This is a genomic window from Rhodovulum sulfidophilum DSM 1374 (assembly GCF_001633165.1).
Lineage (GTDB): Bacteria > Pseudomonadota > Alphaproteobacteria > Rhodobacterales > Rhodobacteraceae > Rhodovulum > Rhodovulum sulfidophilum.
This window is the reverse complement of sequence record NZ_CP015418.1, coordinates 3,801,016-4,031,701: the sequence shown is the minus strand read 5'-3', so window position 1 is coordinate 4,031,701 and position 230,686 is coordinate 3,801,016. Positions and strand designations below refer to the sequence as shown.

Annotated in this window: 187 protein-coding genes, 3 tRNA genes, 13 pseudogenes and 1 riboswitch (2 of these 204 running past the window's edge); of the genes and pseudogenes, 107 read left to right on the top strand and 96 right to left on the bottom strand. The window is 64.4% G+C overall.

From position 1 onward, the window contains the following. Positions 1–120, top strand: the 3' end of a protein-coding gene (locus tag A6W98_RS18640) for an ATP-dependent DNA helicase (RefSeq protein ID WP_042464197.1). Its footprint begins 1,413 nt before the window's first position; 120 of the gene's 1,533 nt are visible here — the last part of the coding sequence; its start codon lies off the left edge, out of view; the stop codon is at positions 118–120. Then, on the top strand, positions 117–851 hold the full coding sequence (locus tag A6W98_RS18635; protein ID WP_042464195.1) for an SDR family oxidoreductase: 735 nt from the start codon (positions 117–119) through the stop codon (positions 849–851). Before A6W98_RS18640 ends, A6W98_RS18635 begins: the two co-directional genes overlap by 4 nt. Here A6W98_RS18635 and A6W98_RS18630 read toward each other — a convergent pair whose 3' ends face one another. The 13 genes from A6W98_RS18630 to trpS all read right to left on the bottom strand — a co-directional run bounded on the left by A6W98_RS18630 (position 852) and on the right by trpS (position 12,507). Beyond that, positions 852–1,619, bottom strand: coding sequence for a TIGR02186 family protein (locus A6W98_RS18630; protein ID WP_042464194.1), 768 nt, complete (start codon positions 1,617–1,619; stop codon positions 852–854). Beyond that, a complete protein-coding gene (locus A6W98_RS18625; RefSeq protein ID WP_042464192.1) occupies positions 1,619–2,530 on the bottom strand; it encodes a sulfite exporter TauE/SafE family protein in 912 nt (303 codons plus the stop codon). Before A6W98_RS18625 ends, A6W98_RS18630 begins: the two co-directional genes overlap by 1 nt. A gap of 56 nt (positions 2,531–2,586) precedes the next feature. Then, positions 2,587–3,558, bottom strand: a complete 972-nt coding sequence (locus tag A6W98_RS18620) for an ABC transporter permease (protein ID WP_042464190.1) — start codon at positions 3,556–3,558, stop codon at positions 2,587–2,589. Next, positions 3,558–4,652, bottom strand: coding sequence for an ABC transporter permease (locus A6W98_RS18615; protein WP_042464188.1), 1,095 nt, complete (start codon positions 4,650–4,652; stop codon positions 3,558–3,560). Before A6W98_RS18615 ends, A6W98_RS18620 begins: the two co-directional genes overlap by 1 nt. Before the next feature lies 1 nt (position 4,653). Continuing rightward, positions 4,654–6,216 (bottom strand): ABC transporter ATP-binding protein, encoded by a 1,563-nt coding sequence (locus tag A6W98_RS18610; RefSeq protein ID WP_042464186.1) that lies wholly within the window; start codon positions 6,214–6,216, stop codon positions 4,654–4,656. 5 nt (positions 6,217–6,221) lie between these two features. Beyond that, a complete protein-coding gene (locus A6W98_RS18605) occupies positions 6,222–7,211 on the bottom strand; it encodes a BMP family lipoprotein (protein WP_042464184.1) in 990 nt (329 codons plus the stop codon). Positions 7,212–7,329: 118 nt separating this feature from the next. Beyond that, entirely contained in the window at positions 7,330–7,752 is a 423-nt protein-coding gene (locus A6W98_RS18600; RefSeq protein WP_042464182.1) for a GNAT family N-acetyltransferase, read from the bottom strand. Further along, a complete protein-coding gene (tsaB, locus tag A6W98_RS18595) occupies positions 7,749–8,432 on the bottom strand; it encodes a tRNA (adenosine(37)-N6)-threonylcarbamoyltransferase complex dimerization subunit type 1 TsaB (RefSeq protein ID WP_042464180.1) in 684 nt (227 codons plus the stop codon). The genes A6W98_RS18600 and tsaB overlap by 4 nt, the downstream gene beginning before the upstream one ends. Further along, the gene (locus tag A6W98_RS18590; RefSeq protein WP_042464178.1) at positions 8,432–8,998 is read right to left on the bottom strand and encodes a NifU family protein; all 567 of its coding nucleotides are present in this window, start codon (positions 8,996–8,998) and stop codon (positions 8,432–8,434) included. Before A6W98_RS18590 ends, tsaB begins: the two co-directional genes overlap by 1 nt. A gap of 102 nt (positions 8,999–9,100) precedes the next feature. Then, the gene (locus tag A6W98_RS18585; RefSeq protein WP_042464176.1) at positions 9,101–9,556 is read right to left on the bottom strand and encodes a universal stress protein; all 456 of its coding nucleotides are present in this window, start codon (positions 9,554–9,556) and stop codon (positions 9,101–9,103) included. Positions 9,557–9,725: 169 nt separating this feature from the next. Next, positions 9,726–10,589, bottom strand: a complete 864-nt coding sequence (locus A6W98_RS18580; protein ID WP_042464174.1) for a branched-chain amino acid aminotransferase — start codon at positions 10,587–10,589, stop codon at positions 9,726–9,728. Between the two features lie 283 nt (positions 10,590–10,872). After that, the gene (locus A6W98_RS18575; RefSeq protein ID WP_042464172.1) at positions 10,873–11,394 is read right to left on the bottom strand and encodes a VOC family protein; all 522 of its coding nucleotides are present in this window, start codon (positions 11,392–11,394) and stop codon (positions 10,873–10,875) included. Positions 11,395–11,484: 90 nt separating this feature from the next. Further along, positions 11,485–12,507, bottom strand: a complete 1,023-nt coding sequence (gene trpS, locus A6W98_RS18570; protein WP_042464170.1) for a tryptophan--tRNA ligase — start codon at positions 12,505–12,507, stop codon at positions 11,485–11,487. 79 nt (positions 12,508–12,586) lie between these two features. Here trpS and A6W98_RS18565 point away from each other — a divergent pair, with 79 nt between their 5' ends. Beyond that, the gene (locus A6W98_RS18565; protein ID WP_042464169.1) at positions 12,587–13,273 is read left to right on the top strand and encodes a rhomboid family intramembrane serine protease; all 687 of its coding nucleotides are present in this window, start codon (positions 12,587–12,589) and stop codon (positions 13,271–13,273) included. Here the strand turns inward: A6W98_RS18565 and murJ are convergent. From murJ to A6W98_RS18550, 3 genes are read right to left on the bottom strand one after another with little or no spacing between them, the layout of a single operon-like run. Continuing rightward, the gene (gene murJ / locus A6W98_RS18560; RefSeq protein ID WP_042464167.1) at positions 13,264–14,808 is read right to left on the bottom strand and encodes a murein biosynthesis integral membrane protein MurJ; all 1,545 of its coding nucleotides are present in this window, start codon (positions 14,806–14,808) and stop codon (positions 13,264–13,266) included. The genes A6W98_RS18565 and murJ overlap by 10 nt on opposite strands. After that, complete coding sequence (locus tag A6W98_RS18555) at positions 14,808–17,624, bottom strand: [protein-PII] uridylyltransferase (protein WP_042464165.1); 2,817 nt, start codon at positions 17,622–17,624, stop codon at positions 14,808–14,810. The genes murJ and A6W98_RS18555 overlap by 1 nt, the downstream gene beginning before the upstream one ends. After that, on the bottom strand, positions 17,584–18,780 hold the full coding sequence (locus A6W98_RS18550; RefSeq protein WP_042464163.1) for a penicillin-binding protein activator: 1,197 nt from the start codon (positions 18,778–18,780) through the stop codon (positions 17,584–17,586). The genes A6W98_RS18555 and A6W98_RS18550 overlap by 41 nt, the downstream gene beginning before the upstream one ends. A gap of 85 nt (positions 18,781–18,865) precedes the next feature. On the opposite strand from A6W98_RS18550, the gene rsmI reads away from it, so the two are divergent. The 3 genes from rsmI to gshB all read left to right on the top strand — a co-directional run bounded on the left by rsmI (position 18,866) and on the right by gshB (position 21,140). Further along, positions 18,866–19,747, top strand: a complete 882-nt coding sequence (gene rsmI / locus A6W98_RS18545) for a 16S rRNA (cytidine(1402)-2'-O)-methyltransferase (protein ID WP_042464162.1) — start codon at positions 18,866–18,868, stop codon at positions 19,745–19,747. Further along, positions 19,744–20,097 (top strand): YraN family protein, encoded by a 354-nt coding sequence (locus tag A6W98_RS18540; protein WP_042464160.1) that lies wholly within the window; start codon positions 19,744–19,746, stop codon positions 20,095–20,097. Before rsmI ends, A6W98_RS18540 begins: the two co-directional genes overlap by 4 nt. Positions 20,098–20,195: 98 nt before the next feature. Then, complete coding sequence (gene gshB, locus A6W98_RS18535) at positions 20,196–21,140, top strand: glutathione synthase (protein WP_042464158.1); 945 nt, start codon at positions 20,196–20,198, stop codon at positions 21,138–21,140. A 467-nt stretch (positions 21,141–21,607) separates the two neighbouring features. On the opposite strand, the pseudogene A6W98_RS18530 reads toward gshB, so the two are convergent. Further along, positions 21,608–23,033: pseudogene (locus tag A6W98_RS18530) on the bottom strand (IS1182 family transposase). Between the two features lie 784 nt (positions 23,034–23,817). On the opposite strand from A6W98_RS18530, the gene A6W98_RS18525 reads away from it, so the two are divergent. Beyond that, positions 23,818–24,477 carry a TetR/AcrR family transcriptional regulator gene (locus A6W98_RS18525; RefSeq protein ID WP_155734857.1) on the top strand — a complete coding sequence of 220 codons (660 nt, stop codon included), beginning with the start codon at positions 23,818–23,820 and terminating at the stop codon, positions 24,475–24,477. Then, on the top strand, positions 24,474–24,956 hold the full coding sequence (locus A6W98_RS18520) for a DUF8051 family protein (protein ID WP_042464156.1): 483 nt from the start codon (positions 24,474–24,476) through the stop codon (positions 24,954–24,956). The genes A6W98_RS18525 and A6W98_RS18520 overlap by 4 nt, the downstream gene beginning before the upstream one ends. Positions 24,957–25,096: 140 nt before the next feature. On the opposite strand, the gene A6W98_RS18515 is transcribed toward A6W98_RS18520, so the two are convergent. Further along, positions 25,097–26,608 (bottom strand): YifB family Mg chelatase-like AAA ATPase, encoded by a 1,512-nt coding sequence (locus A6W98_RS18515; protein WP_042464155.1) that lies wholly within the window; start codon positions 26,606–26,608, stop codon positions 25,097–25,099. Between the two features lie 31 nt (positions 26,609–26,639). Next, on the bottom strand, positions 26,640–27,527 hold the full coding sequence (locus A6W98_RS18510; protein ID WP_042464153.1) for a glutathione S-transferase: 888 nt from the start codon (positions 27,525–27,527) through the stop codon (positions 26,640–26,642). A 200-nt stretch (positions 27,528–27,727) separates the two neighbouring features. On the opposite strand from A6W98_RS18510, the gene A6W98_RS18505 reads away from it, so the two are divergent. The 5 genes from A6W98_RS18505 to A6W98_RS18485 all read left to right on the top strand — a co-directional run bounded on the left by A6W98_RS18505 (position 27,728) and on the right by A6W98_RS18485 (position 32,209). Beyond that, positions 27,728–28,606, top strand: a complete 879-nt coding sequence (locus A6W98_RS18505) for an RNA polymerase factor sigma-32 (RefSeq protein WP_042464151.1) — start codon at positions 27,728–27,730, stop codon at positions 28,604–28,606. After that, on the top strand, positions 28,603–29,421 hold the full coding sequence (locus tag A6W98_RS18500) for a ChaN family lipoprotein (RefSeq protein ID WP_231098309.1): 819 nt from the start codon (positions 28,603–28,605) through the stop codon (positions 29,419–29,421). Before A6W98_RS18505 ends, A6W98_RS18500 begins: the two co-directional genes overlap by 4 nt. A 90-nt stretch (positions 29,422–29,511) precedes the next feature. Next, positions 29,512–30,708, top strand: a complete 1,197-nt coding sequence (coaBC, locus tag A6W98_RS18495; RefSeq protein ID WP_042464149.1) for a bifunctional phosphopantothenoylcysteine decarboxylase/phosphopantothenate--cysteine ligase CoaBC — start codon at positions 29,512–29,514, stop codon at positions 30,706–30,708. Next, entirely contained in the window at positions 30,705–31,172 is a 468-nt protein-coding gene (dut, locus tag A6W98_RS18490) for a dUTP diphosphatase (RefSeq protein WP_042464147.1), read from the top strand. The genes coaBC and dut overlap by 4 nt, the downstream gene beginning before the upstream one ends. Continuing rightward, entirely contained in the window at positions 31,172–32,209 is a 1,038-nt protein-coding gene (locus A6W98_RS18485) for a HesA/MoeB/ThiF family protein (protein WP_042464144.1), read from the top strand. The genes dut and A6W98_RS18485 overlap by 1 nt, the downstream gene beginning before the upstream one ends. An 8-nt stretch (positions 32,210–32,217) precedes the next feature. Here the strand turns inward: A6W98_RS18485 and A6W98_RS18480 are convergent, their stop codons facing one another. Continuing rightward, a complete protein-coding gene (locus tag A6W98_RS18480; protein ID WP_042464142.1) occupies positions 32,218–33,090 on the bottom strand; it encodes a cation diffusion facilitator family transporter in 873 nt (290 codons plus the stop codon). 61 nt (positions 33,091–33,151) lie between these two features. Beyond that, entirely contained in the window at positions 33,152–33,673 is a 522-nt protein-coding gene (locus A6W98_RS18475; protein WP_052678117.1) for an SH3 domain-containing protein, read from the bottom strand. A 96-nt stretch (positions 33,674–33,769) separates the two neighbouring features. On the opposite strand from A6W98_RS18475, the gene A6W98_RS18470 reads away from it, so the two are divergent. The 4 genes from A6W98_RS18470 to A6W98_RS18455 all read left to right on the top strand — a co-directional run bounded on the left by A6W98_RS18470 (position 33,770) and on the right by A6W98_RS18455 (position 40,287). Continuing rightward, positions 33,770–34,756 carry a 2-hydroxyacid dehydrogenase gene (locus A6W98_RS18470; RefSeq protein WP_042464141.1) on the top strand — a complete coding sequence of 329 codons (987 nt, stop codon included), beginning with the start codon at positions 33,770–33,772 and terminating at the stop codon, positions 34,754–34,756. Positions 34,757–34,766: 10 nt separating this feature from the next. Next, positions 34,767–36,221 carry a glycosyltransferase family 39 protein gene (locus tag A6W98_RS18465; protein WP_168161842.1) on the top strand — a complete coding sequence of 485 codons (1,455 nt, stop codon included), beginning with the start codon at positions 34,767–34,769 and terminating at the stop codon, positions 36,219–36,221. Beyond that, positions 36,218–37,684, top strand: a complete 1,467-nt coding sequence (locus A6W98_RS18460; protein WP_042464137.1) for an ArnT family glycosyltransferase — start codon at positions 36,218–36,220, stop codon at positions 37,682–37,684. Before A6W98_RS18465 ends, A6W98_RS18460 begins: the two co-directional genes overlap by 4 nt. A gap of 113 nt (positions 37,685–37,797) precedes the next feature. After that, complete coding sequence (locus A6W98_RS18455) at positions 37,798–40,287, top strand: GcvT family protein (protein WP_042464135.1); 2,490 nt, start codon at positions 37,798–37,800, stop codon at positions 40,285–40,287. Positions 40,288–40,315: 28 nt separating this feature from the next. Here the strand turns inward: A6W98_RS18455 and A6W98_RS18450 are convergent, their stop codons facing one another. From A6W98_RS18450 to xdhA, 11 genes are all read right to left on the bottom strand, one after another. After that, entirely contained in the window at positions 40,316–40,759 is a 444-nt protein-coding gene (locus A6W98_RS18450) for an EF-hand domain-containing protein (RefSeq protein WP_042464133.1), read from the bottom strand. Between the two features lie 103 nt (positions 40,760–40,862). Beyond that, a complete protein-coding gene (locus A6W98_RS18445; protein ID WP_042464132.1) occupies positions 40,863–41,219 on the bottom strand; it encodes a carboxymuconolactone decarboxylase family protein in 357 nt (118 codons plus the stop codon). A gap of 54 nt (positions 41,220–41,273) precedes the next feature. Then, positions 41,274–41,954, bottom strand: coding sequence for a DUF938 domain-containing protein (locus A6W98_RS18440; protein ID WP_042464130.1), 681 nt, complete (start codon positions 41,952–41,954; stop codon positions 41,274–41,276). Further along, the gene (locus tag A6W98_RS18435) at positions 41,954–43,033 is read right to left on the bottom strand and encodes an NAD(P)/FAD-dependent oxidoreductase (RefSeq protein ID WP_042464128.1); all 1,080 of its coding nucleotides are present in this window, start codon (positions 43,031–43,033) and stop codon (positions 41,954–41,956) included. The genes A6W98_RS18440 and A6W98_RS18435 overlap by 1 nt, the downstream gene beginning before the upstream one ends. A gap of 463 nt (positions 43,034–43,496) precedes the next feature. Next, on the bottom strand, positions 43,497–44,570 hold the full coding sequence (locus tag A6W98_RS18430) for a BMP family ABC transporter substrate-binding protein (protein WP_042464126.1): 1,074 nt from the start codon (positions 44,568–44,570) through the stop codon (positions 43,497–43,499). 61 nt (positions 44,571–44,631) lie between these two features. Further along, entirely contained in the window at positions 44,632–45,564 is a 933-nt protein-coding gene (locus A6W98_RS18425; protein WP_042464124.1) for an ABC transporter permease, read from the bottom strand. Then, positions 45,564–46,649: an ABC transporter permease gene (locus A6W98_RS18420; RefSeq protein ID WP_042464122.1), complete on the bottom strand. Its 1,086-nt coding sequence runs from the start codon at positions 46,647–46,649 to the stop codon at positions 45,564–45,566. Before A6W98_RS18420 ends, A6W98_RS18425 begins: the two co-directional genes overlap by 1 nt. 12 nt (positions 46,650–46,661) lie before the next feature. After that, positions 46,662–48,182 carry an ABC transporter ATP-binding protein gene (locus tag A6W98_RS18415; RefSeq protein WP_042464120.1) on the bottom strand — a complete coding sequence of 507 codons (1,521 nt, stop codon included), beginning with the start codon at positions 48,180–48,182 and terminating at the stop codon, positions 46,662–46,664. After that, on the bottom strand, positions 48,179–49,123 hold the full coding sequence (xdhC, locus tag A6W98_RS18410) for a xanthine dehydrogenase accessory protein XdhC (RefSeq protein ID WP_042464118.1): 945 nt from the start codon (positions 49,121–49,123) through the stop codon (positions 48,179–48,181). Before xdhC ends, A6W98_RS18415 begins: the two co-directional genes overlap by 4 nt. Then, positions 49,120–51,462: a xanthine dehydrogenase molybdopterin binding subunit gene (xdhB, locus tag A6W98_RS18405; protein WP_042464116.1), complete on the bottom strand. Its 2,343-nt coding sequence runs from the start codon at positions 51,460–51,462 to the stop codon at positions 49,120–49,122. The genes xdhC and xdhB overlap by 4 nt, the downstream gene beginning before the upstream one ends. Then, positions 51,459–52,871, bottom strand: a complete 1,413-nt coding sequence (gene xdhA / locus A6W98_RS18400) for a xanthine dehydrogenase small subunit (protein ID WP_042464114.1) — start codon at positions 52,869–52,871, stop codon at positions 51,459–51,461. Before xdhA ends, xdhB begins: the two co-directional genes overlap by 4 nt. 278 nt (positions 52,872–53,149) lie before the next feature. Between xdhA and A6W98_RS18395 the strand changes: the two genes are divergently transcribed. Together A6W98_RS18395 and dnaE are read left to right on the top strand one after the other, a co-directional pair. Then, on the top strand, positions 53,150–53,512 hold the full coding sequence (locus A6W98_RS18395) for a VOC family protein (RefSeq protein WP_042464112.1): 363 nt from the start codon (positions 53,150–53,152) through the stop codon (positions 53,510–53,512). A 38-nt stretch (positions 53,513–53,550) separates the two neighbouring features. Further along, complete coding sequence (gene dnaE, locus A6W98_RS18390) at positions 53,551–57,051, top strand: DNA polymerase III subunit alpha (RefSeq protein WP_042464110.1); 3,501 nt, start codon at positions 53,551–53,553, stop codon at positions 57,049–57,051. A gap of 254 nt (positions 57,052–57,305) precedes the next feature. Here dnaE and A6W98_RS18385 read toward each other — a convergent pair whose 3' ends face one another. Then, the gene (locus A6W98_RS18385; protein ID WP_155734856.1) at positions 57,306–57,476 is read right to left on the bottom strand and encodes a hypothetical protein; all 171 of its coding nucleotides are present in this window, start codon (positions 57,474–57,476) and stop codon (positions 57,306–57,308) included. Between the two features lie 97 nt (positions 57,477–57,573). Between A6W98_RS18385 and hisS the strand changes: the two genes are divergently transcribed. Genes hisS through hisG form a run of 3 tightly spaced genes read left to right on the top strand, consistent with a single transcriptional unit; the run spans position 57,574 to position 60,875 of the window. Further along, positions 57,574–59,070, top strand: a complete 1,497-nt coding sequence (hisS, locus tag A6W98_RS18380) for a histidine--tRNA ligase (protein ID WP_042464107.1) — start codon at positions 57,574–57,576, stop codon at positions 59,068–59,070. A gap of 3 nt (positions 59,071–59,073) precedes the next feature. Beyond that, a complete protein-coding gene (locus tag A6W98_RS18375) occupies positions 59,074–60,180 on the top strand; it encodes an ATP phosphoribosyltransferase regulatory subunit (RefSeq protein ID WP_042464104.1) in 1,107 nt (368 codons plus the stop codon). Next, a complete protein-coding gene (gene hisG, locus A6W98_RS18370; RefSeq protein ID WP_042464102.1) occupies positions 60,177–60,875 on the top strand; it encodes an ATP phosphoribosyltransferase in 699 nt (232 codons plus the stop codon). Before A6W98_RS18375 ends, hisG begins: the two co-directional genes overlap by 4 nt. Before the next feature lie 179 nt (positions 60,876–61,054). On the opposite strand, the gene A6W98_RS18365 is transcribed toward hisG, so the two are convergent. Beyond that, a complete protein-coding gene (locus A6W98_RS18365; protein WP_042464100.1) occupies positions 61,055–61,489 on the bottom strand; it encodes a DUF1489 family protein in 435 nt (144 codons plus the stop codon). A gap of 137 nt (positions 61,490–61,626) precedes the next feature. Here A6W98_RS18365 and A6W98_RS18360 point away from each other — a divergent pair, with 137 nt between their 5' ends. From A6W98_RS18360 to A6W98_RS18350, 3 genes are all read left to right on the top strand, one after another. Then, positions 61,627–63,897 (top strand): adenosylcobalamin-dependent ribonucleoside-diphosphate reductase, encoded by a 2,271-nt coding sequence (locus A6W98_RS18360; RefSeq protein WP_042464097.1) that lies wholly within the window; start codon positions 61,627–61,629, stop codon positions 63,895–63,897. Between the two features lie 1,150 nt (positions 63,898–65,047). Then, positions 65,048–67,099, top strand: a complete 2,052-nt coding sequence (locus tag A6W98_RS18355; protein ID WP_155734855.1) for an NACHT domain-containing protein — start codon at positions 65,048–65,050, stop codon at positions 67,097–67,099. A gap of 15 nt (positions 67,100–67,114) precedes the next feature. After that, a complete protein-coding gene (locus A6W98_RS18350; RefSeq protein ID WP_042464094.1) occupies positions 67,115–70,024 on the top strand; it encodes a hypothetical protein in 2,910 nt (969 codons plus the stop codon). Positions 70,025–70,122: 98 nt separating this feature from the next. On the opposite strand, the gene A6W98_RS21330 is transcribed toward A6W98_RS18350, so the two are convergent. Next, a complete protein-coding gene (locus tag A6W98_RS21330; protein WP_155734854.1) occupies positions 70,123–70,263 on the bottom strand; it encodes a hypothetical protein in 141 nt (46 codons plus the stop codon). 917 nt (positions 70,264–71,180) lie between these two features. Next, positions 71,181–71,687, bottom strand: a complete 507-nt coding sequence (locus A6W98_RS18345) for a ClbS/DfsB family four-helix bundle protein (protein ID WP_042464091.1) — start codon at positions 71,685–71,687, stop codon at positions 71,181–71,183. A gap of 881 nt (positions 71,688–72,568) precedes the next feature. Here A6W98_RS18345 and A6W98_RS21325 point away from each other — a divergent pair. Both A6W98_RS21325 and A6W98_RS21320 read left to right on the top strand, forming a co-directional pair. Further along, positions 72,569–72,799 (top strand): hypothetical protein, encoded by a 231-nt coding sequence (locus tag A6W98_RS21325; RefSeq protein WP_155734853.1) that lies wholly within the window; start codon positions 72,569–72,571, stop codon positions 72,797–72,799. Positions 72,800–72,830: 31 nt separating this feature from the next. Further along, positions 72,831–73,502 carry a hypothetical protein gene (locus tag A6W98_RS21320; RefSeq protein ID WP_155734852.1) on the top strand — a complete coding sequence of 224 codons (672 nt, stop codon included), beginning with the start codon at positions 72,831–72,833 and terminating at the stop codon, positions 73,500–73,502. A 40-nt stretch (positions 73,503–73,542) separates the two neighbouring features. Here A6W98_RS21320 and A6W98_RS18340 read toward each other — a convergent pair. Further along, a protein-coding gene (locus A6W98_RS18340; RefSeq protein WP_155734773.1) for an IS3 family transposase occupies positions 73,543–74,696 on the bottom strand; the annotation gives its coding sequence in 2 pieces (ribosomal slippage) (positions 73,543–74,438 and positions 74,438–74,696; 1,155 coding nt in all). A 159-nt stretch (positions 74,697–74,855) separates the two neighbouring features. On the opposite strand from A6W98_RS18340, the gene A6W98_RS18330 reads away from it, so the two are divergent. From A6W98_RS18330 to A6W98_RS21310, 5 genes are all read left to right on the top strand, one after another. After that, positions 74,856–75,512 (top strand): hypothetical protein, encoded by a 657-nt coding sequence (locus A6W98_RS18330; RefSeq protein ID WP_155734851.1) that lies wholly within the window; start codon positions 74,856–74,858, stop codon positions 75,510–75,512. A gap of 197 nt (positions 75,513–75,709) precedes the next feature. Next, positions 75,710–76,210: an SH3 domain-containing protein gene (locus A6W98_RS22435; RefSeq protein WP_207759080.1), complete on the top strand. Its 501-nt coding sequence runs from the start codon at positions 75,710–75,712 to the stop codon at positions 76,208–76,210. Between the two features lie 328 nt (positions 76,211–76,538). After that, positions 76,539–77,009 carry a DUF6998 domain-containing protein gene (locus A6W98_RS18325; protein WP_052678115.1) on the top strand — a complete coding sequence of 157 codons (471 nt, stop codon included), beginning with the start codon at positions 76,539–76,541 and terminating at the stop codon, positions 77,007–77,009. A 422-nt stretch (positions 77,010–77,431) separates the two neighbouring features. Next, complete coding sequence (locus A6W98_RS18320) at positions 77,432–79,456, top strand: STM2767 family DEAD/DEAH box helicase (protein ID WP_042464082.1); 2,025 nt, start codon at positions 77,432–77,434, stop codon at positions 79,454–79,456. Next, on the top strand, positions 79,453–80,082 hold the full coding sequence (locus A6W98_RS21310) for an STM2766 family helicase-associated protein (protein ID WP_155734850.1): 630 nt from the start codon (positions 79,453–79,455) through the stop codon (positions 80,080–80,082). Before A6W98_RS18320 ends, A6W98_RS21310 begins: the two co-directional genes overlap by 4 nt. A gap of 187 nt (positions 80,083–80,269) precedes the next feature. On the opposite strand, the pseudogene A6W98_RS20610 reads toward A6W98_RS21310, so the two are convergent. Continuing rightward, positions 80,270–80,476, bottom strand: a pseudogene (locus tag A6W98_RS20610) (topoisomerase DNA-binding C4 zinc finger domain-containing protein); the annotation flags it as partial. Positions 80,477–80,550: 74 nt separating this feature from the next. On the opposite strand from A6W98_RS20610, the gene A6W98_RS18315 reads away from it, so the two are divergent. From A6W98_RS18315 to A6W98_RS18305, 3 genes and pseudogenes are all read left to right on the top strand, one after another. Then, entirely contained in the window at positions 80,551–81,240 is a 690-nt protein-coding gene (locus A6W98_RS18315) for a Mu transposase C-terminal domain-containing protein (RefSeq protein ID WP_168161841.1), read from the top strand. Beyond that, positions 81,237–82,226, top strand: a complete 990-nt coding sequence (locus tag A6W98_RS18310) for an ATP-binding protein (protein WP_042464076.1) — start codon at positions 81,237–81,239, stop codon at positions 82,224–82,226. Before A6W98_RS18315 ends, A6W98_RS18310 begins: the two co-directional genes overlap by 4 nt. Before the next feature lie 531 nt (positions 82,227–82,757). Then, positions 82,758–83,246: pseudogene (locus tag A6W98_RS18305) on the top strand (transposase); the annotation flags it as partial. 305 nt (positions 83,247–83,551) lie between these two features. On the opposite strand, the gene A6W98_RS18300 reads toward A6W98_RS18305, so the two are convergent. Then, positions 83,552–83,983 (bottom strand): transposase, encoded by a 432-nt coding sequence (locus tag A6W98_RS18300; RefSeq protein ID WP_345769726.1) that lies wholly within the window; start codon positions 83,981–83,983, stop codon positions 83,552–83,554. A 262-nt stretch (positions 83,984–84,245) separates the two neighbouring features. After that, positions 84,246–84,914 (bottom strand): hypothetical protein, encoded by a 669-nt coding sequence (locus A6W98_RS18295; protein ID WP_155734849.1) that lies wholly within the window; start codon positions 84,912–84,914, stop codon positions 84,246–84,248. 569 nt (positions 84,915–85,483) lie between these two features. On the opposite strand from A6W98_RS18295, the gene A6W98_RS21305 reads away from it, so the two are divergent. From A6W98_RS21305 to A6W98_RS18285, 3 genes are read left to right on the top strand one after another with little or no spacing between them, the layout of a single operon-like run. Next, positions 85,484–85,942, top strand: a complete 459-nt coding sequence (locus tag A6W98_RS21305) for a hypothetical protein (RefSeq protein ID WP_155734848.1) — start codon at positions 85,484–85,486, stop codon at positions 85,940–85,942. Positions 85,943–85,952: 10 nt separating this feature from the next. Next, positions 85,953–86,945 carry a hypothetical protein gene (locus A6W98_RS18290; protein WP_042464067.1) on the top strand — a complete coding sequence of 331 codons (993 nt, stop codon included), beginning with the start codon at positions 85,953–85,955 and terminating at the stop codon, positions 86,943–86,945. A gap of 50 nt (positions 86,946–86,995) precedes the next feature. Then, positions 86,996–87,484 (top strand): hypothetical protein, encoded by a 489-nt coding sequence (locus A6W98_RS18285; protein WP_042464064.1) that lies wholly within the window; start codon positions 86,996–86,998, stop codon positions 87,482–87,484. Positions 87,485–87,528: 44 nt separating this feature from the next. Here the strand turns inward: A6W98_RS18285 and A6W98_RS18280 are convergent, their stop codons facing one another. From A6W98_RS18280 to A6W98_RS21730, 3 genes are all read right to left on the bottom strand, one after another. Continuing rightward, a complete protein-coding gene (locus A6W98_RS18280; RefSeq protein WP_042464060.1) occupies positions 87,529–87,909 on the bottom strand; it encodes a hypothetical protein in 381 nt (126 codons plus the stop codon). Positions 87,910–88,401: 492 nt separating this feature from the next. Further along, complete coding sequence (locus tag A6W98_RS18275) at positions 88,402–89,421, bottom strand: IS110 family RNA-guided transposase (RefSeq protein ID WP_042456306.1); 1,020 nt, start codon at positions 89,419–89,421, stop codon at positions 88,402–88,404. A 183-nt stretch (positions 89,422–89,604) separates the two neighbouring features. Next, complete coding sequence (locus A6W98_RS21730; protein WP_196760221.1) at positions 89,605–90,291, bottom strand: hypothetical protein; 687 nt, start codon at positions 90,289–90,291, stop codon at positions 89,605–89,607. Positions 90,292–90,828: 537 nt separating this feature from the next. Between A6W98_RS21730 and A6W98_RS20605 the strand changes: the two genes are divergently transcribed. Then, positions 90,829–91,716 carry a DUF4238 domain-containing protein gene (locus A6W98_RS20605; protein ID WP_072071726.1) on the top strand — a complete coding sequence of 296 codons (888 nt, stop codon included), beginning with the start codon at positions 90,829–90,831 and terminating at the stop codon, positions 91,714–91,716. 251 nt (positions 91,717–91,967) lie between these two features. Here the strand turns inward: A6W98_RS20605 and A6W98_RS21300 are convergent, their stop codons facing one another. Continuing rightward, positions 91,968–92,783, bottom strand: a complete 816-nt coding sequence (locus A6W98_RS21300; RefSeq protein ID WP_155734683.1) for a hypothetical protein — start codon at positions 92,781–92,783, stop codon at positions 91,968–91,970. Between the two features lie 234 nt (positions 92,784–93,017). Beyond that, positions 93,018–93,791: an IS110 family RNA-guided transposase gene (locus A6W98_RS18265; RefSeq protein WP_231098307.1), complete on the bottom strand. Its 774-nt coding sequence runs from the start codon at positions 93,789–93,791 to the stop codon at positions 93,018–93,020. Between the two features lie 429 nt (positions 93,792–94,220). Between A6W98_RS18265 and A6W98_RS18260 the strand changes: the two genes are divergently transcribed. The 21 genes and pseudogenes from A6W98_RS18260 to A6W98_RS20580 form a co-directional block, all read left to right on the top strand. Then, a complete protein-coding gene (locus tag A6W98_RS18260; RefSeq protein WP_042456306.1) occupies positions 94,221–95,240 on the top strand; it encodes an IS110 family RNA-guided transposase in 1,020 nt (339 codons plus the stop codon). 371 nt (positions 95,241–95,611) lie between these two features. After that, a pseudogene (locus A6W98_RS22430) lies at positions 95,612–96,313 on the top strand (IS110 family RNA-guided transposase); the annotation flags it as partial. Continuing rightward, positions 96,312–96,443 (top strand): annotated as a pseudogene (locus A6W98_RS22425) (transposase); the annotation flags it as partial. The pseudogenes A6W98_RS22430 and A6W98_RS22425, both read left to right, overlap by 2 nt. A 14-nt stretch (positions 96,444–96,457) precedes the next feature. After that, a riboswitch (cobalamin riboswitch) is annotated at positions 96,458–96,639 on the top strand. A gap of 102 nt (positions 96,640–96,741) precedes the next feature. Beyond that, complete coding sequence (locus A6W98_RS18250) at positions 96,742–97,044, top strand: hypothetical protein (RefSeq protein WP_042458151.1); 303 nt, start codon at positions 96,742–96,744, stop codon at positions 97,042–97,044. 449 nt (positions 97,045–97,493) lie between these two features. Beyond that, the gene (locus A6W98_RS18245) at positions 97,494–98,978 is read left to right on the top strand and encodes a TolC family protein (RefSeq protein ID WP_042464057.1); all 1,485 of its coding nucleotides are present in this window, start codon (positions 97,494–97,496) and stop codon (positions 98,976–98,978) included. Further along, on the top strand, positions 98,978–99,901 hold the full coding sequence (locus A6W98_RS18240; RefSeq protein ID WP_042464054.1) for an efflux RND transporter periplasmic adaptor subunit: 924 nt from the start codon (positions 98,978–98,980) through the stop codon (positions 99,899–99,901). The genes A6W98_RS18245 and A6W98_RS18240 overlap by 1 nt, the downstream gene beginning before the upstream one ends. Then, a complete protein-coding gene (locus tag A6W98_RS18235; RefSeq protein ID WP_168161840.1) occupies positions 99,891–100,982 on the top strand; it encodes a BamA/TamA family outer membrane protein in 1,092 nt (363 codons plus the stop codon). Before A6W98_RS18240 ends, A6W98_RS18235 begins: the two co-directional genes overlap by 11 nt. A gap of 63 nt (positions 100,983–101,045) precedes the next feature. Continuing rightward, complete coding sequence (locus A6W98_RS18230) at positions 101,046–113,999, top strand: beta strand repeat-containing protein (protein WP_042464050.1); 12,954 nt, start codon at positions 101,046–101,048, stop codon at positions 113,997–113,999. Positions 114,000–114,016: 17 nt separating this feature from the next. Continuing rightward, the gene (locus A6W98_RS18225) at positions 114,017–114,316 is read left to right on the top strand and encodes a DUF3467 domain-containing protein (RefSeq protein WP_042464047.1); all 300 of its coding nucleotides are present in this window, start codon (positions 114,017–114,019) and stop codon (positions 114,314–114,316) included. A gap of 7 nt (positions 114,317–114,323) precedes the next feature. Then, positions 114,324–115,949, top strand: a complete 1,626-nt coding sequence (locus A6W98_RS18220; protein WP_042464045.1) for an efflux RND transporter periplasmic adaptor subunit — start codon at positions 114,324–114,326, stop codon at positions 115,947–115,949. Further along, the gene (locus A6W98_RS18215) at positions 115,922–117,889 is read left to right on the top strand and encodes a site-2 protease family protein (protein WP_155734847.1); all 1,968 of its coding nucleotides are present in this window, start codon (positions 115,922–115,924) and stop codon (positions 117,887–117,889) included. The genes A6W98_RS18220 and A6W98_RS18215 overlap by 28 nt, the downstream gene beginning before the upstream one ends. A gap of 764 nt (positions 117,890–118,653) precedes the next feature. Then, on the top strand, positions 118,654–120,957 hold the full coding sequence (locus tag A6W98_RS18210; RefSeq protein ID WP_052678114.1) for a type VI secretion system Vgr family protein: 2,304 nt from the start codon (positions 118,654–118,656) through the stop codon (positions 120,955–120,957). Between the two features lie 21 nt (positions 120,958–120,978). Next, the gene (locus A6W98_RS21725) at positions 120,979–121,695 is read left to right on the top strand and encodes a hypothetical protein (RefSeq protein ID WP_196760220.1); all 717 of its coding nucleotides are present in this window, start codon (positions 120,979–120,981) and stop codon (positions 121,693–121,695) included. Positions 121,696–121,708: 13 nt separating this feature from the next. Next, complete coding sequence (locus tag A6W98_RS18200) at positions 121,709–122,500, top strand: hypothetical protein (RefSeq protein ID WP_042464040.1); 792 nt, start codon at positions 121,709–121,711, stop codon at positions 122,498–122,500. Further along, positions 122,497–122,907 (top strand): hypothetical protein, encoded by a 411-nt coding sequence (locus A6W98_RS21565; RefSeq protein WP_042464039.1) that lies wholly within the window; start codon positions 122,497–122,499, stop codon positions 122,905–122,907. The genes A6W98_RS18200 and A6W98_RS21565 overlap by 4 nt, the downstream gene beginning before the upstream one ends. Beyond that, complete coding sequence (locus tag A6W98_RS21560; protein ID WP_042464038.1) at positions 122,904–123,572, top strand: DUF4123 domain-containing protein; 669 nt, start codon at positions 122,904–122,906, stop codon at positions 123,570–123,572. The genes A6W98_RS21565 and A6W98_RS21560 overlap by 4 nt, the downstream gene beginning before the upstream one ends. Before the next feature lie 25 nt (positions 123,573–123,597). Next, positions 123,598–124,032, top strand: coding sequence for a hypothetical protein (locus A6W98_RS18185; protein WP_155735157.1), 435 nt, complete (start codon positions 123,598–123,600; stop codon positions 124,030–124,032). Further along, entirely contained in the window at positions 124,025–124,963 is a 939-nt protein-coding gene (locus tag A6W98_RS18180) for an HNH endonuclease (RefSeq protein WP_042464035.1), read from the top strand. Before A6W98_RS18185 ends, A6W98_RS18180 begins: the two co-directional genes overlap by 8 nt. A gap of 23 nt (positions 124,964–124,986) precedes the next feature. Further along, a complete protein-coding gene (locus A6W98_RS18175; RefSeq protein ID WP_042464032.1) occupies positions 124,987–125,535 on the top strand; it encodes a hypothetical protein in 549 nt (182 codons plus the stop codon). Next, positions 125,532–126,359 (top strand): cell division cycle protein 123 family protein, encoded by an 828-nt coding sequence (locus A6W98_RS18170; RefSeq protein ID WP_042464029.1) that lies wholly within the window; start codon positions 125,532–125,534, stop codon positions 126,357–126,359. The genes A6W98_RS18175 and A6W98_RS18170 overlap by 4 nt, the downstream gene beginning before the upstream one ends. A 160-nt stretch (positions 126,360–126,519) precedes the next feature. Further along, positions 126,520–127,301, top strand: a pseudogene (locus A6W98_RS20580) (IS3 family transposase); the annotation flags it as partial. Positions 127,302–127,303: 2 nt separating this feature from the next. On the opposite strand, the pseudogene A6W98_RS18155 reads toward A6W98_RS20580, so the two are convergent. The 15 genes and pseudogenes from A6W98_RS18155 to A6W98_RS18095 form a co-directional block, all read right to left on the bottom strand. Beyond that, positions 127,304–127,797, bottom strand: a pseudogene (locus A6W98_RS18155) (IS5 family transposase); the annotation flags it as partial. Then, a pseudogene (locus A6W98_RS18150) lies at positions 127,792–128,098 on the bottom strand (transposase); the annotation flags it as partial. The pseudogenes A6W98_RS18150 and A6W98_RS18155, both read right to left, overlap by 6 nt. Positions 128,099–128,178: 80 nt before the next feature. Beyond that, a pseudogene (locus A6W98_RS21295) lies at positions 128,179–128,451 on the bottom strand (transposase); the annotation flags it as partial. Between the two features lie 102 nt (positions 128,452–128,553). After that, positions 128,554–132,210, bottom strand: coding sequence for a PAS domain S-box protein (locus A6W98_RS18145; protein ID WP_052678111.1), 3,657 nt, complete (start codon positions 132,208–132,210; stop codon positions 128,554–128,556). Positions 132,211–132,322: 112 nt separating this feature from the next. Next, positions 132,323–132,718, bottom strand: coding sequence for an ATP-binding protein (locus A6W98_RS18140; RefSeq protein WP_162107041.1), 396 nt, complete (start codon positions 132,716–132,718; stop codon positions 132,323–132,325). A gap of 12 nt (positions 132,719–132,730) precedes the next feature. Further along, positions 132,731–133,066 (bottom strand): STAS domain-containing protein, encoded by a 336-nt coding sequence (locus A6W98_RS18135; protein WP_042464017.1) that lies wholly within the window; start codon positions 133,064–133,066, stop codon positions 132,731–132,733. Continuing rightward, positions 133,063–134,265, bottom strand: a complete 1,203-nt coding sequence (locus tag A6W98_RS18130) for a PP2C family protein-serine/threonine phosphatase (RefSeq protein ID WP_042464015.1) — start codon at positions 134,263–134,265, stop codon at positions 133,063–133,065. Before A6W98_RS18130 ends, A6W98_RS18135 begins: the two co-directional genes overlap by 4 nt. 12 nt (positions 134,266–134,277) lie before the next feature. After that, positions 134,278–137,292 (bottom strand): hypothetical protein, encoded by a 3,015-nt coding sequence (locus A6W98_RS18125; RefSeq protein WP_155734845.1) that lies wholly within the window; start codon positions 137,290–137,292, stop codon positions 134,278–134,280. Between the two features lie 444 nt (positions 137,293–137,736). Continuing rightward, positions 137,737–139,062 carry an HlyD family type I secretion periplasmic adaptor subunit gene (locus A6W98_RS18120; protein ID WP_042464008.1) on the bottom strand — a complete coding sequence of 442 codons (1,326 nt, stop codon included), beginning with the start codon at positions 139,060–139,062 and terminating at the stop codon, positions 137,737–137,739. Further along, entirely contained in the window at positions 139,062–141,227 is a 2,166-nt protein-coding gene (locus A6W98_RS18115) for a peptidase domain-containing ABC transporter (protein ID WP_081257630.1), read from the bottom strand. The genes A6W98_RS18120 and A6W98_RS18115 overlap by 1 nt, the downstream gene beginning before the upstream one ends. Continuing rightward, positions 141,227–142,858 carry a peptidase domain-containing ABC transporter gene (locus A6W98_RS18110; protein ID WP_168161839.1) on the bottom strand — a complete coding sequence of 544 codons (1,632 nt, stop codon included), beginning with the start codon at positions 142,856–142,858 and terminating at the stop codon, positions 141,227–141,229. The genes A6W98_RS18115 and A6W98_RS18110 overlap by 1 nt, the downstream gene beginning before the upstream one ends. 543 nt (positions 142,859–143,401) lie before the next feature. Further along, positions 143,402–143,806, bottom strand: a complete 405-nt coding sequence (locus A6W98_RS22420; RefSeq protein ID WP_406679193.1) for a hypothetical protein — start codon at positions 143,804–143,806, stop codon at positions 143,402–143,404. A gap of 7 nt (positions 143,807–143,813) precedes the next feature. Next, positions 143,814–144,524: a class I SAM-dependent methyltransferase gene (locus A6W98_RS18105; protein WP_042464003.1), complete on the bottom strand. Its 711-nt coding sequence runs from the start codon at positions 144,522–144,524 to the stop codon at positions 143,814–143,816. A 37-nt stretch (positions 144,525–144,561) separates the two neighbouring features. After that, positions 144,562–146,484, bottom strand: coding sequence for a TonB-dependent receptor domain-containing protein (locus A6W98_RS18100; RefSeq protein ID WP_042464001.1), 1,923 nt, complete (start codon positions 146,482–146,484; stop codon positions 144,562–144,564). Positions 146,485–146,671: 187 nt separating this feature from the next. Next, a complete protein-coding gene (locus A6W98_RS18095) occupies positions 146,672–147,526 on the bottom strand; it encodes a helix-turn-helix domain-containing protein (RefSeq protein WP_081257628.1) in 855 nt (284 codons plus the stop codon). Between the two features lie 131 nt (positions 147,527–147,657). Here A6W98_RS18095 and A6W98_RS18090 point away from each other — a divergent pair, with 131 nt between their 5' ends. From A6W98_RS18090 to A6W98_RS20565, 5 genes and pseudogenes are all read left to right on the top strand, one after another. After that, positions 147,658–149,178 (top strand): ABC transporter substrate-binding protein, encoded by a 1,521-nt coding sequence (locus tag A6W98_RS18090; protein WP_155734844.1) that lies wholly within the window; start codon positions 147,658–147,660, stop codon positions 149,176–149,178. Next, on the top strand, positions 149,175–150,176 hold the full coding sequence (locus A6W98_RS18085) for an ABC transporter permease (protein ID WP_042463997.1): 1,002 nt from the start codon (positions 149,175–149,177) through the stop codon (positions 150,174–150,176). The genes A6W98_RS18090 and A6W98_RS18085 overlap by 4 nt, the downstream gene beginning before the upstream one ends. Before the next feature lie 3 nt (positions 150,177–150,179). After that, complete coding sequence (locus tag A6W98_RS18080) at positions 150,180–150,989, top strand: ABC transporter permease (RefSeq protein WP_052678109.1); 810 nt, start codon at positions 150,180–150,182, stop codon at positions 150,987–150,989. Continuing rightward, entirely contained in the window at positions 150,983–152,536 is a 1,554-nt protein-coding gene (locus tag A6W98_RS18075; RefSeq protein WP_042465375.1) for an ABC transporter ATP-binding protein, read from the top strand. The genes A6W98_RS18080 and A6W98_RS18075 overlap by 7 nt, the downstream gene beginning before the upstream one ends. A 31-nt stretch (positions 152,537–152,567) precedes the next feature. Beyond that, positions 152,568–152,877, top strand: a pseudogene (locus A6W98_RS20565) (transposase); the annotation flags it as partial. A gap of 62 nt (positions 152,878–152,939) precedes the next feature. Here A6W98_RS20565 and A6W98_RS22415 read toward each other — a convergent pair. Next, positions 152,940–153,191, bottom strand: a pseudogene (locus tag A6W98_RS22415) (DUF2938 family protein); the annotation flags it as partial. A 421-nt stretch (positions 153,192–153,612) separates the two neighbouring features. Between A6W98_RS22415 and A6W98_RS18070 the strand changes: the two are divergent. From A6W98_RS18070 to A6W98_RS18060, 3 genes are read left to right on the top strand one after another with little or no spacing between them, the layout of a single operon-like run. Continuing rightward, positions 153,613–154,017, top strand: a complete 405-nt coding sequence (locus tag A6W98_RS18070) for a transposase (protein ID WP_042463994.1) — start codon at positions 153,613–153,615, stop codon at positions 154,015–154,017. Next, entirely contained in the window at positions 154,014–154,388 is a 375-nt protein-coding gene (gene tnpB / locus A6W98_RS18065; RefSeq protein WP_042463992.1) for an IS66 family insertion sequence element accessory protein TnpB, read from the top strand. The genes A6W98_RS18070 and tnpB overlap by 4 nt, the downstream gene beginning before the upstream one ends. A gap of 1 nt (position 154,389) precedes the next feature. Beyond that, positions 154,390–155,478 carry an AAA family ATPase gene (locus tag A6W98_RS18060; RefSeq protein ID WP_042463990.1) on the top strand — a complete coding sequence of 363 codons (1,089 nt, stop codon included), beginning with the start codon at positions 154,390–154,392 and terminating at the stop codon, positions 155,476–155,478. Between the two features lie 81 nt (positions 155,479–155,559). On the opposite strand, the gene A6W98_RS18055 is transcribed toward A6W98_RS18060, so the two are convergent. The 5 genes from A6W98_RS18055 to A6W98_RS18030 form a co-directional block, all read right to left on the bottom strand. Continuing rightward, positions 155,560–156,719 (bottom strand): IS3 family transposase gene (locus A6W98_RS18055; RefSeq protein ID WP_155734843.1). Its coding sequence is split into 2 segments (ribosomal slippage): positions 155,560–156,470 and positions 156,470–156,719, totalling 1,161 coding nucleotides; the frame shifts between segments, so codons are not numbered across the junction. A 259-nt stretch (positions 156,720–156,978) separates the two neighbouring features. Continuing rightward, positions 156,979–157,719, bottom strand: a complete 741-nt coding sequence (locus A6W98_RS18045) for a M48 family metallopeptidase (protein ID WP_063490947.1) — start codon at positions 157,717–157,719, stop codon at positions 156,979–156,981. Beyond that, positions 157,706–160,774, bottom strand: coding sequence for a type I restriction endonuclease subunit R (locus tag A6W98_RS18040; protein WP_063491331.1), 3,069 nt, complete (start codon positions 160,772–160,774; stop codon positions 157,706–157,708). Before A6W98_RS18040 ends, A6W98_RS18045 begins: the two co-directional genes overlap by 14 nt. Before the next feature lie 44 nt (positions 160,775–160,818). Further along, a complete protein-coding gene (locus A6W98_RS18035; RefSeq protein ID WP_063491330.1) occupies positions 160,819–162,057 on the bottom strand; it encodes a restriction endonuclease subunit S in 1,239 nt (412 codons plus the stop codon). Then, on the bottom strand, positions 162,051–164,501 hold the full coding sequence (locus tag A6W98_RS18030; RefSeq protein WP_063491328.1) for a type I restriction-modification system subunit M: 2,451 nt from the start codon (positions 164,499–164,501) through the stop codon (positions 162,051–162,053). The genes A6W98_RS18035 and A6W98_RS18030 overlap by 7 nt, the downstream gene beginning before the upstream one ends. A gap of 445 nt (positions 164,502–164,946) precedes the next feature. Here A6W98_RS18030 and A6W98_RS20555 point away from each other — a divergent pair, with 445 nt between their 5' ends. From A6W98_RS20555 to A6W98_RS18020, 4 genes are all read left to right on the top strand, one after another. Continuing rightward, on the top strand, positions 164,947–165,201 hold the full coding sequence (locus tag A6W98_RS20555; protein WP_231098305.1) for a helix-turn-helix domain-containing protein: 255 nt from the start codon (positions 164,947–164,949) through the stop codon (positions 165,199–165,201). Between the two features lie 192 nt (positions 165,202–165,393). Then, a complete protein-coding gene (gene tnpC / locus A6W98_RS20550; protein WP_155734842.1) occupies positions 165,394–167,076 on the top strand; it encodes an IS66 family transposase in 1,683 nt (560 codons plus the stop codon). 102 nt (positions 167,077–167,178) lie between these two features. Further along, on the top strand, positions 167,179–169,260 hold the full coding sequence (locus tag A6W98_RS18025) for an ATP-binding protein (RefSeq protein ID WP_211138698.1): 2,082 nt from the start codon (positions 167,179–167,181) through the stop codon (positions 169,258–169,260). A 358-nt stretch (positions 169,261–169,618) separates the two neighbouring features. Then, on the top strand, positions 169,619–171,088 hold the full coding sequence (locus A6W98_RS18020; RefSeq protein WP_042463981.1) for a Fic family protein: 1,470 nt from the start codon (positions 169,619–169,621) through the stop codon (positions 171,086–171,088). 435 nt (positions 171,089–171,523) lie between these two features. Here A6W98_RS18020 and A6W98_RS18015 read toward each other — a convergent pair whose 3' ends face one another. Genes A6W98_RS18015 through A6W98_RS18005 form a run of 3 tightly spaced genes read right to left on the bottom strand, consistent with a single transcriptional unit; the run spans position 171,524 to position 174,232 of the window. Further along, positions 171,524–172,078: a hypothetical protein gene (locus A6W98_RS18015; protein ID WP_155734841.1), complete on the bottom strand. Its 555-nt coding sequence runs from the start codon at positions 172,076–172,078 to the stop codon at positions 171,524–171,526. A gap of 49 nt (positions 172,079–172,127) precedes the next feature. Then, positions 172,128–172,610, bottom strand: coding sequence for a hypothetical protein (locus A6W98_RS18010; RefSeq protein ID WP_042463977.1), 483 nt, complete (start codon positions 172,608–172,610; stop codon positions 172,128–172,130). A 29-nt stretch (positions 172,611–172,639) separates the two neighbouring features. Next, a complete protein-coding gene (locus tag A6W98_RS18005; protein ID WP_072071721.1) occupies positions 172,640–174,232 on the bottom strand; it encodes a type VI secretion system Vgr family protein in 1,593 nt (530 codons plus the stop codon). On the opposite strand from A6W98_RS18005, the gene A6W98_RS22410 reads away from it, so the two are divergent. Together A6W98_RS22410 and A6W98_RS21555 are read left to right on the top strand one after the other, a co-directional pair. Next, a complete protein-coding gene (locus tag A6W98_RS22410; protein ID WP_343056065.1) occupies positions 174,191–174,283 on the top strand; it encodes an integrase core domain-containing protein in 93 nt (30 codons plus the stop codon). The genes A6W98_RS18005 and A6W98_RS22410 overlap by 42 nt on opposite strands. Before the next feature lie 89 nt (positions 174,284–174,372). Beyond that, positions 174,373–174,720 (top strand): hypothetical protein, encoded by a 348-nt coding sequence (locus A6W98_RS21555; protein WP_042463975.1) that lies wholly within the window; start codon positions 174,373–174,375, stop codon positions 174,718–174,720. Here A6W98_RS21555 and A6W98_RS21290 read toward each other — a convergent pair. From A6W98_RS21290 to A6W98_RS17985, 4 genes and pseudogenes are all read right to left on the bottom strand, one after another. Continuing rightward, positions 174,689–174,979, bottom strand: a pseudogene (locus tag A6W98_RS21290) (helix-turn-helix domain-containing protein); the annotation flags it as partial. The gene A6W98_RS21555 and the pseudogene A6W98_RS21290 sit on opposite strands and share 32 nt — an antisense overlap. 150 nt (positions 174,980–175,129) lie before the next feature. Further along, the gene (locus A6W98_RS17995; protein ID WP_042463972.1) at positions 175,130–175,669 is read right to left on the bottom strand and encodes an AAA family ATPase; all 540 of its coding nucleotides are present in this window, start codon (positions 175,667–175,669) and stop codon (positions 175,130–175,132) included. Between the two features lie 172 nt (positions 175,670–175,841). Continuing rightward, positions 175,842–175,917, bottom strand: a tRNA-Ala gene (locus tag A6W98_RS17990). A 315-nt stretch (positions 175,918–176,232) separates the two neighbouring features. Next, positions 176,233–176,571: a TIGR02300 family protein gene (locus A6W98_RS17985; protein WP_042463971.1), complete on the bottom strand. Its 339-nt coding sequence runs from the start codon at positions 176,569–176,571 to the stop codon at positions 176,233–176,235. Between the two features lie 113 nt (positions 176,572–176,684). Between A6W98_RS17985 and A6W98_RS17980 the strand changes: the two genes are divergently transcribed. Both A6W98_RS17980 and A6W98_RS17975 read left to right on the top strand, forming a co-directional pair. Further along, on the top strand, positions 176,685–177,377 hold the full coding sequence (locus tag A6W98_RS17980) for a M48 family metallopeptidase (protein WP_042463969.1): 693 nt from the start codon (positions 176,685–176,687) through the stop codon (positions 177,375–177,377). Positions 177,378–177,410: 33 nt separating this feature from the next. Continuing rightward, positions 177,411–178,061, top strand: a complete 651-nt coding sequence (locus A6W98_RS17975) for a GntR family transcriptional regulator (RefSeq protein WP_042463967.1) — start codon at positions 177,411–177,413, stop codon at positions 178,059–178,061. A gap of 109 nt (positions 178,062–178,170) precedes the next feature. On the opposite strand, the gene A6W98_RS17970 is transcribed toward A6W98_RS17975, so the two are convergent. The 10 genes from A6W98_RS17970 to sucC form a co-directional block, all read right to left on the bottom strand. Beyond that, complete coding sequence (locus A6W98_RS17970) at positions 178,171–178,533, bottom strand: hypothetical protein (RefSeq protein ID WP_042463965.1); 363 nt, start codon at positions 178,531–178,533, stop codon at positions 178,171–178,173. 1 nt (position 178,534) lies between these two features. Then, positions 178,535–179,317: a hypothetical protein gene (locus A6W98_RS17965; RefSeq protein WP_042463963.1), complete on the bottom strand. Its 783-nt coding sequence runs from the start codon at positions 179,315–179,317 to the stop codon at positions 178,535–178,537. 522 nt (positions 179,318–179,839) lie between these two features. Continuing rightward, positions 179,840–181,228 (bottom strand): dihydrolipoyl dehydrogenase, encoded by a 1,389-nt coding sequence (gene lpdA / locus A6W98_RS17960; protein WP_042463961.1) that lies wholly within the window; start codon positions 181,226–181,228, stop codon positions 179,840–179,842. 112 nt (positions 181,229–181,340) lie between these two features. Further along, positions 181,341–181,736 carry an MAPEG family protein gene (locus A6W98_RS17955; protein WP_042463959.1) on the bottom strand — a complete coding sequence of 132 codons (396 nt, stop codon included), beginning with the start codon at positions 181,734–181,736 and terminating at the stop codon, positions 181,341–181,343. A 7-nt stretch (positions 181,737–181,743) separates the two neighbouring features. Then, on the bottom strand, positions 181,744–182,136 hold the full coding sequence (locus A6W98_RS17950) for an MAPEG family protein (protein WP_042463957.1): 393 nt from the start codon (positions 182,134–182,136) through the stop codon (positions 181,744–181,746). A gap of 67 nt (positions 182,137–182,203) precedes the next feature. Then, positions 182,204–183,730, bottom strand: a complete 1,527-nt coding sequence (gene odhB / locus A6W98_RS17945; RefSeq protein ID WP_042463955.1) for a 2-oxoglutarate dehydrogenase complex dihydrolipoyllysine-residue succinyltransferase — start codon at positions 183,728–183,730, stop codon at positions 182,204–182,206. A 5-nt stretch (positions 183,731–183,735) separates the two neighbouring features. Further along, the gene (locus tag A6W98_RS17940) at positions 183,736–186,708 is read right to left on the bottom strand and encodes a 2-oxoglutarate dehydrogenase E1 component (protein WP_042463953.1); all 2,973 of its coding nucleotides are present in this window, start codon (positions 186,706–186,708) and stop codon (positions 183,736–183,738) included. Then, the gene (locus tag A6W98_RS17935) at positions 186,705–187,232 is read right to left on the bottom strand and encodes a DUF805 domain-containing protein (RefSeq protein ID WP_042463952.1); all 528 of its coding nucleotides are present in this window, start codon (positions 187,230–187,232) and stop codon (positions 186,705–186,707) included. Before A6W98_RS17935 ends, A6W98_RS17940 begins: the two co-directional genes overlap by 4 nt. Positions 187,233–187,254: 22 nt before the next feature. After that, positions 187,255–188,136, bottom strand: coding sequence for a succinate--CoA ligase subunit alpha (sucD, locus tag A6W98_RS17930; RefSeq protein ID WP_042463950.1), 882 nt, complete (start codon positions 188,134–188,136; stop codon positions 187,255–187,257). Positions 188,137–188,141: 5 nt separating this feature from the next. Then, positions 188,142–189,335 (bottom strand): ADP-forming succinate--CoA ligase subunit beta, encoded by a 1,194-nt coding sequence (sucC, locus tag A6W98_RS17925; protein ID WP_042463948.1) that lies wholly within the window; start codon positions 189,333–189,335, stop codon positions 188,142–188,144. Positions 189,336–189,639: 304 nt separating this feature from the next. Here sucC and A6W98_RS17920 point away from each other — a divergent pair, with 304 nt between their 5' ends. Beyond that, positions 189,640–191,667, top strand: a complete 2,028-nt coding sequence (locus A6W98_RS17920; RefSeq protein WP_042463946.1) for a M3 family metallopeptidase — start codon at positions 189,640–189,642, stop codon at positions 191,665–191,667. A 101-nt stretch (positions 191,668–191,768) separates the two neighbouring features. Here A6W98_RS17920 and A6W98_RS17915 read toward each other — a convergent pair whose 3' ends face one another. The 3 genes from A6W98_RS17915 to A6W98_RS17905 all read right to left on the bottom strand — a co-directional run bounded on the left by A6W98_RS17915 (position 191,769) and on the right by A6W98_RS17905 (position 194,872). Next, positions 191,769–193,019: a DEAD/DEAH box helicase gene (locus A6W98_RS17915; protein ID WP_042463944.1), complete on the bottom strand. Its 1,251-nt coding sequence runs from the start codon at positions 193,017–193,019 to the stop codon at positions 191,769–191,771. 266 nt (positions 193,020–193,285) lie between these two features. Beyond that, complete coding sequence (locus A6W98_RS17910) at positions 193,286–193,555, bottom strand: DksA/TraR family C4-type zinc finger protein (RefSeq protein WP_042463942.1); 270 nt, start codon at positions 193,553–193,555, stop codon at positions 193,286–193,288. A 60-nt stretch (positions 193,556–193,615) separates the two neighbouring features. After that, positions 193,616–194,872, bottom strand: a complete 1,257-nt coding sequence (locus A6W98_RS17905; protein WP_042463940.1) for an MFS transporter — start codon at positions 194,870–194,872, stop codon at positions 193,616–193,618. A 596-nt stretch (positions 194,873–195,468) separates the two neighbouring features. Between A6W98_RS17905 and A6W98_RS17900 the strand changes: the two genes are divergently transcribed. Then, positions 195,469–196,071, top strand: coding sequence for a nitroreductase family protein (locus A6W98_RS17900; RefSeq protein WP_042463939.1), 603 nt, complete (start codon positions 195,469–195,471; stop codon positions 196,069–196,071). Positions 196,072–196,207: 136 nt separating this feature from the next. Here the strand turns inward: A6W98_RS17900 and A6W98_RS17895 are convergent, their stop codons facing one another. The 5 genes from A6W98_RS17895 to A6W98_RS17875 all read right to left on the bottom strand — a co-directional run bounded on the left by A6W98_RS17895 (position 196,208) and on the right by A6W98_RS17875 (position 201,800). Then, on the bottom strand, positions 196,208–197,839 hold the full coding sequence (locus A6W98_RS17895) for an alpha-D-glucose phosphate-specific phosphoglucomutase (protein ID WP_042465366.1): 1,632 nt from the start codon (positions 197,837–197,839) through the stop codon (positions 196,208–196,210). A 336-nt stretch (positions 197,840–198,175) separates the two neighbouring features. Further along, positions 198,176–198,895, bottom strand: coding sequence for a sulfate/molybdate ABC transporter ATP-binding protein (locus A6W98_RS17890; RefSeq protein WP_042465363.1), 720 nt, complete (start codon positions 198,893–198,895; stop codon positions 198,176–198,178). Between the two features lie 12 nt (positions 198,896–198,907). Continuing rightward, complete coding sequence (gene cysW / locus A6W98_RS17885; protein ID WP_042463933.1) at positions 198,908–199,771, bottom strand: sulfate ABC transporter permease subunit CysW; 864 nt, start codon at positions 199,769–199,771, stop codon at positions 198,908–198,910. Beyond that, positions 199,764–200,603, bottom strand: a complete 840-nt coding sequence (gene cysT, locus A6W98_RS17880) for a sulfate ABC transporter permease subunit CysT (RefSeq protein WP_042463931.1) — start codon at positions 200,601–200,603, stop codon at positions 199,764–199,766. The genes cysW and cysT overlap by 8 nt, the downstream gene beginning before the upstream one ends. Positions 200,604–200,606: 3 nt before the next feature. Further along, positions 200,607–201,800: a sulfate ABC transporter substrate-binding protein gene (locus A6W98_RS17875; protein ID WP_063490955.1), complete on the bottom strand. Its 1,194-nt coding sequence runs from the start codon at positions 201,798–201,800 to the stop codon at positions 200,607–200,609. Positions 201,801–201,928: 128 nt separating this feature from the next. Here A6W98_RS17875 and A6W98_RS21720 point away from each other — a divergent pair, with 128 nt between their 5' ends. Together A6W98_RS21720 and A6W98_RS17870 are read left to right on the top strand one after the other, a co-directional pair. Further along, positions 201,929–202,210 carry a hypothetical protein gene (locus A6W98_RS21720; protein WP_196760205.1) on the top strand — a complete coding sequence of 94 codons (282 nt, stop codon included), beginning with the start codon at positions 201,929–201,931 and terminating at the stop codon, positions 202,208–202,210. Then, complete coding sequence (locus tag A6W98_RS17870; protein ID WP_042463929.1) at positions 202,207–202,677, top strand: Lrp/AsnC family transcriptional regulator; 471 nt, start codon at positions 202,207–202,209, stop codon at positions 202,675–202,677. Before A6W98_RS21720 ends, A6W98_RS17870 begins: the two co-directional genes overlap by 4 nt. Before the next feature lie 320 nt (positions 202,678–202,997). Here the strand turns inward: A6W98_RS17870 and A6W98_RS17865 are convergent, their stop codons facing one another. Further along, positions 202,998–204,317: an ATP-binding protein gene (locus A6W98_RS17865; protein WP_042463927.1), complete on the bottom strand. Its 1,320-nt coding sequence runs from the start codon at positions 204,315–204,317 to the stop codon at positions 202,998–203,000. A gap of 43 nt (positions 204,318–204,360) precedes the next feature. Between A6W98_RS17865 and A6W98_RS17860 the strand changes: the two genes are divergently transcribed. Continuing rightward, complete coding sequence (locus A6W98_RS17860) at positions 204,361–205,281, top strand: MBL fold metallo-hydrolase (protein WP_042463925.1); 921 nt, start codon at positions 204,361–204,363, stop codon at positions 205,279–205,281. 70 nt (positions 205,282–205,351) lie between these two features. Continuing rightward, positions 205,352–205,426, top strand: a tRNA-Asn gene (locus A6W98_RS17855). Positions 205,427–205,523: 97 nt separating this feature from the next. On the opposite strand, the gene A6W98_RS17850 is transcribed toward A6W98_RS17855, so the two are convergent. Together A6W98_RS17850 and A6W98_RS17845 are read right to left on the bottom strand one after the other, a co-directional pair. Continuing rightward, complete coding sequence (locus tag A6W98_RS17850; RefSeq protein ID WP_042463923.1) at positions 205,524–205,742, bottom strand: hypothetical protein; 219 nt, start codon at positions 205,740–205,742, stop codon at positions 205,524–205,526. Then, a complete protein-coding gene (locus A6W98_RS17845; protein ID WP_042463922.1) occupies positions 205,739–205,969 on the bottom strand; it encodes a hypothetical protein in 231 nt (76 codons plus the stop codon). Before A6W98_RS17845 ends, A6W98_RS17850 begins: the two co-directional genes overlap by 4 nt. Positions 205,970–206,327: 358 nt before the next feature. Here A6W98_RS17845 and A6W98_RS17840 point away from each other — a divergent pair, with 358 nt between their 5' ends. Then, the gene (locus tag A6W98_RS17840) at positions 206,328–206,543 is read left to right on the top strand and encodes a DUF1127 domain-containing protein (protein WP_042463921.1); all 216 of its coding nucleotides are present in this window, start codon (positions 206,328–206,330) and stop codon (positions 206,541–206,543) included. 153 nt (positions 206,544–206,696) lie between these two features. Then, positions 206,697–206,770, top strand: a tRNA-Gly gene (locus tag A6W98_RS17835). A gap of 467 nt (positions 206,771–207,237) precedes the next feature. On the opposite strand, the gene A6W98_RS22405 is transcribed toward A6W98_RS17835, so the two are convergent. Together A6W98_RS22405 and A6W98_RS21550 are read right to left on the bottom strand one after the other, a co-directional pair. Continuing rightward, positions 207,238–207,570 carry an AAA family ATPase gene (locus A6W98_RS22405; RefSeq protein WP_042463920.1) on the bottom strand — a complete coding sequence of 111 codons (333 nt, stop codon included), beginning with the start codon at positions 207,568–207,570 and terminating at the stop codon, positions 207,238–207,240. 100 nt (positions 207,571–207,670) lie between these two features. Next, a complete protein-coding gene (locus A6W98_RS21550) occupies positions 207,671–207,847 on the bottom strand; it encodes a hypothetical protein (RefSeq protein WP_155735156.1) in 177 nt (58 codons plus the stop codon). Between A6W98_RS21550 and A6W98_RS17825 the strand changes: the two are divergent. The 23 genes and pseudogenes from A6W98_RS17825 to A6W98_RS17715 all read left to right on the top strand — a co-directional run. Next, positions 207,787–208,610: pseudogene (locus A6W98_RS17825) on the top strand (IS3 family transposase); the annotation flags it as partial. The gene A6W98_RS21550 and the pseudogene A6W98_RS17825 sit on opposite strands and share 61 nt — an antisense overlap. 423 nt (positions 208,611–209,033) lie before the next feature. Next, a complete protein-coding gene (locus A6W98_RS17820) occupies positions 209,034–210,062 on the top strand; it encodes a BMP family protein (protein WP_042463917.1) in 1,029 nt (342 codons plus the stop codon). Beyond that, positions 210,062–211,591 (top strand): ABC transporter ATP-binding protein, encoded by a 1,530-nt coding sequence (locus tag A6W98_RS17815; protein WP_042463915.1) that lies wholly within the window; start codon positions 210,062–210,064, stop codon positions 211,589–211,591. Before A6W98_RS17820 ends, A6W98_RS17815 begins: the two co-directional genes overlap by 1 nt. Further along, positions 211,581–212,627: an ABC transporter permease gene (locus A6W98_RS17810; protein ID WP_042463913.1), complete on the top strand. Its 1,047-nt coding sequence runs from the start codon at positions 211,581–211,583 to the stop codon at positions 212,625–212,627. The genes A6W98_RS17815 and A6W98_RS17810 overlap by 11 nt, the downstream gene beginning before the upstream one ends. Then, a complete protein-coding gene (locus tag A6W98_RS17805; protein WP_042463911.1) occupies positions 212,627–213,571 on the top strand; it encodes an ABC transporter permease in 945 nt (314 codons plus the stop codon). Before A6W98_RS17810 ends, A6W98_RS17805 begins: the two co-directional genes overlap by 1 nt. A gap of 1 nt (position 213,572) precedes the next feature. Then, positions 213,573–214,856 (top strand): amidohydrolase family protein, encoded by a 1,284-nt coding sequence (locus A6W98_RS17800; RefSeq protein ID WP_042463910.1) that lies wholly within the window; start codon positions 213,573–213,575, stop codon positions 214,854–214,856. A gap of 47 nt (positions 214,857–214,903) precedes the next feature. Next, positions 214,904–216,229: a sensor histidine kinase gene (locus tag A6W98_RS17795; protein WP_042463908.1), complete on the top strand. Its 1,326-nt coding sequence runs from the start codon at positions 214,904–214,906 to the stop codon at positions 216,227–216,229. Beyond that, the gene (locus A6W98_RS17790) at positions 216,226–217,218 is read left to right on the top strand and encodes an NADH-quinone oxidoreductase subunit B family protein (RefSeq protein WP_042463906.1); all 993 of its coding nucleotides are present in this window, start codon (positions 216,226–216,228) and stop codon (positions 217,216–217,218) included. Before A6W98_RS17795 ends, A6W98_RS17790 begins: the two co-directional genes overlap by 4 nt. Next, positions 217,215–218,639, top strand: coding sequence for a nickel-dependent hydrogenase large subunit (locus A6W98_RS17785; RefSeq protein ID WP_042463904.1), 1,425 nt, complete (start codon positions 217,215–217,217; stop codon positions 218,637–218,639). The genes A6W98_RS17790 and A6W98_RS17785 overlap by 4 nt, the downstream gene beginning before the upstream one ends. Next, positions 218,593–220,875, top strand: coding sequence for a carbamoyltransferase HypF (gene hypF / locus A6W98_RS17780; protein WP_406678830.1), 2,283 nt, complete (start codon positions 218,593–218,595; stop codon positions 220,873–220,875). The genes A6W98_RS17785 and hypF overlap by 47 nt, the downstream gene beginning before the upstream one ends. Positions 220,876–221,089: 214 nt before the next feature. Beyond that, positions 221,090–222,184, top strand: coding sequence for a hydrogenase small subunit (locus A6W98_RS17775; RefSeq protein WP_042463902.1), 1,095 nt, complete (start codon positions 221,090–221,092; stop codon positions 222,182–222,184). Positions 222,185–222,187: 3 nt separating this feature from the next. Continuing rightward, positions 222,188–223,978, top strand: a complete 1,791-nt coding sequence (locus A6W98_RS17770; protein WP_042463900.1) for a nickel-dependent hydrogenase large subunit — start codon at positions 222,188–222,190, stop codon at positions 223,976–223,978. Between the two features lie 14 nt (positions 223,979–223,992). Next, positions 223,993–224,574 carry a HupE/UreJ family protein gene (locus tag A6W98_RS17765; RefSeq protein WP_042463898.1) on the top strand — a complete coding sequence of 194 codons (582 nt, stop codon included), beginning with the start codon at positions 223,993–223,995 and terminating at the stop codon, positions 224,572–224,574. Positions 224,575–224,583: 9 nt separating this feature from the next. Beyond that, on the top strand, positions 224,584–225,378 hold the full coding sequence (gene cybH / locus A6W98_RS17760) for a Ni/Fe-hydrogenase, b-type cytochrome subunit (protein ID WP_042463896.1): 795 nt from the start codon (positions 224,584–224,586) through the stop codon (positions 225,376–225,378). A 210-nt stretch (positions 225,379–225,588) separates the two neighbouring features. Next, complete coding sequence (locus A6W98_RS17755) at positions 225,589–226,227, top strand: HyaD/HybD family hydrogenase maturation endopeptidase (protein WP_042463894.1); 639 nt, start codon at positions 225,589–225,591, stop codon at positions 226,225–226,227. Beyond that, entirely contained in the window at positions 226,227–226,538 is a 312-nt protein-coding gene (locus tag A6W98_RS17750; protein WP_042463892.1) for a HypC/HybG/HupF family hydrogenase formation chaperone, read from the top strand. Before A6W98_RS17755 ends, A6W98_RS17750 begins: the two co-directional genes overlap by 1 nt. A gap of 5 nt (positions 226,539–226,543) precedes the next feature. Beyond that, positions 226,544–226,921 carry a thioredoxin domain-containing protein gene (locus A6W98_RS17745; protein WP_042465356.1) on the top strand — a complete coding sequence of 126 codons (378 nt, stop codon included), beginning with the start codon at positions 226,544–226,546 and terminating at the stop codon, positions 226,919–226,921. 10 nt (positions 226,922–226,931) lie between these two features. After that, positions 226,932–227,759 (top strand): hydrogenase expression/formation protein, encoded by an 828-nt coding sequence (locus A6W98_RS17740; protein ID WP_042463890.1) that lies wholly within the window; start codon positions 226,932–226,934, stop codon positions 227,757–227,759. Then, positions 227,756–228,589, top strand: a complete 834-nt coding sequence (gene hybE, locus A6W98_RS17735; RefSeq protein WP_042463888.1) for a [NiFe]-hydrogenase assembly chaperone HybE — start codon at positions 227,756–227,758, stop codon at positions 228,587–228,589. Before A6W98_RS17740 ends, hybE begins: the two co-directional genes overlap by 4 nt. Next, a complete protein-coding gene (locus tag A6W98_RS17730) occupies positions 228,586–229,473 on the top strand; it encodes a hypothetical protein (protein WP_042463886.1) in 888 nt (295 codons plus the stop codon). The genes hybE and A6W98_RS17730 overlap by 4 nt, the downstream gene beginning before the upstream one ends. Further along, positions 229,466–229,807, top strand: coding sequence for a hydrogenase maturation nickel metallochaperone HypA (hypA, locus tag A6W98_RS17725; RefSeq protein WP_042463884.1), 342 nt, complete (start codon positions 229,466–229,468; stop codon positions 229,805–229,807). Before A6W98_RS17730 ends, hypA begins: the two co-directional genes overlap by 8 nt. Then, positions 229,807–230,685 (top strand): hydrogenase nickel incorporation protein HypB, encoded by an 879-nt coding sequence (hypB, locus tag A6W98_RS17720; protein WP_042463882.1) that lies wholly within the window; start codon positions 229,807–229,809, stop codon positions 230,683–230,685. Before hypA ends, hypB begins: the two co-directional genes overlap by 1 nt. Then, on the top strand, positions 230,685–230,686 hold a 2-nt sliver of the coding sequence (locus A6W98_RS17715) for a sigma-54-dependent transcriptional regulator (protein WP_042463880.1). The gene runs 1,483 nt beyond the window's last position; a 2-nt sliver of its 1,485-nt coding sequence is all that appears in the window; only part of the start codon is in view: it crosses the right edge, with 2 bases visible at positions 230,685–230,686; its stop codon lies off the right edge, out of view. Before hypB ends, A6W98_RS17715 begins: the two co-directional genes overlap by 1 nt.

The following is a 230,686-nucleotide window of genomic DNA, read 5'->3' as shown; positions in this document are numbered from 1 at the left end:
GAGCGGCTGCTTTGGGTCACGCGCTACCGGCTGGCGCGTCCGGCCGGGGCGCTGAGTGCCGATGACCTGACCGCCGCGCCCGCGCCTCTGACCCTGACCGCCGAGGAGGCGCGCCCATGACCGGCAGGACGATCCTCATCACCGGGGCCAGCAGCGGCATCGGCCGCGCCACGGCAGAGCTGTTTCTGGACCATGGCTGGCGGGTCGGGCTGCTGGCGCGCCGGGCCGATCTGCTGGACGAGATCGCGGCGGGGCGCGAGGCCGCGCTGGCGCTGCCTGCCGACGTGACCGATGCGGCGGCGGTCGAGGCCGCTTTCGACACCTTCATGGGATGGGCCGGGCGGCTTGACGTGCTGTTCAACAATGCCGGCACCTTCGGCCCGTCGGGTCCCATAGACGAGATCGACCCGGCCGACTGGGCGCAGGTGCTGGGGGTCAATGTCGGCGGCATGTTCCTTGCCGCCCGCGCGGCCTTCGCGCGGATGCGGGGGCAGGACCCGCAGGGCGGGCGGATCGTCAATAACGGCTCGCTCTCGGCCCATGTCCCGCGCGAGGGCTCGGTCTGCTATACCACGACCAAACATGCGGTGACCGGGCTGACCAAGACGCTCAGCCTCGACGGGCGGCCTTTCGGCATTGCCTGCGGCCAGATCGATATCGGCAATGCCCGCACCGCGCTGGTCGAGGATCTGACCGAGCGGGCGCGGGTCGGGGGGCGACCGGTGCAGCCCACCATGGATGTCGTCCATGCCGCGCGCTCGGTCCTGCACATGGCCGAGTTGCCGCCCGAGGCCAATGTGCAGTTCATGACGGTGATGGCGACGACGATGCCCTATATCGGGCGCGGCTGATCAGCTTTTCATGATCCTGAAGGCGGCCGAGGCGCCCCAGCCCGCGGCGATGGCGATGGCGAGCGACAGGATCGCATAGGCCAGCGGATGTTCATGGGCCAGCAGATAGGTCCAGCGTTCCAGCCCGACCTTGTGCACGCCGATCGTGGTCTCGTAGGCATCGACCACCTCACCGCCCCGGGTCAGGAAGATCCGCGTCGCATATTCGCCCTCCGTCAGGTTCGAGGGCAGCGCGATCGAGGTTCGGAAAAGGGTCTGTTCGTCCAGTTCGACGGCGCCGGGCAGTTCCTGGTAAAGTCCTGTCTCGGACCGGATCCGGATGAGCGCGTCGATGAAGCTCTGGGCCTCGGGGGTTTCCTGGGTGACGCCCACCGCCCGGATCGCGCGCGGGATCGATACCTGGTGGCGCAGATCCTCGGTCTGCGACAGAGCGCGTTCCAGCGGGCCGGTGGCGGCCACGGCATAGAAGCTGGGCGCCGCCGAGATCCGGACCGACTCGGTATTGATCCAGATCCCGCCCCGACGGTCCTTCTTGCGCACGGTCGCGGGCGTCGAGGGGCCGGCGACGGTCACCACCACCTCGAGAGGCGGCGCCTCGGGGGCAGGGGCGTCGCGCTTGACCGCGCCGAAGATCAGGATTTCGGAGCCCGCGAAATTGGTGGTGATCGAGACCCGGGTCTGGCTGAGGCCCGCGACCACGCTTTCGGCCCGGGCGGGCAGGGCGGCCAGCAGCAGAAGCGGCAGCAGAAGGGCGAGCCGGCGCGCCATCAGCGCACCCGGTCCGCGATGGAGTAAAGCTCGGCGGGCTCGATCAGCAGGTCGAGCGCCAGCTTGGCGCAGACCGCCAGCACCAGCGCCGCCAGCAGGATGCGAAGCTGTTCGGCCTTCATCTTCAGCCCGATGCCGGTGCCGATCTGGGCGCCGACGACGCCCCCGATCAGCAGCAGCAGCGCAAGCCCCAGATCGACGGTATGGTTGGTGGTGGCGTGCAGGATGGTGGTGAAGCCGCTGACGAAGATGATCTGGAACAGCGAGGTGCCGATCACCACCTTGGTCGGCATGCCCAGGAGGTAGATCATCGCGGGCACCATGATGAAGCCGCCGCCGACCCCCATGATCGCCGACAGCACGCCGACGAAGGCGCCGACGATGAGCGGCGGGATCGCCGAGAGATACAGCCCCGAGGTGCGGAACTTCATCTTGAAGGGCAGGGCGGCGAACCAGGTCCGCTGCTTGCGTTTGCGCACGACGCCCTTGCGGGTGCGGTTGAGCGCGGCGAGGCTCTCGACGAACATGAGCGCGCCGATGATGCCCAGAAAGACCACGTAGCAAAGCTTGACCAGCAGATCGACCTGGCCGATGCCGCGCATCAGGTTGAAGATCCAGACCCCCAGCAGCGCGCCCGCCATGCCGCCTGCCAGCAGCACCGAGCCCATGCGCAGATCGACCGTCTTGCGTCGGAAATGCGCCAGCACGCCCGAGATCGACGAGGCGACGATCTGGGCGGCCTGGGTCGCGACGGCGACGGCCGGCGGGATGCCGATGAAGAACAGCAGGGGCGTCAGCAGGAAGCCTCCGCCCACGCCGAACATGCCCGACAGGATGCCGACCAGCCCGCCAAGCCCAAGCAGCAGGAAGGCGTTCACGGAAACTTCGGCGATGGGTAGGTAGATCTGCATGACCGGTCCCTAAAGCGCCTCCCCCGGTCCTGGCAAGGATGCGCGGCCCGGCGGGGTCAGATTTTACGCTCCTTGACATAGGGCTCGCCGCCCGCACGGGGAGGGATCGCGCGTCCGACGAAGCCTGCAAGGATCACCACGGTCAGGATATAGGGCAGCGCATCCATCACCTGCGCCGGAAAGGCGACCCCGGCAAGCTCGATATTCTGGTAGCGCAGCGCCATCGCCTGCAAAAGCCCGAACAGGAAGGTCGCCGCCAGCGCCTGCCAGGGCCGCCATTTCGCGAAGATCAGCGCGGCCAGCGCAATATAGCCCCGCCCGGCGGTCATGTCCCTGGAAAACCCCGCCTGCAAAGAGGTCGCCAGATAGGCGCCCGCCAGCCCGCAGAGGGCGCCGCAGATCGCGACCGCGGCATAGCGCGTGGCCGGAACCGAGACGCCCGCGGTATCGACCGCTTCGGGGTTCTCGCCCACGGCCCGCAGCCTCAGCCCGAAGCGGGTGCGATACAGAACCCACCAGCTGACCGGCACCAGCGCTAGGGCGACATAGACCAGCAGCGTATGGCCCGAGATCAGCTCGGCATAGACCGGGCCCAGCCCCGGCACCGGGCGCAGCGTCTCGGCGAAGGGCAGGGTGATGGCCTCGAACCGCGCGCCCGCCGGCAGCGTGGGCGTGCGCCCGCCCTGATGGAACCAGTCCTGGGCCAGCACCACGGTCAGCCCGGCCGCCAGGAAGTTGATCGCGACGCCCGAGATCAGCTGGTTGCCCCGGAAGGTGATGGCCGAGAGCCCGTGGAGCCCGGCCAGGGCCATCGAGCTGCCGATCCCGGCCAGAAGCCCCAGCCAGATCGAGCCGGTCACCGCCGCGGTTGCGGCCGAGCCGAAGGCCGCGGCCAGCATCTTGCCCTCGAGCCCGATGTCGTAGATGCCCGAGCGTTCCGAAAACAGCCCAGCGAGGCAGGCCAGCAACAGCGGCGTGGCCAGCCGGACGGTGGAATCGAGCACCTGCAGCAGGGTCGGAAAATCCATCACGCGGATCCTTTCCGAAGCGCGACAAACAGCCGTTCCAGCGGCATCCGCACCATGTTGTCGAGCGCGCCGGTAAACAGGATCACCAGCGCCTGGATCACCACGATCAGCTCGCGCGGGATGTCGGTCCAGAGCGCCAGCTCGGCCCCGCCCTGATAGAGGAAGCCGAACAGGATCGCGGCGAGAAGGACGCCCAGGGGATGGTTCCGGCCCATCAGCGCGACCGCGATGCCGATGAAGCCCGCGCCCTCGACCGAGTTCATGACCAGCCGCTCGGCCTCGCCCATCACCGTGTTGACGGCCATCAGCCCGGCCAGCGCGCCCGAGATCAGCATCGCCCACATCACCGTGCGCAGCGGGTGGATGCCGGCATAGATCGCGGCCGGTTCGGAATGGCCGAGTGCCCGGATTTCATAGCCGAGGCGGGTGCGCCAGATCAGCAGCCACACCGCGAGGCAGGCCGCCAGCGCCAGCAGGAAGCTGATATTGGCGGGTGCGGCCTTCGAGAAGGCGATGCTGAAGGGCGCCAGAAGCTCATGCAAAGTCGGCAGATGCGTGCCATCGCCGAAGCGCGCGCTCGACGGGTCCATCGCGCCCGCCGGGCGCAGGACGTTCACCAGCAGGTAATTCAGCAGCGAGGCCGCGATGAAGTTGAACATGATCGTGGTGATGACGATATGGCTGCCGCGCCGGGCCTGCAGCCAGGCCGGTATCGCGGCCCAGGCGGCCCCGAACAGCGCGGCTCCCAGCGCGGCCGCGGGCAGGGCCAGCGCCCAATGCGGCCAGGGCAGCGCCAGGCAGACCAGCGCCACGCCAAGCCCGCCCAGCGTCGCCTGCCCCTCGCCGCCGATATTGAACAGCCCGGCATGGAAGGCGATGGCGACCGCAAGCCCGGTGAAGATGAAGTTGGTCGCGTAATAAAGCGTGTAGCCCCAGCCATAGGTCGAGCCGAGCGCGCCCGAGATCATCATTTTCACCGCGGCCACCGGGTCCTCTCCGATGCCGAGGATCACCAGCGCCGAGAGCAGCCCCGCGATCGCGAGGCTGATCAGCGGGATCAGGACCAGATCGGCCCATTTCGGCATCGCGCTCATCTCAGGCCGCCCGTCCGCCGAGCCCGGCCATCATCATGCCCAGCTCGGTCTCGTCGGTTTCGTCGGCCCGGCGCTCGCCCATGATCCGCCCGCCGCAGATGACCGCGATCCGGTCGGAAAGGTTCAGGATCTCGTCCAGCTCGACACTGACCAGCAGCACCGCCTTGCCCGCGTCGCGCAGCTCGAGAATGCGCCGGTGGATCAGTTCGATGGCACCGATATCGACGCCGCGGGTCGGCTGGCCGATCAGAAGCAGGTCGGGATTGCGGTCGATCTCGCGCGCCAGGACCAGCTTCTGCTGATTGCCGCCGGAAAAGCTCTGCGCGGCAAGGTCGGGGTCGGGCGGGCGTATGTCGAACCGCGCCATCTGCGCCCCGGCGCGGTCGCGGATGCGGGAATTGTCCATCAGGCGCAGGCGGGTCCGGAGCGTGGGATCGGTGTGATAGCCGAAGACCGAATCTTCCCAGGCGTGGAAGGGCATGATCAGCCCCTCGCGCTGCCGGTCCTCGGGGACATGGGCGATGCCGGCCGCACGGCGGGCGCGCGCGTCGCCGCGCGGCCCGGAAAGGTCGATCTCTTTCCCGTCGATCCGGATATGGCCGGTCGCGGGCCGGATGCCCCCCAGCACCTCCAGCAGATGCGACTGGCCATTTCCGGCGATCCCGGCAATCCCGAGGATCTCGCCAGCGCGAAGCTGTAGCGAAACGTCCGAAAGGCGGCGCACGCCTTCGGCATCGGTCACGCAAAGCCGCTCGATCTCAAGCACGATGCTGCCCGGCCGTGCCGGAGACTTGTCCGTTCGCAACAAGACCTGTCGTCCGACCATCCGCTCGGCCAGCTCGGCCGGGCTGGTCTGGGATGTAGCAAGGGTGGCGATCATCTCCCCGCGACGCATGACGGAAACCGTGTCGGTCGCGGCCATGATCTCGCGCAGCTTGTGGGTGATGAGGATGATCGTCTTGCCCTGGGACTTGAGGTTTTCCAATATCCGGAAAAGATGGTCGGCCTCGGCCGGCGTCAGCACTCCGGTCGGTTCGTCGAGGATCAGGATGTCGGCCTGCCGATAAAGCGCCTTCAGGATCTCGACCCGCTGGCGCATGCCGACGCCCAGATCCTCGATCCGCGCATCGGGATCGACCTCCAGCCCGTAATCGGCGGCAAGCTTGCGCAGGGCGCGCCGGGCCTTGCCTAGCGACCGCGACAGAAGCGGCCCCTCTTCGCTGCCGAGGATGATGTTCTCCAGCACGGTGAAGGGCTCGACCAGCTTGAAATGCTGGAACACCATGCCGATGCCGGCGCGGATCGCATCCTGGCTGTCGGCGATCCGGACCGGCCGACCGCCGATCAGGATCTCGCCCGCATCGGCGCGGTAAAAGCCGTAAAGGATCGACATCAGCGTCGACTTGCCGGCGCCGTTCTCGCCGATGATGCCGTGGATCGTGCCGCGCCGGACCCGGAGCGAGATGTCCCGGTTCGCCTGCACCGGCCCGAACGCCTTTGAAATGCCCCGCAATTCGAGCGCCGGGACGGCGGCATCGGCGCCGGACAGTGACGTCTCCGCCATGCCGGTCAGTTCACCGGGCAGGTATTGTCGGACATGTAGTCATGCACCGCGATCTCGCCCGAAATGATCTTTGCCTTGGCGGCCTCGACCGCCGCGATCATCTCGGGCGTCACCAGCTCCCTGTTGTTGTCGTCCATGGCATAGCCCACGGCATCGTCGGCCAGACCCAGGCGGAAGCTGCCCGTCTTCATCTCGGTTCCGGCGCTGAAGGCCTCGTAGACGACCAGATCGACGCGCTTGACCATCGAGGTCAGCACCTGGCCCGGATGCAGGTGGTTCTGGTTGCTGTCGACCCCGATCGAGAGGATCCCCTCATCGGCCGCCGCCTGCAACACGCCCAGCCCGGTGGTGCCGGCCGCGGCAAAGATCACGTCGGCGCCCTGACCGATCTGGGCGCGGGCAAGCTCGCTGCCCTTGACCGGATCGGCCCAGGCATCGGCGGTGGTGCCGGTCATGTTCTGCAACACGGTCACATCGGCGCCGACCGCCTTTGCGCCCTGGGCGTAACCGCAGGCGAATTTGCGGATCAAGGGGATGTCCATCCCGCCGACGAAGCCCACGGTGTTCGTTTCCGACGCCATCGCGGCCATCATCCCGACCAGATAGCTGCCCTCATGTTCGGAAAAGACAATCGAGCGGACATTGGGGGCCTCGACGGTCTCGTCGATGATCTCGAATTTCGTGTCGGGATAGTCGGGCGCGACCTCTTCCAGCACCGCCTTGAAGGCAAAGCCGGTCATCGCGATCGGATTCAGCCCGGCCTCGGCGAAACGGCGCAGGGCCTGCTCGCGCTGGGCTTCGGATTGAAGCTCGATCTCGCGATAGCTGCCGCCGGTCTCGGCCTTCCAGCGCTCGGCCCCGGTGAAGGCGGCCTCGTTGAAGGACTTGTCGTATTTGCCGCCGACGTCGTAAATCAGGGCCGGATCGGCCAGCGCATTTCCGGCGGTCAATGCCAGAGCGGTGGCGGCCGCCATGGCCTTCTGCATCTTCGTCATCTCTTGCTGTCTCCCGGTTGCTGTGTCGGCCAGAGGGCAATGCGGGGGCTGCACGGGGGCGATGGCCATTGGCCCAGCCCGATTAAGGCCGCGCAGCGGGGCAAGCGTCAACCGGATTTCACCCCTGCGACGACAAGGCCTTGCGCATGACGAGGGCGTCGATGCATCGACCGTCGGGGGCGGTGTAATAGCGGGGCCGGCACCCGGCCAGCTCGAAGCCCGCCGCCCGGTACAGCGCGCAGGCAGCAGCATTGTCGGTGGCGACCTCGAGGAAAGCCTCCTCTGCCGCGCGGGCGCGCGCCCCAGCCTCGAATGCGGCCAGCCTTGCCCGACCCAGCCCGGTCCTTTGGCATTCGGGTGCGACGGCGATGGTCAGCAATTCGGCCTCCCCTGCAGCGACCCGGCCAAGGGCCATGGCCTGCGCATCGCCGCAGAGAAAGGTCCCGGGGGTGGCCAGCAAGGCCTCGAATTCGGCTGCGCTCCAAGGTCGGGGCGTGGTGAAACAGCGGGCATGCAGCGCAGCCAGTACGGCGGGCGTCACGGCAGGATCGCCGGTGGCGGGTCGGCGGGTGGCGCCGCATCGGCAGGGCGGACGTAAAGCGGGGCGGGGCGGGGCTGGACTTCGCCTCCGCCCAGAAGCGCGGCCGCCTCCCGGGCGATCGCAGGGGCGATCTCGGCTGGCACCGCCTCGCGCCATCCGGTGCCGAATGCCGTGCCGAGCCGTCGGGCGGCAAAGCCCGTGACATGGGCGATGCCCTCGGCCCCGATCTCGGCCAGCGGCGGGGGGGCCTCGGGGTCGATCATTCGCGCGGCGCCAAGCTTGTCTGCCCGCAGCGGCTGGACATAGGCCAGACCGCGCGGCGCCTCGAGGCTCAGAAGATCGGTTTCGGGACCGGGGGCGCTGCGGCGCAGAACCTGGAACATCGACACCCCGATGGCGGGCAGACCCGCCGCCAGCGCAAGCCCGCGCGCGGCGGCGACCGAAATCCTTATGCCGGTAAAATTGCCGGGACCCACGCCGACACCAAGCCCGCCCAGATCGGACCAGTCGAGGCCGGCCTCGTCGAGAACCTCGCCCAGAAGCGGCATCAGAGCCTCGGCCTGGCCACGCGCCATCTCGAGGTGTCTGCTCAGGACGATCTCGCCGTCCCGAAGCAGGGCCGCGCTGCAATGAGGACCGGAGGTGTCGAAGGCAAGGATCGGAGCGATACCGCGTCCCATCACATCGCGTCGGCGACCGGACGGACCTCGGTGACCTCGGGGATGTAATGCCGCAGCAGGTTCTCGATGCCCATCTTCAAGGTCAGCGTCGAGGACGGACAGCCCGCGCAGGCGCCCTGCATGTGCAGATAGACCACCCCCCGGTCGAAGCCGTGGAAGGTGATGTCGCCGCCATCCTGGGCCACGGCCGGACGCACGCGCGTATCGAGCAACTGCTTGATCTGACGCACGATATCTTCGTCGGGACCGTCATGTTCGGCATGGCCCGCATCCGCATTCTCACCGGTCATCACCGGCTGGCCGGACTGGAAATGCTCCATGATCGCGCCGAGGATCGCGGGCTTGATATGGTCCCATTCGACCGCGTCGGCCTTGGTCACGGTCACGAAATCGGTGCCGAAGAAGACCCCGCGCACGCCCTCCACGCCGAAGATCCGCGTCGCGAGCGGCGATGTCGCCGAGCTGTCGGCGGTGGGAAAGTCGGCCGTGCCCGCTTCCAGAACCGCCTGTCCGGGCAGGAATTTCAGGGTGGCAGGGTTCGGTGTGGATTCGGTCTGGATAAACATGTGCCTATTCCTTAGCTTTGCGCTCGGATATGCGCTCGGCCGGGTAAATTGTCAACTTTAGAGCTATTCTAACAGCCTTGGCGCCGCCCGGCCAGCGTTCGCCTAGCACACCGCTTCAAGACGTTCCTTCGAGAGCCCGCCGGGAACGATCGTCACCGGAATCGGCAGGCTGCCAGAGCTGCGCGCGAGCTGGGTCACCAGCGGCCCCGGCCCCTTGCTGTCGGTGCCCGCGCCCAGAACCAGCACGCCGATCTCGGGATCTTCGCGGATCTGGTCGAGGATCTCGGGCACCGCCTCGCCTTCGCGGATCACCAGTTCGGGGTCGATCCCCTGCCGGTCGCGCATCCATTTCGCGAAAACCTCGTAATGCGCCTCGATCCGTTCGCGCGCCTCTTCGCGCATCAGGTCGCCGACCCCGATCCAGTGGTTGAACTCCTCGGGCGCGATCACCGACAGGATCTGCACCCCGCCGCCGGTCTTTGCGGCCCGGAGCGCGGCAAAGCGCATCGCGTTCAGACATTCGCGACTGTCGTCCAGCACCACCAGAAATTTGCGCATCGGGTCCTCCTCCGGGAACCGCGCCTCAGCATGACCGACCGGCCCGGCGCTGGCAACTCCCTCCTGTCGCGGGCCGACCGGTTGTCGGCGGGCCCGCGCCTCGGTCTTCTTCTTGGCTCAAATACCCATGGCGCAACGGCTCCGTTTGACGCTTTCGCCGGGGCCGGGCTCAGGCGGCCGAATGCGCCCAGTCCCAGTAGATCTCGCGGACCTTCGCGGTCAGCGGGCCGGCCTGGTACTGCACGTCGTCGAAGGCCTTGACCGGGGTCACCTTCATCATGTTGCCCGACAGGAACACCTCGTCGGCCTGGCGCACATCCTCGAAGCTCAGCACCGCCTCATGTACCTTGTAGCCCGCCGCGGTCAGGTTCGAGATATGCCGCTTGCGGGTCAGCCCGGCCAGGAAGGTGCCGTTGGCGATCGGGGTGAAGAACTCGCCGTCCTTCACGATGAATACATTCGCCGTCGCGGTCTCGGCGACATTGCCCAGCGCATCCGCGACCAGCGCATTGCCGAAGCCCTTGGCCCGTGCCTCGGCCAGCATCCGCGCATTGTTGGGATAAAGGCAGCCCGCCTTGGCATTGACCACGGCGCAGTCCAGCGTCGGGCGGCGGAAGCGGGTCGTCGTCATCGTCGTTGCACTGCCGGGTGCGGCCATCGGGATCTCTTCGAGGCAGATCGCAAAGCCGGTGGCGCCGGGTTTCGGCGCGACCCCCAGCGAGTCGCCCTCGAGCGCCCAGTACATCGGCCGGATATAGACGGCGGCATCGGCGGGGTAGGTCTTCAGCCCCTCCCGGACGATCTCGGCCATGTCGGCACCGTCGGTGGTGGGGGTGATCATCAGCGCCTCGGCCGAGCGGTTGATCCGGTCGCAATGGGCCTGAAGGTCGGGGGCGATGCCTTCGAAATAGCGGGCGCCGTCGAAGACCGTGGTGCCCAGCCAGGCGCCGTGATCGGCCGCGCACATGACCGGAATGTCGCCCCGGTGCCAGGTTCCGTTGTAATAGGTTCGGATATTCGTGCCTGTGGCCATGACGATGCCTCGTTCCGGAAAATTTTGGCGCACCCTAGACCCGGCTCGCAGGGCCGTCCAGATAGGAGCACGTCGCAGGGTCGAAGCGGGGATCACCCGTTCCCTTGCGCATGGAAACACGCCCCCGGCGGGACGGCCGGGGGCGCTTCGGGTGCCGTCGCCGCAGGCGCGGGAGCAACGGGCGGATGCGCCGACTTGGGGATTGCGGGGCGCCGCCCCCGGCCGACCGAGCCTTGCGGAACCCGACATCCCGACCCTCGGCGGCAAGCGATTCCGTTTTGTGTCAGGCCTGCGTCGGTTGCGTGAATTCGGTATCGGCCTGGGGCCCGGCCTCTGCCAGCAGGGCGTCGAGATCGAGCGGATGGTTCACCATCCGAAGTCGGCCTTCGGCATCGCGCGGCCAGTCCGCCTCGGGGCGGTCGCGGTAAAGCTCGACCCCGTTGCCGTCGGGATCGTTCAGATAGACGGCCTCGCTCACGCCGTGATCTGCCGCGCCGGTCAGGGAAATGCCGGCCGCCAGCACCCGGGCCAGCGCCGCGCCCAGGCTGGCGCGGTCGGGAAACAGGATCGCGGTGTGGTAAAGTCCGGTATGGCCGGGCGGCGGCGGCGTCGCGCCGAGGCTCTCCCAGGTGTTCAGCCCGATATGGTGGTGATACCCGCCCGCTGACAGGAAGGCCGCGCCCGGCCCGTAGCGCTGGGTCAGCTCGAAGCCCAGAATGCCGGAATAGAAGGCGATGGCGCGGTCGAGATCGGCGACTTTCAGGTGGATATGGCCGATACGGGTCTCGGCGGGAACTGGGGTCATGGGGGGCTCCTTTTGCAATGAAGGATAGCACCCCGCAGACGCCGCACATATCACCGGAAATGTCAGGCGATATGTGCGTTGATGCAGAGGTCAGGCGCCAACCATCCCGACGATGTCGCGGGCGCGCCGCACGATCGGGGCCGCGATGGCGTTGGCCTGTTCGGCGCCATGGGCGAGGATGCGGTCGATCTCGGCCGGGTCCTGCATCAGGCGGCTCATCTCCGAAGAGATCGGTGACAGCCGCTCGACCGCCAGATCGGCAAGCGCGGGCTTGAAGGTGCCGAATTGCTGACCGGCATATTCGGCCACGACCTCGGCCGCGGCCTTTCCGGAAAGCGCGGCATAGATGTTGACGAGGTTGCGCGCCTCGGGCCGCCCTTCCAGCCCGTCGAGGGTCTCGGGCAGCGGTTCGGGGTCGGTCTTGGCCTTCCTGATCTTCTTGGCGATGGTGTCGGCATCGTCGGTCAGGTTGATCCGGCTCATGTCCGAGGGGTCCGATTTCGACATCTTCTTGGTGCCGTCGCGCAGGCTCATCACCCGGGTCGCGGCGCCCTCGATCACCGGCTCGGGCACCGGGAAGAAATCGGTGCCGTAATCGTTGTTGAACTTGATCGCGATGTCGCGGGTCAGCTCGACATGCTGCTTCTGGTCCTCGCCGACCGGCACATGGGTGGCGTGATACACGAGGATGTCGGCCGCCATCAGCGCCGGATAGGCGAACAGCCCCAGCGAGACGTTCTCGGAATTCTTGCCGGCCTTGTCCTTGAACTGGGTCATGCGCTGCATCCAGCCGAGGCGTGCCACGCAGTTGAAGATCCAGCCCAACTGGGCGTGGCCGGGCACCGCCGACTGGTTGAACAGGATCGATTTCGTCGGGTCGATGCCGCTGGCGATGAAGCCCGCGGTCAGCGCGCGCGTGGCGTGGCGCAGCTTCTCGGGGTCTTGCCAGACGGTGATCGCATGCATGTCGACGATGCAGTAGATCGTGGGCATCTCGCCCTGGTCCTGAGTCTCTCCGAAGCGCTTGAGCGCGCCCAGGTAGTTGCCCAGCGTCAGCCCGCCCGAGGGCTGGATGCCGGAAAAGACTCGCGGTGTGTGGACCACCTCGGCCATCGGTTCATCTCCGTCTGGAATTTCACGCTTCGTTCGCTTACCGATGCGGGGGAACAGCGTCAACCGAGGCCCGTGTCGCATGCAGTCCGATCCGAACGCTCCGCCGATCAATCCGTTGCCCGCCGTGGTCTGGCTGCTGGTGTTGCCGGTCATCGCGATGGAGGTGGTCCTGAGCCTGGGGGCGCGGGGGCTTGTGGGCGGACCGGGGGCGGTCGGCTGGCGGTTGCAGGCGATCCGCGATTACGGCTTTTCGGGGCAGGTTTTCGACTGGATGCTGCAGAGCGGCCAGTTTCCCGCCGACCAGATGATCCGTTTCGTCACCTATCCCTTCGTCCATGCCAGCCTGACCCATGCGGTTTTCGTCGTGGTCTTCATCCTGGCGCTGGGCAAGATGGTGGGCGAGGTGTTCCGGGCCTGGGCGGTGCTTCTGGTGTTTTTCGGTGCGGCCATCGTCGGTGCGCTGGCCTATGGGCTGCTGCTCGACACGCCGACGCCGCTGATCGGCGGCTATCCGGCGGTCTACGGGCTGATCGGCGCCTTCACCTTCCTGATGTGGGTGCGGCTCGCGGGGACCGGCCCGACCCAGTACCGGGCCTTCACCCTGATCGGGGTGCTCCTGGGCATCCAGCTTCTGTTCGGCCTGCTGTTCGGTGGCGGCTTTGATTGGGTCGCCGATCTGGCCGGGTTCTGCACCGGCTTCGTGCTGTCCTTCGTAGTCAGCCCCGGCGGCTGGGCCCGGGTGCGGGCGAAGATCCGTCAGCGCTGACGGCGCATCGCCCGGCGGAATTCCGACAGCCGGAATGCGCCGAGGAGATGGCCCAGCCCGAAATAGGATACGATCCCCAGCGCCACCAGCCCGGCCAGCGCCGGATAGCGCAGGCCCTCTGCGGCCAGCCAGGGCTGCGCACCCCGGGCCGCGAGCCACAGGATCGCCCCCATCAGCGCCGAGGCCAGCGCGATTCTTCCTGTCCGGCGCAGGAAGCGCGCATCGGTTTCGGCCGCGCTGCCGAAGCGCCGCGATCCGCGCCAGAGCAGCGCCACCATGGCCCAGCCCGCCAGCGTCGTGCCCCAGGCGGCGGCGATATAGCCGCAAAGCGGGGCCAGCCCGATGGCGATGCCCGCATTCACCGCGAGCGCCCCGAGCGCGTAATGGAACGGGCGCCGGGTATCCTCGCGGGCAAAGAACAATGGCTGCAGGACCTTCTGCATCACGAAGGCCGGAAGCCCCGCGCCATAGACCGCGACGGCCAGCGCCGTGGCCGCCACATCGGCCTGGTCGAAGGCACCGCGCTGGAACAGGACCGCCACGATGGGGCCCGGGATCGTGGCGAGGGCGACCGCGGCGGGCAGGGTCAGAGCGAGGGCGAATTCGCCGGCGCGGTTAAAGGCGTCGCGCCCGCCCGCGGTGTCGCCTGCGCCGAGACGACGCGAGAGATCGGGCAGCAGCACCACGCCGATGGCGATGCCGACCACGCCGAGCGGCAGCTGATAAAGCCGGTCGGCATAGGACAGCCAGGCCACCGCGCCCTCGAAGAAGCTGGCGACCTGACGCCCGATCAGCAGGTTGACCTGCACCACGCCGCCGGCCAGCGCCGCGGGGGCCGCGATGATGGCCAGCCGCCTGAGCTCGGGCGTGAGCCGCGGGCGGCGGAAGGTCAGCCGGAAGCCCGCCTTCGCGGCAGCCGTCCAGACCAGCGCCATCTGCGCGATACCCGCCAGCGGCACCGTCCAGACCAGCGCATCGCCCACCGGCCAGCCCATCGCGGCTGCCATCAGCATCGCGCCGACCAGGAGGATGTTCAGCAGCACCGGGGCCGCGGCGGCGGCGACGAAGCGGCCGGTGGCGTTCAGCACGCCCGACAGGAGCGCCGCGAGCGAGATGAAAAGGATATAGGGAAAGGCGATCCGGCCGTAGACGACCGCGATGTCGAAGCGCTGGTCGGCGGCGAAGCCGCCCGCCATGGCCAGCACCAAGGCGGGCATCGCGATCTGGGCCAGAAGGGTAAAGCCGATCAGGATTGTCGCCAGCCCGGTGAAAGCGTCGCGCGCGAAGTCGAGCGCGCCCTCGTCCCGTTCGAGCTTCTTTGAAAAGAGCGGGATGAAGGCCATGTTGAACGCGCCTTCGGCAAAGAAGCGGCGGAACATGTTGGGCAGCGAGAAGGCCACCAGAAACGCCTCGGCCACCGGGCCGGTGCCCAGATAGGCGGCAATCAGGATATCGCGGGCAAAGCCGAGGATGCGGCTGGCAAGGGTCCAGACGCCGACGGTCAGAAAGCCCGACACCAGCCGGATCGGACGCATTACTTGTTCGCCCTTTCGGTACCCTTCACGATCGCCTCGCGCAGCTTGCGTTCAAGCGATTCCTGCCGCGATCTCGCATAGAGCTTCAGCCCGAAACTGTCCTTCACATAGAAGCTGTCGACCACCTGCGCGCCATAGGTCGCGATCATTGCCGAGGCGATATAGATGTTGCTGGTCGCAAAGACCCGGGTCAGGTCGTAAAGCAGCCCCGGCCGGTCGCGGGTATCGACCTCGATGATGGTGTAGATCTCCGAGCCGTCATTGTCGAAGGTGATCGAGGTCGGGAAGCGGAAGCTGCGCTCGCGCTTCTTGAGCTTGTCGCGGTCGGCAAGCTTCTCGCGCGGGCGGACCTCGCCCATCAGGGTCTTCTCGATCATCTGGCTGAGCCGGCTCAGCCGCGAGGCGTCATAGGGCGAACCATCGCCATCCTGGATCCAGAAGGCGGCGGTGGCGTAACCGTCCTTGGTGGTATAGGTGCGCGCGTCGACCACGTTGGCGCCCACCAGAGCCAGCGCGCCCGCCAGCCGCGCGAAGATGCCGGGATGGTCCGAAAGGGCAAAGCAAACCCGGGTGGCGTCGCGGTCGGCATCCTCGGCCAGGTCGATCCGGATCTCGTCATCGCTGATGCCGCGCAGCAGCCTGGCCATCACCACATGCGTGCCGGTCGGCAAGCCCTGCCAGTAGGGGCCGTAATGGCGGCCGATTTCGGCCCGCAGCTCCTTGGCGTCCCAGCCCGAGAGCGCCTCGCGCAGCGCGCGCTTGGACTCGGCCTCGCGACGGTCGCGGTTGACATCCTCCAGCCCGCCTTCCAGCGCGCGCACGGTCTCGCGATAGAGGCTGCGGATCAGCTGGGCCTTCCAGTTGTTCCACGTGCCGGGGCCCACCCCGATGATGTCGCAGACGGTCAGCACCGTCAGCAGGTCGAGCCGCTTGCGGGTTTTCACCGCCTTTGCGAAGTCGCGCACCGTGCGCGGGTCGGAAAGGTCGCGCTTCTGCGCCATGTCCGACATCAGCAGGTGATAGCGCACCAGCCATTCGACGGTTTCGCATTCCTCGGGCCGGAGCCCCAGCCGCGGCGCCACCTTGCGCGCGATCTGCGCACCCAGCACCGAATGGTCCTCGGGGCGGCCCTTGCCGATATCGTGCAGCAGAAGCGCGACATACAGCACCCGCCGGTTCACCCCGTCCTTGAGGATGCGGCTGGCGATGGGCAGTTCCTCGATCAGCTCGCCGCGCTCGATCTGGGCGAGCGTCGACACGCACTGGATCGTGTGCTCGTCCACCGTGTAGCTGTGATAGACGTTGAACTGCATCATCGCCACGATGGGCTCGAATTCCGGGATCAGCGCCGAGAGCACGCCGAGTTCGTTCATCCGCCGCAGCGACCGTTCGGGATTGCCGTGCTTGAGCAGCAGGTCGAGGAAGATCCGCTGCGCTTCGGGGGCGTTGCGGACATCGTCGTCGATCAGCCGCAGATTGGCCTGGATCAGCCGCATCGCGTCGGGATGCAGCAGCGTGCCGGTCCGGAGCGCTTCCTCGAAGATCTTCAGCAGGTTCAGCTTGTCGGCCAGGAACGCCTTGGGGTCCGAGACATTCATGCGGTTCTGGACGATCTCGTAGCCTTTCGGCACCTTGCGGCGGCGGCGGAACAGCCCGATCAGCGCCGGCTCCTTCTTGACATGGGCGGCCTCGAGCTTGGTCAGGAAGATCCGGGTCAGGTCGCCCACGGTGGTGGCGTGGCGGAAATAGTCCTGCATGAAATGCTCGACCGCGCGGCGCCCGCCATGGTCGGTATAGCCCATCCGCGCGGCGACCTCGACCTGCATGTCGAAGGTAAGCTGGTCGATGGCGCGGTTCGCGATCAGGTGCAGGTGACAGCGCACGGCCCAGAGGAACCGCTCGGCCTCGACGAAACCGGTGAATTCGTCGCGGGTGAAGAAGCCCAGCTTGACGAGTTGCGAGGCGCGGTCGACGCGATAGACGTATTTCGCGATCCAGTAGAGCGATTGCAGGTCCCGCAGCCCGCCCTTGCCCTCCTTCACGTTGGGTTCCAGCACGTAGCGCTGGCCGCCCTGCTTGCGGTGGCGTTCCGAGCGCTCGGCCAGTTTGGCCTCGATGAATTCGGCCGCGGTGCCCTTGAAGAGATCGTCCCAGAGCGCGCTGTCCAGGGTCTTGGCCAGTGGCATGTACCCGCCGAGGAGGCGGTTCTCCAGCAATGCGGTGCGGATCGTGTAATCCTCGCGACCGAGCCGCAGACAGTCCTTCACCGTGCGCGAGGAATGCCCCACTTTCAGCCTGAGGTCCCAGAGCATGTAGAGCATGGATTCGATCACGCTTTCAGCCCAGGGGGTCAGCTTGTAGGGGATCAGGAACAGCAGATCGACATCGGAATGCGGGGCCATCTCGCTTCGGCCGTAACCGCCGACCGAGAACACGGCGAGGCGTTCGCCCTCGGTCGGGTTGGGGCGCGGATGCAGGACTTCGCAGGACACTTTCAGGGTCGCGCGGACCAGGCAATCGGTGAGCCAGGTATAGGCGCGCACGGTCGGGCCGGCGTCGAAGGGCCTGTCGGAGAAGGCCGCGGCAATCGCGCTGCGACCTTTCTGCCGCGCGTCGGAGAGGTATTGCACCACGGCATCGCGTAGCGCCTTGGAACCGATGTCCTGATCCATCAAACGGGTCAGTTCGGCCTCGAAGGCGGTCTGGTCGAAAATGTCCGACGCCGGACAGATCAGGCTGTCCGGCGTCAGGTTTGTCGGGCGGGATCTGGACGGGCTAGAAGCCTGCGCCGCCGAAATTTCTTGGAGCGGGGTCAATCACGGTCACCTGGTTGTCGCGGATCTCGGCCACTGCCAAGGCCCGCTCGTTCGTTCCATCTGTGCGAAGGCGGAATACGCCGTTGACGCCGACGAAGCCCGAAGGCTGGGTCAGCCCGGAAACCGACAATGCGTCGCTGCGGCCCTGGCTGGCAAGGGCGCCGATCGCGGCGATGCCGTCATAGGCAAGACCCGCTGCGGGATGGGCCGGTTCGCCATAGGCGGCGGTGTAGCGCCGTTCGAACCGGTCCGATACCCCGGGGTCGGGGAGGGCGAACCAGCCGCCCTGCAGCCCGGGAAGCGCCAGCGTGGAGGGCGGGATGTCCCAACGGGTCAGCCCGATGAACTGCACCTTGGCCGGATCGACGCTGTTTTCCGGAAGCAACTGCGCCAGCAGCGGCAGGGCGCCCGCGGTGCTGGCCGTGAAGAAGATTGCCGAGGCGCCCGAGCCGCGCGCCTTGCGCGCGAGGTCCGGTATGGCCTGTACCACGCCGTTCTGCGACAGCTCGTAGCTGCCGGTCGCGGCGACCGATCCGCCGCTGCGTGCCACTGCCGAGGCGATTGCCGCGCGCCCGGCCTGGCCCGCCACATCGGGATCGTGCACGATCATGACATTGGTCCGGCCCTGTGTCGCGGCATAGCGCACAAGGCGATCGGCGGTGTTCTCGAAGGTCGGTCCCAGCACGAAGACATTGCCGCCGGCGATCTGGGGGTTGTTCGAAAAGCTGAGCACGTTGACGCCGCGTCGGGCGACGGCCAGGCCGGCCGCGTTCGCGGATTGTGCATAAAGCGGGCCGAGAATTATCTTGGCGCCGTCGGAGACAGCCTCGGCCGCGACTTTGGCGGCGATGTCGGGATTGCCCGCGGTCTGGTAGACGCGAAGATCGACCTTGACGCCCTTCAGATCCGAAATCGCCAGCCGCGCGGCATTCTCGAGGCTGCGCGCCAGAACCTGATCTCCCGCATTTGCCGAGCCGCCGGGCACCAGCAGCGCCACCGGAACCGGTTTCGATCCGTCGATCGACGGGCCGCCGCCGATACCTCCGGGCTGGCAGGCCGCGACCAGAGCGAGTGCGCCGAGCCCCAGAACCGATGCCAGAACCCTTGGTCGAACCGAGGGTAACCGCTTGCGGCAGGCGCGAAAAACGGCGAACATGAACGTCTCCTTCGCTGGGGCGGTTTCGTCGGCGACCCTATGCGGATCGACAGGGCAAGTAAACGACAGACAGGTAAAAGAATCCTTGGAGATCCTCCGAAATCCGCTGGCCCCCGGGCTTTATTTCGTCGCCACGCCGATCGGTGCCGCGCGCGACATCACGCTGAAAGCGCTGGATGTTCTGGCCTCGGCCGATGTTATCGCGGCAGAGGATACGCGGACGGCCCGCCATCTGATGCAGATCCATGGCATTGCGCTCGGCGAGCGTTCGTTGATCGCCTATCACGACCATTCCGCGGCCTCGGTGCGCGATGCGCTGGTCGAGATGGCGGCTGCGGGCAAGTCCGTCGCCTGTGTCAGCGAGGCGGGCACGCCGATGGTGTCCGATCCGGGCTTTCCGCTGGCGCGGGCCGCGATCGCGGCCGGGGTCGCGGTGCATGCCGCGCCGGGGCCTTCGGCGATGCTGGCCGCGCTGGTGGTGGCGGGCCTGCCAAGCGATCGGGTGCTGTTCGCTGGGTTCCCGCCCGCCCAGTCGGGGGCCCGGTCCCGGATGCTGGAGGAGCTTTCGAACGTACCCGCGACATTGGTTTTTTACGAATCTCCCAAACGCATTAGCCGGTTGTTAGCGGAAATGGCGGTATCCCTCGGTGGAGATCGCGACGCAGCGGTCTGCCGGGAACTGACCAAGCGATTCGAAGAGGTCTCGCGCGGCAGTCTCGCCGAACTGGCAGAGGCCTTTCGTGGTCGCGAGGTTCGCGGCGAGATCGTGCTTCTGGTCGGACGGGCGCCTGTCAGAGCTGTCGAGCAGAACGATCTTGAGGCCACTCTGGACGAGGCGCTTGCGCGTCTTTCTGTCAAGGACGCGGTGGCCGAGGTTGCGGCGGCGCTGGATCTGCCCCGGCGCCGGGTTTATCAGGCGGCGTTGCTGCGGGAGAAGCGCGATGCCGGGCCGGAGGAAGCGGAATGAGCGGAACGGTCTCCTATCACGCTGGTCGGTCGGCCGAGGACTGCGTCGCCCGGGGGTATGAGGGGCGCGGCATGGCGATCGCGGCCCGCCGCTGGCGCGGGGTGGGAGGCGAAATCGACCTCGTTGCCCGGGATGGCGATGCTCTGGTTTTCGTCGAGGTCAAGCAAAGCCGAAGTTTCTCCAGCGCGGCCGAACGGGTCACGCGGCGCCAGATGAATCGTGTGATGATGGCGGCGCAGGAATATCTTGCGGGCGAGCCCGGTGGGCAGTTGACCGATATCCGTTTTGACGTCGCGCTTGTGAACGGTTTCGGCGAGGTAGACATTCTCGAGAACGCATTCTGCGCCTGAGCGCGGTTGCAAATTTCCGGCGCCTCGGCCATCCAGAGCCGACGCCGCATCGCCCGGGGATGGGCGGCGGCTGGGAAGGCCGGGCGAGGGAGAACGCAATGCCGCTCAAGGTAGCCATTCAGATGGACCCGGTCGGGGCCATAAACATTGATGCGGACAGTACGTTCCGGATTGCCGAGGAGGCGCAGGCGCGCGGGCACAGCCTGTTCTACTACACGCCTGACCGGCTGTTCTGGAATGACGGGCGGGTGATGGCGCGGGGCTGGCCGCTTGAGGTGCGTCGGGTCAGGGGCGACCATTTCACCCTTGGCGAGGAGCAGGAGGTCGATCTCGGCGACTTCGATGTCGTCTGGTTGCGGCAGGATCCGCCCTTCGACATGGGCTATATCACGACGACGCATCTGCTCGAGATGGTGATGCCCGGCACGCTGGTCGTCAACGACCCGTTCTGGGTCCGCAACTTTCCCGAGAAGCTGCTGGTCCTGCGTTTTCCCGATCTGATTCCGCCGACCGTGATCGCTCGCGATCTGGCGACGCTGAGCGCCTTCAAGGATCTGCATGGCGACATCATCCTCAAGCCGCTCTACGGCAATGGCGGCGCCGGTATCTTTCGGCTGGGCCCGGATGACCGCAACCTCGCCTCCTTGCACGAGGTCTTTGCCAGCATGAATCGTGAGCCGCTGATTGCGCAGAAATTTCTTCCGGCTGTCCGCAGCGGGGACAAGCGGGTGATACTGGTTGACGGTGCCCCTGTCGGAGCGATCAACCGGGTGCCCGCCGACGGCGAGACCCGTTCCAACATGCATGTCGGCGGCCGCGCCGAACGGGCCGATCTGACGCCGCGCGACCTCGAGATATGTGCCGCCATCGGTCCGACGCTGAAGGAAGCGGGGCAGGTCTTTGTCGGTATCGACGTCATCGGCGAGCATCTGACCGAAATCAATGTCACCTCGCCGACCGGCATCCAGGAACTCGAGCGTTTCGACAAGACCAATATAGCCGCCCGGATCTGGGTGGCGATCGAAGCCCGGCGCGCCGGCTGACGGGTATGCGCGCCGACGCACTTTTGCATGGCGTCAACTCGTTGTCCCGCATTTGCCCGTTTCCGGATCGGACTCTTCCGCGCCAAGTGTCCGGTTCGATGGCGTGATGGTCTGCTGTTCTGTGACCACCCGTCAGGGTGCCAGGTGGAAAGGTTTTTCATTTCGGCGCATACACTGAGGCCTTTCATACGACGCGAGCGCTTCGGACGCGGCGCTACCCGGAGGCGCGGTAAGGGCTCTGCATCGCGATCCGCGCCTGGCCTTGGCACAAGGCCGGGACGTTCGGTCCCCACCAGTCGCGCCTGGCCAACTGGGCTGAACTCTCTATAAATCCAACCGCCTGGCGGCGGCGGAGGCCGAAAAGCCCGGGGCGCTCCGTCTTTTCAGGGGCTATTCCGTTGAAAAACTCGGCTTTGCGGCCGCACTGAGCTCCGCTCTGAATTTGCGGCGTCCGTGCCGACCCTTCCTCAGCAGGCGACCGGTGGGATCGGAAGGAGCTTTGCGAGCTTCCGAAGGTTCTGGGCGGTGGCTGCGAGGTGGAATTCATCGCGTGCGCCGTTCGGTCCTCGTAATCGGAGACGGCTGAGGCCCAAGATGCGCTTCAGGTGCGCGAACAGCATCTCGACCTTCTTTCGCAGTTTGCAGGAGATCGCGTATTCGGGGGGGGGGGCTGGGCAATCGCACGCGCCCGATGCCGGGATGGTTCGAAGGTCGACCGGAGGACCTTGCGCGAGGGCTCCTTGGGACAGCAGCGGACTTTCAACTCGCAGGCATCGCAATCGGCCTTGCTGGCCCGGTAGCGGAGCATGCTGTCCTCATCGGGCTTCTTCTCACGAGGGGTGTGAAGGGCCGTCGGCTTTGCTTCAGCTCCTTGCCGCCCGGGCAGGTGTAGAGGCCGCTCTCCGCATCATAGGTGAAGTCGGCGCGCTCGAACGTTCCGTCCTTGCGCCCCGACTTGTCGAATACCGGGATATGTGGCGCGATCCCTCGCTGCCGGTCCAGCCAGTCCAGCATGACGCCGGTGCCGTATGCCGTGTCGGCGATCAGCCGCTCCGGTACGATGCCAAAGGTATCCTCCCCCGGTTGATCATGGTCTGAACCGATCCAACCTCGGCTTGGCGGATCGCCCGGGTGGCCTCCACGTCGAGGATCACGCCGTTGTCGGTGTCGATCAGGTAGTTGGTGGAATAGGCAAAATAGGCCGGCCCTCCACGGGCCCCGGTCCATTGTGAGGCTGGATCGGAATGCGAGGTGAACTTCGGCTCGACCGGGCTTGCTGCGCCGAAGGCAGCATCGTCGAGCGTTTCTAGGTACTCCCTGACAGCCCGTGGCGCGTCTTCAGGATCGATCCTGTCGGGATGCCAGTCCGATTTCGGCGTCGAGTTCTGCCGGTTCGCGTCAGCCTGGATGACGCTGGCATCCGCAGCAAGGCGTTGGCCACTGGCCAAGCCTTCCGCGATGCATCGCGCCACAACTGTCTCGAACAGGTGCCGCGGCAAGTCACTGTCGCGGAAACGGCCGTGACGGTTCTTGGAGAAGGTCGAATGATCCGGTACCGGGACGGTCAGATCCAGGCGGCAGAACCAGCGGTAGGCGAGGTTGAGATGCACCTCTTCGCAGAGGCGGCGTTCGGACCGGAGGCCGTCCGGCATGGGCCTCGGACCAATGGCGGCACCATGCTGAACTGTAACCGACCAGGAGCATGCGGATCATCAGTTCCGGATCAACCGACGGCCGCCCCGTGGAGCTGTAGAACGGGGCCAGGTGCTGGCGGATGCCAGTCAGATCGACGAACCGATCCACAGATCGGAGCAGATGGTCTGGCGGCACATGCGCTTCGATCGAGAACTCGTAGAACAGAGCGCCTTGCGCTTCCTGCCGGGACCCCATCATCGCCGCTCACCTCTGACGGTTACAGCGATATTGAATCAGCGGTCAGCCATTCAGGCAAGCCGAGCTTTTCAACGGAATAGGCTGAAAGCTGTCCATCGGACACTGTCCCGTACGGGTTTGACCCTTCGGCGTGAGGCGGGTTTGGATCGTCGCAGCCGAGAAGGCCTTGGATGTTCTCTACTGCCGGACTTCTCAGCATGCCGGAACCATATCGGGGGCGAACCAAGCAGAGAGCGGGCTTCGCTTGCGCAGATGGATCAAATCCCGGGCCTGAACACCGCCGGGAGGGCCGGCAGTGATGGTCTTCGTGCGATCCGGCTTTATGGGCGCAGGATCTGGAAGGCCTGACCGGGCGATCATCTTCGACGTTGGGTCAAGGCGAAGAGGCGCGGCCTGAAGCCTTCCGATAGAGGGTTGCATCACGAGATCCCGACTTCCAGACCGCCGAAATCCCTATCCGCATCGCGCTCATGACCCGCTGCAACGTCCTCGGTCGGGCCGAGAACGGGCGTGTCGGCCAAGGCCTCAGGGGAAAGCTCGCCTCGACGACGAGTTCTGCAACAATGCCCAGCGGGGGACACGGTCAAGCGCCACGTGAGGGAGTGGCGAGGGGACGATGTGATCCTCGGGGGGCGGCGCAGGTGGCTCGCTTCTCCGGAAAGCGGGGCCCGACTCATGACCTCATCCACCTTTGAGCCGATAGCGCGCCCAGCTGGTTTGACACATTTAGACCAGTGGTCTAAGTGGGCCGTATCTTCGTTCCACACAGCCTTCGTGATCCCGATTGTCCGTTTCCGCTCCAACCAGTCGCACCAGGTTCGCCGCGCTTAGCGATCAGGCGCGTGCATGCTGGCTCGATCCGGCGGAAATGGAGTTCTGCGCGCATGGGTTCGAAAATGCCTCTCTCAACCGCATCATCGCCGAAGCGGGAGAAAGCAAGGGACGCACCTATCACTACTTCGCCGACAAGGGCGACCTGTTTCGCGCCACGCTCGAACGCCGTCTCGCTCGCCTCGGGACGCTTGAAGGGACTACCGAAGCGATTGCCGGGGTCGAACGACAGGCATACTGGACCCGGATCGCAGAGCTGTGCCGCCGGTTGGCCGGGGCGCTTCAAGGGGATGAGCGCTTGGCCTCGCTGCTGCGGACCCTGCATCAGGAGGCCGCCGCGCAACGCGCCTTCGCCGAGCCGCTTGCGCAGTTGAGAGCTCAGATCGAGCGCGTGCTTGCGTCGGGGCAATCGGTCGGAGCGGTCCGGGACGACCTACCTCTCGGGCTGCTCGCGGATGTCGCCCTGAACCTCCTCGTCACCGTGGACCGCTGGTTTGCGATCAACGCCTCCGACCTGGCGGAGGGAGGGGAGGCCCGCTTTGCCGAGCGCGCCTTTTCCCTTCTGATGACGCCCCTTCTTCCTCCTGATTATTCCAGAAAGACAGATACATGACCAAGACACGCGGTCTCGCTGCCCTACTCGTGCTGAGCACGTTCAACCTGACTCTGATGGTGCCGGGCGGATTTGTCGAAACCCGCAACTTTCCGGGATACGGCGTCACCGTCCTTGCCGCATTCAATGTCTTCCTGACGCTGCTCGGTCTCGGGAGCCTGATCCTGGCCTATCGCGTTCTGAAATCCGGACGGGTGGGGATTTTTCCGGCGCTCGCGGGGGCCGCATTCATGGCGGTCTACCTTCTCGATCTGGCGACCATCTTTCCTGTCGCGGCCGCCCCAATGTCGACGACACTGGCGACGATGGAGTGGATCGGGGCCTTTCTGGGTCTTGCACTCCTTGCCACCGGTGGATGGCTGGCCGTCTCGCAGGATAAACGACCGGCCGGGTCCTCGCGCCTGCCGCTGGGATTGCTGGTCGCGATGGGCGTGGTGACGGTGGCGATCGTCACCTTCGCCACTTTGTCTGCAATGTAGTGTGAGCCCCCGAGCGCTTTGCTATCAGGCGCCGGGGGCGCGTCGCCGCCCGGGACATGCCCGAATGGCCCGAATCCGGCGCCCGCAGGCCCCAGCGCTCGAAGATAACCGTTTGAATTCATATCTGTTTCCGCGATCCTCTAGAGGTTTCCAATGGCGAGGCGGAAGTTGACTGCCTCGGCCACATGCGGGCGGGCAACCCGGTCGGCGCCGTCGAGATCGGCGATGGTCCGGGCCACGCGCAGCACGCGGTGATAGCCCCGGGCGGTCAGCCGGAAGCGTTCGGCCGCGCGCAGCAAAAGCGCGCGTCCCTCGGCATCGGGGGCGGCGACGTCTTCCAGCAGGGCGCCTTCGGCCTCTGCATTGACCCGCACGCGGGGGGCATGCTGGAACCGTGCGTTCTGAAGCGCGCGCGCGGCCGCGACCCGTTTTGCGACCTGGGCCGAGCTTTCGCCGGAGGCGGGCAGATCGAGATCCCGGAACGCCACCGGCGGCACTTCGATGCGCAGATCGAACCTGTCCATGAGCGGGCCCGAGATCCGGCCGAGATAGGCCTCGCCGCAATGCGGGACCCGGGCGCAGGCGCGGGCGGGATCTGCGAGATAGCCGCATTTGCAGGGATTGGCGGCGGCCACCAGCAGAAACCGGCAGGGATAGCGGCCATGGGCATTGGCGCGCGACACGGTGATTTCGCCGGTTTCGATCGGCTGACGCAGCGTGTCCAGCACCTTGCTTGGAAATTCGGGAAACTCGTCCATGAAGAGCACGCCGTTATGGGCAAGGCTGATTTCCCCAGGCCAGGCGTCGCGGCCGCCGCCGACGATGGCCGTGGCCGATGCGGTGTGATGCAGATAGCGGAACGGCCGTTGACGCGAGATGCCGCCCTCGTCGAGCAGGCCCGCCAGCGAATGGATCATCGAGGTTTCCAGCGCCTCGGCGGGCGAAAGCGGCGGCAGGATGCCCGGGATCCGGGCCGCGAGCATCGACTTGCCGGAGCCGGGCTCGCCCACCAGAAGCAGATGGTGACGCCCGGCGGCCGCGATCTCGAGCGCCCGCTTGGCCCGCTCCTGGCCCTTGACGTCGGACAGGTCGAGAGGGTCTGCCGCGGGGGCGATCTCGCCCGGTTCGGCCGGGGCGAGCGGGGCCTGCCCGGTGAAATGGCGCACGACCGAAGCGAGGTCGGGCGCGGCCAGAACCTGCGTCGCCCCGACCCATGCGGCCTCGGCGCCGCAGGCCTTGGGGCACAGAAGCGCGCGCCCGGCCTCGGCCGCGGCCATTGCCGCGGGCAATGCACCGATCACCGGGACCAGGCGCCCGTCGAGCGACAGCTCGCCCAGGGCCACCATCCCTTCGGCCATGTCGCGCGGGATGACGTCGAGCGCCGCCAGCAGGGCCACTGCGATCGGCAGGTCGAAATGCGAGCCCTCCTTGGGCAGGTCGGCAGGCGAGAGGTTGACGGTGATTCGTTTCGACGGCAGCGCCACGCCCATGGCAACCAGCGCCGCGCGCAGCCGGTCGCGGGCCTCGCTGACCGCCTTGTCGGGCAGGCCAACGACCGAAAAGGCGGGCAAGCCCGCCGCCACGGCGCATTGCACTTCGACGATCCGGGCCTCGATGCCGTCGAAGGCCACGGTATAGGCACGGGCCACCATTTCGCTCTCTCCGGTCCGAACCGGGAAACGGCTACGCCTGCTTGGTTACTGAATGGTAAATGGCAGCGACCTCGGGAAAGGCCTCGGGATCGTTCGCGACCATGTCGCGGGCGCTGAGAGTGGCAAAGCCGATGATGGCGCCGTTGATTTCGAGGAAATGTGTCGGGGGGCGGCCGGTGACCGGGCAGGCGGCATTGATCGCGGGGCCATGTGCGACGGCACGGGCCGGTACCGGCTCGGGGCCTGGCCAGGGCAGGTGCGGCAGATCCATCGCATGGGGCTCGGGGGCGTAGCGGAATGTCAGCCCCTCGGCGCGCCAGCGGCGGAAGGCCGGGTCGGCCAGATGCTGGGCGACATAGGCGGCGGCCGCATCGCCGACCGGCAGGCCATAGGCCGCGATCCGGGCCGCGACCGGGGCGAAGAAGACGTCGGCGAGGCAATAGCGCCCGAAAAGCCAGGGCCCGCCTGCGCCGAAGCGGGTCTGCGCCTCGGTCCAGAGCGCCTGCAGCCGGTCGAGCTCGGCCAGCAGCTCGGGCGGTGGCCGGAAGCCGTCATAGGACCGTATCAGCGCCATCGGACAGTGCGATCGCAGCGCGGCAAAGCCCGAATGCATCTCGGCCACCAGCCAGCGCGCCCGCATCCGAGCCGCCGGATCGTCGGGCCAGAGCCCGGCCTCGGGATGGCGCTCGGCCAGGGTTTCGGCCATGGCCAGGGTGTCGCCAAGCGGTTCGCCCCCGGGCATCATGAGCGCAGGCACGAATCGCGCGGGCGCGACCGGCGTCAGATCGGCGGCGAGCGTTCCGGTATAAAGCCCGACCTCCTCGACCCGGAAGGGCAGGCCGAATTTCTCCAGCATCAGCCAGCCGCGAAGGGACCAGCTGGAAAAGGTCCGGTCGCCGATGAAAAGCACATAGGTCATGGGCCGAGCCTATCCTGCCCGCGGCGGCGTCCAAAGCGCGATTTCGTGATGATGCCGATCACTTCCTTTCTGTTCTGTGCGGATGTGCACACAATCGACGCGTGATTGTTTCGAAAAGTTCAAGCTCTTGTGTGGTCCGGAACCAGATCGCGCGCGTATAGTTTAGAGAATGATAAAACTCTGTCTGACGGGAACATGGCATGGCATTTGACGGATTCGATGCGAACTCGCTGTCGCGTCAGGCGATGAAGGCGGAGCTTCTGGACGCCGAGACCGAGCTCAGGCTGGCCTATGCCTGGCGCGACGAACGCGACGAAGCCGCACTGCATCGTCTGATCACGGCCTATATGCGGCTGGCGATCTCGATGGCGGCAAAGTTCAAGCGCTACGGTGCGCCGATGAACGACCTGATCCAGGAGGCGAGCCTCGGGCTGATGAAGGCCGCCGACAAGTTCGACCCCGACCGGGGCGTGCGCTTCTCGACCTATGCGGTCTGGTGGATCAAGGCCTCGATCCAGGACTATGTGATGCGGAACTGGTCGATGGTCCGCACCGGGTCGACCTCGAGCCAGAAATCGCTGTTCTTCAACATGCGCCGGGTTCAGGCCCGGCTCGAGCGCGAGGCGGCGGGCCGGGGCGAGACGCTCGATCGTCACCAGCTGCGCCAGATGATCGCCTCCGAGGTCGGCGTGCCGCTGCATGATGTCGAGATGATGGAAGGCCGGCTTTCGGGCTCCGATTTCTCTCTGAACGCCACGCAATCGACCGATGACGAGGGCCGCGAATGGATCGAGACCATCGAGGATGACAGCGCGCAGGCGGCCGATCTGGTCGAGGATGGGCGCGACCGGGCGCAGCTGCGCGGCTGGCTGGTCCATGCCATGGGTCAGCTGAACGACCGCGAGCGCTTCATCGTCAAGGAGCGCAAGCTGCGCGATGACCCGCGCACGCTGGAAAGTCTCGGCAACGAGCTGGGGCTGTCGAAGGAGCGCGTGCGCCAGCTCGAGGCCGCGGCTTTCGGCAAGATGCGCAAGAGCCTTGAAGCCCAGTCGCCCGAGGTGTTTCACTTCCTCGCGTGAGACATGTTGCAAGAATCGCCGCGCTGGCCGCGGCCCTGACCGCCACCACCGCCGGAGCCGAGGAGATCGGCCCGGCGGATCTGTCCTCGCTTCCCGCCGCCGATGTGGTGGTGCTGGGCGAGACCCATGACAACCCCGAACAGCACGCCAATCAGGCCGCCGCCGTCAGGGCGCTGGCCCCGAAGGCACTGGTCTTCGAGATGCTGACGCAGGGGCAGGCGGCAAAGGTCACGCCGGGGCTCAGGCTGGATGGCGTCGCGCTTGGCCAGGCACTGGGCTGGGCCGAGTCGGGCTGGCCCGATTTCGCGATGTATTTCCCGATCTTCTCGGCCGCGCCCGAGGCGCAGATCTACGGCGCGGCGCTGCCCCGCGACGAGGTACGGCGGTCGGTGACGGAAGGTGCGGCCGCGGTCTTCGGGGATGCGGCGGGGCTCTATGGGCTCGATACCCCCTTGCCTGCGGCCGAGCTGGACCAGCGGATCGACGACCAGCGCGAGGCCCATTGCAACGCGCTGCCCGAGCATCTTCTGTCCGGTATGGTCGAGGCCCAGAGGCTGCGCGACGCGTCGCTCGCGCGTGCCGCGCGTCAGGCGCTGGACGAGACCGGCGGGCCAGTCGCGGTGATCGCGGGCAACGGGCATGCCCGCACCGACTGGGGGCTGCCGGCGGCCTTTGCCCGCGTCGCACAGGACGCGCGGCTGATTTCGGTCGGGCAGATCGAGGGCGCCGCGACGGGCGCGCCGCCTTATGACTACTGGCTGGTCACCGGGGTGGCCGAGCGCGACGATCCCTGCGCCGAGCTGACCGGCGGCTAGCGACGCGGCGGCGGTGCTTGTCTCGGGCCTGTCCGGGGCCTAAGACATTCTTTCCAAGGGTTTGGTGCAAGAGGCTGACGGGCGGGCGGCATGGTTTCCGGCAAACGCATTCTTCTGATCATCGCGGGCGGGATTGCCGCCTACAAGACGCTCGATCTGATCCGCCGCCTGCGCGAGCGGGGGGCGGCGGTCACGCCGGTGATGACGGCTGCGGCCGAAGGCTTCGTGACCCCGCTTTCGGTCTCGGCTCTGGCTGGCGAGGCGGTGCATCGCGACCTCTTCGATCTGACCCGCGAGGCCGAGATGGGGCATATTCAGCTCTCGCGCGCGGCTGATCTTGTGGTGGTGGCGCCTGCGACGGCGAACCTGATGGCGAAAATGGCGGGCGGACTGGCCGACGATCTGGCCTCGACCCTGCTGCTGGCGACCGACAAGGCCGTCCTGCTGGCGCCCGCGATGAATGTAAGGATGTGGACCCATCCCGCGACCCGGCGCAATCTGGCGATGCTGCAATCGGACGGTATCCGTTTTGTCGGGCCGACCGAGGGCGACATGGCCTGCGGCGAATACGGGCCGGGGCGGATGGCCGAGGTGCCCGAGATCCTCGCCGCGATCGAGACGGCTCTGGGCGCCGGGCCGCTTGCCGGACGCCGCATCGTCGTGACCTCGGGCCCGACCCATGAACCCATCGATCCGGTCCGCTACATCGCCAACCGGTCCTCGGGGGCGCAGGGCACGGCGCTGGCCCGGGCGCTGGTCGCGCTGGGCGCAAAGGTCGTCTTCGTCACCGGACCGGCCTCGGTTCCGCCGCCCGCGGGGGTCGATCTCGTGCGGGTCGAGACAGCGCGCGAGATGCTGGCCGCGGTCGAGGCTGCGCTTCCAGCCGATGCGGCCGTCTTTGCTGCCGCCGTTGCCGACTGGCATGTCGCCAATGCCGCCGATCGCAAGATGAAGAAGGACGGCTCTGGCCGGGCGCCAGCTCTGGATTTTGCCGAAAACCCCGACATCCTGGCCCGCATCGCCGGGCGGGCCGAGGGGCGGCCGCGCCTCGTTGTGGGCTTTGCCGCCGAAACCCATGACGTCGAGGCCCATGCCGAGGCCAAGCGCGCGCGAAAGGGCTGCGACTGGATCCTGGCCAATGACGTCTCGCCCGCGACCGGCATCATGGGCGGGGCCGAGAACGAGGTCTCGCTGATCACCGCGGCCGGCGTCGAGACCTGGCCGCGCCTGCCCAAGGACGAGGTGGCCGCCCGGCTTGCGCGCCGGATCGCGGAGGCCCTGACATGAGCCCGCGTCTCGAGATCGTGTGGGAAGACTGGGCCGATCGAGATCTGCCGCTGCCCGCCTACCAGACCCCCGGCTCGGCCGGGGCCGATATCCGCGCGAACCTGCCGCCCGAGATCCGGGACGAGGGGCTGACCCTCGCGCCGATGGAGCGGCGGATCGTGCCCACCGGGTTCCGGATGGCCTTTCCGGTCGGGTTCGAGGTGCAGATCCGTCCGCGCTCGGGGCTGGCGCTGAAGCACGGGATCACGCTGCCCAACACGCCCGGCACTATCGACAGCGACTATCGCGGGCCACTGGGCGTGCTGCTGGTGAATTTCGGCGGCGAGCCCTTCACCATCCGCCATGGCGACCGGATCGCGCAGATGATCGTGGCGCCGGTGGTGCAGGCCGCCTTCGAGGTGGTCGAGGACCTTGACGAGACCCTGCGCGGCGCGGGCGGCTTCGGGTCGACGGGGCGCGGCTGATGGGGCTGGTTCTCGGAATCGCGCTGGTCTTGTGGTCGGTGGGAATGCTCCTGCGGCTGTCGCGTCAGCTGCGCTGGGGCATGATCGCGGGGCTATATCTGGCCGTCCTGATCGTGCAGATCGTCATGCCCGAGGGCCATGCGCTGCGCCATGCCATCGGTGGCACGCCCGAGGGCTGGGCGGCGCTCGGCGTCGTCGGGCTGCTGGTCGTGGCCTATCGCGGCGTTCTCGGCGCGCTCAAGCGGCGGGTTGCGCGCGAGGTGGTGCCGATGGCGCCCAAGGGGCCTCTGAAGCCGGTCGAGCTTGACCGCTATGCCCGCCATATCATGCTGCGCGAGATCGGCGGGCCCGGCCAGCGCAAGCTCAAGGATGCGCGGGTCCTGGTGATCGGGGCAGGTGGGCTCGGATCGCCCGCGCTGCTCTATCTGGGGGCGGCCGGGGTCGGAACCATCGGCATCGTCGATGACGATTATGTGGATCTTTCGAACCTGCAGCGTCAGGTGATCCATACCGATACCCGGCTCGGGATGCCCAAGGTGTTTTCCGCGCAAAAGGCCATTCTGGCACAGAATCCCTTCGTCACCGTGCGCCCCTACAGGCGCCGGCTCGACGAGGCCACGGCCGAGGCGCTCTTTCCCGATTACGATCTGATCCTCGACGGCACCGACAATCTCGAGACCCGCTATCTGGTCAACCGGATGGCCGCGCGCCTGGGCAAGCCGCTGATCGCCGGCGCCATCACCCAATGGGAGGGCCAGATCAGCCTGTACGATCCGGCCCATGGCACGCCCTGCTACCGCTGCATCTTTCCAGAGGCTCCGGCACCCGGACTGGCGCCGACCTGCGCCGAGGCGGGGGTCATCGGCGCACTTCCGGGCGTCATCGGCGCGATGATGGCGGTCGAGGCGATCAAGACCGTCACCGGCGCGGGCGAGGGGCTTGGCGGACGGATGCTGATCTATGACGCGCTCTATGGCGAAAGCCGGATGATCACGCTTCATCCCCGATCCGGCTGTCCGGATTGCGGCGCCACCTGAGGCCTGGTTCAGCGCACCGGGTCGAAATGGATGATCACATCGGCGCCGGGAAACTCGTCGAGGATCGCATGTTTCAGCCGCGCGCCGATGTCATGGGCGTCGTTCAGGCTCTGCGCGCCGTCCAGCTCGATATGCAGGTTCACGAAGAGCCGCTGGCCCGAGCGCCGGGTCTTGAGGTCGTGAAAACCGCGCACGCCGGTGCAGCCCTTCGTCAGCGCCTCGATCCGCGCGATGGTCTCGGGCGGCGCGGCGCGGTCCATCAGCGCGTCCCAGGCGCCCTTGCCGATACCCAGCGCGCCGACCGCCAGCATGCCTGCCGCGGCCAGCGCGACCACGGCGTCGATCCGCATCAGACCCAGATTGGCGGACGCCCAGAGCGCGAAGATCGCGCCGATATTGGGCAGCAGATCGCCCAGATAATGCAGCGAGTCGGCGGCCACCACGCGGTTGCCGGTCTTGCGCGCGACCCAGCGCTGGTAAAGCACCAGAAGCGCCGTCAGCGTGATCGAGAGCGCCATTGCGACGATCCCGGGGCCTTCCTGCGACAGCGGTTCCGGATCGGCGGACAGAAGCCTTGTCATCGCCGCGAAGGCGATGATGCTGGCCGAGGCCAGGATGAACACGGCCTGTCCCAGCGCGGCAAGATCCTCGGCCGCGCTATGGCCGAAGGCATGGTCGTCGTCGGGCGGACGCGCGGCATAGAAGATCGCGGCCAGAGCCCCCAGCGACACCATCAAATCGAGCGCGCTGTCGGCCAGGGAGGCGGCGATCGACAGCGCCCCGGTCTGGCCCAGCGCCCAGAGCTTCAGCGCGACAAGCAGGATCGCGGTCGCGACAGAGGCAAGCCCGGCAGAGAGGTTCAGGCGCGAGGTTTCGGGCATGGCAGCAGGCTCGGTAAGCTGAGGGCTTCGGCTTATCAGCACTCTGCCCGCCGGGGCAAGCTCACTCGCGGATCTCGTCGGGATCGACGCCCCAGATCGCGGTCTTGGGTACCCAGCCGGACCCGCCATCGGCCTCGATCCGGCACCAGTCCGGCGTGCATTCGCCCAGCCGCGCGATCACCCCGATTTCGGCCTTGGCCAGCACTTCGGAATCGGTGCGGGGGGCACGGAGCAGCGGCAGCATGTCCTGATCGACAAGCACGGTGCGCACGCCCGACAGCAACGAGTAATGCATCCAGCCCCCGGCGCCGTCGCGGTCTCGGACTTGCCGCCAATGGCCGAATTCCGCCGTGATCTGCAGCGGGACGCCACGCCGGGTATAGACCCAGTCGATCCGGTGGCTGAGGCTCGGTCCCCGCCGCACATTGCCCAGGGTAGCCTTCAGCGAGACATAGCGCGGCAGCGGCAAATTGGTCACCCGCCCGCGCTCGGTCGCCTGGACGGGGCCCGCCCAGGGAAAGGAGCCGATTATAAACAGAAGGAAAATCGCCAATGTTGCGCATCTGCGCAGTACTGCCCGCATAACGTCCTGCCAGCTGGTTTCGGGGTCTTGTGCCGCGCCCCGATCTCGGACAGTTTGCCACTGACACAACGGGTTGAAAAGCAGGGAGGCCCAGCGATGCCGGCACAACGCCTCAGTGTGGTCGTGACGCGACGGTTGCCCGCGCCGGTCGAGACCCGGATGAAGGAGCTTTTCGATGTCGAGTTGAACGAGGCCGATGTCAAGATGAGCCGCGAGGCGCTGGTCGATGCGATGCGCCGGGCCGATGTGCTTGTACCCTGCGTGACCGACCTGATCGACCAGGCGATGCTGGCCCAGGCCGGTGACCGGCTCAAGCTGATCGCCAATTTCGGTGCCGGGGTCGACCATCTGGATGTCCAGACCGCGCGGCAGCGGGGCATTCTGGTCTCGAACACGCCCGGTGTGGTGACCGAAGACACCGCGGACATGACGATGGCGCTGATGCTGGCGGTGACGCGCCGCATCCCCGAGGGGCTGCATGTGATGCAGGCGGGCGAATGGCGCGGCTGGGCGCCGACGGCCTTCATGGGCGGGCGTATCGGCGGCCGGCGGCTCGGGATCCTCGGCATGGGCCGGATCGGTCAGGCCGTGGCACGGCGTGCCCGCGCTTTCGGCATGCAGATCCATTATCATAACCGCAAGCGGCTTCGCCCCGAGATCGAGGAGGAATTCGAGGCGACCTACTGGGAAAGTCTCGACCAGATGGTCAGCCGGATGGACGTGATCAGCGTGAATTGTCCGCATACGCCTTCGACCTTCCATCTGATGAATGCACGACGGCTCAAGCTGATGAAGCCGGATGCGGTCATCGTCAACACGTCGCGGGGCGAGGTGATCGACGAGAATGCGCTGACGAGGATGTTGCGCGCGGGAGAGATCGCGGGCGCCGGGCTTGATGTCTTCGAACACGGTCACGAAATCAACCCGCGGCTCCGCGAATTGTCCAATGTCGTGCTCCTGCCGCATATGGGGTCGGCCACGATCGAGGGGCGCGGCGAGATGGGCGAAAAGGTGATCATCAATATCAAGACCTTCGCCGATGGGCACCGACCGCCGGATCTGGTCGTGCCGAGCATGCTCTAGGCGCATGGCCATGGACGAAGCGGCCGATCGGCGGGCAACCGCGATTTTCCTTCTTGCAATCTCGGTCTATTTCGCCGCGCAGGTCGGTCTGCGGCTGGTGCTGGGCGGCGCCTATGAGACGGATGAGGCCGAGATGCTGGTGATGACGCCCGGGCTGCGGCTGGGCTACGGTCCGCAACTGCCGCTTTACAACTGGCTTCAGCTTGGCTTTTTCGAACTTTTCGGGCGTGGGCTCTTGGCGCTGAGCCTGTTGAAGAACCTGCTGTTGTGGCTGACCGCGCTTCTGGCCTTCCTGGGGCTGAGGATCTGGCTGCCCGCGAGCGGGGCCGCGCTTGCGGCGCTGTCTCTCTTTCTTCTGCCCGATTACGCTTGGGAGGCGCAGCGGGCCACGACCCATTCCAACATGCTGCTTGTGACCTCGGCCGCGACCCTTGCCGCCTTTCTTTGGGCGGTGAAGGGGGGGCGCCTGATCGCCTGGGCCCTGCTGGGCATCGCCATCGGGCTTGGCGGCCTGGCCAAGTACAATTTCTACCTCGTGCCGCTGGGGCTGGTCCTGGCCGGGCTGACGCTGACGCCGCTTCGGGCCCAGATCCTGCGCCGCCGGGCCCTGATCGCGCCCGCGATTGCCGCTGCCATCGTTGCCTTGCCCTATCGCTGGATGATCGCGAACCGCGACCTGGCCTTCTCTTCTGTCGGCAAGCTGCAGCTCGAGGCCGAGCCGGTCCGGCAGATGTTGCCCGCGGGCCTGCTGCGTCTGCCCGAGGGGCTGCTGGCGCTGCTGGGGCTGGCGCTGATCGTGGCGGCCGGGCTCTGGCTGTTCGGACGGAGCCGGGGCAAGCCGGTCGGTCCGGGGCCGGTCGCGGCGCTTCTGCTGCGGGCCGCGATCGTCGCGACCCTGCTGACGGCTGTCGGTGTCTGGCTGGCCCAGGCCGGGACGCTCACCGCGCGCTGGCTGCTGCCGCTGGCCTTCCTGTCGGTCCTCGGGGTTTTCGCCGGTCTGGCGCCGCGGCTCGGGCGCGGCGGACGGGTCGGGCTGGTGGCCTTCCTGGGGCTCGTCGCGCTGCTGGTCCTTACCGGGCTGACCTATGACCGCTTCAAGGAAGGCGCCCGGCGCGATGTCGACTTTTCCCTTCTGCCCGAGCGGCTTGCCGCCATCGAGGGCAGCGAGGGCCTGCCCGTCATCGCCGAATTCTACACCGCCGGGAACCTTGCGGCGCGCGAGCCCCAGCGCCCTGTCGCGCCCTATCTGCCCTTCGCCGCGCGACGCTTCGAGGGCGAGACGGTTCTGTTCCTGCTGCGCGAGACCGTGCCGCCCAGCTTCGAGGTCGGGCTGGTGCGCGCGGGGTGGCCGGCTTCCGCGCGGTTCGACATTCTCTCCGAGGGGGATTTCACACTGCCATATATGCATTCCGACGAGGACATGCCGTTCCGCTACGTCCTCGCGAGACCCGTCGCGCAGCCATGACCGAGGCAACCGCGTCGCGCCCGGCTTTCCTGTTCCTGCTGACGCTTGCCGCCTATTTCGCGGCCCAGGTTGGTTTGCGCGTCGCGCTGGGCGGCAGCTTCGAGGGGGACGAGGCCGAGATGGTCGTCCTTGCCCGGGACTGGCATTTCACCTCCGGATCGCAGCCGCCGCTTTACAACTGGTACCAGACGGTCTTCTTCGATCTGTTCGGGGTGAACACGCTGGGGCTGGTGCTGGCCAAGAACCTGATGCTGTTCGCGACCTATGCGACGATGTTCCTCGCCCTTCGCAAGCTTGCCGGGGATCGTCCGGCCATGGTGGGCGCGCTTGCCCTCGGCCTGATCCCGAACCTTGCCTGGTGGGCGCAGCGGACCGGCTCGCACAGCATCGCGCTGGCGGCCATGACGGCGCTGACGGTGGCGGCCTTCCTTGCGCTTGTCAGGCGGCCGGGGCTTTCGCGCTATCTGCTTCTCGGGCTGGCGGTCGGGCTCGGGGGGCTTGCCAAGCCAAATTACTGGATGGTGCCGCCCGCGCTGATCCTGGCGGCGCTGTCCACCGCGACCTACCGCGCGGCGATCCTCGACCGGCGGATCTGGCTGTCTGCGGCGCTGGCGCTGGGGGTCGTGGCCGTCCCCTATGCCGCCATGCTGGCCGAGCCGCTGGCGACCTTTTCAGATACCTGGGAATTCCGAAGCGGCAGCGGGGCAGAGCAGGTGGTCGCGATGTGGCCCGACGGGCTGCGCCACGTGGCCAAGGCGACCCTGGCCGAGCTGATCCCGGCGCTTCTGGCCGTGGGGCTGGCGCTGGGCTTCGGCGGCAAGGCCATGCGTCGGATCCCCGTTCCGCATCCCGAAGCGGCGCTTCTGATGCGCGCCGCGCTGATCGGGCTTGGCCTCGTGGCGCTGGGGGTGGTGGCAACGGATGTCGGGTTCTTCCGTAGCCGCTGGCTGTTGCCTCTGTTCGTTCTCGGCCTGCCGCCGCTGATGATGACGCTGTTCCAGCAGGCATCCGCCCGGGCATGGCGCAACTTTCTGCGCGGCATGGCCTGCCTGGCCCTGGTGATCCTTGCCGCGATCGCCGACACGCGCCTGCGCGGCGCGGGCAGCGATTCCCTTCGGGTCGATCTGCTGGCAGAGGCCATCGAGGAGGCCGTGCCCGATGTGCCGCCGCTGCTGGGGCCGCATTACTTCACCGGAAACCTGTTGCTGAACCGTCCCGACTGGACCGCGTTCCCGCCTTTCCCGACCAGTCGGCTGGAACATCCCACGGGCCGGGTTCTGGTTATCGAGGAGAAACGCCGCGAGGGCGAGATCATCGGCGCGATGCGCGAACAGGGCTACAGGGGCGAGGCGCCGCCCGCGCCGGTTCTGAGCCTTGATGTCCTTGTTCCCTATCGCTTCGACGAGGGCGAACCGCGGCTGATCGGCTTGTCGCTTTACGACTTCGGTCCCGGCTCCGACTGATTTGCCGCAGCTCCCGCGTCGGTTTCGTGCCATTTCCGGTCGGAAGGCCTCCGCCTTCCGGCCGATTTCCGGCCTAACTGGAGAAAAGAGCGGCAAGCAGGGAGACTCGGCCGATGAAGAACCATGTCAAGGCCCTGGTGGTGGGCGGCGGCGCCGTCGGCACCTCGATCGCGTATCATCTCGCCCGGGCGGGCTGGGACACGATGCTGCTGGAACGCGACGAACTCACCTCGGGCTCGACCTGGCATGCGGCGGGGCTCTTGCCCTATTTCAACATGTCCTTCGCGACGACCCATATCCATGACTACTCGATCCGGTTCTACAAGACGCTCGAGGCGGAAACCGGCCTCAATCCGGGGTTCAGCGTGGTGGGCAACCTGCGCATGGCCCAGAGCCAGGCCCGGATGGACGAATACAGGCTTTATGCCAGCACGGCCGAGACCTGCGGCGTGCCCTATGAATGGCTCACGCCCGCCCAGATGAAGGAGCGCTGGCCGCTGATGCGGACCGAGGATCTGGTGGGGGCGATCTTCCATCCCACCGACGGCTACATCAACCCCGCCGACGTGACCCAGGCCATGGCCAAGGGCGCCCGCCAGTTCGGCGCCACGATCGAGCGCAAATGGCAGGTCGACGGCTATCAATGGACCGGGTCGGAATGGCGTGTGACCCTCACGAAGATGGCGGAGAAGGGCGGTAACCTCGTGCCGACCGAGGAACAGACCGTCGTCACCGCCGAACATGTCGTCACCGCCACCGGCAACCATGCCCAACGGACGGCGCGGCTTCTGGGGCTGAAGATCCCGGCGATCCCGGTCGAGCACCAGTATATCGTCACCGAACCCGACCCGGCACTGGTCGAATGGCGCAAGGCCGGCAACCCGGAACATCCGGTCCTGCGCGATGCCGATGCCAAATGGTATGTGCGCGAGGAACGCGGCGGCTGGATCCTCGGTCCCTATGAGCGGAACGCGCCCGCGCGCTTTGCCTATGGCTGCCCCGACAGCTTCCGTGCCGATCTGTTCCCGCTCGATCTGGACCGGATCGAGGAGGAATACATGTCGATGATCCACCGTCTGCCCAGTTCGGAAACGGTGGGGCTGAAGGACGATTACAACGGCCCGATCTGCTATACGCCCGATGGCAACCCGCTTTTGGGGCCGGCGCCGGGGCTTCGGAACATGTGGCTGGCCGAGGGCTTTTCCTTCGGGATCACCGCCGCGGGGGGCAGCGGGTATTACCTCGCTCAGCTCATGACCGAGGGCGAGGCCGAGATCGACATGGGCGCGCTCGACCCACGGCGCTACGGGTCGTGGATGACGACCGATTATGCCGTGGCCAAGAACGAAGAGGCCTATGAGCATGTCTATATCCTGCACCATCCCGACGAGGAACGCCCCGCCGCGCGGCCGCTGAGGACGGCGCCCTGCTATGACCGGATGAAGGCGCTGGGCGCGCAATTCGGGCAGGTGAATGGCTGGGAGCGGCCGAACTATTTCGCCCCGGAAGGGTTCGACGACCATGCCGCGCGCAGTTTCCGGCGCGGCGGCTGGTGGGAGTATACGCTTGCCGAGGCCAAGGCCATCCGCGAGACGGCCGGGCTGATCGATGCCACGGCCTTTGCCAAGCATGTCGTTCGCGGTCCCGGCGCGACGGCCTTCCTCGACTGGTTCACCTGCAACAAGCTGCCGAAGGTGGGACGGGTCAACCTGACCTATGCCCTTACCTGCGCGGGCACCGTCCGGACCGAATACACCATCGTGCGCCAGGCCGAGGATGTCTATTATCTGGTCTCGGCCGGGGGCTGGCACGCCTATGACGAGGATTTCCTGCTGAAGGCGGTCGAGGACAAGGCGGCCGAGTTCGGCCCGGTGATCGTCGAGGATGTCACCACGCGCCATGGCGTCTTCGCGCTGGCGGGGCCCAATGCCCGGGCGATCCTGGCCGGGCTGATCCGCGATGCGGATCCCGCGACGGCGCTGTCGAACAAGCGCTTCCCCTGGCTATCGGCCCGGCAGATCGAGCTGGGCATGGTCCCGGTCAACGCGCTTCGCGTGGCCTATACCGGCGAACTGGGATGGGAGCTGCATCACCCGATAGAGATGCAGAACCACCTTTTCGACCGGCTGATGGAGGCAGGCGCCGCGCATGGGCTGAAACCTGTGGGCGCGCGGGCGCAGAACTGGCTGCGGCAGGAGAAAAGCTATCGCGCCTTCGGCACCGAACTCGGGCGCGATGCGACGCCGCTCGAGGCCGGGCTCGACCGTTTCGTCGATCTGTCGAAGGAGTTCCACGGCAAGGCGGCGATGGAGGGCAAGGGCATCCGCTCGAAATGCGTCACGCTGCTGATCGACGGGCCGGAGGATGCCGATCCCTGGGGCCGCGAGGCGCTTTATGACGGCGAAACCCGGGTCGGGCGGCTGACCTCGGGCGGCTATTCGGTCGCCTTCGGCAAGTCCATCGGCATGGGCTATGTGCGGCCCGACCTGGCGGTGCCGGGCACGCGGCTGAGCGTCAGGATGTTCGATGCGCTCTGGACCACCGAGGTGGTCGGGGACAGCCCCCACGATCCCTCGAATGCGCGGATCCGGGCGGACGGCTGAGCCGACCGCCCCATTTCACCGCTGCCGGTCAGCGGGCGGAGACGTCCCAGAGGGTGAGCCGCCCGTCGCCGTCGCGGTCATGCATCGCGAACCACTCATAGGCGGCCAGCCGGAATTCGGCGAGCTCGATCAGGTCGTTGCCGTCGAGGTCGTTGCGCATCAGCTTCTGGCCCTTGACCACGACCTTGCGCTCCTCGGCCTCCTGGCCGCGGAAATAGGCCAGCGGGCCGCGGGCCCGGTCGAACCCGGCGGCTTCGGCGGCGTCGAGATGGCGGTCGCCATTGGTGTCGAACTCGGCGAAGATCCGGGGGGCCTGGGACTGCAATTCGAAGCGGCTGATCGTGCCGCTGCGGTCGGCATCCCATTTCTCGTAGAGAATGGGCGCGCGCTGGGTGTCCGCGCTCGCGGCCCCTGCGGCGAGGGCAAGAGCGAAGCCCGACAGGGCAAGGACGGAAAGGGTGGGGCGGCGCATCGGAGGACTCCTTGGTTCGCGGTGTCCAAGAGGTAGTCGCATCCGGGGCCTGCGGCAACTGCAACAGGGGCAGGGCACCCGGAGGCGCCCCGCCCGCGCGGGCCTATTCGGCGGCCTGCGCCTTTTCCTCGATCAGATGGTCGTAGCATTCCATCGCCTCGGCCGCATACATCATGGCCGGGCCGCCGCCCATCTGGATCGCCATGGCCAGCACGTCGCCGACCTCTTCGCGGGTGGCGCCGACACGCACCAGGGCCTCCATGTGCAGCACGATGCAGGCCTGGCAGCGCTGGGTGATCGCGATGCCGAGGGCGATGAATTCCTTGGTCTTGAAGTCAAGCTCGCCGCCTTCCTTCACGGCCTTGCCGAGCGCGCCGAACGCCCTGGTCTGGTCGGGAAGGGCCTTGTTCAGGCGACGCAGCTGATCCTTGGTTCCATCGCGTTTTGCGGTCCAGTCCATGTCTGTCTCCTCTGCTCCGAAGATGAGTCGGAAATGCGATTTACATTGACCTAATTAATGATTTCGTTGCGCGATCACAGAGGGCTGACGGAAAATTATTGTCAGGTTATTCGCAGGCATGGAAATCTGTGCCTCAAGCCGCAGCCCGGCCGCCTTGCCCCGGTCCGCGACCCAGGCCACCGGCTTGTAGCCGATCCCGGGGTTCTGGGCGATCAGGCTGGCATGGAAGGCCGCATCGCCCGGGCTGGCAAAGCCCTCGTCGCGCAGGAAGGGGCCGTAGATCGCCAGCATGCCGCCGGGGGCAAGCGCCCGGGCGGCCTCGGCGATCAGGGTCTCGGCCTGCGCATCGGGCACGAGGTGCAGGATGTTGCTGGCAAAGATCAGGTCCTGCCCGGCATGAGAGGCCGCCCAGCCCGGCTGACAGGCGTCCAGAGCCAGCGCAGGGCGCAGGTTCGGCAGGGCCGCTTCGGCCGCCCAGGCGTCGATCGAGGCGCGACGCTGCGGGTCGATCTCGGTCGGCTGCCAGGCCAGCCCGGGCAGTCGCGCGGCCAGGCGGACCGCATGCTCGCCGGTGCCGGAAGCCAGTTCCAAGGCGCGGCCACGGGCGGGCGCCACGGTTTCCAGCGCCGCGCAGATCGCCTCGGCATTGCGCAGGGCCGAGGGCGCGCTGAGCCGCCCGCCTGCCTCCGGCGTCGCGAGCGAGGCGCTGTCGGGCAGGGTCAGCCGCTTCGGCATCAGCCGAACCGGGCCGGGCTGAAAGCGGGCGCGAGGCTGCGCCGAAGCTCTGAGGCGCGGTCGCCGAGGATATCGGCGGCAAGCTCGCTGGCGGCGGGCGAGGTCTGGATGCCGAAACCGCCCTGTCCCGCATGCCAGAAGAAGTCCTGATCGCGCGGATCGGGCCCGATGACCAGCAACCGGTCGGGCGCGAAGGTGCGCAGGCCGGCCCAGTTGGCCTCGACCCGGGTCACCGGTTCGGTCACCATTTCCTGATAGCGATCCAGCCCCTCGGCCAGCACCATGTCATCGGCATAGGCATCATGCGGCGGCATCGGGTCCTCTTCGGCGGGCGAGACCAGAAGCTTGCCCGCTTCGGGCTTGCAATACCAGCGTTCGCCGGCGCCGATCACCATCGGCCAGGTGCGGATGTCATGCCCCGCGGGGGCCGGAAGCTGTGCCATCGAGCGACGCATCGGGGTGAGGCCCAGCGGTGTCAGCCCGGCCAGCCGGGCAATCTCGTCGGCCCAGGCGCCGGCGGCATTCACCAGGATCCGGCCCTCGGCGATGTCGTCTCCGGTCCGGACCTGCCAGCCGGTTGCGACCCGGGCGATGGCGGTGACCCGACGGCCGGTCTCGATGCGGCTGCCCTGGGCGCGGATCTCGCGGGCGAAGTTCTGCAGCAGCCGGTCGGTATCGATATCCCAGGCGCGGTCGGTGAGCCCGGCAAAGGCGAGCGGCCCCGGCGCCAGGATCGGCACCCGCGCCCGGGCCTCGGCGGGGGATATCTGCGCAAGCGCCATGTGACGGCAATCCCGCTCGAAGGCGGCGCGGTCTTCGGCGCGGGCGATCACCATCAGGTCCCGGGGCGTCAGCACGCCGCCATTGGCTGTCTCGTGATAGGCACGCCCGGCGCGGTTCAGCGTCACGATTTCGGGCGCGCCCAGGCATTCGTCGAACAGCGCGGCCGAGCGGCCCGAGGCGTGGCAGCCCAGGGCCTTCTCGGCTTCGAAAAGCGTAACCCGGCCCAGATGCGACAGCCGCGCTCCGACCGAGACCCCGGCGATGCCGCCGCCGATGACGATGAAATCCGTTTCCATGATGTGAGATAAGCACAAGCGCAGGGCAGAGGGAATCCCCTGCCGCAGGCCGCTCTGACGACGGCGTGTGCATCTGACCGGACCCCGTTCGGTCTTTGACCGGGTGCCGTCCGTTCGCTGGCGCCCTCACCGAATAGCCAAGCCGGGCTGTTCGGGGCGGATATTTCGAAGACCGGCGCCGCAGGAGGCCTGACCACCTCAGAAACCGGTCGCCTCAAGGGATCCGAGCCAATGGTCGTAGCGCCCCAGAACCGGCCCAGCAGCACATGCCGGAGGACTTTTCCCGCGCTGGATAACGTTACGTAACATAGCAGATTCGTCCATGCCATGAAAACACCCTGCCTCGCCGTCGGCGGGCGAAGTGGGCCTTTTGCGGATTTCCGCGTGGCCGCAGGCCCTGGTCGAAACGACACAGGGCCCGCATAAGCGGGCCCTGTCCTGGCGGTTACGTCGGCTTTCGGGGTTATTGCGGGATCTCGCCCGTCAGGCCCTCGACGAAGAAATTCATGCCGAGCAGGGTGGCGTCATCGGCAACCTCGCCTTCGGCCAGCCAGGGCGATCCGTCCTGCTTGTTCAACGGCCCGGTGAAGGGGTGATAGTCGCCGCTGGCCAGCGCGGCCTTGAGGGCCAGCGCCTCGGCCTTGACGTCCTCGGGCACCGCGCTCGAGATCTCGCCGATCTTGACCATGCCCGGGCCGATGCCGTCCCAAGTGTCGTCGCTTTCCCAGGTGCCGTCCAGCACGGCCTGGATGCGCTCGATGTAATAGGGGGCCCAGTTGTCGATGATCGAGGAAACCCGCGGCGAGGGCGCATATTCGGACATGTCCGAGGCCTGGCCGAAGGTGATGACATTGCCCGCCTTCTCGGCGGCGGCCTGCGGCGCGGTCGAGTCGGTATGCTGCAGGATCACATCGGCCCCCTGTTCGATCAGGGCGGTTGCGGCATCGGCCTCCTTGGCCGGATCGAACCAAGTATAGGCCCAGATCACCTTGAACTGGACGTCGGGATTGACCTTCTTGGCATGCAGATAGGCCGCGTTGATGCCGCGCACGACCTCGGGGATCGGATAGGAGGCGATATAGCCGACGATGTTCGATTCGGTCATGCGGCCGGCGATCAGCCCCTGCACGGCACGGCCTTCGTAGAAGCGGGCCGAATAGGTGCCGACATTCTCGGCGCGCTTGTAGCCGGTGGCATGTTCGAACTTCACCTCCGGGAATTTCCGGGCGACGTTGATGGTCGGGTCCATATAGCCGAAGGAGGTGGTGAAGATCAGCTTGGCGCCCGACAGCGCCATCTGGGTCAGCACGCGCTCGGCATCTGCGCCTTCGGGCACGCTTTCCTGATAGACGGTCTCGATCTTGTCGCCGAACTCGCGCTCGACCGCCAGGCGGCCCTGGTTATGCTCGTAGGTCCAGCCGCCATCGCCGATCGGACCGACGAAGACGAAGCCGATCTTGGTCTTGTCCTCGGCCTGGGCCGCACCGGCCAGCCCGAGGGCAAGCGCGGCGCCGGCCAGGATCGCGTTGAGTTTCATGGATGGATACTCCCGATGTTGTTGTTGCGGGCCTCGGTCGGCCCCCGGTGGTTGGGCGGCCTCAGGTCGAGGCGTGGAAGACCCGGCCGAGCGACGCCGGAGCGTTCAGGGCCGCGCGGCCGCGATCGGCCGACATGATGACCAGAACCAGAATCGTTACCAGATAGGGCGAAGCGGACAAGAGCTCGACCGGCACGGCCACGCCCGCCGCCTGCAGGTTCAGCTGCAGTACGGCGACGCCGCCGAAGAGATAGGCCCCGAGTAGCACCCGGGTCGGCCGCCAGGAGGCGAAGACCACGATCGCCAGCGCGATCCAGCCCGCGCCTGCGGTCATCCCCTCGGTCCATTGCGGCACCCGCACGAGGCTGAGATAGGCGCCGCCGAGCCCGGCGCAGGCGCCGCCGAAGGCAATGGCGGCCAGCCGGATGCGCACGACCTTGTAGCCGAGCGCATGGGCCGCGTCATGGTTTTCGCCGACCGCGCGCAGGATCAGCCCGGCCCGGGTGAAGCGCAGAAAGGCCCAGACGGCGGCCACCAGGGCAAGGCTCAGATAGACCACGGCATCATGCGAGAAGAGGATGCGGCCCAGCACCGGAATATCGGAGAGCGGGCCGAGATCGAGCCGCGCGGTCGCGGGCGGCTTGAGGCCGACATAGCGCTGCCCGATCAGCGCCGAGAGGCCGAGCCCGAACAGCGTCAGGGCCAGCCCGGTCGCGACCTGGTTCGACATCAGCACCTGGGTCAGAAGCCCGAAGACCAGCGACAGCAGCGCCGCGCCCAGCATCGCGGCGAGAAAGCCCAAAGCGGGGCTTCCGGTTTCGACCGCGGCGGCAAAGCCGCAGATCGCCCCGGTGATCATCATGCCCTCGACCCCGAGATTCAGCACGCCCGCCTTCTCGACCACCAGCTCGCCGATGGCCGCCAGCAGGATCGGCGTTGCCGCCACCATCAGCGAGGCGATCAGCACGACCGGATTGATTGCCGAGAGATCCATCACGCGACTCCCCGCCGGCCGAGCCGGATGCGGTAATTGGACAAGACATCGACCCCCAGCAGGAAGAAAAGCAGCATGCCCTGAAAGGCCTGGATCGCCGCAGCCGGGACGCCAAGCGTGAATTGTGCAAGTTCGCCGCCGATATAGGTCAGCGCCATCAGCAGCCCGGCCAGCAGGATGCCGACCGGATGCAGCCGCCCCAGAAAGGCGACGATGATGGCGGTAAAGCCATAGCCCTGGTTGAAGTCGATACTGACCTGCCCGGCGGGCCCCGAGACCTCGAACAGCCCGGCAAGCCCGGCCAGCGCGCCCGAGGCGCCAAGGCAGATCACCACCAGCCGGTTCGGGTTGACCCCGGCAAAGCGGGCCGCGCGCGGCGACTGGCCGGTCAGCCGGATCTGGAAGCCCAGCATGTGCCGGTTCAACAGCACATAGGCCGCGATCACCGCGATGAAGGCCGTAACCACGCCCCAATGCATGCCGGTGCCGGCGATCAGCTCGGTATTCGCGGCGGCGGGATATTGCTGCAGGTTGCGGCTGCCGGGAAAGCCGCCGCCCTCGGGATTGCGCATCAGCCCGAGCGCCATCGCCGCCAGGATCTGTTCGGCGACATAGACCAGGAGCAGCGAGACCAGGATCTCATTGGTTCGGAACCGGGTCTTCAGCAGTGCCGGGATCATCGCCCAGGCCCAGCCGCCCAGCCCGCCGGCCAGCACCATCAGGGGAAAGACGATAAAGGAGTCAAGGGGATAGAGCGCCAGCGCCACGCCCGCGCCACAGAGCGCGCCGATGATGTACTGGCCCTCGGCGCCGATATTCCAGATGCCCGCGCGAAAGCCGAGGCTGAGCCCGGTCGCGATCAGGATCAGCGGTCCGGCCTTGACCAGAAGCTGCGGCCGCGAATAGCTGGCGAATTGCGCGTTGAAGAGCGGATCCCAGAAAATGGTGCGGATCGCCGCGACCGGGTCCTTGCCCAGCATGGCGAACAGGATGCCGCCCGCGACCATGGTCAGCGCCACCGCCAGAACCGGGGTCGCGACCGTCCAGACGCGCGACGGCGAAGGCCGTTTTTCCAGCCTGATCAAGGGGCTGTCTCCTCACTCGGCCACATGGGCCACCTCCATGCCATGGGCGCCGCCCATCATCAGGCCGATCTCTTCGAGGCTGAGGCCCCGCGCCGGGCGCGGTGCCGACATCCGGCCCTCGTTCAGCGCGGTGAAGCGGTCTGATATTTCCATCAGCTCGTCGAGATCCTGACTGATCACGATCACCGCGGTTCCCGAAGCGGCCAGATCCAGCAGCGACTGCCGGATCGCGGCGGCGGCCGAGGCGTCGACGCCCCAGGTCGGCTGGTTCACGACCAGCACCTCGGGGCGCTGCAGCACCTCGCGGCCGATGACGAATTTCTGCAGGTTGCCGCCCGAAAGCGAGCGTGCGGCGTTTTGCGGCCCGGGGGTGCGAACGTCGAAGGTCTCGATCACCCGCTCCGCGAAGGCGCGGGCGGCCGGCCATTTCAGAAAGCCCCGGCTGGCCAGGCCCTGCCGGATCGCGGCGGTCAGCATCGCATTCTCGGTCAGGCTCATGTCGGGCGCCGCGGCATGCCCCAGACGCTCTTCGGGGGCGGCCAGAACCGCGATCCGGCGCCTCAGGCTCGGCCCCAGCGCGCCGATCGGCTGGCCATGCAGCAGGACGGTGTCGGGCCCGACCGGGGCCTCGCCCGACAGCGCGTCGAGCAACTCGTCCTGGCCGTTGCCCGCGACGCCACCGATGCCGAGGATCTCTCCCGCCCGGACGGTGAAGGAGATATCGCGCAGGCTGGTCGCGAACGGGCTCGGCGAGGGCAGGCTGAGCGCCCTTACCTCCAGCACCGCCGCCCCCGGCGTGCCGCCAGCGCGGGCCGGGGTGGCAAGCTTGGCGCCCACCATCATCTCGGCCAGCTCGGCGGCGCTTTTCTCGCGCGGGTTGCAGCTTTCGACCACCCGGCCCAGCCGCAGGATCGTCGCCCGGTCGCAGAGCGAGCGGATCTCTTCCAGCTTGTGCGAGATGTAGAGAATCGAGGTGCCCTCGGCGGCCAGCTTCCGCAGCGTGGCGAACAGGATCTCGACCTCCTGCGGCGTCAGCACGCTGGTCGGCTCATCCATGATCAGGAGCCGCGGGTCCTGCAGCAGACAGCGGATGATCTCGACCCGCTGCCGTTCTCCGGCCGAAAGGTCGCCCACCAGCCGGTCGGGTTTCAGCGGCAGGCCATAGGTTTCGCTGACCTCGCGGATCTGGTCTGCCAGCCGGCGCATCGGCGGCGGCGTCTCCATCCCCAGCGTGATGTTCTCGGCCACGCTCAGCGCGTCGAACAGCGAGAAATGCTGGAACACCATGGCCACGCCGGCGCGGCGGGCGGCGCTGGGCTCGGAGGGCGCATAGGGCGCGCCACGCAGGGTCATCCGCCCGGAATCGGGCTGCACCAGCCCGTAGATCATCTTGACCAGTGTGGATTTTCCGGCACCGTTCTCGCCGAGAAGCGCATGCACCTCGCCCTCGTCGATGGCAAAGCCGACCTGGTCATTGGCGACCACGCCGGGATAGGCCTTGCTCAGGCCCTCGACTGTCAATAGCGCTGTCACCCGGCGATGTCCCTCGCTGCGATCCCTTCGACGCCCTCGCTTAGTAACGCGGCCGCGACGCCAATCGCAATGGCTTGAGGATGTTTCCCCAGGGACTTCTGCCCAATCGGGCAGCAGATGCGCGCGATTCCGGCAGGGCTGTGTCCGAGTTGTCCCAGCCGGGTCCGGAACCGCGCCCATTTGCTGTCCGATCCGATCAGGCCCGCCGAGGCGAAACCATGGCCAAGCAGCGCATGGCAGAGCGCGAAATCGAGCGCATGCGAATGGGTCAGTACAAGATGATGCGCGTTGGCGGGGGCCTGCGGCACCAGGGCGGCGGGGTCGGGGGCGATCCGCGGCAGCACGCCCTCGGGCAGGTCGGAGGGAAAGCGCTGGGCGGCGGTGTCGATCCAGGTGATCCCGATCCCGGGCAGCGGGGCAAGTACCGTCGTCAGGGCCCGGCCGATATGGCCCGCGCCCCAGATCCAGAGCGGGCGGGCAGGTGGCGCGACGGGTTCGAGAAACCAGCCCTCTCGCAGCAGGACCGGCGGCGGGCCGAGGCCGCTCCGCGTCTCGGTCAGCGCGCGGCGGATCGAGAGGGGCATCGCGGCATGGCCCTCGACCCGCCGGGCATGGGCATCCCCGGGCAGCCCGGCCAGATCTCCGGGAACGAAGGTCTCCGTCACCAGCAGGACCGCGCCGCCGCAGCATTGCCCGAGGCCCGGGCCGAGCGCGATCCGCGCAACCCGCGTGCCGCCGCTGGCCAGCAGCCGCCGGGCATCGGCCGAAGCCTCGTATTCCAGCGTGCCGCCGCCGATGGTCCCCTGCTGGCCGTCGGCCCAGACCAGCATCGATGCTCCGGCCTCGCGGGGCGTCGAGCCGCGGGTCTCGGCCACGGCCACCCGCGCGACGCGGCCCCGGGCGCGGACCGCCTGCGCAAGGGCGTTCCTGTCGAGGCTCATGCCCGGACCCGGTCGATGGCCCTCAGCAGGCGCTCGGGCGTCGCGGGCGCGTCGAGCGCCGGATAGCCCGGCCCGCAGGCCGCGACTGCATCCGAAAGCGCCATCAGCACCGAGATGCCCAGCATGAAGGGCGGCTCGCCCACTGCCTTCGAACGGTGGATCGTCTCTTCCCGGTTCGCGCCGTCCCAGAGCGCCACATTGAAGACCTGCGGCCGGTCGCCCACAGCCGGGATCTTGTAGGTCGAGGGCGCATGGGTCGACAGCCGCCCCTTGGCGTCCCAGACCAGTTCCTCCATGGTCAGCCATCCGGCGCCCTGCACGAAACCGCCCTCGATCTGGCCGATGTCGAGCGCGGGGTTCAGGCTGGTTCCGGCATCGTGCAGGATATCGGTCCTGAGGATCCGGTTCTCGCCGGTCAGGGTGTCTAGCACGACCTCGCTCACCGCGGCGCCATAGGCGAAATAGAGAAACGGCCGCCCCCGTCCCGCGATCCGGTCCCAGCTCAGCTTCGGCGTGCGGTAGAAGCCGGTCGCACTCAGACTCACCCTGGCCTGATAGGCGTGCTGCGCGGCCTCGGCAAAGCTCATCTCGTCGCCGCCCGCAAACACCCTGCCGCCCACGAACCGGACCTGCGCCGGATCGGTCTGGCGGGTGGCCGCCAGATGCGCGGCGATCCGGCCGCGGATCTCGTCGCAGGCAGCCTTGACGGCCATCCCGTTCAGATCGCTGCCCGAGGAGGCGGCGGTGGCCGAGGTGTTGGGCACCTTGCCGGTATCGGTCGCGGTGATCTTCACCGCCGCCATCGGCAGCCCGAAAGCATGGGCCGCGACCTGCGCCACCTTCTGATACAGCCCCTGGCCCATCTCGGTGCCGCCATGGTTCACCTGCACCGACCCGTCCTGATAGACATGCACCAGCGCTCCGGCCTGGTTCAGATGGGTCAGCGTGAAGGAAATCCCGAATTTCACGGGCGTGAGCGCAATCCCCTTCTTCAGCATTGCATGCCGCGCGTTCCACTCGGCCACCGCGTTCCGGCGCGCGGCATAATCGGCGTTTCGGACCAGCGTTTCGGTCATCTCGTGCAGGATGAAATCCTCGACCTCCATCCCGAACGGCGTCTTCTTCTTGGCCGAAATACCCTCGGGGGGAGCCGATCCAGAGGATCGGCGGGGGGCGGACAGCCCCCCCGCTTCGGCGGCGCTGTCATAATAGTTGAGCCGGCGGATCTCCAGCGGATCCCGGCCAAGCGCATGGGCGATATGGTCCATCACCCGCTCGATGCCGACCATCCCCTGCGGCCCGCCGAAGCCGCGAAAGGCGGTCGCGGACTGGGTATGGGTCTTCAGCCGGTGGCTTTCGATCCGAACCGCCGGCAGGAAATAGGCATTGTCGGCATGCAGCATCGCCCGGTCGGCGACCGGCAGGCTCAGGTCCCGGGCCCAGCCGCAGCGGGCATATTGCACGAACTCGACCCCGGTCAGGCGGCCCTCGCCATCGGCTCCGGCCCGGTAGCGGATGCGGAAATCATGGCGCTTGCCGGTGATGACCATGTCGTCGTCGCGATCATAGCGCATCCGGCAGGGGCGCCCCGTCGCGCGCGCGGCCAGCGCACAGGCGATGGCCAGCGCATTGCCCTGGCTCTCCTTGCCGCCGAAGGCGCCGCCCATCCGCCGCACCTCGACCCGGACCGCATGCATCGGCAGGCCCAGCGCGTCGGCGACCTTGTGCTGGATCTCTGAGGGGTGCTGGGTCGAGGCATGCAGGACCATGTCGCCGCCTTCCTGCGGCAGGGCCAGCGCGGCCTGGCCTTCAAGGTAGAAATGCTCCTGCCCGCCGATCTCGATCGCGCCCTCGACCCGGTGGGCAGCACCCGCGATGGCCGTGGCCGCGTCGCCCCGTTTCCAGATCTGCGGCCCGTCCTCGAAACGGCTGTTCGCGGCCAGCGCCTGATCGATGGTCAGGATCGCGGGCCATTCCTCATGGCGGATCTCGGCCAGCCGCGCGGCCTTGCGGGCCGCGAGGTGGCTTTCGGCGATCACCAGGAAAAGCGGCTGGCCGCAATAGCTGATCTCTCCGGGGGCCAGCAGCGGCTCGTCATGGGCCGAGGGCGAGCAGTCGGGCATCGGGTCGAGATCGTCCGGACCCAGCACCGCCACCACGCCGGGGGCGGCGCGGACCGCAGAGAGATCCATCGCGAGGATCCGGCCATGGGCGATCCGCGACAGGCCGAAGGCGAGGTGCAGGGTGTTCGCCGGGGCCGGGATGTCGTCGAGATAGCGCGCGGCGCCGGTCACATGCAGGCGCGCGGCGTCATGGGGCAGGGGACGGGTCACGCTCATGGGGCAAGCTCATCGATATCGGTGGGGTCGTTCCGGCTTTCGTGCCAGAGCCGCCACAGCATGTTTTCCGCGGCGCGCAGGCGGTACCCGGCCGAGGCGCGCATGTCGGACATCGGCTGGAAATCGGACGCGAAGGCGGGCAGGGCGGCCTCGATCGTTGCTTGCGCGAAGGGCTGCCCGGTCAGGGCGGCCTCGACCGCGCGGGCGCGCTTGGGGATGCCGGCCATGCCGCCGAAGGCGATGCGCGCGGTCTCGACCCGGCCCGCGCGGACGGTCAGGTTGAAACAGCCCAGCACGGCAGAGATGTCCTGATCGCGGCGTTTCGACAGCTTGTAGCAGCGCAGGTTGTCGGGCTGGCGCGGGATGGTCACGGCCTCGACGAATTCGCCGGGCGCGCGGTCCTGCTTGCGATAGTCGAGGAAGAAATCCTCGAGCGGGAGGCTGCGGCGGCGCGCGCCCTGGCGCAGATGCAGGGTGGCGCCCAGCGCGATCAGCGCGGGCGGGCTGTCGCCGATGGGCGAGCCGTTGGCGATATTGCCGCCCAGCGTCGCGGCGGCGCGCACCTGGGCCGAGCCGAACCGGGTCAGCATCCGCGCGAAATGCGGATGCTGCGCGCGCATCATCTCGCGCAGCCGGGCGATGGTGACACCCGCCCCGAGGCGGATTTCGGTTTCGGTGACCTCGATCCGGGTCAGATCCTCGCAGCCGGACAGGAAGGCCACTTGGCCCAGGTCCTGCAGGCCCTTGGTGACCCAGAGGCCGATATCGGTCGCGCCGGCGATCAGCGTGGCGTCCGGATGGGTTTCATACCAGGCGGCGAGCGAGTCGGCTGTGGTCGGGCGGAAGGCGGGGGGGCTGTCCGCCCCCCGCCGATCCTGTGGATCGGCCCCCCCCGAGGGTAATTCGGCCAAGAAGAAGTTGGCATCTTCCCCGATCCAGTCGGGAACGGGGGCGTCTCGGGCGGCCTCGGCCGCGCGCAGGATCGGGGCATAGCCGGTGCAACGGCAGAGATTGCCCGCGAGCGCGGCTTCGAGATCGGTGTCGCCGGTCTGCTGGGCGGTGGCCATCGAGACCGCGAAACCGGGGGTGCAGAAGCCGCATTGGCTGGCGTGATGGTCGATCAGCGCCTGCTGAACCGGATGCAGCCGGCCATCGGGTGCTGCCAGACCCTCGACGGTGCGGATCGCCTTGCCGTGGATCTGCGGCAGGAAGAGGATGCAGGCATTGAGCGCGCGGCTGCCCTCGGCATCGGTGACCATCACCGTGCAGGCGCCGCAATCGCCCTCGCGGCAGGCCTCCTTGGTGCCGGTGAGACCGCGGGTCTCGCGCAGCCAGTCGAGCAGCGTCGCGGTCGGCGTAACACCCGTCAGAGCCACGCTTTCTCCGTTGAGAAGAAAGGCGATATCCATGCCATGATTCCGCCGCCATACTGGGTTCTTGCCGTTATCCCCGGGCCAGGCCCCCTCGATGCGGCGTAGAAGGGGCGGCCCTTTGCGGGACCGTCGGTCAGGAGAGCGGGCGGCGCGGCTCTTGGCAAGAAAAACCGCGCGAAGATGGGGCAGCAGAGCGGGATCTGCCCGGAAAATGTGCAGGCGGTGCAGGTCTTCGCGGCGTTGCGGCTTGGCAGGGGCCGGGCCGCGACCCTATGCTGGGGGGTGTCGGGAGCAGAGAGGGACCGGGGGGCGACATGTATCCGCACGCGCTGCATCACGTTCAGCTGGCGATGCCCGAAGGCGGCGAAGACGAGGCGCGGGCCTTTTACGGCGGGCTGCTCGGGCTTGAGGAGGAGGAAAAGCCCGAAGCGCTGGCGGCCCGCGGCGGGGTCTGGTTCCGGCGCGGCGAGCTGCGGCTGCATCTGGGGGTGGAAACGCCCTTTGCCGCAGCGCGCAAGGCGCATCCCGCGCTGGAGGTGCGCGGTCTCGGCGCGCTGGCCGACCGGCTGGAGCGTGCCGGGCTGGCGCCGCGATGGGACGGGGCTTTGCCGGGCATGCGGCGGTTCTATGTCGACGATCCCTTCGGCAACCGGATCGAGTTTCTGGAGCAGGTCTGAGGCTTTCGCCCGGCGCGGCAGAGCGCTAGGGTCCGGCCATGTCCGCGCCCCGATTCATCCATCTTCGTCTGCATACCGAATACTCGCTGCTTGAAGGCGCGGTTCGGGTCAAGAAACTGCCGGGTCTCTGTGCGGCTGCGGGAATGCCTGCGGTTGCCGTCACCGACACCAACAACATGTTCTGCGCGCTGGAATTTTCCAGCTATGCCACGGGGGCGGGGATCCAGCCGATCCTGGGCTGTCAGGTCGATCTGACCTACGATCCGGCGGCCCCCGGCGAGCGCCCGCGCGCGCCTGCGCCTGTGGTCCTGCTGGCGCAGAACGAGGCCGGTTACGGCAATCTGATGAAGCTTAATTCCTGCCTCTATCTGGGCGAGACGGGCGAGTTGCCGCAAGTCTCCCCGGACGAACTGATCGCGCATGCCGATGGGCTGATCTGCCTGACCGGGGGGCCGGACGGCCCTGTCGGACGACTGATCCGCGACGGCCAGCGCGCGAAGGCCGAGGCGCTGGTGACCCGGCTGGCGGCGGCCTTTCCGACCCGGCTTTATGTCGAGTTGCAGCGCCATCCGGGCGAGGGCGGCCAGCCGACCGAGGCCGAGCGCGAGACCGAGCGCGCTCATGTCGAGATGGCCTATGCCATGGACCTGCCGCTGGTCGCGACCAATGACGTCTATTTCCCCAAATCCGACATGTACGAGGCCCATGACGCGCTTCTGTGCATCGCCGACGGGGCCTATGTGGACCAGGCCGAGCCGCGCCGCCGCCTGACGCCGCAGCATTATTTCAAGACCCCCGAAGAGATGGCGGCGCTGTTCGCCGATCTGCCCGAGGCGCTGGAGAACACCGTCGAGATCGCCCGCCGCTGCGCGGTGAAATCGGAAAAGCGCAAGCCGATCCTGCCGCGTTTCGCCGATGACGAGGTCGAGGAACTGCGCCGCCAGGCCTGGGAGGGGCTCGAGGCCCGGCTGGCGGTCATTCCCCATGCCGCGCCGGTCGAGGATTACGAGAAACGGCTGAAATTCGAGCTCGGGATCATCGAGGGGATGGGCTTCCCGGGCTATTTCCTGATCGTGGCCGACTTCATCAAATGGGGCAAGGAGCACGGCATTCCGGTGGGGCCGGGGCGGGGCTCGGGCGCGGGCTCTCTGGTGGCCTATGCGCTGACCATCACCGACCTCGACCCCCTGCGCTATTCGCTGCTGTTCGAACGCTTCCTGAACCCCGAACGGGTCTCGATGCCCGACTTCGACATCGACTTCTGCATGGATCGCCGCGAGGAGGTCATCCATTACGTGCAGAAGAAATACGGCCGCGAGAAGGTGGCCCAGATCATCACCTTCGGTGCGCTTCTGTCCAAGGCCGCGGTCCGCGACGTGGGCCGGGTGCTGCAGATGCCCTATGGCCAGGTCGACAAGCTGTCGAAGCTGATCCCGGTCGAGGGTGTCAAGCCGGTCTCGATCTCGCAGGCCCTGACCGACGAGCCGCGGCTGCGCGAGGCGGCGAAGAACGAAGAAGTCGTGGACCGGCTGCTGACCTATGGCCAGCAGGTCGAGGGCCTTTTACGCAACGCCTCGACCCACGCGGCGGGGGTGGTGATCGGCGACCGGCCGCTCGACGATCTGGTGCCGCTCTATCAGGACCCGCGCTCGGACATGCCCGCGACCCAGTTCAACATGAAATGGGTGGAGCAGGCCGGTCTGGTGAAGTTCGACTTCCTCGGGCTGAAGACGCTGACCGTGGTCCGGAACGCCATCGACCTGATCCTGAAAAGCGGCCGGCCGCTGCATCAGGCGGCCGATGGCACGGTCCTTTACGAACCGGCGGCCGGGGCCGAGAACGATATCGGGCATATTCCGCTGGATGACCCGAAGACCTACGAGCTTTACTCGACGGCCCATACGGTCGCGGTGTTCCAGGTGGAAAGCTCGGGCATGATGGATGCGCTCAGGCGCATGAAGCCGACCTGCATCGAGGATATCGTGGCGCTGGTGGCGCTGTACCGTCCCGGCCCGATGGAGAACATTCCCACCTATTGCGAGGTGAAGCAGGGGCTCAAGCCGCTTGAATCGATCCACCCCACCATCGACCATATCCTGGCCGAGACCCAGGGCATCATCGTCTATCAGGAACAGGTGATGCAGATCGCCCAGGTGATGGCAGGCTACAGCCTGGGCGGCGCCGACCTTCTGCGCCGCGCCATGGGCAAGAAGATCAAGGAGGCAATGGATGCCGAGCGGCCGAAATTCGTCGAGGGGGCCAAGAAGAACGGCGTCGATGCCAAGAAGGCGGCCGAGGTCTTCGACCTCCTGGAAAAATTCGCCAATTACGGCTTCAACAAGTCCCACGCCGCAGCCTATGCGGTGGTCAGCTACCAGACCGCCTGGCTGAAGGCCAACCACCCGGTCGAGTTCATGGCGGGCGTCATGAACTGCGATATCCACCTGACCGACAAGCTTGCGGTCTATGCCGAGGAGGTGCGCCGCGGGCTCGATCTCGAGATCGTCGCGCCATGCGTGAACCGCTCTTTCCCCACATTCGACGTGCAGGAAGGCTGCCTCGTCTATGCGCTGGGCGCGCTCAAGAATGTGGGGATCGAGGCGATGAAGCTGATCGTCGCGGCGCGCGGCGACCGGCCCTTCGACTCGCTCTTCGATTTCGCCCGCCGGGTCGACATGAAGCATGTCGGCAAGCGCCCGCTGGAAATGCTGGCCCGCGCCGGGGCGTTCGACGCGCTCGACGGCAACCGCCGCCGGGTCTTCGAAAGCCTCGACGCGCTGGTGGGCTATTCCGCCGCGATCCACGACCAGCGTGCCTCGGCGCAGGTTTCGCTGTTCGGAGAGGCGGGCGAGGACCTGCCCGAGCCGCGCCCGGCGCAGGTCCCGGACTGGCTTCCGAACGAACGTCTGGCCGAAGAGCAGAAGGCCATCGGCTTCTACCTGTCGGGGCATCCGCTCGACGATTACATGCCCGCGCTCAGGCGCAAGAAGGTGATGACCAAGGCCGAGGTCGAGGAAAAGACCAAGGCGGGGCCGGCCGTGCTTCGCATGGCGGGCGCGGTCGCCGCGCGGCAGGAACGCAAGTCGGCCAAGGGCAACCGCTTCGCCTTCGTGCAGATGTCGGACCCGACCGGGCTGTTCGAGGTCACGCTGTTCTCGGATGTGCTCGAGGTGGCGCGCGATCAGCTCGAGCCGGGCATGAATGTGGTGGTCCAGGTCGAGGCCAATCTGGAAAACGACCAGCTGAAACTCCTGGGCCGTTCGGTGCAGCCGGTCGATACGGTCGTGGCCGATGCCGGGGCGATCGGGCTCAAGGTGGTGGTCGAGACCGAGGCCGCGGTCGAGGCGGTTGCAACCCTGCTCGACCGGGCGCGGGGCGAAAGCGGGGCGCGCGGTCGCGGCCCGATCGAATTCAGCCTGGTGGCCCCCGACCTTCCCGGCGAGGTCCGGATGACACTGAACGACCGCTACCCGGTCAATCCCCAGATCAAGGGCGCGCTGCGCAGCCTGCCCGGCGTTGCCATGGTCGAAGAGGTCTGAGCCGGGCGCGCAAGAGCGCAGCTCTGATGCCCCAGCGTTCTGCCCAAGCCCGCCCGGCCTTGTTCCTTCGCGCGGGTCGCGGCGCGGTCGCAAGAGACACCCCGCTTTCGGCGCGGCGCTCATCGCTGCGGCGCGACGTTACGCTTGTTTCCCCGCCGTGGCTCAGACGCGCCAGCTACGCAGCACCGCTTTCGCCTTCTTCTTGGCAGAAATACCCATATCCTGACGTCTGCCACCCGTCGCCGCGGCCCTGATCAGGAGGCGACCTCCGCCGCTTCGGTGCGGTCGCGTTCGGCGGCGCGCGCGAGTGTCGCGGCCACCTGACGCCGGAACCGGTCGATCTCCTTGCCCTGCCGCGCGATGTCGCGGCTCAGCCCGTCAAGCTCGCCGCTCAGCCGGGCAATCCGGTTGTCCAATATGGTCAATTCCCGATCCATGTGTCCTCCGGACCTTGCGCGACCTTGCCCCCCGGCCCCCCTTCCGCTAGACCCCGCGCGACGCGTAGGCAGTGGCGAGAGACCGATGGCCAAGGACAAGAAACCCCGCCGCCCCAGGGCCGAGACGCCCAAGGGGTTCCGCGACTATTTCGGCGTCGATGTCACCGAACGAAAGGCGATGCTCGACCGTATCGCCGAGGTCTACCACCGCTATGGTTACGATCCTCTTGAGACCTCCGCCGTCGAGACGGTCGAGGCGCTGGGCAAGTTCCTGCCCGATGTCGACCGCCCGAATGAAGGCGTCTTCGCCTGGCAGGAGGAGGACAGCGACTGGGTCGCGCTCCGCTATGACCTGACCGCGCCGCTGGCCCGGGTCGCGGCGCAATTCCGCAACGATCTGCCGAACCCTTACCGGCGCTATGCCATGGGGCCGGTCTGGCGCAACGAAAAGCCGGGCCCGGGGCGGTTCCGCCAGTTCTATCAATGCGATGCCGATACGGTGGGTGCTGCGAGCGTCGCCGCCGATGCCGAGATCTGCGCCATGCTCTCGGATGCGCTGGAAACGGTCGGCATCCCGCGCGGCGACTATGTCGTCCGGGTGAACAACCGCAAGGTCCTGAACGGGGTGATGGAGGTCGCGGGCGTGCTCGACCCCGTTGATCCCTCGAAATTCGAGGCCGAACGCGGCATCGTTCTGCGCGCCATCGACAAGCTCGACCGGCTGGGCGAGGCGGGCGTGCGCGCGCTTCTGGGCGAGGGCCGCAAGGACGATTCGGGCGATTTCACCGATGGCGCGAAGCTGTCCGAAGCTCAGGCCGAGGTGGTGATGGGCTTCATGGCCGCCCGCCGCGAGACCGGCGCCGAAACCTGCGCGCGGCTGCGCGAACTGGTTGCGGGCTCGGCCATGGGGGGCCAGGGCGTCGACGAGCTGGAAACCATCGCCACCCTGCTCGACGCCCAAGGCTATGGCCCCGACCGTATCATCCTCGACCCCTCCGTCGTGCGGGGGCTTGGCTATTATACCGGCCCGGTCTTCGAGGCCGAGCTGACCTTCGAGATCCTCGACGAGAAGGGGCGGCCGCGGCAGTTCGGGTCCGTCGCGGGCGGCGGGCGCTATGACGATCTGGTCAAGCGCTTCACCGGGCAGGAAGTGCCCGCGACCGGGGTCTCGATCGGGGTCGACCGGCTGCTGGCGGCGCTGCGCGCCAAGGGCCGGGCCGGGGCCGGAATGGACGGGCCGGTGATCGTGACCGTGATGGATCGCGACCGGATGGCCGAGTATCAGACCATGGTGGGCGAGCTGCGCAGTGCCGGCATCCGCGCCGAGGTCTATCTGGGCAATCCGAAGAACTTCGGCAACCAGCTCAAATACGCCGACAAACGCCAGTCGCCAGTCGCCATCATCCAGGGCAGCGACGAGGCGGCGCGCGGTGTCGTCCAGATCAAGGATCTGGTGCTGGGCGCGAAGATCGCCGAAAGCGCCAGCCTCGAGGAATGGAAGTCCCAGCCCGCCCAGTTCGAGGCGGCGCGCGCGGATCTGGTGACCGAGGTCCGGCGTCTGCTGGCCCAGGGCGAGGGCTGAACGGTGGAAGACAAGGGCCGCATCCTCGCGCAGGCCGAACGGCTGCATGTGTTCTTCCGGGGCGCGGGGGCCGAACCGGTTCAGACCGCGATCCTGCAACCGGCCGAGACCCTGCTCGACCTCTATGGCGAGGACATCCGGGCGCGGGCCTATGTGACCTCGGACGCGCTGCGGGGTGAACAGATGCTGCGCCCCGATTTCACCGTGCCGGTGGTGCAGATGCATATGGACAGCGCCGCCGACCCGGCCCGCTACACCTATTGCGGCGAGGTGTTCCGACGGCAGGAGCGCGACCCGTCCCGGCCCAACGAATATATCCAGGTCGGCTACGAGCTTTTCGGCGGCGAGAGCCCGGCCGAGGCCGATGCCGAGGTGTTCGCGCTGTTCTCCGAGGCGCTCTCGCCGCTCGACCTGCGGGCCGCGACCGGCGATATCGGGCTGATCCTTGCCGCCGTCGACGGGCTCTCGGCCTCCGACAAGCGCAAGGCGGCGCTGCGTCGGCATGTCTGGCGGCCGCGCCGGTTCCGGGCGCTGCTGGAACGGTTCGCGGGACGCATGCCGCTGCCTGAAAGCCGCAAGCGGCTGCTGGCCGAGATCAAGGCGCATGGGGTCGAGGCGGTGCTGAAGGCGGCCGCGCCGGAAATCGGGCTGCGCTCGCGCGCCGATGTGTCCTGCAGGCTGCATGCGCTGGTGCAGGACGCGGCCGAGCCGCCGGTTTCGACCGGCGAGACCGAATTGCTGGAGGATCTGTTGTCGATCCGCGAGACCTCGGTCAACGCGCTGGCGCATCTGCGCGACATCGCGGTGGACCTCAGGACCATCGGCCCGGCGGTCGACCGGATGCAGGCCCGGCTGGACGCGCTGGAGGGGCAGGGGATCGATGTCGATCTCTTGGATTTCGAGGCGAGCTACGGTCGGACCACGATGGAATATTACGACGGTTTCGTCTTCGGCTTCTATGCCGAGGGCCAGCCGGGGTTGCCGCCGGTGGCCACGGGCGGGCGCTATGACGCGCTGACCCGCATTCTGGGGCGCGGCCGCGAGGTGCCCGCGGTCGGCGGTGTGGTCCGGCCCGAACTGGTGCTGTCTCTGACGGAGGCGCTGGCATGACGCTGAAGCTCGGGGTGCCGTCCAAGGGGCGGCTGATGGAAAAGACCTTCGACTGGTTCGCCGAGCGCGGCATCTCGATCGCCCGCACCGGCTCCGACCGCGAATATTCGGGGGCGGTCGAGGGCGTCGACGGGATCGAGCTGGTGCTGCTCTCGGCGGGCGAGATCCCGCGCGAACTGGCCTCGGGGCGGATCCATCTGGGTGTGACCGGGTCGGATCTGGTGCAGGAGCGGATCGCCGACTGGGAACATCGGGTGCTGGAGCTCGAGCCGATGGGCTTCGGCTTTGCCGATCTGATCATCGCGGTGCCGCGCTGCTGGGCCGATGTCGACACGCTGGACGATCTCGACGCCGCGGCCGCGGCCTTCCGGGCCGCCCATGGTCACCGGCTGCGGATCGCGACCAAGTATCACCGGCTGGTGCGGGTGTTCCTGCGCGATGCGGGGGTGGCCGATTACCAGCTGGTCGACAGCCAGGGCGCGACCGAGGGCACGGTCAAGAACCTGACCGCCGAGGCCATTGCCGACATCACCTCGACCGGCGAGACGCTGCGGGCCAACCACCTGAAGATTCTCTCCGACGGGCTGATCCACCGCAGTCAGGCGACGCTGTTCAAGTCGCGTCTCGCCGCCTATAGCGATACCGACCGCACCAATCTGCGCGCCCTGCTTGACCGCCTGGGTCTGACCGCCTGACGGCGGCCTTGCAGGCTTGTGCGGCTCACACGGGATCGCGGGCGCAGGGCAACGACCGGCCCGCCCCCTGGTGATCGCTGTAGCGCCCCTCGCAGGCAGCCGCTGCCCTCATCGCAACTGTTCGTCCGGGGACGGGATTTCGCCAGTGCAAACTTGCCGCACCCGCAGGCAAGTCAGGTCTACCTGACCCCGATCTCGGCCAGAGCCGCCATCAATTGCGGCGGCAGGTCGTCCTCCTGGGCGCTGGCGGCAGGCAGATCGCGCGGGGCATTGCCCTCTTCGAGATAGCGCCAGCCCTGGAAGGGACGCCGCGGCACCGCCTCGGTGCGGATCACCTCGGGGTCGAGCACGATGGCGCAGCGCGTGATGCCGTCCTCGCCGGTGACCTCGTCAAGCCGCAGCACGTTTTGCCGGGCCAGGATCATGCCCTTGAACACCCAGTAGAGCGAGCCACCGTCAAGCAGCTCGGCCGCGCGCTTGGGCCACATCCGGGTGACATGGCGGGGCAGCCCGTCGGGCAGGGTGGCACGGCGCTCGGCCTGCCAGTCGATCAGGTCCTCGACCCGCTCGGCGCCAACGCAGAGCTTTACAAGATTGACATGGCCCCTCGCCATCGTGCATCCACCAGATTCTGTTGATGAGACCCCAAACTAAGCTATCTGTTGCGGAGTTCAAGGAACAGCGTCGGTGTTCTCGACCCCACCGACCTCCTTTGCCGAGTAATCTTCCGCGCGCATCCGAGGATCCCCAAATGAGCCGTTTCGCCGCCCCCATCGCCGAGCAGATCTGGGACATGAAATACCGTCTGAAAGGCTCGGACGGGACGCCTGTCGACATGACCGTCGAGGACAGCTGGCGCCGCATCGCCCGGTCCCTGGCCGAGGCCGAGCCCGAGGCGGAACGGGATGCCCGCGAGGCGGAATTCTTTGCCGCGCTTGAGGATTTCAAGTTCCTGCCCGCGGGCAGGATCACCGCGGGTGCGGGAACGGGGCGGGCGGTGACGCTGTTCAACTGCTTCGTGATGGGCACGATCCCCGACAGCATGGCCGGCATCTTCGACATGCTGAAGGAAGCCGCGCTGACCATGCAGCAGGGCGGGGGCATCGGCTACGACTTCTCGACGATCCGCCCCAAGGGCGCGGATGTGAAGGGCGTTGCGGCGGATGCCTCGGGGCCGCTCTCCTTCATGGATGTCTGGGACGCGATGTGCCGCACGATCATGTCGGCGGGCTCGCGCCGCGGCGCGATGATGGCGACGATGCGCTGCGATCACCCCGATATCGAGCAGTTCATCACCGCCAAGCAGGACCCGGCGCGGCTGCGGAATTTCAACCTGTCCGTGCTGGTGAGCGATGCCTTCATGGAGGCGGTGAAGGCTGGCGGGACCTGGGATCTGCAATTCGGCGGCAAGGTCTATCACACCCTCGAGGCGCGCGATCTGTGGAACCGGATCATGCAGGCGACCTATGACTATGCCGAGCCGGGCGTGATCTTCATCGACCGTATCAACCAGATGAACAACCTCGCCTATTGCGAGACCATCGCCGCCACCAACCCCTGCGGCGAGCAGCCCCTGCCGCCTTATGGCGCCTGCCTGCTGGGCTCGATCAACCTCGCGCGCCTTGTCGCCAATCCCTTCGAGAAGGGGGCTGCGCTGGATGAGGCGGCGCTCGAGGCGCTGGTCGCGACTGCGGTCAGGATGATGGACAACGTGGTCGACATCTCGCGCTTTGCGCTCGACGCGCAGCGTCACGAGGCCAAGGCCAAGCGCCGGATCGGTCTTGGCGTCACCGGGCTTGCCGATGCGCTGCTGATGGTGGGCCAGCGCTACGGGTCCGAGGAGGCGGCGCGTCAGACCTCGCGCTGGTTGCACCGGATCGCCCGAGCCGCCTATCTGGCTTCGGTGCAATTGGCGAAGGAGAAGGGGGCGTTTCCGCTTTTCGATGCCGAGCAATATCTCGGAAGCGGGGCCCTGGCGCAGATGGATGCCGATGTGCGCGCCGCCATCGCCGAACATGGGATCCGCAATGCGCTTTTGACCTCGATCGCGCCCACGGGGACGATCAGCCTTTATGCGGGCAATGTCTCGTCGGGGATCGAGCCGGTCTTTGCCTACAGCTACAAGCGCAAGGTGCTGCAGCGCGACGGCAGCCGGACCGAGGAGGAAGTGGTCGACTACGCGGTGCAGCTCTGGCGCGACAAGTTCGGCGATGCCGAGCTGCCCGAGTATTTCGTGAACGCCCAGACCCTGCCGCCCTCCGAGCATGTGCGGATGCAGGCGGCGGCCCAGACCTGGGTCGATTCCTCGATTTCAAAGACCATCAACTGTCCCGAGGATATCGCCTTCGACGCCTTCAAGGACGTCTACATGCAGGCCTATGAAACCGGCTGCAAGGGCTGCACGACCTACCGTCCGAACGACGTGACCGGCTCGGTTCTGAGCGTGTCTGAGAACTCGGAGAAGACGCCCGAGGCCGAGACCGGCGCCGATGTCGTCTATCTGTCCGATCCGCTCGACCGGCCGCACGAGCTGGAGGGCAATACCTACAAGCTGAAATGGCCCGACAGCGAGCATGCGATTTACATCACCATCAACGACATCGTCATCGCCGGTCGCCGTCGCCCCTTCGAGGTCTTCATCAATTCGAAGAACATGGAGCATTTCGCCTGGACGGTGGCGCTGACGCGGATGATCTCGGCGGTGTTCCGCAGGGGGGGCGACGTGAGCTTCGTGGTCGAGGAACTGAAGGCGGTCTTCGATCCGCGCGGCGGGGCCTGGATGCAGGGCAAGTATATTCCCTCGATCCTTGCGGCCATCGGCGGTGTGATCGAGCGCCATCTGGTGACCATCGGCTTCATCGAGGCCGAGGGCAAGGGGCTGAAGATCGATCCGAAATACGAAGAGATGGCAGTTGGCGATGCCCCCCGCGGCCCGTCCTGCCCGAGCTGCGGTGCCTATGAGATCCGGATGGTGGAAGGCTGCAAAACATGCATGAGTTGCGGTTATTCGAAGTGCCAATGATCATGTTCAGGGTGAAGTAGTCAGAGAAAGCAGATGAATGCGCAAACGGAAGCATAAGTCTGCACAAGGGCTGTCAAGGGCGAAACGTACCGTTTGGCATCCCAAGGCTTCTCTCTGACAAACGGTGATAGAGGCGCTGGGGCAGATGCTCCGGCGCCTTTCGCGTATGAAGGGGATGTGCGGTTCGTGGCATGAAGCGGCGGGTCCGGCGAGGGCCGTTGTTCCCTCCCTGTATGAGCCTGAGCATGGCGCATTGGGGCTGGCTTGCGATGGTGAGAACCTGGACACGAGGTCGGTTAGAAGCGGTGGGAACTCCGATGAAGACCATTTAGTCGACGCAAGCTGTCGCGACGATCCTCTGCCGATATCAGCGTCGGAGAAATTGTCAGGTGCCCGTCACAGCAACAGATGTCTACGCCGACACCATTGCTCGCGTCTGTGGAGACGACGTTCACCTCGACCCGGTCGAACGGGGCCTCATCCACCTCAAGCGCCAGAAGGTGATTTCCGGCGGAAGACTGGTCACGCTTCTTGCTCGCCATCAGCGCGAGATCAGACCTGAGTGACGCCTCCCAAGGGCTTCCTGGGGTGCTGGGCGAATGCACGAAGCGTCATCGCTCTTGGGAGCGAATGGTCTGCTTCAAGGGGTCATAGTCACCGCTCACGTCCGGCGCTGCATGATGATCTGCCCTGGCTCGAAGGGCGGATTCCAGAAGTTCGCCGCGGGCGCGACGGGCCATGCGATCTACCGGCAATTCGGACATTCGGCCCGAAGCTCAGGCCAGCAGGATTAGCATGACAAGCGGATTCCTGAGCTCCGGCGCATCAAAAACTTGCGTCGCGGACGGGGCGCAATTCAAAAGACCGTGGTTACTTCCTCTGAGAAACCAAGAAGATTCAACTTAGAAAACAATCGAAATTGTTCGATGTTTACGCTATTGCGTAGATCAACTGCAGGATTGATTAGAAGACGACCGACGCTATGAGCCCTTCCCCAGAGGAGAGCACAAGTTCCGAACACAAAGGCTCCAGTCCGGTCGGGCGAGGGGGCGCTGGCACTTATATTGAAGGCCAGCTTGGCGCCTATTACCTCCTGCAGATGCTCGCTGGCAGCGACGCGCGCGGCCTCCCCAATGCTAGGATCGAGCAGGTGCAGCTTCAGGGCGAGAATGAAGGCTATGCCCTCGATGACCTGATCGTGCATGGTGTTTCGAACAAAGGCACCGCGCTTCTCGAGATCCAGTCGAAACGCACAATCCGCTTTTCGCCCAAAGACCCTATATTTAACGGCGTCTGCGAACAGATCGTGCGCAGCAATCCCGCTCAGAAGCCGACGGACCGCCATTTACTAGCGGTTGCGACGCAGCGAACCAGCTATTCTATCTCTGGTCCCTATCAGGACTTGCTCGAGTGGGCGCGTAGAGCGGAAAGCGGCATTCAATTTTTCGCTCGATTAGCCCTCACAGGTGTTGCCAGCGAGGAGATGCGCAGTTTCGCCAAAGCGTTCCGCAGCAATCTGGTGGCTCACGGGGTGTCGGACGAGGACGAAGCCGTCTGGGCCATAATCCGCAGGTTCATGATCCTCGAGTTCGATTTCGAGTCTGCTGCACCGGAGGCGAATGCCCATGCCCTGACACTGGCCCGTCAGGTCCTCGCGCCGGACGATGCGGCACGTGCCGAGGCGCTTTGGAGCAATCTCATCGAAATCGTCATTGAGACGGGTAAGGCGGGAGGCTCGATCACGCGCCAAGCGCTCATCGAGAGATTGACTTCGCGCGGCTTCCACCTCGCGGGCGGTCAGAATTTCGCACTCTCCCGTGCCAAACTGGCGGAAATGTCGCGCCATGCGCTTTCGGAGATCGGGACCAAAGTTGGCGGCGTCAATCTTCCCCGCCTCGGTGCGCTCGCTGATCTTGAGTCAGCGCGCAACAAGCATCGCTTCATCGAGATCACCGGCAAACCAGGCGTGGGCAAATCGTCAGTCTTGAGACATCTTGCGGAGCGGATAGGCCGCGAGGGCCATGTCATCGTCCTTGATCCCGTAGGCACGCCAGACGGGGGATGGTCAGCGCTTGCGCAACGTCTCGATATGCGTGGGACCGCTAAGAGTTTCTTGTGGGACCTCGCGGCAAGTGGCGGCGGGATCTTGTTCATCGACGGCCTCGAGATGTTCACGTCCGTCGAGCGCCGCCGCACGGTGAATGACTTGCTGCGCGAGATTGCGGATGTCCCAAGCTTCTCAGTAGTCGTGTCCAGGCGGCCCGATGTCGGCGTCGAAGACACTGACTGGGTCGCCCAAGACGCGCTCGCGAAGTTGGGTACGCCTTGCCAAGTGGTCGTAGACGAGCTGAACGACGACGAGGTCGAAGCTCTGAGCACTGCCGCCCCGGAACTCCGCACACTGCTGTCACGGGATCATCCGGCTGCGAGCATTGCGCGCAATCTCTATCGGTTGGCCCAATTGCTCAAGGTCCCGAGCTCGGCCGACATTCGAACTGAAGCGGCACTCGCCGACCGTTGGTGGAAGAGTGCCGACGGCGCAAAGCTAGATGATGTCCGCCCGTCGCAACGGCTCTTGGCCGAGTTAGCAGAAGCGGCACTGGCAGGACAGGACCTGGTCGAGGCGTCGACGGACACACCGGCACGAGCTCATCTACTGCGGCGCCTAACGCTGTCCGAACCGAAGCGCGACCGTCTCAGCTTCTACCATGACGTGCTCCGCGACTGGGCGATCGGTGCGCGCCTCAACGAAGACATCACGTTGCTCGACAACGTCGACCTTTCCGTACCGCCATCGCCGCGGGTAGCACGTGGTATCGAATTTGCCGGTCGCTTCGCGCTCGAACAAGGACCGGACGGCTCGAACTGGACGGTCCTTCTTGGGGCCCTCTCGCGACCAGGCGCCCATGATGCATGGCGTCGCCAAGCGCTCATGGCGATCGTGCGATCCGAGCTGTCGGCGCGGCTTCTGAGCCGCTGCCGCGCTGCATTGCTTGCCGATGGGGGCGCCTTGCTCGTCGAGATCTGTACCGCCATCGTCGCGACCGAAACGATCTCGGCCGCATCCGCCTTCAAGGAGATCGCCGCGACGGGCGCTGAGCTTCCTGTCGAGTCACCGGGCTCTTTGCGCATCGCCACGACGCTATCGGCGCCGACGGTTCTCATGTGGTGCGCTGTGAATGCCAACGATATCCCAATCTAGGCGATCGCTGCCATCGTGAAGCTCGCTGAAGTCCAGTTCCTCACGACTATGAGCGTCCGCGAACTCGGACGGGCAACGGCGAAGATGCTCTTCGGCTGGCTTATGCAGCTCGACTTGCGTGACACCAACAACACGATCCCGGGTGCCACGGATGCGCCACGGTTAGAACGCCAGTCGCGCACGACGATGATCGAGGATCTTCGAACCATGGCGCTTCTTATGGCGTCACACGCGCCGGAAGACACGAAGGCCTATTTGACCGCGATCGCGAAAGAGAACGATCACTACAAGGTCAAGGCAATTCGGCCGTTCAGCAAGGCCTTGGCCAGCGTCGCGCCTAACGAGCTTGCGGCGCTTATCACGTCCAGTCTTATTGAACAGCCACGTCGAGGCCGATCCCGACGGGATTCCCTGAATGGCGCGTTCGGCTTTGCGGATACCGACTACATGCCGGTGTCGCCAGCACAGCCTCCTTTTCTCGACTTGCTCGATGCAGACCCCGAGATCGGACTCGGCCTAATCCAAACGCTCGTTGACGCGGCGGTCGCGCACCGCGCGGATGGGGTGAAGGCGGGAACGGACGGCTTTGCGATCGTCTTCGACGGGAAGCCGCGCTTCTTTCCATGGGTGCAGACCTTTTACTGGTCACGCTCCAGCCAAGCGCAGGAATATTCTGCGTCTTCTGGACTAATGGCACTCGAAGCTTGGTCACAAGAGCGCCTCGACAGAGGTGAGGATGTTGACGCGGTTCTTCGGGACATCCTTGGACCGGAAGGTAGCTGCGCCGCCTATCTGCTGATCGGGCTCGACGTGCTGCTATCGCATTGGCCGACGACGCGCGACGCGCTTGTCCCGTTTGTGGCTAACCCGGACCTGCTTGCCAACGATCGCACCCGTTTGACGTTGGAGAGTCTTGGAGGGGCGATGATGCTGCAAAAGGAGCCCAAAGGCCGCGTCATGCTTGCCGATCTCGCAAAGCGCCAACCGCGCTCCATCTCGCTCGAGCGACTTATCCCCTATTACATCGGCGAGGATGACTCCGGGCAGAAGGTGCGCTCCTTGTTGGCTGAGGCAGTCGAAAAAGCCGGCTCGTATAGCGACGAAGCGAATTTTGGCGACCCCGCGTTCATGGGATCCTATGCACTCAATATGCTCGACCGGGCGAACTGGGTGGAGGTCGAAGGACGCCTCGCTTACAAGTCGCCACCGGCTGAGGCCGAACATCTCGAACGCCTCGAGGCCCGGCGACAGGCGCATGAGCGTTCCAGCACGATTGAGGCGAGAATTCAGCTGGCTATCAGCGATCCAACGAAAGGTTCGCCGGATTTGGCGCGCGAGGCCGTTGAATACGCTGCCGGAGATCTGCCTGACCATAGCGATACAGATTATCTCAAGTCACGATCGACGCGGTTGATTTCGACCGCCATGCTTGTTGCACGGGACGGAGAGGACAATCTCCTTGACGAGAATGAGGACTGGGTTCGGACCGTGATTGCCACCGCCTTGGCGGAAGAGGTCGACCGCTACGGCTCGAAAGAACGGCTGGACTACAATCGCCCGGCGCAGGGCATATGCGCTCTGATACATCTTTGGCATCGGAGACGGCGGGTCGAGGACCGCGACCATCTACTGAGAACTATCGCTCGACAAGACCAGGCCGCGGTAGTTGCGATGGCGCCAGCACATGAGAGCATCAGGGATGCCGATCCGCGACTGATAAAAGCTGCTGTCCGTATAGCTTTCACCTGCTGCCGTTGGCGTTGGAACCCCCATGACGAGGATGCCTCTACTCGAGAGGCTTACGATAAGGAGAAAGCGGGGAAAGACGCTGATGCGGTTGCAGCCGAGATCACTTGGCTCGATGGCGGACCTGAGCCGTCTTGGCCAGAACTCCCGGAAGAGACACCGTCATTTTCGCGTCGGCCGCTTGCGATTGTCTCACCGAACGGTGAACAAATTGACCTCAAACGTGATGACGCATTCCCGAGGCATAGTCCCAGGGAAGCGGTCGTTCACGCCAATGACCAAGAGCTGTCACGGTGGCTGAGTCTGCTCAACTTTGAAGGTTGCGCTCGGCCGGGCTGGTACCTTGAGATTATTGAGTCTTATGCGCCGTGGTCAGCAAGAATAAATGGTCACGGCTATTCCACTGATGCTGAGCTCAGTCAGAGACCAAGCGATTGGAACAATCAGTTCTACGCTTTGGTAACAACCGCTTTGATGGACTCTCCGGAGGATCAGTTCTCATCGCTCCTTCAGCCGATAGTTGAGCTACCTGATCGGTCATTCTGCGATGTTGCTGAAGCGATCATACATGCCGCTGATGTTCACTATTTCAATGAACCGGACCGGCCGTCAGCTCGGGCGTTGGCTTTGCGGCAGAAGATGGTCGCGCGTGCGATTGAGCTGAATCGATGGTCTTGGGATCGTCGACGGGGAGAACTCGGAATCGACATAGAAACCGGTCCAATGATCGGCATGTTGCTGATGAACCTCCACAACCCATTTTCTGGAGCGAAGACTTATCTCGTTCCGGCTGTATTCGACAAAGTTGATCCGCTTCTTGAATTGCTACGCCCGATGATGTCAGGCGGTCCTACCGCCTTCGTCGCGCTCTGCACGATGAACACCCTAAACGTTGCTCCGACTACACGACATCTCGATTTCCTGTTGAACGCGGTCGAAACTTGGCTCGAAGTAGGGAACGGCGACCGTTTGATGTGGCATGAGCTTGGTATCGGTCGCAAAGTCGCGGAATGGTTGAATAGGGCGGCGGTCGATGATCCGTCTTTATATGGCCGTTCTCACCCATCACGCAGTCGCATCGATGCCATCCTGGGGCGTCTTGTCAGCTTGGGTGTATCAGAAGCCCACGAGCTGGAAGTTAGGATCCAAGCGGAAGCGAACGGTCAAACAGCACGTTGATAAACGTTCAGACTGGACACTACTATGGTGCTGGACCAGCCCCACGAGGGATGGGCTATTGACCTGCCCCTATCCGCCACCCAAGTTCGTTCTCTCCGTCACGGTATTTCGACGACGAAGCCTTCGGGTGGTTTGTAGAGCAGTGAGCGCTTGATGCGTGCTTCGTCGATGCTGGTTCGCGCGACGATCTCGTCCTTGAACTTGCTGAATTTCTTGTAAGACATACGCGGGTCGATCATAAACTGGTCAAACGCGGCATGCGGGTCGAGTGCGTATTTGTAGACGCCGCCGTCGTGCTTTTTGTTTTGTCCTTCGAAATAGATCAGCCGGACTTCGGCCTCGTGTTCGAAGGCATCCCGTTTTTTAAGCAGGGACCTGGCAACGGCTTCGGCGGTCAGACCGTCCTTGAAGACCGTACGCGCGAATTTCTTAAGCTTGAAATCAGGCGGATATTACTGCGACCATTCCGCCATTGTCCGGAATTTCGATAATGCTGGGGGCGGCCAACATAGCCTCCGATGAATTCGAGCGAGCTTTGACCCACAGGGAAGGCAGGCCGCGACGCGACTGATCGGGAGGAGTTGGAATGCTCGCCTCGCTCAGCCGAGGGCAAAGTGCCCTTCGGCGGCCTGGATTGCAAGTAGTTGGTAATAAAGGGTTTTCTCAAGACATCAGGAAGCCCCAAGCCCCTGGATTCGCTGGACTTAAGGCGTCGACAGGTTTCTTTTTCGCAAACGACTTTCATTTGGCGCGTCGCGCCCGCCTGGTTGCGACCTTGGTTTTGGGGCCGATCCAGCCGAGAAAGAATGCAGGCCGCCGCAACCCGGAAGTCCGTATCCGGTACATCGCCGGGGTTGCCAGTGAAGCTGCAGCAGGCCATCGGTGAACAGCGGGACCAGACGGCACTCGGCGATATCCTCGACCAGCAGGAGCTTGGATAGCCGTGGGATAGCCACGCCGCCAAGGATGCAGGGTGAGCCAGGGCGGAGCCTCCCACAGCATCATCGAGGCCAGGCAGGTGGGACGGCCCACGATCCTGCCATTCGCCGAGTCGCCTGTTGCTGCGATGCAGCTTCCTCAAGCCGGTCATCCATGACATCATGCGGCATGGTTCAGTTGGCCAAGGTCCGGAGAGCGGGACGAAGTGGTCGTTCGCCTAGCTTACAACCTTCAACCATTTCCTGATGCGCACGCGCGCATTCGCGTAGGGCGACGAGGTATTGAACTGGACCATCCGCCCCTTCGTCCACTTGCCATGCCAAGGGTGGCCATAAAGCTCGTCGTTCGTCCGGGATGAAATCGTTTCGACCAGCCTGAGATTGGTTGCCGCAAGGCCGGTCAGGAGCTCATGCCAGTCGAGATGCTGGTAATCCGCATAGAATTTCTGGGCCAGTGAGCCGAGTTGATTCCACTTGAAACCGGTTTCGGGAAGCTCCAAGGCCTCGCCACGATCATCCCGATCCAACCATTTCAAAACGAGTTCATTCCAGCCAAGCAGATAGGCCACCAGATCGGCGGGGCTCATCATCGTTCCAGCGGCATGGCCCTCCATGGAGGCCGTGCGTGCAAGCTCCGGTGGCACGCGCTCTAGGTCGTATATCAGGTTGCCGAATGTCGTTGAAATCGCATCCAGAAGTTCGGCTTTCGATACCGGCACGCCCATACTGTTCCCTTACGCATTTTGATTCGAAGTTAGGCCCGACGCGCATCATCGCCAATGATAGATACGAGCTCGGAGCGGACCTGCGGCGGCGCAGCATGGCGCCGGAGTGCCTCGGACCGCCCGCTCGGGCGCTCCCTGCCGATAGCCGCCGTTCGATGCCCCAAGGGCGCGCCGCCCGCCGATCACGGAAGCGGCCGTTCATCCCGGCTGCAGCATGCACTCAGGCCGCCAAGGTCCAGAGAGCGGGACGAAGCGGTCGTTCAGTGGAAAATCAGAAATGCGATAAGAAGGAACGTTACAGTCACCGCAAGGCTTACCAGCCAAGTCGTCACATTCCTGAGTTTTCCGTAGGATTCCCAATGATAACGCAGGATGAGCCTGCAGGCGTGGATGGCCCGTTCTACGAGCCCTCTCAGCCATGAATTATTCCCAGTCCGGTCAATCATGAGGGAAAGATATCTCGGCTTTGAGGGATCGCAATGGGCTCGGAGCGGACCTGCGGCGGTGCGGCGTGGCGCTTGACCTCCTCGGGCCACCCGCTCGGGCGCTCCCTGCCGTCATCCGCCGTTCGTCCCGGGCATGGCTGACGGCCGCAGGCAGCCCCATAGTAGTCGGTTCCGCTACGCGCAGGTGGCGCTTGGTGCCAGCCCATTTGCGGACAAGCGAGGCCACTCTGAACCGCCTAGCGCCGTTGGCGGCTCGGACACGAGCGGCCTGCTAAGGCTGTTGCAGCCCATGCCATAAATCACCCAAAACAGCCGTCGGATAGCTAATAAGGTCACTTGCTACGCTTCTTTCAGAAACTGAACCTCGAACAGAGATAGCATGATATAATTGACTTGGAAGTGCCCGAATCCTTTCAAGCTCGCGGAGGCGAGGGAATGCAGAAATCCAATAATCACAAGCCATATTTATTTCGGATTCAATATATAATAGCTGCCGCCGCGGTCGTCGCTGCTGCTTTGCTTGAAGGGGGCGCAATTATTTATGGAAGTGCAAGTTCGGTCGCGAATAAAGACAACACACCACTTGATACATTCATTCGCCAGGAGACCGTCGGAGACGATAGTCCGAACATCACCAATCAAAGTGGCACTGTTATTGTGCATTAACATATTTTCCATAGCAGCTCCTGAATGCTCTATGGCGCAACAACAAATTTCACATGGCAATTGCAGTCCAAATATCCAAAATGGAAGCGGCGCCGTAATCTTTACGTGCCCAGATCGAAAAAATGACAAGCCAATTCCATTTGAGCTTTTTGTTAGGAATTTACTGGCTAGCAAGGTCAGTCGAGTTAATCGTTCTGGAAATCAATGGGTGGACCTTCAATCCGCCATCCGATCAGATAACTTTAAGAAAGGCATGAGGGAGTGGGGCGATCTTTTATTGCTTGGCGGCAGGCAAATACAAGACCTGGACGGTTCTGGCAATATAGTATGGCACATTGATCTTAGCGGTACGCGATCTATGATTTTTGAAGCAAATTTTTCTCCGCAAACGCTACTGACCCCGGTCGTGGAAGGCGAAATTATGCAGCAGATGAAAATCGAGTTGAACAATATGGGGGCGAGTCTTACACCGGTTGCTTGCTCAATTGGATTAGGGGGGGTCTGGACGTATCTGATTGAAGTCCCTGGGTACTACCCAAGTTATTTCTCACATGAAATATCACGTGGCGCATCGTTGAAAGTTATTAGGTTCTCAATACACGGAAAGACTCGAGAAAATTGGATGCCTGAGCAAAAATGGTCTGAGGGCGGGGACGATGCACCAGAAACTGCAGGCTGTGGTGGGTTCGTATTCTCGCAATAAAAGCCCAACGGGAGTGACCTGCCCCCCGGTCGTCCCTCGTTCATAACGAGAGCCCTTGGGGTTGATAGTGGTAGGTTTCAGGTGTGGCAAGCGCGCCGGGCGCGGAGCCCTCAGATTGCTCAAGCGCCCGGCGAGCTTCTGCGGGGGTCTTGTTGCCCAGCGAGGAATGCGGCCTGACGTGGTTATAATCGTATCGCCAGATTGCCAGTTTGCGCCGGGCATCGGCCAGTCTGTCGAAGATCTCCTCGTTCAGGCATTCGTCGCGCAGGCTGCCGTTGAAGCTTTCGATGTAGCCATTCTGCTGGGGCTTGCCCGGATCGATGTAGTGCCATTCAACACCGTTCTCGTTGGCCCATTTCAGGATGGCCTTGCTGGTGAACTCGGTGCCATTGTCACTGACGATGCAGGCCGGTTTTCCGTAGACCCTGACCAGCGCATCAAGCTCCCGCGCCACCCTGGCTCCCGAGATGCTGGTGTCAGCGATCAGCGCCAGGTTCTCGCGGCAGCAATCGTCGTTCACGGCCAAGATGCGGTACTTCCGGCAGGCCCCGAATGTGTCCGATAGGAAGTCCAGCGACCAACGCTGATTTGGCTGCAGGGGCACTGGCATCGGGGTTCGGCTGCCGCGCGCCCGTTTGCGGCCACGGCGGCGGCGCACCGACAGGCCCTCTTCCCGGTAGATGCGGTAGAGCTTCTTCTCGTTCATGATCATGCCCTTGCGCTCCAGCAGGATACCCACGCGCCGATAGCCGAAGCGACGGCGCTCCTCGGCGATCTTGTGCATTTCCTCACGGATTTCCGGGTTGTCGGGCGGCCGTTCACGCCGCACCGTCTTCGGATCGACACCGATCAGGACGCAGGCCCGGCGTTGAGAGATCGGATGGTCCTTCATCGCCCGCAACACCGCGTCCCGCCGCGCCATCGGTGTCGTCAGGGTTTTCCCAACAGATCCTTCAGAACCACGTTGTCCAGCATCGCATCCGCCAGTAGGCGTTTCAGCTTCGCGTTCTCGTCCTCGAGCTGCTTCAGCCGCTTGGCGTCCGACAGATCCATCCCGCCATACTTGGCTTTGAGCTTGTAGAACGTCGCGGGGCTCAGCCCGTGCTTCCGGCAAAGCTCGGAGCTCGGCAAACCAGCCTCCTGCTCCTTGAGCATCCCAATAATCTGCGCCTCGGTGAAACGGCTTTTTCTCATATCGTCTGCTCCTTCTCAGGTTGGGCAGACTCTACATCACAGCGAGGGAACTTCCGGGGGGCAGGTCAGGAGCAATGCTCGCGCGCACCATCGCAGGCGCGGATTGCGTGAGGTCAAATAAGCGGCTAACCTTTTGAAAAATGAGACAAGGCGCCGCGAATGGCTTCGAATAAGCACTATGAAATTGACCTAAAAGCACTCGAAGCCGTCGAAGTTGAGCCCCCACCATTCGAGGAACTTCTTCGCCTAGCCGATCTACCGAACTCCCCAAATCCATTTGGGAACACGCTTAAACGTGGAAAGTTCGTGAATGACGAGGGCAAGAAATGGATTCTCGATGAACAGATTTCGGACTTCAACTATCAGACCAGCGGGTATGGAAACGAAGTCTCACAGTTCAGGTTGCAGCTTTCGTTCGACACACCTCTTGAACTCCGCGAGCTTGATGCCGAACGCTTTCTGTATTCGATCTCTCGCCACATCGCTCAAAGCAGTTGGCGAGAGGGGCGGCGAGGCGTTGGAGCATATTTTCAACTAGGGCACCTCGAAGAAGGCTCAATTCGAGGTGAGATATATGCCGGGGTGGTGGCGGTTGGAGCCTTCGTTGCGAACTATCCGGCTTTGAAGGACGGCTTTCAGGAGATTCTCACCGACGCCCAATTCGTCACAGAGCAAGTTACAACGGCCATTCGCGCCGCCAAGTTACCCGCACCGATCGGCGGTGAACACGAGCACGAGGCGCCGGAAATGTATGTCATCGAGGAAGCCTGGCGCAGGCATCCCCATGACAGACAGCGCCTCCTTCGTGACGATTAGTCGCCCCGTGTAAAAACTAACATTTCTACCACGTGAGAATTGAATATCCCGCACAACCCAGCTAAAGCCAGACGGCAAGGCGCTCAACAGCCATTGGGTTTATCTCAAAATCATCTGAAAAACTCGCTCAGGGAAATTGCCAGACTGAGGCAAGAAGGCCTATTGATCTAAGGGGCGCAGAATTTCAGAGATGAACGATGGCATCTTGGAAAGTGATCGTCGCCCTCGCCTCCGTCGGCCTGCTCCTATACGTAGCAAGTGAAGCGAATAGCCCTCGTTTTGATAGTGAGGGGTCAGCTCGTACAATGCTCTATGTTACAGGAGACATGGTGAACGTGCGAACTGGACCCAGCATTGAGAATCCTCGCTTCGGATCGCTGACTGCGGGAACTCGGGTCATCGGGCTTTCAGAGCAATCGGGCTGGCGCGAAATCTCCTTCAACGGTCGAACTGGCTGGATGTCTTCCAGATATCTCTCCAGGCGGAAGCCGATAGTAGCCTCCCCAGCGCCCTCGATCCCGAGGACAGAACGTCGATGCCATCCCAGCTATAGTGGCGCTTGCGTCCCCATTGCCAGCGATGTGGACTGCGCGGGTGGTTCCGGGAATGGCCCCGCCTATGTGCGAGGCCCTTTCCGAGTGGTAGGGCCGGATGTCTATCGGTTAGATAGGGACCGAGACGGCATTGCTTGCGAGTAGCTGCTACCCCTCTCTTGGCTGACTGTCCGCCCCCCGATCCTGGCTGCCCACATTGCCTGTAGATCGCCGCTCGCGTACGCGCGCTGCCCTAAGTCTAGCCCGTCGGGATCGCCTAGGGCGCTCCGCCGCTGTTCGTCCAAGGCACAACCAGCAGCGACTCATCTGTCAAAGCGGCCAAGCCACTCGCTGCCGATAGCGGACCTTCGTGCTCGGCGCGACTAATTACCACAGAAGATCGAAGCTGTCGTTCGTGCAACCGCCTCTGCACTTGCAAAGTCCATAAACCTCCTGCACGCAGAACCAGATCCGAGATTTGAAGGCAATGAGGATGCCAAACGAGATAGACTGGGAACGGGTTCGCGTCCTCCTAGACCAACTCTACGAAGCGACTGAAAACTTGGAAGACTTGTTCCCGGGACGAAAGTTCACTCTGGACGGCCACCTTGTCGGGAGCGTCGGTGAAGTCGTGGCATCCTACATGTTCGGACTAAATTTGAACCCGGCTTCGACAAAGGGGCACGACGCGGTGAGCTCCAGCGGAAGGCCCGTCGAGATCAAGTTGACGCAGGGCAAAAGCGTCGCAATTCGCCACCGGCCTGAGCACCTACTGGTACTCTGCCGCCCCAAAGGCTCAAAGATATCCGTGGTATTCAATGGCCCCGGTGCCATTGCTTGGGAAGCTGCGGGATCCATGCAGAAGAATGGCCAGCGATCTATCGGTATAAAAAAACTGGCCGAACTGGATGCACTCCTTGATGACGCGGCCAGGCTACCACTTCTCAGACAAGTCCCCTTCTAGGAGGCTCGCTGCCGATAGCGGTCGTTCGGCGCACCCTACCGTTGCCAGTTGACGAATCGCATAAGCGGACATCTGCTTGCGCGTAGATGAGTTCCAAAACCGCAACGCAGGCAGCCCTAAACGCGGCTGTCATGCCATTCGTGGCAGGGGAAGATGCGCCGCAACACGAAGGCGGATCTCGAACCTTCTCTGCGCGATCCACGCACCGCAGCAACGCGCTCCATTGGATCGACGGGCCTCTCCAAAGGATTGGACAGCGGCTGCATGCCGGTGATGGCGCGATACACCGTTTACTACCTCAGATCAAAGGCTTATGTTAAATTTCGGGTTTGCAATGGCGCAATGAAATTCTCAGCGTCAGCTATGGCGTCGAGCGGGCTAGCTAGCTCAAAACGCGCCATCCACAACGTCGCGAGGGAACTATGACGAGCAGCTTTTTCTTCCTCCAGGCCGAAAAAGACGAACGAAATCAAGCCCTCTACGACGAGCTTGAAAACTGGTCCTCAAAAAAGAGCGCACAGATTTACATTGTTAATCAGCCTCTCGGTGATGATCGGTATGACTACGATAATGAAGATTGTGCGGTGGTTATGTCACCAGGTCGAAAAATCTGCCTCATCAACTTCTCCGAAGATGAGGACGGATTCAGCGAATTTATCGAAGATTTCCTTGAGGATGTGGGTTCCATTTCGGACAAGTATGAGTACAAGGATGCGATTGGCCGACCCCGAAAGTGGCGCAAAGATCTCATCTTTACCGTCCCCGATGGCGCCGAATATGACATCGAGCGATACATTCAAGATAGCCGCATTGAAGACCCCGGAAAGCGGAGGCTGTCCGAGCTGGTCATATCTTTGGTGACCGGCAGCATTAACGACATCGAGAGAGCTACGGCAGAAGTTCCAGACAACCTTCTTGATAAAGTTAAACAGAAAATCCAACTCTTCGATGCGGACCAGACGCGTTTTATTTACAAACCCATAAACAAAAAGTCTGTGCACATTCAAGGGCTTTCTGGAACCGGGAAAACGGAGCTTTTACTTCACAAGCTCAAAGATATATACATTAGAAATCCAAGCTCCAGAATCTTGCTGACATGCCACAATCGAATTCTAGCAGACAACCTGAGAAAAAGGATCCCAGAGTTCTTTAACTTTATGAAGGTTGAGCAGCAGATTGAGTGGGACCGCCGTCTTTGGTGCATGCACGCTTGGGGGTCTCGTGGCAATCCAAACTCCGGCACATACAGGTACATTTGCCACTACTTTGACGTTCCGTTCTACACCTTCGGACAATCTTCGTTTGATGCGGCGTGCAAGGCGGCAATTGAGGCAATCAAGGCAAAAAAAGAGGGGTTGGAATATGCATTCGAATATATTCTGATCGACGAGAGTCAGGACTTCCCTCAATCGTTTCTTGATCTTTGCGAGCTCGTCGCGAAGGAGTACGTGATTATCGCTGGGGATATATTTCAGAGCATTTTCGATGCAAAAATTAAACCAAGCATCTCACCCGATTTCCTTCTGAGTAAATGTTACAGAACGGACCCTAGGGCGCTGATGTTTGCTCACTCTCTTGGGATGGGGTTATTTGAGGAAAAAAAGCTTCGGTGGCTTGACGATGATGAGTGGCAGACTTGCGGCTATATCGTCGAGGCCACTTTCGACAAGAGCTTCTACCGACTGAAGCGCGAGCCCCTTCGGCGGTTCGAAGACATATCGGCTGCAGATGTTCCATCGGTTTCAATTATTGAAGGAGAAGCCTTCGACAACAAAAAGGTGGCGGAACTTGTGCTTGAGGCCATAAGATCTATCTCGGAAGAGAATCCGACCATCACTCCGGATGACATCGGCATTATTCTGGTGGATGATGGAAATCAGATTTACGCTCTTCAGGATACCCTTGCGCAGATTATACCGCGCGAGACCGGTTGGATTGTAAATAAGGCCGTAGAAAGCAAAAGAAAACTCCACGGCAGGCTATTTATCAGCAATAGAAATAACGTGAAGGGCCTCGAGTTCCCCTTTGTTATTTGCGTAACCAGCAATCTATCGAGGGGGTTGGCCTACCGGAACTCACTTTACATGACGCTAACGCGTTCTTTCTTGAGATCATATTTGATCGTTTCCCAGAAACAGGATGAGACGATGATGGCTCGGATAAGGCAGGGCTTGAATACAATTAACGCCTCCGGATTCATCGAGGTGCAACCACCTTCTGTAGAAGAGCGCGCCGAGATCATGACAACTATTACTCAAGACAATGTTCGCACATCCTTCTACGACTTCTGCGAGGATATATTTGACGAGATTGGCATTCTCCCAATCTTCAGGCAGGAGCTTCGCAGAGTAATTAGAGCGACCTCAGGTGAGGAATTTGATCGGCACGAGATATCCGAGATTGCAGAATTCAATTATAGAAAGATGCTCAAAAAGGAGGGGCTATGAACACCCTCTCTTTTAATCTGGATGGATATCAGGTCGCAAGCCTTTTATCAGCTTTCCGTGAGAGGGCCAATATCGTATTATTTTGGATGCAGGCGGCAAAGACTATCTTATCCTTCGTTGAGCCAGATCCGGGTCAAGTTCATGGAAGAATGATCGTTTGTACAGGTAAAATGCACCGAATATTTCTGGAAAGTGATGGGAAGGTATTTTCCACGGCCTTGCCATTTCATGTGAAGACTTCTGATGGATTTTACTCTTGCACCCTGCGTTCTGGAATCGACCTCAGCAGCAAATTAACCTCTGAGATCATTGCGACCCTTTCTAGCACAGAATCTTTTCAGAATTTCGAAATTCTCGGATTTGCAGACGACATCATGGGCGTATCCGATGATCCGGATACTCTTTGGGTTGCACTTAGTGAATTGGTCAATTCGGACGATGGGTATCTGCGCTTTGATCATGACCCTGTTCGAGAGAATGGGAAGCTGCACCCACTGAATCACATTGACATATTTTTTTCTCAATCCGCAACATTCAAAATTGGTCTTGCTGAGAAGTTGGAAATTGACGCTTTCTCCGATTTGCTCGACGTTCAGACAGATTGCCATTATCTCTCTAAAGACTAGCAATCCTGCTGCGATAGCTTAATCAGCTGTTAGCAAAGGCGTGCGGCAAGACCACCCTTGGCCAAACTGCCAGAGTCCGCCGCACTGGGGGTTGCGCTTCGGTGAAGGTCCGCTTTGCGGACGCTCTGCCGTTGCTTTGGAACGGTCCCGAACGTCCGCAGTCCGCCCGTTGCGCCGCGTTTGAGCGTTATCTCCGGCCGGGCTTGCCCAAAGGGCGCTGCCGCTTTCCGGCGTCTAGTTCGCCACTTGTTCGCTTGCCTACTTGGCGTTCCTTCTTCGACTTTCCGGTGCAATCTGGGAAACGGACGCAGCCCAGGAAGGTCCCGTATCGTCCTTTGCGTTCCACGAGCCAGCCGTCGGTACATTCCGGACATGGCTCCTGGACGGCTCCGCACCCCTCGTCAGAAACGGGAAGAAGCGCTGCGGCGCTATGGGCCTATTGAGGCGCCCTCCCAGCGAAGCCGTTGTTTGCACCTTGGAGAAAAAGTCCAGGCGACCACGACATCCGAAGGTGTGAGGGCATTCAATATCCCGTTCAACTCGACGGCACTTCAAAACTTGGCGGCCGGCACCGAGAAAGAGGTCACCGTGCATCTCGATCCAGACGATCTTCGCGAGGTCTATGTCACTGCAGAGGGTGTCAAGGAGGTCGCGAAGACCCGTTTGAGCATGACGATCTTCAAGGATCAATCGCTCGAAGAAGCCATTGAGATCATGGAGAACGCCACGGCATCCAATCCCAGCCTGCGTGTTCTTCATGAGGAGAACCTGAGCGAAGCCATGCAGCGCCGCGCAACCGAATCCGGGTTCTTCCCGGATTCTCGTGATCCCCTGAGCTACCAGAAAATCGAGCAGCTCAGGCGTCGCGCTGACAAGCTTCACCAAGTGGAAGCGCGCCCCCCCGCCTACATCGGCGCCACCGCTGCTCCCGGGCAGCTCATGAGCAGGGGGCGCACGTCGGGTGTGGTGCCGGCACGCCCCGCCGGTGCGGCACCGTTCAAACCGCCGTCCCCATCGACGCCTCCCAGGGCAAGCGCACCTCCGCCACAGTCCGCCGGACCGACGGATGTGGCCCCAGAGAAGGGGTCCACTTCGGCGCCAGGCCCTGACGACATCAAGACCATGACCTTCGGCCCCATCAAGGATAGCAAACTGTGACCAACCCGTTCATCATTCCCTCGCTGGCAAATCTGAATGCGGACCTGGCGCAGCGTCATTTCCCGCTCGCCAGGGGCGAGAAACTTCAGCAGACCTTCGCGCAGCTCTTCAGTCGCCACCTGGGGCGTCTGCATTCCGGGAAGGCCTTCGAGGCACGTAGCCTCCTTCTGACCGGGCTGTCCGGCTCGGGTAAGACAGCCGAGATCTCGGACATGCTGAACCGCTTCAACGAGACCGCCGTTCTCTTGCCGGACGGCAAGGATGCGCGGTTTGCAAGCTGCGTGCTTGAGGCGAAAGGGTCCTGGAAGGATCTTGGCCGCAAGACGCTTCACGCCTTGGGCTATCCGATTACGAACAAGACGCGCCGAACCCAGTTTGAGATCTGGGATCTGGTCGTCAAGCAGGCCAAGCTCCAGGGCGTCGTCGGGATCTACTACGACGAAGCCCAGCATATCATGCGCGGAAAGTCGGATGCCGAGGTTCTGAGCGTCCTGGATGCGTTTAAGACGCTCATGAAGTCACATGACTGGCCCCTCATGTTGATCCTTTCGGGGGTTCCGGAGCTGGGAGGCTATGTGCAACGCGAGCCGCAGCTCGATCGGCTGATGACAAGGATCGAGTTCCAGGAAATTGATCTGAGCAGTGCGCCCGGGCATCCGGCACAGGATTACGAAATCCTCAACGAAATCGTCGGCAGCTACGCCATCAGCGCGGGGCTTAATGTAGATGCGAGCCTGCCAACGGGAGATTTCCTGCACCGCCTCGCGACTGCCGGCGCATTCAGGTGGGGCCTGGTCATCGACATGGTCGTCGATGCCGTGGCGCTTGCCGTTGCCAGGAGGGAAGGGGTGGTTGAGCGGTCGGATTTCGTGGCGGCCTGGTGCGAGAAAACCGGAATGAACCAGCTGGCGACACCATTCACCCATGACAGCTACGAGAGGATGTTCCGGAGGGACAAGCCGTTCCGGGCCGCCATCGGCACCTGATCTTCCAGGACAATTCAGTCTTCGAGAAACCCGCGCTTCGGCGCGGGTTTTTTCATGCCTAGATGCTAGCGCTCGGATGCCCGCGCGAGCTAAGTCGCTGATGCTGCGCAGTTTTTTGATTTCTGTGCAGGCTTATGCTTTCAATCTGGAAGGCGCGACTTGTAAGGTGCTGAAATTGTTTATGGATTCTTTGCGCCGAATCGGAAGTGATTGATTTTGCGCATTCATCTGCTTTCTCTGACTGAAGTTTGTAGGACCCACTAAATCTTGTCCATTTCCGGGGTAATTTGTCCATTCCGGCACAGAATTAATGACCATCGGCTGCACTGCAGTCGGTGGTTTCTTTTTATTTCAATGACTTGTGTGGCTGGCGGATTTGCGGCCTGTGATGCGCCGCGGCGGCGCTGCGCCCTGGTGCGCGCCGTTGACGGCCAGGCGCGCTTTCGGCATCCCTCAGGGCAAATCCGGCCGGGTTCTTTCCAACATCCCCCTCCAGCAGAGCCTCTGCCCGAGGGTATGGCGCAACGCGCCAGAAAGGGGCGCAATGACGGAACCTGGACCCGCGCCGACTTCGAGTGGGATGCAGAGAACGACAAATACATCTGCCCCGAGGGACACGAGCTGAAGCAGTTCCGCCGGAACTATTCCGACCCCACCCGTGGGCCGACCGGCAAGGGGACCGCCCGCTATCGCGCCCTGAAAGAGGTCTGCCAAGCCTGCCCATCCAAGGCCATGTGCTGCCCGAACGCGGATGCTCGCAAGATCACCCGCGAGGAACATGAAGATGCCCGGCAGGTCGCCCGCGAGATCGCCAAGACCGAGCAATACGTGATCTCGATGAAGCTGAGGAAGAAGGTCGAGATGCTCTTTGCCCACCTCAAACGGATCCTTGGCCTGAACAGGCTCCGATTACGCGGCCCATGCGGCGCAAACGACGAATTCCTGCTCGCCGCCACCGCCCAGAACCTCCGCAAACTGGCAAAGGTCCTTCCCGCAACGCAGAAACCGCGAAACGCCTGACAGGAAAGGCGCTCGCGCTCTCTTCAGCCGCCAACATTCTGCGCTCGCAAACCGGTGTTTTTCAACAGAATCGGCGGACTGCGGACGTTCGCCGCAGGTGCAGCACTCATTAGTCTGATACACCGAAGCGGTCATTCGGAGGCTGGATTCGCTTATTTGGGCGCGTAGGACGGCGGCGCTAGAGGACGGTCCCAAAGCCTCTAGCAGTGTGCTGAAAAAGGCAGCCGTGAGGAACGGTTTCCTTCTACGATGTTGCTGGGTGGGACTGGATCATGGGCGGGCAGTCCTGGCGGTGGCTTCCCTCGTCAGGCCGCAAGCAGTTTCGGCAGTCTCGCCAGATTGCAGGCCGCCATCGTCAGCGTGAAGCGAGCGCGCACGCGCTCGATGCCGCGATACAGGGTCTGTGCCATGCCGCCGACTGTCTTGGCCCAGCCGAAAGGCTCCTCGATCTTCTTCCTGCGTCGCTGGGATTTGGCATAACCGGGGCGCCTAGTCGTCCGGCCGTCGATGGCGGAATGCCGGGACTTCTGGGCGACGTGGGGCGTGCCGACCATCTGGCGCAACTCGGCGCCGAAGTCGGCGCTGTCGTAACCACGGTCCGCTGCCAAGCTCAGACGCCGTGTCGACCCAGGCGAGTTGCGATGGAGCATGTCGATGTCGGTACGGCGCTCGGCGTGACCGTTACCTTGTCCGATCCGCGCAGCGCCGTCTCCGTCCCACCCGTGCTGGCGATGAATCATGTTCCACGAAGGGCGGCGAGGCCGAAGTTTTTCAGCAGCCTGCTAAGATGATAGTCGCGCTGATTCCACAATCCGGCCTTGGCCAGGGCTTTCATGAAGGTCGACCCATCGAACGCTTCGCTCGAAATTACGTGATGATCCCGGTATGTGATCAGATGGGCGCCAACCGTTTGGGTGTTGATCACTGGTGCATTTAAAACGTAAAATTATCGCTCATACCTCACTCCAGGAAATCGGTTTCCACCAATCCACGCCCTGCTTATGTCACTGTGCATATTTTATCAGATCCCCAGCCCAACATCCTGTGGGAACGATAGAATTGCCAGAACTCCATCGAGCAGGCATATTCACTATTAAAACGGTCCTCGGTGATCCCGATCGCATAGCGCCACACATGCCGTCCCTGCACCTTATCTCCATGAAATGCGCATGGGTCATCCGGGTCCTGCGAAGGCAGCCCTCCTCCCCAATACTTTCTGTCGTCCCTTCTGCGCGACCAAGTATTGCCTCGGATGTCGCCCATGAACACTGTGCCTTCGAAATCCAGACAGTCCACGGGCGGGGGCGGCAACAGCAGCCAGTGCAGGCCATGTTCGGTTGTCCCGTTCTCCGGTTTTTCCGTCAGGATGCGAACCGGAAGAAACCGATGCCCCCCGGGTTCGTGCGTTTCCAGAAATTCCCGCAGAATCGGCGCCAGAACGAACGGCCCCGTAAACATGCCTATCACCTCGGGAACCTTGCCCTTGACCAACTTGCGGATCAGCAGAGCCTGCCCCTTAGGGAACTCCTCGAGCGTCGCTTGTCCCAAGTAAATACTTCTGAATAGTTCAAGAGGCATTTCCGGCAGCCAGGTCATTCCGACTGAACTACCGTCATTGATATTACTGGAAATCAGGTGCGCATAGTTCATCGGTCTTGATGCGGGCATGTCCGGTCCTTACAAAGTCCATGGGCGAGCCTCGTACCCGCCCTGCGAACACCTGAGCGCTGAGACTGCTCCAAAGATACAATCACGACAAAAACTATCGGAATAGAGTCTGGGAGCAACTGAAATTTGTATCAGACAGTCGAAATGTCCGGAAAGGACAGTGTCAGGAGAATGTCGTTTCCTGAAGTGGTCCAGGAAAATCGGACGGTTGGCGGAGGTGTATCAGAACCAGGTCAGCGGGTGGAAGCTCTAGCAGGCCGCTGCAAAACGTCTTGCGACGACCATTGTCGTCAAATTCATCGGCCCCCAGCACGATGAGCACCGTGCAATGCAGCGAGAGAAACCGCGAATGGGGTGTTCTGATACCAACGCCTTCGTCTCATGACTTTTTCAGCACCCTGTTAGGCGTCGGCAAATGCTGCGCGATGAACGAACGTCCGGCTTCGAGAAGCTGCGCCGCAGCGCTCGACCGCGAAGCGGACGGCAGCTAAGGGCCGCCTATGCCTTCCCAGCCTTCGAGCAGTTCATTGCGTTTTGACAATCAAGTTTAACACATCTTAATTGGCATCATGAAGATATCTGTCGCAGTTGCTTTGATGTTGTGTGCCTTTGCCGCTGCTCTGGCTGCTTTCATCTGGTCAGGTCCGTCCGAGATCAGGCACTACATCGCCGATGAATTGTCAGAACTGACGTGCGAGGAGCTTGGCGAACGCCACACGGAAGTCATCGATGCATACCACGACGCCGAGATTGCCCACTACAGCCGGACAGGTGCGTTTCATGATGACCTTGGCATCCCACCCGAAGACGTTGTGCCATATGCTGTTTTGTTGAAGCGCTTTATGCGCGATAACAACATCAGCGAGACCGATTTAGTAACGCGTTCAATACCTATGCCTCTGCTCTATTCAGATTTCTATCATGAGGTTTCGGGCGCATGTGCCGCGAACCCGTCGTGGCGGGCCGTAGAAGCAATGCGGCGGTCCGCATTGAACCGCGGTTTGATTGGCAGGAACGAAGTTGATTAGGCTGAAGGAAATGAAACAGAAATTTGGGCTGTCTCTCGGCGCTTGCTGCGTAGTTATCGGCACCATGGCGCAGGCGGACTGCCCGGCAGGACAGGAACCCTTCACATCCTGCCAGATCGATGGCCGCAACACCGAAGTCTTAGTCTGTTTCGACGAACAGGTCGTGACCTATAGCTATGGGCCTGTTAGCGGCACACCTGATCTTTTTCTGTCCGAACCTATTGTGCATATTGATTTTGAACCGTGGTCGGGCTTGGGGAAAGCAATCAGCGAAAGCGTTACCTTTTACAACGGTGACTTTGCCTATGACGTTGGTGGCGGTTTCGACCGTCCGTTTTCTGAAGAAGAAATGCTCGAGCCAATCAGGCGCTTTGGCTGGGTCGAGGTGACCGAGAGCGGTGCGATGGCCGCATACCTTGAATGCATCCCCGAAACGGTGAGTTACGGATTTGGCGGCGACATCCATGACATCAAGGTGGCGGCTAGGCAGATCTGGGACTCGGATTCATTGACATGGATATCCGACAGCATTGTGCCGCCAGTTCCACCGCTTCTGTCGGAAAGCCATCTGTATGAAACAATCCAAGATTGTCTGCCCGCATCAGAGTTCAGCCTGAATGGCGTCAGCGTGGGTGATCCGTTGGATACGCTTGGCAAACTTGGATCACCAGAAATGGTATCAGACCCCTTTGGGAGCGGCGAATTGATTGATCGGATGGTCCTTGTTGGCGCGAACATCGATATTTTTCAGGACAAGGTCTATGGAATGTCCACCTCTTCGCCAGGTTGGGGCACGCCCTCAGGGCTTAGGGTGGGTCTGACCCGTGGCGAAGTTATCCGCATTCTTGGGCGGGTGCCAAAGGGATATAATGCCATGTCAGATAGGTATTACATCCACGTTTGCTCTGACGTGCAAGATGCTGAGGACGAATGGGGTATGTTGATTGAATTTGGGCAGGACAAACGTGTGGACAGTATCAGCTTTGCAAGCCCTTTGCATTAGCACGGCCCGATCTGGAGGAGGTCCCATTGCAGCGCTGTAAGAAGATATTCATGGCGATCGTGCTGGCGCTTTCGGCCAGTCAGGCCGCTGCTGATTGTGGGCGTGGGAACATCCTGTTTACGTTTTGCGACATCGCAGGCAAAGATACGGTCTTGCGCGTGTGTCATGACGATTTCACCGTGACCTACAGTTATGGGGTAGCTGGCGAGGTTCCACAGCTTTATCTTTCGGAAGCCATTGCGACCGTGGACTATCACCCATGGGATGCACCTGATCCAACATCTGGGTCGATCACATTTCGCAACGGCGAGTACGCCTATGAAGTCACAAGTTTGTTTGTGACGCAGGCCTTTGCCGATGACATCCCATCTGCGGCGCATTTCGGATGGGTCACAGTCACACGAAATGGCGAGATCGTGGTCAAGCTGGAGTGCCGACCTGAACCATCGCGCTACGTCTACGGTGGGTCTCTCTATGAGCGGACGACAGCGATGGGGTTGGAGTGGAACGGCTATGAGCGGGGTTGGACAGAGTATTGATCTCTGCGCCGTTTCCGCCAGCATCGCGTCGTTGGTGTTGCGGTCTAGGTGAGCCGTTTGCGTCGCCTCGTGTGATGGTGTTCCCAAGCGGCCAAAGCCAAACACATCGTGATCGCACCCGCATACACGGCGAGGATCGGACGTTCGCCCTGATCAGGCAAAAGCAGAAAGGTTGGCACGGTGATGATGGTCAGGAACGTGGCCAATGCATACCGAATTGGAATGGCCCGAAAAACAAAGACCATCGCAAGCCCATAGATGCTGAGGGCGACCCAATAATAGTAGCCGAAGATTCCATAGGCGATACCTCTGGGGCGGCCCCAATAGTCAACGGCCACTTTTCCAATGGTGGCAATCACCAGTGAATAGAGCACCCCGAAGAGCAGAGCGGCCATGAATGTACGTAGGGTAAAAAGGCGTTTCATACTGTTGCAGTTTTCAATGTCTCGCACTTGGAGAGTCTCAGTCGGGGACGGTGTCCTAGGACAGGTTTTATGATCAATTTTCGCGAAGTTTATTTTTCTGGTTACCAAGCGCCCGATGGTCTGAGGGCATTTGACTATCATACTGCATTGTTCACCGATTGCAGACATGAGTGCAACCGCCGAGAGATGACGCTTTGTCCCGGGGACCGTGAGTTCGCTACGGTTCGAAATTAGCAGTCACAGCGAATGTCTTGTGTGGATGGCTCCCGCATAGCAAGTCGTAAATGATCTCGCGCACCTTTTCAGAAGCAGTCTTGTGTCCGGCCTGTTTGCGCGGTTCACACCGCTGGCCCTGATGGGATCCGCAGATCAGGTTCCTATCTGCTTTGCGGGCAATTTCGCCCGGGACATTCGGCGGAGCTTCCTGATCGTTGCGGCTGAAGGGTACACCATCACATCGTCGGTCTTGCTATCTCGCTGTTTCGGTATGTCTCAGGCTGTGTGAGGTCGGTAGGATTCGTTCCTGGTCAGCACCGCCCACATGATCCGCGCCGTCTTGTTCGCCATGGCGACGGTCGCGAGCCGGGCAGGCTTCCTCTGCAGCAGCTTCGTCAGCCAGGGATCGGCACGCTCCGGATGGTTGGAGACCTGCCGCACACGCGATGTCATGCCGACGACGATAAGCTGACGCAGATACCGATCGCCCATCTTGGTGATCTTCCCTAAGCGCTCCTTGCCACCGCTGGAGTGGTTGCGCGGTGTCAGACCAAGCCACGCCGCAAATTCCCGCCCACTCTTGAACTGGTGACCCGATCCGATCGTGGCGGCCACGGCCGAGGCGGTGACCGGCCCAACTCCGGGAATGCTCTGCAGGAGTTGCGCCTGGCGGCTGAGACGAGCCTGGATACGCATCGTGATCTCGTACCAGCGAAAGCGGTTGTGGAGCTCGACCAGCTGACGGCTGAGGACCCGCAGAACGTCCTGGGCGAGCTCGGGGAACCCGGACTGCTTGCCCTCGATGATCCCTTTCGCAAAATCGATGGCCCGCGCGACGCCCCGAGCGATGGCGATCCCGAACTCCGCGGCCAGGCTTCGGAGCATGTTGATCAACTGAGTGCGCTGTCGAACCACGAAGTCCCGTGCGCGATGCAAGGAGAGAAGCGCCTGCTGGTCCTCGGACTTGATCTCGACAAACCGCATCGTCGGCCGCGTCACGGCCTCGCAAATGGCTTCTGCATCGACCGCATCGGACTTGCCCCGTTTCACGTAGGGTTTGACGTACATCGGCGGCATCAGCCGGACAGTATGACCGAGCTTCGTAAGCTCACGGCCCCAGTGGTGGCTCGATGCGCAGGCTTCGATGCCGATGAGGCAGGGCGGCAGTCGCTCGAAGAACGCCAGCACCTGCGCCCGGCGTAAAGGCCGATTGAAGGCGACCTCTCCGGTCTCGGTAACTCCGTGGACATGAAAGATGTTCTTGGCCAGGTCGAGGCCGACAGTGGTAACTTGCATGGGGTGGCTCCTCTCAATTGCAGATTCTGACACCTGCAGTATGGCGCATCGCGACGCCGGGAGCGGGAGCCATCCACCCCATCTCCTCTGACGGGCCGCACCGCAGCATTGCTAGACATCGGCCAACGGCGGCAATGGGCCGATCTGGTATCTGTATTTTTCGTTCCGTAGTTTCGGTGCGTGCTATCCACCTTCCATATCATCGCCACGAACGACGCCAACCAACCTGCGGAACTCACCGTCATCAGATGCCTGCTTCCAGAAGTTGATGAAACGGCAGACCAACTGCAGGTTCTCCTTGGCGTAGTGCCCATTGCTGTCGATGCGGTCCAAGGAGGGCAGCATGTTGTCGTCCGTCTGTGCGCCCCGGAACTGGAACGGCAGGCCGGTGATGGCGCAGCGGTCTTCCTGGATGGTGAGAAGGTCCCGGATCAGCTTGTCCAACTCGGCGTCGGACATATGCAGCTCCTTGTTCTTGACGGTCGAAGGGATCACCTGGCCGTTGGAGTTGAAGACCGTCTTGCCCACCGAATACTTAATGTCGGCAATCGATTTTTCCCTGGCTCCGAGGTGTCGCGCGTCGGCCCTTTCACCATTGGCCAAGTCGCCCTTGGCTTCCCTCCCCAACAGGGTCGAGAATGGCCACAGCAGGGAATGGGCGTCGATAAGGCGGACGTGTTCCAGTTTGGCCTGATCTGCGATCGGCTTGCGTAGGGCGTTCAGGATCCCGTTGAAATGGCTGTAGTTCTCCCAGGTACAATTGCGCAGGGTGCGGAATTCCAGGCCGATCTCACCGAAGACACGGTCGAAGCCGGTGGGTTGGATCGGCATGAAGCGGTCCATGTCCTTGAGGAAGAACAGGTAAGCCATCAGCGGGTATTTCGAGCCGGTTGCAGCGATATTGAATCAACGGTCAGACCTTCGGACAAGTCGCGTTTTTCAACGGAATAGGCTCGTTCCCGACCTTCGCCGCGCCGCAGGGGCAAGCGCCTGATCGCCCCTCGCGCGGCGTCGCTCACGGCCCAAACCGGTCCTTCGTGCCTCGTGCAGCGGGTTGCCGGTCGCAGCCCCGAACCGGACGAGTCAGGCCTCTGAGATCTCCCCGGGCCACCCGGCAGACGCTGGTACTTTGGGCAAGAAGCTACTTTTCAAGATCCTCACCGAGCATAGGTGGAGATTTCCGAGAACTGATCTTCAACGCACCAGCGACCTGCGTCGCCAAATTCAGCCGCCTACTCGTTACCGAAGATACCAAGACTGGATGCCTAGGCCTTCATAATGTCAATAATTTCCTTAGAATAAAATGATAGTTACTTTACTTTGACATGCGGGCGTATATATTCCTCCGGAATCGTGAGCATCTCGAGTTCAGGAATTCACTCGAAAATATGCTTGGCGGCAGATTTGATGAAGAATCAACGCAGCAAAGGCCATCATTATATACCTCAAGCTCTGCAGCGCGCCTTTGCCTCCGGAAAACAGCAGCTGTGGTACGCGAAGAAGACTCGCAGCGGCGAATACGATAACCCGAGAATCCGAAATATTAGGACGTTCTTTCAGCGCCGAAACTACTATACAATTTACAACGAAGGTCGTCCTTCAGACGAGGTGGAGCGAAACCACTACGGTCCCATTGATAACTTTCTAGGAGAGCTACTCCCTGAGCTTAAGATTGCGTTTGAAAAGGGAAAACTTCCAACGCTTGAAGGGAAAATTGAGCACTCTCTGCGCGAAGTTATTGCCGAGATGTTAAAGAGAACGCCGGATTTCATTCCGGAGTTTGACCAAGCCAGCCGCACACGCCAGATGGTGCAAGATGCCGTGGAAAATTTGCCCTTGGATATATTTAATCTAACTCCTGCGGGTCGCAACTTTCTTAAGAAAATAAAAGATCCCTCCCAGCAGGAGCTACTTTCTCGTTCAGCGCGAGTTCAAGCCGCGTTACGCCCTTCGGAACAATTTTTGAAACTACTACACGAGCGATCAGTCCGATGGGTTCGGTGTGAAAGACATCATTCGTTCATCCTATCGAGCGCCGCTGTCGCGCGGCTCGGGAACGGTGGGTCCAATGGTTTGGTCAACCCCCAATCAGAACTCTGGATGCCCTTGCTACCGCAATTGGCGGTAGTTCTTGTAGGGAAGGCGGGGCGTGACTTGCTTGCTGAGACACTGTTGCCTCGGGATAGAATCCGCCGAATAAATATATACTTGATGCGAATCGGAAAAGAAATTGCATCCAGCTCACCGGAGCTATTGGAGTCCATTGCGGGGAAGCGGCGAAATAAATCTTCCTGATTGCCCGCCATTCGTGCGGCCATTCTATCACATCCTGACGGATACCAGCGGTGAATGAGTGCATTCACCATCTTCTGGGATTTATCAAAAATATACCAGCCATGTGAAACCCAACATCTACCCGCTGCAGTTAGGTGAGTGTTTCCTCAGGCTTGCACTTCTTCTGGCCATCTTTCTGCTCTCATCTGGCTCGGAAGCCGTGCTTTGGCGAAGCCAATTTTCAGAACTCAAAAAAGAAAATAATTTCCAGCCTAGTGGCGCAAAGCAGCCCTGGTGTCAGCGTCAAGAGACTGGAACGCATTTTGGCAAGGGTCTGAGCCAACGGCCCAGCCAAGCTCGGGCCCTATGGTGGCATCGTAGCTTTTCGAGCCAGTTGTAGGGTCGAAGCGTAGTGGCTCCGCTCGCCAAAAGCTCAAACTGTAGACTAACCTGGCTGGTGCGGATCGTGGAGCGTGTACCACACATACCATTGCCAAGTCAGGGGCTGGGCCGCTATAAGGTCCATTCAAGCCTATCCCATTCGCATTGAAGGGATGGCTTTTTTCTTCTCCGGTTAGATATTGCGGAACCGCAACGCCATTCGAGTGAAAGGCATCCAAAGAATAAACCCGATACCACACTAAAGACTGATGTGGCTTGCTCCAATCGCCACCAGGACCTGGGCCCAAAAATGCGCTCATTCCAATTGGAAGTGTGCGGTAATCACTAAACAGCCATATGTGGCCGACCTCCCTGCGAATGGTTTCAGGTAAGGTTTCCTTCGGAAGATTTTGCGGAATTTCTGGAGGATGCTGTTCCTGTTTCGCACGAAATTCTAAAATCTCCTGGCCAAGTGCCCGGCGCCCCTGCGTATCCATGCCACCGGTTACAAGCGATCCACGCCCTATCTGAGAGCTAGAAATCGCGCTATGTGTGTTTTGATCCGCAAATCCGTCTACAGCTCCAGGATTATAGCCCAGTTCAAGCAGGAAACTCTCATCGCTGTAAACGAGGTTGTCAGTTGCGTATGCATTCTTCGCCCAAATGGTCGCAATCGCTGCGCCGATGACGATGAACTGAAAAACCATCCCGACGACTCCGTTCTCGTTGCGGCCAAAATTGTAAACTGCCAAATGTCGCGACATAAGCCTCCAGCATGCGACAGCATCACATGGCTAAATTCTCCGTTGGTTATATTGTGATGTTCATTGCAAATGGCGAGGCAGTCAATAGCGGAGAGGAAGCGGGTATTTAATGAGCCTCTGAGCTGTCGTATGTCATGAATCATTCAACTTCCGGTTTGAGCTGGAAACGTCAAATTTCTATTGTGCGGGCCTGTTGTGGAACAGACCCAGCCAGGCCGCCAGATCGCGCCCGGTCCGGAATTGTTTCGCATCGCCGATCGTGGCGATGATGGCCGAGGCGGTAATCGGACCGATCCCGGGTATGCGCATCAGCCGCCGGGCATCTGCCGTCATCATGGCGTGCTGTTCGATCATCCTGGTGTAGCCGACGACCCGGGTGTTGAGGCCCACCAGCTGATGGCACAGCGTCCCGAGAATACCGTTGGCCAGTTCCGGCATGTCGGGATGGTCCCCGCCGAGGTGGCGTTTGGCAAAGGTGAGGATGGCGCCCACTCCGGTCGGCAGGATGTGGCCGAATTCGCGCAAGATGCTGCGGATCATGTTCACGATCTGGGTTTGCTGCCGGACCACAAGATCGCGGGTGCGGTGGATCGCCAGGATCGCCTGCTGATCTTCCGTCTTCAGTTCGACGAAGCGCATCGTGGGTCGGCGCACCGCCTCGCAAATCGCCTCGGCATCGACCGCGTCGGTCTTGCCCCGCTTCACATAGGGTTTCACATAGCCCGCAGGCATCAGCCGGACGTCGTGACCGAGCTTGCCCAATTCGCGGCCCCAGTGATGGGCGGACCCACACGCCTCCATCCCGACGACGCAGGGCGGCAGGGCCTCGAAGAATTGCAGAAGCTTGGCGCGCTTCACCGTCTTGTTGAAAATGACGCGCCCATTCGCGGAAATCCCGTGAACCTGAAAGACATCCTTGGCCAAATCCAGGCCGACCGTATTGACTGTCATTGGGTGGCTCCTCTCTCAGCAGTCGATGACAACTGCACTATGGCGCATCGCGACGCCGGGGGAGCAGGGGCCATCCACATCATCCGCTTCGGCGATCCCGGGGCGATTCCCGGAGACAACCGCGAACGTCCGGTCTCCGCCGATTGTGTTGAAAAACTCGCTTGCGGGGCCGCAGAGCACAAGCTCACGGGACATGGTTCCGCTTTTCTGCGATCCAGCCTCGTAAATGGACCTTTGCTGCCCCTGTGAAGAACGGCGTTCCAAACTCAGACGACCTCTCAACCGCGGCCGGAGTTTTTCAACACAATCCGCCCCAAGCGACCAGGGCCGCTCTCTGCCGATAGCAGATGGGGTGGATGGCTCCCGCTCCCGGCGTCGCGATGCGCCATACTGCAGGTGTCAGAATCTGCAATTGAGAGGAGCCACCCCATGCAAGTTACCACTGTCGGCCTCGACCTGGCCAAGAACATCTTTCATGTCCACGGAGTTACCGAGACCGGAGAGGTCGCCTTCAATCGGCCTTTACGCCGGGCGCAGGTGCTGGCGTTCTTCGAGCGACTGCCGCCCTGCCTCATCGGCATCGAAGCCTGCGCATCGAGCCACCACTGGGGCCGTGAGCTTACGAAGCTCGGTCATACTGTCCGGCTGATGCCGCCGATGTACGTCAAACCCTACGTGAAACGGGGCAAGTCCGATGCGGTCGATGCAGAAGCCATTTGCGAGGCCGTGACGCGGCCGACGATGCGGTTTGTCGAGATCAAGTCCGAGGACCAGCAGGCGCTTCTCTCCTTGCATCGCGCACGGGACTTCGTGGTTCGACAGCGCACTCAGTTGATCAACATGCTCCGAAGCCTGGCCGCGGAGTTCGGGATCGCCATCGCTCGGGGCGTCGCGCGGGCCATCGATTTTGCGAAAGGGATCATCGAGGGCAAGCAGTCCGGGTTCCCCGAGCTCGCCCAGGACGTTCTGCGGGTCCTCAGCCGTCAGCTGGTCGAGCTCCACAACCGCTTTCGCTGGTACGAGATCACGATGCGTATCCAGGCTCGTCTCAGCCGCCAGGCGCAACTCCTGCAGAGCATTCCCGGAGTTGGGCCGGTCACCGCCTCGGCCGTGGCCGCCACGATCGGATCGGGTCACCAGTTCAAGAGTGGGCGGGAATTTGCGGCGTGGCTTGGTCTGACACCGCGCAACCACTCCAGCGGTGGCAAGGAGCGCTTAGGGAAGATCACCAAGATGGGCGATCGGTATCTGCGTCAGCTTATCGTCGTCGGCATGACATCGCGTGTGCGGCAGGTCTCCAACCATCCGGAGCGTGCCGATCCCTGGCTGACGAAGCTGCTGCAGAGGAAGCCTGCCCGGCTCGCGACCGTCGCCATGGCGAACAAGACGGCGCGGATCATGTGGGCGGTGCTGACCAGGAACGAATCCTACCGACCTCACACAGCCTGAGACATACCGAAACAGCGAGATAGCAAGACCGACGATGTGATGGTGTACCCTTCAGCCGCAACGATCAGGAAGCTCCGCCGAATGTCCCGGGCGAAATTGCCCGCAAAGCAGATAGGAACCTGATCTGCGGATCCCATCAGGGCCAGCGGTGTGAACCGCGCAAACAGGCCGGACACAAGACTGCTTCTGAAAAGGTGCGCGAGATCATTTACGACTTGCTATGCGGGAGCCATCCACACAGGTCATTCGGCGCCTCAAGTCCGAGCCGCCCGTGGATCACGGAAGCGGATGATGTGGATGGCCCCTGCTCCCCCGGCGTCGCGATGTGCCATAGTGCAGTTGTCATCGACTGCTGAGAGAGGAGCCACCCAATGACAGTCAATACGGTCGGCCTGGATTTGGCCAAGGATGTCTTTCAGGTTCACGGGATTTCCGCGAATGGGCGCGTCATTTTCAACAAGACGGTGAAGCGCGCCAAGCTTCTGCAATTCTTCGAGGCCCTGCCGCCCTGCGTCGTCGGGATGGAGGCGTGTGGGTCCGCCCATCACTGGGGCCGCGAATTGGGCAAGCTCGGTCACGACGTCCGGCTGATGCCTGCGGGCTATGTGAAACCCTATGTGAAGCGGGGCAAGACCGACGCGGTCGATGCCGAGGCGATTTGCGAGGCGGTGCGCCGACCCACGATGCGCTTCGTCGAACTGAAGACGGAAGATCAGCAGGCGATCCTGGCGATCCACCGCACCCGCGATCTTGTGGTCCGGCAGCAAACCCAGATCGTGAACATGATCCGCAGCATCTTGCGCGAATTCGGCCACATCCTGCCGACCGGAGTGGGCGCCATCCTCACCTTTGCCAAACGCCACCTCGGCGGGGACCATCCCGACATGCCGGAACTGGCCAACGGTATTCTCGGGACGCTGTGCCATCAGCTGGTGGGCCTCAACACCCGGGTCGTCGGCTACACCAGGATGATCGAACAGCACGCCATGATGACGGCAGATGCCCGGCGGCTGATGCGCATACCCGGGATCGGTCCGATTACCGCCTCGGCCATCATCGCCACGATCGGCGATGCGAAACAATTCCGGACCGGGCGCGATCTGGCGGCCTGGCTGGGTCTGCCCCCCCCTGAACAAATCCAGCGGCGGCAAGGAGCGGCTCGGGAAGATCACCAAGAAGGGCGACCGCTACATCAGGAAGCTGCTGATCGTCGGCATGACGTCGCGCGCCTTGATGGCCAGGAAGCATCCCGAGCGTGCCGATCTCTGGACGCCGTGACTGCCCCCGCAACTGTAGGCGGCGAGCGACCCCGAAGCGACCACTGGGCAGCAAGGCCCGGGAAGGATCGGGGGAGCGGCGACCCGCGAGTCAGGAGACCTGCCATCTGTTCGATACCAACCCGGGCGGGGTGCCCCGGACGAGGAGCAGATAAGATGGACCATGCCGTCCTGAGACTATTGCTGCCGCCGGTTGACTCCGCCCCATTCGCGCGGAGGGCGCAATGCATCTTCACACCACGATCAACGGACCCATCATGGCGCCCGAAAGTCCTGAACGGGCCCGGGAACAGGGACAGTTGGGCTACATGCAATGGCTCGGTTCGATGCCCGGCAACGCGCCCTACAAGGACGAGGCGATCTACGCCTGTATCGCGGCCATGGATCTGGAGCGATCGAAACCGGCCGTCGCGGTGTTCTGCGAACTGATCCGGGCCTCCCTGCGTAAGCCGCTCCGCCGCCTTGATCTTGCCCTGCCCCGACCGCGACGGCGCGGAGGCGCAGCTGTACGACGTTCCCGCCTCTGAGACAGTCGGCGCGCGCCCCGCGCCGATCCGAGGATCAATTGCGCCGGACCGCATCGTGATCCCGCTCTCGCAGTGGGAAAGTGCGAATCATGTTCTGCATCCGAGGTCGAGGCCGACTATTTCACCAGCCTGTTAGGGGGCTTTCTGGGCGGAGCTTGACCCTTGGGCCGGAGAGGTCCCTTAGGCCTCAGCAAGATCCCGCGCATCGGGCGGCCCCCTCGTTTTCTCCGGGCAGACGCGTTCGCCCCTTACGCGTGGATTTTTCTTTCGAAAGATCGATTTTGGCGCAAATGGGTAGTTTGTGGGGTAAAGGGGGGGGCGAGGGTAGAAGGAAAAAGGTTGGAGACCTAAGACGAACTCGCGAGGATACAAGTATAATTCCAGAAAACGGGATCGTCGGAAGCGGCCCGCCTCGCGGCTAGGACAGTGGGGCAGAACGGGGCCACAGGATGACGATCAGAACCAGTTTCGCCGCGGTGATCGGCTGCAGTCTGCTTTGGGTGGCGGGATGCGGCGGCCCCGAAACCCCGGCGGATCAGCGTCTCGACGCCCTGCGCGAGGACGGTCCGTCCGAGGATCAGCGGAATGCCGCCGAGGCCGGTCTGGCGAAGACCATCGCCAAGGAACCCGGGCTGGCCGAGCTGGTCGCGCTTTACGGCGATCCCTCCGAGGCGCCCGCGGGCGGGGCGGCGCTGCCGGACCTGCTGAAGACCGCGCTGGACCGGAACTCGAAAATCGGCCGCGCCGCGCAGGAGATCAGCCTGGCCGACGCGCAGCACATGAACGCCGTCTTCGGGTATCTGCCGCAGGTCTCGTTCACATTCTCGCGTGACCACCTGAACCAGCGGGTGATCTCGTCCGACAACAAGGTCTACGAGAAGGGCCAGACATCCTATCCGGTGCGCACCACGGTCGCCAGCGTCACCCAGCCGATCTACGACATGAGCCGGATCTTCGGCATACGCTATGCGCGCAATGCCCAGTCGGTGGCCGAGGTCGACTATATCGGTGCCGTGCGCGACGTCACATACGAGGTTTTCGACAACTACATCGTCGCCAACCAGGCCCGCGACCGTGCCCGCGCTCTGGCCGCGCGCCAGCGGCTGTTCGACCGCCAGATCGGCAGCCGCGACACGCTGACCGATATCGGTCTGGACGACGACACCGAAAGCGCCTCGTTGCGCAGCGAGCGCGATTCCATCGCCGCCGAGGAGGCGCTGGAAATGGCCCGCTATGCCGCGGCGGTCAGCGCCCTGGCCGAACTGACCGGGACCGTGGTGCGCGAGATCAAGCCGCTTCGCTTCCCGAACGGGATGCTGCGCGCGGACCGGCGCACCGGCGAGGGCGACGCGGTGGCCCGCGGGCTGGAAGACAACCCGGCGATCATGTCGGCGGCGCTTGCAGTTGTGGGTGCCGGGCTCGACAGGCACCGGGCGCTGGCGGCCGAGACGATGCCGGTGGTCGACGCCTATGCCACGCTGGAAAACGAGCACCGCTCCGGCAGCCGGTTCGGCGGCGGGTCGCATAGCGACGACCTGACCGTGGGCGTCAGCCTGACCGTGCCGCTCTTCAACTCGAACGGCCGCGGCTATGTTTCGCGCGAGAAATCGGTCGAGCTGCGTGCCGCGACGATGGAATATTATGCCCGCCGCCGCGCGGTCGAGACCGAGATCCGCTCTACCCATTCCCGCATGGCCGAGCTGCGCCGCGCGATCTTCCGCTCCTCGGAATCGGCCCAGCAGGCCCGGAAGGCGCTGGACGCCGAACGCGGCCGGGTCGCCAGCGGCCAAAGCGTCGATCTGGTTGTCGCCGCACGCGAACTGCGGCTGAACAAGGCCACCGAGCGGGTGAGCTACTATCAGGCGGAATACCTCCGGTCCTGGACCCGGCTGCACTATCTGATGGGTGCCGACCTCACGAAGCTCGAGTTGTGATGGGCGGGTGCGGTCTGATTCTTGCCGTTGCGGTCGCGGTCCTGCCCGCGGCTGTTTCGGCGCAGACCAGCCCGGAAGACTTCGCCCTGCGCGCCCGCTCGGTAGCGGGCGCGATTCCGCTGCTGCGGCCGGGACAGTTCAACTGCACGATCAAGCCGCTGCGGGTGGTCGAGGTGACCTCGGCCATCACCGGCGTCGCCGCGCGCGTGCTGGTTCGTCCCGGGCAGCAGGTGGCGGCAGGCGATCCGTTGGTCGAGCTCGACGCGGCGATGGCCCGGGCCGAGCTTGCGCTGGGCGAGGCGCGCGCCTCGGACGACAGCGCCCTGAGGGCCTCGATCCTGCGCCGCGACGGTCTGGCCCGCAAAGAAGAGCGTCTGGCCCGCGGCTTGGCCCGCGGCGCCGTCAGCCCCGCCGATCACGACGACGCGGCGCTGGAGCTGGCGCTGGCCGCAGCCGATGTAGAACGCCAGAAGGCGGCGCTGGAAATGGCCGCGCTGGATCTGGCCAAGACCCGGATCGCGGTCGAGAACACTCTGATCGCGGCGCCGGTGGCGGGCATGATCGGCGAAGACCTGATCGACCCGGGCGAGGGCACCTCGGCCGGGCCGCTGGCCACGATCTATGTCAATCAGCCGCTCCGGGTCGAGGCCTTCGTGCCGTCCTCGGCGCTGCCCGATTTCGTTGCCGCCGCGCGGCACGACATCGTCGTCAACGACGATGTCGCGCATCCGCTGCCAGTCCGTTTCGACTATGCCGCCCAGCTGGCGGATCTGGCGTCGGGCACGATCTCGGTCTTCTTCACCCTCGATGCGCCCGAGGTGCTGCCGGGCAGCAAATGCCTGATCGCGGGGCTGCCCGAGGCGGGCTCCGCGCTGCCGGGCAGCGGACCCCAGAATGACGAAGGGACCCGATATGACAACTGACGCCCCGCGCCGCTTGGCGCCGCTTTCCGCGATGGCGCTGGCCGTCGGCCTGCTGCCCGGGGCCGCCGGTGCCGACCGGCTGGTCACCGGGGTCAGCTATTCCACCGTCTACGGCGCCACCGCCCAGGTCGATCTGGGCTTCACCGACATCCTGTCCAGCGGGGTTGATCTGCGGCTGGGCTACCGGGGCGGGTCGGAAGGCCACGGCACCAGCCTCGCGCTGACCCGCGACTGGGAGTTTGGCGATACCGGCCTGGGGCGCGACACGGTGCTGACCTTCGGCATCGAAGGCTATTCCCGCGACTGGGACTTCCAGTCCTACCGGCGCGAGACCTACACCGCCGCTCTATCGCTGGACGCCGGGCTGACCGAGCGGGCCCGCTACAGCGTCGGGATCTTCGCCCAGCACGACGATCTGGAGGAAAGCGACGACGACGTCTCGCCGCTGATCCTGAAAGATCTGGGCGACAGTCACGCCTCGGGCATCGATCTGGGGTTGACCTGGAGCAACCGCCAGAAGGGGGCGAGCTTGGCGCTGGGGACAGAGGCGCGGATCGACCTGCGCCGGGCCGGGTTCGGGTCGGGGCGCGACTTCAGCCAAGTCAGCGTCAATGCCGAAACGTTCCTGCCGATGGGCCGCGGCACGATCCTGAACCTCGGCTTCGACGGCGGCTTGGTTTCGTCGAACGACGGCGATTACGTGACCCTGCTCGACCGCGCGACCATGGGCGGCGGCATGCTGCGGGGCTTCACCTTCGACGGTATCGGTCCGCGCGACATGGACACCGACGACGCGCTGGGCGGCACCCGTTATTTGGCCGCCTCGGCCGAGCTGTTCGTGCCGACGCCGCGCGACAACCTGTGGCTCGGTGCCTTCTACGACATCGGAACGCTGTGGCACCTGCCCGGGCTCGACGGCGCCGATATCGACGACGACCTCTATTGGAGGCAGTCGGTCGGGCTGTCGATGACCTTCGAAACCCGGATTGGGCGCGTCAATACCTCTCTGGCCAAGCCTATTGCCGAACGCGAGGGGGACGACATCCAGTACGTCTCGGTCTCGCTGTCGACGACCTTCTGAACGGCGGCGCGGCCATCCCGGCCGCTCGCGACCTGAGTACGCGGAACGAGTGAGGGACTGACGATGGGACAGCAGAAGGCGCTCCAGCAGGCCGAAGCCCTGCCGATCGACCGGCGGGCGGTTCCTCTCGAGCCGAGGGTCATGCTCGATGCCAATCTCGACATCGATCTGTCCGGCGGCGCCGATCTGACCTCGATCCTGTCGGGGCTTGCGCAGATCGCCGACCAGCAGGCCGACAATGCCGACGCCATCCTCGACCAGTTCGACGCCTCGGCCGGGGCGGCCTTCGACGTTCTGGGCTCTGTGCTGGGCGACAGCGGCGACGACCTGACCGCGGTCAGCGAGACCGTGGACCGGATCCGCAGTGCGATTTCCGAACTGCGCGCCAGCATCACCGGCGGGATCTCGGGGCTGATCGACGGCGATTTCGCCTCGGATCTAGCCGATGCCGCGAATGACAGCCTCGGAGACGATACGTCGATCAGCTTCTCGGGCAACCTCTCGGCATCCGAGATCGCCGAGGTCTTCACCGTCGAGAACTTCACCGACGGCACGATCTTCGACGATCTCGAGGATCTGCTGGATGCCGAGGGCGTGTCGGGCGACGACATGGCCGCGGCGCTGTCCGACGTGCTGGATCAGGTCGCGGATGCGATGGGCCTGACAGACACGCTGTCCCTGTCGCTGAGCGACATCGTCGTTGACGGCGAGACGCTGGTCTCGTTCACCGACAATGCCGACGGGGCGGTCTCGGTCGAGGTGGCGCTGGACACCGACGGCCTGGCCGCAGATTTCGACAGCGCGATCGCCGATCTGCTGCCCGGGCTGGAACTGCCCTTCGACCTGTCCTCGACGGATCCCCTCGGCGGGTCGATCTCGTTCCAGATCTCGGTCGAGGCCGAGCTGTCGGGAGGCGCGCTGGACAGCCTCGAGCTGCATATCGACAATTTCAGCTTCGACCCGCTGGTTTCGGTTGGCGGCGAGATCGACACCGGCGACGACGCGACAGCCACCCTTGGTCTGGTGGGCCTGACCGTCGAGTCGTTCACCACCGCGCTCTTCTCGGTGGTCGTCACCGGGGCGGATACGCTGGATCTGGGCGGGGTCATCGATTTCGGCTCGGGCGATTTCGACTTTTTCGGCGACGAGGCCGATCTGGGCATCTCGGGGTTGATCCAGGAGGTGGGCGGCAGCGGCTTCACCGAAATCGAGGCGAACACGTCCTACGACCTGTTCCAGCTGGACTTCACCGGCACCCTCGACATGGGCGAGTCCTCGGAAAGCTACAGCGGCGTGCTGACCCTGTCCTCGGTGCTGGATACCGCTTCCGGCGAGGATCCGGCCACCGTCTTCGCCGACAATGCCTCGGTCGATCTGTCGGTCGATTTCGACGATGCGAGCCTTGGCACGGAGGCGCTGGAAACCCTGACCGCCACCCTCGAGGCGCTGTTCTCGCTGGATGCCGAGGACATCATCGACTTCCTTGGCGAGGCCGGTGCCAACATCGCGGGCCTGCTGAAAAACAGCGTGTTCGATTTCGAGATCCCGCTGAGCGATCTGCAGATCTCGGATGTGCTCGACAGCTTGGCCTCGGTCTTCACCAATATCGCCGACACCTTCAGCATCGACACCGAATCCCTTGGCTTCTCGGAGAATGTCAGCGGCCAGACCCTTGGCGCGGCCATCGCCGGCCTGACCGGCTCGGCGCTGACCGCAAGCGATCTCGACGCGCTGTCCGAGTACAGCTCGATCACTCTGACCGTCACCGATGCGGGTACCGCCGTGACCGGGATCGAGGTGAATCTGGAAGGCAGCGACGTTCTCGACACCTCGCTGAGCGTGGCCGAGCGGCTGGCGGCGCTGGCCACCCTGCTGCAGGCGGCGGTTTCCCCCTATGGGCTGTCGGTCGGCGTTACCGCCACCGGCGGGCTGAGGATTGCCTCGGACGAGCAGGAAGACGACGGCGAGACCTACCGCAACTCGCTGGCGGTGACCGGGGCGACCCGGGCCGACGACGACAGCGAGGACGACGATTTCTCGCTGATCGATCTGGGCTTCGCCTCGGGCGATCTGGGCGCGCTCGAATACAGTGCCGACGGCACGCTCTATCCCGACGACGACAGCGAGACGGTCAGCGAATACTTCCTCGGGTTCTCGACCGGCACCGACACGGTGACGCTGGACACGCTGGATATCGACGATCTGGCGGGCGTCACCTCGATGCGCTTCACCTTTACCGTCGACGGGGTCGAGCGGAAGGTGGACGTCACCTCGGACACCGGCTGGGACGATCTTGCGTCCTTCGTCGAGGATTTCAACGCGGCGCTGGATGCCGAGGGTGTCGGCGTCACCGTGGGCAGCGATGGCGGCTACGACGAGAATGGCGATCTGGTCGGCGGCACCGGGCTGAGCTTCACCCTCGACGCCGACGAGACGCGCAGCATCCAGATCACCGTGGAAGACGGCGACACCCTGCGCGCCACCACCATCGACGGGCTGCTTGACTGGGTGAATTCGGAACTGTCCCAGGCCTGGGAAGGCGCGGCGCTTGAACTGACCGAGGACGGCGCGCTGGTCTTCGTTCTGCCCGAGGCCACCTCCACGCTGGTGATCGAAGCCGATGACGGGGTGTTGTTCTCGGCCGAAGATGTGGGGCTGAGCTTCCTGGGCGACGTCACCCTTTCCGCCGATCTGGCGGGCGAACTGACCGCGGCGCTGACCTCTTCGATCGGGATCGACCTGGCGGGGCTTGGCAGCAGCCTGATCGACATCGCCTCGAACGCGCTGCAGGGCGCCTCGGACCTTGGCGAAGACCTGTTCGATGCGTTGCTGGACTATGCCTTCATCGAGGACGTGACCCTGACCGCCTCGGCCTCTGCGACGGCCACCGACATCACCGGCTCGGCGGATCTGGGAATCGCGGCCTTTACGGTCGGGACCTCGGATCCCTCGGCCAATTTCGTCGCCTTCGACGTGCAGATGCTGGTGACGCTCGTGGGGACCGACAGCGACGGTCTGGCCAGCAACCGCATCACCATGCACAACCTCTACAACGCGGTGACCGACGTCTACGACGTCGTGGACGGCGAGACCGTGGTGACCGAGGCCGAGGGCATCGACTCTCTGATCGGCCTGCTGGAGCTTTCCGGCGGGCTGCTGACCGATGGCGAAGGCCGGGCGCTGGCCTCCGACGGGTCCGAGGTCGCGGATTCGGCCGATCTGCAGACAGCCGATGCGTTCGACTACGGCGGTGACGGCACACTGGCGGAATTCGTGGCCTATCTGGGTGACATCACCCTGTCGGTGGGCGATGTCGCGGGGCTGAACGAGGGCGTGATCGACGGCATCGGCGTGACCGTCACCGACCTGTTCGATCTGGACGGAACCACCGAGATCGCGGTGGTCTCCGAGGACGAAAGCGCCGCGGCCGCGCTGGAGGCGCTGGGCAATCTCGAGGATGGTGACATCCTCGACGCGCTGACCGCCATCGCCCACATGCTGGTGGTGGTCGGCGAGGCGCTGGAGGATTATCTGCCGTACCTCGATGCCGAGATCCCGCTGCTGAACTTCTCGATCCTCGACGCGATCAGCTTCTCGGCCGATTTCCTCGAGGCGCTGCAGGACATCCGCAACGACATGGATGCGGCGCTGGATACGCTGGACAGCTATCTGGAAGACGTGTTCGGGGAGGACACGGTCGAGCTGGGTTGGGACAGCGATGCTTCGACCCTGACCTTCGCGCTGTCTTTCCAGTTCCTCGACGACTATTCCGAAAGCCTGCCGTTCCAGCTCGATCTGGCCGAGCTTCTGGGCGATGCGCTGGCCGATATCGTCGGCGAGGATCTGGCCGATACCGTGACCGGGCTGGTCGATGCGTCGGGCGAGGGGGCGCTGGTCTTCGACCCGCTGCTAAGCCTCGATTTCACCTTCGGGCTCGATCTCAGCGGGCTGCTGGCGGACCCGACCGATCTGGCCGAACTCTCCACCGCACTCGGCGCGCTCGCGACCACCGGTGCGGTCAACATGCGGCCCTCGGGCGGCAACGACCTGCGCATCACCCGGTTCGACGCGGACGGCAACTCGTCCAAGGTCGAGGTCGATCTCGACGGGCTGGAGACGCTGGAAGAGGTGATCGCGGCCATCGACGCGGCGGTCGACGCGGCCTTCGACGGCACCGTCAGCTTCACCTACGATGCCGAGACCGGCCAGATCACCCTGTCGGACAGCGGCAACAGCGAGACCGAGGACACCGGGCTGAACCTGCTGTTCGGCGCGTCCCGCGACTCGTCCGAGAACGACGACGGGCTGCAGGAAATCGCGCTGGACGACGGTTTCACCGATTATGAAAGCGCCGCAACCTTCGACGTCCAGATCGGCGACGAACGGGTGACGGTCACGATCGAGGCCGAGGCGGGCCGCGATCAGGATGGCTTCGTCGATGCCCTGAACGCCGCGCTGGCAGCCGCCAGCATCGACCGCGGTGCGATTTCCGACACCGCGATCCACGGCACTACCGTGGCGCTATCCAGCCTGATGACCGCGCGGGTGACCGCCGACGGCATCCTGGCGCTGACCGCGACCGGCTACGACACGGCGCTGAGCTACGACACTATCGAGTTCTCGGTCACCGGCGAGGATCTGTCCGAGGGGATCGGCTTTGCAATCACCGATCTGGGCGGCGCCAACATCGCCGAAGTGCTGGGCTTCGAAAGCAGCCGGGATGCCATCGTCGGCGACATTACCTCAGGGACGCTCTATGTCGCCGACGATGGCGATGCGATCCGGATCTACCTCGACACCGAGGAAAGCGGCATCAAGCTGTCCTTCAGCGCGGGCGTCGAGGAGGGGCTGAACCTGACCCTGGCGCTGGGCCCGCTTTCGGTCTCGGTCACCGACGGGCACGCCTATATCTCGGCCGCCGACGGGTCGGGCGATCCGGCCTATATCTTCCTCGGCATCAACGACATCGACGGCGACGAATACGAAGGCCAGTACGACCTGTCGCATCTTGCCACGCTGTTCTCGGATACCTCGCTGTCGGTCTCGGACCTGTTCAGCTACGAGGTGTCCATCGGCATCGACGTGTCGCTGCCGATGAGCGACAGCATCGGCCTGTTCGACCCCGACACCGACGGCCTGACCTGGCAGGCGACGCTGCTTTCCGTCAGCGACGCCACCGCGGCGACCGGTGGGCTGATCGACATCTTCAACGGTAATCTCGGCGGCCTGACCGGGCTCGACTTCACCCTGCCCGATCTCAGCGACTATCTCGAAAACCTCAACATCCTGTCGCTGCTGAACGACCCGGTCCTGCTGCTTGAGGGGCTGGACATGATCATCGAGCAGATCCAGTCGCTGTTCGACGACTTCCTGTCGGATATCAACTTGCCGATCGTGGGCGATTCCATTGGCGTCGGCGTGACCTTCTTCGAGGAATTCCGCATGCTGGTGCTGGAAGAGGCGCTGGAATACGCCTCGACCCCGCTCGCGGACGGCACCATGCCGACCACGGTCGATCTGGTCACGGGCTTCCTCAACGATGCGCTGAACGATCTGCTGGGCACCTCGGGCGAGACCTATCTGCAGGCCTACCTGAACACCGATGGCGGCACCGAGGACAGCTATGTCTATGCGGCGCTGAATTTCGGCGCGACGATCTTCTCGGAATATCTGGATATCGACTTCGATCTGGGGATCCCGGGCTTCGACCTGGAGGTCGAAGAGGGCAGCCAGATCCTGATGCAGCTTTACTATTCGGTGAATATCGGCTTCGGCTACGATTCGAACGGCTTCTTCCTGCTGAACGATACCGACACCGACGAGATCACCCTGGAATTCAGCGTCGACGCTGGCAGCTTCGAGGCCTCGATGGCGCTGTTCGAGGTGCTGGGCGTAAGCGCCACCGCGGTGACGCTGGACGACGATGGCAACATCATCTCGACTGCTTCGGACGAGGATGGCGGCACGGCGAAGCTGACCGCGACGATGGGCGCCGATCTCTATGGCGACCAAGGGCTTGCGATCATCGATCCGGACGATCAGGGCGACAGCGACGCGATCACCTCGGACGGGGTCTATCGCGACTTCTCGGGCGTCACCCCGCTGGATGGGATCGGCGAAGAGCTGACCTACGAGACCGTGGTCTATCTCAGCCAGCTCGACACCTCGAACCTGATCTCGTTCACCTTCGAGGCCGAGGTCGCCATCGTGCTGTCGATCGAGGGTAACATCCTCGACCCGACCACCGGCAAGCCGATCGAGATCAACGGCGTCACCTACCTGCCCTCGGTTGCGACCGAGCTGGAATTCGTGGCGACTTTCAGCATCGGGGACGGTCTGAATATCGAGACGCTGATGTTCCACAACGTCCGCGTCGACATCAGCGAGATTTACGACGCGCTGATCGCACCGATCCTCGATCCGCTCATGGACGTGGTCGAGCCGCTCGCCGAGTTCTTCAAGTTCCTCAACGAAGAGCCTATGTCGATCTTGGTCGACATCCTCGGCGAGATCTATCCGATCATCAAGATGGCCGGGACCGTGGCGGAAATCGGCGAAGAGGTCACCGATTTCCTCACGTATCTCAACGACAGCGAAGGCATCGTAATGTTCGGGGATTACGACTTCTCGTCCATGTCCGACGATCTGGAAACGGGCGACGCCGAGCTGTCCGATGCCTCCGGCAGCCAGGTGTCGATCTCGGGAAGCAGTTCGTCCTCGGGCTATTCCGGCAAGTTCGGGGTGTTCGGCAGCGGCGCGCTGCAGATCGAGATTCCGCTGCTGACCAACCCGTTCTCGGTGATCGACCTTCTGCTGGGCAACTACGAGGACGTGGTCCTGGTCGAGCTGCGGATGGTGCTGTTCAATTTCGACACCGGCGGGCGGATCGACCTGGTCGACGAGTTCCTCGACCTGATGGACATGCCCGGCTGGGCCGCCGATATAGTGTCCTCGATCTTCGAGGCCGGGATCGAGGCCCGTTTCGTGGCGCAGATCGAGGTCGGCTACGATCTCAGCGGCATCGTCAACTTCGTCAACACGCTGGACCCGGAACGGCTGCTGGACGGGATCTTCCTGTCGACCGAGCTGGTCGATGTCTATGTGGGGCTCGACGCCTCGCTCAGTTCGCCCTTTGCCGGGCTTTCGGTGGCGGGCTATGCCGGGGTGACGCTGTATTTCAACGACCCCAACCACGACGGCAAGCTGCGCCTGACCGAGATGATCGCGATCGTCGAGGCGGCCTACGAGGAAATCTCCGACGGCGATATCCTCGAGGCCCTCGGCTACATCTTCTACGGCGAGGCCAGCTTCGGGTTCGAACTGTCGGTCTGGGTCGGCATCGACCTTCTGTTGACCAAGCTGAGCTGGGATATCGAACTGTTCAAAGACGACGGCTCGGTCGATTTCGGCGGCAACCCGGTCTCGGGCGAGGTCGCCGGCGACATGGACGGCTCTGGCACCGTGGTCCTGAACATCGGCTCGAATGCGGGCGCGTCGAACTCGGCGATCCAGGAAGACGGCGACGACACCCTGGTCATCACCGGGCCGAACTCGCCGATCCAGGTCACCTACACCCAGGGCGGCAAGAAGGTGACCGGCGAGATCGATCAGGATGCCAACGCGCTGGTCATTCCCGCGGGCTCGGGCGATAACGAGATCGACCTGTCGGGGATCACCAACGACGTCATCACCATCACCTATACCGGGGCTGGCGAGGACACGATCACCCTGCCGAACCAGGGCCTGCACGTGGTCTTCGCGGGCGATGGAGACGACACCATCACCGTCGATGGCGAGGCCACCGGCACCTACATCATCTTCGGCGAGGCAGGCAGCGACACCGTCGAGATCGACGGCGGCAACGTCGTCTATATCGGGTCCGACGATTACGGGCTGCGCGATCTCTTCATCGAAGCCTTCTCCAGCGGCGACGTCACCGCCACCGAGGTGCTCAGCCTGCTGGGGCTGAATGCCGACGGCACTGTCGATACCAACTCGGACAAGGCGAATTACGACGGTCTGACCCTCAGCGGACTGCTGGAGAACTACACCGGGCTGACCCAGACCAATGCCGACAAGTCGGCCGATACCATCACGCTCGGCTCGGGCAATGCCATCGTCCTGACGGGCGGCGGCGACGACGTGATCCTGATCGACCTGACCAATGACGGCGAGGTCCGGATCTATTCCGGCGCGGGCGACGACATCATCAATGCGGGCGGCTCCAGCGTCTATGTCGAGGGCGGCGCGGGCAGCGACATGATCGTTGTGGACGGCGACGAGACCACGGTTTGGGGCTGGGGCGCGCAGGCCGGGGAATCGGGGCTCGACGGCGACGACGCCATCGACACGCTGGCTCTGCGCGACGGCATGGACGTCATCACCGGCGGTTCGGGCAGCGACATGATCTATGGCCAGAACGGCGACGACATCCTGCAGGGCGGGCTGGGCGACGACATGCTGTCCGGCGGTCTCGGCGACGATCTGGTCTCCGGCGGCACCCTCACCCTGGTGACCTCGGGCGGGACCGTCATCGACCTGACCACCTTCGATGTCGACACCAACTTCACCACCAACATGATCCTCGGGTCCGTCGATGCCGCCGATGGCGAGGACACGATCTTGGGCGGCAAGGGGTCCGACATCATGATGGGCGGCGGCGGCGCCGACAGCATCGAGGGCGGCACCGGCAAAGACATCCTGATCGGCGATTTCGCCGAGATCAAGCTCAGCCCCAATCTTGCGGCGGGGGCGATCACATCGACCTATGTCAATTCGCGCAATGCGGGCCAGGACGCTCTTTACGGCGGCACCGGCGACGACATCCTGATCGCGGGCGGCGCAGGCGAGGGCGAGGCCGAGACCCTGACCGATACCGAGGGCAGCAACATCCTGATCGGCGATTTCGCCGTGCTGGAGGGCTCGATCATCCTCGATGCGGTGACCAAGATTACCACGCTGGCCTCGGAGATGGGCGGCGACGACATCCTGACCGCCGGCAACGGCACCGACATCCTGATCGGCGGCGAGGGCAGCGACGTCATCACCGCCGGGCTGGGCGCTGATATCGTTCTTGGCGATCTGGGCATCATCGACTTCAGCGAAGGCACGATCCGGGGCGACTCGACCGCAGCCGACGGCAATGACACCATCACCGTGGGCAACGATGACGGCACCAGCAGCGTCGATGACCTGAAGGACATCGTCATCGGCTCGCTCGGCGACGATACCGTTGCCGCAGGCGATGGCGGGCTGGTGATGCTGGGCGACGGGGGGACGATTACCACCGATCCCACCGCGCTGAACGCGCTCAGGACATATGTGCCGCTGGGCTCGGACCCCAGCGACGACGACGTAGCTGCGGATCTGAAGGCACGAAACCTGATCTCGGCACTGGCCGCGTCGGTTGTCTCGACCCCGAACGAGGACGATGGCGACGACACCGTGACCGTGGCGGGCGGCGAGACCATCGCGGTCCTCGGCGGCGGCTCGGACGTGGCGGAACTGGCCGACGGGGTGAATTACGTCCTCGGCGACGACGGCACCATCACGATCGAGGCCAATGCCGACTACACCGGCCGCAGGGTGGAGCTGACCAGCGCCGCGGCTGCGGCGGCAGCGAACGACGACCAGATCAACACCGGCAGCGGCAGCGACGTGATCGTCGGCGGCGAGGGTTCGGACGAGATCCGCGCGGGTGTGGGCAACAACGCGATCCTCGGCGACAACGGCACCCTTAGCCGCGACGACACCGGCGACACCCTGTCGCTGACCCTGAAATCGGCCTATCTGCGCACCGATGGCGACGACCTCGTCGTCACCGGCTCGGGCGACGATGCGGCGGTGCTTGGCGGCGGCGACGACACCGCTGAGCTGGGCGACGGCGACAATATCGCGATGGGCGACAGCGGCACCGCGACCTGGATCGGTGACGAGATCGAGTTGGAAAGCGCCAATCCGAATTATGGCGGCGACGATTCCATCACCACCGGGTCCGGCGATGACGCGATCCTGGCCGGGTCCGGCAACGACACGGTCGATGCCGGGAACGGCGGCAATGCGGTGATCGGCGACAACGGCCATCTGCAGATTGACGAGGCCGGGATCGAGCTGACCTCAACCGATCCCAGCCTCGGCGGCAATGACAAGATTACCACCGGATCGGGCAACGACGCGGTGCTGGCCGGGTCCGGCAACGACACGGTCGATGCCGGGAACGGCGGCAATGCGGTGATCGGCGACAACGGCCATCTGCAGATTGACGAGGCCGGGATCGAGCTGACCTCAACCGATCCCAGCCTCGGCGGCAATGACAAGATTACCACCGGATCGGGCAACGACGCGGTGCTGGCCGGGGTGGGAAGCGACACGGTCGATGCCGGGAACGGCAGCAATGCGGTGATTGGCGACAACGGCCATCTGAAGATTGACGAGGCCGGGATCGAGCTGACCTCGGCCGATCCCAGCCTCGGCGGCGACGACAAGATTACCACCGGATCGGGCAACGACGCGGTGCTGGCCGGGGTGGGAAGCGACACGGTCGATGCCGGGAACGGCAGCAATGCGGTGATCGGCGACAACGGCCATCTGCAGATCGACGAGGCCGGGATCGAGCTGACCTCGGCCGATCCCAGCGTCGGCGGCAATGACAAGATCACCACCGGCTCGGGCAACGACGCGGTGCTGGCCGGGGTGGGAAGCGACACGGTCGATGCCGGGAACGGCAGCAATGCGGTGATCGGCGACAACGGCCATCTGCAGATCGACGAGGCCGGGATCGAGCTGACCTCGGCCGATCCCGGCCTCGGCGGCGGCGACAAGATTACCACCGGCTCGGGCAACGACGCGGTGCTGGCCGGGGTGGGAAGCGACACGGTCGATGCCGGGAGCGGCGGCAATGCGGTGATCGGCGACAACGGCCATCTGCAGATCGACGAGGACGGGATCGAGTTGACCTCGGCCGATCCCAGCCTCGGCGGCGACGACAAGATCACCACCGGCTCGGGCAACGACGTGGTCCTGGCCGGTCTGGGCAGCGACACGGTCAGCGCGGGCGATGGAGAGAACTTCGTGCTGGGCGATAACGGCTGGATCTCGCTGGTCGACGAGAACGTGGTCGAGACCTCGGACGAATCCCTTGGCGGCGATGACGTCATCACCACCGGCAAGGATAACGACGTGGTCATCGGCGGCACCGGGTCGGACACCATTGCGCTGGGCGACGGCGACAACCGGGCGCTGGGCGACAGCGGTTACTACCGCTCGCAGGGCGAACTGGTCTCGGCCCATCTGGACAGCGACGGGGCCGACAAGGTGACCTCGGGCACCGGCAACGACTTCGTGGTCATCGGCGGCGATGCCGATACTGCGGCGCTGGGCGACGGCGACAACCGGGCAATCGGCGACAGCGGCCGGATCGTCTGGTCGGCGACCGAGATCGGCACGATGGAGACCACCGATACCGATACCGGTGCGGGCGACCGGATCGTGACCGGCTCCGGCTCGGACGCGATCCTGGGCGGCGATGGCGGCGACACCATCGATGCGGGCGACGGCGACAACGCGGTGATCGGCGACCAGGGTCGGATCGAGCTGGATGCGGGCGCCGATCAGGTCGTGGCGCGGCGCGTGGTCACCAAGGACGTGGCCCAGGGCGGCGGCGACGTCCTCACCACCGGCAAGGGCGACGATGTCGTCCTGGCCGGGGCGGGCGGCGACACCGTCTCGACCGGCGCGGGCGAGGATGCGGTGCTGGGCGATAACGGCGAATACGTCTCGTCCCACATGACCGGGACCGGCTCGCTGACCGCGGCGGTTCTCGATTTCGGCGGCGACGACGTGATCTACACCGGCGCCGGCGCGGATATCGTCATGGGCAGCCAGGGCAACGACCGGATCGAGGTCGGCGAGGGCGAGGACGTCGCGCTGGGCGATGACGGCACCGTCACCTTCATCAATAGGACCGACGTGCAGACGCTGGTGCTGACCAATATCGAACTGGGCGGCGACGACATCATCAGCGCCTCGAACCAGTCGGGCGACTCGATCTTCTTCGGCCAGGCCGGGGCTGACACGGTGATCGGCGGCAGCGACGACGACATCATCATCGGCGATCTCGTCGAGATCACCTTCACCGATGCGTCTGCGGCGATGGCCGGGCAGTCGGCGGTCGACCGGGTCGACTACATGATCGGGGTCCGCCCGGATCTGGGCTTCGACGATCACCTGAGCGGCGTGGACGGCAACGATTTCATCATCGGCGGCTTCGGCGACGACGAGATCCATGGCGGCGACGGTCAGGACTTCCTGATCGGCGACACGATCATCTACCAGCGGTCCTATACCGAGATGGCCGACGGTACACTGTTCGAGGTGATCCTGCTGGATACCAACTTCGCCTACAGGACCGGGGGCTACGACACTATCTACGGCGAGGCGGGCAGCGACGTGATGATCGGCAACCTCGGCCCGGACCTGTTCTACGGCGATACCGAGGAAGACGTGATCTTCTCGGACGGCTATGCGGGCGAATACCACGGCCGCTGGAGCAGCCTCGGCTTCGAGGGCGACACCGCCTTCCGCACCCTGTGGAAATCGAACTTCGCCGGGCCCGGCGCCATCGACGTGGTCTCCCGCGCCCAGCAGGACGACTCGATCGGCAGCCCGCTGGACCTGGTCCTTGAGGAAATGGACGTCGCGAACGAGGACCGCGGCCTGCTGGCGGGCGGCGAATTCATCTCGGAGGGCGCAGGCATCGACACCTCGTTCTTCGCGGGTCGGCTGCTGGACTTCCTGGAAACCGACGAAGTGGTCGGCACGCTTGCGACCTTGGTGACGCTGGGCGCCGATCAGGCGGTGCTGGCGCAGGCGCTGGAAGCCGCCATCGCCGAGAATTTCGGGGACATCTGGGATCTGGATGCGCCCGAACTCGAACTGGTGATCAAGAAGATGATCTCCTTCCTGCTGAGCGAGGTGCAGGCTGAAGATGCCGCCACTGGCTCGGCGATTGCTGCATGACAAGACAAGGACAGAACATGACCGACAAACCCGCCAAGGCCACCGGCACCATCAACGGCGTCAAGATTTCGTGGGACGACAGCGAGATGGTCAGCCACTACGCCAATATCGGCACGGCGACCGCCAACCGCGAGGAATTCTTCCTGCTATTCGGCACCCACCAGCACTGGCGCGGGACCATGGACGAGAAGAAGGAAATCGAGGTGAAGCTGGCCAACCGCATCGTGATGAGCCCCTATGCGGCCAAGCGGCTGGCGGTGATCCTGACCCAGTCGATCAAGGCCTACGAGGAACAGTTCGGCAAGATCGAGGCCTGAGCCGGAGATGTTCGGATCGCCGCGGGCCATCCTCTGGCTCGGGGGCTCGGGCGAGCTCCGCACACTGTTCGGGGCCCTGCCCGAGGACATCGCGCAGGAGACGCTTGAAACGCTGAAAGGTGAGAAGCCGGTGATCCGGCGGCTTGGTGACCGGCTGCTCGCCTTGGTCCCCGTGATGCGCGCGGGCACGGCAGCAGGCCATGCCGTCTGGCTTTTCGACCGGGTGCCACCCGTCACCGAACTGCCCGCGCTGCTGGAAGAGCTGCGCGGGCTCAGTGCGGCCTTCGCGCCCGCCGCCGTCGAGGGCGACGCGGCGCCCGGCAAGCAGCTTGCCCTGCCGATCGCGCTGTCGCGGTTGGGCGAGGGTACGAAACTCAAGGCAGATGGCGTCGCTGCCACGGTGGCTGATGCCTGCGTCGAGGCCGGGATCTGCAGCGCCGCGCTGGTGGTGCCCTGCACCGCCAGCGACGGGCTGGCGGGCGTGGGCCGGGTGAGCGCGTCCGACCGCGGCTTCGACGCCCATGCCGACGAGATCCGCCAGATCGTCGCCAGCTACCGCCCCGAGGCCGACCGCCGCCCCGACCCGCGCCGGATAGCGGCCGCCGATCTTGACGAGGCCGTCTTCGACGCGGCGCTGATCGGCGAGATGCTGGGGGCCGGGGCGCTGCTCCTGGACCTGCCGCCGCGCGGTCAGGCGGGCACCGCGCTGATCCTGCTGGACCCCGCGCCCGGGGCGGATGTCGCAGGGCTCGCCGATCTGGTTTCGGTCGCCAGCCGCCGCCCGTCCGGTCGTGGCCGCAGCCGCCGCGCGAAGGTCCTGCGCGGCGGGATGGCCGCCATCGGGGTCGCGCTGGCGGTCTGGCTTGCGCTGCCGGCGCCGCTGCGGATCACCGCGACCGCGCTCTCCGGGGCCAGCCACGCGCAATCGGTCGCGCTGCCTTTCGAGGCCTTCATCCGCGAGATGCGGGTCGAGGTCGGCCACCATGTCGAGAAGGGCGACCCCATCGCCGTTTTCACCGCGCCCGATCTGGAAGAGAAGGCCGCCCAAGCCGATCTGCAGCTGTCCATCGAACAGGTGAACGCCCAGGCGGCGCTGTCGCAGAACGACTACGGCGCCTATGTGATGTCCGAGCAGAAGCAGCAAGCCCTGCGCCGCCAGATCGACCAGCTCGGCCGCCGGATCGAGCAGCTGCGGGTGACCGCGCCGGTCTCGGGCCAGGTGATTGCGACACTGGGCAGCGGCGTCTCTGGGCGGCATGTGCCGACCGGGACCGAGATCGTGGCGATCCAGCCCGACGACGATTTCAACGTGGCGCTGACGGTGTCGCGGGTCGACGCGCCGCTGGTCGCGCAGGGTCAGTCGGGCGAGGTCTATTTCCGCGGTCTGGCCGGGCGGACCTGGCCCCTGACCGTCACCACCCCGGTCGCCGTCACCCGGGACATGGAGACCGAGACCGAGCATCTGACCGCCTGGGCCCATATCGACGCGCCCGGCGAGGGGCGGCTGTTCGTGGGCCTGTCGGGCTTTGCCAAGGTCGAGGTCGGCCGCACGGTCCGGGCCTATGCCTATTCCCGCTACGTTCTCGAATTCCTGAAGGTGAAGGCATGGACCTGGTTCGGCTTTCACTTGTGAACCAGCTTGCCCTGCGCCTGTCCTCGGACGGGCGGGCGCGGCAGAGCTATCTGGCGCAGGACCGCTCCTCGGGGCGAATCTTCACCCTGCCGCGGGCGCTGGCGCTGGCGCTGCGACGGGTGCAGGCGGCCGAGCGGGGCGATGCCGAGGCCCGCAAGAGGGTCGGCCGCGAGGAACTGCGCGACGTCTCGGGGCTGCTGGGCCAGATCCGTGCCGCGCGCGGCCAGGACCGGCTGACTCGGCGCCGGTTCAACCCGGTCTTCGCCTCGTTCCCGCTGATCGACCTCGGCCCTCTGCAGCCGCGGATGCAGCCTCTGGCCCGGGCGCTGGTCGGGCCGGGCTTCCTGGTCTTCATGGCGGCTCTTCTTGGCGCCGCGCTTTTCCTGGGGATCCGCTCCGACTGGGCGATCTTCTCGGCTTACCGGAACATGTTCTCGCTGGAGGCCATCGCCACCTTCGGGCTGGTCGCGCCGGTCCTGAAGATATTCCATGAGGCCGGGCACGCGCTGACCGCCACCCGCTACGGGGTGCGGCTGCGCAAGGGCGGGCTCTACCTGATCGGGCTTTATCCGATGCCCTATGTGGACTGCACCGAGGCCGATGTAAGTGCCCGGCGGCGGCACCGGATCGCGATCAGCCTGGCGGGTATCCTGGTCGACGTCACCGTCGGCCTGATCGCCTTCGTGCTGTGGTATCTGGTGGCTGGCAGCTACTGGCAGGTACTGATCGGCCATGTCTTCGTGTTCTCGACGCTGAACTCGGTGCTGTTCAACGCCAACCCTCTGACCCGGCTGGACGGCTATTACGTGATGACCGACCTGTTGCGGCGCCGCAACCTGGCGACTCGGGCCTCGGCGACGCTGGCCGATCTGAGGCTCTGGGCGATGACCACGGGACTTGCGGGCAACCGCCCGCGCGAGCCCCGGCACTGGGGGCTCGTGGCCTATTCAGTGGGCAGCTTCCTCTACCGGTTGAAGATCCTCTACGTGATCGGCTTTGCTCTGCTGCCGCGCTATCTGGGGCTCGGCATCGTGGTGATGGCCTGGGGCGCGGTGGCGATGTTCGTGGCGCCGCTGATGCAGGACGAGATTCCGCGGGTGCATCTGGACGACGCCGCGCGGCGGCGACGGCGCTGGATGCGCGCTGGGCTGGCGGGCGGGCTGGTGGTGGCGCTGGGCTTCGTACCGCTTCCCTATCACCTCAGGCTCGACGTCGCCGCCGATGTCGAGGGACACTACCAGCTGACCACTCAGAGCGCGGGGTTCCTGCAGGCGCTGGCGCCCGGCGGGCCGATCGGCGGCGGGACCCGGCTTGCGGCGCTGGAAAATCCCGCGCTCCGCGACCGGGCCGAGGTTCTGGACGCCAACCTTGCCGGGGCCCGCGCGGCCTATGAAAGCGTGCGCGGCGATCACCCGGCCAAGGCGGCGATGGCGGCGCGTCAGGTGATGTCGCTGAGCGATCAGGTCGCCGTTTCGGCCCGCGAGATCGCGGGGCTGACCCTGACCGCGCCCGGCGACGGTGTGTTCGTACCGTCGCGGCTGGACCGTGCGGGGGCGTTCCTGCCCTCGGGCACGGCGCTGGGGGCCTTCCTGCCGGTGGCGGGTGGCGCAGTGCTGTCGGGGCCGTTCCCCGAGCGTTATGTCGACAAGTTCCAGCAGGGGCCGGTGGCGGCCGAACTGAGGATCGCGGGCGAGTATCTGACGCTGGATCCCTCGGCGGCGGCACTGCGCACCATCATCGGGGTCGACCGCGCTTCGGGCACCCGCATTTACCAGCTGACGATCCCAGCGGATCTGACGCCCGCGTCGCTGGCCGGACGGCCCGGGGCGCTCCGGCTGACCTTCGCGGCCGAGCCGCTGGTCTGTCACATAAAGTTCCTGATCCAAGGCCTGGCCGCCCGGTTCCGAGAAGCCCAGATGGCCGACCGCAGCGGAATCTGAATATCTCCCGGCGCGGGGCGAAAGGGGCGGTGTCCCGGCCCCAGGTGTGGTTTCTCATGAGGTTGACCTTGCCCCCGGATCCCGGACTGGTGCGATATTCATTATGCGGCCATTGCGGCTGCCATGTCGATCCTTGCCTGCTCTGGCGTGCGGTCTCCGATGCTCGAGTGGCGGCGCTTCCGGTTGTAGAAGATAGCCATGTACTCGAACAGCGCCGCCTTGGCTTCGCGGCGCGACCGGACCCTACCGCCCACACATCGCCTGAGACGAAGGAACAGAACGAGACAGCAAGACCATTGAGATGATGGAGCACAGTCAGCCCGCCCGCCAGGACACCCCGTCGAATGTTAGGGACACATCGTTGGCCGTTAACCCGTATGGAACTTGGCTTGCGGAAACCATCGGGGCCAGCGGCCGCGTGCGCCGCGCAAACGGGCCGGACACACGTCTGCTTCTGACCAGTGCAAAATCAGGCTCAGAAAAGCCTTTCTAAGCAGGAGTCATCCACACAGGCTATTTGTGACCGCCGCCGCGAGAGCAGTTTCGGCGCGGACGGGACCACCGGGAATTGCGCCCTTGTGGCCCCGCCGGACGGTCTCGACACCTGATCTTGGCAGGGCTCGGTCCTGTCCTGCCCGCCGCGTAACTCCGCGGATCGGCACAATACCGCCAATGATCGCGCTCTGCCAAAAGCAATCGGCAGCCTAAGGTTGCCATGACATGGCTCGCCCCACTACTTTAGCGGTATTGAAAGAGGGTATTTCATGAGTGGCTTCTTCCGTCAGGACGCCCGCATGGGCCGGATTTCAACGGTTCTGGGGCAGGATGTCCTGGTGCTCCGCCGGTTCGAAGGCACGGATCACCTGAACGCGCTGTTCGACTATTCCGCGGACTGCCTCGCTGCCACGGCCGATCTCGATTTCGACCGGCTGATCGGGACGCATGCCACCGTCACCCTCACCACGAAGGACGGCGAACGCCCTTTCGACGGCATCGTCACCGAGGCGCGCTGGCTGGGCTCGGGCGACAACGGCCATCGCTACCGGCTGCGGCTCCGGCCCTGGGCCTTTCTTGCCAGCCTTCGCCGTAACCAGCGGATCTTCCACAACAAGACCGTGATCGAGATCCTGACCGAGCTGCTCTCGGCCTATGCGGATGCGGGCGCGCTGACGGTGGAACTCGCGAACGATTACCCCGAGCTCGAATACACCGTGCAATACCGCGAGAGCGATCTGGCCTTCGCCTGCCGGATGATGGAGCGGCACGGGATTTCCTATCACTTCCGCCACGCGGATGGCGGTCATGAGATGGTGCTGACCGACCAGGTCGAGGCCCATGACAGCATCGGCGCGCGGCCGTTCCGGCCCGCCGAGGGCCACCATCAGGAGGAGGTCTCGCATTTCCGCGCCTGGCGGCCCGCGCGACGGATCACGACCGGCGCCATCCGGCTGACGGACTACAATTTCAAGACCCCGGTGGCGGCGATGGAGACCGACCACCTGGGCGATGCCGCCTACGAACAGGGCCAGATCGAGAGCTTCGATTGGCCGGGCGATTACCTCGACCAGGGCCGCGGCCGGGTGGTGGCCGAGCTGCGCGCCGCAGGCGAACGCGGCCAGGACCGGCGCTTTGAGGCCGAGGGCGATATCGCGGCGCTCGGCGCGGGTCTCCGGGTGACGCTTTCGGGCGATCCGGTGCCCGGGACCGGTGGCGAGTACATGTGCCTGAGCGCGCGGCACTCCTACACCGCCGACAACTATGGGTCAGGCGGGTCGGACGATGGCGACGGCCGCGCCTATGACGGGCAATATGTCCTGATGCCGGTCGAGGCGCCGCTTCTGCCCGAACAGAAGACCGCGCGGGCCGACGTGCGGGGGCCGCAGACCGCGACGGTGGTCGGCGAGGGCGAGATCGACTGCGACGAATATGGCCGGATTCTGGTGCGGTTCCACTGGGACCTGGACGAGGCCTGGTCGATGCGCTGCCGGGTATCGCAAAGCTGGGCCGGTGCCGGCTGGGGCGGGATGGTGATCCCGCGGATCGGCATGGAGGTGGTGGTCGAGTTCCTCGACGGCGACCCGGACAAGCCGCTGGTCACGGGCTGCGTCTATAACGGGCGCCTTGAGCGCCCCTACGACTTGCCTGCGAACAAGACGAAATCGGTGTTCCGCTCCAACACGCATCAGGGTTCGGGCTATAACGAGATCGGCTTCGAGGACCAGTCGGGCCGCGAGGAGGTCTTTATCCACGCGCAGAAGGACATGGTGACAAAGGTGCTCAACGACACCTCTACCCATGTGCTGTCCAATTCCGTCACCCGCATTGGGGCAAATGCCAAGCTCCAGGTCGAGGGCAATCAGGTCGAGCGCGTTGGCCGTAACCGCTCTGTCAGCATCGGCGGGGCGAATGGCAGCCTGTTGTCTTTGCTGACGGCACTGGTGGCGGCGGGCGGCTCGTTCTTCTCCAAATCATCTAAATCTGCGGGCGCGCCAGGCGTGGTGACGAGCTTTGCCGATGACGTCGCAAGGGTGGCGCAGGTCGAGGGCGAAGTCGCCAACGTCGCGGGAGCCAAGGATTTTGCCGACACCGGCGCGCACCGCAGCGAGGCGGGCGCGCAGCAAGCTTCGGCCGCCTCGACGTTGGGCGGGCTATTGTCGAGCATCCTGCCCGGCTCGGGCATTTTGACGACGGTGGTAGAGAAGTTCCGTTCCGATACCGTCGGGATTGCCGCGACCGAACAGATCGGGGTGGCGAAGAACACTCTGGTCGGATTGGTAAACGCGATCTCGGTTGGCAAGAAGATGCAAATCGTGGTCGGCGAGGATTACGACCTGGAAACGAAGAAGTCGATCTTCGCGCGCACCGTTACCCACACGCTCACCGCCAAGGAGAAATTCGTCATCGCGGGACCGGGCGGGTCGATCACCATCGACCAGTCCGGCATGGTGATCAAGGCGGCGAAGCTTGAGGTGAAATCTCCGTCGACGAACTTTACCGGGGGATCTCCCGATCAGGTTGAGGCGCTGAAATCCGACAAACCCTTTGTCGAAGAATGCCCCTACAAGTGAGGTGATCCAATGGCCGGGGCGATGAGCTTCAAGAATTGCGATCATTGCAACGATTGCGACGATCTGCTCAATGAGCTCCAGCGCCGCGCCTATTCCACGGAATCTGGCGGAAACAAGGGCTTGCTGACACGCTGGGCGGAACAGGTCTTTGGCTGCCAGACGCCACAGAACACGATCAGCGCGCATGCCTCCTGCGCCGGGCACCGGATGTCGGGGACCTGGGAGGGGCACAATCAGGCGATGCGAACACAGCAGCAGCGATTGCGCGACGCCGTCGAGGAATATGACGACAACGATTGCGGCGACAAGGTTTCGGACCCGACCGCCGCGCGCCGGTCGATGCGTGACATGCGGCGGATGGCTTATTCCGGTTCGGTGCCGGTGGCGCCGGGCGATTACAAGGGGCCGCCGGTCCCGGGCAATGTCTCGATGCCGCGCACGATGGGGCAGGCGGTGGGCGATTTCGGGCGCGGCATATGCCTGTCGGCCTCGCAGGCCGGGGGCACGCTGATCGGCGGCGGCGCGGGGGCGATTGGCGGCGGCGTTGCCGGCGGGGTTGTCGACGGGGCGATCGGCGCGGGCGCGGGCACGCTGGTGGCTCCCGGCCTGGGCACCGTGGGCGGCGCGGCGACCGGGGCGGGATATGGCGCCGCGACCGGGGCCGTGGCGGGCGGACTCGCGGGGGGCTCGATGGGCTACAACGTCGGCACGACATTCGGCAACTGGCTTTGCTACTGAGGATAACGGGACCATGACCACGACACCGCTTCCGCGCGCATCGCGCGTCCCGATCGAAGAGGGGCTGGCGATCATAGACCCCGCCCACGGGCTGCTCAGCTATCTTGCGCAATCTGTCCTCGCGCCCTTCTGGGAGGCCTTTCCGGGCGGCCTGACGGGGCCGCTGCCGCCTGCGCGCGAAGCGGCGCGCGCGGCGATCAGGCTTTGGAACGAAGGCGGATCCGACGACACGCTGGCGCAGTTTCGCGCGACACTGGCGGCAAGAGATCCCGCGCAGGCCGAGGCCTGGGAGGCCTTCTTGCGCGCGATTTTGTGGCGGGAGGACAATCGCGACCTGCGGGGGTGGCGGATGTGGTTCTCCGACAATCAGCACAGGCAGGGCCCGGTCGGCCGGGTCCCGGGCGCGGTCGTCGACGGATTGCGGCAAGCTTATCGCGACGAAGTGGTGACGCGGGGCCGCGTGATCGACGACCTGCTGGAGGGGCTGGCCGAGGCACCGCTCGACGACTGGGACCTGTGGCTGCACGCGCAGTATGCCTACAGCCTGATCGACGCGGATCGGTTCGACACCGGAAGGGTGCGCCGCGACCTGTCCCGCTTTGCCGATGCGAAACTGTTCGAGACTTTCCTGCGCGCCCATGTGCTGACGCTTGCGCCGAACGATCAGGAGGCGGTGACGGGCGCGGTGCGCGCGTTCTGGGCCGATCTTTGGGGCGAGCCGGTGGACAGCCCCGCCGGCCTGATGCTGACCGAGACGGCGGAGGATGCCGAGCGCATCCCCTCGGCGCGGGAGATGCTGGGATGATGCGGATCGACCGGGCCATGCTGGCGCGTGCCGAGGATGTGCGCTTCGCGGCGGCGCGCGACCGGCTCAAGGCGCGGCTGCTGGCCGAGCCGCAAGCGACGCAGATGTCCGACCGCCAGCGCCGGGCCTTCGTCGACTGGATCGACGGGGTCTGGGCGCAGGTGCGCGCGGCCCCCGGCGCGGCCGAACATCCGGTGACGCTGCAACGCGCCGTGCTCATCGAGATGACGCGCCCGCGCTGGTCGGCCGATCCGCTGCTGGCCGCTTATGTAGACCGCATGGTGGCCACGCCGGGGCGCGCCTGGCCCTTCGAGGCGGGCGTGACCGCCGTCTGGCGCAACGTGCTGGCCGCTCGCCTGATGCGCCCCGAAATCGTCGCCTTCATCGCGCAGGAGGAAAAGCTGTGAGCCGCGAACCGACCCGGATGCCCGGCCCGGATGGAGCCGCGTCCGCGGCACCCGACCGCGAGACGGTCCTGGCGGGTCTGGCCGCCTATGCTTTCGCCCGGGCCGAGGCCCTGCCGGGCGGCCATGTCTTCGGCCTGATCGACGCGGCCTGCGATCCGCTGAGCGCGGTCACGCTCGAGGCCTTCCCCGAACCCGCGCGCTGCCTGATAGGGGGGAGCCTGGGCGAAGAGTTGGCTGGTGTCGCGCCCTGGCTGGTGCGGTTCGACCGGCACGGGCCTGCCTGGGACTGGTTTGCGTCGGAGGCCTGGGGGCGGAACCGGGGCGTGCTGGTGGTCTCGAATCTGGATCTCGCGCGACTGAAGGCCCGGCTCAAGAAGCCGTTGCGGGTCGAGGATGAGGATGGAAAGCGGTATTTCTTCAAGTATTACCGCCCCAATCACCTCAATGCCTACCTGCCCGCGATGGATGAGCCGCAGCGCCGCACGATGTTCTCGGGAGTGGCGTGCTATCTCGCCGAAGCCCCGGGCACGGGCGCGCATCTGCTGGCGCATGTGCCGGACCGCGCCGAGCCCGAACGGGTGGCGCTGGAGCCGCTGGGCGCGGGCCTGGTGGTACGCCCTCCAGACGCGCAGGCACTTGCAACAGAGACTACAGAAAAGGTTTGAAGCTATGCAGATCGGCACGGATCAGATGCAAGGCCCCCCGATGGGCGAGACGGCGTTTCTCGACTGGTTCGTGGGCGAGTTCATGGTCGAAAACCTGTCTGGCTGGATCGAGGACATGGGGACGCAGACCTGTCGGCTGTTCTCGGCGAACGGGCGGCGCTATGCCCATCATTTCGGCATCCGCCGCGACGATCTGGTGGCACAGTTCCTCTATCTGATGTGGGCGGTCGGGCCCAATTTCTGGCGCTTCCCCGGCTTCGCCGAGGTGTTGGCACGCCGCGACCTGAGCGAAGCCGCGAAGATCGATGCGCTTTTCGAGGTGCCCGACAAGCTCGCCGCCCGCGCGATCACCGAGGCGAACATGGATTACTGGATGCCCAACCTGATCGAGAACAACGTGATCACGGGGGTGGATGGCTACCGGGTGCTGGAGCGCCGGGACGGGGACGAGGATGGGTAGCATTCGCGACCAGACCTCGGTCCCCGACACGCCCGAGGTGCGTTCGGCGCAATCGCGGGTCGATGCGCTTGACGCCGAGGTGCTGGCGATCGCCGAAGAGGGCGTCCTGCTTGCGGCCTCCACCAGCCCCGTGGGCGGGCAGATTGCCGATGCCTATTCGATGAGCAAGAACATCGCCCAGGGCAATTACGGCTGGGCGATCGTTGACGGGATCGGGTTCATCCCGGTGCTCGGGGATGCGATCAAGGGCGCGGCCAAGGGCACCAAGCTCGCGCGGGCGGCCGCGCACGCGGCCGAGGCGCTCTCGACCGCGAAAGCGGCACTTGCACGCACCCGCGCCTTCGCCCGCACCAGGGCGGCGGCCGAGGCCTATTGGCGCCAGATCAAGGCCAGGCGCGACGCGATCATCGACAGGTTCAGGGGCTGCAAGACCGAGGCCTGCAGGAAGGCGCGCGACGCGGACCTGCGCAAGGTCAACCGGATGCCCGCAAAGGGGGGCACATGGGTGGACGCGCATGGCAATCTGGTGCCGGCCGGCTCGGGCTACTGGAAGCCGGACCCCGGCAGCTCGCTCTATGATGCGCTGAGCAAGCACCAGACCCCGGTTCAGGGTGTGCCCTTCACCGATGGCAAACCCGATTTCACCGGCTTCCCGCCGCGGGGCTTCGATAAGACCCCGCAGGTGGAAATCGAAATGAGCGGCAACAGCCCCAAGGACATTGGGGCGGCGCGAACCGCCTACAAAGACGCGACGGGCGTGACGACGCCGCGCACCGGCGGGCCAGGCACTTGGCACCATGAACCCGATGGCGTCACCATGTCTTATGTCGACGCGGATGTGCATACCGCCTACCAGAAGGCAGATGGTTCCGCGAATTCAGGTACGCCCCATGCGGGGGGGGATTCGATGACCCGCGACCCGGTATTCTGAACCATGCCAGACAGGAAAGAGACATGAGCAATCCCTATGAAGACGTGAGGGGCGAAGATTTCGCGCGCATCGCAAAGGGCTTCGATTTCCAATCGCCGCATCTGGGCAAGGTCGATTTCCCCGACCAGTTCGTCACGGATTACGTTGCCGAATTCGCCCAGGGCGACTGGCGCGACGAGACCAAGCTGGAGTATTCCGTGGCCCGGTTGGGGGGGGGGTACCAAGCGATCATGTACTGGGGCCTTCTTGATCCGGCGCATATCTACTCGATCAATCGCATTCTCGACGAAAGCCTCTATGCCGAGAAAGGGTCAATCATCCTGCCGCCGGGGCATTATGTCTTCGCCGAATGCTACGAGGATCGCGGCAAGGTCTATCTGACAATCAACCTCAATCAGGGCAGCGGCGATTACGGCAAGATCTTCCTCTGGCGCAAGGCGCATGACGCACTCGGCACGGGCGACAATGCCGACCCGCCCGCCTTCGCCGCCGACACTCTCGGCACCTATTTCGCCGCGCTCAAGACCGAGGCCGAGGCAAAGGCGGAGCTGGTGAGGCTGAACCGGCCATGAGTGTTCTGCGCGACCTGCCGGGCGACCACCTGGCGCGGTTCGCGACCTCGCGCTGGCTGGGACCGCTGGAGCGCGTCTGCCTGCCCCATCACGCGATCGATCTGTCGCCCTCTGACCTCGCGCTGATCTGCGCCCATGCCGCCGGGGAGCGCCCCTCGGGGCGGTTCTCCGGCACGCTGCGCGATGACCTGGCCGCCGCGCTGGCCGAGCTGCCGCAAGGCGCGCATCTGCGGCTCGAGGGATGCAGCCTACGGGCGCGCGGGCAGGTGCCGCGCCTTCTGACGCCCGAGGACGCGTTGGCGGCACTGTCGCAACCCAACGGGCGTGTCGCCGCTTGCCAGAGGCTGCTGGCGCCTTGCCTGTCCGACCAATCGCTGCATCTTTTCGCCTGGGCCGATATTCCGCCCTGGTCGGAGTTCCGTGTGCTGGTGGCGGGTGGGCAGCTCCTGGGGATCACGCAATATCACCCCGATCGCGGTTGGCCCGAGGTAGCGGCGGCAGCCACGCGCATCGAAGCGGCGCTGATGCGCGCGGCCGAGGTGCTGATCAAACAGGTCCCCGAGAGCGATTTCGCCGCCGACCTGTTTCTCGATACCAGCTTCGTGCCGCGCCTGATCGAGATCAATCCGCTCGGCCCCAACACCGGGCTTGGACTTTTCGTCGCCCGCGATTTCGACGGTGGCTTCCGCTATGTGACACCGAGTGTCAATTCCACGTGGCACGACGAAAATGATTGCTGGCGGTGTGAAGCCTTATTGGCCGGGCAAGACCTGAGTGGGAATTGTCACAAAGTTCTGCCTCTGAGCGCCAAAATTTCCCTTTGATATCAGCGTCTCAGAATCTTGATGCTGAACTGAACCTGCCTTTTTCGTCAAATAGGTTTGCCTCTGGCCGCACATGGAAAAGCCGGCGCAGTGGCTGACGTGCTCCCCTGAACAGTCCGCGGTTTGAGGTTAGCCTGTTCTCCAAACGAGGAGACAGACGATGCGGAAAAGCCGTTTCAGCGAAGAGCAGATCATTGGCATCTTGAAGGAGCATCAGGCCGGGATAGGTGCCAAGGAACTGTGCCGCAAGCACGGCATCAGCGATGGCACCTTCTACAAATGGCGCTCGAAGTATGGCGGCATGGAAGTGTCCGAGGCCAAGAGGCTGAAGGCCCTGGAGACTGAGAACGCCAAGCTGAAGAAGATGCTGGCGGAGCACATACTCGACGTCGCCACACTCAAGGAAATGCTGGGAAAAAACTTTTGAAGCCCGGTGCTCGGAGACGTGCCGTGGACTGGGCCATGACAGAGAAGAACTATAACCAGCGGAGGGCGTGTGCCTTGGCCGGGCTTGATCCGCGTGTCTATCGGCGAAGGTCAAGCAGGCCGCAGGACCAAGGGCTGCGTCAGCGTTTGAAAGAGTTGTCCGGGGAACGCAGGCGGTTCGGTTATCGGCGCCTGCACATTCTGCTGAACAGGGAGGGCTGGAAAGTGAACTGGAAGAAACTCTATCGGATCTACCTCGAAGAGGGCCTGACGGTGCGCAAGCGTGGTGGCCGGAAACGGGCGATTGGCACCCATGCGCCGATGGCAATCCCGCAAGGCCCGAACCAAAGATGGTCGCTGGACTTCGTGCCGGATAGCCTGTCAGACGGGCGTCGTTTCCGGGTTCTGTGCGTCATCGACGACTTCAACCGGGAGTGCCTGGCCTGCGTGGTCGACACGTCCCTTTCCGGGCAACGCGTGGCGCGTGAACTGGACAACATCGCCCGGCTGCGCGGCTAACGGGTCGCAACCCTCCTCCAGTCCTTGAGTCTGCCGAACATGATCTCGATCCGGTTGCGCCGCTTATACCTACGCTTATCGTAGCGGACGGGCGTCTTCCGCTTCTTCCGGCCCGGGGTGAGGGGCGACAAGATTTGATCCAGTGGATCAAATCTGCCCCGAACGGGACGTATCTTCTTGTCCTGCAAGGCTTCTCTGAACCAGTCGGCATCGTAGCCGCGATCTCCGAGTAGCCACTTCACGTTGGGCAACCCACTGATCAGCGCACGCGCCCCGATGTAGTCGCTGACGGGTCCGGCAGTCAGGAACAGGTCGATGGGTCTGCCCTCGCTGTCGCAGATTGCGTGCAGTTTCGTATTCATGCCGCCCTTGGTTCGGCCAATCAGACGCCCACGCCCCCCTTTTTAACGCCCAGGCTGGACGCCGTGCGATGGGCCTTCAGATGGGTGGCGTCGATCATCACGGTCGTCTCCTCACCGTGCTCGGCGGCCATCAGAAAGCCCACGGCTTGTCGCTTCGCCATGGGATTACCAGTGTTTTTGCAGCAGATCCTTCATGGCGGACATGTCCAGCATCTGGTCTGCAACGATCCGCTTCAACTTAGCGTTTTCAGCTTCCAGAAATCTCAGGCGCTTGGCATCGCCAGCCTCCATGCCGCCGTATTTCTTCCGCCAGCTGTAGAACGTGGCTGAGCTGATGCCGTGACGTCGACAAATGTCGTCCGTCTTCGCGCCTGCCTCGCTTTCCTTCAGCACGCTGATGATTTTTTCTTCTGCGAAACGCTTCCGCTTCATGGGTCTTCCTCCTTCGTCCATTCAAAGGTGGAAAATTCCGGTTCGCAATGGCCGGGATGTCGGGGAAAGGGTCAAACCGCCATGATCCGAGCGAAGACGCCTTTTTCGCTCCATCGTTTCCAAAGGGTGTAGAGCGTTTCCGGGGCTTACGCGGCACCACCGGGGCCACGGTCCCCTTCAACTGTGGAGGCTATACTCCCTTGGGGCGTCGCGCCACCGCAAGCCGTTGCGATTGATGAATATAATGCCACTCAGAACACGTCGATCATCAACTCGGGGCTTGCCATGCGACTTCGGAAAGTAAGGCTCCGACGTGCCATCTGTGCGTCGCTCAACCAGAAAAGATCGGACATGGGCACCACTCGTTTTCGAACGATGAATCATGCACGCCAAATCAAATCAATGGGTCCCGACCTGAGTCGCTGGGGGGGCAATTTATCAAAGTGATCAATTGATCATAAGAAAGGTTTGGGTTGGGCGCCAAGATGATTTTTGAGCGCTCTGCGGGCAGATGAGATTTCAATATCAAAACGTTCCAACAGGGGGCTTTGGTGTGCGACGTCCCCTGACTCCGAAGTGATGGAAATATTCTGACAACATTGGGCGACTTTTCCTAAACCGAATTGGCGACTCAGTCCGAGAAGGCTATGCAGCGTGCGTTCTGCTCCTTCAAGGTCGCCGGCGCTTAGGCGAGCGCGTAGGTCGCGCGACTGGAGGTCGAGCTTTTCAATCAGCGAGGCGAAGATCGAATTGATACGGTCAGGTGGGATAGTCTGACGCAAGACATCGAGCCACTCCAACGAGAGTGTGGGCGGTTCTGTCGAAGAAACCTCTTCGCCTGGATCAGAATTATTTTTGGAAGCACCAATAAAACCGGACCGCTTATCATGCTGCTGCGCGTCGGCTGATGCTTCACCATCTCTCCGCGCAAATTCATTTAGCGCGGAAAAAAGTTGTCCCCAATCGATGGGTTTGGTTAGGACCGCAGCGAACACATTTTCTTTTTCGAAACTCTTTCGAGAAAGTGCATCGGCTGTCAGCAAAATAATCGGAGGCCCATTTCCGTCCTCCGTCTGCATCAGTCGGGCGGCGGTCACGCCGTCCATGACCGGCATCTGCATGTCCATTATGACGGCGTCGAAGTCGTTCTTTTTAACGATAGCGACAGCCTCGGCGCCGTTTTCGACTGTGGTAACAGAGTGACCGCACATCTCCAGCGCATCGTTCAGTAAGAGCCGGTTGGTCTCATTGTCCTCGGCGATCAGGAGGTTAAGAGCCCGTTCATGGGCTGGCCCGAGCGCGAGGCGTGCGGGATGAGAGATATTGCCCGTCATTTCGGTCGCCTCGGGCAAAACGATCGTCAGCCGAAAAACAGAGCCCTTTCCCTCGACGCTGCTGACGTCGATTTCGCCATCCATCGCTTCTGCCAGGCGTCCCGAGATCGCCAGCCCCAATCCTGTCCCACCGAAACGGCGCGTGGTAGACGCCTCCGCCTGTGTGAAGGGTTGGAACAAATTGGCCTGAAGCTCGGAGGGAATACCGATTCCGGTATCCGCAACCTCGAATTCCATGCGCCACCGTCCGTCTGGAAGCTTCTCGGCATCACCCAAACTCAGGGTTACGCCGCCCTTGTCGGTGAATTTCAAAGCATTTGTGGTCAGGTTCAGCAATATCTGCTGGAGCCGCATCGGATCGCCAATGAGCGTCGGCGATGGAGATATCCGCTGCTCCATCTTGAAATCCAGCCCCTTTTCCTGCGCAGTGCTGGAAAGCAGTTCGCAAACATCTGCCATCACGACATCCGGCAAGAAGGCAATCGATTCCAGGGTGAGCTTGCCCGCTTCGATCTTCGAAAAATCGAGAATGTCGTCGAGCAGAGAAAGCAAGCTCACACCTGAGCGTCGCAACGTGTTGATCCATTTTCGATGGCGGGCCGATTGCGTTTCAGAAAGCAGTAAGTCGGCGATGCCCAGGATTCCTGTCATTGGTGTGCGCAGTTCGTGGCTCATGACCGCGAGGAAACTCGATTTCGCTTCGCTGGCGCGCTCTGCATCCCGCCGGGCGCGGTCTCGCTCATCTGCCAGAATTTCCAGATCATTGGCTTTCTGCTCGAGGCCGAAGCGCGCTGCCTCCAGCTCACGTTCAGCCGCGACGCGATCGGTGATGTCGCGCAAGACGCCTGTGTAGGCCGAGCCACAGCCAGCCATTGTCTGAGCGACACTTAGCTCGACTGGAAACTCTTCACCATTTCGACGTCGTCCCATAACGGTTCGCGACATGCCGACGACCTTCCGTATGACGCTTACAGCCTCCGAGTCCAAATATCTTTCAGTCCTGCTGGCGATGGCGTCAGGCATCAGCATTGATACGTTTTGGCCGACGAGCTCTTCGGTGCGGTACTGAAATATTTGCGCCGCCGCCGCATTCGCGGAAAGGATCACCCCCCGCATGTCGATGGAAATGATCCCGTCCAGAGCGCTTTCGAGAACGACTGCCAGCTCCCGCTCTTTGGCGATCAGAGCCTGTTGGGCAGCCTTGACACTGGTTACATCAAATATCACGCCAGTGAAAACGACGGTACCGTCCGGGTCGTCGACGAAGCGCTGTGGTCTTGAGAACGCGCGCCACCACCGAGTTTCGTCGCCACGCAAAAAGCGACCCTCGAATTGCCAGTCTTCGCCAGTCGATATCGAATGTGAGATGCTTGCGACCCAAGCATCGATTTCGTCAGGATGAATTTGAAACAAACTCCAATCTTCGACAAGGGCGTCTGCTTCAAGGCCGAGAATTTCGTTGGCCCGGGGGCTCACATAGGTGAAACCCCGGCGATCCCCCGGGCCCTCCTGCCACTGGTAGATTACGCCGGGAACCTGACTGGTGATGTTGCGGAAACGCTCCTCGCTCTTTCTCAGGGCATTTTCTATCGCCATGCGATCACCGACGTCGCGGATCGAGTAGATGGTCTTGAGATTGCCCATCATGTCAACTGTGCTTGAGCTGACCTCCAGACAAAGCTCTGTACCGTCTGCTCGCCAGCCCTGCACAACTGTCTGGACGGAGGTGTTCGCCAAGACCGTCTCGACCTCGAACATCTCCGCGACAGGCATTGATTTGGCTTGCGCTGTCGGCCTGCCAAACATGGTCTCGGCTGCGGCGTTCAGTTCGACGATGTCTCCGGAACCGTCGACGACGACGATCGCATCGCGGATCGCTTTTGTCACCGACGCCAGACGTTTTTCAGTGCGCGCCAGATCCAGTCTCTGCCGTTGGCGCCCTGCTGCCAGGCCTCCAAGGAATAAGGCCAGCAACAAGGAAAGTCCCCGGAGCAGTTGCAAATGGCCGAGGCTCTGTGTCCAGCCTTCGCGTGGTGTGGCTGCGATTTGCCAAACCAGCCCTGGCAGAACGATGTCTCGTATAATGGAGGTCGGCGCGAAAAGCTCCGCCTCACCTTTGAATACCCGATCCGGCTCGCCATCGTCTGCCTTCAGGCGTAGAGCGATATTCAAGTTGTTCTGCAGAGGCAGGATGCCAGCTTGTGCGAACACGCTCTCTGCGTCCAGAACCAGGCTAAGAATGCCCCAATAGGAGCCGTCCTCAAGAAATACCGGAGTCCGGCTTATCAGGCCAACACCGCCTTGCTTGAGATTTATCGGGCCTGCAACAATGGTCGTTTTTCTGTCAATGGCTCGTTTCACCGCGGGCCACTGGTCTTTGAGGTCAGGGTAGTACAGGCCGATGACGGAAGAATTTCCGGTATTCGGAAATACGTATTCTATTCTGTTTCCGGGTGCCAGGCCAATATTCCGAATATTTCGCCCCGCGCCATGTAGCGACGCCATTGCCGCTTTCATCTCCTGCGGGGCGGGGGCTTTGCTTACTGCGATGAATGCAATGAGGCCATTTGCAAGATATACGTTCGAGTTAATTTCTGTCTGCAAGCGGGCGGCGAAAGTCATGACCTCCTGAGCCACCAGGTCGCGTTCCGCTTCCAGCAGAGCCCGTTTCTCTATCGTGATCGCCCCGTTGGCAACCGCCAGGACTGTCAGGACGACGATCATGCCCGTCACGACCGGGTGCCTGGGCAGAGATTTTTGGGGCCTGAGAAAGCTCATTTCGAGGCGTCCGGAGTTATTTAACCAACCGCATCGTCGCTGACAGATATGTTTGATCTCTTAAGATCCGTTTCTGTCGCTACCCGATGCGTTTGATCAGGCGACGAGGGGGCTATAGCCGCGCGATAACCCTTTGAGTGAGGCCACGATCGCGATACCTCACCTGGGTGAAACACTGAGAGATGAGCCATAGACCTCGTCCGCGGGTTCGTTCACTTGCCAGCACCTTCTCCGCGTCCAAAGCGTCGGGCGGCGGCACGAAAGCGGGGCCCGCATAAGACAGACATAAGAAAAGCCCGCTCTCAAGCTTCAGAATTCGAAGAGAAAACCTGGCATCGTCCTGCCCGTTGGAAGCGTGTTCCACGATATTGTTGATGATCTCGGTCAGGCCGAGACGAATTTTTATCAGGTCATCCTGCGGATAATTTGCGCTGACTTCGCTACTGATCGCGTCCCAGACACGGGGCGCTTCCAGGAAATCGTACTTCAATATGAAGCGGCCAGGCATGTTGCCCATCCGTCAGGCGCTTTCGAGCAGCGCGATGGCATCTGAGCGATCGGCAGCAACGAGGAAAAACATGTCCATGCGCAGCAGCTTGAAGATGGTCTCGACTGCAGGTGTCAGTCCGCACATGGCAATGCGTGCGTCGGGGCTCTTCCCCTTGGTTACGCCGACAAGCGCACCAATTCCGGTTGAATCCATGAATTCCACGGAAGTGAAGTCAAGAATGATCCGATCGTGTCCCTTGATCAACGGGGCCAATTGCGAGTGGAATGCAGTCGCATTGCTTGCGTCCAGACGCTGCGTGCCGATCACAAAGATGGTCACTCCAGCTGAGGGTTCGGTCTTTATCATGGGGCCTCCGGCGTTGCCTCGCAATTCTCGAGGACAATTATTGAGATATCGTCATCGAATTCGTCGCCCCCATGCCAGCTTATCATCGCTTGCTTGACGGCCGGAACGACGTCATCCAGTGGCTTGCCCTCCGCTTCATGCAACAGCGTCTGAAAACGCTCGACGCCGAACAGCTCTCCGTTCGGGCCACTGCATTCCGTGATGCCGTCAGTATAGAAGACGACCCGGTGAATCTGCGTAAGATCCACGAGGAATTCCTCATATGAAATACCCTCCTGCAGACCCACCGGGAATCCGCCCTTGCCCAGCGGAAAAGGTGGGCCGCCGTCGATCGGCGTGGCGATCGGGTGTGGATGCCCGGCCTGGCATACCCGCATTTTCTCGTCTGACGAGATCGTTGCCAGCAGCATCGTGAAATAGTCATTGTCCGGCGGACTGGATTGGAATATCTCGTTCAATTCCTGCACATAGCTGCTTAATGTACGGGTGCGTTCGAAGTTGCCGACGACCCCCAGATCGATAATGAAGCGCGAAATCGCGAAGGACATCATCGCGGCACGCGCACCATGTCCGGCGATATCGAGCGAATAGAGCCCGAAGGTCTCGTCGCCCAGGTTGAAATAGTTGTAGATATCCCCCGACACCGCAGAGGATGGCAGCAAGGCGGCCGACATCCTGAAACGGCCAAAACGTACCTTCTCTGGCGGCAGCAACCCAAGTTGAAGCTTGGCGGCGGCGTGAATGTCGTTCTTCATCTTGCGAAGGGCGTCGTCGAGTTCCTGGTTGCTTTGCGTCAGCTGCGTGTTGCTGAGCGCAAGCTGGGTTTGCAGGCCGAATATGCGTTCCGCTGCGCGGACCTTGGCGGCCAGCATTTCCGGATCGAAGGGCTTGACCAGAAAGTCGTCGGCGCCGGCCTCCATGGCCGACAGATAGTCCTCGCGGCTTTCGCGCGCGGTCAGAAGCAGGAAAAAGATATGCCGTCGTCTCGTTTTACGACGGACTTCGGCGCAAAGATCAACGCCTGTCATCCCGGGCATCATCCAGTCGCTGATCACCAGATCCACTTCCAGGCCGGCCTTGATTTGCTCCAGCGCAGTCTCGCCGCTATCCGCCGCGTGCAGGTCATGGCCGAGCTGTCCTATGCTGTGCAGGATCAATTCCCGGACCAGATCGTCGTCGTCAACGACCAGAATTTTCATCGACACTTCCTTTCAGGTCGACATTTCTTGGTAAGGTGCTGGATCGTCGGTAGTCGGCGTGTCCAGGGCATCTGAGCCCGCGTCCCAATCCAGGCTCGTCGTGTCGGTCTCTGCGTCGAAAGAGGTGTCCGCAGCGAACAAATCACCGGGGTCGGTCGATGCGGCGGGGTCGTTCGGGTTCAGGGTCAGATTGACGGAATCGAGCGGAAGAAGCTCGCCTGCGGTATCGTAGACATCGATCGAAACGGTTCTGCTGCCCTGATCGGACGAGGTGTGAAGCTGCAGGCCACGGACCAGTTGCTCGAAGAGCTCCGTCGGAGCGTCGCCTTCGAGGATCGCTTGCCGGCCATCGTTTTCAAAGCGCAGGCTGAGGGCGCCCCCGCTCAGGGCGTTTGATATCACCGGATCGGACGCGGTTTCGTCTGACAAGGCAAGCGTGTCCTCGGCGAAAAGCGGATCATCGGCCAGGGTGACGACGATCCGGGACAGGGTGGCGGTGCCGTCGACGCTGAAACCGGGCGCGATATCGACCACGACCTCCATGGCGATGGGGGCGGGCTCCGGCACCTGCACGTCGATGACCGCAGTATTGCTGGCGATGTCGCCGGTCCCGGCGATCGTCGCATGGGCATCGACGGTCAGAGCGAATTCGCCGAACCAGTCTTGCGGTGGAAGAAGCTGCAAGCCGTCGAGTTGCTGCGCATCGAGCGACCAGACGCCGCCGCCCATATTGCGCCCGGCGGTGAGGAAGGCGTCTTCCGGCAGCCCGCTCAGAACGATGGAGAGCACCTCTGTCCCATCCGCCACGACCGTGGCGGCCGATATGCTCAGATCCACCGGTTCTCCCGGCACGCCGAGAGCGTCGATCACATTCAGGACCGGCGCGTCCGCGACCGGCGCCGCTGTCACCGTCAACGTGCCGGAAACCGTGACCGGATCCGCAGTGCCGTCCTGCAGCGTCGCTGTCACCTGCAGATCGAACTGCCCGGAGAAGTTGGCGGGCGGCGTTATCGTCAAGCCGGCGAGATCCTCCGGTTGCACTGCATGGGCGCCAGCGCCGAGAGCGGTTCCGGCGCTTAGCACCGCTCCGTCGGGCAGGCCCGAGATCACGATGGCCGTCACGTTTTCCGATCCATCCGCGTCGCCCGAGCTCAGCGTAATGTTCAGCGGGATGGGCTGATCCTCATGCCCGGCCGCGGCCTGGACAATCAGCGAGGCGGCATCGGTTACGGGCAGGATGTTGATGGTGATCGTCTCTGTCGTGCTTGCTGCATTGCCTTCGTCTTCCAGAGAGTTCGCCCTTACGTCGAAGGTCAGCTGCCCGCTGAAGTCGGGAGGTGGGGTCAGGGTGAGACCGGAAAGATCCTCCGGCGTCAGGATCCAGGTTCCGCTTGCCGGATCGCGTGTTCCCGCGCTCAGCACCGCGCCCTCGGGCAAGCCGAGAACTGCGAAGGACAAGGTCTCGGAGCCATCGGTGTCAACGAGCGCGCCGTGGATGGTCAGGCTCAGCGCCTGATCCTCGATCCCGTCGACCGCGCTGGCCGACAGGCTGGGCGCATCCGCGACCGCGTCGACCAGCACATCGATGCGGCCAAGGGTGATCGGAAAGGACAGGATCCGGCCAACCACGGACAAGGTGACGTCGGACGCGTCATGTTCAGGGGGCGTGTAGCTCAGGTCCTGCAAAAGGCCGACGGCGATGATCCAGTCGCCATTCTCGTCGAGATAGCCGCCCGACAATGTTCCTCCCTCCGGCACGCCTTCGACCGCGATCGAAGCGAACCCGGCCAGGTCGAAAAGGAGCAGAAAGGTCCCCAGATCTACCGCCGTATCTTCATCCCCGCGCGCGTCGTAACTCTGCCAGACGTCTCCTTCCTGCCCCCCCGAGACGGTCACGGTGACATTCTGGTTCCAGACCGCGACGTCGCCATTACTGGCCTCGGTGGCGACGACTGTGGTCGTAAAGCCGAAGCTGCCGAAGAAGTCGGTCGGGGGCCGAAGCGCCAACCCTGTCAGATCCTCGGGCGTCAGCAACCAGAGGCCATCGCCCGCATAAGTGCCCGCAGACAGGCGTGCGCCTTCGGGAAGACCGGAAACGAAACGTGTCAGCGTCTCCGACCCGTCGACATCGCTCAATCCGCCGCCGATATTGAAAGGAATGACCGAGACATCGTCGCTCGAGGCGCCGCTGATCGTGATGGTCGGCATGTCGGCCACGGCATCGACCTGCAGGTCGAAGGCCGCGTTGACCTGGGCGCCATCGGTGAGCTCGAAGGAGACCGCGATGCGCATGTCGTCGTCCGAGTCATTGGGAGGCGTCAGCAAGAGCCCTTCCAGGTCCGCTGCGGAAACCAGATAGCTTCCGTCCGGCTGCAAGTCACCGGCAGAGAGCATCGTTCCTTCCGGCAAACCGGAAATCGACGCAAAGGTCAGGTTCGAGAAACCGGTGGCCTCAAGGAAGGCCTGCCCGAGCTCCAGTACGACGGCTGTGTCTTCCGGGGTGATCAATCCGTTCAGCTCGATCACCTGAGATGACGGTGGCAGCGAAGGCTCCTCTGCAAGGACGGTCACCGGCAGCAATTGGTTGGTGGTCGCGACGCCGCCCTCCGGATCGCTGGCAATCGCGGCAATTTGCAGCTCGAAATCGCCTGTGAACCCTGAGGGCGGGATCAAGTTCAGGCCCGCAAGATCGGCGGCGCCAAGAGACCAGGTCGTGGAGCCGTCCGATGCGACACCGGCAATCATGCCGGCCGAGAGGGCGGCGCCCTCTGGCAGGCCCGAGACGGTGAGGGTGAGGGTCTCGCCCGGGGCGGGTCGGATCAGGTCTGCGGCGAGCTCGAGGGCGATGGCGCTGTCCTCGGCGCCGGTCGCGGGCGCGACGTCGAGCCGGGGCGCATCGGTCACCGGGGTAGGCGCGGGGCTAGCGTCGGCAGAGACGTCCTGGTTGGGAAAATCAGCGCCGTCGGCCGATGTGTCCGGGGGGATTGTGTCAACAGCCAGGATCGATTGCACGGCGAGTTCGGCCATATCGAAGGGGATGGCATCCCCAACCTCCAAGCTACCGACGACATTGGAGACGCCACTCGGGAGTGCAATCGTGCCAAGCGAGGCGCCGCTGACGGGGGCGCTCCAGGAAAGGGATGGCATTGGTCCGAAATCTGAGACCGACATAGTTGTCGTCTCTTCGGCGCGCCAAACGTCCATGGTTTCCGCTGAGGGTCCACCGACAGAGTCAGGGGCGCGCGCGCTGAGAAGGGGGGGCTCGTCGACCTCGCCGCGATGGATCAGAGACATACTGCGGTCATCGACGGCGCGTATGGCCGCATTTGCGTCTACAGGACGTTCGATTACCTCGACGCGCTCGCGGCCAGGCGGTGTCAGCTGAGCGCTCAACGCGTCATTCTCCGTCCCAAGCGGAGGTTCCGCAATCTTTTTACCCTCAGACATCAAACGCTTCCCCAGACCCCTGGGTTACCTTTCCCCCAGCGTGCCATCGACTATTGTGTAGAGTGGCTTTAAGAAATACTGAAGAATGGTCTTTTTTCCGGTCAAAATGTCGGCGTGAATCGTCATTCCGGGAAGAAAGTGGCGCGTTTCGCCCTCTGAGCCAATCTGGCTGGAGTCTAAATGTATGCGACAAAGGTAGTAGGGGACTTTGTTTGCGTCCAGGAATGTGCTGGGTGATATGCTTGAGATCTTGCCATAAACATGTCCGTAGCGGCTGAAATCAAAGGCCATGACCTTCAGTTTCACCGCTTGGCCGACTTGAACGAATCCTATGTCGCGCGGTGAGATCTGAACCTCTGCGATCAATTCGTCATCCAATGGCACCAGCCGAGCGGCTGTCTCACCGGGCTTCAGCACACCACCCACCGTGCGAACGGCGAGCTCTTGTACGATGCCTGCCGCCGGCGCCACGATAAGCAGCCGCTTGATCCTGTCATTTTGGGCAGTCAGCTGCTCACGGATCTCGGCCAGCTCTGCATTGGCGGTTTCCAGTTGGTTAAGCGCCTCTTCGAGCAAGCGTCCGTGAAACTCGCTGATTCGGGTGTGGACCTGGGAGATGTCGTTTCGAAGAGACCAAATACTACTATCCAGCTCGCGCAGTTGCGCCACGGCCATGGTCCGCTCTCGCTGTATCTCAAGCAGTTGAAGGAGCGGGTTCAGCCCCTTGCCGACCAGGCCTTCGCGAATAGCAGCCTGCCGGTCAATCAGGGCCAATGCCTCGGCGAGGGTTTCCTTCTGCAGAGACACCGCGTCGATCTGTGCTTCCAATCCTGTGACTTGCTCTTGAAAAATTTTTTCTTGGCTAACGCGGACACCAATCTGGGCATTTAAAAGGCGTTCTTGTTCCGCGATCAGTTTTTCGTCACTCGTGAAACGATGAAAGTCAGCACGTCGCCGCTCGGCGAAGGCCGCGAAACGTTCAGCTTGCAGCTCCAGCGTCGTTCGTCGAGCGATCAACTGGTCACGATTTGAGATGGTGGCCGTACTGGTTAAACTTAGCAAGGGTTGGCCTTGCGCGACGACCTCGCCTTCCTTTACCAACACTTCCTCCACAATCCCGCCTTCCAGGTGGTCAAGCGCGCGTACGGCGCCGGCTGGAACGAATTCTCCTGTTCCCTTGGCGATTTCGTCGACCGGCGTTACTGCAGCCCATGCTAGGAATGCGAGCAGACCTCCGGCGATCATCCAGATCATGGCATGGGTCAGAGGGCCGATGCCGGTGTCGCGGACGAAATCCTCGACGGCGAACCCGTCCTTAATCCCGGCGGATGCGCTTTTTTCGTCCAACATCAGATCAATCCCTTGGGAATTCGGTCGCGCACTTTTTCGGCAGAGCCGAAAAAGCGCACAGTGCCTTCCTCGAGCATCAGGATCTTGTCCACGACGCCGAGATGCTGGCGGTTATGGGTGACGATCAGCACGGTCGCGCCGCGGGCTCGTAACAGCTCCAGCCCGCCGATGAAGGCGAATTCTCCCATGAAATCGATGCCCGTCGCCGGTTCGTCCAACAGGACGACAGGCGCTTTTCGCAGGTACATGCGCGCCAGTGACAGACGCGACAGCAGTCCGACCGGCAAGGTGACAAGCTGGGCGTCATAGAAGGTGTCCAAGCCTTCGGGCAATGCCGCTATGGCCGTCGCCGCGTCTGCGAGCTGCAACGCTTCGGCGATGTCCTGCTCGTCAGCCTCCGGCTCGGCCATCAACAGATTGTCGCGTAGGGTGCCGTAATGAAAACTCGGCAATTGCGGGACGTAGGAGATGGCGCGACGCAGATGGGTCGGGTCGAATTGACGGAGATCTCGGCCATCTAGGCGAATATTGCCTGCCTGCGCTTCGTATAGCCCGGCGACCAGCTTTAGCAGAGTTGATTTTCCGCTTCCGTTGCGACCAACAATGGCAACGATCTCTCCGGGCTGCGCAGTGAAGCTCACGCCGCCGAGAATCGGTTCGGTTTCGCGCCCATATCGGAACGTCACGCGGTTGAAGGCGATTTCGCCCTGGATTGGCGGCCGCTCGCCGTCGCCCTCGCCAGGGGCGATCTCTGCCTCGGTTTCCATCAGCCGGTCGATCTGGCGGGCGGATGCGACCAGCTGACCTATCCGCGTCGCCGCCAGGAATGCGTTCTGAATCGGCGCGATCAGGCGCCAGACCAACATCATGCTGGCGATCAGCCCGCCGGTCGTCATCGCATCGGCGAGCACCAGGAAAATGCCCGCGAAGAGTGTCGCAAGAGCTGCTCCTGTGCCAAGCGACTGGCCGATGGCGGCCAAAATCTGGGCCGAGGTGGTGTTGCGCTCGCTCGCCCGGGCCGCCTTTGCTGCGCTGTCGCGATAGCGTTCCAGCCAAACCGTTTCGCCGCCCGCGGCGCGGATCGCACGCATGCGATGCATCATTTCAAGCGTCACGAGTTGGCGTTGCGCGCTTGCTTTTGCAACCTCCGCACCACGACCACGCATATGCCGCTCACCGATCGCTGCCAGAGCTGCAAACAGGATCATGAAGCAGAGCGGGATCAGGGCCAGCCAGCCGCCGACGATTGCGACAGCGGCAACGAAAAGCAGTGTAAAGGGGGTGTCGAGCAGTGCCTGCTCGAGCGGCCCGCGCAACAGATCCCGGATCCGATCCACGTCGCGCACTCTGGCAATCTGGCTCGACAGTCCCGCTCTTTCGGTTGTGCGACTTGGCAGTGCCAGGATGCGGCCGAAGACTGCATTTCCGACGATATATCCCAGCCGCAGGCTGGCGCGGTTCATGATCCGACCGCGGAGCCGACGCATCAGCATTTCCATCCAGGCGGCGGCGACCACTCCGGCGGCAAGATAGGCGAGCAAAGCGGTCGATTCCGACACCACCACCTTGTCGTAGACCGCCATCACGAACAGTGGGTTGGCCACCGCCGCCAGATTTGCGAAAAACGTCAGCAACAGCGCGCGCAGGACCAGCGGAAGCTGCGCACGCAGTCTTTGGCCGAGCCAGGATTTCCCGATTTCCGAAGCAGGCGTTTCGACGCGTTCAAAGCGAATGAGCGAGCCTGCACCCAACCGCACCGCGTGCCGGGCATCGGCTGCGCGCATCCGCAGAAAGCGAGGCTCTCCACGGAGGGGCAAGAACAGCAGGCCTTGCGTCGTGCCGCCTGGCCCAAGGGCTGTGCGGGCCAGATCCTTCTCGGGAAATGCCCTGCCGCGCCTGACGTGACCCGCAAAGCCGAGCCGGGCAGCAGCGTTGAGCGTATCCAGCACTCTGTCACCCGAAAGATCCAATGCAAAGGACAGGCGCAGATCCCGAAGCTCGCCCCGCCAGCCGAGATCGCGCAGCGCGTCATACAGGCAGACGGCAAGTGTTTCGTCGACGGCGTCCCACACCTGTCCTTGCCCATGCACGGCAGGCTCCGCCTCAAGGCGGGCCAACCGACCATTGGCTCCGCCGGATCGGTTTTCGGTTCCGGTGCCTGCCATCAGAACGTGCCTTCGACAGTGCTGATCCGTCCGTTTGCCAGCCGCACAATCGCGTCGGCGCGGCCCAGGACGCTTGGCCTGTGACTGACGAAAAGGATCGCACAACGTTCACGAATATCTGCAAAAAGCTCCGCGACCCTTTCATCGCCCTGGTCGTCAATTGCCGAATTGGCGTCGTCGAAAAGCAGGACCTGCGGATCCAGGGCCAGTGCCCGGCAAAGCGCGATGCGCTGCACGACACCGCGTGGCAGCCCGTCGGCAGCGGCGTCGCCGACTATCGTGGTAAAGCCCTTTGGTAATGGCTTGATAAGCTCGGTGAGACCGGTTCGCTCTGCCGCCCTGAGCGCGGCATCGACGCGTTCAGGGGCGAACATCGAAATGTTCTCGAGGATTGAGCCTGCGAACAACGTCTCTTGCTGGGACACCAACGAGATGGTCCTGCGCAGGCTTTGGTCGGTATAGTCAGATAGGGGATGCCCGCCCAGGAGAACCTCTCCGGAAGTCGGGGAGTAAAGGCCTGCGGCGAGCGCCAGCAGGATGCTCTTGCCACTGCCGTTGTCCCCGACAAGACCGACGGTATGTCCTTCCCGAAGGTCCAGATCGACGCCGTCGAGCACCCGCTTGCCATCGTTATCGTTGAAAACGACGCCACGCAGGCTCAGCCTGGGCGGTGCCTGACTGGCGTCCAGGATGCCGGAGGATGCCGATCTGACAGGAATCTTGAAAATTGCATCCATCTGCTCGCGCCCGATGCTGGATGTTTGCAAGCGCGAAGCCAGAAGGATCAGGTTTCTGATGAGTGCCAGGAAACGACCCGCCAGCAAGGTCGAGGCAGATAGTCCCCCTATCGACATGCGGCCCTGCAATATCAGCACACTGCCCAGCACGATGACCCCGATGATCGAGAGCTGTACGACGAGTTGCGATAGATCGGTCAGCCGCTGATCAGCCGTGAATGCCTCCCCCTGTGCAGCAAGGCGCCGCTTTTGAAGGCTTTCGTATCGGCGCAACACCGGGCGTTCCAGATTGGCGACCTTGAGCGATGGCAGGCTTGAAAGCGTGCTGAGCAGGAAATCGTATCGCTGGTCGTCCAGAGACAGCGCGCGGGCCAGAGCCTCTCGCGCAGAGCGGTTTGCCGGTGCTGCCGCAACAGCCAGCGCAATGGCGCCGAGAGCAGGCGCGATGATGACCGGACCGCCCAGAATCCAGATCATCCACATAAAAACGAACAGGAAGGGGAAATCGCAAATGGCCAGAAGTGTTTGCCCGGTGCCATTAAAGCGTCGCTGGGCGACGGCGGCGAGTCGTTCCATGTGCGCGCCCGGCGAAACACGCTCAAATGCCGCCAGGTCAGCGTGAAAGAGATGACGTGCGGCGCCACAGCTGGCCCGAACTTCATAATCTATCGCAAGAGGCGCCAGAACTTTGGAGCGTGCAATCTTTAACGCGGTTTCAAGTGCTAGAGCGCAGAGAACGCCCAGCCCTATGAGGGCGGCCGTGTTCTCCGAGTGATTCGGGATGATGCGATCGTAAACTTGCAGGATGAACAGCGGCGCCGCCAGGGCCAGCGTGTTGATGCAGAGCGAGGCAGATCCGATCGAAACATAGGGCAAGGCGCCGTTTATTTTCAATGCGTGCCTCATTCCTCATGGGCGCACCGAACAATGTGGGACACCGAACGGGACAATAGGGGGGGGCGGCGAGACAAATGAACAGGTGTCGCGCTGTTGCTGGATCTCATTTAAATGAGGCCGCCTAATAAATCGTAAGCGCCGAATGTAGGGTGCTTTCATGCGGCGTGTTTGTGCGCTAGGTGTTTGATCCCACGGTTTGATGGTGCGATCCATTCGCTGGCATGTAAGGAAGCCCTATGGGACAGATACGCCACGGCTGCGCCATGACTCGGGTCGGGACCCATTGATTTGGTTTGGCGTGCATGATGGCGTTGTTGATCTATTCAGGTGTTCATGGTGCGACCGACGACATCATCGCATCTAAAACAGAAGACTGCACATCCTTTGCGCGGAGTGTTTCCGATGCTTGCCTGCACATGCTGCCGCGGATCGGCGTTGTTGCAGAGTTCTAACGTCTGAGGATTCACTGCGCGAATCCAAGTGGTTACACGGATCGCATGAGCAAACCATCTCCCGCCAACTATCGCACGACGAACTGGTTCAGCTACAACGCGTCGCTGCGCAAGCGGGGAGGCCCCCAGCGTGACCGACACGGTTGAGAGATCGGCCAGCAGCTCCGCCCGGGTATCGAGGCAGTCGCGTCCGTATCGGTCCATCCCGATCCAAAGGCGGCGCGCGTATAGGACGCGGCCGGGATGGCGGGCTCTCCGGCGCCCGGATGGCCGGGGTGCAGGAGAGGAGCGCGAGGCTCAGGAGGAGAGGGTCGACAGCCGCAGCGCCTCTGAGCGCGCCGAAATAGTTGGCCCGCATGATCTTCGGCCCGGCCTTGGCGAGCACGTCATAGGCCGTGGCGAGGGCCACCTGCTGGCGCGCGGTCAGATCCTTCACCAGTACCGGCCCGTCGATCTGCACCCATTTGGCGCCCGCGGCCGCGAGCCCGTCCAGGATCTGCTCACAGACCGGCAGGATCGCGTGGCAGCCCCCCGCCGAGGCTCTCGACCGGCGCTGGTGGCCGACGCCGGCCGCGCAGGATGCAATCGAGCGCTGTCCTTTCGCCGTCCGGAAGGCGCACCACCCGTTCGACTTGTCGGGCGAGGCCGATCTCGATCTGGTCGTCCAGAGCCGCCGCGACGTCCTCTGCCGTGTAAAGCACCGCAGGCGATTTCGGGCCGCCATGGCCTTTCTCGAAATTCGCGAGATCGTGCCCGGCCAGGAAGAAGGTGCCGCCCGGGGCGAGCGCTTCAGCCGCGCGGTACAGGATCGGGCGCAGCCGGTCCCAGGGCAGGTGCAGATACATCATGATGACCAGATCCCAGCGCCCGGGTTCGGGGGCGAATTCGCTCAGATCGGCGGCATGAAAGGTCATGCGGCCGCCGAGTCCCCGGAGTTCCGCCAGCGCGCGCGCCCGCTCGACAGCCACGTCCGACAGATCGATCCCGTCGACCTGCCAACCGCGTTCCGCGAGCCAGAAGCTGTTGCGCCCTTCGCCGCAGGCCAGATCCAGCGCGCGGCCCGGGGGCAGATCGGATAGCTCTCGCGCCAGGTGGATATTGGGCTCGATGCCGAAAAGCTGCTCGGTCTCGGAATAGCGCCGGTTCCAGTCTTCCCGCGTCCTCCCGGCGCCGCAGGCGGAGGCGGCCGGTGTCGTGTCATTCGAAGGCATAGCGTCCCTTTCAGTTTCGGGTCCGGTTCAGACGGCGTCAGAACCGCAAGGTAGCGGCCAGGCGGATCGAGCGGCCCTCTTCGTAAAGGAGCGTCTCCGCGTTACCCGCCGGGGGGGTGGCATGATCGATATAGGCCTCGTCGAAGATGTTCGTCAGGGCCAGGCTGTATTCGGCATTGGGGCGCGGACGCCAGACGACGGACAGGTCGTGGACGTCATAGGCGGGCAGCTTGTCGCTCAGGGTGTAGCTCTCGGGCAGGTCGTCCTCGGCCAGCACGACGGTGCTGGTCCAGCCGATTCGCAGGTCGTGGCGCGGCATCCGGTAGCCCAAGGAAAGAACGATTTTGTCGCCTTGGGGGGCGACGCCGTTGCCCCAGCTCGACGGGCTGGCCGGGTCTCCCGCGAAATCGGTGTCGCTGTGGTTGTAGCTGATATCCCCCGAAAGGTTGCCCCAGTCGCGGCCCAGCCGCACGGTAAAGCCCGTGAGCTCGATATCGCCGCCATTGCTGCGCTTGTAGGGGGTACCCCGCTGGCCGCCATAAAGGACGTAATCGGAAATCCTAGTGCTGTAGGCCGACAGCCCGCTCCGCCAGACGCCGCCCGCGTAGGATACCCCGATTTCCGTGGTCCGCGCCACTTCGCCGTCAAGGCCGGTGTCGGTATCGGGGTCGATTGCGCCCAGGTTCAGCTTCATCCCCGGAATCGGGCGAATGCCGCGATAGGCCTCGGCCCAGCTGGCAAAGATGGTCAGGCCCTCGACAGGCATGTAGCGCAGCCCGGCATTGGGGCTGAGCCGGTCGCCGCGATAGTCGTTGCCCGCCAGATCTGTCAGCCAGGACTTGTCGTAGCGCAGTCCGGCGGTCGCGTGCCAGTGGGGGTCGATCTCGTAATCGCCCTGAAGGTAAAGTCCTTGATTATAGCCGGTTTCCGAATACCACCCATCGCCTTCGGCTTTGCCGCGGGTGTGGATGCGCAGGTAGTCGGCGCCGTAGGTCAGGGTCAGGTCGCCCAGTGCGGAACGGTTGCGGATGTCCGCGCCGCGGGTCTCGCCCTCGCCCCTCCGGCGTCCGGCCTCGGGTTTGCGCAGGATACGGTTTTCGGTGTCGTAGATGGTGGCCGTCAGGTCGATCAGCGCGTTGTCGGACGGATCATAGTTGTAGCGCAGGGTGGTCGATCGGCGGGTGGCTTCCTGATCCTCGGGGGTTTCGCTGTCATCGGCCAGACCGAAATTCATGCGCCGGTCGCGCCAGCCATTGTCTTCGCGATAGCTGTTCACGAACTCGATCCGGTGTCCTTCGGCGGGCGCGAAGCGGAGCTTTACCAGGCCGTCGAGGGGGTCGTTGCCGGAATAGCTGACCTTCTCGCCGCGCCCGTCGGTGTAATTGTCGGCCCATTGTTTGCTGCCGTAGAAGAGGTAACTGAACCGCTCGTCCGGTGCGCCGTAGACCGCAAGCCCGGTGCTCAACCGGTTGCCGTTCGACTGCCCGCCGAACCGCAACATCACCCCCTGGGTCTGGCCGGGCAACAGCAAGTCCGCGGCATCTTTGGTCTCGTAGCGGATCGCGCCGCCCAAGGCGCCGGGTCCCGACAGGGCCGAAGCCGTGCCGCCCTCGACCTCGACCCGTTTCAGCAGGAACGGGTCTATGCCCATGTTGCCGCTGTGCCGGTACTGGCCGCCGGTCTGGACCGCCCCGTCCACGGTGACGTTCAGGTTGGTCTCTTCAAGGCCGCGCACATAGACTTTCTGCGCCGCCGTGCGGTTGCCGCCGCTGACGCTGATCTCGGGTGTGGTGGCGAACAGCTCGTTCAGGGTGGCGGGCTGGCGGGCCTCGACCTCGTCGGCTTCGATCACCTCTTTGTCGGGGTCCGCGTCCTCGATCCCCAGCAGGATATGGCCCAGCGCATAGTTGTCGGCATCGGCGCGGGCTTCGGGAACCAAGGTGGTTGCGCCGAAGGTCAAGCCCAGGGCAATCCGTGCCGCTGGACAAAAGAAGTGAACCCGTTCTGTCATGTCTTGGTCTCCGTCCGTCACCAATGCTTCCGCGATTTGGCTGAGCGTTCTTGTCGGGATTGGAGCCTTAGCAGGGCCGGGGCCGGTCGTCTGTCTCGCACCGGCCAAACTGCGTCGCGAGATGGACAGCTGCGGATCAGGCGCCGCGGCGCCGGGCGCGGATCTCGGACGGGGTGCGGCCCGTCATCTTGCGGAACATCGCGGTAAAGGCGCTTTGACTCGCATAGCCCAGATCCAGCGCCACGGTCAGCACCGGCTGGCCCTCGCCCAGACGCGAGATCGCCTCGATGATCCGGACCCGCTGACGCCACTGGCCGAAGGTCATGCCGGTTTCGCGCAGGAAAAGCCGGCTGAGCGTGCGCGAGCTAAGATGGGCTGTCTCGGCCCAGTCCTCCAGCGGGCGGTTGTCGGCCGGGTTGTCCATGACCCGGCGCAGGACCGGGGCCAGCCTTGCATCCTCGCTGGTCGGCACATGCAGGCCCGGCCTGTCCCCCGCCCGCCGGATCTGGTCGGCCACTACCTGTTGCAGCCGCCGCGCCTCGGCCGCGCCCTGGTCGTTGGCAACCCTGCCGCAGTCCGGGCCTCTGCTACAGGCGGCGGGCGTCAGGCCGAAGGCGATCAACTCCGCCAGCAGGGGCGAGACCCCCATCGCCGTGGGCTCGCCGGGCAGGGTGCGGCAGATGTCGGGGCAGAGATAGGCATTGTGGATCTCGGTATCTTCCAGCGGCCGCACGCAATGGAGCGCGCCTGCCGGAATCCACACCGCCTGCGAGGACGACGCCAGCCAGGACTGTCCCTCGATGCAGACCCGGAACCGGCCATGCCGCGGAAACAGGAACTGCCCGCGCGCGTGACGGTGGGCACCTGGGCAGTCGCCGCCGCCCAGATAGGACGGCTTCATCAGGACCAGATCGGCGGAGCCGTCGATCTCGCGCAGGCGGGACGGGTTGGGCAGGAGTGAAGCTGTCCGTTTCGCGACAGGTCTTGGCATGATCTCGGGATACCTCGGAACCGGGAATGTGTATGCTGGCGGGGGTGTCCTAGTTTTTTTGTCAAGAATGATGCCGTGGCAAGCCCGGAAGCTGCGGCGAAGTAACCCGAAACCCGGATGGAGAGATCATCGTGACAGGATTGCGTACCGCTCTGGCGCTTTTGGCGGGGCTGCTGCCGGGGCTTTTCGCTTCCGTGCCCGGTTCGGCCGAGCCCGGGGACCGTCCCTTCATCATCGCCGACGCGACAGGCAACTGGGGCCAGCCCTCGCCCTATCTGCACATGCGGCGCGGCCCGGGCTATTTGCTGACCTCGTTCCTCTTCGACACGCTGATGTGGAAGGACACGAACGGGGAACTGCAACCCGCCCTTGCCCGGCGGATCGAGCCGCTCGACGGCGGTCTGACCTACCGCATCACCTTGGCAGAGGGCGCGGCATGGCATGACGGGCGGCCCGTCACCGCCGAGGATGTGGCCTTCACCTTCGGCTACGTGGAGCGTTTTCCGCTGATGTTCGGCGCCCTCGACGCCATCGCCGGAGCCGAGCCCGAGGGCGCGGACCGGGTTCTGGTGCGCCTGCGTCATCCGATGCCGAGCTTTCTGCCGATGGTCGCGGGGGCGATGCCGATCCTGCCGCGCCATGTCTTCGAGGGGATCGAGACCCCCTTCGAGTTCACCGGCCCCGCGGCGCTGACGGGCTCCGGCCCCTATCTGCTGGACCGCTACGACCCGGCCAAGGGGCGCTACATCTTCCGCTCCAATCCCGGTTATTACGGCGGGCCGCCCGCCATCGACCGCATCGCCCTGGTGCGCATGTCGCCCATCGCCGCCATCGCTGGGCTAAAATCGGGGGAGGTCGATCTGGCAACCTCGGTCCCAGTGACGGCGGCCGAAGACCTGCGGCAGGCGGGGCTCGCCCTGGCGCGTCACTCCAGTGGCCATCCCGTGCGCCTGCGCTTCAACCACCGGACGCCGCGTTTCGCTGGCAGGGCCGTGCGCCAGGCCATCGCCCATGGTCTCGACCGCCGGCGCATGGCCGAGACCGCCTATCTGGGCGAGGCCGAGATCTGGAGCGCGGGCCTGCTGGCCTCGCTGACCGAGGGCGGGACCGAGCGTTACCCCTACGACCCCGTCCGCGCCCGTGCGCTGCTGGCCGGTGCGGGCTGGCAGCCGCCCGTGGCGCCCCTGCGGCTTCTGGCGCCCCAGAGCCTCGATCCGATCACCCGGCTGGTGGCGGCGCAGCTGGCCGAGATCGGGATCGAGACGCGGATCGTGCTGCTGGATCAGGCCAGTTTCGAGGGCCGGATCGCCGCGGGCGATTTCGATCTGGCCATGGCGACCTCCAGCATGCTGGGCGATCCCGACCGGATGCGGCTGACGGTGATGGGCACAAGGTCGAACCAGGACGGATACGATGCCGATCCCGCGCTGACCGCCGCCCTGATGGCCCAGTCGCGCGAAGCCAACCCCGCGCGCCGCGCCGAACTTCTGGCCGAAGCCGCTGGGCTTTATGCCGACGCCCTGCCATCCTATCCGCTGGTGGCCGCGCGCACGCTGGCCGCGGGCCGGCCCGGCCGTCCGCCCGTCTATACTCCGGGCGGCGTGGCGCCCGGTATCCCCTCGATCTTGAACAAGCAGGCCTTCACCGAATGACGCCCGCACCGGTCACGGCCGCCCCGATTCCGGCGGCCGCGCAGGTGCTGGGGCGCCTTGCGGAATATGCGCTTACGTTGGGGCTGTTGATCCTGCTGAACTACACCGCGCTCTGGGCGCTGCCGGGCGATCCCCTGATGGTGCTGTACGACGATCTGGCCACCGGGCTGAACGATGCCGCCACACAGGACCGCTTGCGCGAGATGCACGGGCTCGGACACGGCTATCTCGAGGGGCTGATCCGCTATGCCGGGCGGCTGGCGCAGGGCGATCTGGGCCATTCGATCTTTCACGCCCGCCCCGTGGCCGAAGTCATCCTGCCGGTTCTGCCCTGGACCGCGCTGCTGGTCGTCAGCACCGCGATCCTGTCGCTGGCGCTGGGGCCGCTGCTGGGGATCGAGCTGGCGCTGCGCGACCGCCACCGGGCGTCAAAGCCGGTTCTGGCGGGGCTTGCGGTGCTCGACGGCATCCCCGGCTTCGTCAAGGCCATCGCGATATTGCTGGTCTTTTCTGTCTGGCTGGGCTGGCTTCCGGTCTCGGGGGCGGAATCGCTGATCCCGGCCGGGACGGCCCCCGCCCGGGCGCTCGATATCGCCCATCACGCCGCTGCGCCGATCCTGACGCTGGTCGCGAGCGACCTGGCGCGCTTCGTCTATTTCGGCCGGGCGGCGGGCCTGCGGGTGATCCGGCGCCCGATGATGGCCGTGGCACAGGGCAAGAGCATTCGTGGCGCGCCCCTGCGCCTGCGCTACATCCTCGCCAATGCCACGCCCGAGTTGATCGCCCGCACCGCGATGATGCTGAACGGCCTGTTGATCGGCACGGTCTTTGTCGAGACGGTCTTCGCCTATCCGGGGCTCGGCAGTCTGTTGTTCGAGGCCGTCTATACCCGCGACCAGGCGCTGGCCCAGGCGATCCTGCTGCCCGTGGGAGCGCTGGTCCTGACCATCAACCTTCTGGCCGATCTGGCGATTCTGGCAATGCTGCGGCGGGGCTGAGCGATGGGAGCGGGACGTTTTCTTCCCCTGATCGCCTTCGCGTTCCTGGCCGCCCTTTGCGGGGTGCTGTTCCCACTGACCGATGCCGCGATGACCGGCGCGCCGCTGGTGCCCCCGGGCTGGCCGCATCTTCTGGGCACGAGCCCCCTGGGCCAGGACAACCTGATCCGCGCGCTCCGCGCGGCGCCGGCCAGCATCGGAATCGGGCTCGTCGCGGGCGGCGGCACGGTTCTGGTGGCGCTGGTCTACGGCTATGCGGTGGCGAGCGCACCCGGCTGGGCGGGCCGGGTGATGCTGCGGATCAGCGACCTGATGCTGGCGCTGCCCGACATGGTGCTGATGATGCTGATCGCGAGCTATGCACGCCCCGGCCCGGCGGGCCTTGCTCTGATCCTGATCGCCTTTTCCTGGCCCTCGGATATCCGGCCCGTGGCCGCCATGGTGCGCCGCGAACGCGCGCGCGACAGCTTCTATCTTGCGCAAAGCTTCGGCGCGGGGGCAGGTTACCTCCTGCGCCGCCACGCCCTGCCGCCGATGCTGCCGGTGCTGGCCGCAATGGCGGTGATGAACAGCCGCCGGGCGGTGATGCACGCGGCGGGGCTCGCCTTCCTGGGGCTTGCCAATCCTGCGATCCCGAGCTGGGGCAGCATGCTGGCCGAGGCGCTGACCCAGCTGCAACATCCCGGCATCCTGTGGCTGGTGGCGCCACCCGCGCTGTTCCTGACCGGCTTCGTTCTGGTGCTCGGCCGGATCGGCCTCGCGGCCGAGCGGGACCGCAGCGCTCCCGAAACCACGGAAACCGCCCCATGCTGACGATCGAGAATCTTTCCCTTTATCAAGGGCCCCACCGGGTTCTGGCGAATGTGCGGCTGAGCCTGCGGCCCGGCCGCCCGCTGGCGTTGATCGGGGAATCGGGCGCGGGCAAGTCGAGCCTCGCACTGGCACTCATGCGGTTGTTCGGCGGTCGCGCCGAGGGACGCATCCTCTTTGAGGGCGAAGACGTGATGGGCTTCGACCGGGCGCGGCTCGGCCGCTACCGGGGCGGCGAGGCGGCACTGGTCCGCCAGTCGCTTGGCGATGCGCTGAACCCGCAGATGCGCGTGGCGGCCCAGGTCGCCGACGCGATGGAGGCCCAGGGCACGGCCCCCGGCACCGCCCGGGAGCGGGCGCTTCGGCTGCTGGACGGCCAGGGCGTCGGACATCTGGCGGACCGCTGGCCTGCGGGCCTTTCGGGGGGCGAGATCCAGCGCGTGCTGATCGCCATGGCGCTGGCCAACGGCCCGCGCCTGCTTGTCTTCGACGAGCCGACCGCAGCGCTCGACCCCGCGACCCGGACCCATGTCCTGTCGGCCATCGCCCGCGAGGCGCCTGACCGCATGGTCCTGCTTGTCACCCACGATCTGGACGCGGCCGAGGAGATCGGCGCCGATACCGCCGTCCTTTATGGCGGGCGGCTTATAGAGCACGGCCCCACCCCGGCCGTCCTCCGCCGTCCCCGCCACCCCTATACGCGCGGGCTAATCCGGGGCCGGGTCGCGGCGCACCGGGGCAAGGACCTGCAGGGCATTCCCGGCCAGTACCGGCCCTGCGAGAGGGGCTGCGTCTTTGCCAATCGCTGCGTGCAGGCGCTGCCCTTCTGCCATGACGGCGCCCATCCCGAACTGGAGGAAGAGGGGAAGCATCGGGTGGCCTGCCTGCGCTGTGGCATCGTGCCGGTGCTGAGGGTGCGGGGCCTGTCGCGGTCCCACGGCGCGCGGCCGGTGCTGAAGGGCGTGGATCTGACGCTTTATTCGGGCGAAACGCTCGCGCTGCACGGGGCAAGCGGCAGCGGAAAGTCCACGCTGGCGCGCATCCTCGCGGGGCTCGACCGGGCCGATGCGGGCGAGGTCGCCCATGACCGCACGCGCCCCGATCAGGCCAGCGCGATATCGCTGGTGCCCCAGCACCCGCGCCAGTCTCTGCCGCTGCATTTCACGGTGGCCGAGGCCCTGGCGGAGCCCTTGCGCTTTCGTCCAGGGCTCAACCGCGAGGATATCCGGACCCGGGTCGAGGCGGGTCTTTCCGAGGTCCAGTTGCCCGCGGCCCCGCCTTTTACCCTGCGCCCCTGCGCCGAGCTTTCGGGGGGCGAATTGCAGCGCCTCGCCATCGCCCGCGCTCTGATCCGGGACCCGGCGGTGTTGATCGCGGACGAGGCGACCTCGGCGCTCGATCTCAGCGTGCAGGCCAAGATCGTGCGGCTGCTGCTGAACCTGCAGGAACGGCGGGGGTTGGCGATGCTCTTCATCTCGCACGACCATGCCCTGTGCCAGAGGATCGCCGACCGGATGGCCCATCTGCAAAACGGCGTCCTGCTCGATTGACCTTGCCCCCGCCCCCGGACTGGGCGCTAAAGCCGTCGGGAGCGCCGAGCAAAAGACGATCATGATCGACGCGACGTATTTGAAGGCGCACCGCACGGCATCGAACCTTGGGGTGGAAAAGGGGGCGCGGGCGCCAGATCGGGTGAACCAAAGGTGGTATGACCACCAAGCTGCACGCCGGCACCGATGCGAAGGGGCGCCCGATCCAGTTCTCCATGTCGGCGGGACAGGTTAGCGATTGCAAGGGCGCGGCGGCTCTTCTGGCACATCTCCCGAAAGCTGATTGGATGCTTGCGGATAGGGGGTATGACGCGCACTGGTTCAGAGAAGCATTGAAAGATAGCCCTTGAGCGTGCCGCTGGCATTGATCGAGGGAGAGACCGGGTTGCCGCGGTCGTCGCACAAGCTGGCGAGCCAGTTCTTGACCGAAGACGACCGCGAACATGACGCCGATCAGGTAGTGCAGCCCCCATCCGACCATCGCCTCATACGCGACGGGCGGAGTTGCCGTGATCGGTCGATGCACCGCTTGTCCTCGGCAAGCGTGGATCGCCCACCTTCCGACCAGCGCATAGTCGAGCGGGCGGATGCCGAAATCGCGTTTCAGGGTCAGTGCCACCATGTCCATCACCAGGGTCGCACCAATGCCGATCACACCTGCATTCACGAGAACCGAACCCACAGATCCGTGTTCGAATGCAGGATGCGCCACAAGTCCGGTAGGCTTTGCCCGCCTTCGCTGAGAATGGCATTAGCCAGTGAAGGGCGCGGTTGTGTCATGGCAATAGTCTCGTCGGGTCGAAGCCGGTTTCCGCGAATGTGCATCCGGCCGGTGGAAGGGCTGCAAGATAGGGATCAAGGCTCGGGATGACCCTGTAGGGCTGGTCATAGGAAGGTGACTGCCCCGTATTGCGGCAGCGAAGCTGAGCCGTTGCCCCAAGTTCGTAGTAAAGATTGAACCAGGTCTCGAGGCTCCAGATTCCAATGTAAGCGTTGCATCTGACCCCCTGATTGCCCTCTAAACCTGACCACCTCTCGTCCGCTAGTCTGCATCCGAACTACGATCGGAGGCGACTATGGCGGAACGTGAAGTCTGGGGGTTCAAGATCCGGACCTCCCCGTCGGGCAAAAGGATTTGGCCGAGCGAGCTCAAACTCGAGGCGACCAGGCGCCTTCGGGAAGATGGCATGTCACCTGGAGATGTTGCCGCCGAGCTGGATGCCCACGAATGCCTGGTGAGAAAGTGGTGGGTCGCTGATCGGCGGGAGCGAGGCGAAAAGATCTCCATCGATGGGCCAGCCTTCGCGCAGATATCAGTCGAACCGGCTTTCGCGCCGGCGGCGCCCCAAACGACCGCTGCAGGTAATGGCTCAGCCGGCTCCGCTCATCTGTATGTGGGCGGGATCTGCCTCCAGTTTCCTTTGTCCATCGACGAAGCAGACCTTCAAAAGCTGATCCGTGTTGCGGGGCAGTGTCAGTGATCGCGCCGTCCAGCAGCTATCGTATCTATCTGGCCACTCAACCTGTCGACTTCCGGAAGGGGATGGATGGCTTGGTCAATTACGTCATGACCAATTTCGAACTCGATCCCTTCTCCGGTGCATTCTTCGTCTTCCGCTCGAAGGGTCGTGACAAGATCAAGGTCCTGATGTGGGACGGCACCGGCCTCGTGCTGATCTACAAGCGTATCGAAGGCGCAGGCTTTGTATGGCCCAAACTTTCTGACGGAACGATGACCCTGACCAAGGCGCAGTTTGAAGCTCTCTTTGAAGGGATCGATTGGCGCCGCGTCGTTTCGGCCGCCTATCACCACCCCTCCATTTTCAACAAATCAAGTGTGGAGGTCGAGTGAGATGGCGACGATCCCGTTCATTCAAGCCAAGTTCTTCCCCGCCGAGCAGACGGCCGATTACCTTGAAAAGCGCTTCACCAAGCACCTACGGCTATTGCGAAGTGGCCTGGTCGGCCAGCCGGCGCATGAAGTCGAGCTGCTTGGAGTCGACAATCAAGAATTGCATGAGGTGAGGATAACCCATCTCGACAGGAGCAGGATTCAGAAGCGCGTCAAGAAGCTTATTATACGCCGCCAAGAAGCGTCAGGGATGGGCCATTTGCAGAGGGACGAACGCGAGCGATTGACTGCCTTGGCGGGCGGCGTTCGGCTTGCGACGGTGAAGGCCGAACACCAAGCGGATGAAATCGCGGCGGCCCTTCACGATGAAATGCCCTGGATGGGACCCGCGACCGAACAAGTCTGGAGGGCCATGCGCAGGTCGGTGAGAGAAGGCTCCATAGGTCTTCGCCTGCCGCCCATCCTACTCGATGGCCCTCCTGGGATCGGCAAGAGCTTTTGGGCGCGGCGCCTTGGTCGGCTCTTGACCGTCCCCACAACCGTCATCGAGGCAACCAATGAGAATGCCTCATTCGGTGTCGTCGGGTCTCAGCGTGGATGGGGAAGCGCGGGCCCAGGGCGTCTCATTTCCACGATGCTTATGGAGCATGTCGGCAATCCGGTCATGGTCGTTGATGAGGTCGAGAAATCGGGGACTGCAAAGTCCATGTCAGGCCGCGCGTTCGGACTGTCGGAGGCGCTGCTACCCCTGCTGGAGCCCATGACCGCAAGAAGCTGGAGTTGCCCATTCTATCAGGTTAAGTTCGATATGAGTTGGGTCATCTGGGTCCTGACATCCAACAACTACCACGCGTTGCCCGAGCCGCTCTTGAGCAGATGCCCACCTATAGCCCTACGAGCGTTGACGACTGACGAACTGGTGATGTTCATCTGGCGCGAAGGGCGTAGGCAAGGCACCAGCGACGTGGCCTTGGACGCCGCGGTCGAAGCTTTCAAGCGTGCGGGCCAGGCAAGCCAACCGAGTCTGAGAACTGCGGCACGGGTGCTGCAGAGGGCAGCCGATCTCGAATGTCACCCCACGCTGCATTAAACCGATGTCACGAGCTCGTCACACAAGGGAGGCGGCCTCGTGACTGAATTCGAGATGACCTGCCCCCCTTGGGTCCCTTGTTCATAACGAGAGTCTGCGGGTTTGAGATTGGTAGTCTGGGCGGTCTTTCTGGGCAAGCGCGCCGGGCGCGGAGCCCTCAAATTGCTCAAGCGTCCGGCGCGCTTCGAGCGGCGTCTGGGTTCCCAGAGACGAGTGCGGCCTGATAGCGTTGTAATCGTAGCGCCAGAGCGCCAGCTTGCGCCGGGCGTCGTCGAGGGTGTCGAAGATCTCCTCATTCAGGAGCTCGTCGCGCAAGCTGCCATTGAACGACTCGATGAAGGCGTTCTGCTGCGGCTTGCCCGGGTCGATGTAATGCCAGGGCACTCCGTTCGTGTCGGCCCACTTCAGGATGGCGCGGCTGGTGAACTCGGTGCCGTTGTCACTGACAATGCAAGCGGGCTTTCCGTACATCCGCACCAGCGCATCCAACTCGCGGGCCACACGAGCGCCCGAGATGCTGGTGTCGGCGGTCAGGCAGAGGTTCTCCCGGCAGCAATCGTCGATCACCGCCAGAATGCGGAACTTGCGCGAGGCACCGAAGCTGTCCGCCAGGACGTCGAGCGACCAACGGGCATTGGGATGTGCCGCTCCCGGCATCGGCGTGCGTGACCCACGGGCCCGCTTGCGCCCGCGTCGTCGCTTCACCGACAGCCCTTCCTCCCGGTAGAGCCGATAAAGCTTCTTGTGGTTCATGAGCATGCCCTTGCGCTCGAGAAGGATACCGATCCGGCGATAACCGAACCGGCGCCGCTTCCCGGCGATCTCCTTCATTTCCTCACGGAGCTCGGGGCAGTCCGGCGGGCGTGTGCGCCGGACCGTCTTGGGATCGACACCGACAAGCTGGCAGGCCCGGCGCTGCGAGATATCATGATCCCGCATTGCCCTGAGCGCCGCCTCTCGCCGCCTGGTCAATGTCGTCAGTTCTTTCCCAGCAGATCCTTCAGAACGACATTGTCGAGCATGGTGTCGGCCAGCAGGCGCTTGAGCTTGGCGTTCTCGTCTTCCAGCGCCTTCAACCTGGCGGCCTCGGAAACCTCCATGCCACCATACTTGGACTTCAGCTTGTAGAACGTCGCTGGGCTGAGACCATGCCTGCGGCACACCTCCGCCGTCGGCATCCCGGCCTCCTGCTCCTTGATCATCCCGATTATCTGCGCCTCGGTGAAACGGCTCTTCCTCATTCGTCTGCTCCTTCGCGGTTGAGCAGACTCTACATCAGACTGAGGGATCTCGCGGGGGGCAGGTCAGAGATCATCTTCGACGTGTTTGGTATCGGCGCATGCATCGTTGGCGCCATCCGGGTCACCATCGCCTACCGCTCTTCGATACGAGATGTCGAACCAGATCCGGAACGTGTTCGGCGATTTGTGGAACGGGGAATGGAGCTGCGGCGGCAGGCCCTGGAAAAATCGCGCGCAACCGACAGGTCGAGCGACGACGTCACCGAGCCAAAGTCTGCAGATCTTCCCACGCGGCAAGCGGATACTGATTTAGCTCGTCGCGTATGCTGCGCCACTTCGGCATATTGTCGTCAAGGACCTTGATGAAACGCTCATCATGGCGCGGCGATATCAGGTGGGCGAGCTCATGCAGCAGTACGTACTCAATCGCCCGAACGGGTTTCTTCGCGAGCTCGAGGTTGAGCCAGACGATCTTCTTGTCCGGATTGCAGCTCCCCCATTTCGTTTTCATTGGCCGGATGCCCCAAGCTTCGGTGGCAACGCCTAAGTGCGATGACCAATGCTCGAGCCGTGGAGCCACGTGCTCCCTTAGGCGAGCCTTGTACCAATTCTCCACACAACGCCTGCGTACTGCAGGCGTTGTGTCTGCCGGCACCGAATAGCGGAGCCGGTCACTGCCGATGAGTTCGATCCGGTGGACCTTCTTGTCCCAGTGGATCACATCCAGTCGAAGAGGCCGGCCGAAAACGAAGTGCGTCTCGCCGGAGACGTACTGCCGGCGAGTCTGGCGCTCCTGAGCGAGGAAACGGGCCTGTTTGCGGCGAACCCAATCCATTCTCGTGAGTACAGCCAGCTTGACGGCATCGAGACTGACGCTCAGCGGGGCGGCGACTCTGACCTGGCCATCAGGCGGATAGACACCGACATGGAGGTTCTTGATCGCCTTCCAGCGGACCTCGACCGGCGTCCCTCCGATGATGTGGTGTTCAGTATTCACCATGGTTCTTCAGTATCTGCAGCAGCGTTTCGACAGTGTCGGGATCCGAAATCTCAGCTTCCAGGCAGCGTTTGACTTTCTTTTCTTTCATCGTATGACCGCGCCACCCGTGGGGGGCAGTCGCTCGTACAGCCTCGTCGACCCGGCGCGCGAGGGCCTCATCTTGTCCGAGGTTGTCGAACAACGCCTTTTGCCCGGGCGATTTCATGCTCTCAGGATAGGTATTGCCATGCCCGGATTTCGCGGCCCTTACCAGTTCCGCGATCTTCTCCAAATACTCGGCATACTCGATCGCGCCGCTCCGGCGCTGCGCCACCAGGTCAGTCAGCAGCTCCGACATCTTCTCGTAGAACTTGGGGTTCACGGGGGTTTCGTCGATGATCAGCTTCCTGACGTTGTTCTCGATCGCCTCGGCGACATTCTCACGCTTCCGCTTGGATAGCGCCGGAAGATCATCCTCGGCTTGGGCGCCCTTGCTCTCGACCAGGTCAATAAGGCTGATGTCATCCAGGTGAGAGATGACCTGAGAGTCGTCGGCCCGGATGTAATTGTCGATCAGGTGGCGCATGGCCGGCTCGTAGAGCTTCATGTCAACGGCATCGCCGCTGTGGAGCCGCACGGCATCGCGGACGCCGATGGCATGTTCGACCTCCTTGCGCATTTCCCCCAGTTCCAGCTCGTTGAAGTCTGATCCGTCCGGCTCGGCGGCGACGTTCGTGTAGGCGCGCGCATACCGCCCAGCCAACTTGTAAAGCGCTTGGCGGCGGCGAGCCTTCTCTTCCGCGTCCGGATCGCTTTCAATCCCCCCGGGGCTCGAGAAATAGGCGAAGAGCTCATCGTCCCCCTTGGGCTGTTCAACGGCATCCAGAAGCCCGAGCCAGGCATCGCGCGCTGTCCGCAGATCCGTGTCGGCCTGCTCGGCACGGTCCGTGATCAGGCCCTCGACATCCTCCTTGTCGAAGGCATCGAACGCCTCGGACGTATAGTCATCCACCGCGCTCTCGATGTTTCGGAACAGATCCTTATAGTCTACGATGTAGCCGAAGTCCTTATCGTCACCGTCCAGGCGGTTCACCCGGCAGATCGCTTGGAACAGCCCATGATCCCGCATCTGCTTGTCGATGTAGATGTAAGTGGCCGTCGGCGCATCGAAGCCGGTCAAGAGCCGGCTCACGACGATCAGCAGCTTCATCCGCCCCGGCTCTTTCTTGAACAGCCGCAGGGCCCCTTCTTCGTATTCTTCCTCAGACGTATCACCCAAGAGATCGGTATAGACCCGGTGGACGCGCTGCTTCTCGGTCTCGCCCATGCCGGTTTCTTCACCGGTAATTTCCGGGGCGGCGCGTTTGTAGGACGTCACGATCGCGCACTTGTCGGCCAGGATTGACCCGGACTTCCGGAAAATCTCGAAGAGCTCGCACGCCTCGGGGATGGAGCCCGCCACGAGCATGGCGTTCCCCATGCCCGCATTCAGGCGTGGCTTCATCTCCATATCCAAGATGATGTCGTTGGCGATCTGCTCCAGCCGGTCACGGCTCGACAGCACACGTTGAAGCGTTCCCCATCGTTGCTTGAGCGTCGCCTTTGCGATCGGGGTCAGCCCCTTCGTCTTGGCCTCGAACCAGGCGTCGATCTTGTCCGGCGCACTGATCCTCTGGTCGATGTCGCGGGCTTCATAGCGCAGGTCCAGCACCACACCGTCCTCGACCGCCTCATCAAAACGGTAGGGCTTGCCGATGTAGGGGCCGAAGGTTTCGAGCGAAGTCCCCTTGTCCGACCGCAGCAGGGGCGTGCCGGTAAAGCCGATGAACATGGCCTTGGGCAGCACCTTGCGCATCGCCTTGGCCAGCTTGCCGGACTGGGTGCGGTGTGCCTCGTCGATGAAGACGAAGAACTCGCCCTTGGGCGCCCCGATGTTCGCGTTCTGGATGTCGGAGATCAGGCTTTCCAGTTCTCCCTCTTCCTTCTTGCCGAACTTGTGGACGAGGGAGCAGATGATGCGATCCGTCGGATCGGCGAGTGCGGCCATCAGGTCGTTGCCAGATCGCGCGCGCCGCACCTTGTCGCCGGTATTGCCGAAAACGTCCTCGATCTGGCTATCCAGCTCCTTGCGGTCGGTGACCACCAGGATGCGGCCGTCGGGGAACGCTTCCCGGATCCAGCGGGCCAGCATCACCATGATCAGGCTCTTTCCCGAGCCCTGGGTCTGCCAGATGATACCGCCCTCGCGCGAGCCGACGCGTTCCTGCGCCGCTTTCACGGCGAAGTATTGGTTCGGGCGGGCGATCTTCTTGATGCCGGCGTCGAACAGGGTGAAGTCGTGGATCAGTTCGAGGAACCGCGCCGGCGCCATCATCTGGGTCACATCGCGGTCGAGCCGGGCCGAGATCTCGCTGTCTTCCTTCCAGGCCAGCCAATAGGGCTGCGGCGTCTTGATCGGGGCATAACGCAGACCCTCGCTGTCATTGCCAGCAAAGGTGATCTGCACCGTGGTGAAGAAATGCCGGATGAACTCGGGCCGCTGGTTGTCGAGCGTCTGACGGATGCCGGTCCCCACGCCCACGGTGGATTTCTTCAGCTCCACGACGCCAAGCGCGATTCCGTTGACATAGAGTACCAGGTCGGGCCGCTTGTTCCAGGCCTTGGCGTCGCGGCCCTTGATCGAGACCTCTTCGGCCACGCCGAGGTCATTGGCCCCCGCATCGCCCCAGTCGACAAAGCGGACGGTAACGGGGGCCTCGCCCGGGCCGGGGGCGATGGCCACGCCGTAGCGGAGCATGTCGTAGAAGCTCTGGTTGGCCTCGTAGAGCTTGGTGCCTTCCATCCGCGCGTCGCGTTCAAGGCGGGTGATGGCTTGGGTGATGACCTCGGGCGAATAGCCGCGTGCCTCAAGCCACGGGCGCAGCAGGGAGGGCTCGATATTGGCGTTGCCCTCGCGCTTTTGCCAGTCACCAAGGTAGCGCCAGCCGAGGCCGCCCGGTGTGCCGGATGTGCCCCCACACAGCAGGTCGATGACCCGGTTCTGGGCCTTGCGTTCCGCCTCGCCGATCTTGCTCATGGGGCACTCCGTGTCTCGAAAAAGTCACTTGTGGGAAAATGTCGTCAGACCAGCCTGATCCGTCCGGTCAAAAGGTTTTGCATCATACCCTCCTTCACCTGCCGCGCTTTTTCGAGGCGGGTGTCGAGGGCTTGTATTTCAGCGTCCATATCCCCGAGAACTTCGGCAATAGCCTTTTGTTCTTTAAGGTCTTGTGGGACGAGCAAAGTCATCCCTGACAATTGCTGGCCGTTGATGCCCGGTTGTCCACTGCGCACAGAGTTTTCGCCGATCCATGACCAATAGGCGTCTGTTTGCAGAAACTGAAACAGATAGCTGGGGACGACTTCGGTTATCGCAGGGGCTAATTTGATAAGGAAGCCGGCGTAAACCGTTCGTTCTTTCGGGCCGGTATACTGGTGTGACTTGCCAGTGCTTGCGCCGGTTCGCGCGACAACGATTTCATCAGGCTCGAGAAAGTAATGCGTGGCTGAAGGATGCAGCACTTCCGCACGTCCGTCTTGGCGCAATTGGCCATGTTCGTCGATGTCGGTGATACGCAGATAGTCGTAGCCACCTGACCCAAGTGCGCAGGCGGCAGAATTGATCCCATAGGTCGGCGTGCTCTTAAGTAGTTTGCGAAGGTTGGTCTTCACCCACTCCCCCGAGAACCCTGGAAGGCGGCGCTTGGCGGTCAGGAGGTCCTGCATCGCGCCCTGCTTGATGAGCCTCTTCTTGGCGATCAGCCGCTCCAGCCCCTCGATCAGCGCATCCGCATCCGAAAGCGCCTCGGCGATGGCTTCCTGTTCCGGCAGCATTGGGAGAGCGACTTTAATCTTGGCGAGGCTTTGCTGACCAATGTTGGCCCGGATGCCGCCTTGACCTGCCGCTATGATCTGTTGCCTCACGACCTGCGACCGCAAGGCATAGCCAGCAAAAAGCGGATCCATCGAGCTGGTTGTCAGCTTGCCGCGCAGAACGAAGCCACCGAAGAGTATCGGCTCGTCATCCAGATATACCGAAGCGAGCCCGACCTCCTCTTGAGTCTCGGATGTTCTGTTGAACAGAACATCACCTCTTTGAACAAGGTAACGACTTGTTTCCAAAGTTGAAGTGGCGACGCGTCCTGGAATGCTCTCTGCCTTGAGATGTGTGTTCGTGATGAGCTCCAACACATTCGCAAAGCGCAGTCCACGCCCATAGGCTGACTTGTCTGTGTTGAAGCCATTCTGAAAATTCATAAGGTCGCCGAGTGGCACGAACGCCCAATCCTCTGGTAGTGCTGCAATCTCCTCCATCACCATTCATATCCCATTGTATGAAGATGCGTGGCGACCCTCTGGTCATAGTCCTGCATCAAAACGAACAGTGATGGTAATGTATCTGCATACCTTTCCACCAAAGCCCGCAGCCTGGAGATAAGGGCATCGGCACGCGCCTCGATTGCAATCTCAATCAGGTCAGCAATGTCGGTCAGCCATTTGTCGTCCACAACCAAGGTGCGGATCTCATCTTCAGTCAGTTCCGAGTATTTCCTGATGGTCGCTGCCGTAAGAGCTGCCTCCACTTCCTTGGCAACCTTCTTGGCCGCAGCCTCATCTTTGAGGAGCTTCTTGGCCTTGTTCAGCGCCTTTCTTTCATCTTCGTCGACGACGGCCGCTTTCAATCGTTCATTGACGGATTTCTGACTGATCTTCCCGTCGTCCGGAATAGCTTGGAACAGGTCGCCGTCTTCGACGCCGTGCTGTTCAACCATTTCTTCGATTTGCCGCGTCGTCGCTTGTGCCTCGGCTTCGGCTTGGTCCAAGTCGGCCTTCAGCTGAGGGAGGAACTTAGCTACCACGATTGCAGGCGGTATAACTTCACACATTAGCCGTGTGGTCTTGCGGCTTTGCTTGACGATTAGGTCACCTGCTTCCAGCCATTTAATTTTGCCATCTTTGTCGGTCTCGTAACGGGCTTCTCGGATCTCACGGCACGCCCCCCAATCGTCATGGGCGATGACAAATACGTCATCCTGCATCACCTCGGCCCAGTAGGACATAAGCCGCTGATACGCCTCATAGCGGTCGATCAGGGGCGCGTCTGCAAAGCGGGTCAGCATGTCTTCGGCGATGGTTTGAATCAGGTTCTTCGGCTTGTCGCCGACCTTGATGCCATCCATCAGCGGCGCATTCTGCTCGACCCAACCGTCGAGGGTAGCGTGGACGCTGTCGCGGAAGGCGCCGAATTCGGGGTGGTTGCGGATGGTGGTGCGGACCTCCTCGGGTTCGACCAGCGGATCGGAATAGCCCGGGCGCGGGTTCGGGCCGAAGAGGGTGGCGCGGATGCCGGGCATGACCTCCCAGAACGCGGCGAGCCCGTCGATGTCGCGGTTCGGCACGCCGCCCTTGAGATGCGCCTCAATGTCCTGCAGATCCTCGGGGTCGGAGCCGTCGATGTAGCGCGGGAGGTTCAGGTTGAAGTCGTTGCGCGTGATCTCGGCATAGGGGACGAGGCGGGAGTAGCCGTCAATCTCGGCCTGCCGGGTGTAGGCGTCGGTGATCTTGTGGATGTCCCGCTCACGCAGGCGGTTCTTGTTGCCGTCCTTGATGAAGCCGCGTGAGGCGTCGATCATGAAAACGGGGCGCTCGGCCTGGGCTTGGGATTTGTCGAGCACAATGATTGAGGCGGGGATGCCGGTGCCGTAAAAGAGGTTCGCGGGCAGGCCGATGATCGCCTTGATGTAGCCGCGCTTGAGGATCTTCTCGCGCAGCTCGGCTTCCTTGTTGCCGCGGAAGAGCACGCCATGGGGTAGGATGACCGCGCCGGAGCCGGTGGCCTTCATCGAACCAAGGATGTGCAGCAAGAAGGCAAAGTCGCCGTTTTTGTCAGGCGGCATGCCGAGGTCGAAGCGGCCATAGCGGGTTTCGCTGGTCAGGCCAGAGCCCCAGGCCTTGGCCGAGAATGGTGGGTTGGCGACGACGAAGTCGAAGGTGAGGAGCTCGGTCTCTGACGCCTTGAACTGCGGTTCTGCAATGACATCGCCTTGGGCGACGTCGGCATCCTCGCGCCCATGCATGATCATGTTCATCTTGGCCAGGCCGCGGGTGGTGATGTCGAATTCCTGCCCGTAGATGGTGAGCGCGACGTCGGCGGCATCAGCGGCCTTCAGGAGCAACGATCCGGAGCCACAGGTGGGGTCGTAAACGGTCTGCTTCGGGCTCGTGGCGCGACTGACACCCGCAACAGCGGCGACGACGCGTGACACCTCGGCAGGGGTATAGAACTGACCTTTGCTCTTGCCGGACTCGGTCGCGAAGTTGCGCATCAGGTATTCATAGGCGTCGCCCAGGATGTCATCGCCATCGGCCCGATTGCGGCTGAAGTTCAGCTCCTCCCGGCTGAAGATGTTGATGAGCGCGGTCAGCGTCGTGACCATCTTGGCGCCACGGCCGAACTTCTCGGAATCGTTGAAGTAGGCTCGGTCGATGACGTTCTTGAGGTCGTTGGCTTCTGCGATCCCGGCGATGGCCCTGTCGATACCTTCACCGATGTCCTTGTTACCGCGGAGCTTCTTGAGGTCTTCGAACGAACAGCCCTGGGGCACCTCGATGAGCGCGTCGGGCTTGCCCACGCGGTCAGAGACATACTTCACGAACAGCAGCGTGAGGATGTAGTCCTTGTAGAGCGAGGCATCCATGCCACCCCGCAGCTGGTCACAGCTGTCCCACAGGGATCTGTAGATATCGCTCTTCTTGATAGCCATCGTGCTCTGCCCTTCGCCAAGTCGCCCGCGTTCTCATCGCGCGAGATGGCTTCAGGTTTAGCGCCTCCCAGCCGCGAGGAACAGATACGCCTTGTCTGAGCAAGCTGAGCAGAGACCTTGAAACTGCCGCCCCAGAGCGGGCTACTGTCTGCCAACGTCAAAAACGGTGCAGAAAAAATCGACGCCAAGCAGGCGTCCGCACGACTTGCGAAAAAACGAATTAAGGCCTTGCGAAAAATAACTTAATTCCAGCGCGAAGCGCCTATAATTAACCACTTTCAGCCGAGATGGCATTTCGCGAAAAACTTTCTACTGCCCTTGCGAAAAAATCTGATTAATCGAGAGGTAGCGACGTTGAGCAAATAGTCGTCAAGCTCCCATCTCAACTTCACTATTGATCTTCACTATTTAGTGCGTCACTTCCTTCTTAAAGTGATTCGCGAATGTGAAAGGCGCCCCATTGGATTTGGCCATCGATAGAGAAAGACATGCTCGAATCCGATACGAGCTTTCCCTGCGCGGCCTGACCTTCGCTGAGATTGCGAGACGCGCTGAGGTTAGCGTATCTTCTGTCAGTGCGGTTTCACTTGGGAAAAGTAGATCCGCGCGCATCGAGCTGATGCTGGCGCAGGCCTTGGCCACTCGGCCGGAAGCCCTTTTCCCTGACCGCTACCCTGCTAACAGCGGAGAGGGCACATGAGCTAGAAGCCAAGGGCTCTGGAAGAGTTGAGGCCCCGGGACGGCAATCCCAAGGGCCTCGGAAAATCGCTAGCCGCGACACCTCATCTATCCCCGACAAAGCGACAGAAGTCAAGTCACATGCCCGCAGTTCGGCGGGCATGGTCGAATTCACTTTGCTTCATGCCAGGGATGGAGAGCGCGGTTCTTTGCCGTGTCACAGAACGTGGTCGATACAATTGAACAGTTGGAAAATGACATTCTGGCAGCTCTTGACCTTGATGCCGCTGCGCTGGTTCGGCGTTTGCGCGAACTTTGGGGTGAGGTGATCTCGGAAAACGAAACCCTCAGAGAAGAGGCTCTGAAAACCAGTACGCTGAATAAGATTCTTAAATCTGAAGTTGCGCGGCTGAAGCGCCAAATAGCAAAATTAACCAAGACGCAATTCGGCGCAAAATCTGACCAGAACCCAAACAAGACCTCCTATGATCGTAGCTCCTGCGTAGGCGATCAAAAAGCCAAGGATGCCGAAAACAACGCCAACAGTGATAAAGAAAACGGCAAGGCTAGCGCCGGTCAACCTGAAGCAAAAGAAACAAAGCCGAGGAATACAAGCGGTCGAGGTGCGAGAGTGTGGCCGGAGCACATTGAAAAGCGATGGATATACATGGGCACCGAAGACAGGAGGTGTCCCTGCGGATGTGGCGGTGGCATTGTGGAAATTGAGGAGAATGAGACGCTGGAAGTGATCCCCGCACAATACTACGTGGCGGTGCGTGAGTATCCAAAGTACCGGTGTCGCTTGCATGACAAGATCATCGGGACAACCTTTGAGCCGCGTGTATTTCCGAAAACCACAATGAGCAACACGCTTATGGCCAGTTCGATCACGATGCGTTTCGGGTGGCAGTTGCCGTGGCACCGACAAGAGAATATTTTCCTGTCCAAAGGCATCGAACTGTCCCGCAGCACCCTGATGCGATGGTCCCACCGCTTGGCAAATGAGGCGCTTTTGCCAATCTACCAATTGATGGAACAGGAACTCACAACGAACAGCGAAAGGCTGTTCATGGATGAGACCACCCTACCGATGCTTCAACCTGGCAAAGGACAAACAAAAACCAGCTACCTATATGCTCTTCTTCGTGACGACCGATCATTTTCCGGAAATAAACCTCCCGTAGTTATTTATTATCCGCGGAACACTCGCGCGATGCGCCATATACATGACATTTTGAACGGGGTCTCCGCCATCCTCCAGACCGATTCATATGCCGGATACGGTCGACTTGGCCGACATGGAACGCCCGTGGAACAAATCACGCCAGTCAAATGCTGGGCACATGCTCGACGAAATTTCACAGACGAGTACGAGTTCAGCAAAACTCTGGACGCTAAAACGGTCATTCGAATTATTGCCGAGTTATATAAAGAGGAGGAGAAAATTCGAGGCAAGCCACCTCTGATCCGCGTAGCGCATCGGCAGCAATTCTCAGTTCCCATTCTTGATCGCCTAAGAGCTTTCTTGATCGCGCAAGCAGACCGCCATCTTTCGAAGAGCAAGATGGGGCAAGCGATCCGGTATGTGCTGAGACAATGGAGTGATCTGACGCGATTTGTCGATGATGGGCGGATCGACCTCGACACCAATGCGGTTGAACGCATGTTCAAACCGACAATTCTGCTGCGGAAAAATGCCTTATTCTTGGGCAGTGATGAGGGGGCAGAAGCTTGGGGAATTCATAGCTCTATCATCGAAACCTGTAAGCTCAATGGGGTGAACGCAGAGCTCTATTTGAAATGGATATTTGATCAGATCTCGAAGAAACTTCGACGTTCTGAATATGAGAAGCTGCTGCCATGGAACGCGCCACCTGAGTTTCGGATCACGCACTAAGGTTCTAAGGATCGCAGATCGCCGCCCTTTTATAGTATTGAGGTCCGAGGCATTTCCTTTTCTGGGCTGAGGGCGATACAAAGGACGAAGCAGCGCATCGCCTTGACAGTAGAGACCGCGGGGTCGAGTCTCGGCGTAAATAAACCGGGAATTGGTAGTATGGTCATGGCGGACGGGAGCTTCAGGGTAGAGGTTGAGCACGACCACCTAAGGAAGCTGGCGAACGCCTCGCCGGTACAGGCGGTATGCGAGCTCGTCTGGAACTCCCTGGATGCGGACGCTACCCGAGTGGACGTAGACGTGGACCATGGCGAGCTCGGGATGCTCTCGGTTTCCGTCAGGGACAACGGCCACGGGTTCACGCACGAAGAGGCGAAGGCGCTCTTCGGCAAGGTGGGCGGCTCATGGAAGAGACATGGCGCGAAGTCCAAGCGTAAGTCCCGCGTCCTGCATGGCAAGGAGGGCAAAGGACGGCTCAAAGCCCTCGCCCTCGGACGGGTCGCTGACTGGGTCGTTCGGTACCGGGACGAAGCGGGCAACTTGATGGGCTTTAAGATGACCCTCGTCAAGGACGCGCTCGTAGATGTGGAGATATCTGCGCCGGAGCCGGCAGAGCCTGTTCTGGGCACAGGCGTGGAGGTCACGATCTCGGAACTGGAGAAGCAGTTCAAGTCGCTCGAGACCGAGCGCGCGGTCCCTGACCTTTCGTCGGTCTTCGCCATCTACCTCAAGAACTACCGCGACGCGGAAATCTTCTTTGACGGCGAGCGTCTGGACCCGGAAGCGAACATCGCCTCTTCGGAAACCATCTCTCTCGACCCGATTGTGGCGGACGGAGGGACACATCCGGTGGTCCTCGAGGTCATCCAGTGGAATTCGGCGCCGGAGCGTTCGATCTTTCTTTGCGGGAAAGACGGCTTCCCCTTCGCAAGGATCGCGCCGAAATTCCACACAACAGGCTACGTCTTCTCTGCTTACCTCAAGTCCGGCTACGTGGACCGACTGCAGGAGCGCGGGGCGATCGACCTTGCCGAAATGGATGCTGCTATGGCCGACGCGGTCGACCAGGCCTCCGAAGCAATTCAGGCCCACTTCAAGCAGGCGAGCGCTGCTGAGGCACGGTCGGAGATCGAGCGTTGGAAAGAGGAGCGTTCTTACCCCTACGAGGCGGAGCCGACAACGAAGGTTGAGACCGCCGAGCGACAGGTTTTCGACATCTTAGCGCTCACGGTGAACAAGCACCTCTCCGACTTTTCCCAGCAGAGCGCCAAAGGCCGCACCTTTCAGATGCGGATGCTCCGGCAGGCTATTGAACGCGGCCCGGATGAGCTCCAGACGATCCTGACGCAGGTCTTGGACCTGCCCCCGAGGACGATGAACGAGTTCGCCAAGCTGCTCGAGGAAGCAGACCTGGCCAATGTCATCAGCGCGTCCAAGATGGTGGCAGACCGCCTCAGCTTCCTATCTGGCATCGAGCAGTTGCTCTACGACCCCGAGACCCGCGGTCTGCTCAAGGAACGCAGTCAATTGCATCGGATGATAGCCGAAGGCAACACTTGGATTTTCGGAGAGGAGTTCGGTCTCACGGTGGACGACAAGGGGCTTACCGAGGTCCTGCGCAAGCATCGGTCCATGATCGGCGACGAAACGGTCATAGACGCGCCGGTAAAGAGGATCGACGGGAGCGTCGGCGTCGTCGACCTAATGCTCTCGCGTTCCGTTCCGAGGAACCGCCCGGAGGAGCGCGAGCATCTCGTGGTCGAGTTGAAGCGACCATCTGTCGTGATCGGGCCTAAGGAACTCACACAAGTGGAGAGCTACGCCTTCGCCATCGCGAACGACGAGCGTTTCCGAGACCTGGACACTCGTTGGGTTTTCTGGGCCGTGTCGAACGATATCGACGAGCACGCCCGTCGGCGTGCAAGACAGGAAGGCAGCCCACCGGGGCGCGTGTTCAAGGATGGACCGATCGAGATTTGGGTGAAGGCGTGGTCAGAGGTCTTGTCTGACGCGAAGGGCCGGATGCGCTTCGTTCAGGACAAGCTGAAGTCCAATGTCGACGATGACACTGCGCTTAACTATCTCAAGAAAACCTATGCAAAGTATCTGGAGGGTATCGCGGATGACGTCGCTCTTGAGGCAGCTTCGGAAAATGTCGATGCCGAGGAAGCAAGCGAAGCCTAAACCTTCGCTGTGGTCCACCGCTCCGCGTGACCGCTTTGAGCCCAGACTGTCAAATGCTGCGCTGCGCTTGGAAGGACGCGATCCGCATTTTGTTGCCGTCGACAACTGAAAGGCCGCCCCGAAGCCGACTTTCGAAAGAGCGCCGTAGCCGCGGTGCGGCTACCCAAAAGCTAGGCTACGGACCAACAGCGCTAGAAGCTGCAAACACGATGGACTACAGACCCAGCATGCAATAGCTGTCCAGCCGGACAATAAAAATGAGGTCAAACTACGCTCGCCGTTGCGAACTCCTACTTCACAACGCCTTTGAGTGGGTCGCAATCTTCGCAACAAAAACCTCGGAACGAAGAAGTTTGGAATGACAGAGCATCCGATTTGGAACCCCGCAACTGGCATTACTGATCTCGATGCCGATCCTGCCCAACTTAGCGCGTCGGAAATACCGGGTATTAAGGCGGTGTGGACAGATCAGCGAAAGCGATTGAAGGGCTCCACCCAGCTGTCTGATTTCACCGAAAAGCTGAGCCGGGAGTGGGCCATCGAGACCGGCGTCATTGAGAACCTCTATGAGATCGAACGGGGCGTTACCCAGACACTTATCGAGCGTGGCTTTCAGGCTGAACTTCTGAGCCATGGCTCGACCAACAAGCCACGCGATTATGTGATCCAGCTGCTGCGCGACCAGAAGGATGCGCTGGATGGGGTGTTCGATTTCGTGAAAAGCGACCGCGCCCTTTCCGCGTCCTACGTTAAAGAGCTGCACGCCGTGCTTCTGCGAAGCCAGGATACGACAGAGGGTCTGGACGCGCAGGGACGACATGTTGAGGTGCCTTTGATCAAGGGTGCTTGGAAGACGCTAGCAAACTACCCGGTGCGCGACGGCATCACATTCACTTACTGCTCTCCCGAGCACGTCGGCTCCGAAATGGATCAGTTGATCAAGATGCATGCGGAACATGTGGCGAAGTCTGTGCCAAGCGAGGTTCAGGCAGCTTGGCTCCATCATCGCTTCACCCAGATCCATCCCTTCCAGGATGGCAACGGCCGTGTTGCGCGCGCGATCGCCTCACTGGTCTTGGTAAAGGACGGATTGTTCCCGCTGGTCGTGACACGGGATGACAAGCCAACCTACTTGGATGCGCTGGAAGCGGCGGACTCGGGCAATTTGAAACCGTTGATCGATCTGATCGCCAAATTGCAGATAAGCCAGTTCCGGAAAGCTTCAGCAATTTCTGAGTCTCTATTGGTCGAGGAGGATGTCCAGGCCGCTCTCGGAGGTCTACTCAAAGCCGCCGACAAGGTTGCCGCAGACCAGCTTGCCGCGCTGAGGGGGGTTTTCGATCTTGCTCACATCCTCGAAGACGATCTTTGCGACCGGCTTGCTGCGATTGCGCCCACTGTCTCAACTGCGCTTCAACGAGTGAGCGATGGAGCGACGGCCTTCGTTACAAAGTCCAATTCGGAGACGGACCACTACTTCCGAGCACAGATCATCGACAATGCAAAGAACCACATAGGTTACTTCGCCGATACCGGCGAATACAGATCATGGGTCGCTCTCAACATGCGGTGGTCGCGCCGCGGTCAGCTCGTGTTCGCGAATCATGGGATTGGCAGGCCATTCAACGGAAGCCTCATTTGCGCGCCATTCCTTGAGTTCAAGGACACTGACGAAGAGGGGCAAATGCGAGCCACTTTGGTGCCGCTCGCGGAGGAGGGCTTCGTCTTTTTCTACAACGAGGATCGAGAGCGGCTGCTGTCCCGCTTCAGGCCTTGGCGCGAGAGTGTGCTCAAGGTAGCCCTCAAAGAACTGACACAGAATTTGTAGATTCAGCATCAACCTGGCCATCGCCGTCAACGACAAAACTGATTCGATTTGCCGCGCTGGTGGGCCCCACTCCTGTACTGGTAGCGGTTAGCTGCTTTGGCAAAGAGTTGCGACTTCACTGCTGCATATGTGTTTCGGTCATATCTCCGCCCGATGTAGGGTGCTTGTTCGTCGCGAAGCGCCGACAGCCGCCGTTCGGGCAATCGCGGCGAATTCACCCCTTGTCCGCAGAGCCGACCTCTGACTGTCGCGGTGGAGGGTAGCGCGGCGAACGCCAGGTTCGGCGGCTCGCGCTGCAGCATCCTGACCTTAGGCTGAAGGTCGATTCTGGGCGGAAAGAGCCCACGTATAATGCCTCTATATTGGCGCTAGGCGCCAATATAGAGGCAGCGCCTTGCTCAGAATAGAGATCAAAACGGGGGGCAGTTGTAACGCTTACATTCCAATGGCCGCCGAGGCACCTGCGCTGACAAGCCCGTCCCCGGAGTTGAAAACAGGCGTCGGCCCGAAGACCGGGTCTCCCAGAGGCCCGGGCGATGCATCAATCGTGTAAAGTGCAGCCGCGCCCACCAGCTCGACCTCGGCACCAATGATCCCGCCGGTCATTCCCGACAAATCGGCAAGGGAAAATGGTTTGTGAGCGCTGACGAATTGCGGCGTTCCCTGGGTCATTCGCTCGTAAAGCGCCATGCCGGAGCCGATTTGATTCTGTTCATGCTCCATCTTGGCGGCGTCCCAAGTCATCTTGCCGTCGCCGATATGGCCATGCGCATCCTCGATGCGCTGGGCCGCCCGCGCGCTACCGCCTGCCCCCTTGAACAGCTTGCCGATCGGCAAGCTTGCGGACACTCCGCAATTCAGAAGATTGACGATCCCGATACACATGTTGTCGAAGCCGAGGAAAATGAAGCTGTGATACCCGCAGACCATAGAAAAGCTGCCGTCGTAGGAGATGAGCCAGCGTTTGGACCTAGCGTCCATACGGCCCACCCATGCCTCGGGGTGCATCGGGCCATTGCCAAGGGGAAGACCGCATCGTTCATGGCACATCTTTCGCGGGAGCGAGCACGCAGTAGTCCTGGCCGCGGAAGCGTATCGCAAGATAGATGCAATTCCGGGTGTCCTGCCAGCACATGGCTTCGGCGGCGGCCATCTCTGCCATCGTGCATCTCTCGGCGGCGCAGGTATTGGCATAGACCTTACCGTCATCGAGATTGACGCTTGTCACCACAGTTTCCGGACCAGTCAGGCCAAGGGCGGCATAGCGGTCAAGGATTGCCCTCTGTTCGGCTGCCGTTCCCTCGAACGGCATCTGACTCAGGCCCATCTCACCGGCCTGCGACATCAGCGGCACGAAGGCGTTGTAGGCATCGCTCGAGCACACCATCCCCCCCTCATGACCTGCCAGCGTGACCTCGCCCTCGGGCAAGAGAAACTTCATTCGCCACACAGAAAAGGCTGCGGGCAGCAGCACGACCATGGCCACGATCAGCGCGACGGCAATCAGGATCTTGCGTTTCATCTTTCTCTCCGTGCGCAAGGGACGGCCGATCAGTTCAGGCTGATTTTCGGCGCATTCGCTGTGATTTCGCTTCCACCGACCATTTCAATGCCGTTTTCTAATTCCATGAACAGCGTGTCACCGCGCAGCCGGACATAACCGTCGGATGTCATACGCAACTCCGCCTTTCCGACACGCAGTTCAAGCTCGCCATTCGAGACAATGCTAGCCACGTCACCAGCCTCGATAGTCGCTTGCGAGCCCGCGACGAGCTGGATCGAATGCCCCGCATTCTCGAAGATCGACCGCCCGACATTCACGGTCTTCGTCACGCCGATGGTCTGCGCCTTCACTCCTGCGGTGGCTTCATTGATCACCTGGTCCGCGAACAGGGAGTATACGCCGCGACCGAGCTGGTTGATGCCTGGTGTAGGCATCTTTACCGCGATAGAAGAAATCCCCTCGACCAGCTTGCGGAACCGGTCGTTGAGCACACGCCCAACCCCGCTCGGACCGACATGCAGCGTCATTGAGCCATGCACGGACTCGCTGTGGTTGCCGTCGACCTCGATGGCCTTGTGCTGGCCGATGCTTTGCACCCAGTTGTTATCGACCCGCTCGGTGTGGTTGTTGTTGGTCTTTTCGTTGCGGTCCTTCTCTGCGTGCAGGTAGATTTCCTCTTGTCCTTTTTTGTCTTCGAATCTCAACTCATTGAAACCTCTTCCTTGATGGGTGTCAGACCGAAATGTAGATCGCGTCTTGTTCTCGGGTAAATCGTAGGGAGCCCTATTCCGGCCGTTATAGACGCAGCCCGTGACCAGCGGCTTGTCCGGGTCGCCGTCGAGGAACTCGACCACCACCTCCATGCCGATCCGCGGGATCACCATCCCGCCCCAGCCGGCACCGGCCCAGCTTTGCGATACCCGGCAGCGCATCGACCAGGCCTCGTCCAGGTCCCAGTGGAACCGCACCAGAATCCGGCCATATTCGTCGCAGTCGATCTCGCCCTCGCCGACCACCGTCGCGGTCTGCGGCCCCCGCACGTCGGCCCGCGCGGTCTTCTGTTCGGGCAAAAGCGGCGCCTCGACCGGCATCAGGACATATTGCCCGTCATAGGCGCGCCCGTCGCCATCGTCCGAGCCGCCTGACCCATAGTTGTCGGCGGTGTAGGAATGCCGCGCGCTCAGGCACATGTATTCGCCGCCGGTCCCGGGCACCGGATCGCCCGACAGCGTCACCCGGAGACCCGCGCCAAGCGCCACGATATCGCCCTCGGCCTCAAAGCGCCGGTCCTGGCCGCGTTCGCCCGCGGCGCGCAGCTCGGCCACCACCCGGCCGCGGCTCTGATCGAGATAATCGCCCGGCCAGTCGAAGCTCTCGATCTGGCCCTGTTCGTAGGCCGCGTCGCCCAGATGGTCGGTCTCCATCGCCGCCACCGGGGTCTTGAAGTTGTAGTCGGTCAGCCGGACCGCGCCGGTCGTGATCCGCCGCGCGGGCCGCCAGGTGCGGAAATGCGAGACCTCCTCCTGGTGGTGACCCTCGGCCGGCCGGAATGCGTGCATCGCCACCGTTTTGAGACCATCCAGCACGCGATGCGCGTCATCGGTGACTGGATCAGCTTCTACAACAACCGCCGCCCTCATCAGGCCCTTGCCATGCGCACGCCTGCCGAGGCATTCACATTAGCGGCTTAACCTGAGCAGATTCAGCTGGGTCGATACATCTGCCGCAATACCTGGGCTTCGACATCTGGCGCGCCCGCGCCGAGATCGGCTGCCCGCGCGTGGTGATCACCATCGACACCCACGAGAAGCTCGGACAGGGCGAGCTTCGGGGAGATGTCTGGCTCCAGACGCTGGTGCGCGAGACCCCCGGCGCGCTGATCCTGATCTTCGGACGCGACAAGCTCCGCTGGGTGGAGATCGATAACCGATGGGAAGACGTGCTCGACCAGCACCTCCTCGGAGAACTCTCGGATGAGGATGCCGACCGCTTCCTTGCGCAGGTGCCGATCCCCGAAGAGGACATCCGTGCGCGTCTCGTCGGCGCCGCCGAGGGGCTGCCGCATTACCTCGATCTCGCTGTGACGCTCTACGAGGATAGGCCGGATGTTCGAGCGCCAGCGCCTTGATCCGCTCGACCGTCTCCGGCGGGGTCGTTTGAGGGTGGCTCCTGTGGATCGGCGGCAGGTCCTTCAGCCCCTCGAAGCCGTGGGTTTGAAACCGGCGTTTCCACTCGTAGAAGCTGGTGCGGTCCATGCCCCGCTGGCGACAGGCCTCGGCCACGTTGCCGAGTTCTTTCGCCAGTTCCAGAACGCTCATGCGGGTTTGCGCGATCTTGGTCTTCGCGTCACGAGCCTTGGGTTTCGTCGCTTTCGGTGTTCCATCCATGGCGGTGTCCTCCTTTCCCAAAATAGCATGGAAAGAAGGTTAAGTGGACAAGTGACCGCAATGGGCTGTGAGTGTCAGGCAGCGGGAGGCCGGAGGGACCATGCGGTTTGTCCGCATCAGCAGTTTCGCCACGGCATCTCGCGATTACGGTCAGTTGACCCGCTGCGCACAGACAAAGTCGGCGCGTGTTGCAATGTCGGCGCGCGGCAACTCCGTGATTTGGTATCCCAGCGCGGTGTAAGTCTCCCGCATGACGGCGCAGGTCGCTTCGGCCTCGGTGCGGGTCTGCGTGCGTTCGGTGTCCTGTGTGAAGATCTCGTCCCAGTAGGGCGCAAGGAAGACGCGGGCGTTGTAGCGGGCTGCCTTGGCTGCTGCGGTGACGTGGGGCGGCACCGGGAGGCCGCAGAGGGTCAGGTAGCCCAGAATGTCAGGAATACCGCGGTCGAAGATCACCGGGCCTGAGAGCGCCTGTGCGGCGCTGTAGGCGCGCAGGTCCTGCTCCAGCATCCGTTCGGCATAGGCCATGCGGTCCGCCCAGGGGAGGGCATCTCCGCCGCCCTGCATCTCCTCGCGGATGATCGCGCGGCCGGATTCGGGGATTGTATGAAAGCCGCGGCGGGCGAGTTCGGTGATCAGGCTGGTTTTGCCCGCACCGGGGCCGCCCGTCACGACGAAGAAATGGGCGCTCATGGGCCATCCTCGGGTTTGACAGGGGAAAGGGCTGCGGAGAGATCAACACAACATGGGCGTGGATCGAGGCAGCATGGATTTTTGAAGGGAAAACAGCACCGGTCTGCGCGGCAGAGGCAAATCCCCTGACGAAAAAGGCAGAACTATCTGGTGCTTTTCAACTGTTTTTTTTTGGTGGAGCCAAGGGGGGTCGAACCCCTGACCTCTTGCATGCCATGCAAGCGCTCTCCCAACTGAGCTATGGCCCCATCCGGGTGCGGCCCTTCCGGCCCGCCCGCGTGTATTATGGAAGCGAGTGGAGGAGATCAAGCAGAAAAATGCAGAGGGGAGGGGGCTGCGGCGAATTTTTTGCTCGAGATCCGATGCCGCGAAAGCTTGGGACCCGACATTCGAAAAAACTTAACGAAGCAAGAGGTTAGGGGGGCATCATATGGCAGCCGCGCAAAAAAACCGCCCCAGAAGGAGCGGTTCCGTGGTGGGGCGGCCTGGTCGCGGAGAGAGTGCGCCAAGCCTTAGCCGGGGCTGGGCGCGACGGGGGGCGTCAGGGACGCCCCGCCGGCAGGTCAGGTCTCGTCGTCATCCTCGGAGGACATGTCGGCGATGTCGTCGAGCGAGACGTTGTCATCGTCATCATCCTCCAGCACGTCGTCGCCGAGATCGACATCGTTGCCGTCATCGTCATCGTCGATGATGGCGTCATCGCTGTCCAGTTCCTCGTCGTTCCGCGCCTTGGCGGGGGCGGCCTTCTCGGCAATGAGCGGCCGTTGCTTGCCGGGGGCCAGACTGTCCGCCGGGAAGCTGTGGCCGCAAGACGGGCAGGTCATCGGGTCGCGTTGAAGATCGTAAAATCGGGTCGAGCATTGCGGGCAAACGCGCTTAACGCCCCATTCTTCCTTGGGCATGGTTATCCTCTCGCAGGGGTCACGGCTTTGCGGTTGCAGCCACGTGCCACAAGTCCCCCTACGTGTCAAAGCCCTTTTCGGCTGATATGCTCGGTGCAAAACACGAGGCAGAGATGAGCATCATCCGCATTCCCGGCGATCCGCCGCTCGAGGTCACGCTGCGCCGCTCGGCTCGGGCGCGGCGCTATTCGCTGCGGGTGTCGCAGCTTGACGGGCGGGTGACGCTGACATTGCCCCAGCGCGCGCCCGAGGCCGATGGGCTTGCCTTCGTCCGCGAGAAGGAAGCCTGGATCCGGCGGCACCTTTCTGACCGGCCCGAAGATCATGTGGTCCGGGCCGGGGGCTCGGTGCCCTATGAGGGGCGGGCTCTGCCGCTCGTGCCGGGGACCGGGCGGACGCCGCAGCTGCGCGAGGGCGGGCTGGCGGTGCCCGGGCCTGCCGAAGATGTGCCGCCCCGGGTGCTGGCCTTTCTAAAGACCCGGGCGCGGGCGCGTCTGGCGGCGGCGGCCGACGGCCATGCCGCCGCGCTGGGGATCGGTTACCGGCGGCTCACGGTCAGGGAGGCGCGGTCGCGCTGGGGGTCCTGTTCGTCGCGCGGTGATCTGATGTTCGCCTGGCGGCTGATCATGGCCCCGCCCGAGGTGCTGGACTATGTCGCGGCCCATGAGGTCGCGCATCTGGTCGAGATGAACCACTCCAGCAGGTTCTGGGCGGTGGTCGGGGGGCTGATGCCGGGCTACGAGGCGCCGCGGGCCTGGCTTCGGGCCAATGGCTCGGCGCTGCACCGTGTGCGTTTCGGCGATTGACGGGCGGCCCCGTGCGGTCGCACTATCTGCCCCATGCTGATCCAGACCCGATCCGGTGACACCGTATCTGCGACCCATGAGCGGCTTTACCGGACGCTGCGGACGCAGATCATGCATGGCGAGCTGACCCCGGGCGCCGCGCTGACGCTGCGGGGTATTGGCAAGAGCTTCGGGGTGTCGATGACGCCCGCGCGAGAGGCGGTGCGGCGGCTCGTTGCCGAGGGCGCGCTGACGCTGTCCTCCTCGGGGCGGGTCTCTACGCCGGAATTGTCGAACGAGCGTCTGGAGGAACTGGCCTCACTGCGGGGGTTGCTGGAGCCCGAACTGGCAAGCCGTGCCCTGCCGCGGGCCCATTTCGCCCTGATCGAGCGGATGCAGAAGATCAATGCCGAGATCGGCGAGGTGGTCTCGCGCGGGGATGCGGTGGCCTATATCCAGAAGAATCTTGAATTTCACCGCGCGCTTTATCTGCGTGCGCAGGCCCCCGCTATGCTGGCCATGGCCGAAACGGTCTGGTTGCAGCTTGGTCCGACGATGCGGTCTTTCTACGGGCGTCTGGGCCGGACCGAGCCGCCGCAGCATCACCGGATCATTCTGGCCGCTCTCCGGGCGGGCGACGAGCCGTCGCTGAGGTTGGCCGTGCGCACCGACGTCACCCAGAGCCTCAAATTTCTCGCGACCTGATCCGTCCGGCGGATCCCGCAGCGGTTCCGGCCCGGCCTCGAGCCGCGGCAGGACCGGGGTATCGCGGAAGCTGACGGGCGCCACCACCTGAGGGGCGGCGTCCGGACAATCAGCGGTCGTAGGTGAGCCCGAATGAGACGCTCAGGTTGGGCTTGCCATTGACCACGGCCGGCTCGCCGTTGAAGAGTGCGTCGCCGGAGACATCCCGGGTCACGGTGATGTCGCTGTCGTCGAGGTCTGTCGTGGTAGTGGTGTCAAGCGCCCCTCCGGCCGCGTTCGGTGCCGAGTTGACGCGGGAGATAGTGGTCGTGGCCGCGGCGATGGCGGCGTTGACCGTGCTGGCCGCAGCCGCCTGGGTGCTGGGCGAGCCGCCGACATTGTTGGGCTGGGACACGCCGCCTGCCAGGGCCGGGCCCGATGCGGCCAGGACGAGGCCGGTCGCGCTGGCGAAAAGTGCCATTTTCATGGTCATGTCAGAATCCTCCGAAGACATCGTTCAGGCTGTAGGTGAGGGTCAGCATCTGTTGCTTGCGGTCCATGTGGTCGGTGATGTCATTGACGCCGTAGGACACGTTCAGCCCCTCGATCCCGGGAACCCTCACCCCGACGCCGACATTGTATTGGTTCTCGGTCGCCGAGACGGACATCCCGAAGGTTTCGGTCACGCCGATGCCGACGCCGGCGAACCAGCCCTCTTCGGTCAGCGAACTGCCCGCAGTGCTGAGCACTGCGTCCGAGCCGTAGCCGACCGTCCACATGAACGGGTGGATCAGGTCGGCGCCCTCGAACTGGGTCAGCCCCGAGATCGTCGCGTTCCAGCGCTCGTTGCCCACGTTGGAATCGCCCCAGGCGGCCAGGTTCGATACCGCGGCGGACCCGAAGATCACGTGGTTCGGACGCATCAGAAGTGCGCGCGAGGTTTTCAGGGTAAAGTTGCCCGAGTCGCCGAAGGGCTCAAGACCGGTCACGTTCAGGTCGAGCTCGAAGCCGAGCGACGTGATCGGGTTGCCGAAGCCGATGCCCATCGACATGTCGCCATCGGTGCCCTTGCCCGAGACGCCGCCGCGCGGGTCGGACAGCGTCGCACCGAAATACATGTCGCCCTTGGGGAGGGTGAATGCGGCATCCGCGCCGAACATGGTCACGTTGGCCGAGTCCTTCACGACCGACTGCCCGAAAGCAATGCTGCCTGTCATCGTCAAGGTGGCTGCGCCCAGTACCGCGACGCTGCCGAATGTCTTCAGGGTTTTCCGCATTTTCACATAAATCCTTGTTCACATACATCCTTGGTCCGGCTCACTTGGCATTACTTTCATGTGACTCCACGACGTATTGCAAGCCCCCAGCACCGTTTGATCGTTGAATTCACGAGGAACCCCGATGTTAGGGATGGGCCACAGGGCCATCCTTCCGCCCCCAAAGGCGGTCCCGCCAACAGGAATGATGCTTGGCGGCGGCAATGGTCGCCCTCGGTGCGGGGCGCGCGGAGGGCCAGCGGTCCCGGCGGCTGTCCAATCCCCGGGAGGTGCGTTTGGGCGGGGCCGGTCAGGGGCCGGATGCAAGGTCGGCAGCATGGCCCGGGGCGGGCGAAGCGGGCTGGCCAGTTTTCCCTCCTTTTTTCGCCCGGGGGCGGTGGAGAACTCCGCTCCGGCCTTTCAATTTCGCGGTGCGCCGGTTTTTCTCTGGGAGCTGGTGCACCATCGTGCCCTCCGGCATGACAAAGGGGCGGGGGCCGTTGCGGCCGCCGCCCCTTACCGTTTCCGGGATGGCCCTCCGCGTCAGCTGTGGATCGCGCCGTCGCCGCAGGCCAGGGCCGCTTCGCGCACCGCCTCGGAATAGGTCGGATGGGCGTGGCAGGTGCGGGCGATATCCTCGGCCGCGGCGCCGAATTCCATCGCGACGCAGACCTCGTGGATCAGATCTCCCGCCGAGGGCCCGAGGATATGGGCGCCGAGGATGCGGTCGGTTTCGGCATCGACCAGGATCTTGACGAAACCGTCGGCGGCGAAATTGGCCTTGGCGCGGCCGTTGCCCATGAAGGAGAACTTGCCGACCTTGTAGGCGCGACCCGCTTCCTTCAGCTGGTCCTCGGTCTGGCCCACCGAGGCAACCTCGGGATGGGTGTAGATCACGCCCGGGATCACGTCGTAATTCACATGGCCCGCCTGACCGGCGAGGATCTCGGCCACGGCCATGCCCTCGTCCTCGGCCTTGTGGGCCAGCATCGGGCCCTCGATCACGTCGCCGATGGCATGGATCCCGTCGACCGAGGTCTTGTAATGCGCGTCGGTGGCGATCTGGCCGCGCTTGGTCATCTCGACGCCCAGTGCGTCCAGACCCAGCTTGTCGGTATAGGGCTTGCGGCCGGTCGCGACCAGCACCACGTCGGCGTCGATCTGATGCTCGCTGTCATCCTTGCGGAGCTTGTAGGTGACCTTGGCCTTGGTCTTGAGCGCCTCGGCGGATTGCACGGCGGCGCCGGTGACGATGTTCAGGCCCTGTTTCTTCAGGAGCGCGCGGAAGCTGCGCGCCACCTCGGTATCGATGCCCGGGGTGATCTGGTCGAGATATTCGAGGACCGTCACTTCTGCCCCGAGCCGGGCGTAGACCGAACCCAGTTCCAGCCCGATCACGCCCGCGCCGATCACGATCATCTTCTTCGGCACCTTGGGCAGCGCCAGCGCGCCGGTCGAGGTGACGATCGTCTTCTCGTCGATCTCGACGCCCGCAAGGCTGGAAGCTTCGGACCCGCTGGCGATGACGATGTGTTTGGCCTTGTGGGTCTCGTCGCCCACCTTGACCAGACCGGCCTCGGGGATCGAGCCCCAGCCCTTGAGCCAGTCGATCTTGTTCTTCTTGAACAGGAACTCGATGCCCTTGGTGTTCTGGCCGATGACCTCGTCCTTGTAGGACAGCATCTGGGTCCAGTCGACCGAGGGCGGCTTGCCCTTCAGGCCCATCTTCTCGAAATTGTGCTGGGCCTCGTGCAGCTGGTGCGAGGCATGCAGGAGCGCCTTCGAGGGGATGCAGCCCACATTGAGACAGGTGCCGCCCAGCGTGTCGCGGCCTTCGACGCAGGCGGTTTTCAGGCCAAGCTGCGCGCAGCGGATGGCGCAGACATAGCCGCCTGGGCCGGAACCGATCACGATCACATCATAGCTTGCCATTCGGGGCCTCCTTTACGGGCGATTGTTGGGATGGCGGCCGGGCAGGGGGGCATCCGCCCCCCGCCGCCCGTGCCGGGCGGCTCCCCCCGGGGTATTTCCGCCAAGAAGAAGATCATATCAGGGCGGCGAGCGTCATCAGGATGGTCGCGGCAAAGCCCGCGGCCCAGATCATCGAGCGTCCCGGCACCCAGCCCCGGATATAGGCGGGGACATAGGCGATGCGGGCGATCAGGTAGATCCAGGCGCAGAGCGCGGTGAACCAGCTCGACTGATCCGATACGGTGACGAGGACCACTGCTGCGGTGAACAGGATCAGCCCCTCGAAATGGTTGTTCAGCGCCCGCTGCATCCGTCCGGTCCGGCGCGAGAGCTGCTGATCGGGGGGCGTGTCGCGGGGGCTGGTGGTGTATTCCGTGCCAAGCTCCATGTTGGCGGGGATCGCCATGAGGACGAATTGCACGGCCTGGACGAGGATCGCGAGGGCGAGGGCGGTGAGTTCGGGGGTCATGCGGGCCTCAGAAGATGCTGGCGAGGATCATGGCGAAACAGGCCAGAAGCCCGGCCATGAAGATGACAGACCGCCAGGGCACCCAGCCGAAGGCATAGGCGGGCAGGTAGAGCGCACGGGCGGCGACGAAGATCCAGGCACAAAGCGCGGTAAACCAGCCGTTCGAGCCGGTGAATTGCACCAGCACGACCGCGATCACGAAAAGGCCGGTATTCTCGACATGGTTGGCCAGCGCCCGGCGCAGGCGGAGGGTAAGGGGCGACAGCCGGTCCCCGATGTCGTCGCGGGGGCCGGTATTGCCTTCGCGGCCCACATCGGCCTCGAGCGCGCGCTGGGACCAGAGCACGGCGGCAAGGTGGATGAAGGCTGTTGCGGCAAGGGCGGCAAGTTCGGGGGTCATCGAGGATCCTTCTGAACAGGAGGCCGGGCGGGCGCGGCCGGACAGGTTGGCCGCACCCCTTAAAACATCAGAGATCCATCAGCAGGCGGCGCGGGTCTTCCAGCGCTTCCTTGACGCGGACGAGGAAGGTGACCGCGCCCTTGCCGTCGACGATGCGGTGATCGTAGCTGAGCGCCAGATACATCATCGGGCGGATCACGATCTGGCCGCCCTCGACCATCGGCCGGTCCTGGATCTTGTGCATGCCGAGGATGCCCGATTGCGGCGGGTTCAGGATCGGCGAGGACATCAGCGAGCCGTAGACGCCGCCGTTCGAGATGGTGAAGGTGCCGCCCTGCATCTCGGCCATCGACAGCTTGCCGTCGCGGGCGCGGGTGCCCATCTCGGCGATCCGCTTCTCGATCTCGGCAAAGCTCATGCTGTCGGCATTGCGCAGCACCGGCACCACCAGCCCCGAGGGCGTGCCCACCGCGATGCCCATATGGACGAAGCGCTTGTAGACGATGTCGGTGCCGTCGATCTCGGCATTGACCTCGGGCACCTCGGACAGCGCATGGCAACAGGCCTTGGTGAAGAAGGACATGAAGCCCAGTTTCACCCCGTGCTTCTTCTCGAAGAGGTCCTTGTATTCCTTCCGGAGCGCCATGACGCCGGACATGTCCACCTCGTTATAGGTGGTCAGCATCGCGGCGCTGTTCTGGGCATCCTTCAGGCGCCGCGCGATGGTCTGGCGCAGGCGGGTCATCTTGACCCGTTCCTCGCGCTCGGCATCCTCGGCGGGGATCGGTGCGCGGGCCGCATCGGGGATGGCCGCGGGCTTGGACGGCTCGGAGGCGCGGGACGCCGCCGGTTTCGGGGCCGAGGCTGCCTTCAGCACGTCTTCCTTCATGATCCGCCCGTCGCGGCCCGAGCCCTTGACCTCGGCCGCGGTCAGGCCCTTTTCGGCCATCAGCTTCTTGGCCGAGGGGGCATCCTCGACATCCTTGCCCGAGCCGCCCTTGCTGGCCGCTGCGGCGGGTTTGACCTCCGTCGCAGAGGCTGCGGCGCCCTCGCCCGACGACAGGACCGCCAGCTGGCCTCCCGCTTCGACGGTGGTGCCTTCTGCGGCGAGGATTTCCTTCAGCACGCCCGATGCGGGAGCCGGCACCTCGACCGAGACCTTGTCGGTCTCGAGCTCGCACAGCATCTCGTCGCGTTCGACCTTGTCGCCCGCCTGCTTGAACCAGGTCGAGACGGTCGCCTCGGTCACGCTTTCGCCCAGCGTCGGCACCATCACCGGCAGGTCTTCGGCGCCGGCATGGTCAGCCGGAGCCGGGGCAGGGGTGCCGCCATTGGCCTTCGGAGCGGGCGCGGCCGCCCCCTCGGCGATGGTGGCCAGAAGCGCGTCGACCCCGACCGTTTCGCCTTCGGCCGCGACGATTTCGGAAAGCGTGCCCGCCGCGGGGGCGGGGACCTCGACCGTCACCTTGTCGGTTTCCAGTTCGCAGAGCATCTCGTCGGCCTCGATCGCGTCGCCGGGCTTCTTGAACCAGGTGGCGACGGTGGCTTCGGTGACGCTTTCCCCGAGCGTCGGGACACGGACTTCTGTGGACATGGCGGTTACCCTTCGATGGTCAGCGCGTCGTTCACGAGCGCGGCTTGTTGTGCCTTATGCGTGCTGGCGAGGCCCGTGGCCGGCGAGGCGGCGGCGGGGCGGCCCGCATAGCGGGGCCGGCCGTGCTTGGCATTGATGCGGGTCAGGACCCATTCCAGATTGGGCTCGATGAAGGTCCAGCCGCCCTGGTTCTTGGGTTCTTCCTGACACCAGACGATTTCGGCGTCGCGGAACCGGTCCAGCTCCTTGACGAGGCTGAGCGCGGGGAACGGATAGAATTGCTCGAGCCGCATCAGGTAGATGTCGTCGATGCCGCGGGCGTCGCGTTCCTCCAGCAGGTCATAATAGACCTTGCCCGAGCACAGCACGACCCGTTTGATCTCGGCATCGGGCCTGAGCTTGGTTTCCGACATGTGGCCGGTCTCGGCATCGTCCCAGAGCACGCGGTGGAAGGACGAACCGGTGAGGAATTCGCTGGCCTCCGACATTGCCAGCCGGTGGCGCAGCAGCGATTTGGGCGTCATCAGGATCAGCGGCTTGCGGAAGCTGCGATGCAGCTGGCGGCGCAGGATGTGGAAGTAGTTGGCCGGCGTCGAGCAGTTGGCGACGATCCAGTTGTCTTCGGCCGACATCTGCAGGAAGCGTTCGAGCCGGGCCGAGCTGTGTTCGGGCCCCTGACCCTCGTAGCCATGCGGCAGCAGCACCACGAGCCCCGACATCCGCAGCCATTTGCGTTCGCCCGAGCTGATGAACTGGTCGAACATGATCTGCGCGCCATTGGCGAAATCGCCGAACTGGCCTTCCCACATCACCAGCGCGTTGGGCTCGGACAGGCTGTAGCCGTATTCGAAGCCCAGGACGGCATATTCCGAGAGCATCGAGTCGATGACCTCGTATTTCGCCTGCCCCTTGCGGATGTGGTTGAGCGGATAGTAGCGCTCTTCGGTGTCCTGGTTGATCAGCGCGGAATGGCGCTGGCTGAAGGTGCCGCGAGCACTGTCCTGACCCGAGAGCCGCACCGGATAGCCCTCTGTCAGCAGGCTGCCGAAGGCCATCGCCTCGGCCGTCGCCCAGTCGAAGCCCTTGCCGGTCGCGAACATCTCCTTCTTGGCGTCGAGCAGGCGCCCCACCGTCCTGTGAAGATCGAAGCCCTCGGGCGGCGTGGTCAGCGCCTGGCCCAGCTCCTGCAGGGTTTCCTCGCCGATCGCGGTATCGCCGCGCTGATAGTCGTCGCCGCCGCCACGCTGGATATGCGACCAGCGTCCGTCAAGCCAGTCGGCCTTGTTCGGCTTGAACTCCTTCGAGGCGTCGAATTCCTCGTTGAGATGGGACTGGAAGGCGGCCTTCATGTCCTCGATCTCGCCCTCGGGGATCAGCCCGTCCTCGACCAGCCGTTCGGTATAAAGCTGCAGCGTCGTCTTATGCTTCTTGATCTTCTGATACATCAGGGGGTTGGTGAACATCGGTTCATCCCCCTCGTTATGGCCGAAGCGGCGATAGCAGAAGATGTCCAGCACCGCGTCCTTGCCGAATTTCTGGCGGAACTCGGTGGCGACCTTGGCGGCATGCACCACGGCCTCGGGGTCGTCGCCGTTGACATGGAAGATCGGCGCCTCGACCATCAGCGCGATATCGGTCGGATAGGGCGAAGAGCGCGAGAAATGCGGCGCCGTGGTAAAGCCGATCTGGTTGTTCACGACGATATGGATGGTGCCGCCGGTGCGATGCCCGGTCAGGCCCGACAGGCCGAAGCATTCCGCCACCACGCCCTGGCCCGCGAAGGCCGCGTCGCCATGCAGAAGCACCGACAGCACCTGCTTGCGGTCATGGTCGTTCATCTGCGCCTGCTTGGCCCGGGTCTTGCCCAGCACGACCGGGTTGACCGCCTCGAGGTGGGAGGGGTTCGCGGTCAGCGACAGGTGCACGGTGTTGCCGTCGAATTCGCGGTCGGAGGAGGCCCCTAGGTGGTATTTCACGTCACCCGAACCGTCCACGTCCTCGGGCTTGAAGCTGCCGCCCTGGAATTCGTTGAAGATCGCGCGGTAGGGCTTGCCCATCACATTGGCCAGCACCGAGAGGCGGCCGCGGTGGGGCATGCCGATGGCGATTTCCTTCAGACCCAGCGCCCCGCCGCGCTTGATGATCTGTTCCATCGCCGGGATCAGCGCCTCGCCGCCGTCGAGGCCGAAGCGCTTGGTGCCCATATACTTGACATGCAGGAACTTCTCGAAGCCCTCGGCCTCGACCAGCTTGTTCAGGATCGCGCGGCGCCCCTCGCGGGTGAATTTGATCTCCTTGCCAAGCCCCTCGATCCGCTCTTTCAGCCAGGACGACTGTTCCGGGTCCGAGATGTGCATGTATTGCAGCGCGAAGGTGCCGCAATAGGTCCGCTGCACGATGGCGAGGATCTCGCGCATCGAGGCAACCTGCAGCCCCAGCACGTTGTCGATGAAGATCGGCCGCTCCATGTCGGCATCGGTGAAGCCGTAGGACTTCGGATCGAGCTCGGGATGCGGCGTCGGGTTGCGCAGCCCCAGCGGGTCGAGATCGGCGACCAGATGGCCCCGGATCCGGTAGGCCCTGATCAGCATCAGCGCCCGGATCGAGTCGAGCACCGCGCGCTTGACCTCGTCATCGGTGACCGCGATGCCCTTTTCCTCCGCCTTCTCGCGGATCTTCTCCTCGGCGGCCTTGGCCTCGCGGGCGGCGGGCGGCGTCGGCCATTGCCCGTCAAGTGCTGCGGTCAGATCGTCATTCGGTGCCGGCGGCCAGTCGCGCCGCGCCCAGGACGGCCCCGCCGCCTCGCGCTTGACCGAGACCTCGTCATCGCCCAGCTCGGCGAAGAACCTCTGCCAGGCCTCGTCGACCGCGTTCGGGTCATTGGCATAGCGGGCGTAAAGCTGCTCCACATATTCGGCATTATGGCCCTGAAGGAAGGACGAGCTGTGAAAGATGTCGTTCGCGCTTTGCTCGGTCATGGAGTTACCTCATGGGGGTTTGGACCGTATTGGTTGGGGCCGGATTGGGAGGGGCGGGTCAGCCACCAGATCACCAGAAGAGGCGAGATCATCAGAACCAGAAAGGAAAGGATGAGCACGAGGCCCGCGATGCCGGTGAAGGCCTCTGCCAGATCGCCCGAACCGGCAAGGCCGAAGGCGCCGACGAACTGGGCAAAGCCCAAGATGCCGACCAGCACGATCAGCGGATAGATGTAGTAAAGCCCGCTTCGGCCGCTGTCATGCATGCGCCGCCAGCCCGCCGAAACCGAGGGCATGAAAACGGCAAGCGTGAAAAGGGTGACAAGGGGGCCGTCGCTTTCGGCCTCGATGCTGCCCGGTCCGGTATGGATCGCGCTCGGGAACAGCAGAAGGTCCAGCAGCCCGGTGGCGATGCTGCCCAGCAACGTGAACAGAACGAACCACCAGTATTCGGGGCGGGACGCCCGCCCCGAAAAGGTGAAGTACTTTCTGAAACAGACCTTTACGGCAGCCGCAAAGCCCATTTTGCCTCCCTTGGCGACAGGCTCAGCCGATCGCCTTCAGCACCGCTTCGCCCAGATGCGCGGGGCTGTCAGCCACGACGATCCCGGCCGATTTCATGGCTTCGATCTTGTCCTCGGCCCCGCCCTTGCCACCGGCGACGATGGCGCCGGCATGGCCCATGCGGCGGCCCGGAGGCGCCGTGCGGCCGGCGATGAAGCCCGCGACGGGTTTCTTGCGGCCCCTCTTGGCCTCGTCCTTGATGAACTGGGCCGCTTCCTCTTCGGCCGAGCCGCCGATCTCGCCGATCATGATGATCGACTGGGTCTCGTCATCGGCCAGGAACCATTCCAGCACGTCGATATGCTCGGTGCCCTTGATCGGGTCGCCGCCGATGCCGACGCAGGTCGACTGGCCAAGGCCCACATCGGTGGTCTGCTTGACCGCCTCATAGGTCAGCGTGCCCGAGCGCGACACCACGCCGACCGAGCCGCGCTTGTGGATATGGCCGGGCATGATGCCGATCTTGCAGGCGTCGGGGGTGATGACGCCCGGGCAGTTCGGCCCGATCAGGGTCGAGTTCGAGCCTTCCAGCGCGCGCTTGACGGTCATCATGTCCATCACCGGGATGCCCTCGGTGATGCAGACGATCAGCGGGATCTGGGCGTCGATGGCCTCAAGGATCGAGTCGGCCGCAAACGGCGGCGGCACGTAGATCACCGACGCATTGGCGCCGGTCCTGGCCACGGCCTCGTGGCACGAGTTGAAGACGGGCAGCTCCAGATGGCTCTGGCCGCCCTTGCCGGGCGTGACGCCGCCGACCATCTTGGTGCCGTAGGCGATGGCCTGTTCGGAGTGGAAGGTGCCCTGGCTGCCGGTGAAGCCCTGGCAGATCACCTTGGTGTTTTCGTCGACGAGAACCGCCATGGATCTTACCCCTTCACCGCTTTGACAATTTTCTGCGCCGCATCGGACAGGTCGTCCGCCGCGATCACGTCGAGGCCGGAATTGTTGATGATGGCCTTGCCCTTCTCGACATTGGTGCCTTCGAGGCGCACGACCAGCGGCACCTTCAGCCCGACTTCCTTGACCGCGGCGACCACGCCCTCGGCGATCACGTCACAGCGCATGATGCCGCCGAAGATGTTCACCAGGATGCCCTTCACATTCGGGTCCGAGGTGATGATCTTGAAGGCCTCGGTCACCTTCTCCTTGGTCGCGCCGCCGCCCACGTCGAGGAAGTTGGCGGGCTCCGAGCCGTACAGCTTGATGATGTCCATCGTCGCCATCGCGAGACCCGCGCCGTTGACCATGCAGCCGATCTCGCCGTCGAGCGCGATGTAGTTCAGGTCGTATTTCGAGGCCTGATGCTCCTTGGGGTCTTCCTCGGTCTCGTCGCGCAGCGCGAGGATATCCTCCTGCCGGTAGAGCGCGTTCGAATCGAAGCTCATCTTGGCATCGAGGCAGCGCAGGTCGCCCTGATCGGTGACGATCAGCGGGTTGATCTCCAGCAGCTCGCAATCCTTCTCGGTGAACAGCTTGTAAAGCTGGCCCATCAGCCGGACGCATTGCTTGATCTGGTTGCCGGTCAGCCCCAGCGCGAAGGCGATGCGGCGGCCGTGATAGCCCTGATAGCCGGTGACCGGATCGACCGAGAAGCTGAGGATGCGGTCGGGGGTCTTGGCGGCGACCTCCTCGATGTCCATGCCGCCCTCGGTCGAGCAGACGAAGGCCACCCGGCTGGTCTGACGGTCCACCAGAAGGGCCAGATACAGTTCGCGGTCGATGCCCGCGCCTTCCTCGATATAGACCCGGCCGACCTGCTTGCCCGCGGGGCCGGTCTGATGGGTGACGAGGGTGCGGCCCAGCATTTTCTTGGCTTCCTCGGCGGCCTCGCCGACCGATTTGGTCAGCCGCACGCCACCCTTTTCGCCCGCCTCTTCCTCGACGAAGCGGCCCTTGCCGCGGCCGCCTGCGTGGATCTGCGCCTTGACGACCCAGACCGGCCCGTCGATATCGGCCGCGATCGACTTCGCTTCCTCCGCCTTGGTGACGACATGCCCTTTCGACACCGGCGCGCCGTAGCTGCGCAGCAACGCCTTGGCCTGGTATTCGTGGATGTTCATCAAACTGTCCCGTGCTGGTACGAATTCCCGTTGTATAAGCACGGAACGGTGGTGCGGCGAAACGGCCTTTTCCTTAAATTCCCGTGATCATGCTATGTTTTTCCCTTTTGTGATCACGCTTGCGAATGGTGTGATCACGAAGCGGGGCAAAACCCGGGACTGCATGGGGCAGGGCTGTGGCGGTCCCGTGCCGAGCGCTTCGGGCCGCGCGGCCTGCCGGGCCGGGTTCGACCCGGTCGCAACGCCTCCCCGGGCTTGAACCCGGCGTCGATCCGGCTATGCCTTTGGGCAAATGGAGAGCCCCATGACCAATCCCCTGCTGGCGCCGCGCATGGCGCCGTTCGAGCTTCCCGACTTTGCCGCCATTTCGGACGAGGATTTCGCCCCGGCCTTCGATCGGGCGCTGACCGAGGCCCGGGCCGAGATCGCGGCCATCGCCGAGGCCTCCGAGCCGCCGGATTTCGCCAATACCATCGAGGCGCTGGAACGGTCGGGGCAGGCGTTGTCCGACGTGCTGTCGGTCTTCCACCTGCTGGCCTCGACCTCCTCGACCCCGGCGCGCGAGGCGCTGCAGCGTGCCTTCTCGCCGAAGCTTGCGGATTTCTCGTCGGATGTGGTGCTGAACCGCGCCCTGTTCGAGCGGATCGACGCCGTCTGGCAGGCCCGCGAGACGCTGGATCTGAGCGCCGAAGAGGCCCGGCTGCTGGATCGCAAGCATCGCGACTTCGTCCGGGCCGGGGCCGCCCTGCCCGAAGACGAGCGCGGGCGGCTGCGCGCGATCAACACAAGGCTGGCCGAACTGTCGACCGCCTTTGGCCAGAACCTCCTGGCCGACGAGCGCGACTGGACGATGCCGCTGGCCGAGGCCGATCTCGCGGGCCTGCCCGGCTTCGTGGTCGAGGCAACCCGGGCCGCGGGTGACGAGCGCGGGGCGGATGGCCCGGTCGTGACGCTGTCGCGGTCCGTGATCGTGCCCTTCCTGCAATTCTCTCCCCGTCGCGATCTGCGCAAGACGGCCTATGAGGCCTGGACCTCGCGCGGCGCGCGCGGCGGCGCCACCGACAACCGTGGCATCGTGGCCGAAACGCTGAAGCTTCGGGCCGAGCGTGCGGCGCTTCTGGGCTATGACAGCTATTCCGCCTATGCGCTGGAAACCCAGATGGCCAAGACCCCCGGCAATGTGCGCGATCTGCTGATGCAGGTCTGGGCCCCGGCCCGGGCGCGTGCCGAGACCGATGCCGCGATCCTTGCCGAGATGCTGGTCGCCGACGGGGGCTCGGCGCCGCTCGAGCCCTGGGACTGGCATTACTATTCCGAGAAACGCCGCCGCGCGCTGCATGATCTCAACGAGGCCGAGCTGAAGCCCTACCTGCAGCTAGACCGCATGATCGAGGCCGCCTTCGATTGCGCCAACCGTCTGTTCTGGCTCGATTTCACGCCGCTGGACGTGACCCTGCACCATGCGGATGCCCGGGCCTGGGAGGTCACCCGCGATGGCCGCCATATGGGCGTTTTCATCGGCGATTATTTCGCCCGGGCGGGCAAGGAATCGGGGGCCTGGTGTACGGCGCTGCGCAGTCAGCAGAAGCTGGCGGGCGAGATCCGGCCGCATGTCGTGAATGTCTGCAATTTCTCGAAACCGGCCGAGGGGCGGCCCGCGCTTCTGTCCTATGACGATGCGCGGACGCTGTTCCACGAATTCGGCCATGCGCTGCACCAGATGCTGTCGGATGTGACCTATGAAAGCCTGTCCGGTACCTCGGTGCCGCGCGATTTCGTCGAGCTGCCGAGCCAGCTTTACGAACACTGGCTGGAAGTGCCCGAGGTGCTGGAGCGTTTCGCCACCCATGCCGAAACGGGGCAGCCGATGCCCGAGGCGCTGCGCGAGCGGGTGCTGGCGGCCGCGACCTACGACATGGGGTTCCAGACCGTCGAATTCATCGCCTCGGCGCTGGTCGATCTCGAATTTCACGACGGCCCCGCGCCCGCCGACCCGATGCAGAAACAGGCCGAGCTGCTGGAGGCCATCGGCATGCCGCACGCGATCCGGATGCGGCATGCGACGCCGCATTTCGCCCATGTCTTCGCGGGCGGCTATGCCTCGGCCTATTACTCCTACATGTGGTCCGAAGTGATGGATGCCGACGCCTTCGCGGCCTTCGAGGAGGCGGGCGATGCCTTCGATCCGGCGACGGCCCGGGCGCTGGAGGAAAACGTGCTGTCGACCGGCGGCACGGTCGAACCCGATGCGCTTTACACCGCCTTCCGCGGCCGCCTGCCCGGGGTCGAGGCGCTGCTGAAGGGCCGTGGGCTGGATCTCGAACCGGCCTGAGGCTGGCGTCGAGGCTGGTAAGATGCAAGAACGCCCGCCCGGTTTCCTGGGCGGGCGTTTTCCGTAACTTGTGAGGGTGACGACAGGCGCCCTCCGGGGGCTCAGGCCGCCGCGCGGTTCTTGTTGCGCGGGCGACGGCGCGCCCGCGCCTTGGCGGGCGGCTTGCCCGCGCCTTTGCCCGCGCCGCGCGGGCCGCCCCGCGACTGCTTCGGTTCGAGCCCTTCCCAGGGCGTGCCCGAGGCAACCGGGATCGCGCAGCCCATCACCTTGTGGATCGCCCGCAGTTCCGAAATCTCCTCGGGGGCGCAGAACGCGACCGCCGCGCCATCGGCCCCGGCCCGCGCTGTGCGACCGATCCGGTGGACATAGTTGTCGGGCACGTTCGGCAGGTCGAAATTGTAGACATGGCGGACCTCGGGAATGTCGATGCCCCGCGCCGCCACATCGGTCGCCACCAGCACCCGCACATCGCCCGCGCGGAACGCCTTGATCGCGCGGTCGCGCTGGCCCTGGCTCTTGTTGCCATGGATCGAGGCGGTCGCGAAACCGGCCCGTTCAAGCTGTTTCGACAGCCGTTCGGCGCCATGCTTGGTGCGGCCGAAGACGATGGCACGGTCGTCGCGATGCCCGTCCAGAAGCTCGATCAGGCGGCCGGTCTTCTCGGCCTTCTCGAGGAAATGCACCGATTGGGTGATCTTGTCGACGGCGGTGCCGGGGGGGCTCACCTCGACCCGGACCGGATTGGTCAGGTAGCTTGCGGCAATCTCGTCCATCTGCTTGGGCATGGTGGCCGAGAACAGCATGGTCTGGCGTTCCTTCGGCAGCTTGGCCGCGATCCGGCGCAGGGCATGGATGAAGCCCATGTCCAGCATCTGGTCGGCCTCGTCCAGCACCAGGAACCGGGTTTCGGCCAGCACCACGGCGCCCCGACCCATCAGGTCGATCAGCCGCCCGGGCGTCGCCACCAGCAGATCGGCGCCACGCGCCATCCGCTTTTCCTGCGCCGAAAGCGAGGCGCCGCCGACCACGGTCTCGACGCTGACCGGCGTGCCCGCGACCAGCGGCCGGAGGCTCTCGGCGATCTGCTTGACCAACTCGCGGGTCGGGGCCAGCACCAGGGCGCGGGCGGTCTTGGGCGTGGGCTTGCCGCGGCTCTCGGCCAGCGCGGTCAGAAGCGGCAGGCCGAAGGCTGCGGTCTTGCCGGTGCCGGTCTGCGCCAGCCCGATCACGTCGCGGCCTTCCAGCGCCGGGGGAATGGCGCGGGCCTGGATCGGGGTGGGCTCGGTAATGCCGGTCTCGGCCAGCCGCGTCACAAGCCGCTTGGGCAGGCCCATCTTGTCGAATGTCGTCACAGTGTCCTTTCGGGCGCCCGTCACGGACGCCTCGTCAAAATGCGTTCGCCTCTGCGAACGGGTGAGCGGGCCCGCAACGCCCCGAACGCATCGGTCCGGTCGGCGGCGGCCCCTGTACCCCTCGCGTGATGATGGGAACGGATCGTCTGTGCAGATTGTGCCGCGGCCCGGTCATGCCGGACAGGCGGCTTCTGTTCACGCGACAGAAGGCGCAGACTGGTCTTGAGTACAGGAGAGTGCCGCGCGGGTCAATCCTGCGACAGCCGTCACTTGAGCTGGCTGTCCTTCGAGCCGCGCCGGTTGATGCCGCCGCGGGTCACCGGCCGCCGGTCGCGGTCTCCCTGGCAATCGATGCAGAGCTTGACGCCGGGCAGGGCGCGGCGCCGCGCCTCGGGGATCGGCTCGCCGCATTCGGCGCAGTGCGTCAGGCTTTCGCCCATGGGCGCGCGCTTTGCCTTCATCCGGTTCAGCTCGTCCTCGATCGAGGCGTCGATCTGATCGTTCACCGCGCCGTCGCGCGCCCAGCCTCCGGCCATCCTCGTGTCTCCCTTGCTGGCGGAAAGGATAGGGCAGGGCACGGCTCCGCGTCAAAGCCTTCAGGCCGCGGCGCGGGCGGGGATCGGCGTCTCGCGGATCGGCAGATGCACCAGCGCCGAAAAGGCGCCGACGCCCACGCCGACCCACCAGACCAGATCGTAATTGCCATAGAGGTCGTACAGCCTGCCGCCCAGCCAGACGCCGAGGAAGCCGCCGATCTGGTGCGACAGGAAGACGAAGCCGTATAGCGTGCCCATGTAGCGCAGCCCGTAGATATGGGCGACAAGCCCGCTGGTCAGCGGTACCGTGGCCAGCCAGAGCGCCCCCATCACCATCGAGAAGACCAGCACCGTGCCCGGGGTGATCGGCATCAGGATGAAGGCCGCCGCGGCTACGGTGCGTGCCGTGTAGATGCCCGCCAGCAGGTATTTCCGGCTGTAGCGGTTGCCCAGCCAGCCCGCGGTCACCGTGCCGAGGATGTTGAACAGACCGATCACCGAGATCGCCACCGCCCCCAGCGCCGAGGTGGTGGTGATCCCGATCGCCGACAGCGTGCCGCCCGGCACGATGGGTCCGCAAAGCTCGGCCACGAAGGGCGGGAAATGCGCGGTGATGAAGGCAAGCTGGTAGCCGCAGGAGAAGAACCCCATGAAGATCATGACGAAAGACGGGTCGCGGAAGGCCCGGCCCAGCACCTGCCCGAGGCTTTCCTCCAGTTCGGCGCGGCTGGCGATCTGGGGCGAGCGGATGAAGGGCAGCGCCAGCAGCGAGGCCAGCACCACGCCGGCGAAGACCATGAACACGCCCTGCCATGGCAGGAGCCGCAGCAGCAGCTCGGCCGAGGGCGGCCCCACGATCTGCCCCGCCGACCCGGCGGCGGTCGCGACCCCCAGCGCCATCGAGCGATGCTCGGGCGCCGCCGCCCGGCCGACAATGGCGAGGATCACGCCGAAGCCTGTGCCCGCGACGCCGAATCCCACAAGAACTTCAAGTCCCTGATGCTGCCAAGGCTGGATCGCGAAGGCCGAGAGCACCAGCCCCAGCGCATAGAGCAATGCGCCCGCAACGATGGCCTTGTGGTCGCCGATCTTCTCGGCCATCGCGCCGAACAGCGGCTGTCCGATGCCCCAGGCAAGGTTCTGGATCGCGATGGCCAGCGAGAATTCGGTGCGTGCCCAGCCGAATTCCTCGGCAATCGGGATCTGGAACACCCCGAAAGAGGCGCGGATGGCAAAGCCGATCAGCAGGATTACCGAGCCGGCGATCAGTACCGGGGTCACAAGCGGCGCCTGTGCGGCGCGTTGGGTCTGGGTCATCTCGGATCTCCCTCCCGATCCCGCCGTCCGACGACGGAGGCGCCGAACCGTCCGGAGCCGGGGGCAGCATGGCCGCGCCCCCAGGCAAGGGGGGGCGGAACGGGCGGAGACCGGAGGAAGGCACGCATTTCCCTTCCCGCATTTTATGTCCGCTCCTGCCGATCCGGGCAAGTGTCGGGATGATTTGGACCAGGATGCTTCAAGATCGTCGCGGGGCATGGGGAGGGGCCTGTCCGCGGCGGCACGAGCCGAAAAGAGAGAGTTGGGCGGCCGTTACGGGATGCGGCGGAAGACGAGAGGCTTGCGGCGCGAGCCTCTATGGTCTTCGCCGTCCGTCACGCCCGGCCGGTCGCCGCAGAACTGGCAGAGCACTTGCGGCAAAAGCTGGCCGGACGGACCGCCGCGACCAGGCAGGAGCCATCGGCGGGCACAGACCGAAGCAGGTGGCGGCGCATGCCGGTGACCCACAACCTTGGATGCGGGCGGCCTCAAAAGCACGCAGGCTGTGCGCCTTCGCGCAGTGCCTGCCATTGAAGCCGGTGGCCGATCGCGAAATATAGCCTCCCGATATGCAGAACATTCAGGAGACTTCCCAGATGTCGAACAAGACGCTCGAGCTGTTGCAGAAGCGCCGGACGCAATATGCTCTCGGCAAGGATCTTCCGCTCTCGGCCGACATGGTGGAAGGCCTGATCAAGGCGGCGATCCGGCATGCGCCCTCGTCCTTCAACTCGCAAAGCTCGCGGGCCGTCATCCTGTTCGGGGCCGAAAGCGAGAAGGCCTGGGGCCTGATCGAGGCCGAGCTGCGCAAGATCGTTCCGGCCGAGGATTTCGGCCCGACCGAAGCCAAGATGAAGGGCTTTGCCGCCGGGGCGGGGACGGTGCTGTTCTACGAGGATGAGGACACGATCAAGGGCCTGCAGGAGCAGTTCCCGATCTATGCCGACGCCTTCCCGCGTTTTTCTCAGCATTCGGCGGGCATGGCGCAACTGGCGGTCTGGACGGCGCTTGCCGAGGAAGGCATCGGGGCGAGCCTGCAGCATTACAACCCGGTTGCGGATGCTGCCCTGGCCGAGGCCTTCGACGTGCCTGCCAGCTGGACGCTGGTCGCGCAGATGCCCTTCGGTGGCCATGCGGGCGAGATCGGCGACAAGACCTTCATGGAGGACGAGGCGCGCTTCCGCACTCACGGCAAGTAACCCCTCGCAGGCGGGCGCCTCTGCGCCCGCCGCACCTGCCTTCGGCGCGCCGAAGGCGCCTGTTTCAACTCACTTCACCGCACCGCGCCCAGGGCATGACAAGCAAAGCGATGGCCCGGGACGCGCGCGGGAGTGCTCAGGTCCGGACGTCCGGTTCGGTCCTGCCGGTATGGTCGCGAATGCCCGCGATCTCGTCGGCAGCGGCGATCACATCGGCCAGCACCTCCTCGACCGGGAGCTCCAGTCGCGCCGGATCGTCGGTATACTCCTCGAGATAGACCCGCAGCGTCGCCCCGACCGTGCCGGTCCCCGACAGCCGGTAGACGATCCGCGCGCCGCCCTCGAAATGGATGCGCAGCCCCTGGCCCGTGCTTTTCGATCCGTCCACGGGATCGTCATAGGAAAATTCGTCGGCCATCTCGACCTTGCGCCCGGCAAAGCTTTGGCCGGCCAGACTGTCGAGCCGCCCGCGCAAGGCCTCGAGCATCGCCTCGGCCCGATCCTTGTCGACCGCCTCATAATCGTGCCTTGTGTAGTAGTTGCGACCATGGGCCGCCCAATGCGCGCGCAGGGTCTCGGCCACCGAAAGGCCGGTCTCGGCAAGGATGTTCAGCCACAGAAGCACCGCCCAGAGACCGTCCTTCTCGCGCACATGGTCCGATCCGGTCCCGGCGCTTTCCTCGCCGCACAGCGTCGCCCGCCCGGCATCGAGCAGGTTGCCGAAGAACTTCCAGCCGGTGGGCGTCTCGTAACAGTCCAGCCCCGCTGCCGCCGCCACCCGGTCGACGGCGCGCGAGGTCGGCATCGAGCGCGCCACCCCCTTCAGCCCGGCCGCATAGCCCGGCGCCCGGGTCGCATTCGCCGCCAGCACCGCCAGGCTGTCCGAGGGCGTCACCACGATGCCGCGCCCGAGGATCATGTTGCGGTCGCCGTCGCCATCCGAGGCGGCCGCGAAATCGGGCGCGTCGGGTCCCATCGCCAGGTCGACCAAAGGCCTGGCCCAGATCGGGTTCGGGTCCGGATGGCCGCCGCCGAAATCGGGCTGCGGCACCGCGTTGATCACGCTGCCTGCGGGCGCGCCCAGAAGGTCCTCGAGGATCGCCTTGGCATAGGGCCCCGTCACCGCATGCATCGCGTCGAAGCGCAGCGTGAAGCCGCCAGCGATCAGCCGCCGGATGGCGTCGAAATCGAACAAGCTCTGCATCAGCTCGGCATAATCGGCGACCGGGTCGACGATCTCGACCACCGTGCCGCCAAGCATCGTCTCGCCCGGGGCCGACAGGTCCAGATCCCGGGCCTCGACGATCTCGTAGGAGGTGATGGTCTTCGTCGCCTCGAAGATCCGGTTCGTCACCTCCTCGGGGGCGGGGCCGCCATTGGGGGTGTTGAACTTGACCCCGAAATCCTCGTCCGGCCCGCCCGGGTTGTGGCTGGCCGACAGGACGATCCCGCCATCGGTGCCGCGCTTGCGGATCAGGTGCGAGGCGGCCGGCGTCGACAGCAGCGCATTCTGTCCGACGATCACGCGAGCGGCGCCACCGGCTGCTGCCATCCGCAGGATGACCTGCGCCGCGCGGTCGTTGAAATAGCGCCCGTCACCGCCCAGAACCAGCGACTTGCCGGCGACCCCGCCGATCGCGTTGAAAATCGACTGGACGAAATTCTCCAGGTAATGCGGAGCCATGAAGACCGGCGTCTTTTTTCGCAGCCCCGAAGTGCCGGGCTTCTGGCCTTCGATGGGTTTGGTTTCGACGGTGATCTTTTGCATGAAAATGGGCTCTCCCGTGGCCTTGATGTCCGCGGGCCGGAGCATAGCGGCCTCGCGCCCGGCCACAAGCGGCTCCGCTGTCTCGGGGGCGTTGTGAGCGGCGCGTCGCGGGGAGGGCGGGTCCCATCGCGCAGGGATGGGAGGTTCGGAACGCGGGCCGCCTGCGGCCGATAGGCCGGGCGGCGCTTCCCGCCGCGACCGCGCGTTGAGGGGCTGACGCGCCTATGGCGGTGCTGTCGGGGGCTTCGATCCCGATACGCTGCCCGAGGCCTCGGTCGGGCCCCGGGCCGGGCGTTCGAAATAAGGCCGTCCGCCGGGCTTCGACCCGGTTTCCGCTCAGGCCGCCACGAAATCGCGCACGAAGGCGCAGGCCGGGCGGGCGCGGATCTCGGCGGGCTTGCCGACCTGTTCGATCCGGCCCATCGACATCACCACGACGAGATCGGCCAGATCCATCGCCTCTTCCTGGTCATGGGTGACGAAAAGCGTGGTCAGCCCGGTCGCGTCGTGGATTTCGCGCAGGCCCTGGCGCAACTCCTTGCGGACCTTGGCGTCGAGCGCGCCGAACGGTTCGTCTAGCAGGAGCATGCGCGGCTCGATGGCCAGCGCCCGCGCCAGCGCCACGCGCTGACGCTGCCCGCCCGAAAGCTGACCGGGGTAGCGCGCGCCGATATCGGGCAACTGGATCAGCGCCAGAAGCCGGTTCACCCGGCGGGTGATTTCGGCTTCGGCGGGACGGTCGCGGCGCCTGCGGGCGCGCAATCCATAGGCGATGTTCTCGAACACGTTCATATGCCGGAACAGCGCGTAATTCTGGAAGACGAAGCCCGCCCGGCGGTCCTGCACGCTCAGCCCGGTCGTGTCCTGCCCGTCGAAGAAGATCCGCCCCGAGCTGGGATAGTCCAGCCCGCCCAGAATGCGCAGCAGCGTGGTCTTGCCCGAGCCCGACGGCCCCAGCAGCGCCACCAGCGCCCCGTTCGGGATCGAGAGCGAGACCGGGTGCAGCGCCCGCGCGGTGCCGAATTCCTTCGCGATTTCGTCGATGTCGATATGCATGGGGCGGACCTTTCAATATCGGCGGGTAGCGGAAAGCAGCTCCGCGCAGCGCCATTCCAGAAGGGTTTTCAGGGTCAGGGTCAGAAGCGCGAGCAAGGCTAGCAGCGCCGCGAGCGAGAAGGCCGCGACCGAGAGATACTCGTTGTAGAGCATCTCGATCATGATCGGCATCGTGGTGGTTTCGCCCCGGATCTTGCCCGAGACCACGGCGACCGCGCCGAATTCGCCCATCGCCCGGGCATTGCACAGAAGCAGCCCGTAAAGCAGGGCCCAGCGGATATTGGGCAGCGTCACCGTCAGGAAGGTCCGCCAGCCCGAGGCGCCCAGCGTCAGCGCCGCCTCTTCCTCGGTCCGGCCCTGCTCGATCATCACCGGAACGAGTTCGCGCGCGACGAAGGGAAAGGTCACGAACAGCGTGGCAAGGACGATCCCGGGCAGGGCGAAGACGATCTTGAGGTCATGGGCGAGAAGCCAGTCGCCCAGCGGCCCGTTGACCCCGAACAGAAGCACCAGCGCCAGCCCCGCCACCACCGGCGAGACCGAGAAGGGCAGGTCGATCAGGGTCACGAGCAGTGCCTTGCCGCGAAACTCGAACCGGGCGATGGCCCAGGCTGCGGCGATGCCGATCGCGGCGTTCAGCGGCACCGAGAGGGCGGCGACGGTCAGGGTCAGCCCGATTGCCGCGCGTGCATCGGATGAGCCGAGCGCGGCCAGCGCCGCCGCGCCACCCTCGGCCAGGGCCTCGGCGAAGACCGTGGCGAGCGGCGCGAAAAGCAGGATGCTGACCAGCGCCAGCACCGCCGCGATCAGCGACCAGCGGGCCAGCCGCGGCTCGGTGGTCACGGGCTCCCGCCTCGGATATGCGATCTCAGCCAAGGCCGATCCTCCGTCTGCTCCAGAACTGGATGGTGTTGAGTGTCAGCAGCACCGCGAAGGAGATCATGAGCATCGCGATCCCGATCGCCGCGGCGGCGTCGTGATTGTATTCCTCAAGCCTGATCACGATCAGCAAGGGCGCGATCTCGGTCCGGAACGGCAGGTTGCCAGCGATGAAGATGACCGAGCCGTATTCGCCGACAGAGCGCGCCAGCGCCAGGGCGAAGCCGGTCATAAGCGCCGGCGTCAGGGTCGGCAGCACCACCCGGCGCAAGGTATAGAGGCGGCCCGCCCCGAGCGTGGCGCTGACCTCTTCCGCCTCGCGGTCGATTTCCTCGATCACCGGTTGCACGGTGCGCACCACGAAGGGCAGGCCGATGAAGATCAGCGCCAGCCAGATTCCGGCCTCGCTATAGGCGATCTCGATCCCGAGCGGCGCGAGCGCATGTCCGAAGGGGCCGGTCGGGGCGTAAAGCGCGGTCAGCGCGATCCCCGCCACCGCCGTCGGCAGCGCGAATGGCAGATCGACAGCGGCGTCGATCAGCCGCCGTCCCCAGAACCGGTACCGCACCAGCACCCAGGCCAGCACCAGCCCGAAGGCCAGGTTGAACAGCGAGGCGACCAGAGCCGCCCGGAAGGACAGGCCGAGCGCCGCCCGGATGCGGCGCGAATTGACCATGTCCAGCAACTCGACCGGACCGATGGCAAGCCCGCGGCCCAGAAGCGCGCCGAGCGGCAGCAGAACCACGATGGACAGACCCGCCATCGCGATTCCGAAGCTCAGCCCGAACCCCGGCAGGGGAGAGGGCGAGCGGAAGGGTCCCGCGCGCATCGCTCAATCCTCGTAGATCTTGTCGAACAGCCCGCCATCGCCGAAGAAGACCGGCTGCGCCCTGGCCCAGCCGCCGAAATCGTCGATGGTCACAAGCCGCAGCTCGGGAAAGCGCGCGACATCCTCGGGTGCAGCGGCCGAGCTGTCCCAGGCACGGTAGAAATGACGCAGCGCCAGGGCCTGCGCCTCGGGGCTGTAGAGATGCTCGAGATAGGCCTCGGCCACCGCGCGCTGCGCCTCCGATCCGATATTGCCGTCAACGAGCGTGACCGGCGGCTCGGCCAGGATAGAGATCGAGGGCACGACGATGTCGAACTTGTCCGCGCCGAGCGCGTCGAGCGCCAGGAAGGCCTCGTTTTCCCAGGCCAGCAGCACGTCGCCGATGCCCCGTTGCGAGAAGGTCGTGGTGGCGCCGCGGGCCCCGGTATCGAGCACCGGCACGTTGCGGTAAAGCCGCGTCATGAACTCCTGCGCCCGGTCCTCGTCGCCGTCGAAGCGGTCGAGCGCATAGCCATAGGCAGCAAGGAAGTTCCAGCGCGCGCCGCCCGAGGTTTTCGGGTTCGGGGTCACCACCTGCACGTCGTCGCGGATCAGGTCGTCCCAGTTCTCGATCGCCTTCGGATTCCCCTTGCGCACGAGAAAGACGATGGTCGAGGTATAGGGCGCCGAATTATGCGGCAGGCGGCTCTGCCAGTCGGCCGGGATCTTGCCGGTGTGCTCGGCGATGGCGTCGATATCGGCCGAAAGCGCCAGCGTGACCACCGTCGCGGGCAGGCCGTCGATCACCGCCCGCGCCTGCGCCCCGGCACCGCCATGCGATTGCTGGACGGTGACCGGCGCATGGTCTCCGGCTTCCCGCCAGGCTTGGAACAGCTCGTTGTAATCGCGATAGAATTCGCGGGTGGGGTCGTAGGAGACGTTAAGGATCTGCGGCGCGTCGGTTGCGGTGGAGAAGGCGGCTTCGGGCGCGCCAAGCGCAAGCCCGAAGGTGGCCAGCACAGTCAGAATGCCTTTCCGCCAGCGAAAGGGGGGCCGCGAACGGCGCAGAGGCGTTGCCGCGGGCATCGGAGCGTTGGGCACTGCGGTGCCGGTAAGGCGCCGGCCGCCGATGTCGATCTCGATCTGTCCGTCGCCGAAGGTACGGATGACCTGGCCCTGAGCGAGCGCATGGGCGCCAAGCTGGATGGTGCGGATCATGGGCGTGTTCCTTGTGCTACCCCTGTCGAGCGTGTCGTGTCAGGCGGACGGGACGGGACCCGGCCCGGGTCCGTCCGGGCGGTTGCCGGGCGTCGTCTGCGCCGCCTGACCCTTAAATAACGACAGAGGTGATCGACTTTTTCAAAGGAAGAATCTCGGCTTTTTCAGTCGTGATTTTGGAAGATCCTTCTCCGGCTCCGGCTCCGGCTCCGGCTCCGGCTCCGGCTCCGGCTCCGGCTCCGGCTCCGGCTCCGGCTCCGGCTGCGGCCGTCGACCGGGGCCACATGGGCGAGGTCGGTATGGGTGCGTCATTTAATACGACTAAGATGATCGACATTTTTTTGAATTTTGGCATCCTGATTGCCGACTCGCCGGTCATGGGCGAGGCCGGTTCTTGGGAGGCCGCATGAAACTCGATCGTATAGACCTGAAGATTCTCGATCTCCTTCAGAGGGATGCGACCATTCCGCTGGCCCGGATCGCAGACCGGGTGGGATTGTCGCAAACGCCCTGCTGGAAGCGCATCCAGAAACATGAAGAGGCGGGCGTGATCCGCGAACGCGTAGCCATTCTCGATCCGGAGGTGCTGGGGCTTGCCTTGACCGCCTTCGTCATGATCGAGGCGCTCGATCACACATCCGACTGGCGCGAGAGCTTTCTTGAGGCCGTCGAGCGGTTCGATGAGGTGCGCGACCTCTATCGGCTGGCGGGGCGTTACGATTTCCTGCTGCGGGTCGTGGTTCGCGACATGGCCGATTTCGACCGGTTTTATGCCGATCTGACCGCCGGTGTGCGGCTGCGCAGCGTCGACAGTTTCTTTGCGCTCGAGCGGATGAAGGTCTCGACTGCGCTTCCGCTCGCCGGAATGCTCGCCTGAGCGATCCGGCAGCAGCACGAAGCCATGACGCCGCCACCGCAGACGAAAGAAGGCGAGACGGATAACGGCAAGATCGGCGCGCATCGATTACTCGTCGCGCGGTACGGTTGTCCGCGGGTGACGGCGCCTGCCCAGGCGTCGCCGGACAGCTCTGCACGGTTTGCAAGGCGCCGCATCGAGTGCCCGAACAGCCCGGAGGCTGCTCGCAGTCGCTGTTGCGAAGGGCTGGCCCTGCTGTCCGGATTGTCTGTCGGGCGGCGAGGTCCCCATCCTTTCGGGGTCAAACCCGATGGCCGGAGCGCCCCGTCAAACCCGGACGCTCAGCGTGCCAGAACCAGATCTGCCCGCAGACCGCCCAGCCGGTCGCTGGTGCCCAGATGCAGTGCGCCGCCATGGCCGCGGGCGATATCGGCGGCAATGGCCAGCCCGAGCCCCACGCCGGTGCCGCGGTTCTGGTTGCGCGCCGCGTCGAGCCGCTGAAACGGCTGCATCGCCAGTTCGCGCTGGGCTTCGGGGATGCCCGGCCCGTCATCCTCGACGGTGAAGACCAGCGCGCCCGGCCGGAGATAGAGCGACAGCGCCACCCGGTTGCCATGGCGCAGGCCATTGTCGATCAGGTTCTGCAGCGCGCGTTCGACCGCCATCGGCCGCAGCGAGGCAGGCTCTGCGGGGGGCAGCGCGCCGATGTCGACCGCGCCGCCGCCGGCGCGCGCACGCTCTGCCACGCGCATGAGCAGCGCGGCCGGATCGAGCTCCTCGGGGTCGTCCAGCGCATCGGCGCGCGAGAAATCGAGGAAGGTGTCGATCATCCGCCCCATGTCGTTGATGTCGCGCAGCATCGCCCGGGTCTCGGGGCTGTCCTCGGCCATCGACAATTCCAGCTTGAGCCGGGTCAGCGGCGTGCGCAGGTCATGGCTGACCCCCGACAGCATCAGCGTCCGCTGTTCGATCTGGCGTTCCATCCGGGCCCGCATGTCGAGAAAGGCACGCCCCGCGGCCCGGACCTCGGTCGCCCCGGTCGGGCGGTAGGGAATCGGGCGGCCCTTGCCGAAGGCGTCGGCGGCGCGGGCGAGGCGCCGGATCGGACGGAGCTGGTTGCGCAGGAACAGGAAGGCGATCAGCGTCATCAATGCGCTGGTGAACATCATCAGCACAAGCAATTGGTGCGGGTTGGTTGCCGAGACCCGGCGGCGGTTGAACGACACCTCCATCGGTCCCTTGTCGGTCACGATCCCGACCCAGACGCGGGCGGTATCGGTCGCGAGGTCGATCCCGGTGAAGCCCGGCAGGCCCTGGCGCAATGTGGCGGTGACGGTCTTGCCGGACAGGTCGTAGAATCTGCGACTGATCTCCCGCGGCGCGTCGGTCGGCAGCGTCAGCGCCAGCTCCAGCGGCCGGGCCACGGCGCCGGCCTCGGATCGTGCGGCGGCCAGATCGGGCGCGGCGTCCACGATCCGGGTCAGGTAGGCCAGTTCCAGCACCAGAGCCTTGGTCATCTGCTGGGTGACATCGGCGAAGTGACGCTGAATGAAGACCACCGACACGACCAGCTGGATCGTGACGATCGGCACGATCAGAATCAGCGCGGCCCGGCCATAGAGCCCCCGCGGCAGCATCCGTTTGATCCAGCGCTCCACCATGCTAAAGCCATATCGGCGCCGCCGCGTCGACGAAAGGGGAATGATGGACGAGCCCGCCACCTTTGATCCCATGCCCGGCCGGGTCGACCGGCTGGCACCGGGGCTGCGCCGTGTCCTCGCCCCCAACCCCTCGCCGATGACCTTCCGCGGGACCAACAGCTACATCCTGGGCGAGGGAGAGGTGGCGGTGGTCGATCCCGGCCCGGCGCTCCGGCCGCATCTCGACGCATTGCTGGCGGCGCTCGCGCCCGGCGAGAGGGTCACGCGGATCCTCGTCACCCATTCCCATCTCGACCATTCCGGTCTGGCCCGTCCGCTGGCCGAGGCGACCGGCGCGCCGGTTTTCGCCTTCGGAGACAGCAGCGCCGGCCGGCGGGCCGATCTGGCCGGGCTCGCGGGGCTTGGGGGCGGGGAGGGGGTCGACGCCGCGTTCCGGCCGGATGAGCGTCTGGCCGACGGGGCGGTGCTGGTCACCCCTGACTGGCGCCTGACCGCCCTGCACACGCCGGGCCATATGGGCAACCATCTGTGTCTGGCCTGGAGCGGTCTCGACCCGGACGGAGCGGCGCTTTTTACCGGCGATCATGTGATGGGCTGGGCCAGCTCGATGGTCTCGCCCCCCGATGGCGATCTCGGTGCCTTCATGTCATCGCTCGAGCGGCTGGCCGGACGGCCCGAGCGCTGTTTCCTGCCCGCCCATGGCGCCCCCGTCGCCGATGGCCCGGGACGGGTCGCGACGCTTGCCGCCCATCGCCGTGCCCGCGGCGCGCGACTGCTCGCGCTGCTCTCCGAAGCTCCGGCGACGCCTGCAGCCCTGGCCCGGGCGATCTACACCGACACGCCGCCCGCTCTGCTGCCGGCCGCGACCCGCAACGTTCTGGCGCACCTCATTGAATTGAGGGATAAATCTCTTGCCGTCGCCGAGGGTGGAGCAGTGACAGAGGCGGTCTGGCGGCTGGTCTGACGCCGTCTGAATTTTTTCGCCAGATCCCTCTGGACGCGCCTGAAACGACTTGCTATATGCCCTCTCACGTTCCGGCGTAGCTCAGCGGTAGAGCAGTTGACTGTTAATCAATTGGTCGTAGGTTCGATCCCTACCGCCGGAGCCAAAATCTCCTAGAGATTACAACACGATAAAGGCCGCCCCGAAGGGCGGCTTTTGTCGTTTTTGGTAGGCTCTGCAACAACTCTACAACATTAGGCGGTTCACACCTTCGCTACGGCAAGGCGTCTGCGCAAAACGTCGATTTGCTCGATGGTATGGCAGAGCGCCCACGGCGACTGCCGCTCTTGGTCGATCAACTGTGCTGCGATCTCGGCAGCAAGCCGTTGCGTCGGCTTGCCATGGAACGCATCTCGGTCACGCAACGTCTCTTGCAGTTGGTCGCGCAGCTTCGCCCTCGCGCGGGTCTGATCGTGGTTCATGCTGACACCTCGCTATTCTTGACGGCTTCGGTCAGGTTGGCGAGCAAATCGCGAACTTTGTCGGCGGACGGTTCGTGTTGCATGATGATCGACAGCAGTTGAGAATCGCCGGTGTCGGTCAGGTTGAACGAGTAGCCGTTGAGTTCCAGTGTGGCTTCACCCCACTTCTCGGCGGCGTCAGCCACGGCCATGGCCGTTCGAATGCTTGTCAGGGAATATTCTTTCATTGATGGCGTTCCTTTCACTTTGCCATTGTGTTCACTACAGTCCGCTTGCGCGGTGAAGCTCCGGAAAGTCCTGCCCTCCCGAGGCAAAGGCAAGACGCCGCGAAAGGCGGCTTCGACGCTTGATCGTCCGGTCATAGGCAACTGCTCTGGTAAGAGGGCAGACCGATCCGGCCTCCCGGCCCTCGTGCAATCGGCAGGGCGGAGTGACCGGAAAGCCACAATGATACCGCCCCCAGGGTCAATGTTTGCAGCTCCCTGCGTCCCTTGCAGGAGGTGCATGGCGGCAATACCGGGTCGGCGATTGTGCCCATGGTGCAATTCCTTAGATGTCTGACGCCAGTGACCAAAGGACAAGACCATGACCACGCTGACCCATGTCGCCGCACCGAATGCGGCTTTCATCACCCGCCTGAGCGCCCTCGCCGAAGACATCCGCCAGGCCGGCCGCCGCTATGGCATCCGCCGCCAGACCATCCGCGAATTGTCGGCCCTGTCCGACCGCGACCTGAAGGATCTGGGCATACACCGTTGCGATATCGGCGCGATCGCCGCCGAAGCCTCCCGCAACGCCTGACCGGCGCTCCGACGGGGACCGGGGCCGCGCCTTGTGCGAGGCGCCCGCCCCCGCCGAGCGCCCCGCACTTCCCTTCGATCCGGTCCCGCCCGCCCCGGCCCAACAAGCGACTTGACCTGAGTAGGGACGTGACATACCTACGATGTGCCTTTCGCGGGTATGGTGAAATGGTATCACACGAGCCTTCCAAGCTCTTGGTGCGGGTTCGATTCCCGCTACCCGCTCCACACCCTCCCCAAGCCGGACATCGCCCCCTAGGGCCTGAATGTTCGGAATGTCTTTCGCGCCGAGTACCTCATGCGCGGTCATGCCGGGTTTTTTCCCGTATCTTCCGAAACCGCTCGCACCACCAGCTTTTACAGCTACGAGACTTATCGGCACGACGCGGATATCCGCACCGCAACGCAGGACCTGCCGCCCGCATGTCCGGGTCAGAGGTCTTGCAGGACGCCAAGCGCGGAGCGGGCCCTGACGTCGGCGCCACCGCGGCCCGCTCGAATGCGAGTTTCAACACGCCGAGGGCCGTTGATGCAGGCGATGCGGAGCTGGATTTCGGCAGCTTGGCGGCACCGATCTCGTGATGCGACCCTCTTTCCGCTGGACGTCAGGCCGCGCCTCTGCGCCCGACCATCCGGTCGCTCTCGTGGCTCAGTCTGCGAGCGATGAGACAAGCGATCGAACGGTCCGTTGTTGCTCAGCGACAGCTGTCAGTGTCGGGTTCTTGCGAAACACTCTGGCACGCGCCGCAGCCAAAGGGAGACCACATCCTGCGGCAGGCGCGCGGCTTCGATGAATTCATGAAGGATCGCGTGAGGTTGTCCGCCAGCACTTTGCCCAGGATCCGCCTGATGTCCGCGATCGACGGAGGTGGCATCCGCTCAATTTGGTCAATGCGTCCAGGGCGTGTGATCGCAGGGTCCAGTCTGCTGATCTGGTTGCAGTCCCCGATCAGGATCACGCCCAGCGTGCGTGTCAGTCGGTCGATTTGCTGGAGGAAGCCGTTCACCACTTGCGTGCGGCAGCTCATCCCATGCTGATCGCCGCCGAAGCGCGATCCGGCACGGTTGTTCGAGCCCTGACCCATTCCGGGACAAGGCGTCATGGTGCCGGGACGATGTTTGTTCAGGTCAGGCGGCGAAGGGCTCGTACTCGGCGCAACCCTCTGGGCAGGCCAAGGCTTCAACCGGGTTGAGCATGTCGAGCATGCAGACCTCGTCAAACTGCTGCCGACCGCGCGCGAGCATCTGCGAGACGCGCCGCTCCTCTGGCCGGGCTTGATCCGCGTGTCTATCGGCGAAGGTCAAGCAGGCCGCAGGACCAAGGACTGCGTCAGCGTTTGAAAGAGTTGTCCGGGGAACGCAGGCGGTTCGGTTATCGGCGCCTGCACATTCTGCTGAACAGGGAGGGCTGGAAAGTGAACTGGAAGAAACTCTATCGGATCTACCTCGAAGAGGGCCTGACGGTGCGCAAGCGTGGTGGCCGGAAACGGGCGATTGGCACCCGTGCGCCGATGGCAACCCCGCAAGGCCCGAACCAAAGATGGTCGCTGGACTTCGTGTCGGATAGCCTGTCAGACGGGCGTCGTTTCCGGGTTCTGTGCGTCATCGACGACTTCAGCCGGGAGTGCCTGGCCTGCGTGGTCGACACGTCCCTTTCCGGGCAACGCGTGGCGCGTGAACTGGACAACATCGCCCGACTGCGCGGCTCCCCCTGCATGGTGGTCAGCGACAACGGAACGGAACTGACGTCGAACGCCATCCTGAAATGGCAGGAGGGTCGCAAGGTCGAGTGGCACTACATTGCCCCTGGCAAGCCAATGCAAAACGTTCGCGGCTCGCTCGAACCGATGGCGCTGCGACGCTCACCGTGGAAAGCTTCAATGGCCGACTGCGTGACGAGTGCCTGAACGAGCACATGTTTGCCAACTTGCGCCATGCCCGAGACCTGATCGCGGCTTGGCGCGAGGATTACAATCACCACCGCCCGCATTCGAGCCTCCACGGGCTCATCCCGCGGGAGTATCACCAACGGTCAGTAGAGGACCAAAACCTGAACAGAGCGAACTAATAACCGCGGACTCTACGGGGAGCAGGTCAGGGCTCGTCAGTTCCGGTTCGAAAGCTTGATGCGGATGCCCGGGTCGCGCGCCCTGGCGGCCGCCGATGCGGGCAATCCTGAGGGCGGCCGGGTCATAGCTGGATGCCGCCAGCGTTCGGGCATGACCGGCCTAACCGCCCCGGCGCTGCCGCTGTTGCCGTTTCCGGCCGATGCCGATCCGCGATGCGGGGCGCGGGCCCATATGGACGAGGCGGGAACGGCCTGGATGGAAAGCGAATTGCCCATTCATCGGGCAGGCGTTGCGCCCCGGCCCTGGAAACGAGCGGTCTTTCCTTCGCCGGTCGCCCGTGGCACTGTCCGGGCATTCCAAAATCCCGGCCGATGGCGCCGAATGCCGTCATCCACGGGGACAGGTTAACAGGGGATGAAGGTATGGCGACAACGCGGGACGGGATCGCGATCGGACGGCGCGGGCTCTTGCTGGGCGGGGCCGGTGCGGCGGCCGGGCTGGGGCTTGGGCTCTGGCCGCGGCGCGGGCTGGCGGCCGAGCCGGTCAGCGTGGCGGGCATCTACACGGTGCCGGTGGAACAGCAATGGGTGAGCCGGTTGCACAAGGCCGCCGATGCGGCCAGGGCGGCGGGAGAGATCACCTATGCCTTCTCCGAGAACACCACCAATACCGACTATCCCCGCGTCATGCGCGAATATGCCGAGCAGGGCGTCAAGCTGATCATGGGCGAGATCTTCGGGGTCGAGCAGGAAGCGCGCGAGGTCGTGCTGGACTATCCCGAGACCGCCTTCCTGATGGGCTCGTCCTTCAAGCCGGACCCGGATTATCCCAACCTCGCCGTCTTCGACAACTATATCCAGGATGCCTCTTATCTCTCGGGCATCGTCGCCGGGGCGATGACCAAGACCGGGAATATCGGCATGGTCGGCGGCTTCCCGATCCCCGAGGTGAACCGGCTGATGCATGCCTTCCTGGCTGGCGTGCGCGAGGTGAAGCCCGACGCCACCTTCCAGGTCAGCTTCATCGGATCCTGGTTCGACCCGCCGAAGGCCAAGGAAACCGCCTTCGCGATGATCGAGAACGGGGCCGACCTGCTTTATGCCGAACGCTTCGGCGTCTCGGATGCGGCGCAGGAAAAGGGCGTGCTGGCCATCGGCAATGTCATCGACACCCAGCCCGACTATCCCGAGACCGTGGTCGCCTCGGCGATCTGGGACTTCGCGCCGACGCTGGCCGCCGCGCTGAAGAACGTCTCGGCGGGCAGCTTCAAGGCGGATGATTACGGCGTCTATTCCTTCATGAAGGAAGGCGGCTGTTCGCTGGCGCCGCTTGGCACCTTCGCGGGCAAGGTTCCGCAATCGGCCATGGATCTGATCGCGCAGAAAGAAGCCGCGATCAAGGCGGGCGATTTCATCGTCGAGATCAACGACAAAGAGCCCAAGTCCTCCTGATGTCCGGCAACCGACCGGTCGTCCTGAAGCTCGAGGGGATCACCAAGAGCTTCGGGGCGCTGAGAGCCAATGATAATATCGGCTTCGCCCTGCACAGGGGCGAGGTCCTCGCGCTTCTGGGCGAGAACGGCGCGGGCAAGACCACGCTGATGAACATCCTCTTCGGCCATTACACCGCCGATGCGGGCACGGTCGAGGTGATGGGGCAGGCCCTGCCGCCCGGCCAGCCCGGGGCGGCGCTGGCCGCGGGCGTCGGCATGGTCCATCAGCATTTCACCCTGGCGGGCAATCTCACGGTGACAGAGAACATCCTGCTGGGCACCCGGCCGCTCTGGCGGGCGGGTCTGGGGCGTTCGGCCGCGCGGGCGCGGATCGCGGCGCTGTCGCGGGATTTCGGCCTCGCGGTGCGGCCCGACGCCAAGGTGCGCGATCTCTCCGTCGGCGAGCGCCAGCGGGTCGAGATCCTGAAGGCGCTTTACCGCGAGGCGCGGGTTCTGATCCTCGACGAACCCACCGCCGTTCTGACCCCGCAGGAGACCGACGCGCTGCTGGCGACGCTCAGGAAGGCCGTGGCCCGGGGCCTGTCGGTCATCTTCATCTCGCACAAGCTGCACGAGGTCATGGCCGCGGCCGACCGGGTGATCGTGCTGCGCCATGGCCGCGTCGCGGGCGAGGTCGCCACCGCCGAGACCGACCGCCACCGCCTGGCCGAGATGATGGTGGGCGAAGAGGTGCGCCTGCCGCAGCCCTCGACCGCCACACCGGGCCCCGCGCTGATGTCGCTGAAGGAGGTCACCTGCCATCCCGAGGGCAGCCGCTCGGGGCTGAACCGCGTCACCTTCGACCTTCGGGCGGGGCAGATCACCGGGCTTGCCGGCGTGTCGGGCAACGGGCAGGGCGCGCTGGCCGATCTGGTCTCCGGCATGACCGCGCCCGATGAGGGACGGCTCGAGGTCCATGGCGCCGAGGTCAGCCTCTGGTCGCCCCGCGCGGCGCTGGCCGCCGGGGTGGGGCGCATTCCCGAGGATCGCCACGCCACCGGCTCGATCGCCGATTTCACCCTGACCGAGAATGCCGTTCTCGAGGATTACGCCCGTCCGCCCTACAGCCGCCATGGCTGGATGAACTGGCGCGCGGCGCGGACCCATGCCGAGAAGATCATCGCCGCGTACGATCTGCGCTGTCCCGGGCCCGAGGCCCGGATCCGGCTGCTGTCGGGCGGCAACATGCAAAAGCTGATCCTGGGGCGCGCGCTGGAGGCGGGGCCCAGGATCATTCTGGCCAACCAGCCCGTGCGCGGGCTCGATATCGGGGCTCTGACCTACGTGCAGGAATGCCTGATCGCGGCGCGGGATGCGGGCGCCGCCATATTGCTGATTTCCGAGGATCTCGACGAGGTCCTGGCGCTGTCCGACGTGATCCATGTCATGTCCGAGGGGCGGCTGTCGCCCGGCTTCCCGCGCGGCTCGAAGACACCGGCGGAACTGGGGGCCTGGATGGCGGGGCAGGGGTTCGACCATGCGGCTTGATCCGGTTCACAATCCGACGCTGACCCGCCGCCTGGGCCTGCCGCTCGCGGCGCTGGCCTTCACCGTCGCGGTGGCCTCGGGGCTTGCGAAACTTGCAGGCGCCGACCCCTTCGCCACGCTGGGGCTGATCGTGAAGGGCGCCGCGGGCTCGAAATTCGCGCTGCTCGAGACCCTGAACCGGGCGACGCCACTGATCTTCACCGGGCTTGCCGTGGCCGTGGCCTTCCGTGCCCGGCTCTGGAATATCGGCGCCGAGGCGCAGCTATACGCAGGCGCGCTCCTGACCGTGCTGGTCGGCACGCAGCTCGGCCTGCCGGGCGCGGTCGCGATCCCGGCAATGGCGGTGGCGGCGATCCTCGCGGGCGCGCTGGTGCTGCTGGGACCGGCGGTGCTGAAACTGAGGCTCGGCGTCGACGAGGTCGTCACGACGCTTTTGCTGAACTTCATCATGCTGCTCTTCATCTCGATGCTGCTGGAAGGCCCGCTGAAGGACCCGATGGGCATGGGTTGGCCGAAATCGCCGCCCATCCCGCGCGACGCCCGCCTGCCGCGGCTGATCGAGGGGCTGAGGCTGCACTGGGGCTTTGGGCTGGCGCTGATCGCTGCCGTGTCGGTCTGGCTGATCCAGATCCGCACGACCCTGGGCTACGAGATCCGCGCGGTGGGGCTGAACGCGCAGGCCGCGCGCTTCGCGGGCATCCCGGTCAACCGGGTGATCGTCAAGACCGCGCTCCTGTCGGGCGGGCTGGCGGCGCTGGCCGGGTTCTCCGAGGTGGCGGGGCTGAAGGGCAACCTGACCCTGGATCTGAGCCCGGGCTTTGGCTACACCGGCATCGTCGTCGCGATGCTGGCGCTTCTGCACCCCTTGGGCGTCGTTGCCTCGGCGATCTTCGTGGCGGGCGTCTTCGTTGGCGCCAACAGCATGAGCCGTGCGGCCGATGTGCCCACCTATATCGCCGATATCTCGGTCGCGGTGGCGCTCCTGTCGATGGTTCTGGCGATCCTTCTGACGAAATTCCGCGTGGTGAGGGGCTGATGGAGATCCTTGACATCCTTCTGTCGGCCAGCTTCTGGGCGGCGGTCCTGCGCATCGCCTCGCCACTGATCTTCGCCACCATGGGAGAGCTCATCTGCGAACGCGCGGGCGTTCTGAACCTCGGGATCGAGGGGATCATGGTCGCGGGCGCCTTCGCGGGCTGGATGGCGGTCTATGCCGGGCTCGGGCTCTGGCCGGGACTGCTGGTCGCGCTTCTGACCGGCATGGCCTTCGGCGCGCTGCACGGGGTTCTGACCGTGCCCTTCGGGCTGTCGCAGCATGTCGTGGGCCTCGGCATCACCATGCTGGCGACCTCCAGCGCCTATTACGCCTACCGCCTGTCGCTGCCCGAGGTCACCAGCCCGCCCCGGATCGAGCCGTTCCAGCCGCTGCATATCCCGGGCCTGTCCGATTTGCCCTTCTTCGGCGAGGCGCTGTTTTCGCAGACCGCGCTGACCTATCTGGCCTTTGCCTGCGTCATCGCCGTGGCGCTGGTTCTTTACCGCACGCCGCTGGGCCTGGCGCTCCGCGCGGCGGGCGAGAACCCGGCCGCGGTCGAGGCGCAGGGGCTGTCCGTCGCCGCGATCCGCATCGGCGCGGTGATGGCCGGCTCGGGCCTGATGGCCGTGGGCGGGGCCTTCCTGACCATGTCGGCCTTTTCCTCCTTCTTCTTCGAGATGGTGAACGGGCGCGGCTGGATCTGCATCGCGCTTGTCGTCTTCGGTGCGTGGCGTCCGGGCAAGGCTTTGATCGGTGCGCTCTTGTTCGCGGCCTTCGACGCGCTACAGATCCGGTTGCAGCAGACGCCTCTGGGCGCCGACATCCCCTACCAGGTCTTCCTGATGGTGCCCTATGCGCTGTCGATCCTGGCGCTGGTCCTGATGTCGCGCCGGGCCGAGGTGCCTGCCGCCCTGATGACGCCCTTTAACCGCGGAGAACGCTGACATGGCCGAGTTCGACCTTCTGATCGTCGATGGAAACCTGCCCGATGGACAGGTGGGGGATATCGGGATTTCGAAGGATCGGATCGCGGCGATCGGCGATCTGTCGGGCTCGACCGCCGGACGGGTGATCGACGCGGCGGGCGATCTCGTCTCTCCGCCCTTCGTCGATCCGCATTTCCACATGGACGCGACGCTGTCCTACGGCACGCCCCGGATCAACGCCTCGGGCACGCTGCTGGAGGGGATCGCTCTGTGGGGCGAGCTGAAAGAGATCGCGACCGTCGATCAGATGGTCGAGCGCGCGTTGGCCTATTGCGACTGGGCCGTAAGCATGGGGCTGCTGGCGATCCGCAGCCATGTCGATACCTGCGATGACAGCCTCAAGGGCGTCGAGGCGATGCTGGAGGTCCGCGAGAAGGTTCGCCCCTATCTCGATCTGCAACTGGTCGCCTTTCCGCAGGACGGTTTCCTGCGCGATCCGACGGCCAAGGCCAACACCCTGCGCGCGCTCGACATGGGGGTCGATGTGGTGGGCGGCATCCCGCATTTCGAGCGCACGATGGAGGATGGCCGGGCCTCGGTCCGCGAGCTTTGCGAGATCGCGGCCGAGCGCGGGCTTCTGGTCGACCTGCATTGCGACGAGACCGACGATCCCCTCAGCCGCCATGTCGAGACGCTGGCTTATGAGACCCAGCGGCTGGGGCTGCAGGGCCGGGTCAATGGCAGCCATCTGACCTCGATGCATTCGATGGACAATTACTATGTGTCCAAGCTCTTACCGCTGATGGCCGAGTCCGGGCTTTCGGCGGTGCCGAACCCGCTGATCAACATCGTGATCCAGGGGCGCCATGACAGCTTCCCGAAGCGGCGCGGCCTGACCCGGGTGAAGGAGATGCAGGCCCATGGCATCACCGTCGGCTGGGGTCAGGACTGCGTGCGCGACCCGTGGTATCCGCTGGGCACCGCCGACATGCTGGACGTCGCCTTCATGGGGCTGCATGTGGCGCAGATGACCTCGCCCGCCGAGATGCGGCAGTGCTTCGAGATGGCCACCACCGAAAGCGCGAAGATCCTGCATCTGGACGGCTACGGGCTTCATGAAGGCGCCCAGGCCTCGCTGGTGATCCTCGATGCGGGCGACGCGATCGAGGCGATCCGGCTTCGGCCCGCCCGCCTGGCGGTGATCTCGAAAGGCAAGGTGGTGTCCGAGACACCGCGGGCCGATGCGAGGCTCGACCTGCCGGGACGCCCGACGGGCGTGCGCCGCCGCCACCACGTGAATTGATTTGCGCCGTGGAAGGAGGAGGTTATCCTCCGCCCGAGGGAGGACAGATGGCACGGGACATCACCAGGGGCCTTGTCTCCGGCGAGGGCGAATTCTCGGACGCGGTCTGGGCCGATGTGCTGTCCGCGGTCGACCGGACCTATGTCGATCTCGTCGACTATCAGGAACAGCTCGAGGCCAAGAATGCCGAGCTCGAGACGATGCGCTCGTTTCTCGGCTCGATCCTCGCCTCGGTCTCGGACGTTCTGATCGTGGTGGCCCGCGGCGGCCGGGTCGAGGAGGTGTCGGCCTCGACCGCGCTCCGCACCGGGGCCCCGCGCGAGGGCTTTGCCGGGCGCCCGGTCACCGAGCTGTTTTCCGAAGCCGACCGCCCCGCGCTCGAGGCGGCGATGACGCGGGCCGGTCAGGGCCGCTGTCCGGTGATGCTCGAGGCCGGGCTGATCGCGGCCGAGGGCGAGACGCCGCTTGAACTGTCGCTGTCGCCCCGCATGGACGAGCGCGGCCGGGTCACCGGCCATGTGCTGACCGGCCGTCCGCTGGGCGAGCTGCGCCAGGCCTATGCCGAGCTTGCCGCCAGCCATGACGAGCTGAAGGCGGCGCAGGCGCTTCTGGTGCGCAACGAAAAGCTGGCCTCGCTGGGGCGGCTGCTGGCGGGCGTCGCGCATGAGCTGAACAATCCGATCAGCTTCGTCTATGCCAATGCCCATGCGCTGGAACGCTATGCCGGCAAGTTCGAATCCTATTTCGAGCGGGTGCAGTCGGGCGCCGACCGTGCCGAACTGGTGCGGCTGCGCGAGGAGCTGCGTCTCGACCGCGAGATCCGCAACCTGCGCGATGCGGTGGCGGGGGCCCGCGACGGGGCCGAGCGGGTGCGCGACATCGTCGAGGATCTGCGGCGGCTCTCTTCCGAAGGCTCGGGCGAGCGGGTGGCGTTCGATCTGGTCGAAACCGCGCGGGTCGCGGCAAGCTGGGTGATGCGCGGCTCGCGGGGCGATGTCGAGATCGCGTTTGCCGGGGCGGACAGGGTGATGGCGCTGGGGCGGCCCGGCCATGTCCAGCAGGTGGTGATGAACCTGGTGCAGAACGCGCGGGACGCCGCCGGGCCGGGCGGGCGGATGGAGCTCTGGTTCGGCGCCGAGGCCGAGGCGGCGGTCCTGAAGGTAAGCGATGACGGCCCCGGCGTGCCCGATGCGGTCAGGACGCTGATCTTCGATCCGTTCTTCACGACCAAGGAGGTCGGGCAGGGGACCGGGCTCGGCCTCGCGATCAGCGCCAAGATCGCGGCCGAGCATGGCGGCCAGCTCAGTCTGTGCCCGGTCGGGACGGGGGCCTGCTTCCGGCTCGACCTGCCCTTGGCCGGAGACCGGCCATGAATGTGCTCTGGCTTCAGGCCTCGGGCTGCGGCGGCTGCACCATGTCGCTGCTCTGTGCCGAGTCGCCGACGCTGTTCGATCTGTTCGAGGGCGCGGGCATCCGGTTTCTGTGGCATCCGTCGCTGTCCGAGGCGACCGGAGCCGAGGCGCGCGCGCTGCTGGAGGCCGTTGCCGCCGGCGACATCCCGCTCGATGTGCTCTGCGTCGAGGGTGCCATTGCCCGCGGGCCGAAGGGGACCGGGCGGTTCCAGATGCTGTCGGGCACGGGACGCTCGATGCTCGACTGGGTCGGGCGGCTGGTGCCGCGGGCCCGGCATGTGGTGGCGGTGGGCTCCTGCGCGGCCTTCGGCGGTGTCACCAGCGCCGGTGGCAACCCTTCGGACGCGGCCGGGCTGCAATATGAGGGCGCCCATCCGGGCGGTATCCTGCCGCCCGAATTCCGCGACCCGACCGGGCTGCCGGTGATCAACGTGGCGGGCTGCCCGACGCATCCCGACTGGGTCACGGAAACGCTGATGCTGCTGGCCGCGGGCGCGATGGGGCCCGAAGATCTCGATGCGCTGGCCCGGCCGCGCTTCTATGCCGAGCATCTGGTCCATCACGGCTGTCCCAGGAACGAGTTCTACGAATACAAGGCCAGCGCTACCGCGCTTTGCGAAATGGGCTGCATGATGGAGCATCTGGGCTGCGTCGGTACCCAGGCGGTGGGCGATTGCAACATCCGCCCCTGGAACGGGCAGGGAAGCTGCACCCGTGCGGGCTATCCCTGCATCTCCTGCACCGCGCCCGAATTCGAGGAACCCCGCCACGCCTTCACCGAAACGCCTAAGGTCGCGGGGATCCCGGTCGGGTTGCCCTCCGACATGCCCAAGGCCTGGTTCATGGCGCTGGCCTCGCTGTCGAAGGCCGCGACGCCCGAGCGGCTGGCGAAGAACGCCACCGCCGACCGGATCGAGGTGCTGCCGCGCCCGGGCAAGCCGCGCGGATGACCGGAACGCGCCTGATCGTGGGCCCCTTCAACCGTGTCGAGGGCGATCTCGAGGTGCATCTGGATATCGCCGAGGGACGGGTGCGCAGCGCCCGGGTCAACGCCCCGCTCTATCGCGGTTTCGAGCGGATGTTGACCGGCCGTCCGGCCTCGGACGCGCTGACCATCACGCCGCGGATCTGCGGCATCTGCTCGATCAGCCAGTCGGCGGCGGCAGCGCGCGCACTGGCCGATGCAGGCGGCCATGAGCCCGCGCCTGCGGGTGCGGCGATGGCCGCGCTGATCCACGCGATCGAGAATGTCTCGGACCATCTGGTCCATTTCAACCTGTTCTTCATGCCCGATTTCGCCCGCCCCGCCTATGCCGGGCGGTCTTGGCACGCGCGCGCGATCGCGCGCTTCACCGCCGAACAGGGCGCGGCGCCCCGGGCGGCCATCGCGATGCGGGCCGAGCTGATGCATGTCCTCGGGCTGATGGCGGGCAAATGGCCCCATACGCTGGCGATCCAGCCCGGCGGCGTCACCCGCGCCCCGGGGCCGCGCGACAAGGTGCGGATCGCGGCAAGCCTTGCCGCCTTTCGCCGCTATCTCGAGGCCGAGCTGTTCGGCGCGCCGCTGGAGGATTTCGTGGCGCTGGGCACGCGCGAGGGGCTGATGGGCTGGGACCGGGGCGATGCCGGCCTGTTTCTCGAGATCGCGGCCGATCTAGATCTCGATGCGCTGGGCCGGGGCTCGGGGCGGTATCTCAGCTTCGGGGCCTATCCGCTGGCCGAAGGGCATGGCTTTGCACCGGGCATCTGGAAGGACGGGCTGCTGCCGCTCGATCTGGGCGGGCTCTGCGAGGATCTCTCGCATGCCTGGATGCTGGGCGGGGCGGCGCACCCGTCCGAAGGCCAGACCCTGCCCGACGAGGACATGCGTGCCGAGGCCTACAGCTGGTGCAAGGCGCCCCGGCTCGACGGGCTCGGCTACGAGACCGGGGCGCTGGCGCGTCAGGTGATGGCCGGGCATCCGCTGGCTGTGGCGCTGGCGGGCGGCGGGGTGATGACCCGCGTCGCCGGGCGGCTGCTCGATCTGGCCCGGACCCAGATCTTCATGGAGGACCTCCTGCGCTGGCTCGATCCCGCGGCGGAGTTCATGCGCCCCGCGCCCAAAATCCGCGAGGGCGAGGGCGTCGGGCTGGTCGAGGCCGCGCGCGGCGCGCTGGGCCATTGGCTGCGGGTCGAGAACGGACGGATCGCCTCTTATCAGATCGTGGCGCCGACGACCTGGAATTTCAGCCCGCGCGATGCCTCGGGCACGCCCGGCCCGCTGGAAGCCGCGCTTGAGGGCGTGCCGGTCGCCGAGGGCAAGACGACGCCGCTGGCGGTTCAGCATGTGGTGCGCAGCTTCGATCCCTGCATGGTCTGCACGGTGCATTGAGGTGGTGCCGGGCCGCGAGATCCGGGTGCGGGGGCAGGTGCAGGGCGTGGGCTTCCGGCCCTTCGTCTGGCAGCTGGCGCGGGAATTCGGGCTTGTCGGCGAGGTTTTCAACGATGCCGAAGGGGTGCTGATCCGCGCGGCCGGGGGCGATCTCGACGGCTTTCAGGCCGCGCTGTCGGCCCGGGCGCCGGGGCTGTCGCGGATCGACGCGCTCGAGGCGCGGGATTGCCGCTTTGACGCGGTCCCCGAAACCTTTGCCATTGCCGCCAGCCGGGGCGGGGCGGCCCGGACCCGCGTCACCCCCGATGCCGCCACCTGCCCGGATTGCCTGGCCGAGATCGCGGGCGGGGGGCGCAGGCAGGGCTATGCCTTCACCAACTGCACCCGCTGCGGGCCGCGCTTCACCATCCTGCGCGGGTTGCCCTATGATCGGGCGCAGACCACCATGGCGGGCTTTTCCATGTGCCCGTCCTGCCGCGCCGAATATGGCGATCCGGCCGACCGCCGGTTCCACGCCCAGCCCATTGCCTGCCCCGATTGCGGCCCCCGGCTCTGGCTGGAGCGGGCGGGAGGGGCGGTTGCCGCGGGCGATCCGCTGCCCCTGGCGGCGGATCTGCTGCGGCAGGGTGGCATTCTGGCGGTCAAGGGGCTGGGCGGCTTCCATCTGGCCTGCGATGCGGGCAACCCCGCGACGCTCGACCGGCTGCGCCGTGCCAAGCGCCGCCCGGCCAAGCCCTTTGCGCTGATGCTGCGCGAGGCCGATCTGGCGGCGGTCTGCACGCCCTCGGCCGCCGATCTGGCGCGGCTGCGCGATCCGGCCGCGCCCATCGTTCTTGTGCCCGGCACCGGCGCCCTGCCCGAAGCGGTCGCGCCGGGGATGACGCGGCTTGGGGTGATGCTGCCCTATACGCCGCTGCATCACCTGCTGCTTGCGGCCGTGGCGCGGCCTTTGGTGATGACATCGGGCAATCTGTCGGGGGCGCCGCAGGCGGTTGGCAATGACGAGGCCCGCGCGCTGCTGGGCGATCTTGCCGATGCCGTGCTGCTGCATGACCGCGAGATCGCGCGCAGGCTCGATGACAGCGTCGAGCGGGCCGATCCGCCGATGATCCTGCGCCGGGCGCGGGGGCGGGTGCCCGGAACCCTGCCGCTGCCCGAGGGGGTCGGGGGCGCGCCGCAGGTGCTGGCGCTGGGCGGGCAGATGAAATCGGCGATCTGTCTCGTGAAGGGCGGGCAGGCGCTGCTGTCGCATCATCTGGGCGATCTCGACGAGGCGGATAGCTGGGACGCGTTCCTTGGCGCCATGGCCGATTACGGCGCGCTTTTCGATCACCGTCCGGCACTGGTCGCCTGCGACGCCCATCCGGGCTATCGCGCCACGCAGCATGCCGGGACGTTGGGCCTGCCGGTGATCGAGGTCCAGCATCACCACGCCCATCTGGCCGCCTGCCTGGCCGAGAACGGCTGGCCGCGCGCAGGCGGGCCGGTGGCGGGGATCGTGCTGGACGGCACCGGTTACGGCCCCGACGGAACGGTCTGGGGCGGAGAGCTGCTGCTGGGGGACTATCGCGGTGTCGAGCGGGTCGGGCATCTGGCGCCGGCGCCGCTGGTCGGGGGCGATGCCGCCGCGCGCGAGCCATGGCGCAACCTGCTGGTCCGGCTCGATGCGGCGGGGCTGGCCGACAGCGCCGACCGGTGGCTCGCCGACCGGCCGCGTGCCGCGCTGCGGGCGGCGGCGCGTGCGGGGCTGAACGCGCCCGCATCCTCCTCGGCCGGCCGGCTCTTCGATGCGGTCGCCGCGGCGCTGGGGCTTTGCGTCGGGCGGCAAAGCTACGAGGGCGAGGCCGCGATGCGGCTGGAGGCATTGGCCGAGGGCTGTCCGGCGGACCGGCCCTACCGCTTTGCGGGCCTCGATCCGGCTCCGGCGTTTCGGGAGATGATGGGCGATATCGAGGCCGGAGTTCCCCATCCGCTCGTTTCGGCCCGGTTCCATACCGGGCTTGCGCGCGCCTTCGCCGATCCTGCCCGCGCCCTGGTCGAGACCGGCCGCGCGCGGGCGGTTGTCCTGTCGGGCGGCTGCTTTCAGAACGCGCGGCTGCTGGCCGAGACGCTTGCCGCCCTGCGCGGGGTCAAGGTCCTGATCCATAGGGAAACTCCGGCGAATGACGGCGGGCTGGCGCTGGGGCAGGCCGTTATTGCCGCAGCGGGCGAATTGCCGCAGATGGAAAGTTTCTGATCGGTGAGCCTGAAAGGCGACAGGTAACTTTTCGCCAAATCCCCGGCAGAGGTCGGGGTTAAGACAAGTAAACGCCTGAAATAAAACAGGATTAACGCGATTTTAAGGAGGTTGCGGAAAACCTTGCCCGGTCAGGGCCGGGTTTGCTTGCATGCACCGGCATACTGAGCCGCCGCTTCCGCCGGCGTCCGGGTCATGGGATGGGAGGACCGACTTGGCTGAAATCGAAACCTTCTACGAGGTCATGCGGCGCCAGGGGATCACCCGGCGCAGCTTCATGAAATACTGCTCGCTGACGGCGGCGGCGCTGGGTCTCGGACCCGCCTTCGTGCCGAAGATCGCCCATGCGATGGAAACCAAGCCGAGAACGCCGGTGATCTGGGTCCACGGTCTGGAATGCACCTGCTGCTCGGAAAGCTTCATCCGCTCGGCGCACCCGCTGGCCAAGGATGTCGTGCTGTCGATGATCTCGCTCGACTATGACGACACGCTGATGGCGGCGGCGGGCCATGCGGCCGAGGCGGCGCTGGAAGACACGATCGAGAAATACAAGGGCAACTACATCCTTGCGGTCGAGGGCAACCCGCCGCTGAACGAGGACGGGATGTATTGCATCATCGGCGGCAAGCCCTTCGTCGATCAGCTGCGCCATGCGGCCGAACATGCCAAGGCGATCATCTCCTGGGGGGCCTGTGCCTCCTATGGCTGCGTGCAGGCCGCGGCGCCGAACCCGACCCGCGCGACCCCGGTGCACAAGGTCATCACCGACAAGCCGATCATCAAGGTGCCGGGCTGTCCGCCCATCGCCGAGGTCATGACCGGCGTCATCACCTACATGCTGACCTTCGACCGCATGCCCGAACTCGACCGCCAGGGGCGGCCGAAGATGTTCTATTCCCAGCGCATCCACGACAAGTGCTACCGCCGTCCGCATTTCGATGCGGGCCAGTTCGTCGAGACCTGGGACGACGAATATGCGCGCAAGGGCTATTGCCTCTACAAGATGGGCTGCAAGGGGCCGACCACCTACAATGCCTGTTCCACCGTGCGCTGGAACGAGGGCGTCAGCTTCCCGATCCAGTCGGGCCATGGCTGCATCGGCTGTTCCGAGGACGGGTTCTGGGACCAGGGCTCGTTCTACGACCGGCTGACCACGATCAAGCAGTTCGGGATCGAGGCCACCGCCGATCAGATCGGCTTTGCCGCGGCCGGAGCGGTCGGCGCGGGCATCGCCGCCCATATCGCCGCTTCGGCCCTGAAGCGGGCCCAGAAGAAGTCCCAGGACAGTACCCAGAAAGAGGAGGTGTAAGCCATGGTCGCCACTCCGAACGGCTTCGACCTCGACAATACCGGCCGCCGCATCGTCGTCGACCCGGTGACCCGGATCGAGGGCCACATGCGCTGCGAGGTGAATGTGGACGATGAGGGCATCATCCGCAACGCGGTCTCGACCGGGACCATGTGGCGCGGGCTCGAGGTGATCCTCAAGGGCCGCGATCCGCGCGATGCCTGGGCCTTCACCGAACGCATCTGCGGCGTCTGCACCGGGACCCATGCCCTGACCAGCGTGCGCGCGGTCGAGGATGCGCTCGGGATCTCGATCCCGCAGAATGCCAACTCGATCCGCAACATCATGCAGCTGAACCTGCAGATCCACGACCATATCGTCCATTTCTACCATCTGCATGCGCTGGACTGGGTGAACCCGGTCAATGCGCTGCGGGCCGATCCCAAGGCGACCTCCGAGCTGCAGCAGGCGGTTTCGCCCAGCCACCCGCTTTCTTCCCCGGGCTATTTCCGCGACGTGCAGAACCGGCTGAAGAAATTCGTCGAAAGCGGGCAGCTGGGGCTTTTCAAGAACGGCTACTGGGACAATCCGGCCTATCGGCTGCCGCCCGAGGCCGACCTGATGGCGACGACCCATTACCTCGAGGCGCTGGACCTGCAGAAGGAGGTGGTGAAGATCCACACCATCTTCGGCGGCAAGAACCCGCATCCGAACTGGCTGGTCGGCGGCGTGCCCTGTCCGATCAATATCGACGGCACCGGCGCGGTCGGCGCGATCAACATGGAGCGGCTGAACATGGTCAGCTCCATCATCGACCTGTGCATGACCTTCGTGAAGAACGTCTACATTCCGGATGTCGTCGCCATCGGCGGTTTCTACAGGAACTGGCTCTATGGCGGCGGGCTGTCGGGGCAGGCGGTCATGGCCTATGGCGACATTCCCGAGAACCCCAACGATTTCTCGGCCGAGCAGCTGCATTTGCCGCGCGGCGCCATCATCAACGGCAACCTGAACGAGGTGCTCGACGTCGATCCGCGCGACCCCGAGCAGGTGCAGGAATTCGTCGACCATTCCTGGTATACCTACGGCACGCCCGGCAAGGGCCTGCATCCCTGGGACGGCGTGACCGAGCCGAAATTCGAGCTTGGGCCCAATGCCAAGGGAACCAAGACCAATATCCAGGAGCTCGACGAGGCGGCCAAGTATTCCTGGATCAAGGCGCCGCGCTGGAAGGGCCATGCGATGGAGGTGGGGCCGCTGGCCCGCTATGTCGTCGGCTATGCCAAGGGCCATGAGGAAATCAGGGGCCAGGTCGACGGGCTTCTGCGGACCATGGACCTGCCGGTCGAGGCGCTGTTCTCGACGCTGGGGCGTACGGCGGCCCGCGCGCTCGAGGCCGATTATTGCGCGCGGTTGCAGAAGCATTTCTTCGACAAGCTGATCACGACCTGCCGCAACGGCGATACCGCGACCGCCAATGTCGAGAAATGGGAGCCGAAGACCTGGCCCAAGGAGGCCAAGGGCGTCGGCATGACCGAGGCGCCGCGCGGCGCGCTGGGGCACTGGATCAAGATCAAAGACGGGCGGATCGAGAACTATCAATGCGTCGTGCCCACCACCTGGAACGGCAGCCCGCGCGACACCGCCGGCAATATCGGCGCCTTCGAGGCGGCGCTGATGGACACCAAGATGGAGCGTCCGGACGAGCCGGTAGAGATCCTGCGCACGCTGCACAGCTTCGATCCGTGCCTGGCCTGCTCGACCCATGTGATGGCGCCGGACGGGCAGGAACTGACCCGGGTCAAGGTTCGCTGAGGGAGGAGACGAGGATGAGGAAATATCTGCTTGCCGGGGCCCTGGCTGCCCTGGCCGGACCGGCGCTGGCCCATACCGGGCAGGGCGCTGCCTCGGGGCTGATGCACGGGATGCTTCATCCCGTGACCGGGCTCGACCATCTGCTGGCGATGCTGGCGGTGGGGCTCTGGTCCGGCTTTGCGCTGCGGCGCCGGGTCTGGGCCGGGGCCGCCACCTTCATGGGCGCGATGATCGCGGGGGCGGCGCTGTCCTGGGCGGGGGTGCCCATTCCGGGCGTCGAGGGCATGATCGCGGCCTCGGTCGCGGTGTTCGGCCTGCTCGCGCTGTTTGCCCGTCAGGACCAGCCGCGCTGGCTCACGGGCGGGGCGCTGGCGGCGATCGCGCTTTTCGGCGCCTGCCACGGGCATGCCCATGCCTCCGAGACGACCGGGGCGGCGCTGGCCTATCTGGGCGGGTTCCTGCTGTCGACCGCGGCCTTGCATCTGATCGGCATCGCGGTTGCCCGCGGCGTGGCCGATCTGCGCGCGGCCCGGATGCTGCGCGGCGCCGCTGGCGGCACGCTGCTCGCCTCGGGCGCCTGGCTTCTGGCAGGGTGAGGGACAGTCATGAGCTCCAAGGACAGGACCGACATCCCGATCCATATCCCGAACCCCGAGGCGCCGACCCCGCTGGAGGCCGCGCGGCTGACCGGCGGCGCCCGCCCCGAGGATATCGCGAGCCTGCAACTGCGCACGGCCGTCTATGTCTACGAGATGCCGGTCAGGATCTGGCACTGGGTCAACGCGCTGGCGATCACCGTTCTGATCGTGACGGGCTACCTGATCGGCTCGCCGCCGCCGACGATGGAGATTTCCGAGGCCACGAACCAGTTCGTCTTCGGCTATATCCGCTTCGCCCATTTCGCCGCCGGCATGGTCATGACCTTCGCCTTCCTGGGCAGGATCTACTTCGCCTTCATCGGCAACCGGCATGCGCGCCAGCTGTTCTACATTCCGTTCTGGCGCAAGCGCTGGTGGAAGGAACTGCTTTTCGAGGCGCGCTGGTACGCCTTTCTCGAAAAGGAGCCGAAGAAGTATATCGGTCACAACCCGCTGGCCCATCTGGCGATGTTCACCTTCATCACGCTGGGCATGAGTTTCATGATCGTCACCGGCTTTGCGCTTTATGCCGAGGGGGCGGGGCAGGGCTCGATCTATGACCGCATGTTCGGCTGGGTGCTGGGGCTTGTCGGCAATTCCCAGCGGCTGCACACGCTGCACCATCTGGGCATGTGGGCCATCACGCTTTTCGCGATCTTCCACATCTATGCGGCGATCCGCGAAGACATCATGTCGCGTCAGTCCATGATCACCACCATGATCTCCGGCTGGCGGACCTTCAAGGACAACCGGGTGGAGTGAGAGGCCGCCAGGATCCCGGGCTGCGGGCGCCGCTGCGCCCGCGGCTTCGGAACAGGACGGGCGGGCGCGCCATGCGGCAGGGCCCTGTCCCGGGAGAGGCCGGAAAGGCACGGAACCGACAGGGCCTTTCCGCCGCATCCGAGAAACCTATTTTCGCCGAAGCCGGGGCGCAGGGCCGTCCCGCTGCCGGCGCCGCCGAGGGAGGACCCAATGCCAGCCGCGACTGACCGCCTCACGCTGATCCTCGGGATCGGAAATGTGCTCTGGGCCGATGAGGGCTTCGGGCCCCGCTGTCTCGAGGCGCTGGCCGAGAACCATGCCTTCGATGCCGGGGTGCGGCTGCTCGATGGCGGCACCCAGGGGCTTTACCTTCTGCCCTTCCTCGAAGAGGCCGACGATCTTCTGATCTTCGATGCGGTCGATTACGGGTTGCCGCCCGGCACCCTCAAGATCGTCCGCGACGCCGATGTGCCCGCCTTCATGGGTGCCAAGAAGATGAGCCTGCATCAGACCGGCTTTCAGGATGTGCTGGCCACGGCCGCGCTGGTCGGCTGCCTTCCGTCGCGCATGACCCTGATCGGCTGCCAGCCCGCCGAGCTGGAGGATTACGGTGGCGGACTGACCCCGACGGTTGCCGCGCGTCTGCCCGAGGCCCTGTCCGCGGCGCTGGCCGAACTGGACGGATGGGGCGTCGCGGCGCGGCCGGGTCGTACCGTCTCGGCAGATCTGGCCGACCCCTCGATCCGCCGCGACGCCTATGAGACCGGCCGCCCTCCGGCCGAGCTTGCCTGCCGCTCGGGCGATGACCGCTTCTTCCCGGGCGCGGACGGCACCGGGCGGGCCGGCTGATGTGCGTGGGCGCGCCGATGCGGCTGAGCACGGTTGACGGCATTGTCGGGCGGACCGGGGACGGGACGCTGATCGACCTGTCGCTGACCCCCGATCTTCGCCCGGGCGACTGGGTGCTGACCTTTCTCGGCGCCGCGCGCGAGCGGCTCGATCCCGACGAGGCGCAGAAGATCCTCGCCGCGCTCGAGGGGCTGCGCGCGGTGATGGCGGGCGGCTCGGCGGGCGATGCCTTCGCCGATATCGACGCCCGCGAACCGACCCTTCCGCCCCATTTGCAGGCCGCTCTGGCGGCCGGCGCTGCCCAGGGATGACCGCCATGACCCACCCGCTGATCGCCCGTCTCGAAACCGACCTCGGCTGGCCGCGACTGGCCACCATCGCCGAACTCGAGGCCTTCACCCATGCGCCGGGCCTTCATTGCCTGTTTGTCCCGGGCGACCCCGTGCGCAACCTCGAGACCGCCGATGCGGCGGTGATCCTGCCCGAGCTGCGGCAGGCCTTTCAGGACGCCTTCGACTGCGCCATCGTCGACGATGCGATCGAGGCGAGGCTGCGCGAGGCGACCCGGGCGCTGAAGACCCCGGGCTTTGTCTTCTACCGCGAGGGGCGGCTTCTGGGCGATATCCAGAAGATCCGCGACTGGGACGATTACCTGACCCGCATCGCGCATATCCTGTCGCTGACCGAGGCCTGAGGAGGACCGTATGGTTTCGAATTTCCACCTGCCCCCGACCGGCTTCGGCCCCGGCTCGCAACCCGCCGATGAGGATATGGGCTACATGCAGATGCCCTCGGGCATGCGGACCTATGCCCCGCATCTGCCCGAGATCGCCGATGCCGATGCGGCGGGCCCGGCGCTTGCGCTGCTGACGCGGGTCGCCGCCGCCTGCGACCGTGCCGCCGCGACCGGCGAGGGCGAGGCGTTCCGGCTGAGCGACCTGCCGCCGGATGCGCGCCGCCTGCTGGCCGAGACGCTGGGGCAGGGCGAGGTCTCGGTGCGCATCGGCGGCATCGCTCCGGTCGCGGCGCAGGAAAGCGTCTTTGCCGGGGTCTGGTGCGTGCTGGGCGAGGGCATCGACCGGATCGAGGTCGGTGCGGTGCCTGCCTGCGCCCGCATGGCCTGCGCGCCCGAAGGCGCGGCCTTGGGGCTCGCGGCGCCGAAGGGCCCCGATGTCTTCAATGCCCCGGCGCTTCTGGTCGAGCTTCTCGATCACGCGCAAGCCTGGCAGGCGGGTCAGCCGCCGCACGTCGTCAATCTCACGCTGCTGCCGCATACCGAGGGCGATCTGCTGTGGCTCGACGCGGCGCTGGGCGCGGGGGCGGTCACGATCCTGTCGCGCGGCTACGGCAATTGCCGGGTCGCGGCCACCGCCACGCCGAATGTCTGGCGGGTGCAGTTCTTCAACTCGATGGACAGCCTGATCCTCGACACCTTCGAGGTGACCGAGATGCCGGAGGTGGCGCTGGCGGCGCCCGAGGACCTGACGGACAGCGCCGCGCGTCTTCGCGAAGTGCTGGAGGCGATCCGATGAGCGCGGGTTTCGAGGGCAGCTATGGCGGCCGCGCCGACCGGATCAGTTCGGCCGCGGTGATGGAATGCAAGATCTGCTGGACGGTCTACGATCCGGCTCTGGGCGACGAGTTCCGCCAGATCCTGCCCGGAACCCCCTTCGCAGCGCTGCCGGAGGACTGGACCTGCCCGACCTGCGACGCACCGGCGGCGCAGTTCATGGTCCGGGACGATCCCGGAGCCGCGGATGCGGCAAGCCGACCCGGAGCCCGTGATGCGGCAAGCTGGCTGGCCGGGCGCGTCGCCGCGCTCGAGGCCGAGTTCCGCGAGATCTGGCATGGAAAGATGCGCGACGTGCCGCTGGTCAACGCTTCGCTGCATGTCGAGGCGGTGGGGTTCGCGCTTTATGACGGGCGCCCGCTCGGGGTGCTGGTGGCGCCCTGGTTCATGAACCTGTTCCTGCTGCCCGCGGAGGACGAGGACTGGTCGGATCTGACGCCGGGCGCGAAGGAGGTGCTGGACTTTCCCTCCGGCAGCTACGAGTTCATCCATAATGTCCGGCCCATGGTGGGCGGCTACAAGGCCTGCTCGCTGTTCTCGCCGATGACCGATTTTGCCAGCCAGCTGCAGGCCGTCGACGTCGCCCGCGCGGTGACGGTCGAGCTGTTCAAGGCCGAGAATCTCGAGGAGACCGACCGCGCCGCCGAGATCCGCAGCACCCGCGAGGCCGAGCTTGCGGCGGCCGAACCCGCCTGCGAGGCAGAGGAGGGGGCCGCCGATGAGCCCCCCGCCGTTCCGACCCGTCGCGCGGTGATTTCGGGCGGGCTTGCCACGGAAGCGCCGGGGGAGTGACGACGGCGCTTCATATCGCATTGGGCGCGGCCGGCCCCCGGATCGTGCCGCCGGCCCCGGTCCCGGTCGAGGCGTTGCTTCTGAACCGGAAGGTCGAGGAGGCCGCCGCGCTAATGCCGCGCATCTTTGGTCTCTGCCGCGCCGCGCAATCTCTTGGCGCGCGTGCGGCGCTGGGGCTGCCGGTCCGGCCCGAGGACCGGGTCGCGCTGGCCGACGAGATCCTGCGCGAGCATCTGATGCGGTTCTTCGTGTTCTGGCCGCGGCGCCTGGGCCTTCCTTCCACGCCGCTGCCTTCTCAGGAACGGATGGCCGAGGCGGTGTTCGGCCCCGTGGCGCGCTGCCCCGGGCCCGGCGCGCTTGACGACTGGCTGGTCTCTGGCGCGGGGGTCGCCCCCGTTCTGGCCGCGATCGCGGTGCGGTTCGGGCCGGGCGAGGCGGTGGCCGATCTGCCGGCCGCGACCGCAGAGAGCCTGGCGAGCAGCGCGGCGCAGGAGAATTCGCCCTGGCTGCGTCACCGCGACAGTTCGCTTCTGGCCGGGATCGCCGCGCGGTTCGGGCGCGGCCCGCTCTGGCGCGCGGCGGGGCGGCTTGTCGATCTCGAGGCCTGTCTGACCGGGCGTCTGGCGCCCGAGGCCGACAGTCGGCCCGGCCCGGTCCTCGTGCCGACGGCAAGGGGCATCTGCGCGCTGTCGGCCAGGGTATGCGAGGGGCGGGTCTCGTCCTTTCGCCGCTGGACGCCGACCGATCATCTGCTGGCCCGGGGCGGCGTGCTCGAGCGCGCGCTGGCCAGCCTGCCGTTGGCGCGGGTCGAACTGGCGCCGCTTGTCGTCGACATTCTCGACCCTTGCCTGCCGGTTTATTTCGAGGAGGCCGCCGATGCATGAGATGTCGCTTTGCGAGGGGATCCGCGGGATCGTCGAGGATCAGGCCCGGGCGCATGGTTTCGCGACGGTTCGGGTGCTGCGGCTGGAAATCGGACGCTTTGCCGGGGTCGAGAAACCGGCACTGGAATTCGCCTTCGATGTGGTGATGCGGGGCAGCCCGGCCGAAGGCGCGCGGCTCGAGATGATCGACCTGCCGGGCCGGGCGATGTGTTACGATTGCGCGGAGGAGGTCGAGATCGAGAACCGGCTCGACCCCTGTCCGCGCTGCGGCGGCGGCAAGCTGATGCCGGTGGCGGGCGATGAAATGCGGATCAAGGATATGGAGGTGGTGTGATGTGTACGGTTTGCGGCTGCGGCGGCGCGACGGTGGAAGGGCAGGCAGAGGGACAGTCCCACGGGTCCCATCACCATGCCCATGGGCACGGTTCCCATCATCACCACGATCACGCCCATGATCACCACGCGCATCACCACCATGGCGAGCATGGCGATCTGCATTACGGCGAGGGCGCGGCCGGGGTCTCTGTGCCGGGCATGTCGCAATCCCGGCTGATCGAGATCGAGACCGACATCCTGTCCAAGAACGATGCCATCGCCAGCGGCAACCGCCGCGTGCTGAGGGCGCTGGGCGCGTTTGCGGTCAATCTGGTCTCCTCGCCCGGCTCGGGCAAGACGACGCTTCTGTGCCGGACCATCGAGATGCTGGGCGACCGGCCGCTGGCGGTGATCGAGGGCGATCAGCAGACCTCGAACGATGCCGACCGCATCCGCGCGACCGGTGCGCGGGCGATCCAGGTCAATACCGGCAAGGGCTGCCATCTCGACGCCCATATGGTCGGCCATGCGATGGATCATCTCGAGCTGGAGCGCGGCGCGCTGCTCTTCATCGAGAATGTCGGCAATCTGGTCTGTCCGGCGGGATTCGATCTGGGCGAGAATGCCAAGGTGGCGATCCTCTCGGTGACCGAAGGCGAGGACAAGCCGCTGAAATATCCCGACATGTTCACGGTTGCCCGGCTGGCGATCCTGAACAAGACCGATCTGGCGCCGCATTGCGATGTCGATCTCGATCTCTACGAGGCCAATCTCAGGCGGGTCAATCCGGACATCGAGATCCTGCGGGTCTCGGCCCGCACCGGCGAGGGCATGCCGGCCTGGCTCGACTGGCTCGATGCGCATTCTGCCGGAAAGGCTGCCGGGGCCGCGGTCTGAT

What these genes read in the sequence shown, in the direction of transcription:
- A6W98_RS18635 (WP_042464195.1), top strand. Translation starts at nt 117, where the DNA reads ATGACCGGCAGGACGATCCTCATCACCGGGGCCAGCAGCGGCATCGGC.
- A6W98_RS18630 (WP_042464194.1), bottom strand. Translation starts at nt 1,619, where the DNA reads ATGGCGCGCCGGCTCGCCCTTCTGCTGCCGCTTCTGCTGCTGGCCGCC.
- A6W98_RS18625 (WP_042464192.1), bottom strand. Translation starts at nt 2,530, where the DNA reads ATGCAGATCTACCTACCCATCGCCGAAGTTTCCGTGAACGCCTTCCTG.
- A6W98_RS18620 (WP_042464190.1), bottom strand. Translation starts at nt 3,558, where the DNA reads ATGGATTTTCCGACCCTGCTGCAGGTGCTCGATTCCACCGTCCGGCTG.
- A6W98_RS18615 (WP_042464188.1), bottom strand. Translation starts at nt 4,652, where the DNA reads ATGAGCGCGATGCCGAAATGGGCCGATCTGGTCCTGATCCCGCTGATC.
- A6W98_RS18610 (WP_042464186.1), bottom strand. Translation starts at nt 6,216, where the DNA reads ATGGCGGAGACGTCACTGTCCGGCGCCGATGCCGCCGTCCCGGCGCTC.
- A6W98_RS18605 (WP_042464184.1), bottom strand. Translation starts at nt 7,211, where the DNA reads ATGACGAAGATGCAGAAGGCCATGGCGGCCGCCACCGCTCTGGCATTG.
- tsaB (WP_042464180.1), bottom strand. Translation starts at nt 8,432, where the DNA reads ATGGGACGCGGTATCGCTCCGATCCTTGCCTTCGACACCTCCGGTCCT.
- A6W98_RS18590 (WP_042464178.1), bottom strand. Translation starts at nt 8,998, where the DNA reads ATGTTTATCCAGACCGAATCCACACCGAACCCTGCCACCCTGAAATTC.
- A6W98_RS18585 (WP_042464176.1), bottom strand. Translation starts at nt 9,556, where the DNA reads ATGCGCAAATTTCTGGTGGTGCTGGACGACAGTCGCGAATGTCTGAAC.
- A6W98_RS18580 (WP_042464174.1), bottom strand. Translation starts at nt 10,589, where the DNA reads ATGGCCACAGGCACGAATATCCGAACCTATTACAACGGAACCTGGCAC.
- A6W98_RS18575 (WP_042464172.1), bottom strand. Translation starts at nt 11,394, where the DNA reads ATGACCCCAGTTCCCGCCGAGACCCGTATCGGCCATATCCACCTGAAA.
- trpS (WP_042464170.1), bottom strand. Translation starts at nt 12,507, where the DNA reads ATGGCCGAGGTGGTCCACACACCGCGAGTCTTTTCCGGCATCCAGCCC.
- A6W98_RS18565 (WP_042464169.1), top strand. Translation starts at nt 12,587, where the DNA reads ATGCAGTCCGATCCGAACGCTCCGCCGATCAATCCGTTGCCCGCCGTG.
- murJ (WP_042464167.1), bottom strand. Translation starts at nt 14,808, where the DNA reads ATGCGTCCGATCCGGCTGGTGTCGGGCTTTCTGACCGTCGGCGTCTGG.
- A6W98_RS18550 (WP_042464163.1), bottom strand. Translation starts at nt 18,780, where the DNA reads ATGTTCGCCGTTTTTCGCGCCTGCCGCAAGCGGTTACCCTCGGTTCGA.
- A6W98_RS18540 (WP_042464160.1), top strand. Translation starts at nt 19,744, where the DNA reads ATGAGCGGAACGGTCTCCTATCACGCTGGTCGGTCGGCCGAGGACTGC.
- gshB (WP_042464158.1), top strand. Translation starts at nt 20,196, where the DNA reads ATGCCGCTCAAGGTAGCCATTCAGATGGACCCGGTCGGGGCCATAAAC.
- A6W98_RS18520 (WP_042464156.1), top strand. Translation starts at nt 24,474, where the DNA reads ATGACCAAGACACGCGGTCTCGCTGCCCTACTCGTGCTGAGCACGTTC.
- A6W98_RS18515 (WP_042464155.1), bottom strand. Translation starts at nt 26,608, where the DNA reads ATGGTGGCCCGTGCCTATACCGTGGCCTTCGACGGCATCGAGGCCCGG.
- A6W98_RS18510 (WP_042464153.1), bottom strand. Translation starts at nt 27,527, where the DNA reads ATGACCTATGTGCTTTTCATCGGCGACCGGACCTTTTCCAGCTGGTCC.
- A6W98_RS18505 (WP_042464151.1), top strand. Translation starts at nt 27,728, where the DNA reads ATGGCATTTGACGGATTCGATGCGAACTCGCTGTCGCGTCAGGCGATG.
- coaBC (WP_042464149.1), top strand. Translation starts at nt 29,512, where the DNA reads ATGGTTTCCGGCAAACGCATTCTTCTGATCATCGCGGGCGGGATTGCC.
- dut (WP_042464147.1), top strand. Translation starts at nt 30,705, where the DNA reads ATGAGCCCGCGTCTCGAGATCGTGTGGGAAGACTGGGCCGATCGAGAT.
- A6W98_RS18485 (WP_042464144.1), top strand. Translation starts at nt 31,172, where the DNA reads ATGGGGCTGGTTCTCGGAATCGCGCTGGTCTTGTGGTCGGTGGGAATG.
- A6W98_RS18480 (WP_042464142.1), bottom strand. Translation starts at nt 33,090, where the DNA reads ATGCCCGAAACCTCGCGCCTGAACCTCTCTGCCGGGCTTGCCTCTGTC.
- A6W98_RS18475 (WP_052678117.1), bottom strand. Translation starts at nt 33,673, where the DNA reads ATGCGGGCAGTACTGCGCAGATGCGCAACATTGGCGATTTTCCTTCTG.
- A6W98_RS18470 (WP_042464141.1), top strand. Translation starts at nt 33,770, where the DNA reads ATGCCGGCACAACGCCTCAGTGTGGTCGTGACGCGACGGTTGCCCGCG.
- A6W98_RS18465 (WP_168161842.1), top strand. Translation starts at nt 34,767, where the DNA reads ATGGACGAAGCGGCCGATCGGCGGGCAACCGCGATTTTCCTTCTTGCA.
- A6W98_RS18460 (WP_042464137.1), top strand. Translation starts at nt 36,218, where the DNA reads ATGACCGAGGCAACCGCGTCGCGCCCGGCTTTCCTGTTCCTGCTGACG.
- A6W98_RS18455 (WP_042464135.1), top strand. Translation starts at nt 37,798, where the DNA reads ATGAAGAACCATGTCAAGGCCCTGGTGGTGGGCGGCGGCGCCGTCGGC.
- A6W98_RS18450 (WP_042464133.1), bottom strand. Translation starts at nt 40,759, where the DNA reads ATGCGCCGCCCCACCCTTTCCGTCCTTGCCCTGTCGGGCTTCGCTCTT.
- A6W98_RS18445 (WP_042464132.1), bottom strand. Translation starts at nt 41,219, where the DNA reads ATGGACTGGACCGCAAAACGCGATGGAACCAAGGATCAGCTGCGTCGC.
- A6W98_RS18440 (WP_042464130.1), bottom strand. Translation starts at nt 41,954, where the DNA reads ATGCCGAAGCGGCTGACCCTGCCCGACAGCGCCTCGCTCGCGACGCCG.
- A6W98_RS18435 (WP_042464128.1), bottom strand. Translation starts at nt 43,033, where the DNA reads ATGGAAACGGATTTCATCGTCATCGGCGGCGGCATCGCCGGGGTCTCG.
- A6W98_RS18430 (WP_042464126.1), bottom strand. Translation starts at nt 44,570, where the DNA reads ATGAAACTCAACGCGATCCTGGCCGGCGCCGCGCTTGCCCTCGGGCTG.
- A6W98_RS18425 (WP_042464124.1), bottom strand. Translation starts at nt 45,564, where the DNA reads ATGGATCTCTCGGCAATCAATCCGGTCGTGCTGATCGCCTCGCTGATG.
- xdhC (WP_042464118.1), bottom strand. Translation starts at nt 49,123, where the DNA reads ATGAGCCTCGACAGGAACGCCCTTGCGCAGGCGGTCCGCGCCCGGGGC.
- xdhB (WP_042464116.1), bottom strand. Translation starts at nt 51,462, where the DNA reads ATGAGCGTGACCCGTCCCCTGCCCCATGACGCCGCGCGCCTGCATGTG.
- xdhA (WP_042464114.1), bottom strand. Translation starts at nt 52,871, where the DNA reads ATGGATATCGCCTTTCTTCTCAACGGAGAAAGCGTGGCTCTGACGGGT.
- A6W98_RS18395 (WP_042464112.1), top strand. Translation starts at nt 53,150, where the DNA reads ATGTATCCGCACGCGCTGCATCACGTTCAGCTGGCGATGCCCGAAGGC.
- dnaE (WP_042464110.1), top strand. Translation starts at nt 53,551, where the DNA reads ATGTCCGCGCCCCGATTCATCCATCTTCGTCTGCATACCGAATACTCG.
- hisS (WP_042464107.1), top strand. Translation starts at nt 57,574, where the DNA reads ATGGCCAAGGACAAGAAACCCCGCCGCCCCAGGGCCGAGACGCCCAAG.
- hisG (WP_042464102.1), top strand. Translation starts at nt 60,177, where the DNA reads ATGACGCTGAAGCTCGGGGTGCCGTCCAAGGGGCGGCTGATGGAAAAG.
- A6W98_RS18365 (WP_042464100.1), bottom strand. Translation starts at nt 61,489, where the DNA reads ATGGCGAGGGGCCATGTCAATCTTGTAAAGCTCTGCGTTGGCGCCGAG.
- A6W98_RS18360 (WP_042464097.1), top strand. Translation starts at nt 61,627, where the DNA reads ATGAGCCGTTTCGCCGCCCCCATCGCCGAGCAGATCTGGGACATGAAA.
- A6W98_RS21330 (WP_155734854.1), bottom strand. Translation starts at nt 70,263, where the DNA reads ATGATCGACCCGCGTATGTCTTACAAGAAATTCAGCAAGTTCAAGGAC.
- A6W98_RS18345 (WP_042464091.1), bottom strand. Translation starts at nt 71,687, where the DNA reads ATGGGCGTGCCGGTATCGAAAGCCGAACTTCTGGATGCGATTTCAACG.
- A6W98_RS21325 (WP_155734853.1), top strand. Translation starts at nt 72,569, where the DNA reads ATGCAGAAATCCAATAATCACAAGCCATATTTATTTCGGATTCAATAT.
- A6W98_RS21320 (WP_155734852.1), top strand. Translation starts at nt 72,831, where the DNA reads ATGGCGCAACAACAAATTTCACATGGCAATTGCAGTCCAAATATCCAA.
- A6W98_RS18330 (WP_155734851.1), top strand. Translation starts at nt 74,856, where the DNA reads ATGGCTTCGAATAAGCACTATGAAATTGACCTAAAAGCACTCGAAGCC.
- A6W98_RS22435 (WP_207759080.1), top strand. Translation starts at nt 75,710, where the DNA reads ATGGCATCTTGGAAAGTGATCGTCGCCCTCGCCTCCGTCGGCCTGCTC.
- A6W98_RS18325 (WP_052678115.1), top strand. Translation starts at nt 76,539, where the DNA reads ATGCCAAACGAGATAGACTGGGAACGGGTTCGCGTCCTCCTAGACCAA.
- A6W98_RS18320 (WP_042464082.1), top strand. Translation starts at nt 77,432, where the DNA reads ATGACGAGCAGCTTTTTCTTCCTCCAGGCCGAAAAAGACGAACGAAAT.
- A6W98_RS21310 (WP_155734850.1), top strand. Translation starts at nt 79,453, where the DNA reads ATGAACACCCTCTCTTTTAATCTGGATGGATATCAGGTCGCAAGCCTT.
- A6W98_RS18295 (WP_155734849.1), bottom strand. Translation starts at nt 84,914, where the DNA reads ATGCCCGCATCAAGACCGATGAACTATGCGCACCTGATTTCCAGTAAT.
- A6W98_RS21305 (WP_155734848.1), top strand. Translation starts at nt 85,484, where the DNA reads ATGAAGATATCTGTCGCAGTTGCTTTGATGTTGTGTGCCTTTGCCGCT.
- A6W98_RS18290 (WP_042464067.1), top strand. Translation starts at nt 85,953, where the DNA reads ATGAAACAGAAATTTGGGCTGTCTCTCGGCGCTTGCTGCGTAGTTATC.
- A6W98_RS18285 (WP_042464064.1), top strand. Translation starts at nt 86,996, where the DNA reads ATGGCGATCGTGCTGGCGCTTTCGGCCAGTCAGGCCGCTGCTGATTGT.
- A6W98_RS18280 (WP_042464060.1), bottom strand. Translation starts at nt 87,909, where the DNA reads ATGAAACGCCTTTTTACCCTACGTACATTCATGGCCGCTCTGCTCTTC.
- A6W98_RS18275 (WP_042456306.1), bottom strand. Translation starts at nt 89,421, where the DNA reads ATGCAAGTTACCACTGTCGGCCTCGACCTGGCCAAGAACATCTTTCAT.
- A6W98_RS21730 (WP_196760221.1), bottom strand. Translation starts at nt 90,291, where the DNA reads ATGGCTTACCTGTTCTTCCTCAAGGACATGGACCGCTTCATGCCGATC.
- A6W98_RS20605 (WP_072071726.1), top strand. Translation starts at nt 90,829, where the DNA reads ATGAAGAATCAACGCAGCAAAGGCCATCATTATATACCTCAAGCTCTG.
- A6W98_RS21300 (WP_155734683.1), bottom strand. Translation starts at nt 92,783, where the DNA reads ATGGTTTTTCAGTTCATCGTCATCGGCGCAGCGATTGCGACCATTTGG.
- A6W98_RS18265 (WP_231098307.1), bottom strand. Translation starts at nt 93,791, where the DNA reads ATGACAGTCAATACGGTCGGCCTGGATTTGGCCAAGGATGTCTTTCAG.
- A6W98_RS18260 (WP_042456306.1), top strand. Translation starts at nt 94,221, where the DNA reads ATGCAAGTTACCACTGTCGGCCTCGACCTGGCCAAGAACATCTTTCAT.
- A6W98_RS18250 (WP_042458151.1), top strand. Translation starts at nt 96,742, where the DNA reads ATGCATCTTCACACCACGATCAACGGACCCATCATGGCGCCCGAAAGT.
- A6W98_RS18245 (WP_042464057.1), top strand. Translation starts at nt 97,494, where the DNA reads ATGACGATCAGAACCAGTTTCGCCGCGGTGATCGGCTGCAGTCTGCTT.
- A6W98_RS18240 (WP_042464054.1), top strand. Translation starts at nt 98,978, where the DNA reads ATGGGCGGGTGCGGTCTGATTCTTGCCGTTGCGGTCGCGGTCCTGCCC.
- A6W98_RS18235 (WP_168161840.1), top strand. Translation starts at nt 99,891, where the DNA reads ATGACAACTGACGCCCCGCGCCGCTTGGCGCCGCTTTCCGCGATGGCG.
- A6W98_RS18230 (WP_042464050.1), top strand. Translation starts at nt 101,046, where the DNA reads ATGGGACAGCAGAAGGCGCTCCAGCAGGCCGAAGCCCTGCCGATCGAC.
- A6W98_RS18225 (WP_042464047.1), top strand. Translation starts at nt 114,017, where the DNA reads ATGACCGACAAACCCGCCAAGGCCACCGGCACCATCAACGGCGTCAAG.
- A6W98_RS18220 (WP_042464045.1), top strand. Translation starts at nt 114,324, where the DNA reads ATGTTCGGATCGCCGCGGGCCATCCTCTGGCTCGGGGGCTCGGGCGAG.
- A6W98_RS18215 (WP_155734847.1), top strand. Translation starts at nt 115,922, where the DNA reads ATGGACCTGGTTCGGCTTTCACTTGTGAACCAGCTTGCCCTGCGCCTG.
- A6W98_RS18210 (WP_052678114.1), top strand. Translation starts at nt 118,654, where the DNA reads ATGAGTGGCTTCTTCCGTCAGGACGCCCGCATGGGCCGGATTTCAACG.
- A6W98_RS21725 (WP_196760220.1), top strand. Translation starts at nt 120,979, where the DNA reads ATGAGCTTCAAGAATTGCGATCATTGCAACGATTGCGACGATCTGCTC.
- A6W98_RS18200 (WP_042464040.1), top strand. Translation starts at nt 121,709, where the DNA reads ATGACCACGACACCGCTTCCGCGCGCATCGCGCGTCCCGATCGAAGAG.
- A6W98_RS21565 (WP_042464039.1), top strand. Translation starts at nt 122,497, where the DNA reads ATGATGCGGATCGACCGGGCCATGCTGGCGCGTGCCGAGGATGTGCGC.
- A6W98_RS18185 (WP_155735157.1), top strand. Translation starts at nt 123,598, where the DNA reads ATGCAAGGCCCCCCGATGGGCGAGACGGCGTTTCTCGACTGGTTCGTG.
- A6W98_RS18180 (WP_042464035.1), top strand. Translation starts at nt 124,025, where the DNA reads ATGGGTAGCATTCGCGACCAGACCTCGGTCCCCGACACGCCCGAGGTG.
- A6W98_RS18175 (WP_042464032.1), top strand. Translation starts at nt 124,987, where the DNA reads ATGAGCAATCCCTATGAAGACGTGAGGGGCGAAGATTTCGCGCGCATC.
- A6W98_RS18170 (WP_042464029.1), top strand. Translation starts at nt 125,532, where the DNA reads ATGAGTGTTCTGCGCGACCTGCCGGGCGACCACCTGGCGCGGTTCGCG.
- A6W98_RS18145 (WP_052678111.1), bottom strand. Translation starts at nt 132,210, where the DNA reads ATGAGCTTTCTCAGGCCCCAAAAATCTCTGCCCAGGCACCCGGTCGTG.
- A6W98_RS18140 (WP_162107041.1), bottom strand. Translation starts at nt 132,718, where the DNA reads ATGCCTGGCCGCTTCATATTGAAGTACGATTTCCTGGAAGCGCCCCGT.
- A6W98_RS18135 (WP_042464017.1), bottom strand. Translation starts at nt 133,066, where the DNA reads ATGATAAAGACCGAACCCTCAGCTGGAGTGACCATCTTTGTGATCGGC.
- A6W98_RS18130 (WP_042464015.1), bottom strand. Translation starts at nt 134,265, where the DNA reads ATGAAAATTCTGGTCGTTGACGACGACGATCTGGTCCGGGAATTGATC.
- A6W98_RS18125 (WP_155734845.1), bottom strand. Translation starts at nt 137,292, where the DNA reads ATGGCCGAACTCGCCGTGCAATCGATCCTGGCTGTTGACACAATCCCC.
- A6W98_RS18120 (WP_042464008.1), bottom strand. Translation starts at nt 139,062, where the DNA reads ATGTTGGACGAAAAAAGCGCATCCGCCGGGATTAAGGACGGGTTCGCC.
- A6W98_RS18115 (WP_081257630.1), bottom strand. Translation starts at nt 141,227, where the DNA reads ATGGCAGGCACCGGAACCGAAAACCGATCCGGCGGAGCCAATGGTCGG.
- A6W98_RS18105 (WP_042464003.1), bottom strand. Translation starts at nt 144,524, where the DNA reads ATGCCTTCGAATGACACGACACCGGCCGCCTCCGCCTGCGGCGCCGGG.
- A6W98_RS18095 (WP_081257628.1), bottom strand. Translation starts at nt 147,526, where the DNA reads ATGCCAAGACCTGTCGCGAAACGGACAGCTTCACTCCTGCCCAACCCG.
- A6W98_RS18085 (WP_042463997.1), top strand. Translation starts at nt 149,175, where the DNA reads ATGACGCCCGCACCGGTCACGGCCGCCCCGATTCCGGCGGCCGCGCAG.
- A6W98_RS18080 (WP_052678109.1), top strand. Translation starts at nt 150,180, where the DNA reads ATGGGAGCGGGACGTTTTCTTCCCCTGATCGCCTTCGCGTTCCTGGCC.
- A6W98_RS18075 (WP_042465375.1), top strand. Translation starts at nt 150,983, where the DNA reads ATGCTGACGATCGAGAATCTTTCCCTTTATCAAGGGCCCCACCGGGTT.
- A6W98_RS18070 (WP_042463994.1), top strand. Translation starts at nt 153,613, where the DNA reads ATGGCGGAACGTGAAGTCTGGGGGTTCAAGATCCGGACCTCCCCGTCG.
- A6W98_RS18060 (WP_042463990.1), top strand. Translation starts at nt 154,390, where the DNA reads ATGGCGACGATCCCGTTCATTCAAGCCAAGTTCTTCCCCGCCGAGCAG.
- A6W98_RS18045 (WP_063490947.1), bottom strand. Translation starts at nt 157,719, where the DNA reads ATGGTGAATACTGAACACCACATCATCGGAGGGACGCCGGTCGAGGTC.
- A6W98_RS18040 (WP_063491331.1), bottom strand. Translation starts at nt 160,774, where the DNA reads ATGAGCAAGATCGGCGAGGCGGAACGCAAGGCCCAGAACCGGGTCATC.
- A6W98_RS18035 (WP_063491330.1), bottom strand. Translation starts at nt 162,057, where the DNA reads ATGGTGATGGAGGAGATTGCAGCACTACCAGAGGATTGGGCGTTCGTG.
- A6W98_RS18030 (WP_063491328.1), bottom strand. Translation starts at nt 164,501, where the DNA reads ATGGCTATCAAGAAGAGCGATATCTACAGATCCCTGTGGGACAGCTGT.
- A6W98_RS18020 (WP_042463981.1), top strand. Translation starts at nt 169,619, where the DNA reads ATGACAGAGCATCCGATTTGGAACCCCGCAACTGGCATTACTGATCTC.
- A6W98_RS18010 (WP_042463977.1), bottom strand. Translation starts at nt 172,610, where the DNA reads ATGAAACGCAAGATCCTGATTGCCGTCGCGCTGATCGTGGCCATGGTC.
- A6W98_RS18005 (WP_072071721.1), bottom strand. Translation starts at nt 174,232, where the DNA reads ATGAGGGCGGCGGTTGTTGTAGAAGCTGATCCAGTCACCGATGACGCG.
- A6W98_RS17995 (WP_042463972.1), bottom strand. Translation starts at nt 175,669, where the DNA reads ATGAGCGCCCATTTCTTCGTCGTGACGGGCGGCCCCGGTGCGGGCAAA.
- A6W98_RS17985 (WP_042463971.1), bottom strand. Translation starts at nt 176,571, where the DNA reads ATGCCCAAGGAAGAATGGGGCGTTAAGCGCGTTTGCCCGCAATGCTCG.
- A6W98_RS17980 (WP_042463969.1), top strand. Translation starts at nt 176,685, where the DNA reads ATGAGCATCATCCGCATTCCCGGCGATCCGCCGCTCGAGGTCACGCTG.
- A6W98_RS17975 (WP_042463967.1), top strand. Translation starts at nt 177,411, where the DNA reads ATGCTGATCCAGACCCGATCCGGTGACACCGTATCTGCGACCCATGAG.
- A6W98_RS17970 (WP_042463965.1), bottom strand. Translation starts at nt 178,533, where the DNA reads ATGACCATGAAAATGGCACTTTTCGCCAGCGCGACCGGCCTCGTCCTG.
- A6W98_RS17965 (WP_042463963.1), bottom strand. Translation starts at nt 179,317, where the DNA reads ATGCGGAAAACCCTGAAGACATTCGGCAGCGTCGCGGTACTGGGCGCA.
- lpdA (WP_042463961.1), bottom strand. Translation starts at nt 181,228, where the DNA reads ATGGCAAGCTATGATGTGATCGTGATCGGTTCCGGCCCAGGCGGCTAT.
- A6W98_RS17955 (WP_042463959.1), bottom strand. Translation starts at nt 181,736, where the DNA reads ATGACCCCCGAACTCACCGCCCTCGCCCTCGCGATCCTCGTCCAGGCC.
- A6W98_RS17950 (WP_042463957.1), bottom strand. Translation starts at nt 182,136, where the DNA reads ATGACCCCCGAACTTGCCGCCCTTGCCGCAACAGCCTTCATCCACCTT.
- odhB (WP_042463955.1), bottom strand. Translation starts at nt 183,730, where the DNA reads ATGTCCACAGAAGTCCGTGTCCCGACGCTCGGGGAAAGCGTCACCGAA.
- A6W98_RS17940 (WP_042463953.1), bottom strand. Translation starts at nt 186,708, where the DNA reads ATGACCGAGCAAAGCGCGAACGACATCTTTCACAGCTCGTCCTTCCTT.
- A6W98_RS17935 (WP_042463952.1), bottom strand. Translation starts at nt 187,232, where the DNA reads ATGGGCTTTGCGGCTGCCGTAAAGGTCTGTTTCAGAAAGTACTTCACC.
- sucD (WP_042463950.1), bottom strand. Translation starts at nt 188,136, where the DNA reads ATGGCGGTTCTCGTCGACGAAAACACCAAGGTGATCTGCCAGGGCTTC.
- sucC (WP_042463948.1), bottom strand. Translation starts at nt 189,335, where the DNA reads ATGAACATCCACGAATACCAGGCCAAGGCGTTGCTGCGCAGCTACGGC.
- A6W98_RS17920 (WP_042463946.1), top strand. Translation starts at nt 189,640, where the DNA reads ATGACCAATCCCCTGCTGGCGCCGCGCATGGCGCCGTTCGAGCTTCCC.
- A6W98_RS17910 (WP_042463942.1), bottom strand. Translation starts at nt 193,555, where the DNA reads ATGGCCGGAGGCTGGGCGCGCGACGGCGCGGTGAACGATCAGATCGAC.
- A6W98_RS17905 (WP_042463940.1), bottom strand. Translation starts at nt 194,872, where the DNA reads ATGACCCAGACCCAACGCGCCGCACAGGCGCCGCTTGTGACCCCGGTA.
- A6W98_RS17900 (WP_042463939.1), top strand. Translation starts at nt 195,469, where the DNA reads ATGTCGAACAAGACGCTCGAGCTGTTGCAGAAGCGCCGGACGCAATAT.
- A6W98_RS17895 (WP_042465366.1), bottom strand. Translation starts at nt 197,839, where the DNA reads ATGCAAAAGATCACCGTCGAAACCAAACCCATCGAAGGCCAGAAGCCC.
- A6W98_RS17890 (WP_042465363.1), bottom strand. Translation starts at nt 198,895, where the DNA reads ATGCATATCGACATCGACGAAATCGCGAAGGAATTCGGCACCGCGCGG.
- cysT (WP_042463931.1), bottom strand. Translation starts at nt 200,603, where the DNA reads ATGCGCGCGGGACCCTTCCGCTCGCCCTCTCCCCTGCCGGGGTTCGGG.
- A6W98_RS17875 (WP_063490955.1), bottom strand. Translation starts at nt 201,800, where the DNA reads ATGATCCGCACCATCCAGCTTGGCGCCCATGCGCTCGCTCAGGGCCAG.
- A6W98_RS17870 (WP_042463929.1), top strand. Translation starts at nt 202,207, where the DNA reads ATGAAACTCGATCGTATAGACCTGAAGATTCTCGATCTCCTTCAGAGG.
- A6W98_RS17865 (WP_042463927.1), bottom strand. Translation starts at nt 204,317, where the DNA reads ATGGTGGAGCGCTGGATCAAACGGATGCTGCCGCGGGGGCTCTATGGC.
- A6W98_RS17860 (WP_042463925.1), top strand. Translation starts at nt 204,361, where the DNA reads ATGGACGAGCCCGCCACCTTTGATCCCATGCCCGGCCGGGTCGACCGG.
- A6W98_RS17850 (WP_042463923.1), bottom strand. Translation starts at nt 205,742, where the DNA reads ATGAACCACGATCAGACCCGCGCGAGGGCGAAGCTGCGCGACCAACTG.
- A6W98_RS17845 (WP_042463922.1), bottom strand. Translation starts at nt 205,969, where the DNA reads ATGAAAGAATATTCCCTGACAAGCATTCGAACGGCCATGGCCGTGGCT.
- A6W98_RS17840 (WP_042463921.1), top strand. Translation starts at nt 206,328, where the DNA reads ATGACCACGCTGACCCATGTCGCCGCACCGAATGCGGCTTTCATCACC.
- A6W98_RS22405 (WP_042463920.1), bottom strand. Translation starts at nt 207,570, where the DNA reads ATGAGCTGCCGCACGCAAGTGGTGAACGGCTTCCTCCAGCAAATCGAC.
- A6W98_RS17820 (WP_042463917.1), top strand. Translation starts at nt 209,034, where the DNA reads ATGGCGACAACGCGGGACGGGATCGCGATCGGACGGCGCGGGCTCTTG.
- A6W98_RS17815 (WP_042463915.1), top strand. Translation starts at nt 210,062, where the DNA reads ATGTCCGGCAACCGACCGGTCGTCCTGAAGCTCGAGGGGATCACCAAG.
- A6W98_RS17810 (WP_042463913.1), top strand. Translation starts at nt 211,581, where the DNA reads ATGCGGCTTGATCCGGTTCACAATCCGACGCTGACCCGCCGCCTGGGC.
- A6W98_RS17805 (WP_042463911.1), top strand. Translation starts at nt 212,627, where the DNA reads ATGGAGATCCTTGACATCCTTCTGTCGGCCAGCTTCTGGGCGGCGGTC.
- A6W98_RS17800 (WP_042463910.1), top strand. Translation starts at nt 213,573, where the DNA reads ATGGCCGAGTTCGACCTTCTGATCGTCGATGGAAACCTGCCCGATGGA.
- A6W98_RS17795 (WP_042463908.1), top strand. Translation starts at nt 214,904, where the DNA reads ATGGCACGGGACATCACCAGGGGCCTTGTCTCCGGCGAGGGCGAATTC.
- A6W98_RS17790 (WP_042463906.1), top strand. Translation starts at nt 216,226, where the DNA reads ATGAATGTGCTCTGGCTTCAGGCCTCGGGCTGCGGCGGCTGCACCATG.
- A6W98_RS17785 (WP_042463904.1), top strand. Translation starts at nt 217,215, where the DNA reads ATGACCGGAACGCGCCTGATCGTGGGCCCCTTCAACCGTGTCGAGGGC.
- hypF (WP_406678830.1), top strand. Translation starts at nt 218,593, where the DNA reads ATGTGGTGCGCAGCTTCGATCCCTGCATGGTCTGCACGGTGCATTGAG.
- A6W98_RS17770 (WP_042463900.1), top strand. Translation starts at nt 222,188, where the DNA reads ATGGTCGCCACTCCGAACGGCTTCGACCTCGACAATACCGGCCGCCGC.
- A6W98_RS17765 (WP_042463898.1), top strand. Translation starts at nt 223,993, where the DNA reads ATGAGGAAATATCTGCTTGCCGGGGCCCTGGCTGCCCTGGCCGGACCG.
- cybH (WP_042463896.1), top strand. Translation starts at nt 224,584, where the DNA reads ATGAGCTCCAAGGACAGGACCGACATCCCGATCCATATCCCGAACCCC.
- A6W98_RS17755 (WP_042463894.1), top strand. Translation starts at nt 225,589, where the DNA reads ATGCCAGCCGCGACTGACCGCCTCACGCTGATCCTCGGGATCGGAAAT.
- A6W98_RS17750 (WP_042463892.1), top strand. Translation starts at nt 226,227, where the DNA reads ATGTGCGTGGGCGCGCCGATGCGGCTGAGCACGGTTGACGGCATTGTC.
- A6W98_RS17745 (WP_042465356.1), top strand. Translation starts at nt 226,544, where the DNA reads ATGACCCACCCGCTGATCGCCCGTCTCGAAACCGACCTCGGCTGGCCG.
- A6W98_RS17740 (WP_042463890.1), top strand. Translation starts at nt 226,932, where the DNA reads ATGGTTTCGAATTTCCACCTGCCCCCGACCGGCTTCGGCCCCGGCTCG.
- hybE (WP_042463888.1), top strand. Translation starts at nt 227,756, where the DNA reads ATGAGCGCGGGTTTCGAGGGCAGCTATGGCGGCCGCGCCGACCGGATC.
- hypA (WP_042463884.1), top strand. Translation starts at nt 229,466, where the DNA reads ATGCATGAGATGTCGCTTTGCGAGGGGATCCGCGGGATCGTCGAGGAT.
- hypB (WP_042463882.1), top strand. Translation starts at nt 229,807, where the DNA reads ATGTGTACGGTTTGCGGCTGCGGCGGCGCGACGGTGGAAGGGCAGGCA.